The organism is Paenibacillus sp. FSL L8-0494, assembly GCF_038003695.1.
GTDB lineage: Bacteria > Bacillota > Bacilli > Paenibacillales > Paenibacillaceae > Paenibacillus_AQ > Paenibacillus_AQ odorifer.
The window spans coordinates 3284451-3515136 of the sequence record NZ_JBBOPQ010000001.1 but is presented as its reverse complement, the minus strand read 5'-3'; the positions used below and the strand labels follow the sequence as shown (position 1 = coordinate 3515136).

200 protein-coding genes, 3 pseudogenes, 1 riboswitch and 1 other annotated feature (2 of these 205 only partly in view) are annotated in these 230686 nt (G+C 41.3%); of the genes and pseudogenes, 40 read left to right on the top strand and 163 right to left on the bottom strand.

Annotated elements, in window-relative coordinates; genetic code table 11:
* From dagF to NYE35_RS16060, 6 genes are all read right to left on the bottom strand, one after another.
* A protein-coding gene (dagF, locus tag NYE35_RS16085; protein ID WP_094900827.1) for a 2-dehydro-3-deoxy-phosphogluconate aldolase crosses the window boundary here: on the bottom strand, window positions 1–259 show its start. The gene continues 497 nt to the left of window position 1, outside the view; only the first 259 of its 756 coding nucleotides appear in the window; its start codon is at window positions 257–259; its stop codon lies off the left edge, out of view.
* Window positions 252–1304 carry a DgaE family pyridoxal phosphate-dependent ammonia lyase gene (locus NYE35_RS16080; protein WP_438269106.1) on the bottom strand — a complete coding sequence of 351 codons (1053 nt, stop codon included), beginning with the start codon at window positions 1302–1304 and terminating at the stop codon, window positions 252–254. The genes dagF and NYE35_RS16080 overlap by 8 nt, the downstream gene beginning before the upstream one ends.
* A gap of 13 nt (window positions 1305–1317) precedes the next feature.
* Entirely contained in the window at window positions 1318–2451 is a 1134-nt protein-coding gene (locus NYE35_RS16075) for an amidohydrolase/deacetylase family metallohydrolase (RefSeq protein WP_076272567.1), read from the bottom strand.
* 144 nt (window positions 2452–2595) lie between these two features.
* Complete coding sequence (locus NYE35_RS16070; RefSeq protein WP_036677301.1) at window positions 2596–3489, bottom strand: sugar phosphate isomerase/epimerase family protein; 894 nt, start codon at window positions 3487–3489, stop codon at window positions 2596–2598.
* 25 nt (window positions 3490–3514) lie between these two features.
* Window positions 3515–4372 carry a sugar phosphate isomerase/epimerase family protein gene (locus tag NYE35_RS16065; RefSeq protein WP_094900831.1) on the bottom strand — a complete coding sequence of 286 codons (858 nt, stop codon included), beginning with the start codon at window positions 4370–4372 and terminating at the stop codon, window positions 3515–3517.
* Window positions 4369–5427 carry a Gfo/Idh/MocA family protein gene (locus tag NYE35_RS16060; RefSeq protein ID WP_076125574.1) on the bottom strand — a complete coding sequence of 353 codons (1059 nt, stop codon included), beginning with the start codon at window positions 5425–5427 and terminating at the stop codon, window positions 4369–4371. Before NYE35_RS16060 ends, NYE35_RS16065 begins: the two co-directional genes overlap by 4 nt.
* 123 nt (window positions 5428–5550) lie before the next feature.
* Here NYE35_RS16060 and NYE35_RS16055 point away from each other — a divergent pair, with 123 nt between their 5' ends.
* Window positions 5551–6420, top strand: coding sequence for a helix-turn-helix domain-containing protein (locus NYE35_RS16055; RefSeq protein WP_036677307.1), 870 nt, complete (start codon window positions 5551–5553; stop codon window positions 6418–6420).
* A gap of 70 nt (window positions 6421–6490) precedes the next feature.
* On the opposite strand, the gene NYE35_RS16050 is transcribed toward NYE35_RS16055, so the two are convergent.
* On the bottom strand, window positions 6491–6994 hold the full coding sequence (locus tag NYE35_RS16050) for a DUF1572 family protein (protein ID WP_036677310.1): 504 nt from the start codon (window positions 6992–6994) through the stop codon (window positions 6491–6493).
* Between the two features lie 276 nt (window positions 6995–7270).
* Between NYE35_RS16050 and NYE35_RS16045 the strand changes: the two genes are divergently transcribed.
* A complete protein-coding gene (locus NYE35_RS16045; protein WP_076099221.1) occupies window positions 7271–7840 on the top strand; it encodes a hypothetical protein in 570 nt (189 codons plus the stop codon).
* 23 nt (window positions 7841–7863) lie between these two features.
* Here the strand turns inward: NYE35_RS16045 and NYE35_RS16040 are convergent, their stop codons facing one another.
* Window positions 7864–8853 carry a zinc-binding dehydrogenase gene (locus NYE35_RS16040; protein WP_076144218.1) on the bottom strand — a complete coding sequence of 330 codons (990 nt, stop codon included), beginning with the start codon at window positions 8851–8853 and terminating at the stop codon, window positions 7864–7866.
* Window positions 8854–8984: 131 nt separating this feature from the next.
* Between NYE35_RS16040 and NYE35_RS16035 the strand changes: the two genes are divergently transcribed.
* A complete protein-coding gene (locus tag NYE35_RS16035; protein ID WP_038574483.1) occupies window positions 8985–9839 on the top strand; it encodes a LysR family transcriptional regulator in 855 nt (284 codons plus the stop codon).
* Window positions 9840–9942: 103 nt separating this feature from the next.
* On the opposite strand, the gene NYE35_RS16030 is transcribed toward NYE35_RS16035, so the two are convergent.
* The 3 genes and pseudogenes from NYE35_RS16030 to NYE35_RS16020 all read right to left on the bottom strand — a co-directional run bounded on the left by NYE35_RS16030 (window position 9943) and on the right by NYE35_RS16020 (window position 12672).
* Window positions 9943–10770 carry a formylglycine-generating enzyme family protein gene (locus NYE35_RS16030; protein ID WP_076099222.1) on the bottom strand — a complete coding sequence of 276 codons (828 nt, stop codon included), beginning with the start codon at window positions 10768–10770 and terminating at the stop codon, window positions 9943–9945.
* A gap of 132 nt (window positions 10771–10902) precedes the next feature.
* Window positions 10903–11538, bottom strand: coding sequence for a glycoside hydrolase family 11 protein (locus NYE35_RS16025; RefSeq protein WP_341121628.1), 636 nt, complete (start codon window positions 11536–11538; stop codon window positions 10903–10905).
* Window positions 11539–11790: 252 nt separating this feature from the next.
* Window positions 11791–12672: pseudogene (locus tag NYE35_RS16020) on the bottom strand (alpha/beta fold hydrolase).
* Between the two features lie 157 nt (window positions 12673–12829).
* Between NYE35_RS16020 and NYE35_RS16015 the strand changes: the two are divergent.
* Window positions 12830–13543 (top strand): MerR family DNA-binding transcriptional regulator, encoded by a 714-nt coding sequence (locus NYE35_RS16015; RefSeq protein ID WP_076099224.1) that lies wholly within the window; start codon window positions 12830–12832, stop codon window positions 13541–13543.
* Window positions 13544–13590: 47 nt separating this feature from the next.
* Here the strand turns inward: NYE35_RS16015 and NYE35_RS16010 are convergent, their stop codons facing one another.
* The 5 genes from NYE35_RS16010 to NYE35_RS15990 all read right to left on the bottom strand — a co-directional run bounded on the left by NYE35_RS16010 (window position 13591) and on the right by NYE35_RS15990 (window position 18191).
* Window positions 13591–14400: a GNAT family N-acetyltransferase gene (locus tag NYE35_RS16010; protein WP_036677321.1), complete on the bottom strand. Its 810-nt coding sequence runs from the start codon at window positions 14398–14400 to the stop codon at window positions 13591–13593.
* 47 nt (window positions 14401–14447) lie between these two features.
* Window positions 14448–14685: a binding site (T-box leader), on the bottom strand.
* A gap of 78 nt (window positions 14686–14763) precedes the next feature.
* Complete coding sequence (locus tag NYE35_RS16005) at window positions 14764–15213, bottom strand: DUF1569 domain-containing protein (RefSeq protein WP_036677324.1); 450 nt, start codon at window positions 15211–15213, stop codon at window positions 14764–14766.
* Window positions 15214–15948: 735 nt separating this feature from the next.
* Window positions 15949–16830 carry a phosphotransferase gene (locus NYE35_RS16000; RefSeq protein ID WP_038571089.1) on the bottom strand — a complete coding sequence of 294 codons (882 nt, stop codon included), beginning with the start codon at window positions 16828–16830 and terminating at the stop codon, window positions 15949–15951.
* Window positions 16831–16930: 100 nt separating this feature from the next.
* Window positions 16931–17494, bottom strand: a complete 564-nt coding sequence (locus NYE35_RS15995) for a hypothetical protein (RefSeq protein ID WP_038571086.1) — start codon at window positions 17492–17494, stop codon at window positions 16931–16933.
* Window positions 17495–17843: 349 nt separating this feature from the next.
* A complete protein-coding gene (locus NYE35_RS15990; protein ID WP_036677331.1) occupies window positions 17844–18191 on the bottom strand; it encodes a VOC family protein in 348 nt (115 codons plus the stop codon).
* 781 nt (window positions 18192–18972) lie between these two features.
* On the opposite strand from NYE35_RS15990, the gene NYE35_RS15985 reads away from it, so the two are divergent.
* Window positions 18973–22035 (top strand): ATP-binding response regulator, encoded by a 3063-nt coding sequence (locus tag NYE35_RS15985; protein WP_341121625.1) that lies wholly within the window; start codon window positions 18973–18975, stop codon window positions 22033–22035.
* A 45-nt stretch (window positions 22036–22080) separates the two neighbouring features.
* On the opposite strand, the gene NYE35_RS15980 is transcribed toward NYE35_RS15985, so the two are convergent.
* From NYE35_RS15980 to NYE35_RS15960, 5 genes are all read right to left on the bottom strand, one after another.
* Entirely contained in the window at window positions 22081–22875 is a 795-nt protein-coding gene (locus NYE35_RS15980; RefSeq protein WP_076105710.1) for an SDR family NAD(P)-dependent oxidoreductase, read from the bottom strand.
* A 166-nt stretch (window positions 22876–23041) separates the two neighbouring features.
* On the bottom strand, window positions 23042–24067 hold the full coding sequence (locus NYE35_RS15975; RefSeq protein WP_341121623.1) for an AraC family transcriptional regulator: 1026 nt from the start codon (window positions 24065–24067) through the stop codon (window positions 23042–23044).
* A gap of 18 nt (window positions 24068–24085) precedes the next feature.
* The gene (locus tag NYE35_RS15970) at window positions 24086–25033 is read right to left on the bottom strand and encodes an LLM class flavin-dependent oxidoreductase (protein WP_339810342.1); all 948 of its coding nucleotides are present in this window, start codon (window positions 25031–25033) and stop codon (window positions 24086–24088) included.
* Window positions 25014–25376, bottom strand: coding sequence for a hypothetical protein (locus NYE35_RS15965; protein ID WP_076099232.1), 363 nt, complete (start codon window positions 25374–25376; stop codon window positions 25014–25016). The genes NYE35_RS15970 and NYE35_RS15965 overlap by 20 nt, the downstream gene beginning before the upstream one ends.
* 37 nt (window positions 25377–25413) lie before the next feature.
* On the bottom strand, window positions 25414–25863 hold the full coding sequence (locus NYE35_RS15960; protein WP_038571065.1) for an OsmC family protein: 450 nt from the start codon (window positions 25861–25863) through the stop codon (window positions 25414–25416).
* 151 nt (window positions 25864–26014) lie between these two features.
* Between NYE35_RS15960 and NYE35_RS15955 the strand changes: the two genes are divergently transcribed.
* Window positions 26015–26503, top strand: coding sequence for a nucleoside deaminase (locus tag NYE35_RS15955; RefSeq protein WP_076105706.1), 489 nt, complete (start codon window positions 26015–26017; stop codon window positions 26501–26503).
* A 123-nt stretch (window positions 26504–26626) separates the two neighbouring features.
* Here NYE35_RS15955 and NYE35_RS15950 read toward each other — a convergent pair whose 3' ends face one another.
* On the bottom strand, window positions 26627–27526 hold the full coding sequence (locus tag NYE35_RS15950; protein WP_341121621.1) for a glycerophosphodiester phosphodiesterase: 900 nt from the start codon (window positions 27524–27526) through the stop codon (window positions 26627–26629).
* A gap of 326 nt (window positions 27527–27852) precedes the next feature.
* Between NYE35_RS15950 and NYE35_RS15945 the strand changes: the two genes are divergently transcribed.
* Both NYE35_RS15945 and NYE35_RS15940 read left to right on the top strand, forming a co-directional pair.
* Entirely contained in the window at window positions 27853–28827 is a 975-nt protein-coding gene (locus NYE35_RS15945) for a glycoside hydrolase family 43 protein (RefSeq protein ID WP_341121619.1), read from the top strand.
* A gap of 49 nt (window positions 28828–28876) precedes the next feature.
* Window positions 28877–30019 (top strand): glycosyl hydrolase family 8, encoded by a 1143-nt coding sequence (locus tag NYE35_RS15940; protein ID WP_038571057.1) that lies wholly within the window; start codon window positions 28877–28879, stop codon window positions 30017–30019.
* Between the two features lie 83 nt (window positions 30020–30102).
* On the opposite strand, the gene araA is transcribed toward NYE35_RS15940, so the two are convergent.
* Genes araA through NYE35_RS15925 form a run of 3 tightly spaced genes read right to left on the bottom strand, consistent with a single transcriptional unit; the run spans window position 30103 to window position 33966 of the window.
* On the bottom strand, window positions 30103–31527 hold the full coding sequence (gene araA / locus NYE35_RS15935; protein ID WP_341121617.1) for an L-arabinose isomerase: 1425 nt from the start codon (window positions 31525–31527) through the stop codon (window positions 30103–30105).
* A gap of 32 nt (window positions 31528–31559) precedes the next feature.
* Window positions 31560–32255 carry an L-ribulose-5-phosphate 4-epimerase gene (locus tag NYE35_RS15930; RefSeq protein ID WP_036677359.1) on the bottom strand — a complete coding sequence of 232 codons (696 nt, stop codon included), beginning with the start codon at window positions 32253–32255 and terminating at the stop codon, window positions 31560–31562.
* A gap of 16 nt (window positions 32256–32271) precedes the next feature.
* Window positions 32272–33966, bottom strand: coding sequence for a xylulokinase (locus tag NYE35_RS15925; RefSeq protein ID WP_445321956.1), 1695 nt, complete (start codon window positions 33964–33966; stop codon window positions 32272–32274).
* A 220-nt stretch (window positions 33967–34186) separates the two neighbouring features.
* Here NYE35_RS15925 and NYE35_RS15920 point away from each other — a divergent pair, with 220 nt between their 5' ends.
* Entirely contained in the window at window positions 34187–35269 is a 1083-nt protein-coding gene (locus NYE35_RS15920; protein ID WP_076144120.1) for a GntR family transcriptional regulator, read from the top strand.
* A gap of 254 nt (window positions 35270–35523) precedes the next feature.
* Here NYE35_RS15920 and NYE35_RS15915 read toward each other — a convergent pair whose 3' ends face one another.
* The 6 genes from NYE35_RS15915 to NYE35_RS15890 form a co-directional block, all read right to left on the bottom strand.
* Window positions 35524–36117, bottom strand: coding sequence for a chloramphenicol phosphotransferase CPT family protein (locus NYE35_RS15915; RefSeq protein WP_076105700.1), 594 nt, complete (start codon window positions 36115–36117; stop codon window positions 35524–35526).
* Between the two features lie 68 nt (window positions 36118–36185).
* On the bottom strand, window positions 36186–37094 hold the full coding sequence (locus NYE35_RS15910) for an ABC transporter substrate-binding protein (protein ID WP_341121613.1): 909 nt from the start codon (window positions 37092–37094) through the stop codon (window positions 36186–36188).
* 130 nt (window positions 37095–37224) lie between these two features.
* Window positions 37225–38199 (bottom strand): helix-turn-helix transcriptional regulator, encoded by a 975-nt coding sequence (locus NYE35_RS15905; protein ID WP_341121611.1) that lies wholly within the window; start codon window positions 38197–38199, stop codon window positions 37225–37227.
* Between the two features lie 176 nt (window positions 38200–38375).
* On the bottom strand, window positions 38376–39281 hold the full coding sequence (locus NYE35_RS15900; protein ID WP_339825713.1) for a hypothetical protein: 906 nt from the start codon (window positions 39279–39281) through the stop codon (window positions 38376–38378).
* The gene (locus tag NYE35_RS15895) at window positions 39278–39835 is read right to left on the bottom strand and encodes an RNA polymerase sigma factor (protein WP_036677465.1); all 558 of its coding nucleotides are present in this window, start codon (window positions 39833–39835) and stop codon (window positions 39278–39280) included. The genes NYE35_RS15900 and NYE35_RS15895 overlap by 4 nt, the downstream gene beginning before the upstream one ends.
* A 173-nt stretch (window positions 39836–40008) precedes the next feature.
* The gene (locus tag NYE35_RS15890) at window positions 40009–40683 is read right to left on the bottom strand and encodes a hypothetical protein (RefSeq protein ID WP_244886487.1); all 675 of its coding nucleotides are present in this window, start codon (window positions 40681–40683) and stop codon (window positions 40009–40011) included.
* A gap of 176 nt (window positions 40684–40859) precedes the next feature.
* Between NYE35_RS15890 and NYE35_RS15885 the strand changes: the two genes are divergently transcribed.
* Complete coding sequence (locus NYE35_RS15885; protein WP_036677469.1) at window positions 40860–41639, top strand: GNAT family N-acetyltransferase; 780 nt, start codon at window positions 40860–40862, stop codon at window positions 41637–41639.
* A gap of 97 nt (window positions 41640–41736) precedes the next feature.
* Here NYE35_RS15885 and NYE35_RS15880 read toward each other — a convergent pair whose 3' ends face one another.
* The 3 genes from NYE35_RS15880 to NYE35_RS15870 form a co-directional block, all read right to left on the bottom strand.
* Complete coding sequence (locus NYE35_RS15880; RefSeq protein ID WP_076105697.1) at window positions 41737–43647, bottom strand: alpha/beta hydrolase; 1911 nt, start codon at window positions 43645–43647, stop codon at window positions 41737–41739.
* 135 nt (window positions 43648–43782) lie between these two features.
* A complete protein-coding gene (gene dhaK, locus NYE35_RS15875; RefSeq protein WP_341121606.1) occupies window positions 43783–45543 on the bottom strand; it encodes a dihydroxyacetone kinase subunit DhaK in 1761 nt (586 codons plus the stop codon).
* Window position 45544: 1 nt separating this feature from the next.
* Window positions 45545–46681: a glycerol dehydrogenase gene (locus NYE35_RS15870; RefSeq protein WP_076099237.1), complete on the bottom strand. Its 1137-nt coding sequence runs from the start codon at window positions 46679–46681 to the stop codon at window positions 45545–45547.
* Between the two features lie 203 nt (window positions 46682–46884).
* Here NYE35_RS15870 and NYE35_RS15865 point away from each other — a divergent pair, with 203 nt between their 5' ends.
* Window positions 46885–47943, top strand: coding sequence for a PocR ligand-binding domain-containing protein (locus NYE35_RS15865; RefSeq protein ID WP_036677374.1), 1059 nt, complete (start codon window positions 46885–46887; stop codon window positions 47941–47943).
* Window positions 47944–47967: 24 nt separating this feature from the next.
* Here the strand turns inward: NYE35_RS15865 and NYE35_RS15860 are convergent, their stop codons facing one another.
* The 3 genes from NYE35_RS15860 to NYE35_RS15850 all read right to left on the bottom strand — a co-directional run bounded on the left by NYE35_RS15860 (window position 47968) and on the right by NYE35_RS15850 (window position 52096).
* Entirely contained in the window at window positions 47968–48894 is a 927-nt protein-coding gene (locus NYE35_RS15860) for a VanZ family protein (RefSeq protein ID WP_341121604.1), read from the bottom strand.
* Between the two features lie 162 nt (window positions 48895–49056).
* On the bottom strand, window positions 49057–51015 hold the full coding sequence (locus NYE35_RS15855) for an RICIN domain-containing protein (protein ID WP_341121602.1): 1959 nt from the start codon (window positions 51013–51015) through the stop codon (window positions 49057–49059).
* 229 nt (window positions 51016–51244) lie between these two features.
* Complete coding sequence (locus NYE35_RS15850; protein ID WP_038571026.1) at window positions 51245–52096, bottom strand: aldo/keto reductase; 852 nt, start codon at window positions 52094–52096, stop codon at window positions 51245–51247.
* A gap of 123 nt (window positions 52097–52219) precedes the next feature.
* On the opposite strand from NYE35_RS15850, the gene NYE35_RS15845 reads away from it, so the two are divergent.
* On the top strand, window positions 52220–52621 hold the full coding sequence (locus tag NYE35_RS15845) for a MerR family transcriptional regulator (protein WP_036677847.1): 402 nt from the start codon (window positions 52220–52222) through the stop codon (window positions 52619–52621).
* A 91-nt stretch (window positions 52622–52712) separates the two neighbouring features.
* Here NYE35_RS15845 and NYE35_RS15840 read toward each other — a convergent pair whose 3' ends face one another.
* Complete coding sequence (locus tag NYE35_RS15840) at window positions 52713–53105, bottom strand: MerR family transcriptional regulator (protein WP_036677848.1); 393 nt, start codon at window positions 53103–53105, stop codon at window positions 52713–52715.
* A gap of 234 nt (window positions 53106–53339) precedes the next feature.
* Here NYE35_RS15840 and NYE35_RS15835 point away from each other — a divergent pair, with 234 nt between their 5' ends.
* Window positions 53340–53735 (top strand): cupin domain-containing protein, encoded by a 396-nt coding sequence (locus tag NYE35_RS15835; protein ID WP_036677849.1) that lies wholly within the window; start codon window positions 53340–53342, stop codon window positions 53733–53735.
* 68 nt (window positions 53736–53803) lie between these two features.
* Here the strand turns inward: NYE35_RS15835 and NYE35_RS15830 are convergent, their stop codons facing one another.
* The 26 genes from NYE35_RS15830 to NYE35_RS15705 form a co-directional block, all read right to left on the bottom strand.
* Window positions 53804–56968 carry an ATP-binding cassette domain-containing protein gene (locus NYE35_RS15830; RefSeq protein ID WP_341121599.1) on the bottom strand — a complete coding sequence of 1055 codons (3165 nt, stop codon included), beginning with the start codon at window positions 56966–56968 and terminating at the stop codon, window positions 53804–53806.
* Window positions 56969–57070: 102 nt separating this feature from the next.
* The gene (locus NYE35_RS15825) at window positions 57071–57487 is read right to left on the bottom strand and encodes an SRPBCC family protein (RefSeq protein WP_036677852.1); all 417 of its coding nucleotides are present in this window, start codon (window positions 57485–57487) and stop codon (window positions 57071–57073) included.
* 2 nt (window positions 57488–57489) lie between these two features.
* Window positions 57490–57810 (bottom strand): ArsR/SmtB family transcription factor, encoded by a 321-nt coding sequence (locus NYE35_RS15820; protein WP_038571021.1) that lies wholly within the window; start codon window positions 57808–57810, stop codon window positions 57490–57492.
* Window positions 57811–58026: 216 nt separating this feature from the next.
* Window positions 58027–59499 carry a glycoside hydrolase family 1 protein gene (locus tag NYE35_RS15815; RefSeq protein ID WP_038571018.1) on the bottom strand — a complete coding sequence of 491 codons (1473 nt, stop codon included), beginning with the start codon at window positions 59497–59499 and terminating at the stop codon, window positions 58027–58029.
* A 42-nt stretch (window positions 59500–59541) separates the two neighbouring features.
* Entirely contained in the window at window positions 59542–60840 is a 1299-nt protein-coding gene (celB, locus tag NYE35_RS15810) for a PTS cellobiose transporter subunit IIC (RefSeq protein WP_038571015.1), read from the bottom strand.
* A gap of 59 nt (window positions 60841–60899) precedes the next feature.
* On the bottom strand, window positions 60900–61223 hold the full coding sequence (locus NYE35_RS15805) for a PTS lactose/cellobiose transporter subunit IIA (RefSeq protein WP_052097037.1): 324 nt from the start codon (window positions 61221–61223) through the stop codon (window positions 60900–60902).
* A 23-nt stretch (window positions 61224–61246) separates the two neighbouring features.
* The gene (locus tag NYE35_RS15800) at window positions 61247–61564 is read right to left on the bottom strand and encodes a PTS sugar transporter subunit IIB (protein ID WP_036677859.1); all 318 of its coding nucleotides are present in this window, start codon (window positions 61562–61564) and stop codon (window positions 61247–61249) included.
* 143 nt (window positions 61565–61707) lie between these two features.
* Complete coding sequence (locus NYE35_RS15795) at window positions 61708–63630, bottom strand: BglG family transcription antiterminator (protein WP_038571012.1); 1923 nt, start codon at window positions 63628–63630, stop codon at window positions 61708–61710.
* Between the two features lie 221 nt (window positions 63631–63851).
* Window positions 63852–64742, bottom strand: coding sequence for a hypothetical protein (locus NYE35_RS15790; protein ID WP_339825737.1), 891 nt, complete (start codon window positions 64740–64742; stop codon window positions 63852–63854).
* 213 nt (window positions 64743–64955) lie between these two features.
* Window positions 64956–65876: a metal ABC transporter substrate-binding protein gene (locus tag NYE35_RS15785; RefSeq protein WP_076099247.1), complete on the bottom strand. Its 921-nt coding sequence runs from the start codon at window positions 65874–65876 to the stop codon at window positions 64956–64958.
* Window positions 65873–66715: a metal ABC transporter permease gene (locus NYE35_RS15780; RefSeq protein WP_339810389.1), complete on the bottom strand. Its 843-nt coding sequence runs from the start codon at window positions 66713–66715 to the stop codon at window positions 65873–65875. The genes NYE35_RS15785 and NYE35_RS15780 overlap by 4 nt, the downstream gene beginning before the upstream one ends.
* Window positions 66708–67451, bottom strand: coding sequence for a metal ABC transporter ATP-binding protein (locus NYE35_RS15775; protein ID WP_283160366.1), 744 nt, complete (start codon window positions 67449–67451; stop codon window positions 66708–66710). The genes NYE35_RS15780 and NYE35_RS15775 overlap by 8 nt, the downstream gene beginning before the upstream one ends.
* Before the next feature lie 239 nt (window positions 67452–67690).
* A complete protein-coding gene (locus NYE35_RS15770) occupies window positions 67691–69493 on the bottom strand; it encodes an alpha-L-fucosidase (RefSeq protein WP_339825740.1) in 1803 nt (600 codons plus the stop codon).
* Window positions 69487–70653, bottom strand: coding sequence for a glycoside hydrolase family 88 protein (locus tag NYE35_RS15765; RefSeq protein ID WP_341121594.1), 1167 nt, complete (start codon window positions 70651–70653; stop codon window positions 69487–69489). Before NYE35_RS15765 ends, NYE35_RS15770 begins: the two co-directional genes overlap by 7 nt.
* Before the next feature lie 47 nt (window positions 70654–70700).
* The gene (locus NYE35_RS15760; RefSeq protein WP_341121593.1) at window positions 70701–71732 is read right to left on the bottom strand and encodes a glycoside hydrolase family protein; all 1032 of its coding nucleotides are present in this window, start codon (window positions 71730–71732) and stop codon (window positions 70701–70703) included.
* A 16-nt stretch (window positions 71733–71748) separates the two neighbouring features.
* Window positions 71749–72948 carry a glucuronate isomerase gene (locus NYE35_RS15755; RefSeq protein ID WP_076099251.1) on the bottom strand — a complete coding sequence of 400 codons (1200 nt, stop codon included), beginning with the start codon at window positions 72946–72948 and terminating at the stop codon, window positions 71749–71751.
* Between the two features lie 59 nt (window positions 72949–73007).
* Window positions 73008–74570: an extracellular solute-binding protein gene (locus NYE35_RS15750; RefSeq protein ID WP_036677873.1), complete on the bottom strand. Its 1563-nt coding sequence runs from the start codon at window positions 74568–74570 to the stop codon at window positions 73008–73010.
* Between the two features lie 209 nt (window positions 74571–74779).
* Window positions 74780–76606, bottom strand: a complete 1827-nt coding sequence (locus NYE35_RS15745) for a cache domain-containing sensor histidine kinase (protein ID WP_341121591.1) — start codon at window positions 76604–76606, stop codon at window positions 74780–74782.
* Window positions 76606–77631 (bottom strand): response regulator transcription factor, encoded by a 1026-nt coding sequence (locus tag NYE35_RS15740; protein ID WP_341121589.1) that lies wholly within the window; start codon window positions 77629–77631, stop codon window positions 76606–76608. The genes NYE35_RS15745 and NYE35_RS15740 overlap by 1 nt, the downstream gene beginning before the upstream one ends.
* A gap of 171 nt (window positions 77632–77802) precedes the next feature.
* A complete protein-coding gene (locus NYE35_RS15735) occupies window positions 77803–78666 on the bottom strand; it encodes a carbohydrate ABC transporter permease (RefSeq protein ID WP_036677879.1) in 864 nt (287 codons plus the stop codon).
* 18 nt (window positions 78667–78684) lie between these two features.
* Window positions 78685–79578, bottom strand: coding sequence for an ABC transporter permease (locus tag NYE35_RS15730; protein ID WP_051491014.1), 894 nt, complete (start codon window positions 79576–79578; stop codon window positions 78685–78687).
* Window positions 79579–79757: 179 nt separating this feature from the next.
* On the bottom strand, window positions 79758–82118 hold the full coding sequence (locus NYE35_RS15725) for a glycoside hydrolase family 95 protein (protein WP_341121587.1): 2361 nt from the start codon (window positions 82116–82118) through the stop codon (window positions 79758–79760).
* A 170-nt stretch (window positions 82119–82288) separates the two neighbouring features.
* Window positions 82289–83248, bottom strand: a complete 960-nt coding sequence (locus NYE35_RS15720; RefSeq protein ID WP_341121585.1) for a hypothetical protein — start codon at window positions 83246–83248, stop codon at window positions 82289–82291.
* Window positions 83249–83296: 48 nt separating this feature from the next.
* A complete protein-coding gene (locus NYE35_RS15715; RefSeq protein WP_341121583.1) occupies window positions 83297–84103 on the bottom strand; it encodes a hypothetical protein in 807 nt (268 codons plus the stop codon).
* A gap of 288 nt (window positions 84104–84391) precedes the next feature.
* Window positions 84392–85375: an aldo/keto reductase gene (locus tag NYE35_RS15710; RefSeq protein WP_326047108.1), complete on the bottom strand. Its 984-nt coding sequence runs from the start codon at window positions 85373–85375 to the stop codon at window positions 84392–84394.
* Between the two features lie 15 nt (window positions 85376–85390).
* A complete protein-coding gene (locus NYE35_RS15705; protein ID WP_076274473.1) occupies window positions 85391–85981 on the bottom strand; it encodes an NAD(P)H-binding protein in 591 nt (196 codons plus the stop codon).
* A 156-nt stretch (window positions 85982–86137) separates the two neighbouring features.
* On the opposite strand from NYE35_RS15705, the gene NYE35_RS15700 reads away from it, so the two are divergent.
* Window positions 86138–87043, top strand: coding sequence for an AraC family transcriptional regulator (locus tag NYE35_RS15700; RefSeq protein WP_341121580.1), 906 nt, complete (start codon window positions 86138–86140; stop codon window positions 87041–87043).
* Window positions 87044–87506: 463 nt separating this feature from the next.
* Here NYE35_RS15700 and NYE35_RS15695 read toward each other — a convergent pair whose 3' ends face one another.
* Window positions 87507–89003, bottom strand: a complete 1497-nt coding sequence (locus tag NYE35_RS15695) for a glycoside hydrolase family 43 protein (RefSeq protein ID WP_341121577.1) — start codon at window positions 89001–89003, stop codon at window positions 87507–87509.
* Between the two features lie 143 nt (window positions 89004–89146).
* Here NYE35_RS15695 and NYE35_RS15690 point away from each other — a divergent pair.
* Both NYE35_RS15690 and NYE35_RS15685 read left to right on the top strand, forming a co-directional pair.
* A pseudogene (locus NYE35_RS15690) lies at window positions 89147–89990 on the top strand (helix-turn-helix domain-containing protein).
* Between the two features lie 713 nt (window positions 89991–90703).
* Window positions 90704–91834 (top strand): glycosyltransferase family 61 protein, encoded by a 1131-nt coding sequence (locus NYE35_RS15685; RefSeq protein ID WP_341121576.1) that lies wholly within the window; start codon window positions 90704–90706, stop codon window positions 91832–91834.
* A gap of 76 nt (window positions 91835–91910) precedes the next feature.
* On the opposite strand, the gene NYE35_RS15680 is transcribed toward NYE35_RS15685, so the two are convergent.
* Window positions 91911–92636, bottom strand: coding sequence for a RibD family protein (locus tag NYE35_RS15680; RefSeq protein ID WP_341121574.1), 726 nt, complete (start codon window positions 92634–92636; stop codon window positions 91911–91913).
* Between the two features lie 12 nt (window positions 92637–92648).
* Window positions 92649–93395 carry an SDR family oxidoreductase gene (locus tag NYE35_RS15675; protein WP_094900885.1) on the bottom strand — a complete coding sequence of 249 codons (747 nt, stop codon included), beginning with the start codon at window positions 93393–93395 and terminating at the stop codon, window positions 92649–92651.
* Between the two features lie 168 nt (window positions 93396–93563).
* On the opposite strand from NYE35_RS15675, the gene NYE35_RS15670 reads away from it, so the two are divergent.
* Complete coding sequence (locus tag NYE35_RS15670; RefSeq protein WP_076105670.1) at window positions 93564–94109, top strand: TetR/AcrR family transcriptional regulator; 546 nt, start codon at window positions 93564–93566, stop codon at window positions 94107–94109.
* A 238-nt stretch (window positions 94110–94347) separates the two neighbouring features.
* Here the strand turns inward: NYE35_RS15670 and NYE35_RS15665 are convergent, their stop codons facing one another.
* From NYE35_RS15665 to NYE35_RS15615, 11 genes are all read right to left on the bottom strand, one after another.
* Entirely contained in the window at window positions 94348–96213 is a 1866-nt protein-coding gene (locus tag NYE35_RS15665) for an ABC transporter ATP-binding protein (protein ID WP_339212008.1), read from the bottom strand.
* Entirely contained in the window at window positions 96200–97939 is a 1740-nt protein-coding gene (locus tag NYE35_RS15660; RefSeq protein WP_339825783.1) for an ABC transporter ATP-binding protein, read from the bottom strand. Before NYE35_RS15660 ends, NYE35_RS15665 begins: the two co-directional genes overlap by 14 nt.
* 18 nt (window positions 97940–97957) lie before the next feature.
* Window positions 97958–98443, bottom strand: coding sequence for a nitroreductase family protein (locus tag NYE35_RS15655; protein ID WP_036677894.1), 486 nt, complete (start codon window positions 98441–98443; stop codon window positions 97958–97960).
* The gene (locus NYE35_RS15650) at window positions 98430–98795 is read right to left on the bottom strand and encodes a hypothetical protein (RefSeq protein WP_052097030.1); all 366 of its coding nucleotides are present in this window, start codon (window positions 98793–98795) and stop codon (window positions 98430–98432) included. The genes NYE35_RS15655 and NYE35_RS15650 overlap by 14 nt, the downstream gene beginning before the upstream one ends.
* A gap of 204 nt (window positions 98796–98999) precedes the next feature.
* Window positions 99000–100604: a response regulator gene (locus NYE35_RS15645; protein WP_341121570.1), complete on the bottom strand. Its 1605-nt coding sequence runs from the start codon at window positions 100602–100604 to the stop codon at window positions 99000–99002.
* A complete protein-coding gene (locus NYE35_RS15640; RefSeq protein WP_076222532.1) occupies window positions 100594–102360 on the bottom strand; it encodes a cache domain-containing sensor histidine kinase in 1767 nt (588 codons plus the stop codon). The genes NYE35_RS15645 and NYE35_RS15640 overlap by 11 nt, the downstream gene beginning before the upstream one ends.
* A 104-nt stretch (window positions 102361–102464) precedes the next feature.
* Window positions 102465–103304 carry a carbohydrate ABC transporter permease gene (locus NYE35_RS15635; RefSeq protein ID WP_076105666.1) on the bottom strand — a complete coding sequence of 280 codons (840 nt, stop codon included), beginning with the start codon at window positions 103302–103304 and terminating at the stop codon, window positions 102465–102467.
* Entirely contained in the window at window positions 103304–104203 is a 900-nt protein-coding gene (locus NYE35_RS15630; protein WP_076099267.1) for a carbohydrate ABC transporter permease, read from the bottom strand. The genes NYE35_RS15635 and NYE35_RS15630 overlap by 1 nt, the downstream gene beginning before the upstream one ends.
* 58 nt (window positions 104204–104261) lie before the next feature.
* Window positions 104262–105617, bottom strand: coding sequence for an ABC transporter substrate-binding protein (locus NYE35_RS15625; RefSeq protein ID WP_038570948.1), 1356 nt, complete (start codon window positions 105615–105617; stop codon window positions 104262–104264).
* 220 nt (window positions 105618–105837) lie between these two features.
* A complete protein-coding gene (locus NYE35_RS15620; RefSeq protein WP_256715514.1) occupies window positions 105838–106167 on the bottom strand; it encodes a hypothetical protein in 330 nt (109 codons plus the stop codon).
* Between the two features lie 41 nt (window positions 106168–106208).
* Window positions 106209–106844, bottom strand: a complete 636-nt coding sequence (locus NYE35_RS15615) for a formylglycine-generating enzyme family protein (RefSeq protein ID WP_176462527.1) — start codon at window positions 106842–106844, stop codon at window positions 106209–106211.
* 190 nt (window positions 106845–107034) lie between these two features.
* On the opposite strand from NYE35_RS15615, the gene NYE35_RS15610 reads away from it, so the two are divergent.
* Window positions 107035–107481: an OsmC family protein gene (locus NYE35_RS15610; protein WP_036677906.1), complete on the top strand. Its 447-nt coding sequence runs from the start codon at window positions 107035–107037 to the stop codon at window positions 107479–107481.
* Between the two features lie 121 nt (window positions 107482–107602).
* On the top strand, window positions 107603–109495 hold the full coding sequence (shc, locus tag NYE35_RS15605; protein ID WP_341121567.1) for a squalene--hopene cyclase: 1893 nt from the start codon (window positions 107603–107605) through the stop codon (window positions 109493–109495).
* Between the two features lie 950 nt (window positions 109496–110445).
* Here shc and spoVB read toward each other — a convergent pair.
* Window positions 110446–112002 carry a stage V sporulation protein B gene (spoVB, locus tag NYE35_RS15600; protein WP_341121565.1) on the bottom strand — a complete coding sequence of 519 codons (1557 nt, stop codon included), beginning with the start codon at window positions 112000–112002 and terminating at the stop codon, window positions 110446–110448.
* 470 nt (window positions 112003–112472) lie between these two features.
* Here spoVB and NYE35_RS15595 point away from each other — a divergent pair, with 470 nt between their 5' ends.
* Window positions 112473–115952: a sugar-binding domain-containing protein gene (locus NYE35_RS15595; protein WP_341121563.1), complete on the top strand. Its 3480-nt coding sequence runs from the start codon at window positions 112473–112475 to the stop codon at window positions 115950–115952.
* Window positions 115953–116041: 89 nt separating this feature from the next.
* On the opposite strand, the gene NYE35_RS15590 is transcribed toward NYE35_RS15595, so the two are convergent.
* From NYE35_RS15590 to NYE35_RS15555, 8 genes are all read right to left on the bottom strand, one after another.
* Window positions 116042–118831, bottom strand: coding sequence for a glycoside hydrolase family 3 C-terminal domain-containing protein (locus tag NYE35_RS15590; RefSeq protein WP_341121561.1), 2790 nt, complete (start codon window positions 118829–118831; stop codon window positions 116042–116044).
* 180 nt (window positions 118832–119011) lie between these two features.
* A complete protein-coding gene (locus tag NYE35_RS15585) occupies window positions 119012–120493 on the bottom strand; it encodes an Lsa family ABC-F type ribosomal protection protein (protein WP_036677916.1) in 1482 nt (493 codons plus the stop codon).
* A gap of 300 nt (window positions 120494–120793) precedes the next feature.
* Window positions 120794–121702, bottom strand: coding sequence for an NAD(P)/FAD-dependent oxidoreductase (locus tag NYE35_RS15580; RefSeq protein WP_036677918.1), 909 nt, complete (start codon window positions 121700–121702; stop codon window positions 120794–120796).
* Between the two features lie 279 nt (window positions 121703–121981).
* Window positions 121982–122494 (bottom strand): DinB family protein, encoded by a 513-nt coding sequence (locus NYE35_RS15575; RefSeq protein WP_076105661.1) that lies wholly within the window; start codon window positions 122492–122494, stop codon window positions 121982–121984.
* Between the two features lie 412 nt (window positions 122495–122906).
* Window positions 122907–123452 carry a CueP family metal-binding protein gene (locus NYE35_RS15570; protein ID WP_339212003.1) on the bottom strand — a complete coding sequence of 182 codons (546 nt, stop codon included), beginning with the start codon at window positions 123450–123452 and terminating at the stop codon, window positions 122907–122909.
* 213 nt (window positions 123453–123665) lie between these two features.
* Entirely contained in the window at window positions 123666–124532 is an 867-nt protein-coding gene (locus NYE35_RS15565) for an SDR family oxidoreductase (protein WP_076133397.1), read from the bottom strand.
* 196 nt (window positions 124533–124728) lie between these two features.
* Window positions 124729–126480, bottom strand: coding sequence for a sensor histidine kinase (locus tag NYE35_RS15560; RefSeq protein WP_341121556.1), 1752 nt, complete (start codon window positions 126478–126480; stop codon window positions 124729–124731).
* Window positions 126477–127232, bottom strand: coding sequence for a response regulator transcription factor (locus NYE35_RS15555; protein WP_076144179.1), 756 nt, complete (start codon window positions 127230–127232; stop codon window positions 126477–126479). The genes NYE35_RS15560 and NYE35_RS15555 overlap by 4 nt, the downstream gene beginning before the upstream one ends.
* A 191-nt stretch (window positions 127233–127423) precedes the next feature.
* On the opposite strand from NYE35_RS15555, the gene NYE35_RS15550 reads away from it, so the two are divergent.
* On the top strand, window positions 127424–128455 hold the full coding sequence (locus NYE35_RS15550; RefSeq protein WP_339212000.1) for a M23 family metallopeptidase: 1032 nt from the start codon (window positions 127424–127426) through the stop codon (window positions 128453–128455).
* 113 nt (window positions 128456–128568) lie between these two features.
* Window positions 128569–129030: pseudogene (locus NYE35_RS15545) on the top strand (TIM barrel protein); the annotation flags it as partial.
* A 170-nt stretch (window positions 129031–129200) separates the two neighbouring features.
* Here the strand turns inward: NYE35_RS15545 and NYE35_RS15540 are convergent.
* From NYE35_RS15540 to NYE35_RS15495, 10 genes are all read right to left on the bottom strand, one after another.
* The gene (locus NYE35_RS15540; RefSeq protein ID WP_036677934.1) at window positions 129201–129524 is read right to left on the bottom strand and encodes a hypothetical protein; all 324 of its coding nucleotides are present in this window, start codon (window positions 129522–129524) and stop codon (window positions 129201–129203) included.
* Between the two features lie 84 nt (window positions 129525–129608).
* The gene (locus NYE35_RS15535; RefSeq protein ID WP_036677937.1) at window positions 129609–130829 is read right to left on the bottom strand and encodes a GNAT family N-acetyltransferase; all 1221 of its coding nucleotides are present in this window, start codon (window positions 130827–130829) and stop codon (window positions 129609–129611) included.
* A 94-nt stretch (window positions 130830–130923) separates the two neighbouring features.
* Window positions 130924–132291: a Na+/H+ antiporter NhaC gene (gene nhaC / locus NYE35_RS15530; protein WP_341121554.1), complete on the bottom strand. Its 1368-nt coding sequence runs from the start codon at window positions 132289–132291 to the stop codon at window positions 130924–130926.
* A gap of 222 nt (window positions 132292–132513) precedes the next feature.
* Window positions 132514–133140: an HAD family hydrolase gene (locus NYE35_RS15525; RefSeq protein ID WP_038570921.1), complete on the bottom strand. Its 627-nt coding sequence runs from the start codon at window positions 133138–133140 to the stop codon at window positions 132514–132516.
* A 58-nt stretch (window positions 133141–133198) separates the two neighbouring features.
* The gene (locus NYE35_RS15520; RefSeq protein WP_036677943.1) at window positions 133199–134680 is read right to left on the bottom strand and encodes a DUF4179 domain-containing protein; all 1482 of its coding nucleotides are present in this window, start codon (window positions 134678–134680) and stop codon (window positions 133199–133201) included.
* Between the two features lie 17 nt (window positions 134681–134697).
* Window positions 134698–135195, bottom strand: coding sequence for an RNA polymerase sigma factor (locus tag NYE35_RS15515; protein WP_341122470.1), 498 nt, complete (start codon window positions 135193–135195; stop codon window positions 134698–134700).
* Window positions 135196–135361: 166 nt separating this feature from the next.
* Window positions 135362–137746, bottom strand: coding sequence for a polyprenyl synthetase family protein (locus NYE35_RS15510; RefSeq protein WP_341121550.1), 2385 nt, complete (start codon window positions 137744–137746; stop codon window positions 135362–135364).
* A 76-nt stretch (window positions 137747–137822) separates the two neighbouring features.
* Entirely contained in the window at window positions 137823–138593 is a 771-nt protein-coding gene (locus tag NYE35_RS15505) for a flavodoxin family protein (RefSeq protein ID WP_038570912.1), read from the bottom strand.
* Between the two features lie 166 nt (window positions 138594–138759).
* Window positions 138760–139326 (bottom strand): adenylyl-sulfate kinase, encoded by a 567-nt coding sequence (gene cysC / locus NYE35_RS15500; RefSeq protein ID WP_038570909.1) that lies wholly within the window; start codon window positions 139324–139326, stop codon window positions 138760–138762.
* A 35-nt stretch (window positions 139327–139361) separates the two neighbouring features.
* Window positions 139362–140441, bottom strand: coding sequence for a saccharopine dehydrogenase family protein (locus NYE35_RS15495; protein ID WP_341121548.1), 1080 nt, complete (start codon window positions 140439–140441; stop codon window positions 139362–139364).
* A 128-nt stretch (window positions 140442–140569) separates the two neighbouring features.
* Between NYE35_RS15495 and NYE35_RS15490 the strand changes: the two genes are divergently transcribed.
* On the top strand, window positions 140570–141655 hold the full coding sequence (locus tag NYE35_RS15490) for a helix-turn-helix transcriptional regulator (RefSeq protein ID WP_076099281.1): 1086 nt from the start codon (window positions 140570–140572) through the stop codon (window positions 141653–141655).
* A gap of 78 nt (window positions 141656–141733) precedes the next feature.
* On the opposite strand, the gene NYE35_RS15485 is transcribed toward NYE35_RS15490, so the two are convergent.
* Entirely contained in the window at window positions 141734–143257 is a 1524-nt protein-coding gene (locus NYE35_RS15485) for an MDR family MFS transporter (protein ID WP_076144188.1), read from the bottom strand.
* A 276-nt stretch (window positions 143258–143533) separates the two neighbouring features.
* Here NYE35_RS15485 and NYE35_RS15480 point away from each other — a divergent pair, with 276 nt between their 5' ends.
* On the top strand, window positions 143534–143956 hold the full coding sequence (locus NYE35_RS15480) for a MarR family winged helix-turn-helix transcriptional regulator (RefSeq protein WP_169744822.1): 423 nt from the start codon (window positions 143534–143536) through the stop codon (window positions 143954–143956).
* An 81-nt stretch (window positions 143957–144037) separates the two neighbouring features.
* Here NYE35_RS15480 and NYE35_RS15475 read toward each other — a convergent pair whose 3' ends face one another.
* The 6 genes from NYE35_RS15475 to NYE35_RS15450 form a co-directional block, all read right to left on the bottom strand.
* On the bottom strand, window positions 144038–144379 hold the full coding sequence (locus NYE35_RS15475; protein WP_036677965.1) for a DUF1801 domain-containing protein: 342 nt from the start codon (window positions 144377–144379) through the stop codon (window positions 144038–144040).
* A 292-nt stretch (window positions 144380–144671) separates the two neighbouring features.
* Complete coding sequence (locus tag NYE35_RS15470) at window positions 144672–148130, bottom strand: discoidin domain-containing protein (RefSeq protein WP_341121546.1); 3459 nt, start codon at window positions 148128–148130, stop codon at window positions 144672–144674.
* Between the two features lie 290 nt (window positions 148131–148420).
* Complete coding sequence (locus tag NYE35_RS15465; RefSeq protein WP_341121544.1) at window positions 148421–148780, bottom strand: DMT family transporter; 360 nt, start codon at window positions 148778–148780, stop codon at window positions 148421–148423.
* A 17-nt stretch (window positions 148781–148797) separates the two neighbouring features.
* Window positions 148798–149124: a DMT family transporter gene (locus NYE35_RS15460; RefSeq protein ID WP_076125773.1), complete on the bottom strand. Its 327-nt coding sequence runs from the start codon at window positions 149122–149124 to the stop codon at window positions 148798–148800.
* A gap of 13 nt (window positions 149125–149137) precedes the next feature.
* Window positions 149138–149671: a TetR/AcrR family transcriptional regulator gene (locus tag NYE35_RS15455; RefSeq protein ID WP_036677976.1), complete on the bottom strand. Its 534-nt coding sequence runs from the start codon at window positions 149669–149671 to the stop codon at window positions 149138–149140.
* A gap of 116 nt (window positions 149672–149787) precedes the next feature.
* A complete protein-coding gene (locus tag NYE35_RS15450; RefSeq protein WP_341121542.1) occupies window positions 149788–150264 on the bottom strand; it encodes a GNAT family N-acetyltransferase in 477 nt (158 codons plus the stop codon).
* 123 nt (window positions 150265–150387) lie between these two features.
* Here NYE35_RS15450 and NYE35_RS15445 point away from each other — a divergent pair, with 123 nt between their 5' ends.
* The 3 genes from NYE35_RS15445 (at window position 150388) to NYE35_RS15435 (ending at window position 153529) form a co-directional block, all read left to right on the top strand.
* Window positions 150388–152055 (top strand): ribonuclease J, encoded by a 1668-nt coding sequence (locus NYE35_RS15445; RefSeq protein WP_235219401.1) that lies wholly within the window; start codon window positions 150388–150390, stop codon window positions 152053–152055.
* Window positions 152056–152291: 236 nt separating this feature from the next.
* The gene (locus tag NYE35_RS15440) at window positions 152292–153161 is read left to right on the top strand and encodes a helix-turn-helix transcriptional regulator (protein ID WP_076099285.1); all 870 of its coding nucleotides are present in this window, start codon (window positions 152292–152294) and stop codon (window positions 153159–153161) included.
* A 44-nt stretch (window positions 153162–153205) separates the two neighbouring features.
* The gene (locus NYE35_RS15435) at window positions 153206–153529 is read left to right on the top strand and encodes a DUF5823 family protein (protein ID WP_256721521.1); all 324 of its coding nucleotides are present in this window, start codon (window positions 153206–153208) and stop codon (window positions 153527–153529) included.
* Between the two features lie 107 nt (window positions 153530–153636).
* Here the strand turns inward: NYE35_RS15435 and NYE35_RS15430 are convergent, their stop codons facing one another.
* Window positions 153637–155193, bottom strand: coding sequence for an ABC-F family ATP-binding cassette domain-containing protein (locus tag NYE35_RS15430; RefSeq protein WP_036677991.1), 1557 nt, complete (start codon window positions 155191–155193; stop codon window positions 153637–153639).
* A 232-nt stretch (window positions 155194–155425) separates the two neighbouring features.
* Here NYE35_RS15430 and NYE35_RS15425 point away from each other — a divergent pair, with 232 nt between their 5' ends.
* A complete protein-coding gene (locus NYE35_RS15425; protein ID WP_038570886.1) occupies window positions 155426–156010 on the top strand; it encodes an AAA family ATPase in 585 nt (194 codons plus the stop codon).
* A 342-nt stretch (window positions 156011–156352) separates the two neighbouring features.
* On the opposite strand, the gene NYE35_RS15420 is transcribed toward NYE35_RS15425, so the two are convergent.
* From NYE35_RS15420 to NYE35_RS15390, 7 genes are all read right to left on the bottom strand, one after another.
* Window positions 156353–157240, bottom strand: a complete 888-nt coding sequence (locus tag NYE35_RS15420; protein WP_036677997.1) for an RsiV family protein — start codon at window positions 157238–157240, stop codon at window positions 156353–156355.
* A gap of 1 nt (window position 157241) precedes the next feature.
* On the bottom strand, window positions 157242–157748 hold the full coding sequence (locus NYE35_RS15415; RefSeq protein ID WP_038570883.1) for an RNA polymerase sigma factor: 507 nt from the start codon (window positions 157746–157748) through the stop codon (window positions 157242–157244).
* A gap of 90 nt (window positions 157749–157838) precedes the next feature.
* Window positions 157839–159704 carry an acyltransferase family protein gene (locus NYE35_RS15410; protein WP_341121539.1) on the bottom strand — a complete coding sequence of 622 codons (1866 nt, stop codon included), beginning with the start codon at window positions 159702–159704 and terminating at the stop codon, window positions 157839–157841.
* A 171-nt stretch (window positions 159705–159875) separates the two neighbouring features.
* Window positions 159876–160946, bottom strand: a complete 1071-nt coding sequence (locus NYE35_RS15405) for a stalk domain-containing protein (RefSeq protein ID WP_341121536.1) — start codon at window positions 160944–160946, stop codon at window positions 159876–159878.
* Between the two features lie 72 nt (window positions 160947–161018).
* Window positions 161019–161480 (bottom strand): NUDIX hydrolase, encoded by a 462-nt coding sequence (locus NYE35_RS15400; protein ID WP_076125878.1) that lies wholly within the window; start codon window positions 161478–161480, stop codon window positions 161019–161021.
* Window positions 161481–161516: 36 nt separating this feature from the next.
* A complete protein-coding gene (locus tag NYE35_RS15395; RefSeq protein ID WP_094901310.1) occupies window positions 161517–163316 on the bottom strand; it encodes a vWA domain-containing protein in 1800 nt (599 codons plus the stop codon).
* Between the two features lie 2 nt (window positions 163317–163318).
* Complete coding sequence (locus tag NYE35_RS15390) at window positions 163319–164380, bottom strand: AAA family ATPase (protein ID WP_076105644.1); 1062 nt, start codon at window positions 164378–164380, stop codon at window positions 163319–163321.
* 258 nt (window positions 164381–164638) lie between these two features.
* On the opposite strand from NYE35_RS15390, the gene NYE35_RS15385 reads away from it, so the two are divergent.
* Together NYE35_RS15385 and NYE35_RS15380 are read left to right on the top strand one after the other, a co-directional pair.
* On the top strand, window positions 164639–165067 hold the full coding sequence (locus NYE35_RS15385) for a MarR family winged helix-turn-helix transcriptional regulator (RefSeq protein ID WP_036678010.1): 429 nt from the start codon (window positions 164639–164641) through the stop codon (window positions 165065–165067).
* 29 nt (window positions 165068–165096) lie between these two features.
* On the top strand, window positions 165097–166731 hold the full coding sequence (locus NYE35_RS15380; protein WP_076144203.1) for an MDR family MFS transporter: 1635 nt from the start codon (window positions 165097–165099) through the stop codon (window positions 166729–166731).
* 91 nt (window positions 166732–166822) lie between these two features.
* On the opposite strand, the gene NYE35_RS15375 is transcribed toward NYE35_RS15380, so the two are convergent.
* Window positions 166823–167374 (bottom strand): YdhK family protein, encoded by a 552-nt coding sequence (locus NYE35_RS15375; protein ID WP_076105643.1) that lies wholly within the window; start codon window positions 167372–167374, stop codon window positions 166823–166825.
* Window positions 167375–167549: 175 nt separating this feature from the next.
* On the opposite strand from NYE35_RS15375, the gene sleB reads away from it, so the two are divergent.
* Window positions 167550–168191 (top strand): spore cortex-lytic enzyme, encoded by a 642-nt coding sequence (sleB, locus tag NYE35_RS15370; protein ID WP_445321955.1) that lies wholly within the window; start codon window positions 167550–167552, stop codon window positions 168189–168191.
* Window positions 168192–168238: 47 nt separating this feature from the next.
* Here sleB and NYE35_RS15365 read toward each other — a convergent pair whose 3' ends face one another.
* Window positions 168239–169078 carry a GNAT family N-acetyltransferase gene (locus NYE35_RS15365; protein WP_341121534.1) on the bottom strand — a complete coding sequence of 280 codons (840 nt, stop codon included), beginning with the start codon at window positions 169076–169078 and terminating at the stop codon, window positions 168239–168241.
* Window positions 169079–169098: 20 nt separating this feature from the next.
* A complete protein-coding gene (locus tag NYE35_RS15360) occupies window positions 169099–169650 on the bottom strand; it encodes a GNAT family N-acetyltransferase (RefSeq protein WP_341121531.1) in 552 nt (183 codons plus the stop codon).
* Window positions 169651–170054: 404 nt separating this feature from the next.
* Here NYE35_RS15360 and NYE35_RS15355 point away from each other — a divergent pair, with 404 nt between their 5' ends.
* Both NYE35_RS15355 and NYE35_RS15350 read left to right on the top strand, forming a co-directional pair.
* The gene (locus NYE35_RS15355) at window positions 170055–170858 is read left to right on the top strand and encodes a DUF2935 domain-containing protein (RefSeq protein WP_036678028.1); all 804 of its coding nucleotides are present in this window, start codon (window positions 170055–170057) and stop codon (window positions 170856–170858) included.
* A 250-nt stretch (window positions 170859–171108) separates the two neighbouring features.
* Window positions 171109–171900 carry a hypothetical protein gene (locus tag NYE35_RS15350; RefSeq protein ID WP_076105639.1) on the top strand — a complete coding sequence of 264 codons (792 nt, stop codon included), beginning with the start codon at window positions 171109–171111 and terminating at the stop codon, window positions 171898–171900.
* 70 nt (window positions 171901–171970) lie between these two features.
* Here NYE35_RS15350 and NYE35_RS15345 read toward each other — a convergent pair whose 3' ends face one another.
* The 8 genes from NYE35_RS15345 to NYE35_RS15310 all read right to left on the bottom strand — a co-directional run bounded on the left by NYE35_RS15345 (window position 171971) and on the right by NYE35_RS15310 (window position 180844).
* The gene (locus tag NYE35_RS15345) at window positions 171971–172237 is read right to left on the bottom strand and encodes a CD3324 family protein (protein ID WP_038570858.1); all 267 of its coding nucleotides are present in this window, start codon (window positions 172235–172237) and stop codon (window positions 171971–171973) included.
* A 188-nt stretch (window positions 172238–172425) separates the two neighbouring features.
* Complete coding sequence (locus NYE35_RS15340) at window positions 172426–173820, bottom strand: protoporphyrinogen oxidase (RefSeq protein ID WP_341121529.1); 1395 nt, start codon at window positions 173818–173820, stop codon at window positions 172426–172428.
* Between the two features lie 144 nt (window positions 173821–173964).
* Window positions 173965–176568, bottom strand: a complete 2604-nt coding sequence (locus NYE35_RS15335) for an ABC transporter permease (protein WP_339825849.1) — start codon at window positions 176566–176568, stop codon at window positions 173965–173967.
* Window positions 176565–177248, bottom strand: a complete 684-nt coding sequence (locus NYE35_RS15330; RefSeq protein ID WP_036678042.1) for an ABC transporter ATP-binding protein — start codon at window positions 177246–177248, stop codon at window positions 176565–176567. The genes NYE35_RS15335 and NYE35_RS15330 overlap by 4 nt, the downstream gene beginning before the upstream one ends.
* A gap of 95 nt (window positions 177249–177343) precedes the next feature.
* On the bottom strand, window positions 177344–178345 hold the full coding sequence (locus NYE35_RS15325; protein ID WP_076179845.1) for a sensor histidine kinase: 1002 nt from the start codon (window positions 178343–178345) through the stop codon (window positions 177344–177346).
* Between the two features lies 1 nt (window position 178346).
* Window positions 178347–179030 (bottom strand): response regulator transcription factor, encoded by a 684-nt coding sequence (locus tag NYE35_RS15320; protein WP_036678046.1) that lies wholly within the window; start codon window positions 179028–179030, stop codon window positions 178347–178349.
* A gap of 35 nt (window positions 179031–179065) precedes the next feature.
* On the bottom strand, window positions 179066–179866 hold the full coding sequence (locus NYE35_RS15315; RefSeq protein ID WP_341121527.1) for a GNAT family N-acetyltransferase: 801 nt from the start codon (window positions 179864–179866) through the stop codon (window positions 179066–179068).
* A gap of 210 nt (window positions 179867–180076) precedes the next feature.
* Window positions 180077–180844 (bottom strand): SDR family NAD(P)-dependent oxidoreductase, encoded by a 768-nt coding sequence (locus tag NYE35_RS15310; RefSeq protein WP_036678050.1) that lies wholly within the window; start codon window positions 180842–180844, stop codon window positions 180077–180079.
* A gap of 257 nt (window positions 180845–181101) precedes the next feature.
* On the opposite strand from NYE35_RS15310, the gene NYE35_RS15305 reads away from it, so the two are divergent.
* Entirely contained in the window at window positions 181102–181710 is a 609-nt protein-coding gene (locus tag NYE35_RS15305) for a TetR/AcrR family transcriptional regulator (protein WP_038570842.1), read from the top strand.
* 103 nt (window positions 181711–181813) lie between these two features.
* Here the strand turns inward: NYE35_RS15305 and NYE35_RS15300 are convergent, their stop codons facing one another.
* From NYE35_RS15300 to NYE35_RS15275, 6 genes are all read right to left on the bottom strand, one after another.
* Complete coding sequence (locus NYE35_RS15300; RefSeq protein ID WP_038570840.1) at window positions 181814–182131, bottom strand: iron-sulfur cluster biosynthesis family protein; 318 nt, start codon at window positions 182129–182131, stop codon at window positions 181814–181816.
* A 32-nt stretch (window positions 182132–182163) separates the two neighbouring features.
* Window positions 182164–183843: a biosynthetic-type acetolactate synthase large subunit gene (gene ilvB, locus NYE35_RS15295; RefSeq protein WP_094901326.1), complete on the bottom strand. Its 1680-nt coding sequence runs from the start codon at window positions 183841–183843 to the stop codon at window positions 182164–182166.
* 201 nt (window positions 183844–184044) lie between these two features.
* Window positions 184045–184503: a DMT family transporter gene (locus NYE35_RS15290; RefSeq protein WP_094901328.1), complete on the bottom strand. Its 459-nt coding sequence runs from the start codon at window positions 184501–184503 to the stop codon at window positions 184045–184047.
* Between the two features lie 40 nt (window positions 184504–184543).
* Window positions 184544–184969 (bottom strand): DMT family transporter, encoded by a 426-nt coding sequence (locus NYE35_RS15285; protein WP_036678064.1) that lies wholly within the window; start codon window positions 184967–184969, stop codon window positions 184544–184546.
* 190 nt (window positions 184970–185159) lie between these two features.
* Complete coding sequence (locus NYE35_RS15280; protein WP_036678067.1) at window positions 185160–185561, bottom strand: NUDIX hydrolase; 402 nt, start codon at window positions 185559–185561, stop codon at window positions 185160–185162.
* A gap of 55 nt (window positions 185562–185616) precedes the next feature.
* A complete protein-coding gene (locus NYE35_RS15275; RefSeq protein WP_339211983.1) occupies window positions 185617–186846 on the bottom strand; it encodes an MFS transporter in 1230 nt (409 codons plus the stop codon).
* 133 nt (window positions 186847–186979) lie between these two features.
* Between NYE35_RS15275 and NYE35_RS15270 the strand changes: the two genes are divergently transcribed.
* Window positions 186980–187876: a LysR family transcriptional regulator gene (locus NYE35_RS15270; protein ID WP_076141662.1), complete on the top strand. Its 897-nt coding sequence runs from the start codon at window positions 186980–186982 to the stop codon at window positions 187874–187876.
* Window positions 187877–187902: 26 nt separating this feature from the next.
* Here the strand turns inward: NYE35_RS15270 and NYE35_RS15265 are convergent, their stop codons facing one another.
* Entirely contained in the window at window positions 187903–189666 is a 1764-nt protein-coding gene (locus NYE35_RS15265; protein WP_341121523.1) for an ABC transporter ATP-binding protein, read from the bottom strand.
* A complete protein-coding gene (locus NYE35_RS15260) occupies window positions 189659–191200 on the bottom strand; it encodes an ABC transporter ATP-binding protein (protein ID WP_076105628.1) in 1542 nt (513 codons plus the stop codon). The genes NYE35_RS15265 and NYE35_RS15260 overlap by 8 nt, the downstream gene beginning before the upstream one ends.
* A gap of 330 nt (window positions 191201–191530) precedes the next feature.
* Between NYE35_RS15260 and NYE35_RS15255 the strand changes: the two genes are divergently transcribed.
* Window positions 191531–192331 carry a polysaccharide deacetylase family protein gene (locus NYE35_RS15255; protein ID WP_076105627.1) on the top strand — a complete coding sequence of 267 codons (801 nt, stop codon included), beginning with the start codon at window positions 191531–191533 and terminating at the stop codon, window positions 192329–192331.
* A gap of 74 nt (window positions 192332–192405) precedes the next feature.
* On the opposite strand, the gene NYE35_RS15250 is transcribed toward NYE35_RS15255, so the two are convergent.
* The 17 genes from NYE35_RS15250 to NYE35_RS15170 form a co-directional block, all read right to left on the bottom strand.
* Window positions 192406–193548: a copper amine oxidase N-terminal domain-containing protein gene (locus NYE35_RS15250; protein WP_038570823.1), complete on the bottom strand. Its 1143-nt coding sequence runs from the start codon at window positions 193546–193548 to the stop codon at window positions 192406–192408.
* 68 nt (window positions 193549–193616) lie between these two features.
* Window positions 193617–194777, bottom strand: coding sequence for an alanyl-tRNA editing protein (locus NYE35_RS15245; RefSeq protein WP_038570821.1), 1161 nt, complete (start codon window positions 194775–194777; stop codon window positions 193617–193619).
* Between the two features lie 129 nt (window positions 194778–194906).
* Window positions 194907–195134: a hypothetical protein gene (locus tag NYE35_RS15240; RefSeq protein WP_036678084.1), complete on the bottom strand. Its 228-nt coding sequence runs from the start codon at window positions 195132–195134 to the stop codon at window positions 194907–194909.
* An 89-nt stretch (window positions 195135–195223) separates the two neighbouring features.
* Window positions 195224–196849, bottom strand: a complete 1626-nt coding sequence (locus NYE35_RS15235; RefSeq protein WP_341121522.1) for a DUF4179 domain-containing protein — start codon at window positions 196847–196849, stop codon at window positions 195224–195226.
* Entirely contained in the window at window positions 196827–197417 is a 591-nt protein-coding gene (locus NYE35_RS15230) for an RNA polymerase sigma factor (RefSeq protein ID WP_076105626.1), read from the bottom strand. The genes NYE35_RS15235 and NYE35_RS15230 overlap by 23 nt, the downstream gene beginning before the upstream one ends.
* Window positions 197418–197528: 111 nt before the next feature.
* Entirely contained in the window at window positions 197529–198044 is a 516-nt protein-coding gene (locus NYE35_RS15225) for a GNAT family N-acetyltransferase (protein WP_341121519.1), read from the bottom strand.
* Window positions 198045–198075: 31 nt separating this feature from the next.
* Window positions 198076–199365 (bottom strand): amidase, encoded by a 1290-nt coding sequence (locus NYE35_RS15220; protein ID WP_341121517.1) that lies wholly within the window; start codon window positions 199363–199365, stop codon window positions 198076–198078.
* A gap of 104 nt (window positions 199366–199469) precedes the next feature.
* Window positions 199470–201035, bottom strand: a complete 1566-nt coding sequence (locus tag NYE35_RS15215; protein WP_341121515.1) for an ABC-F family ATP-binding cassette domain-containing protein — start codon at window positions 201033–201035, stop codon at window positions 199470–199472.
* 445 nt (window positions 201036–201480) lie between these two features.
* Window positions 201481–202791, bottom strand: coding sequence for a voltage-gated chloride channel family protein (locus NYE35_RS15210; protein WP_038570813.1), 1311 nt, complete (start codon window positions 202789–202791; stop codon window positions 201481–201483).
* 67 nt (window positions 202792–202858) lie between these two features.
* Window positions 202859–202921, bottom strand: a riboswitch (Fluoride riboswitch).
* 7 nt (window positions 202922–202928) lie between these two features.
* Window positions 202929–203651, bottom strand: coding sequence for a YebC/PmpR family DNA-binding transcriptional regulator (locus NYE35_RS15205; RefSeq protein WP_036678376.1), 723 nt, complete (start codon window positions 203649–203651; stop codon window positions 202929–202931).
* 165 nt (window positions 203652–203816) lie between these two features.
* Window positions 203817–204944 (bottom strand): 5-methyltetrahydropteroyltriglutamate--homocysteine S-methyltransferase, encoded by a 1128-nt coding sequence (locus NYE35_RS15200; protein WP_076105623.1) that lies wholly within the window; start codon window positions 204942–204944, stop codon window positions 203817–203819.
* 139 nt (window positions 204945–205083) lie between these two features.
* On the bottom strand, window positions 205084–206199 hold the full coding sequence (locus NYE35_RS15195; RefSeq protein WP_036678098.1) for a 5-methyltetrahydropteroyltriglutamate--homocysteine S-methyltransferase: 1116 nt from the start codon (window positions 206197–206199) through the stop codon (window positions 205084–205086).
* A 16-nt stretch (window positions 206200–206215) separates the two neighbouring features.
* Window positions 206216–207148 carry a LysR family transcriptional regulator gene (locus tag NYE35_RS15190; RefSeq protein WP_076105621.1) on the bottom strand — a complete coding sequence of 311 codons (933 nt, stop codon included), beginning with the start codon at window positions 207146–207148 and terminating at the stop codon, window positions 206216–206218.
* Between the two features lie 120 nt (window positions 207149–207268).
* Window positions 207269–208396 carry a phosphodiester glycosidase family protein gene (locus NYE35_RS15185; protein WP_036678103.1) on the bottom strand — a complete coding sequence of 376 codons (1128 nt, stop codon included), beginning with the start codon at window positions 208394–208396 and terminating at the stop codon, window positions 207269–207271.
* Window positions 208397–208570: 174 nt separating this feature from the next.
* The gene (locus tag NYE35_RS15180; RefSeq protein ID WP_341121513.1) at window positions 208571–210112 is read right to left on the bottom strand and encodes a TPM domain-containing protein; all 1542 of its coding nucleotides are present in this window, start codon (window positions 210110–210112) and stop codon (window positions 208571–208573) included.
* Window positions 210113–210722: 610 nt separating this feature from the next.
* Window positions 210723–211655, bottom strand: a complete 933-nt coding sequence (gene cysK, locus NYE35_RS15175) for a cysteine synthase A (protein WP_038570807.1) — start codon at window positions 211653–211655, stop codon at window positions 210723–210725.
* A 111-nt stretch (window positions 211656–211766) separates the two neighbouring features.
* On the bottom strand, window positions 211767–212789 hold the full coding sequence (locus NYE35_RS15170; protein WP_036678110.1) for a LacI family DNA-binding transcriptional regulator: 1023 nt from the start codon (window positions 212787–212789) through the stop codon (window positions 211767–211769).
* Window positions 212790–213104: 315 nt separating this feature from the next.
* Between NYE35_RS15170 and NYE35_RS15165 the strand changes: the two genes are divergently transcribed.
* On the top strand, window positions 213105–214157 hold the full coding sequence (locus NYE35_RS15165) for a 2,3-butanediol dehydrogenase (RefSeq protein WP_038570804.1): 1053 nt from the start codon (window positions 213105–213107) through the stop codon (window positions 214155–214157).
* A gap of 687 nt (window positions 214158–214844) precedes the next feature.
* Here NYE35_RS15165 and NYE35_RS15160 read toward each other — a convergent pair.
* Together NYE35_RS15160 and NYE35_RS15155 are read right to left on the bottom strand one after the other, a co-directional pair.
* A complete protein-coding gene (locus NYE35_RS15160) occupies window positions 214845–215441 on the bottom strand; it encodes a GNAT family N-acetyltransferase (protein ID WP_036678116.1) in 597 nt (198 codons plus the stop codon).
* Entirely contained in the window at window positions 215438–216118 is a 681-nt protein-coding gene (locus tag NYE35_RS15155) for an HAD family hydrolase (protein WP_036678119.1), read from the bottom strand. The genes NYE35_RS15160 and NYE35_RS15155 overlap by 4 nt, the downstream gene beginning before the upstream one ends.
* A gap of 129 nt (window positions 216119–216247) precedes the next feature.
* On the opposite strand from NYE35_RS15155, the gene NYE35_RS15150 reads away from it, so the two are divergent.
* Complete coding sequence (locus NYE35_RS15150) at window positions 216248–216742, top strand: DUF6803 family protein (RefSeq protein WP_076296735.1); 495 nt, start codon at window positions 216248–216250, stop codon at window positions 216740–216742.
* Window positions 216743–216820: 78 nt separating this feature from the next.
* Here NYE35_RS15150 and NYE35_RS15145 read toward each other — a convergent pair whose 3' ends face one another.
* Window positions 216821–218269 (bottom strand): MDR family MFS transporter, encoded by a 1449-nt coding sequence (locus tag NYE35_RS15145; protein WP_038570799.1) that lies wholly within the window; start codon window positions 218267–218269, stop codon window positions 216821–216823.
* Window positions 218270–218422: 153 nt separating this feature from the next.
* Here NYE35_RS15145 and NYE35_RS15140 point away from each other — a divergent pair, with 153 nt between their 5' ends.
* Complete coding sequence (locus tag NYE35_RS15140; protein ID WP_036678125.1) at window positions 218423–218971, top strand: PadR family transcriptional regulator; 549 nt, start codon at window positions 218423–218425, stop codon at window positions 218969–218971.
* A gap of 60 nt (window positions 218972–219031) precedes the next feature.
* Here the strand turns inward: NYE35_RS15140 and NYE35_RS15135 are convergent, their stop codons facing one another.
* From NYE35_RS15135 to msrA, 4 genes are all read right to left on the bottom strand, one after another.
* A complete protein-coding gene (locus NYE35_RS15135) occupies window positions 219032–220429 on the bottom strand; it encodes a sensor histidine kinase (protein ID WP_341121509.1) in 1398 nt (465 codons plus the stop codon).
* The gene (locus NYE35_RS15130; RefSeq protein WP_176462543.1) at window positions 220426–221133 is read right to left on the bottom strand and encodes a response regulator transcription factor; all 708 of its coding nucleotides are present in this window, start codon (window positions 221131–221133) and stop codon (window positions 220426–220428) included. The genes NYE35_RS15135 and NYE35_RS15130 overlap by 4 nt, the downstream gene beginning before the upstream one ends.
* Before the next feature lie 97 nt (window positions 221134–221230).
* On the bottom strand, window positions 221231–222421 hold the full coding sequence (locus NYE35_RS15125; protein WP_076222602.1) for an ArsR family transcriptional regulator: 1191 nt from the start codon (window positions 222419–222421) through the stop codon (window positions 221231–221233).
* A gap of 170 nt (window positions 222422–222591) precedes the next feature.
* A complete protein-coding gene (gene msrA / locus NYE35_RS15120) occupies window positions 222592–223104 on the bottom strand; it encodes a peptide-methionine (S)-S-oxide reductase MsrA (protein WP_036678131.1) in 513 nt (170 codons plus the stop codon).
* Between the two features lie 161 nt (window positions 223105–223265).
* Here msrA and NYE35_RS15115 point away from each other — a divergent pair, with 161 nt between their 5' ends.
* Window positions 223266–224174, top strand: coding sequence for an aldo/keto reductase (locus tag NYE35_RS15115; RefSeq protein ID WP_076105614.1), 909 nt, complete (start codon window positions 223266–223268; stop codon window positions 224172–224174).
* A gap of 334 nt (window positions 224175–224508) precedes the next feature.
* On the opposite strand, the gene NYE35_RS15110 is transcribed toward NYE35_RS15115, so the two are convergent.
* The 8 genes from NYE35_RS15110 to NYE35_RS15075 all read right to left on the bottom strand — a co-directional run.
* The gene (locus tag NYE35_RS15110; protein WP_076105613.1) at window positions 224509–225201 is read right to left on the bottom strand and encodes a class I SAM-dependent methyltransferase; all 693 of its coding nucleotides are present in this window, start codon (window positions 225199–225201) and stop codon (window positions 224509–224511) included.
* A gap of 108 nt (window positions 225202–225309) precedes the next feature.
* The gene (locus tag NYE35_RS15105) at window positions 225310–225708 is read right to left on the bottom strand and encodes an RrF2 family transcriptional regulator (RefSeq protein WP_036678138.1); all 399 of its coding nucleotides are present in this window, start codon (window positions 225706–225708) and stop codon (window positions 225310–225312) included.
* A gap of 104 nt (window positions 225709–225812) precedes the next feature.
* Window positions 225813–226898 carry a CHAP domain-containing protein gene (locus tag NYE35_RS15100; RefSeq protein WP_256715512.1) on the bottom strand — a complete coding sequence of 362 codons (1086 nt, stop codon included), beginning with the start codon at window positions 226896–226898 and terminating at the stop codon, window positions 225813–225815.
* A gap of 75 nt (window positions 226899–226973) precedes the next feature.
* Complete coding sequence (locus NYE35_RS15095; protein ID WP_036678141.1) at window positions 226974–227663, bottom strand: hypothetical protein; 690 nt, start codon at window positions 227661–227663, stop codon at window positions 226974–226976.
* 1 nt (window position 227664) lies between these two features.
* Window positions 227665–229053, bottom strand: a complete 1389-nt coding sequence (locus NYE35_RS15090) for a serine hydrolase domain-containing protein (RefSeq protein ID WP_341121507.1) — start codon at window positions 229051–229053, stop codon at window positions 227665–227667.
* Window positions 229054–229087: 34 nt separating this feature from the next.
* Window positions 229088–229972, bottom strand: a complete 885-nt coding sequence (locus NYE35_RS15085; RefSeq protein ID WP_076099315.1) for a GNAT family N-acetyltransferase — start codon at window positions 229970–229972, stop codon at window positions 229088–229090.
* A 48-nt stretch (window positions 229973–230020) separates the two neighbouring features.
* Window positions 230021–230257, bottom strand: a complete 237-nt coding sequence (locus NYE35_RS15080) for a DUF3977 family protein (RefSeq protein WP_076141673.1) — start codon at window positions 230255–230257, stop codon at window positions 230021–230023.
* 29 nt (window positions 230258–230286) lie between these two features.
* Window positions 230287–230686: the 3' portion of a GNAT family N-acetyltransferase gene (locus tag NYE35_RS15075; RefSeq protein ID WP_076099317.1), read on the bottom strand. 116 nt of this gene lie beyond the right edge of the window; the window shows 400 of its 516 coding nt (coding positions 117–516); its start codon lies off the right edge, out of view; the stop codon is at window positions 230287–230289.

Genomic DNA, 230686 nt, shown 5'->3' with positions numbered 1-230686 from the left:
ATTTGACAATCTCTGCAACAACAGCAGCTTGCCGATTATCACCTGCACCTAGTCCTATCGATACCGCACCGTCAATTTCCCGCCCATATGCCTCCATCGCCTGTACGGCTTCCTCTACCGTTGCATAATCTTTGGACAATACACCGACCAGTACATAACCTTCGGCGGCAGCAAACACCTCTTTGGCATTTTCTATATCCTTAGCCAATACGTTTAAGGCCACCCGACCTTTATAGAACCGCTTGTTAATTTCAGACATTGCTTGCCCCTCCTGTCAATTCCCTTATCCTCGCAGTAATCATTTCTATGTCATCACCCATTAGCGGACGCGGATCAATATCAAAATAACCTTGCCTTACCCCATAGTCTCTAGTGTATATAGCCACTTCACCTTGTTGAAGCTGCTGGGATAGCTCAAGTGCTGTTATTCCGCACTGATTCGGGTCCACATGGATGCGTCCACGATAAATTGCCCGGCCTGCTTCATCCTGCACGATAGCTACCCGAATTCCGGGAAGCCCGTCGAGCGGCATCAGCAATTGGAGCGTAGCTTTTTCCTTTTCGCTTGTATCCTGCTTGTGAGCATATTCATCCAACGCCTGCATCAGGCCGAAGGATGTTTCCTTACCAACCTTCATGCTGCGGCCAATGCCGTGAAGCTGCACTTTCAGCCATTCAATATAAAGACGTTTTCCCGCCACAAGTCCGGATGTTGGACCTTCTATAGCTTTGGAGCCACTATAAATAACCAGATCGGATATTTGCACGTATTTCTGCAGATCCTCTTCCGCTGCAGCATCTACAATAAGCGGTACGTTATGAGTTTGGGCCACAGCCCAAGCTTCCTCTACAGAGATCATATTCTTCTGAACGGCATGATGAGATTTGACGTACAAAATAGCTGCAGTCTGATCCGAGATCGCAGCGGCCAAATGCTCCGCCCATCCTTCATTGGCATAACCTGCTTCCACCACTTTACCGCCACCGAGATAAACCATGGTTTCCACTGGTGCACCGTATTGTACGTTATGACCTTTTAGCATTACAATTTCATTTCTAAAAATGCTATCCTGATGGAGCCGCAGACTTGTACGAATATTACCGCGGGTTACCAGCGCCGCCACGGATAAAGCAATTCCACTGGAAGCCGAGTTCACGATCACCGCTGCTTCAGAACCTGTATGACGTGCAACATAATCTCCCGCTTTATCCACCAAATCGGCGATTTCCACATAACTCTGTCCGCCTTGACGCATAGCTTCCATCACCGTATCGGTCGGTGCCGATACCCCGAGGATGCTCATCCGGCCGCTTGCATTAATAACTCTTTTCAGGCCGTATTTCGCATTCCATGTATTTGTCACCTATGATCACCCCTATTGCTTGAATGGTTTGCTGCGCTACCCGGCGTTCCCCCTCAGAATCTACCAGCTCAATCTTCTCATCCGTCACACGAAAAAGGGTCAGATTCGCCTTGTTATTGATCCGAATCTCCCCAAGTTCCGGGCGTCCCAGCCACTGGGCTGCTCTGCTCGTCACCCGCGCAATTGTTTCTTCAAGGGAATATCCCAGTGCAAGGAATTTGTTCAACAGATTCGCCATGGAGTAGACGGGACCATTCATACGGTTGCCTCTGTATATGTCCGTGCTGATCGTATCCGGATCAATACCGTTTTGTTTGGCCGCCTCGGCCACAGCGAACGAGAAGCTAGCCGTACCATGTCCCACATCCAAGTGAACTCCACGCTCAATAGCATCTTTTAGCACCTGGAGCGGTCGATTCTCCTTATCGAATAAATTGTTGCTTTTACCATTTAGATAATGGGTTATCACGTCGTTGCGTTGAAGTAGCGGTAGAACCTCACGGATATCCGGCGGTGCGGAGCCTATATGTACCATCAGCGGCAGCCCGGTCTTCTCCGAGAGCTCCAGCGCATGATGAAGCGGTTGAATGCCATTGTCACCCACTACGCTTTTGCTGATTCTGGCCTTCAAGCCTACGATAAATTCTGGATAAGCAACTACCGCCTGAAGCACCTTTTCATGATCAATCCACTCTAGTTGGGACAACTCGTCAATTCGCATTAGGCCAATCTTTGAAATGTTAAGAAAAGCTAGCAGTTGCGTTGCTGACTTTTTCCCCGCCTCCGCCAGCTCACCCATCCGCTCCGCTCCGCAGCTACCTGCGTCCACGAGCGTAGTCACGCCGCATCTGATTCCAATCTCATCGATCTCGTCACCATACGGATTCAGTTCTGCAAACGCATGTACATGTAAGTCGATCCAGCCGCTAGAAACATACGCCCCATTGGCTTCCACGACCTTGAACCCATGCTCTTCGGCGGTGCCACCGGGAACTATCTGGACTATGTTGCCATCAGCTATGACAATGTCCATTTCCGTTCCATTCAGGACTTTCGCCCGGCGGAGGAGTAAACGTTCTGCTGTCATCGTCACACCTTCTTTCCAAATTCAGAACATTACCGTCCTAGGTCTTTCCCGCACACTCTATAACACAAACAGTCCCAATGGATGTAAGATCTTTTTTCACAGGGACTGTTTGGATGAACTATTTAATCTTTATTACTACCGTGTTCAGACCCGAAAACCCTTCAAAAAATTCACAGCCTGGCGGATATCTTCCTCCGGATTAGTGCCAACCTCCCGTTCTATGGTCAGGAATCCTGTATAACCGATGTCGTTCAGCGCTTGCAGATAGTTGTTCCAATCAACAGAACCTGCTCCGAGCGGAACTTCACGGAATGCCGAGCCGGTCTCGGCCATTTCAGCGATCTTCTCATGGTCTAATGCTGGTGCTTCATAACCATATTGACCGTAAACATCGCGCGGATCGATATCGGCAAGCTTGAGACCATCTTTAGCATGGGTGTGTACAATGTAATCTTTTAGAGTATGAACACCTTGCACCGGATCATCACCAGTCACCATGACCATATTGGCCGGATCAAAATTAACGGAAACCCCTCTGGAACCCAGACCGTCGAGGAAAGTCTTCAGACGTGCAGCGGGTTCTGGCCCAGTCTCAATCGCAAAATAAGAATTCATCTCATGTGCATATCTGCTAAGTTCCTCACAGGCAATGTGCATGGTTTCATAAATTTTACTGGCTGGGTTAGAGGGAACAATACCGATATGTGTAGTTACGATATCTGTACCTAGCTCCTTGGCCAGCTCCATAATGCGCTTGGACTTTTCAATTTTGGCACGGTTCTGGGCAGGATCCTGAAAGCCATGTCCGCCTAAATCTCCAACGAGGGCAGAGATTTCTAAACCCAGCGAAGCAATGTAATCCTTCCATTCACGGCGTGCTGACTGAGAGAGAGTAGCGGGATCAAATTCGCCTTGCACCGCATAAATCTGAACTCCATCTGCCCCAGCTTCTTTTGCCTTACGCAATCCCTCTTTCACTCCAACCTGAAAGCTGTCTACGATAACACCGATTTTATTAGTGATAATTGGTTTAACCATGGCAATAATCCTCCAGTATAATGAATTAGATTTGGTTCCAAACCCGCTTGATGTATTCCAGCCCCAGTCTTGTTCCCTTACGGCACTCTTCCATTCCCTCAAATTCTACAGAGATATATCCGTCGTAACCGCTTTCTTTAACGATTCGAATTACACTCGGCATGTCGATGTCTCCTTGACCAACGATGGCACCTCTCAACCAGTTCCCACCGGAGGATTGGAACCAACCTTCGCCAGGCTGGCGGTCTTGCGGACGAATATAGAAATCTTTGAAATGCACCATCGAAGCAAGCTTGATGTTGTTAGGTACAGCTATTAGCGGGTTCTCATCTGCGCACAGGAAATTCCCAATGTCGAGTGTTGTACGGAAGTTGTCTCTACCTACCGCATGAACCAGCGCCTGTACACGATCGCTGTGCTGAATAAAGTATCCATGATTCTCCACACTGGTCGTAATGCCCAAACCTGCGGCATAATCGGCAACTTCTCGGCAGGCTTCAGCCAAACGTGGAAGCTCTTCCAAAAAATGCGTGATGGATAGATCGTTTGACGAGGCTACATCATGCCGCATCCGCTGAATGCCTAATGCCGCGCACACGTCTACTTCCCGCTTTACCCGCTCGACTTCCCGCTGCATTTCCGCTGTCTCCAGCCCGGCAAAGTTCGCCCCGATAGCATAATTGGATAACTCTAGTCCACGTCCCGCTGCTGTTCGTACAATCTGATCTATTAGCTCAGGATTTTCAACCAGATTGATACCCAAGGGTACAATCTCCGCATGTTCTGCGCCCAAATCGGCGATCGTCTCAATGACACCTTCAAGCGTGAGCTCACCCGTCGAAAAAGCTGAATGCAGACTGTATGTGCTGATTCCTAACTTCATAGTTTCACCTCTTCACCTTTGGCTGCGGATTCATAGATCGCTCCGAGTATCTTCATGATTGTAACGCCGTCTTGCACAGGACTAATCGGTGTAGAGCCGGTGCTGATGTTGCTCGCAAAATGATTAATTTCATTCTGGAATGCACTGTTGAACTCAAACCCCTTATTATCGGTCTGCGGATAGGTATTGACGATCGTATCCGCCTGTTCTTTAACAATGACTATCTCAGGATCAATTTCAAAACCACCCTTGTCACCGTACAGGCGTACCGAACGCTCGTCTTCTTTGGCATGCAGTGTAAAGCTGACATCGACCATCAGCGAAGCTCCATTCTCAAAGCGTATCAGTGCATTCGCTAAATCTTCCACCGTATTGTTCGCTGCGTCGTAATCCGCGGCTTTATAGAAAGAGAGATTCTTAATATTAGAACGATTGCCGAGCTTCCGGTAGGTATTGGCACTTACCGATACTGGATTCGGACGGCCCATCAAATACCAGCAAAGATCGATCACATGGACGCCAATATCGATCAGCGGTCCGCCGCCGGAGCGTTCAATATCACTGAACCAGCCGCCGGGATTGCCTAGTCTACGGAACGTCGTTGCCTTTGCATAGTAGATTTCGCCGAATTCTCCTTGTTCCACCAATGTCTGAAGGAGCTGGGCATTGGAGTCATAACGTCGTACAAAGCCTACTTGCAAAATCTTGCCGCTCTTTTCCACTGCTTGCTGTACCTGAAGCGCTTCTTCAACCGTACGGCAAAGCGGCTTTTCCACAAGCACATGCTTGCCTGCCTCAAGCGCCGCGATGCTGATCTCGGCATGGGAGTTGTTCCATGTGCAGATGCTGACTGCATCTATTTCGGAATTGGCCAGTAATTCACGGTAATCCGTGTATACCTTCTCCACGTTATATTCTGTAGCTACTTCGCGTGCACGTTCTTCATTCAGATCACATACCGCATATATGGTTGTCTGCGGATTATTCCGATAAGCACTTAAGTGCATGCCGGAGATAGAGCCCGTACCTATTACGCCAATTTTGATCTTATCCATTAACACTCGCTCCTTTATTTTGCATAGGTTATGATTCGTATTATAATGATTTCAACCCTAAATACCATGCAGAGCCTTGCGGTTTCATTTGTACAATTGTGCTATAGGAGGTGCAGTCTATAAATGTTGGACTATGATAAACATCTACAGGAACCCATGGACATGCCGGATCCCGAGTTCCCGATTAAAGTACATACCCAGCGCTTCAACCAAGAAGGAGTTATGTTGTTCCCACATCATTGGCATGAGCATCTTGAGTTTATATTTATTGAAAGTGGTGAGGCTGTTTTTGAGTGCGGACGAACACCAATTAACGTCCGGGCTGGCGATTTAGTTGCTGTGAACAGCAACGAGCTGCATTATGGGGTAAGCGCTTCTTCTGATTTATTGTATTATGCGATTATTGCAGATACTTCCTTGCTGCATAGTGCGGTAAGCGACGCTGCCGAAACCAAGTTCATCGCCCCGATTCAGCGGAACCAGCTGCTGTTACGTAACCATATCCGAGGGGATCAGCACATTACAGACTGTGCGTTGGCGATTATCCGGGAACTGGAACGTCGCGAATTTGGTTACGAGCTGGCTGTCAAATCCGAGCTGTACCGCCTGCTAACACTGTTGTTGCGCAGACATATCGTCACCGTACTCTCACAAGCGGAGCAAGAAAGACGTATTCAGACCGTTGAACGCTTCGCACCTGTTTTGCGTTATATCGATACCCATTACCAGGAGCCGATTCAAGTTGACGAACTTGCGGCGCTAACGGGGTTAAGCCGCTTCCATTTCAGCCGTCTCTTTAAGGAACTCACTGGGCATACGATATCGGAATATGTAAATGCTGTCCGTTTAGACCGTGCAGATTATTTGCTCCGCCATACCCAGCTAACGATTTCTGAAATCGCTACCACTACTGGCTTCAGCGATATCTACTACTTCAGCCGCACCTTTAAAAAACATAAAAAGGTAACCCCTAGCAGTGTGAGAGGATTCTAGTTAGAGTGAACAAAGGACTGCCTCTTGGCAGTCCTTTGTTAGTGTATGTATCGTTCCTCTAGTTAAACTGTCATTGCCATACAAGCTGACCCTTTCTTATTTTTGCTGCATAAATGATTTGGCCTGTATGATAATGGACTTCTCTCACCATCGCTATCATGAGATTAAGAGCAGTAGTCTCGTTATTTACTTGGCTATATGTAAGTGGTGGTAAATTAAGAAAGGGTTGTGACATCAATAACTCCGGGTTAGATTGGAGCCGTTCAAGATATTGGATGATAATATCAAAAGCATCCCTGGTCATGGTTATGGCTTGTTCTTTTGTCATTTCTAGGCCTCTTTCAAACTCCCTCTCCCTATCTCTAGTATCCGGAATATCTAAAAGGATAGTTTCAATTCGTGAATGTACTGCCCCGCTAATATGAGCAACCAAATTTGCAATACTGTTACTTTCCACGGTTGGGGACCATGTAATATCCTCTTGGGTACATTGCTCGATTGCTTGGAGCGTCCATTTCTTTTCCGATCTAAATTTGACTAACATACTTTCAATTAACTCAATGGCGATATCCATTGCTAACCTCCTATTAATAAAACCTATGTATAATTTTACCAAACACATCTCCTCTGTCAAATGAAATCTAGTCCCAATGCTATTTTTATGCCACAATGTTTTGTTACATTCTTATCCTGGCTCCTGAGAAAAAATAACTCTTTCATTTAACACCAAGAAGGTCAGGTAAGGGTAGTTCCCTCTACTGACCTTCTTTTATTTTATTAATTGTGTAAAAGAAACTATCTTCCATCTTATGGGTATAATTAACATAAAGCTCTATAGGAGGGAAAATCATTGAGAAAATTAAGGAAGCTGATTCTTTTAGGATTTTGCATCATGATTTTACCTGGAACCGTGATTTATGCTGCAGCTGGCTCATCTGAAGTATCATTATATTTGAATAATGTGCTTCAAAAACAGCCCGCAATATTGTCCGAAGGTTCGATTTCCTTGACGACTGAACAGTTGTCTAAAGATTTATTTGCACTATTCGCCTTGGATGAATCAGGTAAAACGGTTCGAATCTACAAGCCTAATATAAACATGGTTATGCTCGATAATAATGGAGAGATTTTTGGTAAAGTAAAAAGCCCGTCACGTTTTGCATTTTCTACTCTATTACAGGTGGATCATTTAAAAGCAGAAATTTCAGATATTAAGGTTGTGATCACCGATCCTGCGGACAAAACAGAAACCATTGATGCTCAACAAATTAAGAACAGCGAAGAAAACTTTTGGTTCAAAACCAACGAGTATACATATTCCTTTAATACAAAGGGCACCTACACTATTCAAGTGTTTTTTAAAGATGTGGCTTCGAAGAAGTGGTTTCCTGTCTCCGAAATCGATATATTTGGCATTTGAATTCCAGTTATAAGGGACTCAGCTCATTCTATTCTTATCGCAATATTACCAAATTGTTCTCCCTGCTGCATTCGGTGAAATGCCTGAACTGTGTCTTGTAAAGGATACACTCGATCAATGATAGGTCGAATCGAATGATGTTCCATAAACTGAAGCATATCCGCAAACTCTTCACTACTTCCCATTGAGGTACCTATGATACTAATTTGCGGGAAAAATATGGCTCGCGTCGGGATTTCCATTCGATCTCCTGAGCTTGCACCTAACGTGACAATACGTCCATTGGGTTTAATAATATCAAAGTAATGCGGGAACGTCGCAGGCCCAATGCTGTCGAGGATGAGATGAACGGTGTCTCCATTCATGCTTTCCTTCCAATTGCTATGACTGTCAAAAGCATGGTCAGCTCCATGAGCGAGTGCAGCTAGTCTTTTCGATTCACTGCGTGAAGTGACACTGATACGTGCACCCACCGCTGAAGCCATCATCATGGCATAAGTCGCAACCCCACCACCAATGCCAGGTATAAGAACGCGTTCACCTTTCTTTAAGCAGCCTCTAGTAAACAGCGCCCGATAGGCTGTTAAGGCTGATAAGGGCAGCACGCCGGCTTCTTCCCATGACAGGTAAGCTGGCTTGCTGATGGCATTTTGCGCTGGAATGATGATTGACTCAGCGAATGTACCCTCTGAAGGTCCCCCTACAATGGCTGGAACGTTAGGAACATTGTCGGCATATTCCCATCCGATGCACGGATTAATGATGACATCTTCACCAACATTATGATCAAGTACACCTTCACCTATTGCTTCAATTCTCCCCGCGCCATCAGAGCCGATAATCAAAGGAGCATCCTGTTTTGTTCTGTCATCCATGATAAACAAGTCCCTGTGGTTCAGCCCTGCAGCCTTTAACCTAACCTTCACTTCTCCAATCCCCGGTCTTTTATCCATAATCTCTTTATAGTTCAAGCCCTTCAGGCCACCTTCTCCAGCATGTACAATGGCTTTCATCATCCAAGCCCCTTCCTCAAGTTGTTATTAATGAATCTATAATAAATTTTACATAGTGGGTGTAATCCAGTAAAATGATCAAAACTGAAGGTGACTATCATAAATCATCATACCAAGAAGGTGCAAAAGAAATGGAAAGTGGAGATTTGAGAATATTTCAAGCGGTTGCTCGCGAGGGTAGCATAACGAAGGCTGCTCAAGTCTTAAATTATGTCCAGTCAAATGTGACAAACCGGATTCAGTATCTAGAAGCTCAGCTGAAAATCCCCCTATTTCGCCGATCCAATCGAGGGATGACGTTAACGCCGGCAGGTGAGAACTTACTGGCATATACAGACAAAATATTATTACTAATGGACGAGGCTGTAATAACCACACAATACTCTGAGCACCCTACTGGTCCGCTCCGTTTAGGTTCCATCGAAACAACAGCGGCTACTCATCTAACGCCTCTGCTAACCGAATATCACTTACGATATCCCGATGTTAATCTATCGCTTATAACGGGAGAAACGCATAAACTCTTACAAAAAGTGCTTGATTACCAACTAGATGGAGCCTTTGTTTATGGACCCATTGACCAGCCTGATATAGAACATGTAGTTGCTTTCGAAGAGGAGCTGGTGCTTATCTCACAACCAGGTAAGAGCGATATGCGCGAATTGCTTACAAAGCCAATGTTGTTTTTCGACGTCGGATGTACACATCGTGCCAAAGCTGAGAGTTTCCTAAATGAAAGCGGGATGAGCTCTTATAAGATTATGGAATACGGAACGTTAGATGTAATTCTAAGTGGGGTTTCCGCTGGACTCGGCGTGTCTATGCTGCCCCAATCTTCGATCTCTAAGGCCGAAGAGGCGGGAGTAATTACTTCCCACCGTCTGCCTGAAGGATATCGAGATTTGCAGGTATGGTTTGTGTATCGCCGGAACGCGGTTTTTACTAGTGCGTTGTCAAAATTAATCCAAATGATCGAAGAAATATAGCAACATACATATTGGGGTTTGATTATATTCGAGCGCAAAGCTTGTATATTAATCAAACCCTTTTCAGCTTTTTCCGATTATACTTGGTATGTCTTGTTCCCGTCTACTCACCACGAATCACTCGAAAACCTTGATCAGGACCCATACCATTCGCTTCGAACTTTCCCCGAAATGAAATCTCGTTGTTGTTAATGCCGCCGATCCACCCGCCACCCTTTACAACCCGGAAAGAACCGCTCTTACTATCTATATCTCCGTACCAGTTCCAACACCATTCCCTAACATTCCCTGACATATCGTAAAGACCTAGCTCATTAGGTTTTTTGCCACCAATAGATTTTGTTTTGTTATGGTTGTTTTCTATGATCGGCCAGTTCCAATCTCCTGATAAGAATTTCTCTCCAGCGTTTTGCCAATACCATGCTACTTCATCTGCTTTATTGCTTCCACTGTAGGTGTAACTTTTGCTCAACTGTCCTCCACCCGCAGCATATTCCCACTCTGCTTCTGTAGGCAATCGGTAACCATTAGCTCCTGCATTGAGTGTTACTGTCCATTTTAAAGTATCGTTATCACTTTTATTATTCGGATCTTTTTTATTTTTATCTATATTGTAATAGGGTTTGAGCCCCTCTTTTATACTTCTTTTATTACAGTAATCTATTACGTCATACCAGTTAACCATTTCTACCGGCAAGTTGTCGTCTTTGAATGCTGAAGGGTTGCTTCCCATTATTTCAACCCACTCTTTCTGAGTAACTTCATATTGGCCGATATAGAAATTTGATATAGTTGTACTTTTGTAGTTGGAATTTGTGTTAATGAAATTTCCACCTTTGACCAATACATAAGTATCCTTCTGTTCAGGCTTTTCTTGCGAACAAGCGCTGATAGCAACAACTATTAAAAGAGAAATTAATAGTTTTCTCATGGATATATCTCCTTTCCAACCACTGGTATGTAGTTAAGTATCATTTGCTGAATGATCTAGAATGATCTAAGGCTGCCGGTTGTGGACCGACAACCTTAGCAATGATAGTGATTACTTATAGATAACCTGTTATTACCACACTGTTACGTTTGAGCTTCCGCTACTTTGATATCCTTCTGTCGCTAATACCTGGTAAGACCAACTGCTGCCCAGATTCATTCCGTAACTTTTCCAAGCATTAACGTGGTTGGCAAAAGTGATCGCGACATTGCTTCCCGTTGCTCGCTTGGATTGTCTTACACTCCAAAACTGTGTGAAGGTTGCCGTACCATCAATAGAAGGGGCGTTCGTTCTCGTAGTCGTATATATATCATATGTGCCTCCATCACTAGTCACGGTACCTTTATAGGTTCCAGTAGGTCTATAAGTGCCCCAACTATCAACGACGTAATATTCTATGAGGGAGTTTCTCGTCCACCCATAAAGAGTTAAATACCCATTGCCGGATGGTGCCCAGACGCCTGCATTGTAGTTTATTGTTCTAGATGGGGATCCAGTATTCCAACCTTTACCAACAACAAAGTTACCAGTATTTGACCATGTAACACTGTAATTCCCACCAGATCGATTAGTAGCATTTACTGTCCCGCCACCATCGGTCCAATTTTGCCAATAGTCTGTCGCTGCACTTGAGGTTGCTGCAAACAAGCTGAAACTCATTGAAGCGGCCATAATTACAGTCACGATTTTCTTGTTAAATTTAAACATAATCTACCTCCTGAAATTTTTTTGTCACTACATACCTACATACTGCTTGTCTGTATTTCTAGTAGTCGAGCAATTTCTTGTTGGGGCAGATTCGCAACACCACTTCCTTCCATATATATTAATGTAAGCGATTACATATGGAATCTTATCATAGATCGTTTACTATTTAATCTCTTCAAATTAAAGATTTTACCCTAAAAAGTATTGTTCTTTTGGGATACCTAATTCACTGGATTTTTGTATCTGCCACAATTACAATCCAGTATTTTTTAGTAACACGTTCATATACCATGGCTTAATCAGTGGTACAACTACTGCTGGCTGCATAGCTTTTGTATGGTCCATCTGGGCTCCCGAAAGGATTTCAACATCCCAGCCTAAATCCGCCAACTGCTCCTTATTCTTTTTTAACAACCCGACGATGTCAACGGTAACGCTCCCGAAATTTTCACCTTATACGATCGTATCATTTCCACCTGCAAAAGCTAGTTTAGGGAGACTAGGCAAATGTTGAATTCTGCGATCATCAAAGGCTGTGAGGCTCTGGTATAGGGAGACAAATTGTGCTGTAACACGGGTATCTATGGTAACCTTTATATTGTCCCAATCCATTTCGTTTGGATTATCCGGTCCAGCAGGGCTTTCCACAGATTCATTTTGGTTACTCAAAGCTTGTGTATGTGTTTTATGGGTCACAACCCTCATTTCTTGATAGGGGCCATTATAGGGTGGAAAACCTCCCATTACCAAACTCTCCAAGCGATCTGTTCTTATAGCCATTTGCAATCCAATCAACGCAAGCCAGGAATAACCGTAGTAACTAAAGCTTGTAACATTCATTTCATCCGCAATGTGGAGAAGATCCTTCACAATATGATCTGCTGTTAGATTTTCCACTGGATGTTGAAATAGATGACCTTCATAATCGAAATAAAGCACTTGAAAAGTGTCCGCTAATCCTTCAACAAAATGTTTACCTAATTCGGGATCTACTCCCCATAGCTTTAAGTTTTCTGCTTCTTGATTGTACACAGATTTTTTAGCGATGGGTAACATGATGGTTGGACGATCTGGAAGCCCTGCCATACCTACTTCTATTTCTGATTGGTTTGCTAATTGTATTATCTTTTTCAATGAACTCACTCCTTTGTGTTCTATAAAAGTATCATATAACATTCATGCAATCTTTCGGTTTATCCCTTTACCTCCCTTGATATATCTGCCTAAATTCGATTTAATATTGTTGTAGCACTTGAAGGTTCAACTTTAATGTTTCGGGGCGATGATGATTATGGAAGAGATATATACACCTACACTGATAGCTAAGCAATTAAATGTGAGTACCACTACTTTAAGGAGATACGAAGATCAAGACTTAATTCCAGATGTATCAAGGACCGCCAGCAACCGCAGATGTTACACTTCCATCCATGTACAAGCTTTTATTACCATTCGCGCATTATTGCAGGGATATGAAATTCCGGTTGTGTACGATGTGATGAGGAAGATTAAAGGCCAGCAGATGGAGTCTGCTCTTTGGGCAATCAATCAAGAGCAACATAAGACCCAAGTGGAAAAAGAAAGGTTAGAGGAAGTTTTACGCATGTTTCGGGATGTTGATTTATCAAAATACAAAGATTTAACTGTAACAGATTCAATGACGATTGGTGAAGTTGCACAAATGGCAGGAGTTAATCCATCAGCTATTCGGCATTGGGAACAAGAAGGGCTAATCTCTTCGAATAGGAACAAAGATAATAGCTACAGAGTCTTCACTTTAACGGAATTAAGAAAAATTATTCTTATCAGCAGTTTAAGGAAAACCGTTTATTATATCGAGAATATGAAACAGCTTTTGAATGAAATAGAAACACATAACTACAAAAAAGTGGAGGTATCCTTTCAGCTTGCCTTACAAAAATTGAATTCTCAATTAACGAAGCAATTTTTCGCGATAGCTGAACTTACAAACTATGTTAAATTGTATAAAAGTAATGCCAAGTAACATATTGATCATAGAAAAAGGACTACCTTGCGGTAGCCCTTTCGTGCCTATTTGAACTTGATGTCAACAATCTTTCCGCTTTCCACAAAACCAATATTTCGATAAACCTTATTGGAGTCAGGATTCTTTAAATCAGCATAAAGCATGGGCACTAAATCCTCCGATAAAAGAACAGAACATAACTCTGCTACTAGTGCACTTGCATAACCTTTTTTCCTGCAAGACGGAGGTGTGTATACCGCATTTAATCTGGAATATCTTGCCGACCGATGTGCAATGTACGCCATCGATACAGGTTTATCGTCTACAAACCATAAATACAAGTCACCTGTCTCAATCATCCTCTTGGCATCTAGAATTTTAGTTTCTGGGTTCACCGTAATCCCATAAGCCCCCTCTGAGAAACCCGCCAAAAATTCTGCTACAATGGCCACATTTTTTCTCGTTGCTTGTTGCATTATTCCCTTTACGTTCAAAGGTTTCTTTGGATCTGTACAGAAATAAGATTCTATAGTCATCGTGGACTCATATTGAAGATTATTTGCCTGAGAATACAGCTGCGCAAAACGTTCTGTTGTTTTTGGTTCTCCAGATACTCCCGATAATGTTGTCCCTTTAAGGAATTCTATAAGTTCTTCGTAGAGAACGATCTTCTTATCCTCGGCAATCTCCTTAGAACTCCAAAGCCATGCGTTATGTCCCGTTGACTGGGCATAGATCATTGTTTCACCAGAATCTTTTAAGCATCTAGAACTCTTCGACTCGCAAATAAGGTGAATCAGGTTGTATTGAACCTCATCAGCAATAAACATATCCTGGCTTAGTATGCGATCGGAAACATTGATTTTTTGGAACATCGTTACTCCTCCTTATTTATTTATATGAACGCAAAAAACTCCGTCCCATTAGGGACGGAGTAGATTCCGCGTTACCACCCTGATTAGTGTATTCGTGAATACACCCTCTCTGCCATCGTCCAACAACGATACTTCTTTGTAACGGCAGAATCCCGGGCCCGCCTACTATGATTTCGGGAGCCAGCTCTGAGGCGATTGTTCGATTCGGGTGTCCACTGCCTCGCACCAACCGGCAGTTCTCTGATCGACATATCCGGATTTACTTGTCCTCTTCGTCGCATTTGATTGCAATGTAATTAGATACAATATAAAGTAATAGGGATTTTATGTCAATAATATATTATTGTTCATTGCGAAAAAATACTAACCACCAAATTGTCTTAAATGATGGTCTAGATGTTTATAAATCCCTTTACCCCATTGCTCCGGAGTGAATTTTCCGAAAAAAGGATGTGGATGGGATGAACATTTTTCCGGACCGTTACTTTGAAAAATTAAAATCTTTTGTTTCAGTATTTCTTTTTCTTTCCCAAAATCTCTGTCATCTAAAATAAGTATGGTCGGAATTGTTGACATATTGTGTGGTACCGGCTTGTCATTATAAAAAATAGATTTTATAAAACTTCCTATTAGCATTCCTAGCCAATTTCTAGGGGGAAAGGAGTTTCCAATTGCGATGTCTTGAAATGCAGAACAGTGAGCCAACATTTGAGCAACATTCATTTTTCCCCATTGCGGTTTAGAATTTGGACTTAAATTCTCGATACGGCTCAGTATTTCTGCGGTATGTAATTTGTTGTATATATTTTCCATAAACACACTCCCCATTTCGATTTTCTGTTTTTTTCAAAAGTTAGCATGAAATTGTCAATAGAGTTTGCTATCTTATCCCATTGCTCTGGTACAAGTACAAGTTTAGTTATTAGATGCTGGTTCCACTCAGGATATTGTTCGTAGATAGCACCCAATATTTCTGCACCAGCTGGAGTAAGTTCAACCAGCTGGACGAAAATCTTCTTGGGCTATTATATTCATCGTTGCAACATTACAATTCGACAGCTACTACCAATCTAATCTTCGCCCTTCTCTATCATTCTATCCTTTATTCACTATCATGTCCGCTAACGTAACAAAGTTACCCATAATGCAGGTAGCTCGTCGTCTTAACTCGTTATTTAACTATCGTTTCCTGTTATCTTAATATTTTACGGAGAAATTTAATCCACTTCGGCTCGTATGCTTCGCTAATTGGAATCCCTGTATAATAACAATGATAAGGGTCCATTTCCCATATCTTTAAAAGCCCCTCGGAAACTTCATACTTAAATATGGGAGAGCTTTTGTCCGCCCTAATATAATACCTATTGCATGCAACACAGTACAAAATCTGCGATTCATCGGAGAAATATGAATAAATATTAAGCTCAGTGTTACAGGCTTCGCATCGACGTATTCGATTGCGGTTTAGCCAATCAATAAATAGTTTCAGATTATCATCTCCTCCGTAAAACAAGGAATATCCTTCGCAAACTAACGTGTCCCGTAATTTCAACAACCTACGGATTTCTGCAATACAGAAATACTTTCCTTTAGGAACGCCCTGTTCTTTTCAATCCCTCTATTTTTACACCAGACAACAGCACTAAAAGCATCGTAAAAATTATAAAAGGGTAGTATTGTTTCCAAATCCATTAGAGGACGAATTGTTGAATATCCCTTTTTATACGAAATTCTACTTTGAGGATTCACTTCCCAAACATATCGGTTAATTTTTGTGAAATCAATTTCAGAGGATCCACCCCGTGCACTCTCAAAATCAATAATTCCAACAACCATATTATTATTTGTTAGTATATTACCTTGTCGAAAATCCATATGAACAACACACGGGCCATCAGGAGGAGGTAAAACTGAGAAAGAACCCTCAAAGTAATTAATACATTTTTCGAAAAGTCCTCTCTCAAGGACTTCCTTGCAAGGTTCTATAAATTTTTCAAAGCTATTTCTTATATAAAGTCTCCAATTGTTCTGATTAGAAAATTGAAAACCGTCTAATCCTTCCACACCATATCCCGGCATTTTAACTTCATGCAGGTTTGCGTGAAGTAACCCAATTTGAAATGCTAATTCATCGTTAATAGCACCTGTACATGGTATACCTTTAATCTCAGATAAAAGTAATGCACCAGAGATTAAGTCATCCCCACTCCAGAAGTCTAACACTTTTGGAACCGGTAATACCTCTCTCAACATTTCAAGCATACGATATTCGCGATATAGCTTATCCCTGTTATAAGGGATCTTCGCATACACCGTTTCTCCATTAGTAAGATTCAGCTTGTATACTTGTGAACTAAAGGACTCAGGAACATTATCTATACTTAATACATTAAGGTTAAATCTTTTTATGATCGTTTCTACTAAGTTCAACTCGCACCTCACATGTTATGAATGAAATAGTAATTAGTTCAGCTATCTTTTTCTTAATTTTATTTGAACTATCCTAACCGTTAGTGCAATAAGATTACACTTAGCTCTTTTTCTTTCTTGCTCTCAGGTAAATGACTGAAATCACTACTAGTACTATTGCAATTACGATATACAAATCAGTATCCTGCTCAAACATTAACCACATCTTGTATTCTATGTGTACTTGCTGTTTGGGTCGAAGTCCTTCACCGAATAGTTCTGTTGCTTGGTTAAGGTTATTCATTTCAATGGTTGAACTGCATGGACTACTGCTTGTTACGCCATCCACTTCGCTTATGTATATTAAGTATTTATTACCTTTCTTAAAATCAAAACCCCAAGTGTAGTCTGTTCCCACAATAATTTGAGAGTCAACTTCAGTATTCCAACTTCGTTCAACATCCACTAATATATATCTGATTTTCTCTTTTGGCCCCGCAAATCCTTCTTGTTTCAAATCAACCTTTATTTGTTTTACTTCACCATAAATAGCTCCACCGTAGACCTCTAGGGCTTCTTGGGGACTTCCTATCTCGACACAGGATAAAGCTTTAGCATCTTGTCCATTTGCAATAAAGAACGCGAATGTGAATAAACATATTAACGTGATTAAACGAAGATTCAATTTACCACCTGCTCTTATGATTTTATTTCATAACATCTTTATTGACTTTATTAATAGGTGAAATGTTGCACTAATTTTCCAGTTCCTTCAATGCAATAGGGAGTACACCTAGATGGTATGCTCCCTATTTGGGTGAGAATAGTATTCTGTTAGCCATGCATGCAACGCAAGCGCCGCACCTCAGGTGATAGAAGCTAATGAATTCTTCCAAGGAGCTGAAAGCTTTGAAGAAGTATTACCCAAGGAGTTAATTCAACTTTAATCCCTAATTCATTTACAGTTAGATGTTGAACTGAGTTTTTATTAAACTAACGCACCTGTTAGCTCAATAGCAAAGATGTGCAACTCCTTATTTCTCCCAAAGCTCGATCAGTCGACCTTCTGGGTCTTCAATCCAAATAAACTTTCCAAATTCACTAATCTCTATTTTCTTTGCAAGAGGTACACCAATCTGTTCAAAATGCTTAATCGTCTCGTTTAGATCATGCACTTGGAAATTTAACATCACTTGTTGTTCTGTTGGAAAATAACTATCATCCTCGGTAAAGAAAGAAAAGATAGTCTCATTTCCCACTTGAGGTTTTATCACAGTCCCATTCCAATTCTCTATGTCAAGCTTCAACACCTCACTGTACCACTTTTTTGTAGCTTCAAGATTCTTAGTTCTCCAGAATATTCCTCCGAAACCTTTAATCATCGTATCTACACTCCTGTCTGCATTAAATTATCTAATAATATACCCTTTAGGATTAAGGAGAATCCACCGTTAACCTCCAGTCATTACATCGAATGGTAGTGCCAACGGGGTATTCAACATCATATTCACCAATAAACGAGAAGCCAAGCTTAAGACAAATGACAATAGAAGCATGAGTGAAGTCTATCGGACTCCAGAGTCGCTATTAGCCATAATTCGGCTCATTTGAGAACCTATCGGACTCTATAGTCGCTATTGGCTCGAAAATCCCTCATATCGCGCATATTTGGAACGAATAACGCCTCTGGGGTCCGAAACACTTCTTAAAAGACAAAATTCAGCCAAATAGCTGCAACTGAGTCCGATCGCTCATGGTGAAGAGAGAGCGTGGGAGTGTGGGAATACAAAACGCATAACAAGCAGCATAGTCGCACATCCGGTATCACAGACGTCAAACAAACAGCATAGTCGCACATCAAGTAATACAAACGCCCAACAGCAAAGCACCAATCAAGTATTGAAGTATCTGTGTGTTCGAGGATTCGAGTACTCAAGTGTTCAAGGAGTTACATCATGCTTCTTCCATTTGGGGATCATTCCTCCTAACCCCACGCAGTGTCCGTTGCTCATTACTTCTCCTTCTTATGTAAATAATCTTCATTTTAGATTCTAGATTAGAATTATTTGCTATAATGTTCTCATGAAAAATAAAACTATTCTAAACAAATTAGCTATCATTCTACTTTTTATAAGCATTCTCTTTGGCCTACGCTGCATTTGGTTGAGTATATTTAAGGTTTCCAACACTGTACCTGTGATTAACAATGGTGTACTGGATTTACGCGGCCAGGATCTGGAGCAGTCTAACTTATTCAGGCTGGATGGTGAATGGAGCTTCTATCCTTCGCAATTCGTAACGTCCAAGGATATTTCAACTTTACCAGAACCTTCCCTCCCGCTTCAAGTTCCCGGAGACTGGAGCCGCGCGATAGGAACGGATGACCCTTCTTCGTACGGTTTTGGTACGTATCGTCTGCGAATTTTGGTAGAACCCCTTCAGCAGCCTGTAGCATTGTGGATCAAACAAATCTATACTGCATCCAGCGTAGAAATTAACGGTAGCCTATTGCTCAATAATGGGACAATATCTCTTGATGCCGATACTTATGTGCCCAAAACCACCTCATATAAAGTATCCTATTTCACAAAAAACACAACAGTAATTGATGTGTTTATTAGTGTAGCAAACTTTGATCTACCCTATAAGGGGGGGATTGGAGGGCCTGTTTATTTTGGTTCTCAGGAAAAAGTTGACCGTACATACTTTTATACCGTAGGTTTTCAAATGTTAACAGCAATCATCCTGTTATTGCATGGGCTCTATGCCTGCATTCTTTATTTATTTAATCCTAAAGAACGTGCTTTGTTTCTTGTAGGGTTAATGACATTATCCGTAGCTGTTATCATTTTAGCCCGTAATGACAACTTACTTCTTGCAATAGTGCCGATTAATTATACCTGGTCATTAAAGATCCGTTTGCTTGCTTTTTTGTGGCAAAATCTTTTTATTCTGCTTGTTTTTAGAAAATTCACCTCAGTTGCCAAAATCAATAAGGGGTTACGTGCATACGTAGTGAGTCTTGGTCTTTATTCTGTTTTTATACTTACCGTCCCAGCTTATTGGGTCAGCACATCCATTCATTTGGGAATCATTCAAGTATTCCAGTATATTCCCTTCATTTGGTTGCTCTATAGCTTAGGGCGCTTATTGTTCAAAAAGCAAGATGATAAAGATGTTGTTTTTCTGCTGTTATCAGGTGCGGCGATCGTTTCTAATTTGTTATGGAATTTGTGGGATAGTAACGGACACTATTCAATTGTCTATTATCCTTTAGATATTATCGCAGCCATCGTGGGCTTCTCAGCTTATTGGTTTAAAAAGTATTTTCAAAATGCTAAAGAGAACATGGAACTGAATGAGCAGCTGAAAAAAGCAGACAAACTTAAGGACCAGTTTCTGGCTAATACCTCACATGAGCTGCGCACACCGCTTCACGGAATCATGAATATCGCGCAAAATATTGTCACAAAGGAAAAGGACAGACTTTACGAAAGTAGCCGTCAAGATATGGAGCTGCTGATTACAATCAGCCGCCGTATGTCTCATATGCTTGGTGATCTACTGGATGTGGTCCGTCTTCAGGAGCATCGTGTTATTTTACAACAGGAACCTATTTCGGTTCAATCGGTAGTTCCCGGTGTGATTAGTATGCTTCAATATATGATTGAAGGTAAGCCAGTACAGCTATCTATGGATATCCCGGAAGCTATGCCGCCAGTTCTTGCGGACGAGAAAAGACTGGTGCAGGTTTTATTAAATCTGGTGCACAACGCGCTCAAATACACCGAAGCAGGACTTGTAGCTGTTAAGGCTGAGGAACAGGACGGACAGGTTCTTATCTATGTGACAGATACCGGAGTGGGCATGACTGAAGAGACTATGGCAAGGATATTTCTACCCTATGAGCAAGGCCCTCACGGAATAAATGACGGGCGTGGAATTGGGCTGGGATTAAGCATATGCCGGCAGCTGGTAGAACTGCATGGAAGCAGCCTACGCATTCAATCAGAGCTTGGTAAAGGTTCAACTTTTAGTTTCACACTCTCTCTTGCCGATTCTTACAGCGAACAGATAATAAGACAGACGGAACCTACAGTTTCGTATATGGCAGATGAGATTCATAGACAGATGACTGAGTGGGGAATTTCCGAACATCAGCCAAGTAATCACTCTGAAAAAATTCCACCGCTTTTTACAGAGATTAAGGTAAATATTCTGGTGGTAGATGATGATCCTGTCAATCTGAATGTACTAAAGGGTATTCTTGAAACCGAACCTTATATCATAACTACCGTGAACTCAGCCCATGAAGCATTGGAATTGTTGGATAAAAGGAACTGGGACTTACTTATTGGCGATGTTATGATGCCACAGATGTCGGGATACGAATTAACACAGAAGGTTCGTACTCGCTACTCCTTATATGAGCTTCCAATTCTATTGCTTACTGCCCGTAGTCAGCCTGAGGATATTTATACTGGATTTTTGTCCGGTGCCAATGATTATGTCACAAAACCTGTGGACGCAGTGGAGCTTAAATATCGTATTCGGGCTTTAACTGCAATGAAGCTATCCTTCAATGAACGGGTGCGGATAGAAGCAGCATATCTACAAGCACAGATACAACCACATTTTTTATTCAATACGTTAAACTCTATTGCCGCACTCAGTGATTTGGATACTAAAAAAATGCAGGAGCTCATTGGTGCGTTTACTTCTTTCTTAAGAATCAGTTTTGACTTTTTAAATGTCGGAGAGCTCGTGAACCTCTCCCATGAACTGGAATTGGTAGAATCTTATCTGTATATTGAACAGACTCGATTTGCAGAAAGGATATCTGTTGTCTGGAAGATAGATCCGAATATTGATATCCTAATCCCTCCTCTATCCATCCAACCGTTGGTAGAAAATGCTGTTAAGCACGGTATACTTAAGCGCCAACAGGGTGGAACTGTTCAAATACGTATTATCCGTCTGCACAAGGCTGTAAAGATTGAAGTGGAGGATGATGGGCAAGGCATGGATTCCGGAACACTCTCTTTACTGCTGAAGCCATTGATGGAAGGCAAAGGTGGCATCGGGCTGGCCAACACCCATCGGAGGTTAAGTCAATTATATGGTCAAGGTCTCTCGATCCAGAGTAAGCCTGGAGAAGGCACCTTGGTATCCTTTGTTGTACCAGAGGACAGTGATAACTTTTCAAGCAAAAAAGCCGCTCCATAAGGAGTGGCTTTTTTGTATCGTTATCTATTTCCTTTTAGAGTACGCTTAAAAAATAGTCGGCACCATTCCCCCATCCATGCGAATTGGAGAACCTTTAAATGCAGAGGCATAAGGACTGCATACAAATGCTGCTAGTCTGCCTATTTCAAAAGGTTTAATAAATCGTTGTATTTCAGATTGAGGAAGATTTGTAGTCATGAATTTTCTTTCTTTTTCTGAAAAAGTCATATCCTCATTGGAGTATATCCCATCAATAATTTGATGCACATTTTCAGATAGTGTTGGTCCTGGCATGATCGTATTGACTGTAACTTCAGTTCCTATCGTTAACTTAGATAAGCTTTTTGACAATGATAATAACATTGATTTGGTCATTGCATATTGAGGCATTTGGCCTGAAGGCATAATGGCTTCTTCACTAGCAATAAAGAGAATTCGGCCATAATCTTTTTGTAACATTTTAGGTAAATAGAATTTTGTTAATCCATTCGCAGCAAGGACATTAGTACGGATGTATTTTTCAAATATTTCGTCGTCAACGTCCTCATATTTCATAATTTCATAGATACCCATATTATTAACTAAAACATCTATATTAGGGTATTTTTCGAATAAGGCTTCTCTTTGCGCAATATCCACAATATCCGCTGTAGCATTTTGTGGAGAGGTAGCCGGGAAATTCGACTTTATTTCATTTACAGTCTGTTCTACCTGATCATAATTCCGTCCATTAATTAGTACATTAACTCCTTCTTTAGCGAGTTCAATGGCGATTGCTTTACCAATACCTTTTGTTGATCCTGTAATTAAAGCTGTTTTATTATTTAATCCCATATCCATATTACATTTCTCCTTTTATCCCGGCGTGCTGAGTAGTTGTCATTTTAAGAACAGTCCTGTGTGCCGGCTAGGATTATATTATCGTACCGGGGTTGTTCAGTAACTAGCGGATTGTGCCAAAGTTCTTGTTTAACACGCCAATGATAAAACTCTGAAAATACTGTCTTTATGAAGAGGGTATCGTGTTTAAACCTAAATGTTCATTACGCCAATTTGAAGGAGTATCACCTTCCCAAAGACGAAAGGCACGGTAGAACGAGTTCTGGTCTTCATATCCAATCAAGAAAGCCACTTCTTTAATATCAAGCGAAGAATCTGCCAGATACTCTCGTGCTTGCTCATGTCTAGCTTGTGTAAGCAATTGCTTAAAGCTTGTGTTTTCTTCAGTAAGCCTGCGTTGCAAGGTACGGTCACTCATACTTAATACCTTCGCAACAGCTTGAATGTCAGGGCGTCCTCCGCTGAAGCTGCGTTTCATGATCCATTTGACCCTCTCGGTTATAGAGCGTGTGCCCTTCTGTTCAGCAAGCGTCCGGTCCAAAACGGGAGTCAGAATCTCCAGTAACTCTTCGTTGTACGAGATAAAAGGATGATTCAAATCATTTCGACGCAACGTCAAACGATTATATTGAGCATCTATCTGAATTCGGCAGCCGAAATAAGCTTCAAGAATCTTTACATTTCCTATAGGCTGTGAAAACTCGACAAGCTGTGCTGTCAAAGGTAGGCCTGTGCCTCGCCGTCCGAGTTCTAGAAGAAATGCCAAAGTGAGGCCGAGCAGCAGCGGTGGACCAGAATGCCCGGGATGCTGCCATTCCAATTCGATTGTACATAACTCGCCTTCCTCGGTAATACGCAAGCTTTCAGGAGGGCACATTTGTTTGTATCGTACCATTCGGTTAAGAGCATCGCGATAGTCCTTAGCATGGTATGTTGCTAAAACCGTCGGCGGATATTGTGTGGTTTCAAAGACGGTTGCAAGCTTAATGATTCCTTCGGCAGTATCTCCAATGAGATCGGAATATGCCTGCCAGACTGCGAAATATTGGGCGGTGGTGACTTCTGACTCTGTGATCTGGCTAAGTGGAAGATTTGCTTTGCTGGCTACATCTTGTGCAGTTATCCCTAATTGACTTAATCCAGCCCAAAATCCTGGTGGGATTTTAATTTGATCAGAGGTATGAGACTTCATACATATGGACCTCCTTTATTAAGAACTCCAGCACGCTTGGGCAAGCAGTTCGAACGAATGCAATCGTTTCTCATAATCTGGAATCATGGTAACGATAATGAATTCATTAACTCCATACAAAAGAGATAACCGTTCCAACTTACCTTTAACACTTTCCGGAGTACCTACCAGCAGCTTACGTTCCAAGGGCTCAGACTTCGCTTCGGCAGAACCTTCTTGTTGGAATAATGTCGTACCAGATGAGGCCAATCGCTCTGCCTCTTCCTCTGTCTCGGCGCAAATGACGCCAACAGCAACCATGGCCTGCGGTTCAGGAGAAAGTGAAGAAGGAGTAAATGTTTCACGGTAAGCTTGCAAAACCTCCTCCCCTGCTACATCGCTCATGAACTGGCCGAACACATAACCTGCTCCAAACTCGGCAGCATATGCCGCGCTTTTCTTGTTTGTACCCAGCAGCCATAGCTCTGGAGATACGGGTGGGACCGGACGGGCGGTTATTGAACGTCCTTCATAGGAATAGTTACCCTGCAATAATTCAGTGACTCCTTTAAGCAGTTCTGGCATTTTCCAAACATTTTCGAGAAAATTGCCACTCAGTGCTAAACTTACTTCAGCAGTACCGCCGGGAGCTCTGCCTAATCCAAGGTCGATACGTCCCGGGTACAAACTGGCCAGCAAATGAAATGCTTCCACCACCTTTAGCGGCTTATAATGTGGCAGCAATAAAGCGCCTGAGCCAAGGCGAATGTGTGTTGTTTTCGCTCCAATATGCGATAAAAGCACCTCCGTAGAGGTACATGCTAATCCCGGCATATCATGATGTTCAGCAACCCAATAACGAGAATATCCCAGTCTTTCTGCTGTCTGAGCCAGCTTCACTGCTTGTCCCAATGCGGTACTAGCATCCACCGTATTAAAAACAGGTACGAGATCTAATACACTAAGCTTAATGGATGTTCTTGTCATGATTAAGTCCTACTCGAGGGTTTCGGTAAAATTCGATCATATCGATAAAAATAAGCTTGTAATCAACTGCAACCGCGGCCAGATCATACATTTGGCCATGGCCGTCTTCTTTGGAGGCAAAAACAACATCGTGCCGCAGCTTATCCATAATCATTTTGCCGATGAACTGATGCTCGTATTCCGCGTACTTCTTTTTGAAAGCTTCATTAAACTCCCACAGCTCTTGGTAAGACCGCTCTAGCATTGCGTTTACCAAAGTCAGCTCATTGCCCTCTTTTTGTACAGCTACGTAATAATTTCCGCGATCATCCTTGATCAAATCCTTATATAACTCAACATTCAAAGTTAACGTCTCCTCTCTGATTACCTAGAACTCAATTTTATAGGCTTGCAGTCAGCACCGTTGGCTCTGTCGTGATTTCTACATTTCCTGCAACAGCTCTGGAGATCATGCAGGAGCCTTCTGCTTTATGGGCAATACGGATGGTTTTATCAATATCGTCCTGTGACGCATCTTTGGTAAGGGTGATTAGGGGTGAATGTTTGATGGCTTCATATGTAAAAATGTTATTCGTTACATCGACCGTCGCCTCTGAGGTTAACGTCAGCTCTGAAGTCGTCAGCCCTGCCCGCTCCAGCATTGCTGCAAGTGTAATGAGATAACAGGTTGCTGCTGCTCCCAAAAGCATCTCATCCGGATTCGTTCCTACTCCGGGTCCTCCCATTTCTTTCGGAATGGAAATTTGAGTCTTAAGCTGTCCAGCTTCAATAGTTCCGTCACTGTTACGGCCACCGTTCCATACGGCGTTCAATATAAATGGGTGTTTCATTTTTATATATCCTCCCTAGCTTGATATTGCATGATATATTTTTCATCGAATACTTTACATGCTAACATAGAAGAATGTGGTGAACAAACAGGCTCAGGCCTACTATTCATGAAACTTATCTATAAATTAAAATCCAGGAGGTTCTACCATCATGATAAACGACACGGATATAAAACATCTCAAGCGTTGTATTGAACTTGCCCGAATTGCACTAGAAGCTGGGGACGAACCCTTTGGTTCAGTCCTTGTATCAGCAAGTGGAGAAGTGCTGGCGGAAGACCGCAACCATGTAGGTAGCGGTGACCATACTCAGCATCCCGAATTCGCTTTAGCCCGCTGGGCAGCTCAGAATATGACACTGGAAGAACGTAAGCAGGCAACAGTGTATACCTCCGGAGAACATTGCCCTATGTGTGCAGCGGCACACGGTTGGGTTCGTTTAGGACGAATTGTATATGCCAGTTCCTCGAAGCAATTATCGGCGTGGTTAAATGATATGGGAATTGCAGCATCACCCGTCCGTAATTTAAGGATTCAAGAGGTTATTCACGATGCGTTCGTAGATGGCCCTGTACCGGATCTTGCAGAACAAGTACGGGAGCTTCATCTACAATTTCACGAGAAAAGACTTCTTCAGTAATACGAAGAATCAAAAATATTTTATTTTTCCGTAAAAAAAGAACCTTCGGATAAAGGTTCTTCGGCTGTCGAGAAAGTCTCGACAGCTTTATTTATGTCCAGAAAAGGGTGATTTCACATCCCTTTACCTTTTATTATTCTTAATTACTTCGCTAAAGCGGTCAGGGAAATTTGTATGTACACCATCTACACCCCAAATTACGGCTTTATCCATATTCACTTGATAATTCACAGTATATGGAAACACCTTTAGCCCTGAATTTTTTGCCTGCGCGACATATGCCGCATTTATTTTTTGAAAGTTAGGACTTATGCCTACCGCATAAGTTTTTAATCTATTCACATAGGATTCTGATATTTCATAAACAGGAAAATCATACCATACAATTTGATAAAGAGGGACTGCTGGATTTATGGAATGGAATCTACGTAAACTCGCTTCACTAAATGAATGTATAGCAACATGAGCCGACAGATCATAATTTAAGATTTCTTCATTTAACAATGCCTCGATGTTCGAATTCGACGTGGGATCTTTAATCTCAATCATATAGTCCACTTCTTTTCCGAACCTTTCAAATACCTCTTTTAGTGTCGGAATACGTAAATCTACATATTTATCTCTAGCGAACATGGGATATTGTTCATTAAACCATGATCCCGCGTCTAATTTTGAGATCTGCTCTAAAGTAAAATCCTTTACATACCCTTTAGCATTCGTGGTGCGATTTACGGTCCCATCATGAATAACAACAGGAACATGATCTTTTGTTAACTGAATGTCTAACTCGATATAATCGGTCTTCATATCAATAGCTAGTTCGAATGCAGGTATTGTATTCTCAGGAGCATATCCTGAAGCACCACGGTGAGCGATTGTATATACTTTATCCGCAGGCATGATAATTTCCTTTACTTTAATGCGAATCCAGGGGGAATAAGCATACAAAGAGGTGAACAATAAGATTAACAAAAGCACATGTATACCTATAAAGTAGATTCTAGAATTTTGAATTTTTTGCATTAAGCTGACCTCATCTTTTAAAAAATATAATGTGGAATACTTGGTGACTTTCGCTCTAACATTCATTCTTGTGTAAAATTATGATTTATATTCCCTTATGTTAATCCCACCTCAATGTATTTGTAAGGTCAAAGTTTGGAGATTTCTATTGTACCAGATTATCTAGAGAAAATATTGCGAGGCAGCATAAATGAGAAAGGGTCTGCAAGGTCAAGAAGCAACATCTAAACTTTGTGGGGTATAAACTATAGTTGCTATATATACAGAGTCCTAAAGTTCTTATACCATTAACTTTGTAAGCGATTAACTTTATAGGAGGAAATGACTTGACAAAGCCAGTGCAACCCAATGAACCTCTCGTAACTCATATTTATACTGCGGATCCTTCTGCTCATGTATTTGAAGGCAAGATTTATATTTATCCCTCTCATGACCTGGATCACGATATGATCTCTAATGACAACGGTGACCAATATAATATGGAGGATTACCATGTTCTGTCTATTGATGGAGATGGCTCCCCTTGTATCGACCACGGTGAAGTACTTCATGTGAAGGATGTTCCATGGGCTAAAAAGCAAATGTGGGCTCCGGATGCAGCATACAAAAACAATACCTACTATTTGTTTTTCCCAGCCCGAGACCATGACGATATTTTCCGAATCGGGGTTGCCACCTCAGCTTCACCTTCCGGACCCTTTACACCTGAACCAAGCTACATTCCTGGCAGTTATAGCATTGATCCCGCTGTTTTCGTTGATAATGATAGCAAATCATATATATACTTTGGGGGTCTTTGGGGCGGTCAACTTGAAAAATGGCAAACCGGCTCATTTGTTGCGAATGCCGAGGGACCGGCTGAAACGGCACCAGCTCTTGGACCTATCGTAGCGGAGCTGAGCGAGGACATGCTGAGCTTTGAAGGTGAGCCTAGAGAAATATCCATCATCGATACGAACGGAAATCCGATTCTTGCTGGAGATGAAGAGAGAAGATATTTTGAAGGTCCATGGGTTCATAAATATAACGGTTATTATTATCTTTCTTATTCCACGGGTACTACCCATAATATTGTATACGCTATCAGTAAAGATCCGCTTGGGCCTTTTGTATATCAAGGAAAAATACTTACACCCGTCCTGGGCTGGACAACACACCATTCTATTGTTCAGTTTAAAGAGAAGTGGTATTTATTTTATCATGATAGTTCTTTATCTGGTGGTGCTGACAACAAGCGATCTGTAAAATATACGGAGCTGAAATACAACGATGATGGCACCATTCAAACCATCCATCCTTAGTTTTTATTGAAATGGAGTGCATGCTGGAGTGCACAGGAGGGGAAATATCATGCCAATGACACAACAAGGTGCTTTTTATACGGGGAAATATCGCAATTTATTTAAGGAGTTTGGCTTTTCTGAAGATGAAATCAACGCTAAACTCGAAGAAACTTGGAGTGATTTGTTTTACGGAGATCCGAACGTACGAATCTACTATCCGCTGGACGAGGATAAAAGCTATATTCTGGATACAGGTAATCTGGATGTTAGGTCTGAAGGAATGTCCTACGGGATGATGATGGCTGTTCAAATGAATAAAAAAGATGAGTTTGATCGTTTATGGAACTTCTCTAAGACGTTTATGCAGCACAAAGAAGGCCGTTATGCCGATTACTTTGCTTGGCACTGCAAGCCTGACGGTACAAGAATTTCACCAGGACCCGCACCGGACGGGGAAGAGTTTTTCGCCATGGCTTTGTTTTTTGCCTCAAAACGTTGGGGGAACGGTCCGGCACCTTATAATTATTCCGAGCAGGCTCGAATAATATTGCGTGCTTGTGTACATAAAACTGAAACAGGCGCTGGTGACTCAATGTGGGACGCGGAAACGAAACTGATTAAATTCGTACCGGAATCCACCTTCAGTGATCCATCTTACCATCTCCCCCATTTCTATGATTTGTTCGCTTTGTGGGCTGATGAAGGTGACCATATATTTTGGCGAGAAGCGGCGGAAGCCAGCCGCACATATCTACACACTACATGCCATCCTATAACTGGTCTCGCTCCCGAATATGCCAATTTTAACGGCACCCCGGCAGAACCCCAGCCTCATGGTGATTTCAGCCATTTTTTCAGTGATGCTTACCGGGTTGCGGCTAATATCGGTCTGGACTGGGTATGGTTCCAAAAGGACAGCTGGCAGGTCAATCAATGTAACCGAATTCAAGCTTTTTTTAGGAATATCGAAGTTTCCAATTACCGGCGGTACACCATTGAGGGACAGGCATTCGACGAACCGGCGCTGCATCCAGTAGGCCTTTTGGCGACCAATGCCATGGCTTCGCTTGCTTCGGATGGCCCGGAGGCAGAGCATTTTGTCCGTTTGTTTTGGGATACACCTTTGCGAACTGGACAACGTCGTTATTATGATAACTGTCTGTACTTCTTTAGTTTACTAGCCCTAAGTGGAAACTATCGCATTTATTGAAGTATATCGAACAAAACAATAGGACTCCATTCCTCGAAAAGGTCGAGGAATGGAGTCCTATTAATCGTAATAAAGCTTTGCTATTATTTAATTACTACATATTCCAAGTTAACAAGTTTTGCGTAAGCAATAATTTGGTCTGATGTAAGAGTTAAAGAAACAACGGTGTGGTGACCGCCACCATTTTCGATCCAAGCTTTTACCCCGTCTTGGAAGTTTGGTTTAACATTCCAAAGCACACGAGCTACTGGTAGGTTTGGAGCTGGAACAGTTGGTTCAAAAGCAGTCACTTCGTTGATCAAAAGTTTGTAATGCGTACCGAAGTCAGCCATGGAAACCACTACACCGTCTCCTGCTTTACCGTCAAATACTAAACGGGCTGGATCGTCTTTACCACCAATACCTAGTGGAGACACGATGATTTTTGGTTTGTTGCTTGCCAAAGTAGGATCTACTTCAAGCATATGGGATTGAAGAATAGATTCTTGTCCAACCGTCAATTCATAAGTGTAGTCTTCCATAAAGCCCGTGGATTGGTTATGGCTCATCACTTTAAGCAAGCGGTCGAGAGCTGCAGTCTTCCAGTCTCCCTCTCCAGCAAAACCATATCCTTGTGCCATCAAACGTTGAACAGCAAGTCCTGGAAGTTGTTTCATTCCATGTAAATCTTCGAAGTTTGAGGTGAAGGCATTGTAGCCACCTTGATCAAGGAAACGTTTGATAGCAATTTCATAGCTTGCTTGAACTCTTACGCTAGCTTCCCATGCTTCTTTGCTGTTAGTGCCATAGTCGAATTCATACAGCTCTGCATATTCAGCAAACAAACCATCGATTTCTTCTTCTTTAACTTCATTAATGACTTGAACCAGGTCACCAATACCAAAGTAGTCAACCGTCCAGCCAAATTGAATTTGGGCTTCAACTTTATCTCCTTCAGTTACACCAACGTTACGCATGTTGTCACCAAAACGAGCAACTTTGATATTGAAGCTTTCGTTATAAGCAACAGCTACGTCCATCCATTCTGCAATTTGCTTTTGAACTTCAGGGCGTTCCCAATAGCCTACAACCACTTTGTTTTGTTTGTTCAAACGGGCGTTAATAAAACCATATTCACGGTCACCATGAGCTGCTTGGTTTAGATTCATGAAGTCCATATCAATTGTTGCCCATGGAATACTTTCATTATATTGCGTAGCTAGATGAAGCAAAGGTTTTTGCAGCATTTTTGTTCCGCGGATCCACATTTTTGCAGGTGAGAAAGTATGCATCCAAGTGATGACACCGGCAACTTCGTCACGATAGTTAACTTCTTTCATAATGTTGGTGATTTTATCTGCGCTGACAGCTAAATCCTGCAATACTAGTGGGTAAGGCAAAACTCCGCTTTTATTCAAAGCATCTGTCATCGTTTGTGCGTGCGCTTTAACTTCAGCCAATGCTTCTTCCCCATAAAGATGTTGCGAACCTACGACAAACCAAAATTCTTTTGCTACTGCTGTTGACATATTCATCCTCTTTTCATCATTTTGTAGTTTGATTATTTTTGACCGTAATAAGCGTCTTTCCCATGTTTGCGCAAGTAATGTTTATCTAGAATACGTTGTGGCAATTCTTCCGCAAAATGGTTCAACTCTCTAGCAAATAAATTCATTTTTGATACTTCATCCAACACTACGCTGTTCATTACAGCGGATTTTGCATTTTTCCCCCAAGTAAAGGGTCCGTGGCCTTTAAGCAAAACACCGGGAACCGCCATAATATCTATCCCGCGTTGTTCAAAGGTTTCGATGATTACATTACCTGTTTCCGCTTCGTAACCCCGATCGATTTCCTCTTGCGTCAAGAAACGCGCACAAGGAATGGAGCCATAGAATGTATCAGCGTGCGTAGTTCCCATTACAGGAACGTCAAGTCCTGCTTGTGCCCAAATAGTTGCCCAAGTGGAATGTGTATGCACGATTCCGCCAATTTCGGAGTAATGTTTATAAAGTACTGCGTGAGTAGGTGTATCGGAGGAAGGTCTCATCTCCCCTTCAACCACATTGCCATCCAGATCAACAACTACCATATCGCTGGCTTTCATTGTTTCATAATCTACACCACTAGGTTTGATTACGAATAATCCACTTTCGCGATCAATTGCACTCACATTTCCCCATGTATACTTGATAAGTCCATGTTTCGGCAATTCCAGATTGGCTTGAAAAACCTCTTCTTTAAGTTGTTCTAACATCTTAGTCCCTCCATTTTCAGACTAAATTATCAACAGCGGATTGCTCAATCGCCAAACCTTTTTTATAACGTTCGATAAAGGTTTCAAAGCCTTTAATGTCGGTTGCATCGGGATGAATTTCTTCTCCCTTTACATCTTTGAACACTTTTTGATCGAGGAAGTCCTCCAAGCTTTCTTCCTGATTTTTGTTCATCATGTATGAGGCAAGAATAGCCATTCCCCATGCGCCGCCTTCTCCAGCAGTCGACATTACGGAAACAGGAACATTCAGTGAAGCTGCCATCATTTTTTGGCCAACAACCGGAGTCTTAAATATACCGCCGTGTCCTAAAATACTATCTATGGCTACATTCTCTTCTTTCGTTAAAATGTCCATTCCAATTTTCAAAGCACCAAAGGCGCTGAACAAATGTGCACGCATAAAGTTAGCCAGATTAAATTTGCTCTCAGGCGAACGTACAAATAGCGGACGGCCTTCTTCTAACCCCGTAATGTTCTCACCCGAGAAATAACCGTAACTGAGCAATCCACCCGCATCTGCGTCTGCTTCCAAAGCCTTATTCAGCAGTACGCTGTACAATTTATCAGCTTCTACCTTTTGCCCCATCGCTTCATAGAACTCACGGAATAATCCGAGCCAGGCGTTAAGGTCACTTGAACAGTTATTAGCATGAACCATACCTACCGGACTTCCGTCTGGCGTAGTCACCATATCAATTTCCGGATAAACCTTGGAAAGCTCTTTTTCCAATACGATCATGGCAAAAACAGAGGTTCCTACGGAGACATTCCCGGTACGTTTTCTTACACTATTGGTAGCAACCATACCGGTTCCCGCATCCCCTTCTGGAGGGCTAAGCGGAATCCCAGCTTGTAATTGCAATGATGGATCCAGAATTTTGGCTCCTGCTTCGGTTAATAGACCCGCTTGCTCACCGGCAACATACACCTTAGGAAGAAGATCGCTGGTCTTCAGCGAATAACCTTTGCCAGCAATAAGCTCATCAAACTGTTGTATCATGGATTCATTATAATTCCCTATGGATTCATCAATTGGGAACATACCTGAAGCATCCCCAACACCAAGTGCTTTGTTGCCGGTCAATAACCAATGAATGTATCCTGCTAACGTCGTAACAAAACGAATCTCCGGCACATGTTCTTCTTTGTTTAAGATCGCCTGATAAAGATGAGCAATACTCCAACGTTCCGGGATATTGAATTTAAATACATCCGTCAATTCTTTGGCTGCCTTACCAGTTGTTGCATTACGCCAAGTCCGGAACGGAACGAGCAATTGATCCTGTTCGTCAAAAGTCATATATCCATGCATCATTGCAGAAAACCCGATTGAACCAACGGTTTGGAGGGTGATTCCGTAATTTTGTTGAACTTCTTGCTTCATCTCACGATAAGCATCTTGTAGACCTTTGATAATATCTTCTAGGCTGTACGTCCAAAAGCCGTCTTTCAATTGATTTTCCCATTCATAACTTCCAGAAGCGATCGTTTGAAAACTATGATCAATAAGTACTGCTTTAATACGCGTGGATCCAAATTCAATCCCTAGCGAAGTTTCTCCCTTATTGATTGCTTCTTCGATGCTTAATCGATTCGATATCACGTTGGTCACCTCTCTGACAGCGCTTTTTAATATAAAAGAATTCGCTTTCTTAATTAACAGCTTTAGTATAAATTTTTGTACGTACATTTGTCAATAAAATAGTTATATATACATACAAATATGGAGATGATAATAATTTAACTCCGTACTTAGTATGTTTATGATGATCTAAAGGTACGAAATATTTACATTTTTTCATAAAAAAAGAGCCCCTTTATATTTAATTCGTAGTCATGCTATAATTTGTACATACAACTTAACGAAATGAACGAATCAAAAAGCGAACAAGTATGGAAAGAGGAATTACATGAAACCAAAGTATCAAGTGATTATAGAGGATATAAAAAGCAAGATCCTTTCAGGAGATTACAATGTAGGCGAACAAATTCCTACGGAGTCTGCCTTGCAGTCCTTGTACGAGGTTAGCAGACAGACTGTTAGAAAAGCCATTTTAGAGCTATCCAACGAAGGATTCCTCCGCAGCGAAAAAGGTTCTGGCACGTATGTCAGCAACCAATATCGCACAAAGACCGGCGGGAGTTCACATAAGAAGACGATCGGTGTAATTACGACGTATATCTCTGACTACATCTTCCCTTCTATTATCCGGGGGATTGAAAGCCGAATGAATGAGGATAACTATTCACTATTATTGGCTAGTACCAATAACGATGTTGCGCAAGAAAAAAAAGCTCTCGAAATGATGTTGTCCTACGGCGTAGATGGTTTAATTATTGAACCTACAAAAAGTAATCTGTATAATCCCAATATTGCTTATTATCTGTCATTTAAGGAGCAGGATATTCCACTCATTATGATCAATGCTTTTTATGAGGAAATAGAGCTACCCTTCCTTTGTCTTGACGATGTGCAGTCCAGTTATCTGGCAACAAAAGAATTGATCTCCAAAGGTCACTCTCAAATTGGACTTATCGCAAAAATGGATGATTTACAAGGCAAATATCGAATGAAGGGTTATATCAAAGCCCTCGAAGAAGCTAAATTGCGGTTTTATCCAGAGCAAATATTTTCGTTCAATACCGAGACCAAACAAACCTTAGCTACAAACCTGAAGGATTTCCTAAATAAAAATAGAGATACCCTCTCTGCGATTGTCTGCTACAACGACGAGGTTGGTTTGGAAGTAGTCAATGCTTGCAGACAGCTGGAAATTTCTATACCAGAGGATTTATCAATTATTGGCCAGGACAACTCCTATATTGCCCAAAATGCGAACATCAAACTGACCACTTTGACGCATCCCCAAGAAACTATGGGCCGTGATGCAGCGGATTGGGTCATTAAAAAATTACAAGGAAAAAAGGATCTTCCCAACAACACTTATTATCAACCTGTGTTAATTGAAGGAGAAACAGTAGTCGAGAGATAGAATAAATTCTGAGGGATTTGTGTTTATCTTCATATGTAAATGTAATAACCCACCAGTTGTGACTGGTGGGTTATTTGCAACTGTTATCTTAGTATTCTTTAAAGGTTCGATTCTTGTTTTGAAGTCAACAGTACAGAAGAAGCAAACTGTTTCACAAGATTGCCGGGATTTATCCCGTATTTATCCGAAATCCCTCGGCAGCCCGAGGGGTGATAGCCCCAAGGCTTGAATATGGTGTTATCTGGATACACCATCTAGGAAACACTAACATTTCTTTTACTTAATTTCTTAAATACCGAGTATTCCTTATTGGACTTAATAAAACTTAATATCTTTTCAGCACATTCTAATGAATTCATCTCTTCCGTATTTACTTCGAGGTCATATTCATCAAAGCAATATACTTTGCTAAACTGTGAAGCTGCTAGTCCAATCTTTCTATCTCCTCTTGTTTGCTCTCTTCTTATGAGTTCTTCTTTCGAGCATATTACACCTATAAATAACGTAGGGTGATCGAAAAATTGCTCAAGAAACACATTAAACCTCTTATCGTTGTCGATTACGGTATCTACTATTACATTAAAACCAAATTCTGATAACAATTTAATTGTCGAATGGTACACTGAGAATATGGAATCATCCAATATTTGGGAAACGACTTGATGATCTATTTCTCTTGTAGGTTCATCTGGAAATTTATTATTAATAAAATCATTGTAATTATTAAAAAAATCATCAATTGATAAATGATAAAAAGGAATCTCTTTCTGTTTTATCAGTTCAGTCGATATGGAGGTCTTTCCGGAACTTGAAGTTCCATTTAGAAAAACTAATATCCCTTGCTTCAATTTAATCATCCCTTCAAATAATAATCATTGCAACTCAGAGATTATTCGAGAAAAGATTAAATTATCCTTTACTGTTTGATATGTTCCTTGATTTGTTCGGCTATTTGCTCCAACAATGCTTCTTTTCCTAAAGCAAAGAAAGCCTCATTATAATTTTGTCTGCTTGTCATACGATATATATTATTCGATTTTACAGCTTTCAGATTGCTCCAGACCTTGCTTTGGTCAAGAACATTCTGGTCATTATCGGATAATAAAATGATATGGTCTGGATTAAAGGTGGACAGTGCTTCTAGACTTGTCACTTTCCCTCCCCATGGATCTGGCTCCGGTGTACCTGGCGCGATGGGTAATCCTAGATCATTAAAAATCATATCCGCAATACCTGTGCGGGAATAGATGCGTATTTCTTTCTCTGTAGCTTCGATTACCGCAAACGTCTCTTCCTTGGTTATCTCAGTGATTTGATCATGTAGTATTAGAGCACGTTGATCATAGACCTTCAACCACGCTTCCATTTCCGCTTTCTTATCAAGCACCTCCGCAACAAATGCAAATCGCTCTCTAAAAGCGTTAAAGCCATAAGGCACCCTCACTGTTGGAGCAATCATATTTAGTTGATCATAGATTTTTTCTTGGGTAGGTCCTGCCAGTATCAAATCAGGGCTTGCTGCAATGATCGCTTCTAAGTTGACTTCCGTCTGAAACCATCCAGCGGGAGTTACATCAGGCAGTTCTTTTTTGAGAATAGGAGTGATTTCTAATGAATTAGCCATATCTGTATTCCCAGTAATAACAGGTTTATATCCAAGCACCAGAAGTTCTTCCGTTGAGCCGGATACATCGGCAATTCTAACCGGATTCACCGGTAATTCAACATCTACTTTAGCCTCCTGACCTGAATTCCCACACCCGTACAGCATCACCATCATGATTAAGGCGATTCCGGCAAAAGAGATCCGTTTTAAACTGAACATTTTTTCCAACCCTCTCCAATCTATTGATAATCATTCTCACTTCCAGTAAGTCCGATCATACACTCTGCTGATAGGACAGAACTACCGGCAGAAGGATTGAATAACGGTTTGGCGGATATTTATTTAATTTTTATCGTTTTTTAATTACTTCTGAAGGATTAATTCCATATTGCTTCCGAAAAGCTTCTGCAAAATGACTAAAGTTGTTGTAACCTACCATCGTCGCTGTTTGGCTGACACTAATATCCCCGGTTCTTATGATTTCCCATGCTTTTTCTAAACGTTTGTTCCGTAAATATGCAAATACAGTTGTTCCGTACTCTTCCTTAAATCCAACTTTTAATTTGTATTCGTTAATGCCTGCCAGCTTGGACAATTCGATTAGCGATGGTGGGTTTGCCATGTGGTCAAGGATGATATCCCTGGCTTTCCGAATGTTTTCTCGGTCACTACGTGATAAATGCAAACTGCGTTTAGTATGTTTCTGTTCAAAAAGAAAAGCGTCAAAATATACAGATAGGAGTTCTAATGCCTTCCCCTCTACGTACAACCGGCGCATGGAGGTATGATATGGACAGTCTCTCAATTGCACCAATAATCGGGTGGTTTCTGGAAGAATAGGCATACGGAACATTCGAAAAGCACATGAATCTAACAGTCCGGATAAGCTGCGAGCATGTGAAGAGCCTTGATCCTCCATCCATGAATCAAATAGTGTAACTGGTACACCTATGGACAATAAACGGATAGGTTCAGCACTGCGATAGTGAAATTCCGCCTGGAAATCCTGCATGAACTGCAATGAACAACTATCGGGCATTAACTCATGGCTAGTATCTGTAACATGAACTTCCCCGCTCCCCTGCAGACAAAAGCTTAACTCAATCATTGCTGCTTCGGATTGAACCTGAACTAGGCGATCATCAGCAAAACGGTAATCACTATCAACAATTTCGATCCCGGAGGGTGTGATCACTCTATCGACGTATCCTTGGGTACTGGATTGTGCAAAATGTTTCCTCTCTGTAGTGTCCCTCATAGACGGAGCCTCAAACAAAGCATCGAAATACCCGTTATAGATGTTATGAATAGATGAACTTGTCATTCTGTTATACACTCAGCAGGTAAGCTGCACTCCGTAATCCCAATATTATGTTTTATCATGAGCAGATCACCTTTTCTCTTCTATTAAATGATAACGATTATCATTCAGATCATTATATGCGAGATATTGGATAACCTGCAATGTACAGTTTGTAAGGATCACTTATCTCCGCCTCCTCAGTAAAGCGGTAGCACCTCTTGGGTCAGCCCTGAAAAGAGGTCGCTGGTTTGAACAAAAAAGGCATCAGGCAAATAATAATAAGCATCACCCATAGACACCACCTTTAATTCGGGAATGATATACATGGCGATATAAGTCCCGTCTTTTAGGTTGAACTGTAATTGATATGATTTCCCTTGGGATTGCGCCGCTGCAAGAGCTTCATATTCCTTATTGCTTAGCTCTGTTTTTTTTGCGCTGTACAAACCTTCGATAATGGACACAACAATAGGATGATCAGTGATAGTCTTTTGCACGTCATTCCCCACATGATTCAGAATATTGATATCTTTTGCATGCTCCTTCAGATTAGCCAGATCTAAATACTCCTTCGCGCTCATTGCAGAATCGTCTACCTTCGCCACAATTTCAGCTAGATAAAAATATTGCTCATCCTTAACTGCAATACGAAAATGGGATGGGTATGTTGGGATTTCATACAGCTTTCCACCAATTGCGAACGTAGCGGCATAATCCTTTTCCGCATTCTTATCCCCGTCTTTCTTTCCGGGCTCTTGGTTGAGATCAAACTCTAATGCACCAAGCGATTTGTCAGGCTCCATACCTGTGAACTTAAACTGAGCGCCATCTGCTACGAATGCATAACGGTATCCATTGTAATTCAGAATTTTGCGAACCCCTGTGGGAGACGAGACTGCTGTCTGCTGCGATATTTGTGGTGAATTAGGCAACGGCGTCTGTGGAAATTTATAAACGGCCACACCTAACACCAATGCAGCACAAGCTGCGAATGAGCCCCACTTTACATAAGCTTTTTTATTAGTGCGTCTCGCGGAGTTGGCTTTTTCTATCAAATTTTCGTCTATGTAACCGATTGTTTTGAAGAGCTCTTTATTATTCAAAGGAAATAACCCTCTTTCTGAAGATATATTTGGAGTTTTTTGCGTGTTCTGAAAAGAATTGATTTGGTTTTGCTTTCACTGATTGAGAAGCGTGCGGCAATATCGGCCAAAGAATCAGAATACCAGTAACGCCTCAAAAAAATATCCCGCTGATCTTCCTTAATGTTGTGTAGAAATTTGCTTATAGATTCGGCTATTTGTGCTTCCTCGTATTGGGTTTCAACGTTGTCTGAAGAGGATAAACAATCGTTTAATTCATCAAGAATCGTATCGAATTTTTTATTCCGTTTTTTAGCCATGTAATAATCATATTTGTTCAAAGCAATATTTCGTGTGATTCTCCCCAGAAAAGAGGACAGCTTTGCAGGAGACTTTGGCGGTATTGCTTCCCATGCACCAAGAAAGGTATCGTTAACACATTCTTCCGAATCTTCAGCATTAGACAAAATGTTATGAGCGATCCGAGTACAATAATTTCTATATTTTTTCGATGTTTCTTCTACTGCCCTTTCATTACGTGCAAAATACAATTGTATGATTTCACTATCTTCCACTCCATCACTTCCGTTCGATTTGATTAAGCATTCACTTATAAAGTAGGAAAAGAAGTGTTTAGGTTGCATAAAAATATAATTTTCTATAAGCTTCGGCATTCAACGCTGATAATATGACATAAAAATACAAATAACCCCTCATCCTATGGGATAAGGGGAAGTTATAATGTCTTCTAATTTTTAATTAATTCTACTTCCTTCATTGGAACCTTTGTCTTACGGAGCATCATCCAGATCCCCCCCAGACAAAATAAAACACTGCATCCCATGCCAAACAACGCGCTGGCGTTTAATGCCTGAGGTGAGCCTTTCATCGTAAGCACAGCCATTTGAGTGACAACAATGGAGACTACGGCATCAGTAAAGCTAATCATTTTTAATGTTGATATAATGGGATTGTTGAGATGACGGTTAACAATGTTTCCATGAATGGCAAAACCAAGTTTTGTAAAAGCGATCAGTGCTACCAGATATACAATGTAACCTTCATAAACCAAAGCGTCCCCGACTAGATAAATCCGCAGGCAGACCAACAGATATGAAACACCTAGAAGACAAAGAAAAACACCGCCACGCTTATAAACGTAAAGCTCCATGGAATACCTTTGCTGTGGTGAACTGACTTTTTTAGCTAATGTATATTTATGAAGCACCTGTCCTTTGGCTATACAAAGAATCAGATAATAAAGTGCATTTGTGATGAACCATCCGGACAATAGATATAACCCAAGAATTAATTTGCCTATACCAATAAAAGCATTGATGACTAGGGAAGCGGCGTTGAACATGGCGGTTCGATCTTGCGGATTTCCGAAGTACCGAACTAAGATTGCCTTAATATATATCATCCTCTCAAGAAAACCTTCATATCTCATTTTATGTTTCTAAGGGGACAATAGTATCATACTTGGCTCAACCCAGCAATAAAGCAATTAAAGTTCTGATTTATGATATATTAGAAAAGGTTGTGCTAATTCGGCAAGAGGAAATAGCAACAGCAATTGTTAATGGAGGCAGGTCGTATATGTATAGAAAATTAACAGCAGCAGAGTTGGATGTTATTTTAAGCTCGATTAATAAGGAACAGCATTTTTTATATTATTCATACCTTACTTTTCGCAGACAAAACACAGTGCATTACGGTCAGTATTCTGACCAGGGCGAGTTGCTTGGAGTATTAGCCTTTTTAAGTGGCCTTCCGTTTAATGCTTTTTCTGTATATCCAGTTCAGCAATCCTTTTGTCTCAGCTCAATGTTGGCGTTCATGAAAGATGAATTACATCTACATAACCATGCGGTGGGTAGCTTTATTATTAACGAACAAGAGCTGCAGGTCTTTGCTTCTCAGCTTGAGTTCTACAGCCCTCCCCAAAAATTGCTTCTAATGAAACATATTCATGAAGATGTTCTACCAACAGCGGACAAGCATGTTATGCACTTAGGACCTGCTCATTTCCAGCGAATTGAAGCAAAGATGAACGAGCTGCAAACCATGGCTTTTTCAAAAGAAGAATTACAGAATCCGTTCTATGGTGTGATGGCACAAGACGAGCTGATTGCTGTAGGAGGATACCACATATATAGTGAGGATTACGTTGAACTAGGAAATATCGGAACAGATGTGGCCTGGAGAAGAAATGGTTATGGAAAAAAAGTCTGTGCAGAGCTAACACGCCAAGGACATGCCATTTCAGCTAACGTATATTTGAATGTTTTTGAGGAGAATGTAGGAGCCATTTCTCTATATCAATCGCTGGGATATGAACTCATTTGCCAACAATACATCGTTGAATTTATTATTTAATCTAAAAACGTACTGCATTAGCTGCAGTACGTTTTTTCTATCTAAACCTCTTACGCCGTAGGCATATTCTTCGTAGAAGAATATATTAAAGCATCTCTCAAAATGTAAATGTATTGGCTGCGCCCATCATCACTATAATCATACAATTCACCATGGCTCCCAGCCATATTTTTCCTGTGCACTTAAAGAGGTAACGCGAAATATAAGCTGCAATAAAAAGCTGGAAAACGAGAGGGAAAAGGACTAGTATTCTGAGCCAATCTTGATTTTGCCAAAAAGTTACGCCTGTTGAAAATAACGTTCCGTATTGTACCCCAATGAGCACTAGAATTCCGAGTACACCGCCTGTCCCGCTAATGAGCAGATCCTTCCATTCTTTCTGCCCTTCAACTGGGGTGGTAGAGTTCACGGCAATTGACTGTGCAACATAAAATATAAAGAAGAAAAGCATATAACGTAAGCCAATTAATAATTGATTCGGAGTGAATACTTTAATTGCCAGTACCCATAAGCGGAAGTCTGTCTGAAAGAAATAATCTGCAAATGCAACCAAAGCATAGAATCCAGTGAATATACATACAGCAAGTGCAAAAGTCTTCAGCAGTTCTTTCAAATTTGTTTTTATTCCCCAGCTTTCAGAGTGCTCATTATAATTTTTTCCTGATAAACGAGTGGTTAACCAAAATAACAATAGACCCACAAGGCCGTTAAAGATCGCCCAGATTAAAATAAAGTTCATGGCGGTTTGTGGAAATAAACTACGAGGCTGAAGGATATTCTGTCCAGCTATAATACTCCAGCGACTGATCGGAAGGTATGATATTGCGGAAATTACCCAACTCATTATCCAAGAGCTCCAAAAAAGAATTTTGCTTTTTCTGGTCTTAGGTTCCGGTAACTTGGCAGGAGTAGGTTGAATTAGACTATTGAAACAAGGAAGCTTGAGGAGCAATACCGCAAAGGGGACAATAAATAAAAAGGATCCTAACAAGCCGATAAAGTTAAAGATCTCTTTCCATAACCATAATTGGTTGCCGGCAGATAACGGATTATTGATTTGAAACGCTTTCGTAAAAAAGTCTGCTAAATAACCAGTGCTCGCCACCGAAAAGTGTTGCCAAGGGTGGATCTCCGCTGGATTGTACACGACGCGCAAGGTTTGATCAGCTGCATTACCGTAATATTTGCCGATTTCCACAGCGTTTATTTTTTGATTCTCCGGCATTACTGAATTTATAGCAGCTAGTGATTCTGGGGCATCGCCCGAAAGATCGGCATTCCCCTTCGCAAATCCGGAGCCGCCCTCATCATATTTGCCTACATTGATGCCTACATTGGCATGGATGTTTTGAAAAGTCTCATCGGTAGACTGTTCGACCTGAGAAACAATGAAAGCGGATGCAACTTTATTCGAAGCATCAGCCTTGGCTTGTTCACTTACCGTAATAACTGCGCCGTCTTCCGAAGAGGGATCTTTCGCCGCTTCGAGCTCCGCCAAATAAAGTTGGCCATAATACTGGAGTGTACTCCAGGTAATCATTCCACCCATAGAATGACCACTAATGCCGATTTTTGTAGAGTCTACATAATCAAGACTGGATGATGCATATTCCACCAGAGGAATCATCCCATTATTCTCTGACATTATCGTTGGGAAAAATGGCATATCAGGAGAGCTCGAGCCTCCATGCCATAAGAAATCCATTGCAATCACAGCAATTCCCCGACGGGAAAGTTCGATTGCGGTACTATCCTGCATCTCTTTATTATTTAAAAAACCGTGACTAGTAATGACGAGTGGAACTTTATGCTCTGCATTTGCTGAGACAGGCCTGAACAGGTTTCCCTCAATCCAAGTACCATTATCGGACGGAATCTTAAACTTACTAATCTGGACCTTGCCGAAATCTGTTTGCAAGAAAGAAGCTCCCACACAACTGATCAAAACCATGGATAAAGCGACACATAAAAATTTCAATGCTAATCTCGTAGACAGAAACTTTTTCATCTGGTCTCCCCCCCAAAAAAAGTATCAAATCAAAATGTGTAACACAAAATGGGCAAAAAAAATAACCTGAATCCGAAAAATTCATTAGTAGACCCCATGAGTAGATATCCCTCGGATTCAGGTTATGTGTGATTCTTATTTCATTGCTTTTGCAAGCTCTGTGAAAATAACCCCAAGTGCATGAGCACCCGCATCCGGATAACCTATGCTACGTTCCCCCACTGTGCCGGCTCTTCCCATACGGGCAACGATTTCTATAGTATTTTTAGAACCTTGGACAGCTGCTTCCGCTGCTTTACTTGCCGCCACTTTGATATCGTCGCCTTGTTCTGCACTTTGGGTCCAGGCATCTGCAAACGGTACAAGCGCATCAATCAATGTCTTGTCTCCGACAACAGCCCCTCTGCCAAAAGATCTTTCACCCGTATCTTGAATCCCTTTGACAACAGCTTGCATCATATCAGCAAACTCCTGAATGGTCAGCTCTTCCTTCTGCTGAACATTTTTGCTCGCTGCGCGGAAGCCTGATCCCCAGATCGGTCCGGATGCTCCGCCGCAATATTCCATAATGACCATGGAGCAGGCGTCAAGAAACTCACCGATATTAGTGAGATGATGAGCTAAAATATCTTCCCACTCGACTTTCAGCTGTTTAAAGCCCTTAGCTACACTCATCCCGAAATCTCCGTCTCCAGCGTGGGAGTCAAGCTCACAGAACGGAACTTCATTCTCGATAATAACCTGGCTCATTTGATCGAGCAGATAGACGATATTTTGCAAAGTAAACCGATTGTTCTTAATCACCGCTGCAGCAGCATCCGTATTATTCTTAAAGGATACATTGCTGTCTGCTTTCTCTTCCTGGATTACTTCAGTATAGTTCACAGGCTCAAAGAGGCCTTTAATCGACAAGGCTGGTGTATCACAAGGCGCAGTTAACCATTTCTTCAGCGTCTCATCCAGCTTCATTATCGTCACCGATGCACCTGCCATGTCAATGCTGGTCATGTAGTTACCAACAAACACTTTAAACACTTGTTTATTCTTAGCAGTTAATTCGCGGATGACAGAATTGTTCAGCAAATATAACTCTTGCAGCGGGGTGCCGCCAAATCCATTAATTAATACGGCTACTTCCTCCTGCTTCTGATCATTCATTTGGAAGTTGTCTAGCAAAGAGGTAACCATTCGCTGTGCTAATTCATCTGCGGGTACAATTTTCTCCCTGCGTATTCCAGGTTCTCCATGGATGCCAACCCCGTATTCCATCTCGTTCTCTTCAATATGAAATGTCGGAGTACCTTTGGCAGGCACGGTACAAGAGGTATAGGCGAAGCCTATGCTGCGCACATGATCAATTGCATGTTGGGCCGCTTCTTTCACTTCCGCTAAGGACAATCCAGCTTCTGCTGCTGCTCCGGCTACCTTATGAACAAGCACTGTTCCGGCTACGCCTCTTCTCCCTACTGTGTAAAGGCTGTCTTCAACGGCAATGTCGTCGTCTACTTTGACATAATCCACTTCGATGCCGTCTTCAGTTGCTAGATGGGCCGCATTTTTAAAGTTCATGATGTCACCGCTATAATTCTTGATAATAAGCAGCGAACCTTTTGTGCTTGCTGTGCGGCGAATCGCTTGATAAACCTGGATTTGGGATGGTGAAGCAAACACATCACCGCATACAGCTGCATCCAGCATCCCGGTTCCTACGAACCCGGCATGAGCCGGTTCATGCCCGCTTCCGCCACCACTGATCAGGGTAACTTTATCTTGATTAATCTCTTTCTTAGAAATCACTTTAAATTTCGGATCGAAATCCAGCTCGGGATGCGCCAAGACAAGCCCGTTACACATTTCCCTAACCAGAGTCTCCGGCTTGTTTATGATTTTTTTCATCTTAAAGCTCCTTACTTGATTTATATTGACGGCCTAATTGATCGGCTGCCATAATTGCTGATGCAACCGCATCCTCCGTAATTGGGAACGGCATCGAATGGATAGATTCCTCAGCAATGCAAGCTTTTTTAGCAACCTCAAGCAGTTCCTCATAGGTTACATGCTCAACACCAATATCCGCTAAGCAAACTGGGAGACCAATCGAAAGACAGAAGTCCAACACTTCTTTTAACTCAGTCCGGTCTGCGTTTTCAAGAACCAGTTGAGCAATCGTGCTGAAGGCTACCTTTTCACCATGATAATAATGATGAGTTCCTTCCAAAGCAGTTAACCCATTATGAATCGCATGAATCGCTGCCAAACCACCGCTTTCAAACCCAAGACCCGATAAAAGAATATTCGTCTCGATTATATTCTCCAAAGCTGGGGTTACGATATTCAGATCGCAAGCCTGCTTCGCCTTGAATCCATTCTCAAGCAATGTCTCATAACAGAGCTTTGCAAGTCCCAGCGCTGTTACCGTCCCTTTAGCTTCACCGCAAACCCCTTCACGAACTCCGCAAGGTAAACCTGCATTCACGTTGGAATACGAATTTGCAGTAGCTCTTGCTTCGAAATAGGTTGAAAGTGCATCTCCCATGCCTGCCACAAGAAATCTTGTAGGTGCATTGGCAATAACTGTTGTATCAATCATGACTACACTCGGGCTTTGCTTGAAATAAGCATAATCATCAAATTCACCTTCCGGAGTATAGAGCACCGCTGAGTGGCTTGTCGGAGCATCAGTTGCTGCTATCGTTGGAACGATAATCAGTGCTTCTCCTTCAGCTACACATTTTGCCGTATCAATCGCCTTACCTCCACCCAAGCCAATCGTACATGCACATTGATGCTCCTTGGCTAGCGCTTGTAATCTGGCGACTTCTTGTCTTGAGCATTCCCCGTGGAAGCCGCTTTCAACAAGAGTTATATTAAATTTCTGTTTAGTTGACTCCAGTTTGTCTTTCACACGTGTTACATCATCTGGATGGGCAATTAACAAAGCAGAATCACCAAAGGTTTTTACGAAGTAACCTAAGTTCAATAATTCATTCTCACCTTGTACATATTTCGTCGGACTGATAAATGCTCTTCTCATTTTTCGTTCCTCCTCAGTTGTTTATAGTTATCATTATAGATTGCTCTAATTTAAGAAACATGAAACAATAAAAGCTTATTAAAGCGTTTTCTTATCGTATTTTTTTGTCATAATCGTGAAAAATCGAACTTTCATGTCATTGTGTTGAATTATTCTGTATAATGTTCATTAAGATTCTATAACTTACATAGGAGAATTTTGTGATGTCAAAATCCCGGTTCAATCTAGAAGAAATTATTGATTTGAAGAAATGGGAAAAGCTCCAGGATTCCTTATCTCTTGTAACCAAAATGGCTATTCTTACTGTTGATTACAAGGGTGTTCCCGTGACCAAGCACAGCTATTGTCAGCCTTTCTGTCAAGGTGTGCGCCAGGACTCCCATCTCTCTCAATATTGTCAAAAATGTGATGCCCGCGCTGGAATTGAAGCGGTTCGCCAGAACAAACCGTTTATTTATTTATGTCATTTCAATATTATAGATATCGCGATTCCAATCATTATAGATAATCAATACCTAGGTGCAATTATGGCCGGACAGCTCAAGCTTCGTGAACCTGACGCGCCACAACTGGAGCAGATTGTCTCTCGGCCACCGAATGTGGAGACGAACATGAAGTTTCAAACACTCAAAGAGGATTACCTGGCACTGCCTGTTTTATCCTACGATGAAGTAACAAAGTGTGTTGAGCTGCTGCTGCAGTTAAGTACCTATATCGTGGAGGAAGCCATTCAAAAGCATACTACCGTGGATTTGTACAAAAAGGTTCTGACCACCAATATAGAAGAACCCGCTTCTGCCGAAGCTATGGACGAATCAGACCGTACGTACCGAAAAATCCAATCCATACAGCAGGAGTTATCCGGGGCGTTGATCGAGACCAAATTAAAAAATGGTGTTCAAAAGTTCGTCTCAGCGAATTCTGTGCTTCAGCCTGCTTTTAATTACATTTATACACATAAAAATGAGAATTTCAGCCTCAAAGAAATGGCTAAGCTTTGTCATATCAGCCCCAGTTATTTCAGCCGTATTTTCACAAAAGAAACTGGAGAGAATTTCTCCGTCTTCATTGCCAGACTCAAGATTGAATGGGCTAAGCAACTTCTGGAATCCACGGATTCCCCGATCAATCAAGTCAGTGATGATTTGGGCTTTTGCGACACGGGCTATTTCATTAAAACCTTCAAAAAATACGAGAACCTCACCCCGGCTGTATATCGGAATATGTATATGAGGCGATCAGCAAAAGAAACCCTCCGTTAATAAAATTAGCGAAGGGTTAGTTCCTCATTCCCACCAATGCTTCATTTCACTAAATCCTACATCCCATAACTTCACATTCCCTTTAAGGATAAAGGTTATTTCTTTTACGGTAACTAATGCCGTATTGTTGAGTTCAGCTTGGGAACTATATTGTTCACTGGATTGAAGGATCACGTTGCCATCAGCTATAATCATTAGTTCACTGCTAGAATTTTCATTTTCCGGGAATCCAAAGCTGAAATATAACGATACCTCTTTTTTATCACCCAAAGTATAGGTGTATTTTTTAATTTCTTCACCTTCACTGCTGTATAAATTCATTTTTGGTATTATATTTTCACCAGCGATAGTGAAACTGGGAAGATTATGCGTGATAGGCATGCTTCCCGTAAGCTTTTCCAACGTTTGTAATCCCTGCACAGGTCTTTCACTTTTCTTCAGAGTTAAATCAATGATCTCAGAGATTCCCATGATTCCAACCAATAGCACAACAACAGATAATGTCGAAGTAAAAAGCGATCTCCTGGTGATTTCCGGGGAAAATCCAATCTTATATGCACAAAATCCGATCATTGCCCCTAACGTATTGGAGATGACATCGGCTACATCAAAGGAACCTAAAAAAGTTAAAGCTTGAAGAGTTTCCAGCCCAAAAATTGTTAAGATAAACAAACAAATAAACTTCTTAAAATGTGTACGATACAGCAAAGGGAATAATACGCCAAAAGGAATAAAAGCAGCGATGTTCCCAAAGTCATAAACCCAAGAAAAGGATAGGTCAAAGAGATCAGGAAAAAGAAGCGGAACACTTTCAGGAATCAACATAAACGTGTATTCATACTGGCTTGTTGCATGCTCAACTCTATTGAAAGCAAAAAACAAAAAATATAAGATCAACAGTGTATACAAAATAGTTCCTATAATAAGGATCTTCCGTAATTTCACTCCCATAATAACTTCACAATTCCCTCCATATGTCGATGGAAATAGTATATCTCTCCAAGGTGACATTCCCGTGACACTGAAGGTGACGATTTAGTCATTCAAGGCTTATTTCGATAAAAAAGCCATCACCCTTAGTTTAAGGCCGATGACTTTTTGATACATGATATTTTATCTATTCGTGACTAGTTTCCAGTACTGGCTAGCAGAACCTGTATTATTTGCTTGAATAATATTTGCACCCTCTGTCGTTGAACCCTGATCTACTGCCAGAACTTTTCCACTGTTACGATTAATAATATTGTAAAACTCACCTGAGGGTTCCAAAGTCCACTGCTGGTCATTCGATCCGTTATCATTCCATTGAACACTTTGAGCACCGTTAGCTAATGAACCTCCTAAAATGCCCAGGTTTTTACGACTATTAGTATTGACCAGTTTCGTATAACCATCAGCTGTGCTGACTACAAACCAATTTTGGTCATATGATGAAATTCCGCTGGTCCACTGAACCGCCTTCCCTCCATCTGCCATCGAACCTTGATAGATTCCCAACACTTTACCACTGTTCTCATTAACCAATCGATAACTGTCCACCATAATATGTCCTTCATCTGGAACCAACTCCCACAGCTGATCAGTGCTGCCTGCATCAGCCTGCTGCATAACTTGGGCACCCTCTTCAGTAGAACCCTGCGCTATACCTAACGTCTGACCACTGTTACGATTAACAATCTTGTAGTAGTTACCAGAGGCTTGTAAAGTCCACTGCTGGTCATTGGAATTGTTTTCAGTCCATAATACGGCTTTAGCTCCATCAGTTGTTGATCCTTCTAATATTCCGGCGACCTTACCACTCTTTGCATTCACAATGGATTTGTAACCGTTAGGAGCATAACCACTTTCCGCAGTGGAAATGAGCCAATATTGATCCAAGGAATTAGTCCCACTGCTCCATTGCACGAGCGGATTGCCATTCGCAGTTCCGCCTTCCAATACACCTAAAGCCTTCCCACTCTTCACATTAATTAATTTGTAGTAACCTACGGACATATCACCGTATTTCACCGTGTTTTTCCCACTAAAAAATCCGGCTTGTGGGATAAATAAGCGGCCATTGCTAAGCGGCAGTAGTTGGCGGTTATACCCTGCGTCTACGGGTGGATTATATGGAACCCAGCTGCCGGATGCATCCACTCTAGAAGAGTTGATCAGCACTTCTTTTTTTCCTGCAACGTTTAATACGAGTCTCCCATCTCCCAAAGCAGAAATATAGGGACTTCCTCCGTACCCTACAAGAGTTCCTACTTCAGTTGGATTCCAGCTCTCAGGATCTGCTGAAATTTTCAAATAATTGGGCACGCCCGGGTATCCGACCATCTCATAGGTCATTGCGTAATTACCATTGCCCAGCTTAGCGATTGTAGGCATTCCTGGACGTAATTTACTGTCTGCAAATGCCACATCAGCTACCACAGGTCCCCAGTTCGTGCCCTCCAACGTAGTCTGATGAACTAACTTCTGGGCATGAGCAGGATCACGTTCATCTGAATAATAAACAATGAGTTTGTTGTTGTGAACCAAAAAGAAAGGCTCCCAAATGGGATCGTAACCAATATCGTTTCGTCCACCTTCAGCAATGGTGCTTACATATGTCCATGTTCTACCTAAATCATTGCTTTTATATAATTCCAACTTGGTAGCTGCTTTGTTGCTTGGCACAGAATTTCCTGCAAGAAGCATAGTACCCGCAGGCATGTTACCTATAGATTGGGGGAGTTCAAACAATTCAGGGCAATTTAACATTCCCCAACCGTTTTGATTATCCTCCACTTCTCCAACCTGATTCCAAGTGACACCATTGTCAACGCTTTCATAAATAGGGAAAACAGGTGTGGTATTAGAGGTTTGTTCAAATGTAGCATACATTTTATTATTGTTGATGCCACTATATTTAAGCTGGATTGCCCTAGGTGATAAAGCCCCATAGGATGGTGAATCTGCTGGTGGTACATATAAGACATTAGGTCCGAAAGCGTTTACAATATTACCATCAAACCTAATCCCTGTGCCAACCACTGTCACTAAAACCAACAAAAAAGTCAAAACCTTTCTCAGTTCTCTTCTCAAAAGTAATTTCTCCTTTACTCTGGGATTTTTTAAACGAATACAGCTTCAATATAATTAATAAACGGATAAATGAGAATGTAATATCTCGACCGGATCATGCAATATGATTACTCAAGTAGATTATCATCCCCTCAATAAAGTTTTGGAGTTAGATCTGGTTTATAAAATAAGGGTGCCCCTTAGCCTTTTCATGGCTTTTAGGGCACCCCTTGGATGTGCTATACAAATGTTAAATGTCAAATTTATGTTTGGCGAGTCCTTCTACGATTTGGGGATCATTATGCGAGAAGAAAACACTCTGTTTCGTATCTAATTTAGCTATTGTCTCTAAATCTTCTTGGTTTAATTCGAAGTCAAAAATATTAAAATTTTCGATGATCCGTTCTTTATGCGTAGACTTTGGAATAGCAATCACGCCTCTTTGAGTTAACCAACGTAAAACTACCTGAGCAACGGATTTCTGATATTTTTCAGCGATAGAAACTAATACTTCATTATTGAAAAGGTTGTTTCGTCCTTCCGCAAAAGGTCCCCATGACTCGATCTGCACATTCTTCTCTTTCATATAATTCGCACTTTCGATTTGCTGCTGAAAAGGATGTGTTTCAATCTGGTTGATTGCAGGTGTAATTTCATTGTGGCTAATCAAATCAATTAGACGATCCATTTGAAAATTGCTGACTCCAATCGCCTTGATCTTACCCTCACGGTACAATTCCTCCATAGCACGCCAGGAACCATATACATCACCAAATGGCTGATGAATTAAATATAAATCTAAATAATCCACTTGTAATCGATCGAGCGATTTGGCAAAGGCTTTCTTAGTACGCTCATAACCGGCATCCTGAATCCAAAGCTTAGTAGTAATAAATATTTCTTCTCTTGGTACACCACTGCGTTTGATGGCTCTACCGACGGCTTCTTCATTTTGGTAAGCTGCTGCAGTATCAATCAGGCGATAGCCTGCCATAATAGCTTCATAAACGCTCTGCTCGCATTCGCTAGCATCATTCATTTGATAGACACCAAAACCAAGGATAGGCATCACTACACCATTGTTCAGAGTTACTGTTTGCATATGAAATCCTCCTATTTACATGTTCTGTGATTAAGATTACAATAATTAGCCTAACAGGTTCGAGTAACACGAAGTCAAGCGATGCTGAGTTCTTTTCGCATCCATTTTCAAGGAGGAATTACAATGTATACAGTTAAGGAAGTTGCCAAACTACTGGGTTTGACTGAACATACCATCCGTTATTATACGGATAAGGGTTTAGTTCCAACGATACAACGGGACAAAAATAACATTCGTCTTTTTGATGATGACTCCATTAATTGGCTAACAGGTGTAAAATATCTCAAACAATGTGGGATGTCAGTAGAAGACATTAAAAGCTATGTAGACTTGTGTTTACTAGGCGATTCTACCATCCACGATCGTTATCAAATCATAATGGAGTATAAAGCCGCTGCTGCAGCTCAGTTGGAAGAGGCCAAACTTAAAGTCAAATATATGGAAGACAAAGCCAATCATTATCTAGATATTATCAATCAGGTAATCCCGGATGACACGAATCCAGCTAAATGGACAAAATCATGAACAAGAGGCAGATGAACAACTTTTGATTATCAAAGGTTGTTCATCTGCCTCTTAACTTGTTAGGAATCTACTTTTCTTCTTGATGTGATATCTATTCATTGTGATAAAGGACGAATTCGTATTTATTCCCCGTTAGTTGATCATTATAAAATACAATTTTACGGTTCAGTATATCTAAGTTTTGTTGCAATGCCTTAATTTCTTGTTCCACTTGTTGCTTACGCTGTTCAAGTAAATTTTTCCGTTCAGGAATTGTCTCGTCCCCCATAGCCCGCCACTCGGTATATTGCTTCAATTCTGCCATCGTCATTCCTGAATCTTTTAAATGAAGTAAAAATTGAACCCAACCTATATCCTGATCTGTATATTCGCGTAAATTATTGTCACTTCGATGTGGAGTAAGTAATCCTTCCATTTCGTAATATCTGAGCGTGCTCTTGTTAACACCGACGATTTCTGCAAATTCTCCAATGGAATAAGGCATGATCCCCACCTCCATTTCTAATTTTGTTTCTATCCAAAGGATATACTTAAACTAATAAAAAACCAAATGTCGGAGTATGAATCCATTTTTATGGCTTGCCTTAAAGTGTACTTTAAGGTCTATACTTCATTTTGAAGCAGTTAATTTCGTTTTATGTAGGGTGGCCTAAAGCTTGGTCGGCATTTAATATTGCCAAAGAAATTTATAAAAATTAAACGAAAGAGGTTTTTTATTATGGCTAATGAGCAACTAAGCAACAGTACTATCTTTCCACTCGGACAAAAGGTTGAAGCTAATTTTATAGGTGATGCATACTTGCAGATGATTTATACTGACGCGACACCTTTGAATGCGCCTATTGGGAACGTAACCTTTGCCCCGGGAGCTCGCAATAACTGGCACTCCCATAAAATCGGACAAGTATTATTAGTTACCGGTGGTGAGGGTTGGTATCAAGAAGAAGGCAAACCAGCTCAATTCCTCCAAACCGGGGATGTTGTGAATATTCCAGCGAACGTAAAACATTGGCATGGTGCTACAAAAGACAGCTGGTTTGTTCACTTAGCCATTTCACCCGGAGAAACAGAATGGTTAGAACCTGTTGATGGTAAGCTTTATAATCAATTGTAAAAAAACGCATCGGGTCTATGGACTCGATGCGTTACTTTTCTATATCGTCTTTTTGAGAAAACTAAACTCTATTGCTCAAGAAATTGGTAAACAGCCATCATCTCTTGTTTATTCAACTCACGAATACGATTGAAAATTGGAATATCAGCTACAGCCTCAATGTTTAAGCTTTTAGAAACAACGTCACTTACTTTACCCGTTAGCCAAGTTTGCACATCTATACCTTCAACGACTTCCTTACGCCCTTCATCATTGATGCCACTCGCATAACAACTAACACAAGGAATCGTTAATTTATATACGCCATCATGAAGTCCATCTTCCGAAATTACTTTTTTTCCTTTACAGAATGGACATGGATGGCTTGCTTTAATCTTATTAATTAAGGTGACGATTTTTTTGTAACCAAACGCTTCATAGACATAAGTCAGCTTTTTATATTTTCCATTAGTGAAATACTTATCTATGATATTTTCTCTTGTTTCGTGGATATTGGCAAAATCACAGATGGTAATCCGGTTTTTCCTGCTGATGGATTCGATACTGCTGCTAATGCTGTTCCAGAATGGCAAGGCATTTTGTAACACCATTTCATATTGCGCAAAACTTCCTAACTCTAGTTCAAGCATTTTTAGAGCGACTTGTGTTTCCCTGGGTAATAGAGAGACCTCTTCTGTCAAAACCATATCTCCGCCCACGATGGCTTTCATTTTTTCTAGTACCTGTAATTCACCAACGGTGCTAATGACTTGATCAAGGGGCATCCCAATAAGCTCGCGAATATCAGTGTCGCCGAATTTAAGCTTTTTATGATGATTTAACACCGTTCCTTGACAGATTGGACAAGTAATCATTTTTTTGGACGCTTTAATATGCTCTTTAATAATTGATTTCGAAATGACCATATAGTTCCCGATAATGGTATTAAAGCCTTCCCAAGTTCTCGAGGCTTTAGCTGCTTTATCATAGAAAGACTTTTCCCAATACCCGTATAAAAAGGTGTGTTTTTCAGCTTCTGTCATCTCATTATAACTTTTGCTAATATCTTGTCCGAGCTCATTCTTTAACTCATCAAAGATGAATTTTATTTTTGGTAATTGATAGAATTTCAGAATCTCCATCGCATCTGGATGTAATGAGCCGTCCCAAAAGGGGACGTTCTTGTCCTGAAGTACAATATCAAAATCAAATTCTTCAATCACACGGCGGCCCTTACAGCTTGGACAATGATTGTCTGATTGATAGAAATCAAAGCTTTTTGTATCCTTATTAGTGGGATGCGCTGCCACAATATGGTTGATCAAGCCACCCATTTCATAAAGGAAAGTAAACTGACTATACAAGTGTCGTTCCAGATCAATGGCGATGACAGGTGCAATCGTATCCGATTCATATTCACCATAAATCAGGCGGGCCATGGAGGATAAGCTTTTTAATATGCCACCTTTATAGATGTTCTCTGCATTTTTAAAATAGGCGATCTGATCTTCTTTTAAATAGGCAATTCCATTTTGTTGCTGGAGTGTTGAAGAAATGTGCGCAGGCGCCACGCTATCTGCACTGTTTTGTTGACGATAATAATCATCATGACTGAGAACATCAAGATGCTCCACAGGTGCAAGCTGTCTTTTGCCAAAATCAACGATAAAATCAGAGTTATCTAACATATAAGAATTATGTTCAATCATGATTATGGAGACAGATTCATCCTGCAAAATGTCCCTAATGCTGTCAATGAATTGATTTAAAATATTTTGTGATAAACCTTTGGAAGGCTCGTCAAAAATAAAAAGTGTATGTGGATTTCTTGAGCCCGCAAACAGCTCAGAAACTAAATGGACACATTGAAATTCACCCGTGGATAAGGACTGTGTTTTTCGCTCCAACGTCAAATAACCAAGTCCAAGCTTGATCAATAAGCTTAGTCTTTTATGAGCAATGTCCTCATTTGGCAGTTCAACAATAATATCTTCAATCGAGCGCTCAAAAATATCATCAATATCCTCACTGTACTTTGTGAGTTTCCTTTTAATATCAAGAAAAGTGGCAACGGTCGAGCGACTGGTAATCGACTGATTTCGATCTTGCCCTACGATCACCAGCTTATCTTTGGAATAACGCTTTAGAAAATCTTTGACCATACATTCATTAACCAGCGTAGATTTACCACATCCGGACTCACCAGTAAAAGTTACCAGTCTATTTTGGGGAATCTGAATCTCGGCCATTTGAATATTACGGCAATAAAGATCATGAAATTGATAATATTCTGCAGGTGCTGCCTGATTTAGTTCTTTATTGATGGGCTCAGGACGTGGTGATTCCTCAACTATTTTCCCGCCGTATTTGCCACTACCAGGTCCAAAGAACAAGTGTTTATCCGCTGTATCCAGCACCGTGTCAGAGTGGTCAATGAGCCAAATTTGATTTTTATATCCCAATTGTTTAATCTCCGCTAAAATCTTCAATAGCGTTTGGTGATCGAGACCCACGGAGATTTCATCAATGATAATCACGGTGTTTTCACTTGTTGCCATAAATTCTGCCAAGTAAAGTCGTGTTAATTCTCCGCCTGACAATGTACCCATAATACGATTTAATGTTAAATAACCAATATTCATATTGATTATATTTTTCAGGATTTGTTGTTTACCCTCACTTATCTTAAGCTTTTCTGCTAGTTTAAAAATGGTTTCGATGCTAAAGTCGTTTAGATCGGAAATACTCTGTGATTGATCCAATAATTCAATTTTATATTGTTCAGCTGCTTGATTGTAGCGTTTTCCTTGACACTTTTTACACTCGATATTTTTTGTAGTTCCACGCCCCTTACAATCAGGACACCAACCTAATTCATTATTAAATGAAAAAACCTCTGGAGAGAGATTATATTGTTCAGCAAGAGTGACACGAATTTCAGTAAACACACCTGTATGTGTGCCAATGGTTGACCGAGGATTTGAAGATATGGATGACCTACCAAGAAAAAGAACAAGGGGCATTGCTTCCATTTTGATCGCACTGAAATTAGTCTCCATAATATTGGGGAATAAATACTGGTATTCAGCTTTTGGCAATAAGGAAACGAGACGTTTTTTTGATTCTTCCCCAATCGTTTGACAAAAAGTTGTTTTACCAGATCCAGACAAACCAGCAATTCCTAACGACTCATCCACTGGCAGTACCGTTTCTAATCTGTTAATATTGTTCGCAATTAATTGATTTATTTTCATAGTAAGCTCATCTCATCTCCATTCTCTTCATCTAGTATTGCCATGATTTATTCCATTAAAAAGGGCACTTTCCCTGTTCCAGAAAAGCGCCCTATTCTTGAATTACAATTCTGCTAATACCTTTTCGAGCTGACCACCCATATTTGTCCAAGCATATTTAGCACCTTCGATGGCTCCTTGGCGGGCTTTCGTCTCTTCACTAAATCCTGATTGATCTAGATGGAGATTAACCTTCCCCTCTGAATCTTGACTCACAGTCCAAGTAACAGTAGTACTTTCTCCCGCACTATTCCAAGTATAAGATAACGTATGAGGCTCATCCACGACGAGTACTTCGCTATCTACAATTCCATCCCACCATTCATTTGGCTCAGCACGGAATTGAAATTTATGACCAACGACGGGTTTAAAATCATTGCTCCAGATCCATTTCGCAAGCGTATCCGAATCCGTTAAAGCATTCCATACCTTCTCGATCGAACTTGTAAATTGAAAATCTAATGATACATCTGGTTTCATAGTTATTCCTCCAATATAAGTTTTAATTTATCAATTCTTTGCTTCCAGAATCCTTCATAAAAAGATACCCAATCTTGAATTTCTTTCAAAGGATTGGCATTCAACCGATACCTCGTCTCTCTGCCAACCTTTCGAGCAATTACGAGACCAGCATCTTTAAGTATATTTAAATGCTTCGAAACGGCTGTACGACCCATTTCAAAATGAATCGTTATCTCATACAGAGGTAATTCATCAACATCAGCCAGAATTTGAAGAAGTTTTCGTCTTGTTGGATCCGCAACAGCGTCATAAACATCCCTCACTTGACTATTGTCGCTCACAACCACCCCCACCTTTTCCGTAATATTTCCTGTAATGTCACCTAGTATCCATCATTATTACCTAATAGGACACCATTTGGTGTCTGATTGATTATAAGACACCAAATGGTCACATGTCAACAATCCAATAAAAAAAGCATTACCAAAAGCAAGTCCCGCTTAGGACTGCTCCTGATAATGCCTCCAGATGAATCATTTCGTTTTACGATTTAATAATTAATCTAATTGTTCTCCATTAGTAGCGATAACATTTTTGTACCAATAAAATGATTTTTTCTTTATACGACGTTTTGTACCTCTGCCCATATCATCTTGGTCCACATAAATGTAGCCATAACGCTTGGACATTTGATTTGTTCCTGCACTCACCATATCTATGCAACCCCAGCTTGTGTAGCCCATTACATCTACACCATCTGCAATGGCTTCTTTTATTTGCTTAATATGTTCTTTTAAATAATCAATTCGATAATCATCCTCTATAACATCGCCTTCTTGTAATACGTCTAAAGCACCTAGGCCATTCTCTGCAACAAGTACCGGCTTTTGATAAAGGTCATACAATTGGTTTATTGCAGTTCGTAAACCCTTAGGATCAATCTGCCAACCCCAATCACTGGATGGTAAATAAGGATTTTTCACTCCGCCTGTAAGCAAATTCCCTTCTGCGCCTTCTATCTTTTCTGGATGTGCACTGACTGCACCAGACATATAGTAGCTAAAGGATACATAATCCACTGGATAGTCTTTCATGATTTGTTCATCCTCAGGCTCTGTTTTCAGAACTATATTTTTTTCTGCAAACATTCGAGCGGTATAAGCCGGATAGTAACCTCTCGCTTGTACATCAGTAAAGAATAAAGAGGTACGTTGTTTATCAACTGTGGCTTGAACGTCATCAGGATCGCAGCTATAAGGAACAAGAAGTTGATAACTAACCATACATCCAACCATTGCTTGAGGATTACTTTCTTTACACGCTTTGGTTGCAAGTGCACTTGCTACAAATTGATGATGTGCTCCTTGAAACATTGCTTGTTCAATATTCGGGTGATTTTCTTCGATAACTCCTAGACTTACATATTGGTGGTGTACTACACAGTTAATTTCATTAAAAGTCATCCAATATTTCACTTTATGTTTGTATCTTTCAGCTACAGTGGTTGCATAGCGAACAAAAAAATCTATAACTTTCCGGTTCACCCAACCTCCATACTTAGTTGTTAGATGAAGTGGCATTTCATAATGGGATAAAGTAACAATAGGCTCAATTCCATATTTATTCAATTCATCAAACACACGATCATAAAATGCAAGACCTTCTTCATTAGGGATTAATTCATCCCCATTTGGAAAAATACGAGTCCAAGCAATGGACATGCGGAAGGCTTTAAAACCCATTTCGGCTAATAAAGCAATATCTTCTTTATAGTGGTGATAAAAATCCACCCCATGTCTTTTGGGATAATACTTTTCACTTGCGGGATCTTGTGCTTCTTCTATTTGCTTATGAGTCATGAGGTGCCACTGGTCAGACCAGTTTTTTTTAGGGGTGTTTTCGTCAAAAATATATACATCTGCTAGAGAAAGCCCTTTACCGCCAACATCACTTGCTCCTTCTAGTTGATTAGCAGCTGCTGCTCCCCCCCATAAAAAGTTTTCTGGAAATGTCGTTTTCAATTCAAACATGTGTAAACCCTCCTTGTTGTTAAATAAAACATATACTACGGATTAAACCTGTTGGATAAGGGCATCTTGTTCTTCTTTATATTTTTGATTATCCATTATTCTAAAGAACGGATAGTAAATAATAAACGCTACTGCAAACAGTACAATTTGTAAGATCATTCCCGAGATACTACCTGTCATCAAATATCCGCCGATAATTAATGGCATTGTTCCCGGAGGCAGTACACCTATTGGCAACGCTACTAATCCAAAATCCATGGAGAGATAGGTTATCAAAACAGTAACAATCGGTGTTATAAGAAATGGGATTAACATCATTGGGTTTAATACGATGGGCATCCCGAAAATTAACGGTTCATTGATATTAAATAGTCCTGGTCCAATCGTCAGTCGACCCATTTGTTTCAGCTGTTTGCTCTTCGCAAAGAATAACATTGCAATCGTTAGTCCTAGAGTTGCACCAGATCCCCCGATAAAGATAAGATATCTGAATTCTGCTGTAACAATATTATGGACGGGTGAACCCGCTGCGTAAGCTGCAGCATTTTCTGAGGTCAATTGCAACCAGATAGGCAACATGACAGAACCTACAATGGTGGAACCATGTAATCCTATTGCCCATAATAAGTTGATTAACAAAAACACAACAATTGTTCCCGCTAAGCTTGTACCAACAGTAGTTAATGGTTGTTGAAGAAGTTTGGCAACAATGGTATGCACGTTATCAAAACCAGTGAAGTTCTCAACGAGTAGGCGAACTCCCCAGACACTCACGATAACAAAGAAACCAGGAATAATCGCTGTAAAGGATTTAGCAACTGTTGGCGGCACACCATCCGGCATTTTAATAACTATATTTTTTTGTACGATTCTGCGATATATTTCTGTTGCGAAGATTGCGGTTAACAATCCTACAAATAATCCTTGACTCGAAAAATAGTTCACGTTCATTGCTTTTGTGACAACATCATCTACTGTGAAAGATGTTGATGGAGTGACTACAAAATATGAACATAATGCCACAGCCCCTGAGGAAAGCGGATCCACTTTATAGCTCTCTGCTAGTCTATAACCAACGGCAAATGTTGCAACTAATGCGACAAGGTTAAATGTACCATTGTACGGATATAGTAAGGCTGTTTTGATATTTGGATGGGCGACCAAGAAATCTAAATAGGCTGGAATTGGCAGGTTTGCTAAGATTAAAAAAATGGAACCGATAATAATAAACGGGATAGTTAAAACCATTGCATCGCGAAGCGCTTGTAAATGCCGCTGACCAGAGATTTTACCTGCAACTGGCATTACCTTATCTTCTAAAAATTTCGTTATTTTATCCATAGTTTCTTGCACGCTCCCGAAGAAGTATTTTCTTATTGCGATGCCACTTCTTTTTGATCCTATTTTGAAAGCTTATAAAGTTCAATTATTTCCGTAACAAGTAAAGAAATGGTCTCAACACTCATTAGTTGGTCTTCAGCATGCATAAGGATCAGTGAGAATTGAAGCTGTTCGCCATTTGCTTCTCTTTTGATTAATGATTTATGCATTTTATGACCTTCTCTAAAAAATTGCTTTGATTCTTCTAATTTTTCTTGTGCCTCTTTAAATTCTCCCTCTTTGGCTGCGAAAAGCGCCTCCATTACTAAGCTTTTAGCTGCGCCTACATTACTGATAATGTTAAAAGCCACAGTATAGTATTCCTCTTTCACTTCATCTACCATTACTCTCTGCTCCTCTCTTATCTCTATTTACTTTCAATTAATTGCAATGCTTGTTCAAGTACTTTTTCACCGTTCATCATTCCGTAATTCAACATATCAATAGCTTCTATAGGAATGTTTTTATCTGCTAATCTTGTTTCTAATTGCTTTTTCATATATTTCACCTGAGGTCCTAACAATAAGACATCAACCTTTTTCTCTTGCAAAGTAATATCAATTTCAGATGCTGATTTAGCAAAAACATCGACATCCAACCCTTTTTCTTCAACAACCTTCTGCATTTTTGTTACTAAAAGGCTTGTACTCATTCCTGCTGAACACACCAACATAATTGTATTCATATTGACTTCCCCCTAAAATTATCATTTATTGAACACCTTTAGTGTAAACTTAAATCGCTTTCTTTTTAAGCTAACCTTTTTCCAAATCAACAGGAAACGGTTACATTGCAAACAGTAAGGCCATACCTAATTTCTCACTCACTCTAGTTTAGTAATTGTATAATTTCTTCCACAGAGTCCTTGGCAAGGATCTGCACAACAATCTCTTTATCCTCTATCAATGATCCTAGCTTTTTATACATTTTATCTAGGTCGACATTGTTTCCTTCTTTAATGTTTAATAAACAAATTAATTGCACCATTTGCTTATCATTCCAACGAATAGGACGTTTTAACGTACAGATTGTCCAAAAGGTTTCCGAGGTAACTGGAAGTGAAGGATGTGGAACAGCGACAAGATTTCCAAAACTAGTGGGTGCATAGGACTCCCTTTCAACTACTAAGGATTCATAATGCTCTGGTACAAGCCCTTGTTTTGTTAGCTCATTGCTTAAAAAATGAATCACACTTTCCTTTGTGGTAAATTCTTTTTTCACGAATACTCTAGATGCGTCAAGGTAAGAATGAGTTTCTGCCACCTGTTCTGAAGACAATAAGACGTCCTTGATTCTTTTGAGGTCTTTAGCTTCTAAAAAGGTATTTACAACATAGACGGGAATACATATATCTTCATTGATCGGAACTGTACTGATAATAAAATCAATCGAGGATAGGTCCGTTTCTGCTAATTTGTAAAAACTAATTGTGTCTACAATCTGCAATAGATTCTCAAATGAATTGATCAATCGGTAATAAAGTAATTTGGCACTTCCAACACCGGACGCACATACAAGAATAACTCGTTTTATTTTTTTGTTTTTATTTTTCATTCTTTCTAAAGCAACCCCAATGTGCAAAGCAATGTAAGCAACTTCATGTTCTCCAACTTCTAAATCCAAATAGTAGTTAATACATTTACTCGCAATAAGTGCTCCTTCGAATGCGGCTGGAAAACTCGTCTTAATATCATTCAACAGAGGATTTCTAAAATTCATGTTGTATCTTAACCTATTCATCGCAGGCCTAATGTGAAGGGTCAGGGCTTGAATAAATTCATGGTCATGGCCAAAATCCCAATTCAACTCAGTTTGTAAACTTTTCAAAATACAGCTGACAATGGAGTCCACTTCATCGAACTTACTGTATTCCGTTAAATTTTCTTTCGGCAGCAACTTTGTTCCAACTAAATGGATGATAATATAATTAATCTCTGAATCAGAAAAGAGCAAATCTGTGAACTCTTCTATGTCTTTAACAATTTCATGGGCAACAATTTTTTCAAACGGGTACTCTTCCATAAGATTTACCGACGGTTCTTCGATTAAAAATCCCTCTTCGATACGTTTACAAGCTATTATTAAGTGAATAGCGAGGTTTTCCAAGGAAATATCTGAAATCTCAATTTTGTATTTATTTACTTTGCCAATGATAATTTCTTTAATTTTCGTGTATACCTCTTTGTCAAACAAAGTAAAGTTATCGAGGGTCGGATCGGAGTTTTCTTCTCTTTTGTATAAAAAATTGGACAAACATATTCGTTTCTTAAATTCATCGCCCTCTATAAACAGGCCATAATGAGGCCGATTAACTAAATTCAGGTTGTATTTTTCCAGTATCTTACGCACTTCTTTTAGATCGTTTTGGATTGTTGATTTAGATACAAACATCTCATCTTCAATAGTGACCAACTTGATATAGTTATTTTCTAATAAAAAACGGCTCAACAAATAAAAAACCCTATTATCTTGTTCTGAAAAATCAAATGTAGAATGACTGATTTTATCATTAGTTAACTCATGTAATTTTTGAGAGAATGTATCTTTATCGATGATTCTTATAACGAAGCCTTTCCCACGAATCAATTCTATTTTCAGGCCTAATACGGAAGATATATTTTGTAGTTCCTTTAAATCATTACGGATCGTTCGATCGCTAACATTCAGTTCCTTAGAAATCCATGCAGCTGTGACAGGTTGATTAGAATTAATTAAATATAAAAGTATTTCTTTTTGCCGTTTTGAAAACAATTCTATCCCTCTTTCTTATCCAGAGTATGAATATGAGCTAATATTAACTGAAGCATACATTTACATACATTTGCTCATTTTTTTATATCGGTTACAATATCACTTCCTAAGAAAATTTGATAGTGTTCTTACAGTACCAAACGAAACAGGCGTCCTCATTTAAGAAGACACCTGTTTGAATTTCAGCCAGGTTATCGAGTCATAGGCAATGATTTTGCGGGTTAACTCAACTTCTGCTGTAGTATAATTGCTAGTTCTTCTGCTGAATCCCACACAATAGGACGAATATCCTTAAGCTGTACAAAAAGTTTATCCGCCTCAATACTGTTTACGGTCCATAATACGGGTATGTTTAAACCAAGTGCATATCCCGCCGAAAAATACACCTCTGGGGATTGTCCCGTTAAATCTGCGATAATCAGTTTGCTATCTGCGATTTGTTCCAACTCGTATTTTTCACCGTTCTGAGTTTTCGTATGTGTTAATAAGCGCGGAAGAAAACCACACTGCTCTATTTTGGGCAATAACTTCTCCAGCCATGTTGTAGACAAATTCTCTTCATCCGACACGAGCACGAGACAAGGTTTTAGTTTCTTACCTCCAGCGCTTTCCGCAGCTTCATTCCAGCCGGTTTCAGTAAGCTTAAAGGTCATGCCTTCCCTGATCAGAAGCTGATCACTTATCAACTTGTCTATGATATATACCAGCTCTTGCAGATTGGGAGAATACGTCAAGTTATAGCTGCTAGAGAGGGGTTGAATGACAACCGCTTCCCCCGGGCCTTCAGAATGTCTATATAAATATTGCAGTAGACGGTTTCCTTTATCTTCAATGCTCACAGGTATTTTGGGTGAATTTACAATGGACTCTAAATCATCAGCAGATATAGTGATCTTCTCATCACAATCAGTCAGCTCACGTATGTAAGCCGATACTACATGCAGCATATCGCGTTTCTTTTGATGCGGGAGTGAATTAATGGGTTCGTAGCTGTCTCTACGTAGACTATAAAACCCGCCTGGTGAACAAGAACAGCCTATATATCTATCGTTATCGCCTTCTGGTTCAATGGAAACAATCTCATCACAGAACAAACAGTGTTTCTTAATCATGACAACTTTTCACCTCTTATTAAGTGTTAGCCTCTACCTTACCAAGATTTTTTTGAAAAGTAGACAAGAAGATATTTCCTGTAGCAGGTTATCCTAAGGCGTAAACGTAATATTTTGAGGCTCCATAGAAGCATTTATACAATAAAAAACCGACATAGGAATCAGCTGTAAACTGAACCTTCTGTCGGTTGATATAAGCTTGGAGCCAGGCATTTAGGATTGAGATAAACCTTCTATAACTTTATCAATATTCCATTTGATCATCTTAATGTATGTGTCGCCCTCTTCGCCTTTCTTAGCTAAAGAATCGGTGAAAATCTTAGAATGTATCGGTACTCCCGTTTCATTTGCGATAGTTTCCATTGTTTTTGGATTTACGCTAGTTTCCAGAAATAATGCAGGCACTTGATTTTCATCAATGATCTTAATTATGTTTTTCATTTGTTCTGGCGTTCCTTGACTATCCGTATTGATCTCCCAGATAAAAGCCGATTCAAATCCGTAAGCTTTAGAAAAATATTTGAATGCTCCTTCACTGGTAACAAGGATACGTTTCTCTTGTGGAATTTTTTCGACTGCTTCTTTTGCATATTGATCCAATTCATTCAGTTTCTTAACATATTCTGATTGATTATTAAGATAAAATTCTTTGTTGTCGGGATCTTTTTCGATTACACGTTTAGTGATAATATCTACATATTTTATTGAATTCTGAATATCCAGCCAGGCATGAGGGTCAACCTGAGTTTCTTTTCCTTTTTCTGTTAGGTACATTGGAGATACTTCATCTGAGACTGCAAAAGCAACATCCTTTTTATTAGTCACATCTAGAAGATCTTGAAACCACCCCTTACCTGTTTCTAGGTTCAAACCGTTATAAAACACTAAATCTGCGCTAGAAACCTTACTTGTATCCTTGGGTAATGGATCGTACATATGCGGATCTGTTCCGATGGGTACCATACTGTAAACTTCAGCCTTCTCCCCTACAATGTTTTCGGTCATATCAGCGATAATGGAGTATGTTGCAACAATCTGCAGCTTATCATGGTCTGCATCTCCTTCACTAACCTTTGAGCATGCGGTAAGAAGTACGATAAACATTGTCAAAGAGAGTATTTTTATGGTCTTCATCTTTGTTTCAACCCTTTCCTGAAAAAATTATTTTTTGGTGAGATTATAAATGAAATTCCGAACATACTTACGCCGACCAGAACAATCGTCGCACTTGTAGGTAAATTGAATTTAAAGCTTACAATTACACCTATAATCCCGGATACAGCGCCGATTGTAGAAGCTAGGATAATCATGTGGAACAGCTTATTCGTCCAGAGATAGGATGTAGCAGCCGGAATAACCAGCATTGCAATCACAAGCACAATTCCTACTTGAGATAACGAAGATACGGTAACTACAGATAGGAGCATCATCAATAAATAATGATAGAACCCTGTTTTTAACCCATAGGCTTTGGAAACAACCGGATCAAATGAACTCATTAAAAGCTCTTTATACAGCAATGAAATGATGGCAATAACAACAAGCATAATAATAAAGGATTGCATTAACTCCGACTGTGGGACGGCCAGAATATTACCAAATAGAATGTGAGTTAGATCAAGCCCGCTTTTGGCGAAAGTAATTAGGACAATGCCTAGCGCAAAAAATGAGCTAAGAATAATGCCAATAGAAGTGTCACTTTTAATATTGCTGCGACTTGTTATAAATTGAATGAGAACTGCTGCTAATAGTCCAAACAGTGAAGCTCCAAGAAGGATGTTGATTCCTAAGATATAAGATAACGCCACCCCGGGTAACACCGCATGTGATAACGCATCTCCCATTAATGACATCTTTCTGAGCACAATAAAGCTTCCTAAAACCCCTGATACAATTCCAAGAATGATAGCAGATAATCCCGCGTTAAGTGCATATATTGGAATGTTTAATACCCCTGAGAAATAATCAATCATGATCTGTCGCCCCCATCCCTTTGATCACCAGATTACCTAAGGAGGCACCATAGGCGCTGAGGATATTCTCTGGCGTAAAGGTGTCTTTAACGTCACCAAAAGCAATTAATTTCTTATTGAGAATGATGACTTTGTCAAAATATTCTTCGACCTCATGCAAATCATGATGAACGATGAGTATGGTTTTCCCTTCTTCGCGAAGTTGTTTTAGCAGCTTTACAATGATTTTCTCACTGACTAAATCTATGCCTACAAAAGGTTCATCTAAAAAAAATACATTTGCTTGTTGTGCAAGTGCCCTGGCGATAAAAACTCTTTGGAGTTGTCCCCCGGACAGATTGCTGATTTGTTTATTTGCAAGATCACTTATATCCACCATCGCCATACATTCCTCGACTCTTTGCCGCTCTGTTTTTCCGGGACGCTGGAAGATTCGCAAATTAGGGTAAGTTCCAGTCAGCACTGTATCCCTTACCGTGATTGGAAAAGAAAGATCAATGTCATTCTTTTGCGGCACATATGCGATCTTCCGTTTGTACTCAGAAATATCTTTTCCCTCCACCATAACTGATCCTGTTCTCTTCTTTATCACCTCTAACAAAGACTTGATAAATGTAGATTTCCCGGCACCATTTGGTCCGATAATTCCGATTGCATACCCAAAGGGAATATCAATATTTACATTTTCTAGTGCAGAATTACCGAAATAATCTACGTTTAGGTTTCTGATTTCAATCATAAAAAAAACTCCTTATCTCTGTTAAGTTCATATGTAGCACTGTTCTGTTCACCCGGTTAATTTATTTCCTAATAGAAACAATGATTCCTTTGGTTCAATTTGTTTCCCTCGGTAAACATTTATTCTTATATACAATATATTTACCCAAGGGCAATATGTCAACAACAATCCTTAAATCAACAAAAAAAAGAACCCAAGTGATTTGAGTTCTTTTTCATTATTACAATATAAAAATATCATAGTTGCAGTAGTTTTAAACATCTAGGCTGCATCAAATAACCCCCTGTAATAAGCTCTGCCTGCAATTGAATCGTATATTCTCCTGCCGTGGGGAGATACAGTTCACCTACTTGAAAGCTTTGAAAATTATTAACCTCATCGGTAGAAATAACTTTAGCTTGCAAAATTTGATCCGCAGCCTTGATGAGGTAGACTCCGCCACCGCCATTCTCTCCTTCTTCGCTGCGATATGCGATACTAACTTGAAATCTTACCGGACCTAATGTCCGGACATGCCAAACTGTGGTATCCTCTCTATCCTTCCAGTCCAACAAATTATCATGGTCTTTTTTTCCTGTATCGTAACGGAGGGTTGGACCAAAGATCTCGCTTTCAAATACCCCCAATTCTAGTAAGGTATCTTCTCCAAAGTCCAATAATCGGACTGGATTACCTTCTACAGGTTCTGCACAGACAATTGCGATGACCAGCGGCATGTTGTTAGAATTTTCGGCAAAGTTCGGTAAGCTGGGGAGTTCGACTTCCAGATCCTGCTCAGATAGCTTTGTGAAAAACAGCTCCTCCCCTCCATCTAAAGCAAATACCTTTTGAACAGCGGTCTTCAGACCGGGAACGATTAGCTTATTTCTCTTCTTAAGATTGAAAACATGCAGATATAATGTGTTTCCTTTCAAAGTGCATCTACCCCAAGACGGTTTGGCTGTGGGCGATTCTCCAGCACCGTAAATGCTATCCCCATTGGTATTTAACCAATCTCCTACTTCAAGCAAAATGGATTCGGATACTGGATCCCATTCCCCTGTCGCTGTTGGGCCGATATTGATAACCAGATTCCCATTTTTGCTTACAACATCGATGATCTGGCGGATGATAGTTACAGGAGATTTCCAATGGTGATCGGATCTCTTATACCCCCATGAGTCATTTAACGTAATAATATTCTCCCAGTACTTACCAAGGTTACGAGTCGTAAGTTGATTATCAGATGTATTTGAATAATCTCCAAGTGGTGCTTTCCATACTCTGCTATTGACCAAACAATCTGGCTGAATTGCATGAACCGCCGCCAAAAACGCTTCTCCTTGCTCACGGGTCAGTTTGCCCCCGCAATCAAACCACATTAAACCAACTTTTCCGTAGTCCGTCAGCAGCTCACGGACTTGAGGGATTGATTTGCTGTGCAAATATCGTTCAAAGCGGGTGTGTTTATCGATATCATTTAACCAAGTTTGAACGTCATCATAAGCGCCGATATTCAGTGGATAATCCCAGGTATTCCCTTGAGAGTCTGGATCATGCCAATCCATCGCATGGGAGTAGTAAATTCCGAGTACCATTTCTTCCGCACTACATGCCTCCATTAGTTCCCGAAGGGGGTCACGGCCTAATGAGGTGTGCTTGACGATCGAATATTCGGATACATTCGAGTCATACATCGCGAAGCCGTCGTGATGTTTAGCTGTAAAGATGATATATTTTAGGCCAGCACGCTTGGCAGTCCGCACCCACTTCATTGCATCAAAAGCTGATGGACTGAACGCTGCGGCCATTTCCTCATATTCAGCAACTGGGATCTTCGCGCGTAGCATAATATGCTCACTGTAAGAAGCTTGTATTTCTTTTCCCTTCCATTCACCCGCAGGCAGGGCATAAGGTCCCCAGTGAATAAACAAGCCGAGCCTTGCTTCCTGCCACCATTCCATACGCCGAGCCTGCTCGTTATCTATCGGAGTGTCGACCGACTGTATACTATACGGATCATCGAGAAGGTTTTCTGTTGTTTTTCCGTTCCTTACCATAACTGAAGAACGGCTCCGCGGAGTTTAGAAACAGCCTCGACGAAGAAATAATCGCCATAGATCAGTGGCGTATCAATATGCACACCCCCTGGAAGATTGGATGTTCCAGAAAGAATCAATCCCTCCTCTTCCGGAATGTCCCAAGCCCCATAATTCTCATAAAGTGAGCGAACGATTTGTTCTGCTGCTCGGAGGTAAAAAGAGGCTTCTGCCTGTGGTACGATCTTTGCCAGCTCGATCAAGCCACATGCCGCACATGCACCAGCAGAGGTATCACGCGGCTTTTCGCCTGCATCAGGTGCCCTGAAATCCCAGTGAGGTACATGATCCTCCGGAAGATTAGCCAAGAAGAAGTGCGCAGCTCTTTTAGCTCCCGATAGAAACTTGTTCTCTCCGGTATAGTGATAAGACAAAGTAAGACCGTAAATCATCCATGCGCTGCCCCGTGCCCAAGCGGATTCTTCCGCATAACCTTGGCCGGCCATAGCGCCGATTTTTTCTCCTGATTCCGGGTTGAACTGCAGAATATGATAACTTGATCCATCTGGACGTAAAAAATGCTCCACTACCGTTTCCGCATGCGCAGCGGCGATATGCCGGAAACGCGGATCCTCTGTAACTTCCGATGCCCAGTATAATAAGGGCAGATTCATTACAGTATCAATGATGGACCATCCCGCCCGGTTTATCTTCTCCGTGTCATGCCAGGCTCTGATAAATGACCCTTTCAGGTTAAAGCGGCTGGCCAGTTGAGCGGCAGCCATCAACCCGCGCTGCTTGGAGCGTTCATTACCAGTCACGCGGTAATTGGCCAAAGCTGAGAGTGTCCATATAAAACCGGCATCATGATGTACGGAAAGAGCATAAAGAGGTTCATCCAGTTTCTCTTCAATTTGCTCGGCGATTTCTTGCAGCGCCGGATAATTCCCCTCTGCGGCAATCTGCCACAAAATACCCGGCCAGAACCCTGCTGTCCACCACGATGGACGCATGTTATCGTATACTCCGCTCACGGAAGCATGCGGAAAACTAACGCCAATTCGCTTACTAGTCTTTTCCACTTTATTTACAATTTGTTGCCATGCGCTATCCCCCCATTCCAGAGTTGACTCCGAAATTACCAGTTCGCGAGTTTGTTGAGTTGGTATTACATCTCCCATTTTAGTACCTCCTGTTAACATTGATGATATTTATGAAATTCAACCTCTTAAAGCGTTGTCCTTAGTGGAATGACCATATTCCAAGTGTGCTTCGCATTTCGGAACCCTCCCGGTCCATCTGCTACTGCAGCGAATAAATGGGTAGGAACCCCTTCCTGAAATAATAGGAACGGACGTTCAAAGCTGCCCATCCACTGCACAGTGCCGTCCTCCCAGAGAACCCGCCGGGAATACGATTGCGTTGAATCAGCCAGCTGCCAGTCGGTTCCATCCGTAGATGATGCAAATATCCCACCGTGCTTTTCTCCACATATCCGGCCATCCATATCCTTGGCGATCATTTGGTACCCGTCCGCGGACCGCCAGATAAATGGATCTTCAATATGGGACCGCTCTGGTGGAAACAGAGGTGCGTTGTTAATTACTCTATATGGCCCTTCGTCCTTAGATGAACCGGCAATGCCAAGCGTCATCTGTCCATAGGAATTGCCTTCGTATTTGCGGGCTTTATATACCAATAGCAAGGAGCCATCTTCGCGGATACAAGGAGCCGGATTGGATGTGAGGAAGCTGTCGAACCTGCCCGGACGTGTAGGCAGAATAGGTGCATCCATCCTTGTCCATGGTCCGAATACACTGTCGGCTACAGCTAGGCCAACACGTTTGTTGGCACGAGCGGCAATCACCCGATAGTCGTCAAGTTCCACTGTTTCATTAGGTTGCGGCTCAGCGAATGGATGAGTTGAGCCCATATAATACAACAGAAACTTATCGCCATACCGAAGGATATGCGGATTATGGGTGCTTCGTCCGTCCCAGTATTCCGCTCCCCTTGCGGGTAGTACGGTTTCTTCGTACGTATAGGGTCCTTCCGCGTTATCGGCAGATGCGCGGACAATTTCTGAGCGAAGTAACCATCCCGGATGCATCGGCAGCCATTTCGGCCAACGGGATGCGAATAAATGAAAACGCCCATCCTCGCCACGCACAGCTGATCCGCACCACACCCACCAATCCTCCATACGGAATCCTCCGTTCAAAGGAGCAGGCAACATTCGGTCCATTAATGAAAAAGTCATTTTCTCCCTCCATGGCTTATTGCTTAACATCCGTTAGTCTATAACGTTTAGCAGCACTGCCATGCAGCCATTCCGCAGCAATATCCAGCGCCTCATCCCGGCTGATCCAGCCTTCCGCTATTTGACTTTCCAAAAAGCGCGCAAGTATTTTTTTAACGATCAGCAGCTTGCCATATGTCCATTCGATACAGCGCGCATCCGAGACAATGAGCGAACACTTGAGCGGGGCGAGTGCCTCCAACCGATACTGCATGCTCTGCAAATAGGTACTGGGTCTGAAGTTATACCACCACATCCCGCCTACATGAACGTTAGGGAAATTCCATGCAGCCTGCACAACATCCAGGTTATTTAATTCCGAAGCCACCACCAGCTCAAACGGAATGGAATACCGTTCGAATAAACCGTACAGTTTAACAATCCGTAGCGAATCGTTAACTGGCGCAGCTGATGTATTACACCATCTGCGTTCGACGCCGAGAAACAACTGCAAGAACATTCCTCTTGCTTGCAGTTCCGAACAAATATGATGAAAGAGCAGCATCATGATTTCATCCGGTCCAGTTACGTTGCTAAGATTGTAAACATCATGAGCTTTGGCTTCAAAAGCTGGCAACGTAGTCATGATTCCTGGACAGCCCATAGTCTGATAAGACTGCAGCTGCTCGCTAATAAATTTTTTCGCTTGAGCATAAGCAGCCTCCCGGCTGGGATCATAGGAATCTGCAATATTCTTTGCCAGCTCAGGCAGCCAAGAGTCAATTCGAGGAATCAGTAGAGCATTTTCCCTCATGTGTGCAAAGTTGGCATGTTCCGGACGGTTTACAATAAACCGCTGCACATGCAGACGGTCAGCTACGTTCTGCGCCCAGCCGGGATCGTGACTTTGCTGTTTAATCGTTATATCCGCTTTGAACACCGACTCTGAATCTGTGATGGAGATACCGTACAGATCTTTCATGATTGCTGTAAAAGCACGATTCATCATCGTATTACGGGAAGCGTGGTAGGCGCTAACAAAAGAGTCAGCCCGTTTCTCTTTCGAAAGTTGGTCCGCATTCGCCGGATATCCTGCTGACTGAAGCTCTTGGTTCAACCAGAAATAATCGGCTATTTCCCAGAAGTCAGCCGCGTTTAGCTTATCGCCGACGAGATGGGTATGTGTATCGATTACAGGCAGACGCATGATTTCATCACACAATGAAGTTTGACTCATCGTTCTCCCTCCTAACTGGCAGGAAGCCCTTCGAATGAAGAGGCTTCCTAAGAATCTATCTATTTCCGGCTTTGCTGATTAAGGATTCCCTCATTATTTTTGTAGCGTTCTGTTGCTTCTTTTAAGATTTCTACGCCGCCTTTTTGCTTATATTCCTCGATGACTTTTGGGAAATCGCTAATCGGTTCTTTGCCATAAATCATTTTGACCATATGGTCTATGATCAATTTTGGTGCCTGATCGGGACGTTTGGAGGCAAGATCAGGGAACTTGCTAAAAGACTCCAGATCAGGTACAAATCCAATGCCCCCTAAACCTTCTTTGCTCAGCGTTTCATCCAATGCTTTCAAGACATCTTTACCACCCGAAAGCAGCTCAGTTCGTTCGCGGTTGATCGTTCCGTCCCCTACCCAGCGCAGCTGTGTGCGGAATTTCTCTTCATCTTGGGCAGCCTTGTTCTCTGGCAGCTTATAATCAACTTTTCCGTCTTTTACCGTGTAATTCTCGCCTTCAATCCCAAAGCTATAGAAATTACTTGCTTCCGGGGTCTGCATCCATTCAAACATTTGAATAATCCGGGCAGCCTTTTCTTTACTGACCTTATTGTTGATATACAGTGAGGTATTGACCGAACTATACAAGCCATATCCTTTTTGTCCATTGTCACCGGTTGGCGACGAGATAATATCCACTTTCGCTTCCGGATTGGATGCGGCGATTTGGGTCCGGAAATCCAGTAGATTCTGCGCGTTAGCTGTCCAGATTCCTGCATTGCCTGCAGCAATATTTTCGCCATACTGCGCCGTCTGAATTGTTGCAAAATCCTTTTGAATGAGGCCTTCGTCATACATCGTTTTGTATACGTTCAGTGCTTTTTCCATATTCTCGGAATTATAAAATTTGGGTACGATCTCTCCATTATCCTCTGTAAACTGATAGCCAAGCGCGTCATATGCACCGAATGCGATATCTGCATATTTGAAGTTCTCACGCATCTGATAAGGCGCGCTCACACCGAGTTTCTTAAAAGCGCGTAGCACATTCAAGAAATCTTCAATCGTTACAGGTACCGGGAGACCGGTTTTCTCCAATAAATCTGTTCGGATAAAGGTGGCACGTCGAGACGGATTGCTGAGCCAAGTCGGGATGCCATATATTTTTCCGTCGTAGCTGACTTCATCCCATGCTTCCTGCGGGACAACCTTCATCAAGTTAGGCGCATTCTCCTTCAGCAGATCATCTAGCGGCATAAAAACACCAGCCTGAACCGATCCAGCCATCGATTTATCTGTAGCCCCTCCGACATTTTGAACCACATCCGGAATATCACCGCCTGCGAACATAACAGCCATTTTGGAATCAAAGTCCTTCAAAGGAATTAACTTAATGTCTAAATCGACATTCGCCCGTTTTTCCAACTCCTTGACCCACTTATCGGTGTTAATGTCTTTAGAACTTTCCGTGTAAGCGTTTCCGCTTGTGTTTAACGAAATACTAAATTTAAGCGGTTTTGATTCGCCTGCTGCATCGGCGTTACCGTCCGATGTTTCATTGCTTCCGCATCCTGCGACGAGACTTGATACAAGCGCCGTGGATAGGATCAGACTAACCCATTTTTTCATCTGGATAATCCCCCTTATTAGTATAAAAAGGTATTTGGTTTACCTGTACCCATCATAAAGCTGTATCATCAGCACTCCCATGGGGTGGATTATTATGGGATGTGTTTTTTTGTGATCGGTTGCCGTTATAAAAAAAGGCCATCCCAAAAAGTCCGCGGCTCGGACCTCAGGACAGCCTTTTGATCCTCGTTCTCTTCGGCGAGTAGCGCCTATGCGTTAAGCACTTGATGTTCCTTCCTTCCGGAAATCGGCATTCTCATGATCATGCGTGTTCCCCATTCTGGACTGCTTTCTACGTCAACACCGCATTCTTCCCCGAAGACAAGTTGTATCCGGCGGTGAACATTTTGCACACCGATGCCACCTGGGCTTCCTTTACCTTCATCCACATCGGCGAGTCGATTTTCGCTCAGTTTGAGGCGAAGTTCTTCAAGCCGCTCCGGGGTCATCCCGCTGCCATTATCCGTAATGCTGACCCAGAAGATATCGCCATCCTCTCCAGCATCAATCGTAATCGTGTGATGATCTTCAACACCATAACGAAAAGCGTGCTGGAACACATTTTCCACAAGTGGCTGTAAGGTCAGGCGGACCATTTTGCGCAGAAGCATTTCAGGCTTTATCCGCACATCGATTTCAAACGGCCTTCCGATCCGGTGATTGATAATGACCATATAATGGATGACATGCTTCAGCTCATTGGCCACGGTTATCTCTTCAAGATTGGTGCGCACCGAATAATGCAGCATGTAGGACAGGGCTCCGACAATTTCTGATATTTCATCTGAATCCTGAATTACTGCATAGCAGACCACCGTTTCGAGCGTATTATATAAAAAATGGGGGTTGATCTGTAACTGTAAGGATTGGAATTCGGCCTTCTGCCGCTCGGCTTCCACTTCCTTGTTCTTCAGTTCTGATTGATACACGGTGTCCACAAGCTCTGACAGGCGCGTTACCATCAGATTGTAACGAACGATAAGCCCAGTGACCTCATCCTGGCTTTTCGGAAGGGAGATTAATTCCCAATTTCCTTTTTCGGTCTGGCTCATTCCTTTCATCAGTATACGGATTGGTGTAGTAACAGACTTACCAAATCGGCTTGCCAGAAACAGCGCTATCATAAATGTCAAAATCGCGACAACAATAATATAATTCCGGATGGTAATTAGCGGCTTTTGCAGCTGAGTGTCTGGGATGGATACAACCAGATGCCAACCGGAATATTCCGCATTACGGCTGATATAAGATTTTTCCACTCCCTCTGCCGAACTGCGGAACATCGCCTCTCCTGCCTGCTCAATTTGCTTGCCAAGACTATCAGGAATCAACGTCCCTACTTTGTTTTGATCGTTATGATATTGAATCCTGCCTTCGCCATCTACAATAAAAAAATAGCTTTCGGGACCAAGATCGATTCCTTTCCATAACGTAGAGAGCTCCTCCGCTTTGACTTCGATGCCTACAAATCCTTTCATCTCTGGTGACTGAAGACCGCGAATGCTGCGGATTAAGGTCAACATCGGCGTTTGATCCCCACGGATACTGTAATTGATTACATTCAACTGTCCACTGACATCTGTATGTTCTTTGAAATACCTGATCTGTCTAGCGGTGTCTTCCTGTGTAAAAGATGGCGCTGAACCGCCATTATAATAATAAAGCGCATTCCCGGAATACCCGATAATATATAAGGCTTCAATCTCAGGATTGCGAATCCATACTGGTTCGACAATTGCATCGCGAATATCGGTCGTGTAGCGGTAATTTTCATATTCCTCACGGTCTGATGATAGGTCAATATATCTTTTAACTCTCAAATCCGTTAGTAGCGCCACGGTCGACCGTTGATAGGATGAAATATAGAGATTGGTATGATGAACTGCATTATTTACGATTTGAATCATCTGGTTTTCAGTACTTGCCTGCAATTGCTTGGCAGAAATGCTGTAGAAGGAAATCCCCAGCGCTGACAGGGAAAGTAAGATGACAATGGTAAAATAAAATAGCAGCTTCCGGCTGAGGGTTGCTCTCATTATTCAATGCCAAACGAAGCACGGTATTCCGAAGGTGACACACCCACGAGATTTTTAAACGTCTTCGTAAAATGGGGATAATCCTCGTAACCTACATGAATCGAGATATCACTGATTGTCATGGTAGGTACGGCAAGAAGTCTGCGCGCTTCCTCCATTCTTCTTCGGATCCGGTAGTGTACGAAGGTTTCCCCCGTCATTTTTTTGAATAATGCGCTGAAGTACGTGCGGGCAAGTCCCACCCGTTTGGCTACTTCTTCTAACGACACATCCTCAGCCAAATGTTTATCAATGAAAGCTTTTGCTTCTTCAACCGGGTCCTTATAGTTGCCTTTGCGAGTAAGTTGCAGCTCCGCAAGTATACCGTTTATTATCGCGACAAATGCTAACATCGTTTCTTTTTTCGTATTGGCGGCTTTCACATCTCCACAGCACCGGGACTGAGGCTTCCAGCCTCGGCGTTCCAAGCGATCTACGATCATTTGTAGACAATCATTCAGGACTGCATCCATGCTAAAGACGTTCAACCCTTCAAATAAACCGGATGTTTCTCTGTCATCAAGCAGACGGTTTGTCTCATCACGTTGCAGCAGCCAGATATGTTGTTCCAGCTGTTCGGCCCAATCCACGTATTTATGAACAGGAATAATGCTGCCTGTCATGCCTGATATCAGTTCTCTCAGCATATCATGCACATCCTGCTGGAGAACCGGCTTCAGTAAATACCGCTTAACGCCATAGGCCATTGCTCGTTGTGCATATTGAAAGTCATTGTACCCGGAAATGACTGCCACCTGGACATGACTGTAATCACGGTGAATTCGTTCACATAAATCAAGGCCATCCATCCGCTTCATGCGCAAATCTGTCAGCACTAAATGCGGTTCTAGCTTTTGGATAGTTTCTAAGGCTGCTTCACCGTCGTCGGCTGTATAAATCGCGGTGAATGAGACCGGATAACGCTGGACCATCTTCACCAATCCTTTTTGAATGACAGGCTCATCTTCTACAATCAATACTCGCACTTGTATCAAATCCCTTCCGGAATGGAATCAGAATCAGTTGTCTTGTGGTATGAAATTGATTTGAAGTTGCGATCATTGGCAACGCTTCCATTTTTGAGTTTGGATTATATCTTACCATATTTTGATAAGCAGATGGCTGTTTCTTTTAAAGGATGATGCAAGCTGGTTGATTTAAGACTTAATAGATCCGATTAACATCCCTTTGATAAAATACTTTTGCAGAAACGGATACACGATAATAATCGGTATGACGGAGACGACAATAACTGCCATTTGCACACCTGCCGGAGATACTTCATTTACGTTTTCTAATAAGCTGCCCGCTTGCCCAAGGTCGTTACTCAGTACGATTTCCCGAAGCCGCAGCTGAAGTGGATAAAGCGCTCGTGTATTGATAAAATACAACGCCGATGAATAAGAATTCCAATGGGATACCGCGTAGAACAAGCCCATAGTTGCCATAACAGGTTTGGACAAAGGAAGGATGACGCTCCACATCGTGCGCAGCTCTCCCGCTCCATCCATTCGCGCGCTGTCTATCAGCTCAGTAGGCAGGGCTGAGAAAAAAGAACGCATGATGAACAGGTTATATGCACTGATGGCCGATGGGATGATTAATACCCATAAAGAGTCGATCAAGTGCAAGTTTTTGATGACCATATAGTTCGGTATGAGCGGAGCGTGAAATATCATCGTAATTAGGATTAAAATCAGAACTCCTTTGCGCATCGAATATTCGGATCTGGATAAAGGATAGGCCAGTGATGCAGTTAAAATCAGATTAATAACTGTTCCGACAACTGTAATAAATATACTTACCATGAAAGCTCTCCAGATGGAGGTATCCCCAAGAATAACTTGATAATTCATAAGCGTCCAATCTACAGGGAATAGCTTAACCTCGCCTGCATTAATGGCATGAGTGCTGCTAAATGATTTGGCGAGCACATGCAGCAGAGGGAAGACCATCAAGCACCCGACCAGCATCAGAAATATATAGTTAAAAACGTCAAACAGGCGACCTTTATTTTTCATTTACTCTTCGACTCCTTTCTAGTAAAGTCCATCCCCTGATGCTTTTTTGCTAAGCGTATTCCCGATCATGACTAGCAACAGTCCGACGACCGATTTAAAGAGGCCTATAGCTGTTGTATAGCTGTATTGCTGATCAATAAGACCCACTCGGTATATATACGTATCGAGAATATCTCCATTGGTCTCATTAAGCGAATTGATAAATACAAACACTCGCTCGAAGCCAAAATCAAGGAAGTTACCGATATGAAGCAGGAACATAATCATGATGGTGGGCAAGATCGTCGGGATCGTTATAGATAAGGTTTGTTTCCACCGATTTGCTCCGTCAATCCGGGCCGCCTCGTACAGCTCAGGATTCACAGCAGCGAGTGCGGCTAAATAAACAATAGTTCCCCATCCACTGTCTTTCCATATGCCTGTTCCAACCAGGATGGTACGAATATACGAGTCCTCGCCCAGAAAATAAACGGAGTCGAGCCCAAAAGCATTTAAGATCTGGTTCACGATACCTGTCGTTGGGGACAAAATGCCGATCATAATCCCCCCAATAATGACCCATGAGAGAAAATGGGGCAAATAAACGACGGTCTGCAAAATCCGTTTATAGAAAGCTTTTCTCACTTCATTAAGAAGGAGGGCGAATATTATGGGAACCGGAAACGCAAAGACCATATCATATAGGCCGATCAGGATAGTATTTTCAAGAATTCTCAAAAACTCTGGATAGGTGAACATCCGCCGGAACTGATCAAGGCCAACCCAAGGACTGCCTGTAAAACCTTTGAATATGTTGTAGTTTTGAAAGGCCATGATGGAACCCGCCAAGGGTAAGTATTTAAATACGATAAAAAAAATAATGCCCGGCAATGAAATGAGATATAGCGCCTTATATTTGCGCAAATTGGTCATTCTTCTTTGGAATGGGGAAAGATCTGGCCTGCTCGCTGGCAATGCGGCTGGCACTTGTTGTGGCATAAATATCGCTCCTTTGGTTGCAGTTTGGATTTTGTTGTATGGCTAATGTTAATCCAATATCCAGGTCTTCAAAATGGAGATTTTTCGGCTTGCCTGTGTTTTATTACGATTGACTATTGTGCACAAATCTTGCGGGACTTCCCTGCAACTGAAGAAAAAGTATATTCAAATCCCTGACCATCGCTAATAAGAGATTGTTCTGGCAGATCAAGCGGAACAGCAGACCAAATTCGATATTCAGCGGTTAACGTAGAGTGAATCGTCGCTTCATCAAGCTTTCCTTGGCTCCAAGAAAGATCAACGGTAAAACCACCTCTTGCTCTCATTCCCCTTATGCTGCCTGAAGCCCACTCCTTAGGAAGGGCAGGTAATAGTCGAAGTTCTCCTCGGTGGGATTGCAGCAGCATTTCTGCTACGCCTGCTGCTCCACCAAAGTTTCCGTCTATTTGAAAGGGTGGATGGCAGTCTAAAAGATTCGAATACGTGGAGGAGGCTAAGAGATTAAGTAAATGCTCGTAGGCTTCCGCACCCATACCGAGACGGGCATAAAAGTTGACGATCCATGCCCTGCTCCAGCCGGTATGGCCTCCACCTCCGTCAAGACGGCGTTCAAGCGTTCGTCGGGCTGCTGCGGCAAGCTCAGGGGTGTGCCTCATGTCAATCTGTTCACCCGGATGTAATGCGAACAACTGAGAAATATGCCGGTGACCTGCGTCTTGCTCTTCGTAGTCAAACAGCCATTCCTTAATCTGTCCATGACTGCCCACACTCGGCTGTGGAATGTGTTCAAGCGTCTCATGTAGTTCAGAGAGAAACATTGTATCTTCTTCTCCGAGAATTAATGCCGCTTCCGAACAGGCGGATAGCAATGTATATGCGATTTGCAAATCCATAGATGGTCCCATACAGAGGCTGCCGTTGCTTCCGTCCGAAAGAAGGAAGCGGTTTTCAGGGGAGACCGAAGGCCCAGTAATCCGTACACCACCCTCCTCTACCATGTAATCAAGCAGAAAAATCGCTGCTTCCTTCATCACTGGATAGGCCCTTTCCTTGAGAAAAGACAGGTTCAGTCCAAACCGGTAGTGTTCCCACAAATGAAGGCATAACCAAGCAGCACCCATTGGCCAGACCGTACAGGTAATTAGGATGCCTTCAGGTCGGGTTTCCGCCCATAAGTTAGTGTTATGATGAGCAACAAAACCGCGACAGCCATACATTTCTTTTGCCGTTTCTTGACCGTTCAACTGCATCCGTTCGATCAGATCAAACAGCGGTTCATGGCATTCAGCCATATTTAGGACTTCGGCAGGCCAGTAATTCATCTGGAGGTTAATATTAATTGTATATTTTGATTCCCATGGCGGGGTAAAGCTATCATTCCATATGCCTTGCAGATTAGCAGGCAACGTACCTGGTCGAGAACTGGAAAGCAATAGGTAGCGCCCATACTGCACATATAGTGCAACTAGTCCTGGATCACCAAACTCATTGGAATTGCTTCTTTCATCTTTTGCTTGCTGTAACCGCAATAATCGTTTATCGGTAGGAAGCTCGGCGTACGGGTCGCCATCCCTTGTTAAATCGATTGAAAATCGAGCAAACCGGGACTTGTATTCCTCCTTATGCCGCTTTATTAGAGTTGCAAAAGACTGAGCCGTGGCTTGATCCAATTGCTCCAGACAGGCTTTTTCAGGTTGATCCACACGAAAGGTACTCTGCGCTGCCAGCATAAGGGTGACGGAGTCTGCTCCCTCAATAGAGATGAAATCCCCTATGAGCCTCTGGCGGCCTCCTTGTTGAACTGCCCTTAGTGCTGTGCAAAAGCGAACACCATCCGCTCCGCATTCCCCATTCATTAGAACTGTGTTTGCAGGACCAGTACTACAGCCGGTATCGAACGGACGACGCATAAGATTCGCAGCCAACGTGATCTTGCCAAGTCTGTCAGCTGTCAATCGGACTACTAATACACCGTCCGGTTCACTTACAAAATATTGCCTGTAATAGCGAACCCCGCCACAACGGTACGACACCGTAACAACCGCTTGCTCCAAATCGAGCTCCCGCTCGTATTCTTCAATAACCTCACTAGAATCCAGAAACTTCAAAATCAAATCGCCAAGTGGCTGGTACGGCTGTTCATATTTTGGTGAAGCAGTCATAGCCATTCGAGCCAAATGTTCTGCCTCCGCCTGCCTGCCGTCTTTCAGCATTTGCCGAATCTCCGTCAAATACGGCTGAGCTGCAGGATTAGCTGCGCGTCCAGGGCCGCCGTACCAGATTGAATCTTCGTTAAGCTGGATTTTATCTTGGCCGATCATACCGGACACCATCGCCCCAAGGCGCCCGTTTCCTATGGGAAGAGCCTCATTCCAATTTGACGCCGGGCTTGTATACCATAATCGAAGACGTTCTGATTCCCGCATGGTTGCCGATAATGCCACCTCTTGTTTCGCTCGTCTTCTTTCACTCAACTCTTGTTCACCTGGCCTTTCCTATTTTCAGGTCATATCATTCGTCAGTAACTCCACTTCTTATGCTACTCTTGATTCTGATGTCTCTCCATGGCATAGATTGTTAGGGGTTGTGTTTTTTTATGATCCAAACTAAAAAGGATGCGGAAGATTCCGCACCCTACTGTAAATTATTTTTTTATATTACTGAGCGCATTTCGACCTAAGCGTTCCATCAGCTGCTGCTTGTAGAGACTATTAATGACGACATGTTGACCGCAACTGCACCAATATCCATCTTCACGGGGCCGGGGATCATAATCGTTAGGAACCAGTCCGGGTACCTTGCTACCAACATGGCCAATGGCGTAGTTTTGAGCGGTTGGTGGCCGCTGTAAAGTGAGTTCTCCTTGCGTATTCCAGGTTACATAATTCGCGCCTGCCCAGCCATGTCCGCTGCCTAACCACGCCCTATCCCGAATAGAGATGGGAGCTTTGATATTATCGAACAGGCCTCCGACTGACCAGCGATGATGAGGCTCACTGGTGTTATAATTGTTAACAGCTTCCCCATCCAGAAATACATTTGGCCCCGGTACCCAGCTATCGACGGTGAACGCATGCCGCGCCGTTTCTGTATAAATACGTTGAGCGAGATTTAGCTGGCCCATCTGATGTATGACATAACGGCGACCCCCAGTAACCATACTGATCATATCGTACATTTGACAATCCTGAACCGTAATCCATTTGGAATAACGCTTCATTTGAACGAGAGAATAGGACAGATGGTAACCCGTCACATCTCGAACCCAGCCATTCTTCATACTGTTGAATACGACAAAACGCTCAGCATGCTTTTCGTCCGCATAATAAGGATCCGTTGTATCGTTATCCATCTTAATATCTATAATGCTCGGGTCAAAATCGGACTCTACCCTCATATTCTCTACCCCCACCTGCTGAATGCGGGCATGGTCTGTATATTTATAGATCTCTCCGCCGCCCCACTGAAGTTCGATAGCATTCGCTAGTGGGGCATCGACCGTAATCGCATTACCTACAATAGCAGTGATGACTCGGTCAAAATCCAGATTGAACGGTGACCATTGGGTTACGGTTCCACCCGGGCGCTTATATATGTTATCCATGCCAATTTCGTGAATCCAGTTTTTATCACCTATTCTGAGGACTATGATCTAATCGCCTACACGATAAGCATTCCCGTCTTCTACATGGAAAGTGCGCGAGCCTGAGGGTACATACAAATCTGAAATCATCCGTTTCGAGTTGCTGTCCAGCATAAGATCTGCATTTTCACCAATTTCAACTAGATTTCGTTGTTTCGCTCCGGTACCATAGAGAATGGTGCCCTCTTTGTCCTGACCTTCGCCGCGAAGGACGATCCCGCTTGCTTTAATGAATAACGTGCCTCCGATTTCATATCTGCCTTTTTTCAACAGGATCGCTCCGCGGAATCCGTTCTTATCGAGCGGGCGCTTGGCCAACTGGTCAATCGCAACCTGAATACGTTCCGTCGCGTCTCCGTCTAAGGGTAGAACGGTCGACTTAACGGGGATATTCGGGATTTCAACACCGCCACCCCTATAACCCGCATTGGAAAAATCTAAGATCCGATTACCTCGATAATCACCGATATACATCATCATTCCATCGTTACCAAGGAAAGCAATGGGGCTCTGTCCCGCGGGGATGCTCTTTGGATCCAGCACGGTAAAATAATATGAGTCATACTGAGGAGATTTTCCGTCCTGTTTGAGGGTCATTCGCAGTTCATAAGTACCCAGTTGTTCTGCCGTGCCTAACGGTGTCCATTCCATTAACGAGTCTTTGACCATAGGAGTCTCAGGCAAACTATCAACCAGCTTCGTTCTATCAAAAATCAATTCACCGGCAACCCTTCCGTCAACACACGATGTGAAGGATACCGTCGGATAAACCTCCCTAGGCTTGAGGATAGCTGGTTGACCAATTTCAGTAGTCATGTGCGTATGCTTTAACGTGGAATTAATAATAAAGAGTTCACCTCCTTTTCTATATTCACTCTCACATGTCGGATACATATTACCTTGGCTAAAGAAGAATTAACATGTCATTTTTATTGATTGGAATGTGTTTTCTTATTCACCTATTTAAGCAAACCCTTGCACCCGCATGGTGCTGAGCAACGATTAAGCCAAACTAAAGATAAGATTCTAAAGGCACTAAATAAGGGATGAAAGTTAACTTAGATAAAAAAAGGCGCGATCCCAAAGGGCATCACGCTTTTTTATCTAGCTTAGATTTCCTATAACTGGGTGTGGCACATAAGGCTCTTCTAGTCTCGCTATTTCACTTGACTCCAGCTTCACTGATAATGCTGCAACGGCGTCCTCCAGATGATTAGGTTTGGTAGCACCAATAATAGGCGATGTTACTGACTCTTTTTGCAGAACCCAAGCAAGCGCTACTTGTGCACGTGGAATCCCGCGTTTAGCCGCAATTTCGGTAACTACCTCAACAACCTTGCGGTCAGCTTCAGCCATTTTTGCATAAAATGCCTTTCCGACTTCGTCTATCTCTGAACGAGCTGTTTGTTCATTCCAATCACGGGTTAGTCGGCCTTTAGCAAGCGGACTCCATGGGATCACACCGATTCCTTCTTCCCGGCAAAGAGGCAACATTTCCCGTTCTTCTTCCCTGTAGAGCAGATTCAAGTAATTTTGCATAGAGACAAATTTAGTCCAACCATTTCGCTCAGCAACATGCTGCGCCTGCAAGAACTGCCATGCATACATAGAGGACGCTCCTATATATCTAACTTTCCCTGCCTTTACTACGCCATGAAGTGCCTCCATGGTCTCTTCGATGGGAGTGTCATTATCCCAACGATGAATCTGGTATAGGTCCACATAATCCGTGCCCAGCCGTCTTAGACTGTTGTCTATTTCGGTCATAATCGCTTTGCGTGAAAGTCCTGCCCCATTTGGTCCCTGATGCATCCGGAAAAACACCTTTGTCGCAATGACTACCTCATCCCGGCGAGAGAATTCTTTTAAGGCACGTCCGACAATTTCTTCGCTAGTTCCGTCAGAGTATACATTAGCCGTATCAAAGAAGTTGATCCCAAGCTCCAGTGCTCTTTTAATAAAAGGTCTGCACTGCTCCTCATTCAGCGACCACGGAGCCATTCCACGTTCAGGTACTCCGTAACTCATACAGCCAAGACAAATTCTAGATACGTCCAAACCAGTACGTCCAAGTTTTATATATTCCATTCGCTTGTGCCTCCTTTAGATTTTGGGTTTGTTTACTCCTAAACTGCGGCGAATTTCCATATCTGGTGACTCGGCCAATTTAACAACTAACGCAGCCACACTTTTTCGCGACACTTCTCTCCCTTTAAAAGGTTCACCTTTCTGAGTCGTCTCGTAGTCAATCTCGTCTTTATAGGTAAACCATCCAGGTCTCAAAATCGTATAGTTAAGATTTGAAGCTTCAATGATTTCTACTGATTTTCGATATGGATCCAATATACTGCTGTACTTCTCTCCGGGAACTTCATCGTAAATGCCCATTGAGCTTATAAAAATCAAACGTTTAAGACCAGTTGTATTCATTGCCTCTACGATAGATCTAGACATTCCTTCCAAATTACCAGCCAGATTGGCATAAACAACATCTTGCCCGATCATCGCTTCTTTTAATTGATCACTATCCATAACGTCCCCTTCAACTACTCGAGCACGGCTGGATGTTATATAGCTTAATCTGTCCGAGTTGCGAAGATATAGAGTTAACTGAGCATCGGTTTCGTTCAAGAATAAATCAATCGCATGACGAGCAATTCCACCGTTAGCGCCTAAGATCAAAACATTGCTCAATTTCAAAACCCCTTTCTTAGTTCTAATTATGCGATGTATGAAGTTGACACCGTTATCTCAATTATCTTAAATGATTGCCTATTCCTCTCACTAGCACTAACACAAAAGATGCTTTTACTTTATAATTGAGTAAGAATAAAACATTAGGAGGAGCACATGTCTGAAGAATTACTAGAGCGGAAAGAAGAACTCGCCAGATTGATTGAACATCATTCGTGCCAGGATGGAGTATATGAGACCGCTATCCCCTCATTGTTTGTGATTCGTAACTCCAACGTGACTGAGCCAGTATACAGAGTATACAAACCTTCTTTATGTTTCATTGCGCAAGGAACAAAGGAGATCATACTGGCCAAGGACCGTTTTGAGTATGGTCCCGCAAATTATCTAATATCATCAATGAATTTACCGGTTATCGGTCAGATTATAAAAGCTTCTCCCAATGCACCCTATTTAAGCTTTAAGCTAGAATTTACGCAGAGTCAGATATTGAAGGTACTAAATGATTCCGAATTTAAACTCGCTCCGAAAGAAAATGCTAAGCGAGCTATGTATGTCGGGCAGATAGAGTTATCACTATTGGATGCGATCCTACGATTGGTACGTTTGCTGGATGATCGCAAGGACATTCCGTTTTTGGCTCCGATTTATACTGATGAAATTCTATACCGGCTTCTGCAGGGACCATATGGAGTTACACTCGCACAGATTGCGATGGAAGGAAGCAGCACCTACCGCATTCGGGAGGCCATCGAACAGATTATCGAGAACTGTGATAAACCTTTGCGCATTGAAGAGCTTGCTGAAACAGCCAGTATGAGCATTTCTTCGTTCCATAGACACTTCAAAGAGGTAACTGCCATGAGTCCTATACAGTTTCAAAAGCATCTGCGCTTACAGGAAGCTCGCCGCCTTTTATTATCTGAATCAGCGGATGCAGCGGATGTCGCGTTTCGCGTTGGCTATGAAAGTGCATCACAATTCAGCCGCGAATATTCACGGATGTTCGGTTCACCACCTAGAGCAGACATCAAGCGTTTGAAGGAAGATATGCTCATTTGATAAAAGCGTGCTTCATTCACAATATGGAACTATCCGCTAAACACCAACATGTATAGGTAACCTTTGCGCACACGCTGATTCTATCGGGTTTATCGCTAATGAGCTTATTACTATCGGACCCAGAGGACCTTAAACGCAGTATTATCTCACATTTGGGATGCTAAAGGACCGCATAGCTGCTATTGGCTCAAAAAACGCTCAATCTGAATCGCTTTCGAAGTAATAGCTGCATTGGGGTCCGAAACTATGCTTAAAAAGGGATTAATATGCAAATAACATCCTCTGAGTCCTTAAGCCCAAGAGGTTTATAAATACAAGCTGAGGCAAACAACCAACGACGACAAAAAAACAACGACAACCAAAAAACACAAAGCAGCGATTCATCCATACTTGGAGAATCACTGCTTTGTGTTTTCCACAAGCTAACACTGCTTTTTCTGACGAACACGTAGCCGACCGCTTTTTATTTCTTTTGATAGCTAAACCAATCATAATAAGCAGTTGTTTGATTAGGAGAGTAGTTATACATACCGAAAAATACTCCAGTAAATCCTCCTGCGACTTCAGTAGAAATCAAGTGTGTCTCGGCTTCGCCAAGCTGATGCCATATTTGATCCACACCTCGATAGTAAAACATATATTTTTCAGGTGATGCCTGGATTCTAAATTCTACCGCCGTGCCTTCGAAAGGCGAAGAGTATGCCACATCGCTTATGCTCCCTACCTGTCTGCGCAGTGTAATAACATTTTCACCTTCCATTTGCGTTAGTCCAATTGCGTAGTGATACTGCTGATCCATAAAAACTACAAGACCAGCTTCGTCACCATCAAGAGGGCTAAATTCCATTTTGGTGGTAATTTCACAATTCAAATGCCGCTGTCTACAACCAATAAAAGCAGGCGTTCCCTTCTCATTTAATCTCACATCTGATCCACGTAAAGCTAGCCACCCTCCCCGTTCCTGCAATGACCAATCTACCTTATTAGCATTACGAATGAAATTCCAGCTCATTCTTAGGTCAGATTGATTAAAATCGTCGGTTTCAGGCTCTTCTTCCCACGGCATTGGTGAAGGCAGGTCAGCTTCCATTTCTAATCCAACCACTCCGTTATCCCCAATCATTGGCCAACCCTCCTCCGTCCACTGAACCGGAGCCAAATATGTCTCTCTGCCAAGATGATGACGGTAAGGATAACCTACTGGTCGAATCCCCAGAAATACCGCCCACCAGCTACCATCCTGTGCTTCAACTAAATCGGCATGTCCTGTAGCTTGAATGGGGTAATCTGAACTTCGATGAGTCAAAATCGGATTGTGAGGAGACGATTCATAAGGCCCATATGGCGATTTACTTCTTGCAATAGTCTCCATATGTCCATATTCTGTCCCACCTTCTGCACACATCAAATAATAGTAATCGTTTATTTTGTAAAGATGTGGACCCTCCGGGAATTTCCCTCCGCTACCAGTCCAGATCAAGCGTGTATCGCTAAGCTTTTGACCCGTTTCAATATCAATCTCACATTGGTAGATCCCCATTCCTTGCTCGGAGCCTGTGCTTGTGAAATAAACCTTTCCATCATCAAAAAACAAGGAGGGATCAATACCTTCCTGCTCCACATAAAGTGGATCCGACCATTCGCCTGCAGGGTCATCCGCCCAAACGTAGAAATGACCTCCGCTATCCTGATTTGTCGTAACCATATAAAAACGACCGTTATAATAACGAAGAGTCGGCGCCCACACACCTCCGGAAACCACTGATTCATCAAATTGAAGCTGATTCTCACGAGTCAAACAATACCCAAGCTGCTTCCAATGCACCAAATCCTTGCTGTGCCAAATAGGTATTCCCGGAGAATAGGCAAATGAACTGTTTACCAGATAATAATCCTCGTCTACTCTGCAAATGCTTGGATCTGGATAAAACCCCGGGATAATCGGATTGTTATATTTCATGTAGTATTCTCCTTCTCTATCTTAATCACTGAAACCTATGTCAAGGATTATACTGCTTCAGCTGGATAGAAAGCCTTGATTATTCGGTCCTAAAATAGCATGATATAGACATTCATCTAGACAAGCTTTTGGAGGGTAACGAGTTGAGTGAATTTTATTTAAAATGGTTTACATCTGATCTTCAACGGCTATCACGACAAAGACACCGATTTACATAGACATGCGGACTTTTCAGAGCTCGTAATTGTATTGAGTGGCACAGCTACACATATTGTTAATACTGAGGAGTCTTTTATCAAAAAGGGAAATGTGTTTGTAATTAATGGTTCGACCCCGCATGCTTTTAAAGATCCTCAGGATTTCAAGATCTGCAATATTATGTTTCAGCCTGAAATGCTATCGACAGCTGGGCCAGATTTGCGGACATCCAACGGCTTTCAAGCATTATTTGTGTTGGAACCCCTGTATCGTCATAAACATTCCTACACAAGCAAACTCAGCTTGCCGATTCCTAACCTGGAGTATGTCTCTTTTCTCATAGCGGGCATGATTGAAGAATATCACAACAAGCTACAGGGTTATCAGACCATGCTGGGCTCCAAGTTTATGGAACTGGTTGTCTATTTGTCCAGACATTATGACCAACAGGAAAAAGGGATTCAAGGGAACCATCTGATGCATTTGGCGAATGCACTCTCATATATGGAAGATCGTTATCTTGAGCCCTTAACACTGGATCAGATCGCCAAACATTCGGACATTTCAGTCAGACACTTAAACAGGATCTTTCGCTCCTACTATCAGACAACCCCGATCGCTTATCTTCATCGTTTACGTCTGGAACGGGCTTGCGGACTATTAAAGCATTCTAACCTCAGTATCACCCAAATCTCACATGAATGCGGGTTTAGTGATAGCAATTATTTTACCCGCCAATTCACCAAAATCTATGGGATGTCACCTAAGGTCTATAGGAACAAGCTTTGAGGGTAAAAAAAGAACACCAGGCAGCGATTCTCCTATTGTTGGAAAATTACTATCTGGTGTTTTTGGATTAACCAGCTTACCTGATCAGATTATGGGCAAGTGAATATAAACAAACTAATGGTCCGCATATCGCTTATAGCAAACCTTGGAATGTAACCGATCGGAATGCCCTCTCCGTATTCTCTTAGTTCTGTGTCTTAATCGAATCTGGGAGATAACTGCATTCTATACACTTATTCCGTACGCAAAAAGAACCTTCATACTTTAACTGCATTCTATACAACTAAAAACGATCAAATCCACCTATTGGGTAGAAAATCAAGTAAATAGATGTACGAAGTACACTTATATCCCCGAGCTGAGTGATTTGAAGGAATATAGTTGTACGAAATGCAGTTAAACGTTGGTACACATCGAATCCATCGGCTATCTATTCAGCGTTAGCGTGCTCGTCGCTTATTAGTTAATAAGTTAATTCATACCAACAATGGAACATATGTCTTTTCCAGAAACGCAATTTCTTCATAGGTTAACGCACATATTTAGATTTTTGGATCTGATCTGTTTCTGTGCGATGAGTTATTTCTGCTCAGTCTCACGTAAGTCTTCTTGTTCATCCGCCTCTTTCCGAGTAAGCCTGTGTCCAAAGAATCTTCATTTCATAAAATAGCTTAGTAAGGTTTCTGCGCTTCTACTTGGGAATATGAGGTGACATGATGTTATTTTCTGCACAAGGGGTACCACCCCAAGGATATTACCAAAGCATCTGGGACTTTACTTCCCACAACGAAAACAGTAAAAAGGAAGCTGGGAATGTCGATCCTTTTGACTTCGGACGGGCGGCTGAGTTCAGAGCGCCCAAAAGCATTGAAACGAGTATTGCTCCAGCACTAACACCTTATTGTTTAGAGCCCTTTGGCGGATACGTAGCCACCATTTCCAGAGGGAAGGTATGGGGAGAATCTGGTGCCCTTCTAACACCAGAAGGGAAATTGATCTTTGATCTTTCCCAAGAATATGATGCCGAACAATACAGGATGCTTGAAGCAGATGAGCACCCAGTGTTTCACCGGTGGAACGATCCGCAGCTTCAACATTTTGCCGGGACCGCAGCGGTGTTAACATTTTGCGGAGCCCATAACTATTTTCATTGGATGTATGATGTGCTTCCTAGATTAGCGATGCTTCAATCGAGCGGAATCACTTACTCCACTATTATCATGAATCCAAATCCGTATGGACCCTTTGTGGAACAAACGTGGGCCATGCTTGGGATATCCGAGTCATTGGTGATCCGGACGAATTCAGAAGCATATGTTCAGGCTGACCAGCTACTTGTCCCTTCCTTAATGATGAATTCACATTATCCTCCTTGGACCACGGATACACTGCGGAGATTTTTGTTACCGCATAGAGAAACAACACTAGTCACTCCAGAACGAATTTATATCTCACGAAAAAAAGCAAGCTCAAGAAGGTTGGTTAATGAAGATGATGTCATCCGCTGCCTAGAGAAATTTAATATCGTACCGATTTGTCTAGAGGACTGGACGGTTGCCCAGCAAATCCAATTATTCGCCTCAGCAAAAGTAATTGTAGGTCCACATGGTGCTGGACTCGCTAATTTGGCTTTTTGCCAGCCTGGAACACAGGTCATTGAAATTTTCCATGCCCAGCATGTTGTTCCAACCTATTGGATGATCAGCAACCATAATAATCTCGAATATTATATGGTGTACGGGCAAGGTGTAGCAGATCCTGCGATTCGTTTTCCAGGACTGGAGGACATCTATGTGAACGTAGATCGTCTGAAACAAACGATGCATCTGGCAGGCTTCGAATGAGAAGCTTGCTTACTACTTTCTCGAATTCAAAAAGCGCAAAGCATATTTTGCTTTGCGCTTTTTAAGAAACATAGATTTAATCACGCCGTGTTACATACTTCAACCATAGCCCATCATCCGCAAGTTTTTCTACACTTTTTAAGCTGAAATTTGCTGGGGTCTGTTGTTTCATAGATGCATCCATTTCAAATATGGTCACAGAATTAGAGGCACCATCTACGATGGGAACAATAACCAAGCTTAACTCATCAATTAAGTTTTCGTTCAGGAAAGAGCCGTTTAAAACGCCCCCACCCTCCAGCATCAATTCATCGATTGAGAATAATTGTTTCAGCTTTCTCACGACTACAGAAAAATTCAATCGTTCTTTTCCACCGAATATATATGAGATTTCTAGATTTTTCAGATAAGCTAGATAAGCATCAGATACCTGTTCTGTAAGCACTTCAATGATATGATGCTCTGTTCTATTGTGACTTCCTTCTGAAATGTAGTTTTTGGTCCAGCCCAGTTTTCCCGAGGGATCTACAGCTACTGCATATGTTGAGGCATCATTTTGAGCGATAAAGTCTGTTCTAGGAATGCTTGAAGTGTTACTCTGCTCTAATTCTAATTTATTGCCTAACGTAAAATTTTCCTCCATGGTAATCCTGCCACATATCCAAGCTTTACATCCATACCGATCATGAATGTTTTCGTACTCATCAATAAAATAGGCAGTCCGTTCTTCATCCAAGTAATCTCCGATGGTTTTACCATCCAATGAGGTAAGCATATGGCAAATAATATAGGGCCTGTCCATAACGATCCCCTTTTAACCTACTTGAACTGTTGGGCGAATAATCATTTCATTGATAGCTACATCTGACGGTTGCTCAATGGCAAATGTGATGGCACGAGCGATGCTGTCTGCATCAATGGCTATTTTGTAAAATTCATTCAAGCCAGCTTTTGACTCTGCATCTGAGGTAGTATCTAACAATTCGCTGCTGACGGCTCCTGGAGAAACATTGGTAACACGAATATTGGTTCCACTCATCGCTTCTTCTTGACGAAGCCCTTCAGAAATTGCTCTAACCGCATGCTTGGTGCCACAATATACTGTACCCCCTGGGTAAATGTTATGGCCAGCAACCGATGATAAGTTAATAATATGACCAGATTTTTGCTCTCTCATTGATGGGAGAACAGCTGCAATCGCATATAAAACCCCTTTGATATTTACGTCAATCATTTGATCCCATTCATCCACCATTTTCTTAAAAAGAAAAGCTTGTGGCATGATTCCCGCATTATTAACTAATACATCAATTTTGCCAAACTCTTTAAGTGCATAAGCTGCCAGTTCTTCCATTTGTGCTTGGGAAGTCACATCTGTCACTTTGTAGATGGCTGTTCCACCACTTTGTTCAATTTCTCCTTGAAGCTTTTGAAGACGTTCCTCACGACGAGCGGCTAGAACAAGCTTAGCACCTTTAGAGGCTAGTTCTTTCGCGGCGGCTTCCCCAATCCCACTAGAAGCACCTGTAATAATTACGACTTTATCTTTGATATTTGACATGTAAAAAAACACCCTTTCGATATTGTATATTGATTTATTAATAGACTATAATCTATTATTATAAACAGTTACAGAATACATTCAATTGTACGATGAGTCTGTTTTGTTCAATACTAAACAGATCCTATAAATGTGTTTATTATTTTTAGAAAGTAAGGTGAACCCCGAATGTCTAAAGTGGATAGAAGAATACTCAAATCTCAAGATGCGCTTAAAAAGGCCGTCATTGAACTGATGACTAAGAAAAATTTTGACGACATTACCATACAGGATCTCTCCGACACAGCAAATGTAAGCCGGGGAACGATCTACCTTCATTATCTGGATAAATATGATTTGTTAGATAAACTTATCGAAGAACATATAGAGGTCCTAAGAGCACTTTGTGAATCGGCGTCTGAATTGGATTTTATCGAGGCAACGTTGATCTGGACGGAATACTTCGATAAAAATTATTCTTTCTTCTCTATGATGTTAGCGAGTAAAGGTGCTCCTTATTTTCGAAATCGTTTCTTAAGCTTTCTTCTCGATGAGTTTCGGCATGAAGTAAATGTCACCGCAGGAATAAACCAAGGGTTAAATGAAGAGGTTATTATTAGTTTTGTTGCATCGGCTTATGCAGGGGTAGTGGAATGGTGGTTCAAGAATGAAAGACCTGTAGCACATCAAGTCTTGGCTGAACAACTCGGAACGTTATTAGAGAGGAATTTATAAAAAGAGCGGCGATTCTCCTATAATAGGTGAATCGTCGCTCTTTTTTATCGGGCATTAATTACGCAATAGATTACACATCTTTTTAAGGACTTCGGACCCTGGGATGCTATTCCTTCACCCCAATAGCTGCAGTGGGGTCCTTTAACATTCTGAAAATCAGAAAATCTCGCCTTTAAGGTCAGATGAGTCCGATAAAAGCATCTACTTACAAATGTTATCGGTTCAAGTAAAGATTCTTTTAAATCGCTCGTTTGAACTGGGTATTGTACAGCTCGTAATAAACACCTTGCAGCGCAAGAAGCTCTTTATGACTGCCTTGCTCAGCAATTCCGCCACCCTGAATAACGAGTATACGATCAGCATCCTGGATGGTACTAAGCCTATGGGCGATCACAAAGCTTGTTCGTCCCTTCATTAGCTTTTCCATCGCCTGTTGAATATGCATTTCCGTACGCGTATCCACACTGCTGGTTGCCTCATCTAGGATCAAAATAGCTGGATCAGCTAGAATGGCGCGGGCAATCGTTAAAAGCTGGCGCTGGCCGTGGCTCAAATTACTGCCTTCCGCATGGAGAATAGTCTCATATCCATGCGGCAGTCTATTGATAAAGGCATCTGCATTGGCCAATCTTGCCGCTTCCTCTACCTCTTGGTCTGTCGCATCAAGACGGCCAAAACGAATATTTTCCCGAATCGTTCCCGAGAATACATGCGCGTCTTGCAATACCATTCCCAATTGACTACGAAGTGCGTTTTTATCCAGCTCTCCAATCTCGCGTCCATCAATGAATATGGAGCCGCCGCTCAAATCGTAGAATCTGATCAGCAAGTTGACAATGGTCGTTTTTCCAGCACCCGTTGGGCCAACAAGCGCAATTTTCTCTCCGGGTTTTGCTTCAAACGTAACCTCACTCAGAATTGGTGAATCCGGCTTGTAAGCAAATGAAACGTCTTTGAAAACAACATTCCCTTTTAACCTCGGCAGATCGTCACTTTGTTCATCACCGTCACCGTATTCGGAGGGCATATCCATGACTTCAAACACACGCTCCGCACCAGCAATTGCCGACTGAATTAGATTGTACTGGTTAGCAAGATCGGAGATCGGTCGTCCGAACTGTTTGGAATACGTAAGGAAGCTAACGATTACGCCAACCGTAGCCATGTTATGAAAAGCCATCCAGCCACCCACCCCGGCAATGATTGCAAATCCAAGGTTATTAATCATGTTCATAACCGGTCCCACTAATCCGGAAACAATTTGTGCCTTAACGCCGACTTTATTCAACTCTCCGCTGATTTTGCGGAACCGTTTCACTTCTGTCTCTTCCCTGCTGTATTGTTTGACCACTTTTTGTCCGCTGATGGTTTCTTCGATAAATCCACCCAATTCACCTAAATGGCGTTGCTGATTTTTAAAATAAGTTCGACTTAAACCTATGATTTTACGGCTGGACAATAACACAAGAGGGATCGTTATCAGTGAAACTACGGTCAACGGAACGTTCATCATTAACATGATCACTAGTGAACCGCTTAATGTGATCAAACTGTTTAATAACTGGGTCACACTCTGATTAAGTGTACTGGATACGCTCTCTATATCGTTGGTTGCCCGGCTCATTAGTTCTCCGTTAGCTTGCGTGTCAAAAAACTTGATCGGTAGCTGTTGATATTTGCTGAACAAATCACGACGCAGCTCGAATACGGTATTTTGTGAAACGGATGTCATAACATAGGCTTGCACCCAAGCAACCACACTGCTTAGCCCATAAATACCAATTAGGAGTAGACAAAAGCGAATTAGACCCTGATAATCGTGGGGAATTACGGCAGTATCAATCGCTTTACCGATTAGATAAGGCCCAATCAACGAAAGGATTGCATTCAACACAGTAAATACATATACAATGATTAACCCGAACCGCTGGCGGTTCAAATAAGTCCAGATGCGTTTGAGTGTGCCCGCTTGATTCTTAGCGCGTACGATTGGCACAGCTCCGCCCCGTCCAGGGCCAGATCCAGGCCCAGATCCAGGTCCAGGTCCGAATCCGCCTGATCGATTAAAAGGAGTGGTGTTCATGCCGTTATTAAGCTTTGACATAAGGCACCTCCTCTCCCTTCATCTGTGATCTCCAAATATCTCTGTATATTTCACTGCTGTTCATAAGCCCATCATGTGTACCTTGTACAGCAATTCGGCCGTTTTCTAATACCAGAATACGATCAGCATCAATTACAGAGGTGACACGCTGAGCTATCAAAATATTCGTGCTGCTGCGCAGCCGTGTTTTTAACATCTGCCGGATTCGTGACTCTGTCGCTGCATCGAGCGCACTAGTGCTGTCATCCATAATGAGGATTGTTGGCTGAATTAAAAGTGCCCGTGCAATCGAAAGCCGCTGCTTTTGCCCACCGGACAGGTTAATGCCACGCTGGCCGAGCTCTGTATCGTAACCCTGTGGAAGTTCTAAAATGAAATTGTGAGCTTCAGCGGCTATTGCTGCTTCTTCCACATCCTCATCTGTGGCATCCGGTCTGCCATATCGGATATTATCGCGGATAGTACCGCTGAACAGAATAGCCTGCTGCATAACATATCCGATTCTGCTGCGCAAATCTTCCAGAGCAATCATACGAGTGTCGGAGCCGTCAATTGTGATTGCGCCAGAGGACACTTCGTAAAACCGGGGAATAAGGCTGACCAATGATGATTTACCAGTACCGGTGGCACCAAGAATGGCGACTGTTTCTCCTGGCTCCGCAGTGAAATTAATACCGTCTAACACTAGATTTTCATCCGTAGGATCATAAGCAAAGGATACATTGTCAAATACGATCCGACCGTTGTGTATGGCATCTTTTTTAGCGTTGGCAACTTCTGTAATCTCACTAATGGTGGAAAATACTTCATTCTCCCGATCGGCAGAAACCTTGGCTCGTGAGAAGAAGGTCAACATATTGCTTAACATCAGCATTGACATCAACAATTGGGTTATATAGTTAATAAAAGCGATCAGCTGACCAACTGGCAGCCCACCGTTCCAGCTTTGCACTCCCCCAAACCATAGTACAGCAACAATACTGGCATTTAGTACAAGCATCATTAGCGGCATATTTAATGACATTAACCGTACCGCTTTTATCGCAATTTCTGTATAATCCTTGTTAGCTGTATTAAAGCGTTTCTGTTCATGATTAGCGCGGACGAATGCTTTGACTACACGGATGCCGGATAAATTTTCCTGCAACACTGTGTTCACACCGTCTAATTTGACCTGCATTTTTTGAAACAAAGGAAAAGAAAGTCGGATTAACCCATACAATATTAAACTCAAGAGTGGCACGGCAACGGCTAGGATGAGGGTCAGCATAGGACTAATCCGGATGGCCATCACCAAGCTTCCGACTAATAGCAATGGAGATCGAATACTCCGCAAAATCATTTGCACAAAGGTTTGCAGCTGCACCACATCATTTGTTAATCGCGTAATCAGTGAGCCCGTCTTCAATTGATCCAGGTTCTTGTTAGAAAATTTCTGAATATGTTCAAACAAGCTAATCCGCAAATCATTACCGAAGTTTTGAGAAGCAATACTCGAAAAAATAGTGCAGCCAACCCCACCAATTAGACCGATAAACGCTACACCAAGCATAATCAGTCCGGTCGAGAAAATATGAGACAAATCTTTTGTCATAACACCCTTATCCACAATGCTCGCCATGAGCGTGGGCTGCAGTAAATCCATAGTCACTTCGACCAGCATCAGCAATGGTGCCAACACACACCACACCCAATATGGCCTCAAATAATGCTTAAGCTTCCACATTCCGCCACCTTCAATTGTTTAAGATAAATACGTGATTTTAGAACTAATCGGTGTTCTGGGTTTCGCATTCGGCATTTCCTCCGGATAACCCATTCCAAATATCCCAATAACATCGTAATTTTCTTGAACATTAAGAATCTCACGATTATGAGGCAAAGCCCCCAGCGAAGCCCAATACGTACCTACACCTGCTTCATGTGCAGCTAATAGGAAATTTTGTACGAAACAAGCAGCAGCCATAACATTCTCATCGCGTTCAAACGCAGTTGCGGCAGGCTTAGACAGAACTGCAAAAACAACAGGTGCGTTGCCAAAATCCGTCTTATGTTTTAATTTCGCTCTAGTATTGGGTCCGATGAAAAGAAGCTCCCAAGGTTCGGTCATACGATGATTAGGAGCGTAACTTGCAGCCTCCAGCCATGAATGTAACTCCTCTTCACCTATTGGAGTCTGTTTGAATTGTTTTATACTTCTACGGGTTTTAATGAGCTCAGTTATTTTCATCTTTTTCTTTACTCTCCTCTTTTTTAACATTTGATGTTGTATCTTCTGGAGCGATCTCATGAATCTGAAAGATTTGTTTAAACTCTTCAATAATCGCTTCCGTTGCTTTTAATTCACCGCTAACCACTTGTTTAATCGATTCAAGCTCAGGCTGATTTAACTGCCGCTGTAATGTAGCCCGGTTAACCATAAGCTTATCTAAAAAAGCGATGGCTCTGCCACGGCGAAAAGTTTGAGCACTTTTAGGATGTTGATCCATCGGTTCTGTCATCCCATGTTTCATAAAGCCTCGATCTCTGTGCTCTCCATGCTCCCTATGACCGCCACGTTTGCCGATATGTCCTTCACGCATTTTATTTCCTCCTTTTGCAGTAGTGTATACATTTGTATACGCGTTCTTCATGTATACAAATGTATACGATAGAATCCATTTCTGTCAAGATCATTTTTCCATTTTGTAACATCATAATTGCTCATTTTATATCTTAAAAAACAATAAAAAACCCGCATAAAGTGCGGGTTTAAAGAGAAAAATCATCAAATTTAACGGAGTGATTTATAAGGAATAGCTATTTTTCTTATATTCCTGAACGGATACTCCCATTACTTTTTTAAAACAGTTACTGAAGTAGAATGGATCTTTAATGCCGACCTTTTCAGCAATTTGATAAGCTTTCCAATCCGTTTCATTCAGAAGCTTCACCGCTTTTTCCATTCTGCACTTGAGAAGATAATCCGTAAAGCTAATCCCTATGTCCTGCTTAAAGATCCGGCTAAAGTAACTGGAATTCATGTGGAATTTATTCGATACATAGGATAAAGACATCTCCGGAATGTGCATCTCCTGTTGAATAAAATCTTTAACTTCATGGATAATATTATTGGTTTTTTTACTTCGTGCCCGGGTTACTTGAGAGGTTACCTTCTCTGTGAGTTCTAGCAATGTCTGTTGCATGTCTGGCAGGCTATCGAGCTCAAAAATCCTTTTATATGGCGAAATATCGAAAGAAAGATTATTATCTATTATAACTCCCATTTCAGCGAGTGAATTGATTAATGTGGAGACAAATTGGGCGGAAACCAACCTAGCTCGTTCCACAGAAAAAGCCTTGGACTTCTCCAAATCCTGAAACATTTTCTCGATGGATTGCATAGCCTTGTCTAAGACACCAGCTTTTACAAAAAACAAAATTTCCTCAATTTCATTCGTCTTAACTTCCCAGGATCGGCCCCCGAAATGAATTTCATCATTAAAAAAATAGATGGCGTTACTGCCCTTTAACTTACCATATCTAACTGCCTCCAGCGCCTCTTTATAGGATTCTTTGATCCTATTGAAATCCGTACAGGTACTACCTACGCCAATGCAAGCTTTGCATTCAAGCTTTTCATGGAGCGATTGGGCCAGCCACTCTCCAATCTTCGTAAGATTCTGATTATCTTTTCTATTAAGAAGGACAATGCGTTGACTGTTATCAAAAAAAACTTCGATTCCCTCATACTCTTCAAGCGCGTAATCAATAAACCTCTTACAACGCAAAGACTGCAGGATTCGTTGTTCCTCCCCTTCTTCTAAGGAGATTTGAAGTTCAATGAGCATGATTGAAAACAGGCTGTTCGCTGAGTCAGGAAAAAAGTAATGGAACCGGCTGTCCAGCTGATCGGGGTCCCAGAGGCCTGATAGCAAATCATTTAGAAATTTTTCTTTTAGTTGAACGGCGTTTTCTTTTAACTGTCGATTCAGTTCCTGATATTCGTTCCACCGCTCTGTCTCTTCCCGGATTTTCCCATGAAGATCTACCGCAACTCTTCGTACTTCCTCGGATTGAAGCGGCTTCAAGATAAAATTTTGTACTCCAATGTCCAGGCTTCTCTTTGCATATTCGAATTCGGGATGTGCAGTGATGATCACAATTTTGACTAGCGGATACCTTTCTTTTATCAACCGGCTTAATTCCAGTCCATCCATAAAAGGCATACTGATATCTGTAAATACTACATCCGGTTTCATCGTTTCGATCAGATCTAACGCTTCGCTTCCATTCGAGGCCTCACCTACGAATCTGTAACCAACCGCTTGCCAATCTATAATGATGGGAACAATTTTTCTCGCATTAATTTCATCATCCACAATAATGGCTCTGAGCAGTTCAAGCTCCATGACTATTCCCCTCCTCAAGCGGTAGTTCCAATTCAATCCGAGTTCCTTCTCCCGGTGCACTGACCAAACTACAATTCATATCCGCCCCATAGTACAGCTTCAGACGCATCAAAGTACCGCGCAACCCAAAACTGGACTCATTTTGCCCATAGGGCTCAGCTTGCATTTCCCGGCGTTTGTCTTCATTCATGCCCACACCATCGTCTTCCACGATTAACTTCAGTCGATTCCCCTGAATTCGGGCAAGGATGCGAATCTTACCACACTCCCCTAAAGGGCGAATACCATGATAAAGCGCATTTTCTACAAGCGGCTGAAGCGTCAATTTGGGTATCCGAACATACTCAGCTTCTTCCGGCACCTCAATTTCACTGGTGAAAATTTCTGGATAGCGAATATTTTGTATACTCAAATAACTTTTAGTGATCTCTACTTCTTCTCTTAACGTTACTACATCACTGCCCTTACTAAGACTCTGACGATAGAAGGCTGCAAGCTCAGAAATAATCTGGTACGCCTCATTATTATTTCCTGACAAAGTTAAATAGCCAGCTGATTCTAACGTGTTATATAAAAAATGTGGTTTAATTTGCTGCTGCAAAATATCCAATTCGAGTTTCCGAATCAATTTCTGTTCTTCTTTCTCCCGCTTCAGCGCTTGCTCAATGGTCACAATCATATTGTTATACCTATCTTTCAACTGGTTCAGCTCATCAGTTCTCGCCTCGTACCGAACCAAACTAAACTCTCCAATCTCCACTTTTTTCATGGATCGCAGCATATGTAAAATAGGTGTTGTAATGAATCTAGAAATCCAGACGGAACCTAAAAATATAGAAATGAAATTAAACAGCATAATCATTAACAGCATTAGATTAAATTGACGATAGGGGCTTTCCCATTCCCCCAGAGGCTGAGCGCTAGTAAACTTCCAACCACGATCCATTGAAACCAGAGAAGAGATCAGATAATTATGATCTTTGATCTTTACGATTTTGCTACTGCCGAGCGGCACATCAAGCATAGAAGAGTTTGTATAAGTCGATAATTCAGGTTTTGTAAAATCAAGGAGTGTCTCATATCCAGTTTCGATCATTAAATCAGGTTTATTATCGTTGATCGAACGTTCATAGCTTTTTTTCAGCTCCTGAACCGTAATGTTCACGACTAATACTCCTATTTTCTTGGAAGTGTTCATGTCGTTTACGATACGAATCAGAGAAATATATTGTGGATCCTGCTGGGGTTCCTTCGTCTCAAAATTGAAGATACCTCCGGCATTTTTCCTCCAAATTGCTTTTCCGTCCAAGGCGACCGCCTCGGAATACCATTCCGCTGACTCGATCCCATCCGTTCTGATCGGTTTTGCAGACTGCAAATCAATCGCAAACTTACGTCCTGCATTATCGAATAGATAGACAGAAGAGATAGAGGGCTCTGCGAGCATAAAATCTGACAGAGCCACCTCTAGCTTGTAAGTTAAAATTCCGATGTCGTTACCCGCCAGATCACTGCCCAGAACTTCCTGAACTGTATTGTTCGACACGATCATCTTGGAATAATTATTCGTGCTGTCAAGAAGTGATTCGATTCCGGAATTCATGGCGTTTAAGGTTTGAAGCGATACCTCACCTACCTTTTCCTCGGTGAATTTCTCATTGATTCGTTGGTACATAATACCGCTTGCAATCATGGAAACCACTAATAAGGCCAAGTAGTAAAAAACGATTTGTGATCGGATACGTGCAAACCTCATCGGTAACCTCCTGGCCGACAATTAAGCGAATACGGACCTTTATTTATAGCTACTTCAATACGATACTAGTATAGCATTTTTCGAAGGATTCCTATCCCATTGCTTTAGCCCTTAACTGCCCCGGCAATAATGCTTTTTTGGACTTGGTTACTTAGGAACAAGTAGATAATGATCATGGGTAGTGTAGCCACAACCATTCCAGCGAACATAGGTCCGAATTCTGTGGCATAGGCACTTTTAAACGAATTGATGGCGACGGTAATTGTTGCTAAGTCAGGATCATTAATGAACGTATTAGCAAACATCAGTTCGTTCCAAGCGGATAAAAAAGTAAAGATGGAAGTGGTTACGATAGCCGGCTTTACAAGCGGAAGCATAATACGGAAAAAAACCTGATAAATATTGCAGCCGTCTACAACGCTGGCTTCTTCCAACTCCCCTGGCAGCGCTCTAAAAAAACCAATCATGATAAAGATTGTAGTAGGAAGTGCACTAACGGTATAAGGAATGATTAAAGCCCACGGTGTATTCAGCAAACTTGTCATTTTTAACATCTGAAAGACAGGTAGCAGCGTAGCATGTACGGGGATCATCAATCCCAGCATAAAGAAAGTAAGCACCACATTATTAAGCTTCCACTTCATTCTTGCGACAGCAAAAGAAACCATTGCCGATAACAGAGCAGAAATAATGACAGTTACCGTTGTATACATAAGGCTGTTCAAAAAGTTACGTGCGATATTCGCCTTAAAAAGTGCGTAGTCGTAATTCGCCCACCGCCACTCATTAGGCAAGCCCATCACATTTGAGCCTGTAATTTCTATGTTTGTTTTAAAGGATGAAAATACAAGCCACACGAGCGGATACAATTGAATAACGGCGAAGATTAGAAACGCAAGCTGCAAAACAACCTTTGGCCAGCGGCGGTTATGTGTTGTTGTCATTAGCTCTCCTCCTTATCATCGTAGGTTCTGATCAGTTTTTGTAGAACTAAGTAGAAAAAGAGACATTCCACAACCATAAACACGGCCATCGCACTGCCGTACCCATACATATTGCGATTAAAAATCGATGAATACATCAACGTACTTGGAACATTAGTTTCCGGTGTTGGGTAGCCATTGCTCATAATGAAGACTAAATCGAAAAACTTCAATGATCCCAATACAGCAAATATGACGCATACCTTCAGGATTGGTGAAATAAGTGGAATGGTGATAGAGAAGGCGGTTCTTATACTTGATGCTCCGTCAATTTTTGCAGCCTCGTACAAATCTTCAGGAATCCCTTTGATGGCAGCGTACATTAGAAGCATATGGTAGCCGATATATTGCCAAACGATTGGAATCATAACACTAATTAGTGCTGTTCCGCTTTCCGTTAACCAATCATGTGTCCAGGAGGACAAGCCTAGTTGATTGAGTATCGTATTCAGCAAGCCATATTCAGGCTGATAGATTTTCAGAAACATAACCCCGATGACAGAGGAGGATACCAAGACTGGAATGAAATACAAAGTACGATACAGCTTTTCACCCCACACCCCTCTGGCAAGAACCAGAGCGAGCACCAGAGCTATCGGAAGTTGCATGAAAACAGAAAGAACTGCCAGATACAATGTATTAAGTATCGAATGATTAAAATCCATGCCGTACGTATCTGTAAAAAATAAATCCTTATAAGAAGCTAAACCGATAAATTTAGCCGGTTGAATCCCATCCCAGTCCAGCAGACTGTAATACATGGACTGAAGGATCGGGAAAAAACCAACAAGAATGTATAAAATCAAAGCAGGAACAACAAATACGGCGATAGCCTTTTTGTTTCCGAATACTTGATGCATGCTTCACTCCACCTTTAAATCGATCAGGCGGCGAACAATTCTCGCCGCCTGACGCAGATTATTGTCCTTGATTGACCTTGCTCTGTAATTCTTTCGTGTAGTCTTCAGGTGTTGTTTTTCCGGCAACGAATTTCATCAGCGAGCCGAACATAGATTCAGTGTCATTACCATTCAGCATTTGATCCCACCAGTAGGAGAAACCTGTTGCTGAAGAAGACAACTCACCAATTTGCAGAGCCAGTGGATTCATTTGAGAAGTGTCACCTACATCAACTTTCCATGCTGAGGAGCCTGAACCAGCCAGAAATACTTCTTTAGACATGGTCTCAATAAAGAACTTGTATACTTCCCATATTCTTTCCTTGTTTTTCAGATCGGCATTGAGCACGAATGTTTCACCCGAACCTCCGAACCACTCGTCAGCATTTCCTTTCCCCCCTGGAATGGTTGGAAATTTAATCGGTACCACTTTACCTTTGACCAGAGAGTTATCATCTTCAATCTGTCCGTTGACCCAAGCACCCATGAACATCATAGCTGCTTTGCCTGATAGGAACATATTTGTCGCGTCATCATAAGAAGTTCCAACAAAATGTTTGCCGAAGGAGTCCGCATCAATCAATTGTTTGTATTTCGCGGCAGCTTCTGTGAATTCAGGTGTGTCGAATGATCCTGTTTTCGTTAAAGCGGCATTTACAGCATCCACGCCTGCCATCCGGATGGCTAGAATCGCGTTCCATTGCATGGCTGGCCATCTGTCTTTAGCCCCAAGTGCAATCGGCTGAATACCTTTTGCTTTTAGTGCTTCAATCGCAGCAACAAGCTCATCCCATGTTTCCGGAATTTTTGCTCCTGCTTGCTCAAATAGTTCTTTATTAACGTACATTTGAGCAGTAGCTATATTGATCGGCAGACCGTAAAGCTTGCTATCGAAGACGAAATTGTCTGTCGTACCTGGTACGATTTGGTCCAGCGTTCCATCTTTTGCGAGATCATCAATGGACAGAATCCGGTTCCCCGCTATAAATGGCTCAGAGAATCCGCCACCCCAGGTGTAAAAAATGTCGGGCAGTTCATTGGCTGCTGAAGCCGCTTTCACTTTTGTTTTATAAGATTCGCCCCCAACACCTACATGCTCGATTTCTACATTAGGGAATTTAGCCTTGGTTGCCTCAAGTGCTTTATAAAAACCAACAAACCCACCATCTTTAGAATTTGGATCCGCGAATTGAGACCACATGGTAATCTTGAGCTTCTCTTCCGCCGCAGTTGTTTTTCCCGTATTGCCTGCGTTTGCATTAGCCTCGGAATTCACGTTATTCCCGTTGTTCCCACCACAAGCAGTGATAAGCATGGACATAGCCATCAACACTGTTAGAGTTAGGTTCATCCTTTTTTTGTTGACTTTTTTCATTCTTTTTCGCCCCCCATTTTTATATTGCTTACAGGACTAATTATATAAATCAATTTATCAAGTGAACATGAAAGCGTTTTACTTTATGATGTATTCTCTTTACATTAGACATTTTTCTTTATTAACTACACATAAAGAAGACCTCTGATTTCTTCAGAAGTCTTCTTTTTTCATTCATATCAAAACCTAGGGCATGAACACCTCTATATAGCTGAGTGGCTTAGGTTCTATCTTCTCTATTATCAGAAGTTATCTCATGAATCTGAAACATATGAATGAACTCATCGATGATCGCTTCCGTAGCTTTTAATTCACCACTAATGAGCTGTTTTGCAGATTCAAACTCTGACTCTTTTAGCTGCTGCTGCAACGCCGAACGATTAATCATTAGCTTGTCCAAAAATGCGATAGCCCTAGCTCGACGAAAGGTCTGAGCACTTTTGTGAGGATGCTCCGAACCCTCCTTGACTCCATTTATATTCATTTCTCCATGCTCTCCGTGTTCTCGATACTCGTTATAACCGTGCATTTCTATGTGTCCTTCGCGCATGTTATTTCCTCCTCTAACTCCGATTACAAATGTATGGCCCATTAATAAGACCGGGCAAGACGGAAGCCAAGATCATCTACGCTAAATGTTGGATGACTACGACGGCGGCATGTGGCTCCACATCCTCTGTCCTCTTCTGCCCAGCTGCCTCCCCGAAAAATTCGATAGGAGCCATACACTTGTTCATCATATAAATCCCAGCACCATTCCCATACATTTCCTAACATATCATAAAGTCCCCAAGCATTGGGTTCCTTTTGTCCTATTTCGTGGAGTTCGCCACCTGAATTTTCATTATACCAAGCAATTTTATCCAGTTCTCCATATTGATAACCGGAAGTTCCTGCTTTACATGCATATTGCCACTCTGCTTCTGTTGAAAGTCGATATCCGTTTGATTCCTTATCCCAAGTAATGAGTTTACCATCTTCACCTATAGTATAAGCTTCTATAAATCCAGCTTTCTGGGAAAGCAGATTGCAAAAAGAGATGGCTTCAAACCATGAAATATTCACAACCGGTTTTAGATCTCCGTGAGATGAGTTGTTAATTATAGCATTGTATAGATCCACAGTTACAGGATAAGGTGCAAGAAGAAACGGTTTGATTTCTGCTTTCCATCTACGCTTTATCCGATCGTCTCTTAATTCTATTTCTCCCCCTGGAATTGCAACCATAGGATAGTCCAAATAGCTCTCAATTTCGATCGACACTCTAGCTGCCTCCTAACTATTATTTTAATCATGTATTGACGGGTATACAGAATAGAACTATAATCTATACAATTCCTAGAAACATACTATGAATTATAAAAAATAAGAAACATTAAATCATCCTTAGTTTGTCCACAAGAAGGAGTGTAAACACATGCCAAATGTTCAAACTTTCAAAGCAACTGCTCATTTGCAAGACGGCGTTAGGGTCGTTACTAATGTAAGACAATTCGAGCTGGTCATCGACGAACCGACAAGTCTAGGGGGTACGGATACAGGAATGAATCCTGTTGAAGCTTTGCTCGCTTCTTTGGGTGCCTGCCAATCCATTGTAGCTCGGGTCTACGCCTCTAAATTTGAGGTGGAGCTTGAAGATTTCAGAGTAGATGTGGAAGGTGACTTGGATCTCGACGGATTCTTCAACCGCTCTGAAGTACGTCCTGGCTATTCCGATATTCGGTATACATTCTACATAAAGACTCCATCCCCTGCTGAGAAGGTCGAACAGTTCGTACAATTTCTGGAGAGCAAATGCCCTGTAGGTGACACCATTGCTGCTCCGGTTAATCTCAAGCTACATCGTATTGTGATTGAAAATTAACCGTTTTATAATGCTGAGAGAGCTGCAAAGTTGCGTAAAAGCGACTAAGCAGCTCTTTTTCATGACCTGTTCTCCGACTTCATATAATGTTAAAAATGATGCCTTCGGAGGAACCCAAAAAATGACGGATATACTAAGAAAAGTAGATAAAGAAATCGAACGTTTGACAACGTTCTTGCAACAACAGCAGAAGGATGACGGCTCATGGCATTTTTGTTTTGAGAACGGGATTGTGATCGATGCTTATATGATCATTCTCTATAGGGTGTTGAACCGACAGAATGAAACCCTCATTCGGCAGCTACATGAACGCATTCTTGACGCACAACAGCGAGAGGGTTTCTGGCAGTTATATAAGGACGAAGAAGCTGGGAACTTATCCACATCGGTCGAAGCTTATTATGCCCTGCTCTACTCTGGGTACAGTAAGATAACAGACGAGCCAATACAGCGTGCTAAGCGTTATATACTGTCTAAAGGTGGATTAGGCAAAGTCACAAGTATCTTAACTAGAGTCATTCTCGCCGCAACGGGTCAAAGCAAGTGGCCTTTAGCAATTTCTTCGATTCCACTGGAGGTGCTTTTGTTTCCGTCTTACTTCCCTATTAACTATTTCGAATTCTCTGGCTACTCTAGGGTACACCTCACTCCTATGCTCATTATGGCCGATCGGCGATTTTCGATCACTACAGCCCATGCTCCTGATCTGTCAGATCTTATGGAGACACGGTTGGATGCAAATGAATCGCCTACCCGTGGATATCAGGAGCTGCAGGATGTTATTCAAATGGGTTTGAGCAGATTACTCGGGAGTCCACACTACATACATGAAGCTGCCAAAAACAAAGCAGAGCAATATATGCTCCAGCGAATCGAATCCGACGGTACCTTTTACAGCTATGCCAGCAGTACAATTCTTATGGTTTTTGCCCTGCTTGCTCTCGATTATGATCGGCAGCATCCAATAATTACACAGGCCATTCAAGGTCTCACCGCGCTGCAATGCCAATCAAATCATAAAACTACAATTCAAAACTCTCCATCTACAATATGGGATACAGCGTTAATCTCCTATGCTTTACAAGAGGCTCAAATTCCGGTTGATCACAAAGGAATAAAACACGCTGCATCTTATCTTCTGGATAAACAGCATCATCAAACTGCTGATTGGAGCATCCATAATCCGGATACAGTTCCCGGTGGGTGGGGATTCTCTGAGTCCAATACAATCAATCCGGACGTAGATGATACAACGGCAGCCTTGCGAGCCATCCGAAGCTTATCAACAATTCACCCTTCATATCTGGAATCATGGAATCGCGGTCTGAATTGGGTCCTATCGATGCAAAATAACGACGGCGGCTGGCCGGCATTCGAAAAAAACACCAATAAAGAAATGCTCACATGGCTCGCTATCGATGGTGCTAAATCTGCAGCCATTGATCCTTCGGAAGCAGATCTTACCGGACGAACTTTGGAGTTTCTCGGAAACTTCGCTGGTTTAAATACACAACACGAGTTCATTAAACGGGGTACGAAATGGCTGATTCAACATCAGGAGAAGGATGGTTCGTGGTATGGAAGATGGGGTGTTTGTTATATTTATGGCACTTGGGCATCATTAACAGGCCTGCAGGCTGTTGGGCTCCCTATAAATCATGATACGTTGCAAAAAGGAGTGAAGTGGCTCCTAAGCATTCAGAACTCGGACGGCGGCTGGGGGGAGTCTTGTCACAGTGATCGGCTTCTACAATATGTTCCTTTAGGAGAAAGCACACCTTCTCAAACCGCCTGGGCACTTGATGCACTCATCGCGGTTCAGCCGGAGCCAACAGCAGCGGTGGAAAAAGGGATTCAAAGACTAATCACGTCTATTCATGAAGAAGATTGGAAAACTTCTTATCCAACTGGCGGTGGACTCCCCGGTAATTTCTATTCCAATTATCATAGTTACCGCTATATCTGGCCACTACTCACATTGAGTCATTACAGAAAAAAATACGGTCAAGGATAATACTCGGTAATATCTTGCGTTGTCCTGCTCCACTTCTTAACTGTCTCGAAAAAGTTTGGATCGCCAGAGCAGCAATCGTCCGTTACTGGAGAATCTCGTTGCTCTGATGTTATGAATCGAGAGTTGAATGCTTTTGTCCGTTGCACCTACCTAAATCACCCAGTCTTGATCAAGCATAGAGCTTTTCGGACTCAGAAGACGCTATTTGCGTAGGCTTTTGAGTTAGATTAAGGACTCCAGTGCAACTATTCCTTAAAAAGAGAGTCATTTCGGGTGTTTTTCATAGTAATAACTGCGATAGTGTCCGTTAAAATTCCAATTGTAAGCTAAATCTGCTCTTAAGGTCAGCTGAGTCCGATAGCAAATACGTGTGCGCAAAATGTTACCTATCAAGCCAACTTGCCATTTGGATCAGCCCTATAGGAATTACTTAAATTACTTAAATTACTTATGAGCCAGCTCCATTTTTGCATTTGAGTCAATCGAGCATAGTTAGCATAAAGCTAATTAGAATCAGGCAGCGATCTCCGATAATCAAGGATCGCTGCCTGATATTTTGGATCACTGGCGTTTTGCCTGAGCAATTATGACTGTAACGTCTGATATCCCCACTCCGTATATTTGTAGCGCAAGATTTTAACGGAAGCTATTAAGTAACTGCATTTTATACACTTAATCCGTATTGCTAGGGAAAAACTCCGACTTTAACTGCATTCTATACAATTAAAATCAAGAGAAATCACCTAATAGGCTTAAATTCATGAGAATAGATGTAAGAAATACAGCTATTTTCAATGCGCAACTGTTTTGAACGATTATAGCTGCACAAAATACAGTTAAACACCTCGCTGCTCCCCATCCATTACCTTCATCCGCCTCCATACTGGCACACAGAGGTATGCATCATTGCTCGATTTACTTTTTGGAGCACGGTACCGAAAGATCACCATTCAAGAAACAGGCGTAATCGTTGGTGGTTTCGGTGCTCTATCCCAAGCACGGGTTACCTGCAATGTTGCTGCATAGGTGATTAACGAAACGAGCAACGCTCCGAACAGTTCAATGATCTGCCCCAGGTCCAATCGTTCCAGAATTCCGTGAGCCGCCAGTCCGCTAAGCGCCATGACAATTCCTCCTGCTCCCACCTTAAATACAATACGAAAGTCAAAATAAAATCCGATCGTTCCTGCCACAGATAAGAAATTCAACAGTGTCAGCAGCAAGAGTCCCAGTCCGAATCCCATGGCCACCCCTTCGATTCCAATATTAGAACCAAGAACAAAGATCGCAATCACTTCGAAAATATTCGTAAGAATATGGTTCCACATAACGGTTGATGCTTTCCCCAAACCAAGCAAAATTGCTTGCAGTGGCGCTCCAAAATAATAAAGAAAAAATAAGGGTGCAATTAACCTTAGCAGCTCGCCCGCTTCTGGCGAATGGTAGATCATAGTCGTTAAGGGTACAGCCCATAAGTACAGGATGATTGTACATGGAAAACCTACTATAAGCGCGGATCGCATAGCCATATCCATCCGACTATGCATAAGCTTGCTATTGTTGCTCACACTTGCTTCGCTGATCGCCGGAATTAATGCAGTCGACAACGATTGTGTGAAGAAGCTGGGGAGAAACAACATGGGAAGAGCATAACCCGCCAGAAGTCCGAATTGCTTGGTTGCCATCTCAACACCTACACCAAACAGTACTAGACTTTTCGTAATCAGCAGTGGTAAAAAGGCATGATAGAGAGAATGAATAAAACCGCTGCCTGTCATCGGTAAGCCGATGCGCAGCAAATCTCTTAACGTACTGTCTCCTTTAAGTGAAATTCTTGACGTATGTGGTGGAGAGGTTTTGATCTTACCTCGATTTGCCCATTTGAAGACAGCGAACAAATAGAGCAAACCAAAACCTTCTCCAACAACGGAGGCAGCCATCGCGCCAGCAGCCGCATAGGCAATACCGTAGGGCAGCAAAACGTTGACAACACCGATAATGACAATGATTTGCGCCAGATTCTCAATAATATCGGAAAAGGCAAGTGGATTCATGTTCTGTTTTCCACGAAAATAACCTTTCAGTACAGCAGACATCGCAATAATTGGAATGATCGGCGTAATAGCAACCATAGCATAATACGCCCGCTGATCGGCCAAAAAAATCGATGCGATCCATTTGGAGCCAAATAGAGCCACTAAAGTTAATATAATACTCAACGTACCCGTAATGCTTAAGGATACAGTGAGAATACGCTTTACTCGCGCTTCATCCTGCTTAACCTCAGCTTCCGATACAAGCTTTGAAATCGCAACAGGAAGCCCCAGCTCTGTCAGCGTAATAAATAAAGGAAGCAGTGGATGAGCAATCATAAGCAGCCCTACTCCCTCTGCTCCCAAAAAACGTGCCAGCAAGACTCCGTTCAAAAAACCAAGCCCTTTTGTGAAAAATGACGACACGGTTAATATGAACGTGCCACGAATAAAACTTTGTTTACGCATCCCCATTTATACGCATCTCCACCTATGGTTTGTCCTGTCCTTCTTTCTAACTTATTCGAACAAACACAAGTACATGCAGACAAGTATTTGTAAAGTATTTAATCAGCAATAAGCCGCCACATCTTGATTGGTATACCAGGCAATTTCCCTCACTTTCATTATCTTCTGTAGCAAAAACATTTTTCATAGACCAGAGATACTTCTCTGTATCGCTCATTAGTACTGTTTTTGTATAAATTTCATCCTCCGCAATAAAAGATATATTAAGAAATAAATAGATAATTTACCAATGACATGTTATCATTTTGAATGCGATTTCAATAGCTTTGTTATAACGGTTTTTTTACTCTTCTTCGTGAATGTCTTTTTGCAAAATCTTTGATATGATAAAAAAGAATACAAAAGGCTTTACGGAAATCATTCACATCGTTAATAACCACTTCTAAATTTTCCAAAGATAAAGGAGAACTTCATTCATGAGTCAGAAAACAAGATTAAATAATGACTGGTTATTCAGCAAACAGCCGCTTAAGTCTACTTTAGAATCGGTGATAGCAGCTGATTCGGAGTGGATCGACGTAACCTTACCCCATGACTGGCTAATTTTTGATACACATAATCTATATGAAAGCGGAGAAGGCTGGTACCGTAAAAGCATAGTTATAGATGAGCACGTGCCAAATAGCCGTGTGTCGCTTCGTTTTGAAGGCGTATACATGGACTCCACTCTCTATGTGAACGGCCATATCGCAGGCGTCTGGAAAAATGGATACTCCACTTTTGAATTAGATATCACGCCATACATTATTGAAGGTATCAACGAAATCTATGTTCAAGTGGTTCATGAGTCTCCTAACTCACGCTGGTATTCCGGTGCGGGCATCTATCGGAGTGTATGGCTGAAGACGTATCCAGGGACACATATTGTGCCTGATGGTATTTATATCTCTACTCGCAAAAAAGAGGATGCCTGGAATGTTGAGGTAGATACCGAAGTATTGTGCAATGATCTATTGCAAAGCGCAAAGCACTACATAATTCGTCACAGTATACTAGATGCTTCAGGAACTTGTATCTCTCATGTAGAAAATGAAATTCCAGTACAAGTCGGGTCTGCTGTATCCAGCTCTGCCCTCTTATCCATCAATAATCCAATGCTCTGGGATATTAACCAGCCTTACTGTTATAACCTAAAAACGGAGCTGTTAGAGAACGAACAAGTGATCGAGGAAGAAGTCCAAACCTTCGGATTCCGTACGATGGAGTTTGACAGCCAACAAGGTTTCTTTTTGAATGGCCGAAAGGTGAAGATTCATGGCGTATGCCAACATCATGATTTGGGATGTTTGGGGGCTGCGGTGAATAAAACAGCTCTAAAAAGACAGATTATCCTCCTGCAGGAGATGGGCGTAAACGCTATTCGTACGGCCCACAATATGCCAGCCGTTGAATTGATGGAACTAGCCGATGAGATGGGCGTGCTCATAGTTTCCGAAGCATTCGATATGTGGGAACGCAGTAAAACTCCTTTTGACTACGCCAGATTTTATCCGGATTGGTGGAAACAAGATATTGCCAGCTGGGTACGCCGGGATAGAAATCGCCCCTCCATGCTCATGTGGAGTATCGGAAATGAAATATACGACACCCATGCCGATGAACGCGGCCAAGAGTTAACCATAGAATTACGTGATCTGGTGCAGGTTCATGACCCTAAAGGAAATGCAGTGGTTACTATCGGTTCCAACTATATGCCTTGGGAGAATGCACAGAAATGCGCAGATCTAGTGAAGTTCGCAGGGTATAACTATGCCGAAAAATACTATGATCAGCATCATGAGGAACATCCAGACTGGATTATTTATGGCAGTGAAACATCGTCTACTGTACAGAGCAGAGGCATCTATCACTTCCCTTTTGCTCAGTCTGTATTGTCTGACGATGATGAACAATGCTCAGCTTTAGGAAATAGCTCCACTAGCTGGGGTGCCAAGAACACAGAAGCTTGCATCATTGCAGATCGTGATGCGACCTACTCACCGGGACAATTTATTTGGACTGGATTTGACTATATCGGGGAGCCGACCCCGTACTTCACTAAAAACTCGTATTTCGGTCAACTGGATACCGCGGGATTCAAAAAGGATTCCTATTATATTTATCAAGCAGAATGGACGGATTACAAGGTCGCCCCGATGATTCATATTTTTCCATACTGGGATTTCTCTGAAGGGCAGCTTATTGATGTGCGAGTATGCTCCAACGCACCACAAATCGAATTGTTCTTTAATGATCAATCCATGGGCACTTTTAACATTGACCATAAACATGGTAAAAAGCTGCTTGGGGAATGGCAGCTCCCATTTAGCGAAGGTACTCTACGAGCAGTCGCTTATGATGAACACGGAGTACAGATCGCTGAAGATACGGTAACTTCTTTCGGAGATTCAACTACTGTGGTCATGAAGCCTGATAAAACTCAGATCACTGCTGACGGATCGGACTTGGTATTTGTTGAGATCTCGACCCTCGATCAAGAAGGACGTCCCGTGGAGAACGCCAATAATCGTATCCAAATCTCTGTAGAAGGACCGGGGCGTCTTGTTGGTTTGGATAATGGTGACAGCACTGACTACGATTCATATAAAGGAACAAGTCGCCGGATGTTCAGTGGAAAATTGCTTGCAGTCATTGCCTCTTCATTGGAGCCAGGTAAAATCGTTGTACGTGCATCTTCCCAAGGCTTACAGTCCGCTGAGCTTACACTGACTGCCGAAGCACGAGAGCTAGATCATTCTAAGGACGAAGAGCTTGTACTTTATCAGCATTCGTCACAATCACTATCGGATGTGAGCGAGTTATCCCAAGACTATTTATCAGATGAAATTCCCGTTCGCAAGCTGGAAATCATATGCCCACAAGGAAATCAACTAACGAAGGACACCCGAGCACTTCCGGTTCGTGTGCAAATTCATCCAGAGAACGCAACCTATCAGGAAATTGAATGGCGAGTTACGAATGCTGCCGGCATTGACGCCAATATAGCCGTTCTTGAGGCAAATGGGCATGAAGCAGTAATATCGGCTTTGGGAGACGGAGACGTCTATGTACGGTGTGCAACGAAAAACGGTGCAGATCAAGTGCGCCTGTACTCGCTTATGGAATTCCATATTCGAGATATGGGAGCGGCCTTTTTGAATCCTTATGAGTTTGTTTCCGCTGGTTATCATAGCAATACGAGCCGGAACTTAACAAATGGGAATGAACGCGGAGTGGCTACTGCAAGAGAAGGTGAAAGCTGGATCTGTTTCGACAACATCGATTTCGGTGATTATGGAGCTACTGAACTTACCCTTCCTATCTTCGCGCTAGATAACGATAAATATACGATTGATATATGGAAAGGTACTCCGGATGCTCCAAACGCAGCTCTGCTGACACAGGTAACCTATCAAAAACCTTCTATATGGAATGTATATCAAGAGGAAACCTACTCATTACCTGAGCGAATAAAAGGTGTCACCACCCTTTGTTTTGTTCTTCATAAAAAGATTCATCTCAAGGGCTTTCAGTTTAACAAACCTTTAAAAGCGTACGAACAACTTAACGTTCTGGAATACAATCAGATTTATGGGGATTCCTTTACACTGGCAGATGGACAAATCAAAAATATTGGTAACAACGTCTCTCTCATCTTTAAAGATATGGACTTCGGTGATACTGGAAGCACTAAACTAACCTTATGCGGGCATTCGCCTATCGATAAAAATACTCTGCATATTCTATTTAGCGGACCAGAGGGTGAAAAGAGACAGCTTGTGGAGTTTACACAGTCAAGTGATTATTGCGAAAGAGAATTTGTGTTGGAGCGCGTAACCGGTCCACAAACCGTCACCTTTATATTTCTACCGGGGAGCCAGTTTGACTTTAAGTGGTTCCAGTTCCAAGTAGAATAAGGTAGTTTCAACTTTAAACTAATCGCTTACCAAAAGAAAACCCTGCGCATTAGCACAGGGTTTTTCCTTTAACTTATATTTAGAGCTACTTAGTCAACTTTATTAAATTCGATCCAGTCGATCTGTAAACCTGGTTTAATGAATTCCAGTTTCATTTCATAAAGACCTGCTTCGAGTTCTACTTTCACAAGCTTTTGTCTAATCCATTGACCTTCTGTCCCGTTGGTTTGAATGGTTGTCATCAATTGATCATTCAAATTAACATTGCATGCACTTTGAGCCAGCTCAGGCTCTGTTGACATGATATGCACGAGGATCCGATATTGTCCAGCTTGGCTAACTTCAAAGAAAGTCGATCCTTCAACGACTGGCTTAACCTGTGGATTTTGAGATAAGGATTGTACTTGTTCTGCAGTAAGTGAAGGATTAGCCTTAAAGGACTCAACTGTTTCAACAATTTGCTGTTTTCTCGAGAATACTGGAGCATGTATGATGAACTCACAAATATTCATTGCAGAACGTTGCAGCTCTCCTCTAGTCAAAGATCCATTTTCCAAGGATTCAATGGTGTTGTCATTCCATCCATTAATTTCGGCGCCATAGTTAGCTACAACCATGTACAGGTCATTTTGTGCACGGACCATCCAATTTGTAAATTTCCGGTCTGCAGCTCCACCATTAACGACATCATTCATGATGGCCCACCAGTCTGTCATGACAATACCTTTGAAGCCCCATTCTCCGCGGAGAATTGTAGTGTTCAAATCGAAATTTGAAGCGGCCCAATGTCCATTAACAGGGTTATAAGAGGTCATAATTGAATTTGCCCCACCCTGCTTCACAGCAATTTCGAAACCTTTCAAATAAATCTCGCGAAGCGCACGTTCCGACACAACAGCGTCAACCTTACTGCGATGTTTCTCCTGATTATTGCAGGCAAAATGCTTCAGTGTGGCATTAGAGCCACCTTTCATAATCCCACGTGTACATGCAGCGGCAAACACCCCAGAGATCAAAGGATCTTCAGAAAAATATTCAAAGTTGCGGCCATTAAGCGGGCTGCGACGAATATTCAGACCTGGTCCAAGCAAGGTGTCTATGTTGTTTCTTACCAACTCTTGTCCTTCTAACACATACAGCTCTTCGACTAATTCGGCATTCCAAGTAGCTGCAAGAAGCGTTCCGATCGCAACCTGAGTCGCTTTTGCTCCACTATCCATACGAATTCCTGAAGGACCATCTGCCGTACATGCAACAGGGATTCCTAAGTTATATAGACTATCACTTACTCCTCCAAATGCAGAAGCTGTACCCGGTGTAACTAAAGGACTGCTCATGCCTTCACCCCGGACAATGGCAGCCAAGTCATCGTCACTAAGCTGGGCAATAAAAGCTTCCATACTAACTTTTTGTTCAAATACATCTCTTAATTTATGCCCTTGATTGCCTGTCTGGGAGATCGTTGTTGGTAGATTGCTCTCGATCCGTTCTGCTAACGAAATCTTGCGTGTTGGAACCTCTACATACAGAAGTTCATACGAACCGTCTGCATTTTGAACGCCAGGTTGCATTCTTGTAAAGCTTTGCGTTGGTGCAAGAGCTTCTTGTAACTGTTCCACAACTTGAAGAGTTTCCACGACATAGCCGCTATTCCCTTCAACCTTGACTTCCTCCACTTTTTTAACACTCGTTCCCGCAAACACGCGGTACGTGCCTTCTTCTAGCACATAAGCAGAAGCATGCCCTGTCACACCAGCGTCATCATAGGAAGCCATAGAATGAACAGGAAAACTCACAGTAAGACGTTGAGCTTCGCCTGGCTGAAGGACTTTTGTTTTTGCGAATGCTGCCAAAGCTTTAGCAGGCTGTCCCAATTTTCCTTGTGGAGCTTCATAATAGACCTGAACGACCTCTTTTCCAGCAAAGGTAGTTCCTATATTGGTTACGGTTACGCCGACTTCAACATTTAGTTCGCCAGCTTTGTTAATAAGTTTTGCTTCTTCTGGCTCGAGCTTAAACTTGGTATACGATATTCCATAACCAAACTCATATTGAACCTTTTCTGGGCAAAATGTCTCGAAATAGCGATAACCAACATAGATATCTTCCTGATAAAGGTTTGTAAATTCATTGCCGTAGTTATGTGTTGACGGGTAATCGTTGATGGAATATGCGATCGTGTCTGTTAATTTACCGCTTGGAGTCACTTCTCCGGCCAGCACGTCCGCAATTGCATTACCACCTTCCATTCCCCCCTGCCAAGAGTAGATGACAGACGAAATCGGATTTTTATAACTTTCATCGTTCAGCCAGCTCATATCAATAATATTAGAGACGTTCAGTACAACAATCGTTTGCTCAAAATATGTAGTTACCTGCTTCAGCATCGCCTTTTCATCAGCTGTTAGTTGGTAGCTCCCTGAACCATCGACATTATCCTGATCTTCTCCTGCTGTACGTCCGATTACAATGATTGCTTTGTTCGATTTTCTTCTAGCCTCTGCTACCAATTCGTCGGATAAAAGCATTTCCTTCTGGTTCCATGGCTCTGCAGCCCAAACGCCGCCACCATTATCAAATGGATTTTGCGCAATCCACTTCTCATATACTGCTGCCAAATCTTCGTTGACCGTAAGGTTCTTTTTACTGCGAAGACCGCCTAGCAGGTTGGTCGTATAAGTAACATGAACACTACCGCCCGAACCAGTACCACTGCGATAATAATTCACTTGAGTTCTGCCAAATACAGCAACATTATCATTTTCACCAAGCGGAAGCACCTGATGATCATTCTTCAACAGTACCGCACCTTCAGCGGCTACCGTTCGGCTAAATTCTGCAAAACCTTCTAATGGAATTCCCACACTCTGTGTACTCAACTTGTTTCCTCCTGTTGTTCAATTCTATAGGTTGTTTCTTTAGGCATCAATTACATATCATAAAGTTTAACTATACCATTATAGTACATTGGATAACTGTAATATATATAATAATTATCTTTATTAATATAATAATATTGGTCTGTTAGAGTTGGAAATTTTCAATCGATGTTAAAAATATCAGCTAAGTTCAATGATCTTCGTGGCAACATTATGGCAAAATTCGCGATCATGCTCCACAAAAACGAGTGTTGGGGTATATTCAAGCAATAGCTCTTCAATTTGCATACGTGAAATAACATCAATAAAATTAAGCGGTTCATCCCAAATATACAAATGAGCTTTTTCACTAAGACTTTTGGCGATCAGGACTTTTTTCTTTTGGCCGCCACTGTATGTGGAAATATCCTTATCAAATTGAATTCTGGAGAAATCAAGCTTTCGCAGAATAGATTTAAAAAGACTTTCATCTATCCCATTCTCTCTAGCATAATCTGTTAAATCGCCCCGTAGATCTGAAGTGTCTTGTGATACGTAGGAAATGATAAGCTGGCTATCCTTAGTGAAGGAGCCGGTATAATCTATCTCCTCACCGCAGATCAATTTGATGATACTTGATTTCCCGGAACCATTTTTACCCGAGAGTGCTATTCTCTCCCCCTGCTCAATGGTAAAGCTTACTTCTGAACATACCCTTTTCTCTCCGTAAAAAACCGAAACATTGTCCAGCTCCGCAAGATGACGTTTATGATAAGCAAGCTGCGTAATCTCTAAGTTCTCAGAATTTTCAATATTTTTAAGAAGCTTAGACTTTTCGTTGATGGCAGATTGCTGTCTTTGCTCGATGGCTTTAGAGCGTTTCATCATTTTAGCGGCCTTGTGCCCAACATAACCTTTATCTAACTTAGATCCAGAATTTCTAGTTCCGTTTTTAGTTTTTTCCACCTCATGTGACCAGTTACCTGTCCGTTTAGATGATGCTGACAAGCGTTTGATATCTCTTCTAAGTTTTTCGTCCTCTGCTAACTCAAAGTTATCTTGTCTGACTTTATTCTCCCACCAGCTAGAAAAATTGCCCTTTTGAATCTCTATATTAGTTTTATTAATCGATAAGATGTGATCCACACAATTATCTAGAAAGGATCTGTCGTGAGAGACCAGAATATATCCACTTTTTGAATTGAGGTAATCACTGACAAGCTTTCTTGCCGTCATATCCAAATGATTTGTAGGTTCATCAATCAACAGGAAGCTATTTTCCTTTATGAATAATGTGGCTAACAGCACTTTCGTCTGCTCTCCGTTAGACAATGAATCAAAGGGACGATATAACACATCCTCAGAAACCTTTAGCAAAGAAAGCTCACGCATTAACTTCCAATGAATATAATCCGGAAAAATCTCGCTGATCACATCTATGGTGTTAAGCTCCTTGTTATTCACCTGAAAAGGGAAATATTCAAAGCTGACATGAGCAGAAATATTACCGCTGTATTCATGCTTTCCAAGCAATAAGCTAAGAAATGTAGTCTTTCCTCGACCATTTCTCCCTGTGAAACCTAATTTCCAATCGGTATCGATTTGAAAGTTTACGTTCTCAAATATGTTATCGTAGCTGCCTTCATAGGCAAAGGTTAGATTTGTGACATTTATTAATGACATAAAATAATCCTCCTGTATTTTAAAAAATAAAAGCCACAAGAAAGTTACTTTCTTGTGACTCAAATAAATACAGCAAATCCAGCCCCAAATGGAGTTAGATATGGATATATTTTCGAGTGAAAAGAAGTAGTAACTTTCTTGCATACAAAGAATAAAACAAACGAAATAAACCATTGTTGTTGTTTTATTCATCATAGGACGCAAGAATAATTACTACACTATACTTTTCAACTCCGATCATTAATTTGTAATTATGTTATCATGCATACTTATTATTTTCAACTTCCTACCCATAATTCGTTAAAAAAGTTCAAATTCTTCTTCTGTAAGATCCATATTTACACTCATAGCTGTCCGACTCCCGTCAGCCGCGGCAAACACTAACTGAGAAGGCATAAAATAAGAAACATCTCCAGCCGAATATAATCCTGGAATCGAGGTTCTCCCCGCACCATCTGTGCTAAACCCACCAGAATCATTCCGCTCTACAGCCAAATGATCTACGATCGATGCCGTTTGGATCAAATTCGGAGCAATAAACCCTCCCGTTCTTATGATCTCAGTACCATCCGCAAAACGAACCGCCTGAAGTTGCCCGTCATGACCCATAAAAGAGGAAACTAATGATTCTTTGACTACAACCCCCTTGGCCTCAAGACTTTTTTTCTGTTCATCTGAAAGGAATGTCTTGCCGTTCGTGCAGATAACCAAATCTTTACTCCAATTGAGCAGCATCTTTGCCATATGAAAAATATGTGGATTTTCGCAAACAACGACAAGGGGTTGATCTCGTAATTCCCAGCCGTCACAATACGGGCAATTAAACAGACTTTTTCCGTATAATGGACGTAGGCCCTCTATCTCAGGAAGGACCTCCTTTAACCCAGTCGCCAAAATCAATCTGCGAGCTTCAATGTGACGACCAAACGAATCAAGTACTGCAAATCCAGAATCATTTTTGTTAATCGAAATAATCTCAGTCTGGATATGCTCAACTGACGGATAACGTAGTACCTCCTCATACGCAATACGACGAAACTCGGCTGGTGTAACCCCGTCTCTTGTAATAAAACCATGTGACGCATGGGTAACAGCATTTCTTGGCTGATTATTATCAATTAAAGCTACTTTTCGTCTTGCCCTACCAAGAACAAGGGCTGCGTTCAAGCCTGCGGGTCCACCACCAACAATAATGCAATCGTAAATCATATGAATCATCTCCTATATGCAGATATTAAAGACTCTTTTTATCTATTATTAAATCAAAAAAATATCTGTTACATCATAGATTTAATGAATCTATAATATCTCCAAATTAACTAAAGTGTCAACCCAAACCTCCCGATCCTCCATGAGTTTTATTTAGTGTAGTGCTAGAAAAAAGCAAATAAGCCCATTACCGTATGTTTGGAAGTAACTTAATACTCCAATATATAAGGTAAGAGCTATATCTTGAACTTACTTGGCAGTGTAGGGCTTCCTCACTAATCAAACTTCCCCGTTTGCTAATTCTAATTCATCAGCCGAGGGTCCATAAAGACCAGGTACCGGCACGTCAAGCAGCCGCAAATATACTCCAAGCTGTGCCCGGTGGTGAACCATGTGATTCAATCCGATGGTACGAAGCGCAGCAGCCCGGGTCTGACGACGGATGATCTGCTCCCCGTTCCGCAAGGTCCACTCGGCGCCGAGCATCTCCACATTGCTTGCAGTAATTAATTCCTCAATCTCACGAGCTTTCAGGTCGAACTCTTGTAGAACCGCATCGGGACTCTCCAGTGCTTCTCGTCGGTATGCCACGGATGCCAAATCAAACTCCGAGTAAAGAAGAATTGCGGATTGCCAGCTCAGAAGGGTAACAAGATGTGTGGCCAGCCCACCCAGGCTCATTGACTTAGAGTGTGGTTTCCATGTCATATGCTCCTGAGGCAGCTTCTCCAGTATCCGACGCGTACCAGCCAACTCCTGCAAAACATCCCCAATGATCAGCTCTTTAACCATTCATCCCTCTCCTCTCTTCTGTAAAGCAATTTCTTTTGATCATTCGTGTGATACTTTTGTTCCTTTTCCCAAACAGTTTCTAACTCTCCGCTGGATCGGACCGTGGGGCTCTTATTTCGAAGATTTATGGCATTTCACCAGGTTATCGGACCCAGATGCAGCTATTTCCCTAAAAACACTCCGATTCTGTGCCATTACAACCCAATAAGAGCTATGCAGTCCGATAAGCTTGAAAAATGCTGCGAAAATCTAAAATAGCTGCAATGGAGTCCGATACGATGGACATTTGGCGAAAGTCCGACACAGAATACATCAGAAGGAAGATCAAATCGGATTATGAATAACGAATTCGACATCGCTTAAGAAACATCCTCCTGAGCATTCGCTTTCCAAGTCTTCTCTCTACAACTTTTTAGATACTTTCTGCCAATTGCATAGTGGTAACACATGTATTATCACTCTTAAAAGTGGAAAGCTCAGATTTTGCTGCTTTTCCATCCTGCTCAATGGTTACGTTATATTGTTTGTCCCGGGGTAACCAAAGATCAATAAATCCGTTAGATAGCGATTTCATTTCTTGATCCACAATCACATTGCCTTCGCTGTCTTCGATATATACTTTAAACTCATCATCCGTTAATTCCCCTTGGCAGCCAGTCAAGCTATGTGTTGCGCAAGGATGCGTATTCTCCACATATGGAGCTATAGAAACAAAAAACTCATCTTTAGGCAAGTCGTAAGTTTTCTCTTTATTGTTACTATCGGTTACAATAAGTTGCTCAGAAGTGATAGAAGCGGACAGGTTTTCCATACTGCTTGAACTATATTCTTGCACTAATTGCTTAATGTCGGTTGTATCTTGTGCTGAAGGCGTATCCTTATCGATACCTCCCAATAACAAATACGCACCTAATGCAACAACCGCCGCTCCCGATACCACCAAGATATTTCTTTTCATTTGTAATCATCTCCTTCGCTTATTCGCCAGATTATGTACTCCCTCAAAGTATCTTCCATTTCTTTTAGTATAACTAGTTAAACTAAACTAACACAATTATGAACAAGGCAAAATAGTGAAAAGTTATGTATTTGATTCATCCTCTATCAACACAAAAAAAAGGCCTCCTCACTGGTTTTTCAACCTCGAGGAAGCCTTTTATCTTTTATATTATTATGCTTGTAAATTACCGACCATAACACGAATGACATCCGCAAGAGGAGTAGCTGAACGTTTCAGCAGTTTCTCTAAATCGCTACTTTCAATATTAAGCCAACCTTCACGAATCCCACGTTGTATAGCTACAACTATTGGAAGCGCAGCTTCTGGGACACCCACCTCCGACATGGTCTTGGCATAAGCCTCGTCGTCAACCTGGATTACTTTGATTTCTTTACCGATTACACTGCCTATGATCTCAGTCAATTCCTCTTGTGTTAAAGGGTTGCCAGACAATTCATACACTGTGTTCTCATGTCCGTCACCTGTCAGAACATTTGCTGCAGCTTCTGCATAATCTCCGCGTGTAGCCCAGCCAACTTTACCATTCCCTGCTGAAGTCACCCATGGGGCACCCGCTAGAGCGCCTTGAATGGAGCCGATCTCATTCTCCAAATACCAGTTATTACGGAGGAAGCTGTAAGGAATGCCTGTTGTGCGAATAGCTTCTTCGGTGATGCGGTGAACTTCAGCAAGAAATAGTTCACTCTTGTCTGCTTGTCCTACACTTGTGTAGGCAATGAAGCCAACGCCTGCTTTTTCCGCAGCAGCAACAGCTGCTTTATGTTGACGAATCCGGGTTTCATTATCACCATCTGCAGATACAATTAATAGTCGATCCACACCGGCAAATGCTGATTCCAGCGTCTCAGGTTGATCAAAATCACCATGACGGACTTCCACTCCACGCGCCTGAAGATCACTTGCTTTTTCTGGGTTCCGCACACTAACTACAAGATCACCTGCGGGTACAGTTTTAAGTAAAGCTTCTATCACCAATGATCCGAATTGACCTGTTGCTCCTGTTATTGCTATTTTCATTTTTACTTCCTCCTCAAATTAGGATGATAAATTTATTTTTAATCACTACCTGTAACTATTGTAGTTACAATCAGTTTAGATGTCAACTTATTTATGATCCCAACTCTGGCTGGATAATAAACAGAAGAATTAAAAAACTATATTCACAACAAAAAAACCACCGTCATTTCCGTTAGGAAAAACGCTGGTTCTATGATCAGCTCCAACTCAACTTAATAATGGTCCCTTGTCCAGGGCTACTCTCAACAGCAATCCTGCCCTCCATACATTCGATTAATCCCTTGGAGATCGCCATGCCAAGGCCGGATCCGTTGGAGCTAGATACGGTGTCCGTTCCTCGATAATAACGTTCAAATAGACGGTTAAGTGTGACTTCATCCATTCCATCGCCATCATCGGAAAATTGAATAGTAAATCCACTGTCCTCATCATTCATAGTAAGCGAAACCGTTAAAATCGTATCTGAGGGGTTATGAAGTAAAGCATTCGCAGTCAAATTGTTGACCACCCGCTCTAGCCATGGAGTATACAATCGAGCTCTCACTTCGTTTGGTGCCGGCACAAATATAATTCGTTGCTTCCCGTATTCGGGATTTGCAGCAGCTTGATCAAGGGCTTGATGTAGCCAAAAGTTCAATTCCACCTCCATCAGCTCTGGTGGCTTGATCCCTGTTTTTAGCCGATAGGTCATGGCAAGATCACTAATAAGCATGTCCATATGGGCTGATTTATCCAGCATAGTCCTTGTAAACTTGCGAACTTCCTCTTTCGACCAATCATACGAAGGCTCCGCCAGTAAATGGGCATAACCAGTTATAGAAGATAAAGGAGTTTTTAAATCATGAGTAACACCTGCGATCCATTCTTCCCTCAAATTCTCTGTTTGTTGCCGCAACGCTTGATCTCTCTGCAAATTAGCAGATAATTTCTCTATGGATACCATAACATCAGAAAAAACCCGGTATCTCCGTCTCCATTTACCTACGTGTGTTCGACTACGACGATTTCCTTTACGGTCCATAGGCTCTGTATATATGGCATTTCCAATGGAATCGAGCCATACAAGCATATGCAGCATTGGCGCTCCAAACCTATGAGCTTGCCATAAAGAAAGCAATATAAATGCAAGCAATAAAGCCGCGAGCATTGCTAATGAGCCTTTAATAACAATTTTAACCTCTTCAGGTACCCATACCTTTTGGCCTGTATCTGCTCCCTTTACGTTTGGTTGTCCAACGATCCATGTTTGGCCGGTTTGTTTATCAAAAGAAGATTGGACATGATAGCCGTAACGTTCACTGTAGAGAGTGCGTAGTGCTAGCTCTGGCACTGAGTACTTGGTGGGAATCATCTTTGGCCTATTATAGGAGAGCAGCTCCGTACCCGATGAATCAATGAGTTGAACAAAAGCCTGTGATGATTTAATTTCTCTTTCAATCGAATCAGGCAGAACCAGATCTCCATCTACTGCATCAAATGTACCTTCGCTCATTTTTTTTAACAGAGGATCTAGTATATTTGGCGCGCCATAAAGAAGCGTGAATTGTCTCCCATTTTTCTCTTGAATCCATACAGCCAGAGTATACGGAAAAGGCTGAGTCCCTGTCCAATAGGCGACTACTTCACCCGGTCCATATTGAATTGGGACATCTTTTGGAGTGTTGTAGGCACTTTCAACTTTTCCATTTTCATCGATGTTTTGCAGCCAGCCCTTATTCTTCTTCACTTGCTCCAGCAAGCTCGGGGAAAATTGAATGCCCTTCTCATCAATCTTGGAGGATTCAACCAGTTGCTCTAAGCCAACATTAGCAAAATCACGCGTAATACTGATATCGAGAAAACGCAACAGCATCCAAGTAAACGTTACTGCTGCAATAGCGAGAACAACCATTCCCGTAATTGCTAGCTGTAGAACGAACCTTAACGTTAACCGGCGTTTGATATTCATGGCATGGACAACTCCTGGTGGTCTACCTTCACCAGCTTATAACCAAGGCCCCTAACGTTAACAATAAATTTTGGATCGGACGGGTCTGCTTCGATGCGTTCTCTAATTCGATGAATATGAACCATGACCGTATTATCATCACTCAGTGCTTCATCGCCCCATACTTTCTCATATAACTCACTTTTGCTGAAAATCTGATTGGGATGTTTGCATAGGAAGACCAGCAGTTGAAATACAAGTGCCGGACAAGCAACAGACTGACCCTCTACCAGGAGTTCTCCCGCTGTCTCATCTAGCTTAAACCTTCCGTAATCATATACATTTGCAGATTTATGGGGGACTATTTCTACACTCTTGCCAGTAGCCTGTTGGTTAGCAGAAGCAAAATATCTCCGCAGCTGTGCTCTTATACGAGCCACCACTTCAAGCGGGTTAAAGGGCTTGGTGATATAATCATCTCCACCTATAGCAAAGCCCGTTAATTTATCGAAATCAGACGTCCGAGCAGTCAGAAAAAGAATAGGAGCATCCGTCGTCTGCCGGATAAAAGGGCAGATTTCGATGCCACTTCGTCCGGGCAGCATTACATCCAGCACAATTAAATCATATTTTTTGGATTCACAGGCACTTACTGCTTCTTCACCTGTTTGCACTGTATCTATATTGACGTAGCCTTCCTTACGCAGCACTGTCTCCATAATGTCTAAAAGCGATACCTCATCATCAACCAATAAAATTGAAGCCTCATTCATATAAATTTTCCCTTTCACAATAGACGTTTTTATCATCATAGCATGATTTTTTTGGCTAGCAATCTTACTAATCTTAACGGAAGCTTAATTCGTATTCATTAAATAGCTAGTAAATTATGTAAGTGTTAATATAGAATTTCAGAAGAGCTAAGGATAGACTGCTACAATCGTAATACTGGGAGGCGATATATATGAACAAAAAACCTAAAAAAATCATTCATAAAGTTATTTTGAATACAAGAACTGTCTTGGCTGTAGGGTCATTGTCTTTATTAATGGCTGCCTGTGGAGGAGAGAATGCTGATGTGCCGACTACTGAAAAGGCGGAGCAGACAACAAACCCGGCCACAGCTGCCATTCTGAGCGGATTTGCTCCAGATGAACTATCAAAGATTCTACTGGACGGGAAGTATAAGGAGTTGTATGCCCGCTTTAACCAGCCTTTAAAAGATGAAATAAGTGAAGCAGAATTAGCAGAGACAGGAAAAGAATTCACTAAGGGTATCCATACATTGGAAAAGGCATCGACCATGCAGCTTAATGGATTTGATCGACGCACATGGGTTAGTGATGCTGGCAATAAGGGGCTTGTCGGGATGTTTGATCCGGATGGGATGATTACATTAATTCAAGTTCAAGAGCTTATCCCTTCTCCTGAAACCGACAATGTACTAAGTAAACATGAATACGCACTGCCGTTTGAGGGAGATTGGTATGTGTTTTGGGGTGGTGAGAATGTGCTTGTGAATTATCATTATGAGTTAGAAATCCAGCGTTACGCTTACGATTTTATCCAAACCAAAGATAACTATTCCTATAAAGGAGACCCACTAAGAAATGAAAGCTATTATGCCTTTGGCAAAAACATTCTCGCTCCAGCGGACGGCACCGTTGTATCGGTTGTGAATGACATTAAAGACAATGAGCCAGTTGGGGTCATGAATCCGAATCAAGCTACCGGAAATATCGTTGTCATTGATCATGGCGGGGAATATAGTCATTTGGCGCATCTCAAACAAGGGTCAGTTACTGTAAAACCGGGGGATAAAGTCGAAAAAGGGGAGGTTATTGGCTTAACAGGTAATTCTGGTAATACGAGCGAGGCCCATCTACACTTCCAAATCTCAGATGGAGCTGATCTATTCACTTCCCGGGCAATCAGAGTTAAATGGGAGCAAGATTTAAAACCAATTCAAGGCGAGACTATTTTCGCCGCTAATTAGCGCTAAATTCCGGGTCGCTAAGGTTGTCTCTCATAAATAATAGATCAGATAAGACAACCTTGATCTTCCCTAAAAAACTTCCTGTATTCTGAGGAAAGGAAGTGTCAACCCCGATGTCTTTACTCCTAGGCTCTCATGTGTCTATGACCGGAACAAAAATGCTCCTTCGAGCTAGTGAAGAGGCAGCTTCTTATGGAGCGACCACCTTCCTTTTTTATACCGGAGCCCCACAAAATACACGCCGCAAACCCATTGAAGCTTTGAATATTGAAGCAGGACATGCTCATATGAGAGATAACGGTATTTCTAATATTATTGTACACGCTCCATTTATTGTTAACTTAGGAAATACACTTTCGGCACAGGTCTTTGAGCATAGTATAGAGTTTCTTCAATCAGAAATCATAAGAACAGAAGCTTTGGGTTCAACCCAAATCGTCCTACATCCTGGCTCTCAAGCCGGCATCTCTCGGATCGTGGAAGGCTTAAACGAAGTGCTAACAGATAAACGAAATGTTCAGGTTTCATTAGAAACTATGGCTGGAAAAGGTAGTGAATGTGGAGTCTCTTTTGAATAACTTCCAGCTATTCCCAAACTCTTAGAGACTCCCTCCATCGGTGAAAAGAAATATGTAAACGCACCCTATAAGCATGAGATTTCCTTGTTAAGGGGAGATACAGATGAGCTGGTAAAAAAATAAAAACCGCCAGTTACGCGGTTTTTTATCTGTGCAACCATCATCGATTATCCTTTTGTGGAATCAATTGTAGTAGGCGCGGTTCCATTTACCTGGAGTTTTTTTAACGAGTTTTTCTTTGCTGTTAATTCTTTGGAAAGATCAGCTTGCAGGCGATTCATGTTTTTAATTTCATCGTTAAGCTTTTTGATTCGCGTCATTTTACTGCTCAAATCTGTGTGAGACTTGCTAAATTTCATATCCTGTTCTAATTGATTAATTTTGAATTTGGATTTTTCCTTTTTGTTCTTCACGTTTTTGAGCTTGCTCTCTACCTCTATGATTTCTTGTTCTAACCTTTGGATCATTGGTTTGGTGAAATTAATCGCCATTCTTACACCCCATATCATTTAGTGTTGCCGAGAATCAATTCTACTATAAAAGAACAAAAAAGCACACTCATTAGAGTATGCTTTTTAAAAATAATCAGAGAAATAAGGATGTTCTGGCCTGATTAACCCTTCCAAGAACTGAACTGTTGCTTCATCTGCCTGGATCCGACCGATCCTAGCCAAATAGGTAGGTCGCTTATAGCCCATTAACATCGTGGTTAAAGTAGGAATGTCAATCAACAAGGAAGGGTTAGTCCCTCCTGCGTGCAAAACACCTGTTCCATCTTTATCCACATTAAGTGTAAATGTACCCCGGTTCCATTCCAGCATCGGATCACTCAAGGTGAAGATAAGGCAACCCTCTTTATCCTGTTTTTTAAACGGATACTGTTCGATAAATAATTGCACATCCACTATCCGGGCCATAAAATAAGGAGCAATGGTTTCCTTGATGTCACCATCATCTAAAACGAAGGAAAGCGGCTCCCCTTTATAAATATCCCCTTTGACAAGAGTAATCATCGAAAAATGTGCACTTATAAAGTTCCATAATCCCACCCGAGCTTCTTCGTTGATATAAACCATTTCTTTGATATAAAAGATCTCCTCAGCAACCCAATACAACAGATACCCTGTGGGCAAATCATCATTGTTATAATAGATGCCTACCGTCATTTCATCCAGATCCCAGCGTAAATATTCTTCCCAAGCCAACTTATTTCGAAGCATAGCTCCATGATGCTGCATGGAGAACTGATCATATATCTCCTTGATATCCGGATGTTCAATAGTTACCCGCTCCACGTTCCCAGGAACTTTTTTAGTTTTCGGCAGCTGGGTATCCGGAACTTCAAATGAGATTTTATCGGTAATGATCTCCCAGCCTTTCCGCCTATAATATGGAATGGAATACGGAAATAGATAAGAAATTGATTGCTTGCGGCCCCGCATTTTAGTTAATGCATGCAGCATCAGCTTATTCATTAAACCTAAATTAGCATATTCGGGATAGGTTCCAACACCCGTCAGGCCACCCATCTCATAAATTCGCCCAAAAATATTTACTTGAAATGGGTATACTGCTAACTGTGAAATCAATTTATCACCATCAAACCAACCGACTACATCAGCATACTTTAGAACTGGCAGCTTCGCTTGGGTGATTTCACGATTTTCCCAACCAAAGATTTGTAAATCACGATTCGTCACTTGAAATACATAACGTAATAAATTATTAAATTGCTCTGCATGTTTAGTCTCGACATTTGCTAACCTGATTCTATCCTGCAACTTATTGCGACTCACTATCAATACCCCCGCTGAATTACCCAGATATAAATCATAAATCACTCTTATTATTCTTTATATCCGTTCAATAAATACATTCTTTCAGAGAAGGTTAGCCTAACGAGTTCTTTTGCAGCTTCGGGATCAAAGCATACGCAAACGTGATGAATGGGCTTAACCACAGAAGGGTGGCATAAGGTATATATTCAATTACCGGTACACCTAGTGTAGCAGCGAAAAAAGCACCGCTAACTCCCCAAGGAATTAAAGGATTAACAAGGGTTCCACAATCCTCTAACGTACGGGATAGTGTCTTTGCTGGAATGCCTCGGCGATTATATTCATCTTTGAACATTTGACCGGGCAACAAAATAGAAAGATACTGTTCACCAGTCATCCCATTAACCGCAATGGATGATGCGCCGCTCATAAGCACGATACTGCTTTTACGTTTGAGGGGTTGAATGATTTTGCGAAAAAAAGCCTCTATGACACCACAATGTTGTATTAGTCCGCCTAATGATAAAGCAATCAAGATAAGTGAAACGGAACTCATCATTGATTGCATTCCACCTCGGTTAACGATAGAAGCAACGGTTTCATTGGCAATAGTACTTTCGTATCCATTCTGCATCACACTGAACCAGACACCGATTTCTGCCTGCTGCTGGATAATAGCGGTCACCAGAAGACCAGTGACAATGCCAACCATCAGTGTAGGAAGGATTGGGATTCGTTTGATTGAGCAAATAATAACGGCAAGTGGTGAGATCAACGTTAACCAGTGAATACTAAATCCATCCTGTAGAGCAAACTTAATCCCCTGAATCGACGATAAATCAATCGCATCGGCTTTTGGTGCGAACAAGAAAAAGACAGTAGTTATAATAAGCGCTGGAATCGTTGTGTACATCATATTACGAATATGTGTGAACAAGGATATACCTACCACTGCAGGTGCGAAATTTGTAGTATCAGATAAAGGAGACATTTTATCACCAAAACAAGCTCCACAAATAATCGCTCCAGCAGCAAGTGTTGGAGAAATCCCTGTCGTCAAAGCAATACCCATCAAAGCTACACCAATCGTGCTAACGGTGGTGAATGAGCTTCCAGTAAACATAGAGACGACAATTGTGACATATAACGCGCTTACTGCAAAGTAGTTCGGATTAATATAATCCATACCATAAAATAAAAGTGTAGGCACCGTACCACTCATCATCCATACAGCGATCAATATTCCGATTAGCATGAGAATAAGAATGGGCATTATAGCTGTTTGTATGCCTTTGATGATAGCTGCCTCAATATCTTTCCATGACACACCAAATAAACCCAATAAGACTGCTGTGCCAACTGTGGTTGCGAGAAGCGGGATATGAGGTTCTGCTTTTAATAGGAAAATAGATACAAAAAGAAATGCAAGAATAAAGGCGATGATAATCACACTTTTTGAAAAACTAAGCTGACGGTCCATAACGATAGTGCTCCTTAACATTGTGATTGGGATAAAATCCGAAGATTGCGGTGCTTACTTACTTTTAAGCTTTTAAGCTTTTAGGCTTTTGGGCAATGAAGCACAGAGGTAATATTAACGATAAGATAGAGAAGAGTCAATGTTAAGAACATACAATGAAGGTTTTTCCATTAAAAAACAGAGGGCAAAATGCCGCTCTGCTTTATATTCATCCTATTCACTTTACAATTGCAGCTTTAAAATATCCTGCGGAGTTTCAAATTTATATTTCGCGGGAATATGCTCATGCTGCTTGCATCCCCATAAAGCTAATCCAAAATCGACACCAGCATCTCGTGCACATTCATAATCATAAATCGTGTCCCCTATGTAAATAGATGATTCAGGGTTTGCTTTTGATACTCTAATAAATTCTAGCAAGGGGTCTGGATGTGGCTTATGCTTTGCTGTATCTTCTGCGATAACGGTATATGATAAATATTTAGTTAAGCCAAATGGAGCGAAATCGTCATTTAGCTCATCTCTTGTCTTGGAAGTCACAATTCCTTGAACGATCTCTTTTGACTGTAATGAACTCATTACATCTACAATTCCGTCAAAGATGTTAATAGTATCATAGAAATCTTTCATGAAAACATTCCATCTCTCATTGCCCTCATGAATATCTTCGATCCCAAGTTGCGGTAATGAAGCTGAACCTGGAATACCTAACACAAAATTAAGCTCTGACAATTCATACTCTTTGTTGTGATCCACCTTTAACATCTTTTGCAGAGAACTCAAAACAGCAATTTCTGTATCAATTAAGGTTCCATCCACATCAAAGATTACAGTGTTATATTTACGCATAACTACCTCCTATAGGATTACAACAAATACAAGATTATTAATCGTTAAGCTTAATCTATTACTTAGAAAATAACTCTACGGCTTGCGTATCCATAATCGGATTGATATATTTCTCTAGCGTAATCGTTAGTGGTTGAGGATAATCTTTCGCTCCCTTTCCAAAAGTATAACGCATTTCATCCACGGCTGTACCATCCTTTGAAGTCATGTAGCCACCGAAGTTTCCTGCCGAAGTTGTTTTGATTGCTCTTTTATGCACATTTCCTTCCGCATCAGTAAAAGTCTCAGCAAGTCTAGTGTAGTATTTTAAATATTCGGCATCAGTAATTGTATGCCGCAACAAGATCTCTCCTTCATCTGCATAATTCTCTTGCGTTGGAGCAACAAGCTCAAGACCGCTTCCCGGTGCTTCAATGATTTGCTGCTTATTGAGATCGACAACAATTTTCATTTTATTTTTTTCGACTGCCGAGATACCAAAGGTTTTTAATGAAACGGTGTCTGGCTGATGCTTTAGGCCGCTCTGGCTGTTCCTGAACACCAACGTAAACTTGGTGTTGTCCGAATAGACTTCAGAATTGTCAGAGTTGACGATGTCGGGGTAAAATAATTTTTCGGTAGCACCCCCATTTGTACTAATCAGAACTGGATTAATCAATTGGAAAATTTGTTTATCATTGTTCAGATCATACTCCAAATCTGCATAGGTACTAAGCGGTGTATATTGCACTAGATTCACTTTAATCTTTTGCCCGTCAACTGTCAGCGTTTTATCCGTTTTTAGAATTCTTTCCTGTGCTTTGAGCATATCAGGATTAAGTTCGAAAGCAACATCCAGATTAGTCCGGTATTTATTACTACTGGATTGTAGCGCCTTATCTGAAGTTTCAGTGAGAATGACATTATAGTTTACTTCCTTTGGATATTTAATCGTTGGTGAAAGACTAGTGGTGTATATAAAATCCTTAGACTGGCCTGGTTGAATTCGGTTATCGCTGGCAAGCATACTTAGTGCAGCACCTTTATGTAGATTCGACTCCTGTATGCCTTCATATTGAAGCGCAAAATCCGCATGTATAACTTCTTTGTCTGTATTGTTCTGAACACTGTATAGAATATACACCTTCCTTCCATCTGTTACTGCACCAGTTACATCCACTCGGTACCCCTTGTTTTCCGCGCTCTGACCCACCGGCATCACGAGATTCTGTTCCAGAGCACTTGCAAGTGCTGGTTCTAACCTTGAAAATGAGCGATAAGCTGCAAAATCATCTGTATTTTTAGGGCTGGCGGTTTGAACTGAAGGTTGGGCCACTTCCTTGGCCGGTAATCCGATTGAAGAGTATGTAAATAATAGGGCTACGGCTGCAGCTGCAATCACACCCAAACCTGCGGTATAAACACGGCGTTTCTCACGTTTTTTTCCTTCCATAATTCCCTTTCGCATCGCGTTATATATTTTCATTTCCTGTAAAGTTTCAGTATTCTGATTCATTTCATCAACATTTTTCTGCAAAATACGATCTTCTTTATCTGTCACTCTGTTCACCTCCCATATCACTTCAGCACATTACGAAGCTGTTTAAGTCCCTCACGTAACCAGGTTTTGATTGTACCTTCAGGTTTTTTAAGCACTTTTGCGATTTCGATTGTAGTCATGTCATTGTAATATTTAAGAAGTACCACATGCCGATATTTGGGCTTTAACCTGTTCATAGCGCGTTCCAGATCAATCCGGTCGTTGCTTTTCATTTCCTGAGTGGCAACCTCTGCTAGCTTCTCCGTAGGAATCAATCGTTTTTTTCGTCGTAGTTCATCCATACAGCAATTGATCGTAATTCGAATCAACCAAGGTGTAAATGACTGTTCATCTTTAAGCTTCTTACGTTTCATCCAGGCCCGACATGAAGCCTCTTGTACAACTTCTAACGCGTCCGCTTCTGTTCGTAGATAACTATAAGCGACGGTGTACATTTTCCGATGCTCCACATACAGGCGTTTAAAGAAAACTTCCTCATCCATACGGGCAAAATCAACCATTCTGACCTCGTCCATCGTCCTATCCACCACTCACTACACCCCCTCTTTTTTTGTCAGTGTCGGTATTAGGATAAAGTCATCGTTCTGATGTTCTTATAAGTAAGACGGAGCTGAACGTAAAAACGATTGATTTTTTTCATAAAAAAGTGCTGGCAAAGATGCCAACACTCCATTTTCATATTTATCGATCACGATTAACCATATAATTCAATAGATGTTTTAAAAAATTGATATTGCGGGGGATCTCTTTTAACGCCTCCATGGCAAGACAATAGTGCTCCCACATCTCTTTTCTAGCACCTTCTGAACCCAGAATGGATACAAACGTTGCATTGTTATTCTCAACATCCTGCCCTGTCGGCTTACCTAGTAATTGTAAATCCCCTTCCAAGTCGAGTAAATCATCTTTAATCTGAAAAGCAATCCCCGCATGATAAGCGAATTTCTTCAAAGCTTCTATTTCTGTCTCCTTAACCTGTGCAAGAATCGCTGGCATAACTAGTGAAGCTTCGAACGCAATGCCCGTCTTATAGAAACAAATCATATTTAATTGCTCTAGCGTCAATGCTTTTCCTTTAGAATTCAAATCCATCGCTTGCCCCATGCAGGTATCTTCCGCCTTTTGAGCTGAATATTGCATTAAAGCAATTACGGATTTAGCATCGAATGTATGAAGGGATGCCTGTTCCTCAATCGACTTCTGAATTAGAAAGAGTCCTGTCAATTCCGCCGTAGCGCTATTATACACCTCATGTAGAGTTGAACGGCCTCTTCGAGTGGGGGCATTATCCTGAGAGGGCAGATCATCGAAAATTAAGGATGCAGTATGCATATATTCCAAAGACCTCAAAAGCGGCACAATTGCTGCGCTGTCTAATCCGTATTCGTTCACACCCATAACCCAAGTCAGGATAGGTCGTATTCGCTTGCCATCACCCTCTAAACTATAATTGGCTGCATCAATTAACATTTCTTTCATAGCTGGTGTCCCAACAGGTTTATTAATCGGCAATTGATTGTTGATTTCACCACGAACCTTTTGAATCGTATTGTGAAAATCCACCTTTTCCTGCTTGTTGTTTTTTAAATTCGTAAGCAGTTGATCTCTTAGTAGTTTGTCAAAAAAATCCACATCATCAGCTTTTAACACCATTTGCTGCACGAGACGATTAAATTCGGGTTGACCCCAAGCAAAGATCTCCATAATCTCTTTATACTTTTCAGTACCCACACGTTCTTTACAACGCTTCAAACCGTTAATTGCTCGATCTAGAATCACTTCACGGGTTTTGGCATCGGAGTGATATACGGAATGGATTAGATGAGAGATGACGGTCCAGTATAATTCAAAAGGGTTTATCAAATCTGAACGTTGATCACGGTATTTCAGAAAATAGGTATACGGCGTTACCGCTCCCTCTTTCATATCGTCAAACATATCCGCAAAATCATCAGCCAGTTGATTGTAAAGACCATAATAAAAAGTACGTTGATCAAATCCATCATCTGTAGGAGCACTAATAACGGATCGGACAATTAAACGGGAAGAAGAGGATTTTAAGATAATGGGGATATAAAGCTCTTCATTGGTGTATTTAGCGTTGGAAAGTTCCTTAACACGGTCCAGCTCCTGAGATTGAAAAAACACAAAGGATTGCTCGAAAAATATGTTCTGCATTTCTGGACGTTGATAGCTTTTAATATATTGGAAAGCTTCACTAAGCTCCGAATGTACGTATCGAATGAATTCCATGTTCTCTCCGGTCCATTCTCCAAGCTCAGGCACAGATCTAGTAAGGATAGCGTCGCGTATCATGAGGGAATATTGCTCTTTTTCTTGAAGCGTTAAGACACTGGAATCGAGAAGATCATCAATAAAAGGGTAAGTCAGCCCATAAGAATAACCAAGTCTAATGGCTTCACTAAGCTTCTTAGAACGTTCCAAAGGTGGGGTACTCTCCCCCATTTCCTCCATTACATGCAGAATGACCCCGATAATGATCTTAATTAACTTACGCTGCGCTTGTTCGGCATTCATTTCCTGCGGAATATGGGTTGATACGTTCTTTAGCTTGTCGATCACCCAGATGGTGGCGGTCTCGACGCCTTCTTTTTGCGCCCAGCGATATACTCCTGCCAAGCTCATAAATTCCGATTGTTCTCTTATCATTGTTGAACCGTCTGGGATCAATTGAGATCTAATGTCAGCAACCATTCGCTTAATCCTGTTTTGTGTGTCAGGAGAATCCAAGGCTTTGCCCAGATCTCTCATATATAAATAGGAAACGCTGCGATCTAAATAATCATCCAATTTACCGGAAAGATTCAGCCACCCTATATACTTATGATAATCCTGAGAATCAGGTTTCCTCTTCCCTCTAGAGAAAAAGGACAACCATGAGCGGCGATGAATATGATGTTTTTTCCATAATTGAATATCTTCAGTCAGAGTAGATACATACGTTTTTTCTTTGAACTGCATATGCAGTGAAACAAAATACTGAGCCGCCCTCTGCTCGGCTAGCGAATAGGCTGAATCGGCATGATCGGTTAAATTTACATTCATAGGTGGATTACCTCAACTTCTCTTTTGGTTAATTGTCGGTCATGTTCATATCTTATACGGGGAAGTGTCTTTATGGTTACGAATTCTTCGCCATACGTTTCCCAATAAAGTCAAAGATCAGACCCGCTGTCCTTTTTATAAGACCCAATGAAACAGGATAATAATAACCAGACTCAAACCAGCCTTGTTCTTTGTAATACCGGTAATCCCTGGAATGATCATCAAGCATTGTTTTTATACTTGTACGTGACATTCGAAACAGCATTAACCTGAAAAATGAAGGAACCGGAGTCTTAGGTGACATGAGGTCCTTATAGAATCTTTCGGAGGCTTTCTTAATTTCTCTCGTCATTTTTTTCTGCGCAACTTCTGTTCTTGGTTCCAAAGTAGTCAAGACACAGCCTTTTGTGACTTGAAATCCGAAATTCTCGCCCATATTACTAAGATATTTTTCAATTTTGTTGCCTCCAAAGATCCCCTGATTGACAATAGCCGTGAAGGTTTTTCCGAAGAAACGAGGTCTATGAAATACAAAGGCAAGCCGATCCAAGAGGTTCTTCATCGGTGCCGATACATGAAATGCATAATTAGGGGTAGCGAAAATAACCCCGTCAGAATGAATCATTTTCTCCATCAATACATCACGATCATCCTTTAGTGGACAATACTCCTCACCTTTATTGAAACATATCTTACAGCCCCGGCAATATTCAAGCCGATAATCTTTTAAAAAGACATACTCAAATTCAATATCACCATATGCTTTTAAATTATTGCCAAATTCACAAACCGCTTCAAAGGTCGCATGCTTTTGCTGATTCCCAATAAATGCAGTAACTTTTTTCATTTGGACTCCTCCATATATCGCATATTTTGAATAATCCCGATAAATATGAATGAATTTATTTTTGTTCATTCATATTGTAGCACCTTGATTCCCTTTATGCGATAAAATTCCATTTGAGAATGCAAAAAAAGAAGCCCTACTTAATTAGGCTTCTGTTAACTTCCCACTATATCTTTTTAGCGTAATTATGTGTAACAAAATCAACTAGTAGATTCACACTGCTCTCCATATTGTAAATCTCTGTGTCAACTGTCAATTCGGCATGTTTAGGGGGTTCATAAATAGCATCAATACCTGTAAACTCACGAATTTCACCTTTTCTAGCTTTCTTATACAACCCTTTAGGATCACGTTGTTCGCAGGTTTCTAATGAACATTGCACATAAATCTCTGCAAACTCGCCAGACTGAAAACGATATCTAATCGCTTCTCTAGCAGCTGAAGAAGGTGAAATCATCGGGACAAGCACTATAAAGCCAAGGTCCAAAAACATAGACGCTACTTCGGCCGCGCGCCGCATATTTTCTTTACGATCCTCTTCTGAAAAACCTAAATCGATATTTAAACCTTTTCTTAGCTGGTCGCCGTCGATCACAGCACATCTTATGCCTTGCTTAAACAATTCTTTTTCAGCTTGTTGTGCTAGTGTACTTTTTCCTGAACCTGATAATCCTGTGAACCAAAACACGCCCGCTTTATGACCGTTCAACAGCTCCCAATCTTTTCTATTCATTCTATGACGCCCCTTTCTATATGATTAATATTATACTAGTTTACCGCAGTCTTGAGAGAAATTGCTGATCCTAATTCCTTCTGTATATACGCTATATCAGTCAGCTGCTCAATATGGTAAACTCCACCTGGGGGTGGTGAATCATATAGATGTTTTGCTACTGCCGCTGTTACTTTTGCCGTAATGATAGATTGATTCTTTCCTTGTAATAAAAAATCCGCATGAAGTAATTTACCTTCTAAATTTCTTCCACTTGCCTCAACCTTAATAGCGAACCCATCATCCCCCAAATGCAGCCGCCCCATAGCACGAACAATTAAATTCTTCAGCCAGCCTATTTGCAGTAAGCGAACGGCTCCTGTTTTTTTCGTTATTGCCAGTATTTTAGTAACCATAGCTGAATCAAGACAAAATCGTGTGGAGATAGACGATGCTTTCAGTGTTCTGCTAAGTGTCTGTTGATCTGAGAATGGAAAACGGTAAGCATATCGATTACCCATCTTATCACCAAAATGATATAACCTTCTGTCTGTAAAGCTCTCCACCTCAACCTGGCGATTACCCTGCTTCACTTCGAACTTAGCTGCTAAACTGTCGACTGTCCATTCTAGCGCCGCTTTGCCATGAGAATCACCTAGTCCGAGCATAATTGCAATTTCTATCTCCTCGATCTGATCCATCTGCCGCTCTGCTTCAAGGGCCAGGAGATTAGTGATGCCGGGAGCAAGTCCTACACTTAAGACAGCACTTGACCCATTATCTTCAGCCTCTCTCTTGTATTTCTCAATTTCATTCAAAAACAAACCGTTCGCAGATACATCCACATAATCAATACCGCTTCGAAACACAGCTCTTACAAAATCTGCATCCGTTTGATCTAAGCACATAATGATTAATTTCACTCGTTCTAACTTATCAGTAGGTAAAGGTTTATTAATATCCACCTGCATCGGCTTAATTTTCCCATCAGTTGCTTGACTGAATTGCTTTGCTTTTACAAGGCTTCGCCCTGCAGCATATACCTTTCCAGGATATTTTTTCTCTAAGATTTCACAAATGGTACGCCCTACATGGCCATATCCACCGACGACTACAATATCTTCTTTTCTCTGCATTTTATCACCGCATCCTATATAATAGAAATAATTAAGAACCATTCTCAATTATACGGATATGGTTTACATTCACTATCCCATAAATGTGGGATACCTGTTTTTATACTCCATGACTAGAGGGCTGACCTATGAAAACCATAAGACAACTTAATCATATTAAACAACAAATCATAAGGTTAGGTGCTGTTTCTGATTCTTCACATAGCTACCGTACTTCATTACTGTCGATTTTGCGCGATGCTGTACCCTTTGATGCTGCCTGCTGTACCCATGTTGATCCACGTACACTACTCTCGACAGGTGCAGTTACAGAAGATAACGTGGAATCCATTCACCATCACTTGTTCCAGATCGAATACGGTGAAGACGATATTAATCCCTATGAGCAAATGGTTCATAGTAAAATGCACGTAGCTACTTTATATGAAGCAACCGAAGGGCAGCCAGATTTGAGTGCTCGCTATCAAAAGGTACTGTCTCCGGCAGGATTTGAGGATGAATTACGCGCTGTACTTGTTCATGGAGATGCGTGTTGGGGGTATCTGACACTTTACAGAAAGTCGGGTCAGCCTGTATTTTCGCGGGAGGATTGTGAGTGGATAGCCTTAATGCTTCCTGAGATTGCCGCAAGAATGCGGGCTTTCAGTCTTGAGTTGCCTGAGAGAAATCAGACTTGGCTGGAAGAAGATTACGGTTCCGGAATTGCTGTCCTTTCTGATCAACTAGTGCTCCTCTCCTCCAATCCTACAGCAGACCGCTGGTTAGAGAAACTTCGTTCATTAGAAAAAATTGATCACCATATCCTGCCACGTCCAATTCGGGCGGTGAGCACACAAGCAATCAATAGTCCCTCTGAATCTTCGGGGATGGCTAAGTCCTGTATCCGGATGTCAGAAGGACCTTATCTAGTGATCCGGGCTAGCCGGCTTCATGCATACGACGGTCAGACGCAAATCGCTATTTCATTCGAGCCTGCACGTCCAGCAGATATGCTTCCTATCATTGCAGAAGCGTATGATCTGACGAAACGGGAACAGCATTTACTTGAAGGAGTAATTCGTGGATTATCTACTAAAGAATTGGCTGCTGAGTTACATATTTCTGCTTACACGGTTCAGGATCATTTAAAATCCATTTTCGCTAAAGCAGGTGTCAGCAGCCGTAGAGAGCTTATCTGGCATTTACATTCTCGATATAGCATTTCAGAGAAATAGGATCGCCGAGCTTCTTATCAAAAAAGCCCAAGCCTTTATTAACAAAGGACTTAGGCTTTTATTTTATCTTTTATTTCCTTAATGCGATGCCGTAAATTCTTCCAGCTCAGAAGCAGGATCAAACTTCTCCCTGCTCATCACAAATGCTGCCATTAGAGCTATAACTGATGGAATAATCGCCCAAGCAAAGGTATGAACAAGAGAAGAAGATAATCCTTCGGTGATTTTATCAAGAACCTCAGAGGGAATTTTGGCCCGTGTGTCGGGAGTCAAAATTGTACTTGGATCACTTAGATTAACACCTTCTGGTGCCGCGCCTCCTTTACTGAACATGGAAGTTAATTTATTCGAAAAAATGTGACTTTGAATAATACCAAATACCGTAATACCAAGTGTCATTCCCAGCTCCCGTGTGAAGCTAAGTGTCGAACTTGCAGAACCCCGTTGTCTTGCTGTAAATCCATGAATCGCTGCATTGCTTAGAACAGAAAATGATGAACCTATGCCAAGACCCACCAGAAACATAAAAATAGTGACCATAAACCGGGAGGAGTCTGGTGTTAGTGTGGTAAGCAGAGCAATACCTGCAACAAGGAGTACTAACGTAGAAATCATGATCGTGCGATAATTAAATTTAGAGAGCATGAATCCTCCGCCAGCAGCAGTAATAACAGAACCAATCATCATCGGAAGTAGAACAAGCCCCGAATTTGTGGCAGACCCGCCAAGAACCCCTTGAATATAAATTGGAATGTACACCGAGGCTGTAATAAATGCCGCTCCGCTAAATATCGCCATAACATTACTCGTAGAATAGAGACGATTCTTGAACATGCCAAAGGTAATGATTGGCTCTTCTGCACGACGTTCAATAAAAATAAAACCAATTAAAAACACAACAAAAGCCATAAATAATCCCAGAATCATTGTCGAGTCCCAAGCATATTTCTTACCCCCGAGCTCAATCGCAAACATGAGACAAAGGATTGAAGCTACAAGTGTAAAAGCCCCAAGATAATCAATTTTCTCTTTGGAATGCTCAACAGATTCTTTGTAGAAGAAAGCGATCATAAAGAATGCAATAACACCAATGGGTAAATTGATATAAAAGACCCAAGACCAATGAATATAATCCGCTATATAAGCGCCAATAAGAGGACCAAAAATACTGGAAATACCATAGGCAGCACCGAATAACCCCCCGATTTTCCCCCGTTTTTCTGGGGCCACTACATCGAACATAATCGTGAATGCAATAGGAACGAGTGCCCCTCCACCAATACCCTGAATTGCCCGATAAATACTAAGCTGGACAATAGAATTTGCCGTACCACATAAAGCTGAACCAATCATAAAGACAATAATACCGAAAATAAAAAATCGCTTACGTCCATACATATCCGATAATTTACCGAAAATCGGCATACCCGCCATCTCAGCTATCATATAAGCGGACGTAACCCACATCAATTTGTCAAAACCGCCAAGGTCACCTACAATGGTTCCCATTGCGGTTGCAAGTATAGTATTATCCATTGATGCCATAAGGGTGGCCAACAATAGAGCTACTATAATAACCCCAACTTTATTTTTCTTTTCCATGCTCCTTTTTCTCCTCCACTTTTCCCAAATGTTTAGTTCTACTCTAATTGTTAAAGGATTGTGCACAGGCTTCATTCCAAACCACGTGATGTTATATCCTTTGCAAATTAGTGAATAATTCGATAAAATCAAGACAATTAATTAGATGTTCATCAAGCATCTTGTTTATTAATTATCTTGACTATCAAGATATAAACATTTTAAAAGGAGGGTCCTCTTTTGTCAAGAGATCGACACAATCAAGTTACAATTCAGCAGGAAGACTTAACTTTACGCATGCGGGGCCTAGGCAGCCGAACGGTTTTGTATCAGCAAAAAGTAGCAACTTCTTTGGGGTTATACAATAACGATTTTCTATCTATAGATATCCTTCAGGAAAAAGGTCCTATCACCGCCGGCGAGCTATCCAAATTAACTGGACTTACTACAGGCAGCATTACCACATTAGTTGATCGACTTGAAAAAAACGGCTTTGTTCGCAGAGAACATGACCCAAATGACCGTCGTAAGGTGATCATTGTCCCTTTATATGAGAATAACGAGGTTGGAAATGCCTACCTTCCTTTGCACACTAAGATGGTTAAACTGGCGTCTTCCTTTACTGAGCAGGAGCTTGAGTTGATAACAACATTTTTAGGCAAAGCAAGTACCATCCTGGAAGAGCAGATTCATTATCTCAGCACTACAACTAGTAACTAAAACTGTATAATCATCAAAAAAGGACGATATCCCATGAAGTCAAATGACTTTGAGATATCGTCCTTTTAATATAAGTATGGATCAAAGAGAAGCTGAAGCTTGAGCAACTAAAGAGACCAACTGTGCAGAATCAAATGTGTCTCCTTTTCGAAGCTTTAAGGTTTTCCTTTCAGGTGGTCCCTCAAATGCTCCCTCTGGAAGCGTTAGCTCGGTTGTATTAAAGATTACAAAGCTGACTGCGTCTTTTGATGTCGAGATGGCCGCAGCGTATTTTCCATTTTTCAAAAAATGAGGTTTCTTATACTGAATACGTTCCTGCACATCCGGTATAGCCTGATGAACAACCTCACGTAGTGAGGTGGACAACTCCACCTGCCATGATTCTTTTAGCGCTTCAATAAAATCGATTACTTCCTGATTCATTTTTCATCTCTCCCTTTAAGTAATTAAATGGTTTGCCTGAATAAGCGCAGTAAGTTGTTTAACAAAATCAGGAGGTCCTTTGAGATCCGACGCATCTGCTATGACGAACATAAGATGATGAAATCAACACATCTGCAAAAGAATTTCAAAAATTTAATAGTTTAAATTCCCCATATATTAATTTCTTGTTCATGTAGTCATTATCCTTCTGGCAAATTAGAGATATCCAGCTCGTTACAAGCTAAAAAGGGAAAAGCTCCTAAGAGCTTCTCCCTTAACCTCGTACATAAAATTAATGAATCGTTAGATTAAAACCGCTCTGAATATAATTCAGATTCGGATAAGCAATGTTGGAAGTTGTCAGGTTATTAAAGGTTGCCGCACCATTGCCTGTATAGGTGTAAATAGCTGCACCTTTATGTGGACCTGAGAACCGTGAAGTTGTTATTCCATCAAGTCCTGTACCGTTAATATTGATGTTGTTGAACACGATGTTCTCGAATCCACCACCATATCCAAATTGAATCGCATCACGCTGGGTATTAATGATGTCTATGTTGTTAAATGTAACGTTCTTGATAGCATCATTTGATGCTTCAAGATCAATTGCGCCACGTTCACCCCCATAAAGATCTTTACTCGTGCCACTGTTAATAATGGTTGTATCTGAGAAAACTACACCCGTATTATTCTGGAAATGATAACCTGGAAAAACGGTATTCATACGTATGCCGGAACCGCCAACTGTATCAATGATATAGTTATGATCAGCCTTATGACCACTTCCTCCAAAGAAAGCAATCGCTGCCGCACGCCAGTTATTCTCAATGGTGTTATACGAGAAGGTATTATTCACACCAGCAGGTGCACCATTTGTGTTACTGGTCCATACTGCAAGACCATCGTCACCATTATTTCGCACACTGCTATTGCGTACAATTGAATTGCTAGTACCTTGCGAGAAGTTGATGCCGTCTGCAAGATTGTTCCGAATCCGACTGTTTTCAACTACCAGCCCGTTAGCATAAATCGCAGGTGTATGAGCGTAGTCGCCTACCCACATTCCGCATTCAAAATGCTCTACCCAGACATCATGGATAATAGAGTTGGTTCCAAAGTTATCCATAAAACCTTTGTAAATTGCATTTTGCCCATAACGTGAGCGCAAATTAGAATTCATATATACATTACTGAAATCTAGCTTACCTGTAATACGGAGTGAAATACCACCGCCCGCAGCATTAGGATTGGTAAACTGAATATTGGTGTGCCAGAGACCAGCACCAGTAATAGTGAGGTTATTGATCATATTACTAGCAGAACCAATCTCCCACATACTGCTAAGATTAAAGGTTCCTGCTGGAATATAAATAGACTTCCCGCTTGCCACGGCTGCATTTACAGTAGCTTTAAAAGCTGCCAGATCATCTTGTCCGTCGTTTGCCACAGCACCGTAATCTGTTACAGATACGGAGTTAGCTGGGCGGGCAATTGCTGTTGGAACAGATTCAATTTCAATGAAATCCACACCATATTCCAAGCTATCTCCATTGTTCTTCTGGATTCGAATCTTGTCCCCAGGTTGGAGGGGTGTATCCATCTTCCAGTGAACTTCATCAAAACGGAATAGTGGACGTCCTGCACTAGGTGTATCGCCAGGCATATCACCTGAGAAATACTGCCAGCTGTAGTATGAGGTTAAGGAAACTGTTTTTACTTTCGCTCCATTCACATACACATCCAGTGAACCATTCAATCCCATCCCATCTGCAGAGTCAGGCATTGTAAATCTCATCGTTACACCTGCGCCGCCTTGACCCTGTCTGACCGTCCACTCTAAGTTCGAACCATTCGAAGGAAGAGCTATATAACGCTGGCCAGAAGCTTCAGAAGCGATTAATGCTTGATCAAAGGTTGGCGCCGATTTCAATGTCGCGCCACCCCCGAGAGTAGCGTCCTCGGTATCATATCGACTATACGGCATGCTTGCACCACGCGCAGCATAGACAACGAGATTAGAAACACTTACATTATTCGCTTGCTTGGCAGCTATCTCATTAGCATCCACTTCAACAGTAGTGGTGACTGTGTAGTTACCATTAATCGCTGTCCAAGTCCCTGGAATCGCAACATTAACTGATGCCCCCCCTGCTAAGGCACCGTTATAAGATCCATTATAGGTTTGAATAGTGGAACCCGCAGAGTTTTTAAGAACAACGCTTATACCATGTGAACCACTTGCAGTGGTGATGGTTCCTTGATTCTTAAGATTTACATTGAACGTTACATTGTTATTAGCAACAGGATTACTTGGCGTCCATGTAACAGTTCCCACTAAGTCAGAGCTGGACACTGGAGCGATAATAAGTGAGGCTGGGTTCGTGTAGCTGTTATTCGCTTCATTTTGTTCGATAACTAGGTTGTCTTCATCAACTTTGGCACTAACTGAATACGTTGCGGCAGGCTTAACTCCTGCGGTAAGTGTCATCGATGCTGTTGTCGATGCTCCAGTTGCTAGTACACCTACCGGAGCTGAGCCTACAAGCTCATTATTCAAATAGAAATTAACAGTAGTAGCTGATGAGTTGGCATTGCCGATATTCTTTACGATTGCATTCAGCGTAATCGCATTAGACTCAACCGGATTCGTTGGTGACCAGGACATGCCAGCAATCACCAAATCCGGATTCGGAGCTGGAGTACCGTACACTTCAAATTCGGCGATCTGTCCAGCTGGAGCACCCGAGTTGGCAGTAATATTAAGCTGTAGACGTTTGACAGTTGCGGTAACAGGAATGGTTACTGTATTTCCTGAAGCTGGATTAAACGAATACGATTGTGCTGACACCAGATTCCCAAATGTCGTTGTGTTTTGATTGTGACCGAGCACTTGAATCGTTTGGGTACGTGCTCCCCATGCAGCGGTTGGATTTAACTTTAGAACGATTGAGGAAACATTGTAGTTTGACCCCAGGTCAAGTATCAATGAACTAGGATTACTGCCACCTTCCCAGTATGTGTTGGTGTTGTTGTCATTAGCATTTGCTGCCACAAATGATTGCGTATTAGAGGATGCGGTAATCGATTTGCCAACCGCGATATTACTGCCCGCAACAGGCGTAGCCGTTGGCGTTGCTGTCGGTATGGCTGTTGGCGTTGGTGTGACAGTTGGCGTTGGTGTGGCTGTTGGACTTGGTGTGGCTGTCGGTGTGGCTGTTGGCGTCGGTGTTGGTGTGCTAGCTCCATAAATTTCGAATTCAGATACTTGCGCTGCCGGCCAACCCGTATTGCCTGTTACATTCAGGCGTACATAACGAGTGCTGGTTGCTGAAAAATCAATCTTAACGGTGTTCCCTCCTGCTGAAGGATTGAACACATAATCAGCTGAACCAACAATGTCAGTGAATGTAGATCCATTTGTGCTGCCTTGAACGGCGAGTGTTTGCGTACGCGTCTCCCAGCCCGTTGGCAGCTTCAATACGATTTGGTCAATACTTGTCTCTGTACCGAGATCAACTTGGATCCATTGCGGAAATGCATTATTGCTGCTTTCCCAATACGTCTCTTGATTGCTGTCTTTCACATTGTTTGGACTGTACGTTTGTGATTGACCGCTAGCCGTTACAGTTTTGCCCAGCGTCAAATTCGCGCCACCAGAGGCACTAACAAATGTGAACGGACCCGCTGCCAGGTATAAACTTGAAATCAACAGGGTTACTACAAGCGACCATACGACATACTTGTTGCGCATTATAATCCTCCTCTTAATGTAGATTATCACTAACGTGTCACCCTATCTGAGTGCTCAAATGATAGCGTTTACATTCAAATTCATCTCAGAGCACATTAAATAACAACCGATCCTCCTTTCAATGTGAGACACTTTCATTATAGAGAAAGAACAGTTCAAGCTATAAGATGTAATTCTACGGAAAAGATATGTGATACCAATATCGCCAAACTACCCTAAATATGGAATCTATCAACATCACGCCAATCAAATATAGGCCTGATTTCTCAGGCCCTTGTTTTTTATAAAGATTAGCTTGTGGTTTTAAGTTCTTTTTCATCAGCTGAATCTGGAGAGTTTAATAAAACTACACCTCCAACTATTAATACTATGCCTGCAAGTGTAAGCACACTAAATGGATCCCCCCATATTACTATGCCAACGATAGCGGTTAGAACTGTACCTACACCTGCCCAAATCGCATAAGCTAAGCTTAAAGGTAAAACTCTGAGACTTATAGACAAACTATAAAATGCGATTATAAAACCAATAATAACACCTATAGTAGGCAATATTTGTGTGAACCCTTCTGACATTTTCAGCATAGTTGTACCTATTACTTCGCTTATAATAGCTACCCCTAGTACCCAAAAACCCTTATTCTTGTTCATAATATTTCCTCCAAGCTCTAATGAGATCCACCAGAAAGTTTCATAATGACTACTCCACCAATGATAAGAATCAGGCCGAGTAATTTCTTCAGATTGAAGTTTTCTTTATAAATGATTACTCCAATTAACGCAGTTAAAGCCGTACCTACCCCTGACCAAATAGCATAAGCCGTCCCTAGAGGAATCGTTGAAAGCGCTAAAGAAAGACAATAAAAGGCTGAACCCATGCCGAGTACGACTCCTATTGAAGGTAAAATCTTTTTAAACCCGTTAGAAACCTTAAGCATGGAGCTACCAAATACCTCGCAGATAATCGCTGTTGCCAGTAACAGATATGAATTCAACAATAGCCCCTCCTTACTCCGTCATGTTTATTAATTCTTGAATCACTTTACTGCGTAACTCCTTATCTAAAACTCCTAATCCGAACATTTCTGAATACCATAAACCGTCCGCTGCCAGCCTGACAATCGTTGAACGTACAGGATCTATTCCATCGTTCTCTATATTGTTTTGCCATACTGAGTATTGATCTTGAAATTTCTTAAGGATATCCGGATTCGTAAAAAGAGCAGCCGAAAGCGCTGTGCTAATCTCCTGCTCTTCCTTAAGATCGTCGTCAATCGCCTGAACAAACGCTCGTCCCCACTTCCCCGTTTCTCTAGATGCATTCGCTACTCTTTCTTGAACATTACTGAAAAAATCGCTTGTTAACTCTTCCACCATACTTTTTATTAAAGCTTCCTTATTCGGAAAATGGTGCAGCAGTCCACCTTTACTGACCCCGGCTTCTTTGGCAACGGCTTCAAGCGTAAGCTTCTCCACCCCATTATTTTTAACAACAATAGAAGCTGCTAATAAAATACTACTTCGTTTTGAATTACTGTTCACGATAATCACCTCTGTTATTTACTATACCGTCCGGACGGTTTTATTGTCAAATAAAAAATCATTATCTTAGAGCAAAAAAAGCCTGGTAATCCAGGCCTCCAACATTTTTAAATCAATTACATTAAATTTTTAATATACCAAGCATCACAAGCAAAATGCTCCGACCCAGCAAGTGGTTTTTCTAATAGCTCAAATCCATTTTTTGTGTAGAAACGGTTGGCTGCGTGCATGTTTTGCAGTGTCTCCAAATAACATTGGTTGTAATGAAGCTTGGAAAAGTCCAGCGCTGTATTTAAAAGTTCGTTGGCTATCCCGTTACCTCTAATCGACTGAGATAAATACATTTTTTGCAACTCACATATCTTGTCATCATTCCCGAAAGGAGCAATTCCACAACCTCCCAATACTTCCCCTCCCTCTTCAACAACCCAATAAGCCCGATTCTCACTATGATTATAATAATCTGATAAATGATGCAGGCTGTCATCCTCCCAGGCGAGACCCGCGCGATTCCCGCCAAACTCAATTAGGCAGTCCCTGATGACCTTTTCAATGGAGCTATTATCTTTCATTTGTAATAGTCGGATATTCATGAGTAACGTTCTCCTATCTTTCGATTAGCTTTCTTCAGTTATTATATTGTATCAGCCTTCAGAATGGATAATTATAATGGGAATCAAACATAATATAGAGAAATTTATTTAGGAGGGGCTTCAATGAAAATGGCAGCTAAGCAGCTCTCGATTGCAGCATTAGGCGGGGTTCATGAAATCGGTAAAAATATGTATATCCTGCAATACGCAGATGACATTGTCGTTATTGATTGCGGCTCTAAATTTCCAGATGAAAGTCTTTTAGGAATTGACCTAATTATTCCTGATGTTTCGTATTTATTAAATAATATTGATAAGGTACAAGCATTGGTGGTTACTCATGGACATGAGGATCATATCGGTGGGATTCCTTACCTGCTTAAACAGTTGAATATCCCGATATATGCTTCCCGTTTAACCCTAGGATTAATCGAAAATAAACTTAGGGAACATGGGATTTTACGACAAACGAAACTCCATTGTATTGATTCAGAATCTACTTTAACCCTGGGTGCCATTACTACAACATTTTTTAATACAAATCATAGCATTCCAGATTGCCTTGGCGTAGTATTCGATACACCTGAAGGTACCGTAGTTCATACGGGAGACTTCAAATTTGACATGACGCCCGTCAACAAGCAGTATCCAGATATACATAAAATGGCCGATATCGGTAAAAAGGGTGTAAAGATCCTGCTGTCAGAAAGCACCAATGCTGAGCGCCCTGGCTTCACCCCTTCTGAGAAGCTTGTTGGCGCTCACATAGAAGAAGCCTTTTTAAAAGCAGAACGTAGAATTTTTATTTCTACCTTCGCCTCAAATGTACATCGTCTACAGCAGATCATTGATGCTTCTCATTTAACTGAACGTAAATTGACCTTACTCGGCAGAAGTATGGTTAATGTAGTCGGAGTAGCCCAAGAGCTCGGTTACTTAAACATTCCGGACAATATGCTGATCGAACCTGCAGAAGCTGCTAAGCTTCCTCCGGCTCAGGTAACTGTTTTATGTACAGGCAGTCAAGGAGAGCCCATGGCCGCCCTCTCCCGCTTAGCGAACTCAAGCCATCGATTGATGGAGATCCAGGCTGGGGACACGGTTCTGCTCGCAGCCAATCCCATCCCAGGAAATGAAAGAAATGTTTCAAGGATTGTCGATAATTTATATATGCTGGGTGCTAAAGTCATCTATGGTTCACGCAGTGAGCTTCACGTCTCAGGGCATGGTAGCCAAGAGGAACTTAAGCTAATGCTGACTCTAATGAAACCTGAATACTTTATTCCGATCCATGGTGAATACCGCATGCTGCATCATCACAGCTTGTTAGCGGAGGCGGTAGGCGTCAAACCAGAAAATATCTTTATTCTAAAAAATGGGGACATCGTCGAGTCATCGTCTGGTGTTGTCCGCCAATCCGGTCGAGTGACTGCTGGGCAAATTCTAGTGGATGGCCTTGGGATCGGTGATATTGGAAATGTTGTGCTTCGCGATCGTCGCCAGCTGTCAGCAGACGGCATACTGATTACGGTGATTACACTGAGCCAAACCGATGGACGTCTATTAAATGAGCCGGACACCATTTCCAGGGGATTCGTTTATGTCCGTAACTCCGATAATTTAATGGACGAGATCAACCAGCATGTAACATCGACCCTTAAAAAGATGAACGAAACTGATCTCGGCCAATGGAATATCATCAAGCAGACCATCAAAGAATCATTAAGTAAGTTCCTATACGAGAAAACGAAACGGCGTCCAATGATCCTTCCAATCATCATTGAGGTTTAATGTAGGAATGCATCCAAATAGATATTGGCGGATTCTCACTCCATTATGAGTAAGAATTCGCCTTTTTGTGTTTTATAGTTTTAATACTCTTCTTTTATATATTCTGCTGATAGTATTAGATTCAGGTGCAAATTTCTACATACTGAAGTACAACTAAGCAAGAATTATCAAAATCCCTTTAAATAGATGAGGTATATTAAGACCAGAACAAGGAGGTGATCAGGCTGTATTACAAGATGATTCACAATAGTATTGAATTTATTGAGAACCATTTGGAAGAAGAAGAATTGAATCTGGACAGAATTGCGAAAGAGGCTGGATTCTCCAAATATCATTTCCATCGGCTCTTTCAGAAATATGTCGGCAAAAGTGTAGCTGAATACATTCGTTCCCGTAGGTTGAGTTCTGCTGCCCAACTGCTGCTCTATTCCGAAGAACGCATTCTAGATATTGCACTTCTTTATGGTTTTGATAGTCAAGAGGCTTTTACAAGAGCTTTTAAAGGACTTTATGCTCTCCCCCCAGCCCAATACAGGTCACAGATAAAACTATTGATTCAGGAAAGAGAGGAATTTACCATGTCCGAAATTAAAGGTTGGTTCATCACCGGAACATCCCCCAGCAAATATAAGGCATCATTAGATATGCAGATTTACCATAAGGGAAGGAACTCTGTATCACTGGAATGCGCAGAAACTGAACCACTCGAAGGGAACGAATTCGGTACTCTAATGCAGCAGTTTGACGCAAAAAATTATCTTGGGAAACGGATGCGGTTTGCCGGCTTTATCCGGACCGAAGAAGTAAGCGACTGGTGCGGCTTATGGATGCGTATTGATGACAAGCTCCAGAATATGCTGGGTTTTGACAACATGCAGTACAGAAGTATTAAAGGAACTGCTTCCTGGAATTTTTACGCTTGTGTGCTGGATATCCCGGCAGAGGCGGATTGTATCAACATAGGTATTCTCCTATCCGGATCCGGAAAGATTTGGCTGGATGACTGCACCTTTGAAGAAGTAGGCCTGGACGTTCCCGTCACTGATTCCCGTGCAAGGACAGAAGAATTTCCGACGGAACCGCAGAATCTGAAGTTTGAAGCCTAAAGTTTGCTTACCGGCGGAAAGTTTTGAGGAGTGATCTATTGTTTGTGTTAATTATGGAAATCATGAAGACGGCCATTCAATTTTTGACGGATTTGTTATCTGGGAATCTGCCAAAATACTTTTACCTCTGGTGTGGTCTATTTATGCTATTTGTAATCATCTACGCCTATCTTGAGGTACGGATGAAATATAAATCAGTCGATTTTATAAAAGGCATCTGCATTGAAAGTGTCTCCCATCTTGCAGGCTGGATCATCGGTATCCTAGTAACCTTGTGTAGTTACATTATCCATCCTCAGTGGTGTTTTTGCGTTACTGTTCATGATTTCTCAGAGAGATGGAATCATTGCCTCAGACGCCAATTTTAATCGTCACAGTTAATGCAGATGGTGCCTCGGGATAAAAAAAACAGGATACCCTTCGGAGAATCGAAGTAAGGTATCCTGTTTAAGATTCGTTAATTGAACTCGTATACTTAGAATACTTTCGTCGTCCAATCTTCGCAATTCCAGATATCTGTTACGATGTCCTGATAAAAATCGGGTTCGTGAGAAATCATAAGAATGCTTCCTTTGTATGCTTTTAGAGCGCGTTTCAGTTCATCTTTGGCATCGATATCCAAGTGGTTTGTCGGCTCATCTAATACGAGAATATTGGTTTCGCTATTAATGAGCTTACATAGACGCACTTTGGCTTTTTCCCCACCACTTAGAACAGCAATCTTACTCTCAATATGCTTCGTAGTTAATCCGCATTTAGCAAGGGCAGCACGTACTTCGAATTGTGACAGAGATGGGAACGTGTCCCAGATTTCCTCAATACAAGTCTTGTAATTGCCTTCCTTCATCTCTTGCTCAAAATAGCCAATCTCCTGATGGTATCCACGTTCTACCGAACCGGACAATGCAGAGATTTCACCTAAAATGCTGCGCAGCAAAGTTGTTTTACCAATTCCGTTTGCCCCAACCAACGCGATCTTCTGTCCACGCTCCATCAGCAAATTAAGCGGTCTGGACAATGGAGAATCGTAGCCGATAACCAATTCTTTTGCTTCGAAAATCATCTTGCCCGCAGTTTTACCTTCTTTAAAGTTAAACTGTGGTTTCGGTTTCTCCTTGGCAATCTCGATGATCTCCATCTTGTCGAGCTTCTTCTGTCTGGACATTGCCATATTACGGGTTGCCACGCTGGCTTTATTACGAGCTACGAAATCCTTCAGCTCTGCTATTTCTTGCTTTTGACGATTATAAGCAGATTCAAGCTGTTGTTTTCTCATTTCGTAGACTTGTTGGAATTGCTCATAATCACCCACATAGCGGGTCAGCTTTTGATTTTCCATATGGTAGATCAGGTTAATAACGCTGTTCAAGAATGGCATATCGTGAGAGATCAGAATAAAGGCATTATCATACTCTTGAAGATAACGTCTCAGCCACTCAATATGCTGCTCATCCAGATAGTTCGTAGGCTCATCGAGGAGCAAAATATCTGGTTTTTCAAGCAATAGCTTCGCAAGCAAGATTTTGGTACGTTGACCACCACTAAGATCGGCTACATCACGGTCCAATCCAATGTCAGTGATCCCTAGTCCACGCGCAGTTTCTTGTACTTTCGCATCAATCATGTAAAAATCTTGATTTGTAAGTGTATCTTGGATGGTACCTACTTCTTCAAGCAGCTTTTCCAGCTCTTCAGGTGAAACGTCACCCATTCTGCCGTACATATCATTCATCTCTTGCTCAAGATCAAACAGGTATTGAAAGGCACTTCTCAGTACGTCTTGAATCGTCATTCCTTTGGTTAACACAGCATGCTGATCGAGGTAGCCAACACGCACCCGCTTGGACCATTCGACTTTACCCTCATCAGGTTGCAGTTTGCCTGTAACAATATTCATAAAAGTGGATTTTCCTTCGCCGTTAGCGCCGAATAATCCGATATGCTCGCCTTTTAGGAGACGGAATGAAACATCCTTAAAAATCGCACGATCCCCAAAGCCATGACTTAATCCTTCAACATTTAATATGCTCATTTATGGACACCTTTTTCTTATTTTTCTCGCTATATTATAAGCAGGATTAACTAAAAACTCAATGGAGAAGCAAAAAATTATCATTTTTCAGGCTAATTTGCGAACAATTTTAGTTTTTGTGGACCGTCACTTGCCGAGATTAGGTTTGCGCTGGCGATCGCTCGTCATCTTTTATATGATAGTATGCATAGATACACTTTGGAGTTGACTTGAGAACTAAGGAGAATTAGAAATGAATAAACTTGTATTTTTTCTTGGTCCAGCTGGAGCAGGCAAAACAACGTTAGCTAAAGCGATTGCTTCGCGGCGCAAAATACCATTTTTCGATATGGATATTCTGCTACGGCCTGCTGCCGACGCCATAATGACTTTACACGGACTGGATCCGGCAGATAGAGACTCAGCAGAGTACAAAAGGTTATGCCGCGATTTAGGTTATCGAATCACTATGGATGCTGCGCTGGATAATATAGGCTTGTACGTCGATGCTTTTGTGGTTGGTCCCTTCACCAAAGAGGCGGCCAATCCTGACTGGATCAGCAATGAGTTAGTTCGGATCGGACGTTCCCTCCTTGATGTTGAAGTCAAGGTTGTCTTGGTAGGTTTAGCCAACGAGGAATTGTACCGGGAACGAATTCAAGACAGACAATCACCACTAGATGAATGGAAGTTCCAGCATTGGAATGAATTCCGCACTTCTCTTGGCAACCGTACGGTAGCATGGCCGCTCCCGGCTGAAAATATTGCGTTGATCGATAATTCTAACCCGGATATTAATGCTACCGTTGCGGCAGTAGAGCGATTTATTTACGTCTAAACTTTCGGACCCAGATGACGTTATTTCCGCTTTTATCAGCTTTTGCGCAGAGTTTCGGACCCCAGTGCAGCTATTCGTTAGAAAAGAGTGCTTGGGGAGTGTTTTTCGTGTCAATAGCGACGATGCGGTCCGTTCGGATTGCAAAAGTGCGATAATGCTGCGTTTAGGGTCAGCTGAGTCCGATAGCTGCTGCGTCCCCCGTAAAATAATGACATCAAACGATGTTTAAGGCTTTGACAAAGAGTTTTGGCTAAACTTTTGGACTCAGATGACGCTAGTTCCACATTTATCAACTTTTGCGCAGAGTTTCGGAACGCAGATGACGTTATTCCCAGAATTCTTTTATTGAATATACTTCTGACTGACCAAATCATCAGCAAGCACCGCGGTTGGTATCACAAATTCAACGGAGCCCATATAACCCGGTGCGACATCGTATTTATTAAACACAATCACAAGCTTACCTTCGGTATTGATATAAAAGCTTTGATCCTTCGTAATGGATGTAAACTGATCCGTTGGCACATCATCGCCATACTCAGGGATCCAGTAAACTTTCTCAGAGTCTGCTTTCATTTGAGCAATCATCTGTTCTTTAATATTTTCGCTGATGCGCTCAATGTATTGATCATCTTTAAATAACATTGGTAATGTAATAAGGATCTGATTTTCTTTGTCTATCGTATCAAAAGTAACTTCCATTGAAGATGAACCAGCGGTTTCCTCAACATATCTGCCAATGGAGAAAATATGCTCATTATCCGTTTTCACTTCATAACCAACATCCAGCCCCAAATGGCCCCCACCTTGTTCCTTCAACGCTTCGATCTCCGCTTGGAACTTTTCGTATAGTGCTTTGTTCTCACTTAAATATTTGCTGTTCAATCCAAGCTCCAGTTCTTTGTTCTCCATATCCGTAACGGCTGGAACTTTGATATTAGCATCGTAATTCTCTTCTTCTACAACATATTCTTTAATAGTTAGCACTTTTATTATCCGATCAACGCCTGGGATGGAAGATAATGCACTAGCTACGGTTGTACTGGTGTTTATGGCTACTAGAAAAATAACTGCGGCCGCGCCAACACTAGCCACCCACTTAGTTGTTGTGTGTTTCTTTCTATTGGCTTTAAGTGACTGCTTTATAGAGCGGTTTACAATCAAATCAAGTTCATCCGGAATGGGAATATCGGTATACTCTTTATGTAATTCTTGTATTCTTTCGTCCATCTTACTTTATCTCCTTTAAGGCTTCATCATTCAGCTTCACCCGCAATAACTGAAGGGCCTGATACAGCCTTGTCTTTATTGTATTGGTGTTCTCGTTAAGAACTTCAGCCACTTCATTAATCTTCATATCCTCAAAATATCTAAGCACGATCACACTTCGGTATTTCGCCGGCAGCTCTTCCAGTGTTCTTTTCAAATCCATATCTGTATAGTTATCCTCAACAGCCGGACTATAGGTTTCTATTATCTCTGGCTCCATCGTCTGAACCTTCTTGTTTCTGCGCAAAAAGTCTAAAGAGGTATTCACGACAATCCTGTAAAACCAGCTTTTCACGGCATCGTGATCCTTTAGCAAATCCATCCGTGTCATCGCTTTATAAATAGAATCCTGCACAATGTCGAGGGCATCCTCTTTGTTTTTCACATAACTGTAAGCAAGCCGGTATACATTTTCTTTGTTTTCTTTGATACATCGCGTCAATATTTTCTCGGTTTTCCTATTCAACATGGTCGATTATCCTTCTCTGTTTGTGATCTGGTGTTGTAACAGGAGTAAGACGTTTGGTGAGTATAAAAAAGTTTGGAGATTCCAAATAAATTATTTATTTTCTTTTTCCAAAGCTTTAATTAGAATTGATGCATAATACTTGGCACCCTCACGTTTCAGATGAACACCATCTTTGTAGAAGTAGTCGTCTTTTCCTTCACTAGCTGAGTACCAGTCTACTATGGTCGTATTCCTGAATTCACTGGAAACTTTTGAAAGGGTGGAATTCACAGTCTGCTCCCACTTTCTCGGCACACGTGTATTGACCAAAATAATCTGCTCCGCATCGCTTAACGAGTTTAATAGTTTACGTAATTGCTTGGAGTTAAAAGCTCCATTCGTCCCCAGCTCTATGATCATCCGCTTCCCTAACCGTCCTTGTGCTCTAAGCTGATCAACCACCTCCTGTGCCTGCATCATCTGTCTGCCGACCTTTCCATCGATAACAATACCAGGGAGACTTTCTACCAAAAATGGTGCCGCATCCAAAATGACAGAATCGCCAATGGCCGTAATATTCTTTCTGGTTTGATTTTTTTCGGTTACCGCTATGTTTCTTTCTGGTTCAGCTTGTTTCTCTTCAGTGTCAGGTTTTTGCTTCTCAACAACCGTCGTATCTTTTTCTACGGGTGGTGCCAATGAGTTGTGATCTATTGGATCTTGCGCTGTTCCCTCTTGCTGTACATTCTGCTTATCTGCAACTTCGATTGTAGGCGTGTCAGATTCAGCATTGGATAAATATCCATTGCAGGCAATCGGAATAAGAATCAAAAAGATCATGGTCATAAGAAAGACTGGGCGGTAGCTGCGGCCTTGTTTCGCACTCCAATGGTTCCAAATGTTTCTTAATGATTTCCGCCGGAGCGGCTCCTCCACATATTTGTATGATAAGGCTGCCAGTAGAAAACTTCCTGCTAACTGAAGGATCATACGAAGCACGCCGCTCTCATCTGGATTCCCATTAGGGCTGGTAAGAATAATTACGGGATAATGCCAAAGGTATAAGCTATATGAACGTACACCTATCCATCGCAAAGGTTTGCAGCCTATTTTCCGGCCAAGAGAACTGGCAGGATGAGCAAGCACGGCAATCACTACTGCAGTAATGATAGAGATGATCAAAAATCCACCACGATATAGTGATTCATCAAATTCGTTAATCCGGTAAACTAGCACCATTAATACCAGCAGTCCCAGAGCACCAATGATATCAAACATATAACGAGATCTTTCTGTGACTGTATTTTTAAGTTTCTGACTAGGCCATGCAACGGCAAGCGCCGCTCCAACTAGAAGTGCAAATATGCGAGTATCTGTTCCATAATAGACCCTGCTTGGATCTGTGCCCGGTACATAGAACATAGCCATGGCTAAAGCTGAGACAGCAGCACAAGCCAGAATCCAGGCAGTAAGTTTACCTCGACGAGGTATGATCTTTAGTCCTAATACGAGCAGCAGCGGCCATAGAATATAAAACTGTTCTTCAATAGAAAGTGACCATAAATGTCCGATCGGTGAAGGAGGTCCAAAGCTTTCGAAGTACGAAACATCATGAAATATTAACCACCAGTTATTAACGTAAAATAGTGATGACATGAAATCTCCTGTCAGCCCATTTAATCTCGTGGGATCTATGATTAAGAGCCATAAGGTGACAACGATCAGCATGACTATCGTCGCCGGCAGCAACCTCCGTGCTCTACGTATCCAAAAGTCCAGAAGGTCCAATCTTCGATGACGCTCCCATTGGTTAATGATTTGGTCTGTGATGAGATAACCCGAGATCACAAAAAAGATTCCCACTCCCAGCAGTCCACCCCCAGCCCATTTCAAATTCAAATGATAGGCTATGACAGCGAGTACAGAAAAAGCTCTTAGTCCATCAATTCCAGGCATATAACGCTTGTTGTCATTCATTCTGTTTCAGTCCTTACCCTTAATTTGTTGTTCATAGGCAGGACGCAGGAGTAGCACAAAAAGTTCTTTTAACTGGTTATTCTGTTATCAAAAGTAAAAAAACACCCGCGCAAGAATTACCCTGCGGGATGTTTTTAAAAAATCTAACTACTTTCACAAACTTCTAAAAGGTTATTTCTGAACTTCAACCTGTAGAATTTCTGATACGAATTGAACAGGTACATAGGTTTTGTTATCTTGCAGAACAGGGGCAGCACCTAAAGCTTTAGGAGTCGTTTTTGCGAAGAAGTATGAATCTTTGTTAAGCGTAACACTTGTCCACTGTGCACCTTTCATCAATTCAGCGGTTTTGGTAGACTGATTCCATTTCAATTCATAGTTTAGTTGACTGGCCACATCACGAAGCGATACCATGCGCACGCCTTTCTTATTCGTGAAAGTAGCTACTTTTTTCAAATCTAGCTTGGTTGTATCCGTTGAACTATGATTTAAGCTGAACCGAAACTCTGGTGAACCTACATAACCTGGTGCAATGCTGTATTTAGGGAATACGATTACTAAGTTACCTTTATCGATATAGAACGACTGCTCAGTTGAAGTTCCTGTGTACTCTTCTAAGAAATACTTATCTGAATCCTTTTTAATTTCTGCCAGAATGTCTGCATCGAGCTTCTCTTTGTAGTTAGCGCCCAGTAGATCCGTTAGTGTAACAGGTTCTGCCTCAGCTATATTTTTCACATTATAAGTATCGATCCGCGGCATGCTTGTTCCACCTTCAGAACCTTCAGTAGTAACAGTCAAGGAGATAACGCCTGCTGGAGAACCTGTTCCATCTGATTTCAGATCATAAGTAATGTAAAGAGTATAAGGATGAAATTCCATTTGATCAGCCTGTGCTTTTTTGCCCATTTCTGCGGCGTCTTTCTCCCACTGTGCCAGATCCTTTTCAGCATGAGAGAGGATAATATCGTTCAGTTCATCTTGATAATGAGTATCCAGCATTCCTGTTAGCTGTGGTACTTTTAAATCTGCAATCAGGTATTTACTTGTTGTGTTAAGTACTTTTTCTTGCACTTTAATGCCAGCAAGAGCTGGTGCCTTGGACGGTAAAGCCGCAGAAACATTAGCTGTTACTTGTGTGGAAACCATAGCATGAACCGGTAAAGAAGCTACACTCACTCCCATAATGGCTACACATCCAACTGCACTCATTTTAAATAGATTTTTTGTTCTTTTGTTCATATCTCGTCATCCTCCATCTCTATTTATAAGTGCCTTCCGATGACACTCATTAGCTAGGACGCAGGAGGACCTCTAAAAAGTTTGCTGGTTTTCTAATTTAAATATAATTTCTTCAACTTCTGTACCCCGTAACTCTACGTAAAAAGGCTGCACCTCATCATTTAGACAATACTCCAGCCGCAGTCTGAGGTTTTTCCATGTGACCATTTCTAATGCTTGTTCTATCGAGAAAAACCCAACTTCTAAGCTCTCGGAACTAGTAGCAGGTTCGCCGCCGATGGCTTTCCCTAGAAATAGGTTAGTACAAATAGATCGATCAACATTTTGAAAAACTCCGCAGAACTTATTAATCTCTATATCAATGCCCGATTCTTCTTTGGCTTCCCTGATTGCTGCTTCTATAAGGGACTCCTCCTCTTCAACCTGTCCGCCTGGCATCTCCCAGCCTCTACGTGGACCTTTTATTAATAAGATTTCTTCTTGATCATTGAATACAACTGTAGCTGCTGAAAGAATATGTTTGGGGGGATTCATATCCATTGTTACCTCGCTCTAAATTTATTCTAAGCCCTAATTAATTCTGAATACAGGTCCTTTGGGTGAGAAAGGCAAGTCATTACCCTTGGGCAAAATATAAGCATGGTCTCTTTTAAGGATCAGCTTGTCACAATAACCATCTGTAATAATTAGAAGCGGTCCTTTTTTCGGGAAATCCTCAGCTTGTTGAATCAAATCAATAGCTGGTTGTAAGATCGTTCCCCCTCTTCCCTTCACTTGTACCCGATCCGCGATAGCCTCGGGGGGCATGTAACCTGCATCATAAGGACAAGCATCACAAAAGATAATCCGTGCAAAAGGAACATCACGAGCCTGCGCATAACTTGAAATAGCCCCTAATGCTTTGGCCAGAAGTTTTTTATCCATTGAGCCTGAGGTATCTAAAATAACTCCAAAAGTACGGCCATCATCTGCAGCACCGCTATGAACCCACTGTGGTCGAGGGATATCAGGCGTAGAAGATTGACGTCTGCTAATTCGTGAATAAGATCTGGTCTTCTCAAGCGGTGAAAAATAATGATCAAACCACCGTGCAAGCTCTACATCCCATTTAATAGGTGGCTGGCCCAGCGCTCTAATCTCTTCAACTAGGCCTGATGGCAAAAGACCGCGACTTTGCTCTTCATGATACATAAGTCCCTGTTGCATAGCATTTTTACAGAAATCATCTAACGTTTGTCCTTCTCTCGCATCCCAAAAACTTGATGAACCGTTATCTAAAATGTCACCGAGTCCATTCCCTCTCAAGGTTGCCAGTTTCTTATAAGTGCGGATATCTCCGACCATACGATCATAAATCGTTTCAGCAGATAAACCTTTAAGCTCAGGATCTAATAAGAGTCCAATTCGCGGATACTCCCCTACACTCATTTCCACTAGCCATAAATTTATAACGTAGTCACAAGCCACATTCCAAAGATAATGATCCCGGCCAAGACATCGCTCGTGATGCTGAAGCCCCGCATGCAGAAGCTCATGCGCCATCACGAAAATACACTCCTCATCGTTTAGTCCAGCTGCAGGGTTCATGAATATTTTGCGATCAATAACGTCAATGGCAGCTATGGAAATATCTAATCGCCGACATATCGCTGGATCTTCTATAATCTCAAAGCCGGCGGCAAGCGCTCCTAATAAAGGATATCTGTCCATAAACCATCGTTTTGCCCGTTGTGGAGCTGTTAAAGAAAGTGCAGGGTCACTAATAGTATTAGCATGTCCTCCAGCAACACTTACTGCATTCGTCACAGCATTAGATAACCCATAAGCAAAATAGGCTTCCCAATCCGGTGCTTTTCCCCAGTATCTTTTGGTGGCATCTCTAACATTCATATCCAGTTTTGAAACACCCGCAGTCCCAAAATATCTGGAGTTGTCCGGAATTCCTTTTATCATAAACTGCTCGTAAAGCTGTTGTTCATCTTTAATTGTAAGATCAATTCGCGACTCCATATCTGCGGGTATTTTCCCAAACTTCAAGTCATTTAAAAACTTTGCTATGTACACATCACATGCAACGTTCCACGCCACTTGATTCTCTTTAATCTTTAAATGTCCAAGACCTAAATGAAGAAAACAATGTGCCAAAACGTACATCCATTCAGCAACCTCGCCACGCCGTTTAGGATGAGTGTAAATATAACCGTTATTAGTGACAATTGCCCAGCCGTCTTCAGGATAGGGACTATTTTCATTATGAATAATCGAAGCTCGAACAGATAACGGCGCAAAAATAGGATGCTCCGCGATTAACGAACATGCTTCGTTAAAATTTTTCAAAGCGGGATTATCTGGAGTTGTTTTTTTAGCCATATTTACCCCCGCTCTTTTATTGCAAGACGTGGTAAATCACGTACAATTTCAACCATTAACCAATCTGGAATATTATCACTTTGCTCCTGCTTAGCAACTACTAGCTGTGCAATTTCGAAGCTAATGACGGACAAGTCTTTAATCAGCTTTTTAACCGTATGTGCAAATTGGCGATGTCCATCTCGTACGTTATCTTTAATCGGAGGGAGTTCTTTGATAATCTGGGCACGCAAGGATTGCGCCAGAAAATACAGGAGATCCCGATCTTCTGGAGCCGTTGGAAATGAGGATTTACCATCTATAATTTGATTAAGTTCATATTTTCCAGTTAGATTTTTATAAAAAGCCCTGAATTGTGTGGCGTGAGAAGGTGTCAGTGAGCCATTCGCTAAAATCCCCACGGTATCCACATTTACATCATCGCCAAACTCATGTAGTGCATCACTAAGCATATGCCAAGAGCGTGGCGTGGAGAAAGGCTCTTCAGTCTTTGGAGGTGCACTCCACAAATGATCGGGACGCAATTCCAGATATTCAATAACCATAGGATGAATGCTATGCTCATATGCCCAAGAGATCCAATTCTGAAACGATACATTTAACTGTATATGGAACATCCGATTGATAAGCGCGGAGGACATAGGTTTAACAATTGCACTATCTTGTGCACGGTTACCAGCTCCTATTACTATAGAGCCCTCAGGTAGGTGATAATCGCCGATGCGGCGTTCGTGGATGAGACTATAAAAAGCTTTTTGCACCTCTTGAGAACAGGCATTAAGCTCGTCTAGGAACAAACAATATGGTTCATCCCGAGCAATCATTTTTGGAGGACAGAATTGGCTCTTACCGTTAACGATTTGCGGGACTCCAATGATGTCTTCAGGTGCTAATTGAGAACCTAATAGTGACACACAAGGAAGACCCACCTGATCAGCAAAAGCTTCTACTAGCGAAGATTTCCCAATACCAGGCGCCCCCCAGATAAAAACAGGGCGAATCACAGAAACGTTTAGAAGTACTTGCATAAGTTGAATAGGTGTTACAGGAGTTGCTAGATTCAAATAAATGCTCCTTTTTTAATGAAATAATAATAACGATAACTATACACAGTATAACAAATAATTCATTAGCTCAGGAACGAACTTCAACAACAACACTCTATTTCATTCGAAAAAAACAAACCTTTTCTTGACGAGATATAAAAAAGGATGATATATTGTTTCACGCTTTAATAATTAAGTAGTTAATCATTTAGTTGTTATCTAAAATTTAATGGAATTACTTATTCCGCCCTATTTCATAACTTTAGGAGGCGTGATTTGGCTAATAATGAAGATTTTCTTCAGATTTCTACTATGTTCAAATCCTTTTTAAAAGGAATCTCCCAAGATTGGAACAAACAAGACTACCCCTTAAATATTACACAGTTCAAAACCCTCAGGACTTTATCTAAGAACGGTCCACAAAACGTATCACAGATTGCTGCAGCTCTGGGTATTACCTCAGCAGCAATTACAGGCGTAACAGACCAATTAATCGCTGAAGATTACGTAAATAAGGAACGCGCCAAAGATGATCGAAGGGTTGTACACATCACCATTACGCAGAAAGGAGAAGCAACGATTAAAGAGGTGCAGGAACGCCATCAAGAACTTATGGAATCTTACTTTAAGATACTGCCCGATGAAGATATTGAGCATTTAAGAAGAATTTTCGCAGTAATAATTTCTGATTTAGACAAGAGATAAAATTTAAAAAGTGGCGGGGAAACAATCAAATGGAACATTTATCCAGCAAACGAAAACTTAGTATTATGATAGCAATAATGGCTGCAATGCTGTTCGCAGCGATTAATCAGACAATTACAAGTACTGCTATGCCGCGTATAATCGCAATTCTTGATGGCATGGATTACTATACTTGGACTATTAACATTTATTTATTAACATCAACAATAGCAACCGTTCTTGTCGGTAAGTTATCTGATATGTTCGGACGTAAACCCTTTCTATTAGCAGGTATTCTCTTATTTATGGTTGGGGCTTTTCTGACAGGTACATCTTCCGATGTTTATCAATTTATCATTTACCGTGGGATTCAAGGGGTAGGTGCAGGTATTATTCAATCCACCGCATTTACTGCCGTAGGTGACTTATTCCCTCCGCGTGAACGTGGTAAATGGATGGGGTTGATGATGGCAGTATTCGGCTTCTCCAGTGTGCTTGGACCAACGCTTGGTGGCTTTTTGATTGACAATATGGATTGGCATTGGCTGTTCTGGATCTTCCTACCGCTTGGTGTAGTAGCCTTCGTGATGATTCTTACCTTATTTCCTAAAGGCAAACGTGGGGAGTCAACAAGCATCGACTATTTAGGTTCCTTGCTAATGACAACTACCATCGTGCCTCTACTGCTTGCCTTCACCTGGGCAGGTACAGAATATGATTGGGGTTCTTCGCAAATTCTCGGCCTGTTGGCGGGAACGGTCGTTTCGGCACTTCTCTTTATTTTGGTCGAATCCAAAGCTAAAAATCCAATTCTTCCGCTTCATCTATTTAAGAATAGCGTAGTTACCATATCTAATATTATTGGTTTTATTATGAACTTCGGTATGATGGGAGCTATGATCTATCTTTCCTTCTTCGTACAAGGTGTTCTGGGGATCTCCGCGACATATGCAGGGTATGTTACTATGCCAATGTCGATCGTTATGGTTGTAGCCAGTGCCCTTACCGGACAAAAGATGGCGAAAAAAGGGAAGTATAAACGTTACGCATTAATTGGAATACCCATTATGATTGCTGGTATGACAATTATGGTATTTATGAATAATGTACCGATGGCTGTCCTAAGTATGATTGTGTTTGGTCTTGGGTTAGGATTGGGAATGCCAGTATTCTCACTAGCTACTCAAAATGCGGTTTCACACACAGAACTGGGTGTAGTAACGGCCTCCTCACAATTATTCCGTAATTTAGGCGGTACGATCGGTATCGCAGTCATGGGTACCGTTATGTCAAATAGTCTTACCAAAAACTTGAAGGAAGCTCTGCAATCGTCATCAGCACCGGATTTCACACAGATAGATCCAAAACTTGCTGAGCAAATGCTCTCCTTCGCTAATCCACAGGCATTAATGAACAAACCATTGCTTGAACAGACTCAAGCTAGTCTGCCAACCGATGTACAGCCTATCTTCTTACAAATGATTGAGGGTATCCGTGACGCTTTAGGACAGACATTGTCATCCGTGTTCTTAACCGGGACCATTGTGCTTGTTGTAGCTTTCGTGCTTGTCTTCTTCCTGAAGGAGCTTCCACTTCGTACTTCTAACCAAATGCCAGTTCCTGAAGAAGCTGAACAGGACCCGTCAAACATAAAATCTTCAAAACTTGCAGTGGATAAAGCCTAACCGCAAATTACTTTGAAGCTGACTATAAAACAACAAAAACTGCAACGTACTCATGCGTAACTGAGTAAGTTGCAGTTTTTGTGTTGATCTATTATTTTACAGGTGAAAGCTCATCTTCTGTTACCCACTTATGATTTTTCACTTCATCTCCACCCGTAGTAGGTTTGTAATTAATCATATAGACAGTGGTTTTTTCTGCTGAGTTAATCTGAGCCGTTGCACCCTTCATATCCTTCATATGATCAGATTCCATAATAACCTCTGAGCCTGGTTGATAGGATATATCATCTGCTTCTTTTATTTCTTCATGAATAATCCACTTATGATTTGTGACCGGCTGACCTCCTGTAGTAGGTCTATAGGAAACATTATATGCTGTCGTCTCATAAGCTCCCACAATTGTCGCAATGGCTCCCTTCATCCCTTCCATATGGTCAGTTTGGATCACAGCTTCACTTCCTACTTTGTAAGTAGGGTTCTCCGCTACCCGCAGATCTTTTGGAACTTCACCTGAACTTGAATGTGAGTTATGTTCCATTTGTGTATCGTTAGAAGACATTTGATTGCCATAGCTATTGTCATTACTACAAGCACTTAAGCTGAAAGCAGCTGCAACGACTAGTAGAAATAATTGCTTTTTCATATAAAAGACCTCCGAAATTTTATCTGCCTATAAGTATTATTTTACCCATTTCAGAAAATCACAAACGGAACTAAGAGTTCACAGTTTGTAAAACAGTAATTTATTTTCCATTAAATGAGTGTTGTCTCAATGATTAAACTATATTTATAATGTTTTCTGAAAGGAGGCTACTATAATGAAGACTAAAATATTCACTTTGTTGCTTCTTTTGGGTCTGGTGAGCATGGCTACTATGATCGGTTCTGCTAATGCAGCTCCGGTATTAACCATAGGAAGTTCTTCAGGAGATGTATGGGATCTACAATATAGATTAAAAACCCTTGATTTCTACACTGAGCCCTTAGATGGGGTATACGGATCACAAACGAAAGCAGCGGTTGCTAGATTTCAAAAGGCCTATGGAATAAGCGCTGATGGAATTTCGGGGACAAAAACTTGGAATATTTTAAAAAAACACACGCTTAATATTAATGAAATGGATATTTTGGCTAAAGTTATCTACAGTGAGTCTCGCGGTGAGCCTTATGTTGGACAAGTTGCAGTGGGTGCAGTAGTCATGAATCGTATACAATCTAGTCAATTTCCTGACAATATTAAAGAAGTTGTATTCCAAAAAGGAGCTTTCACAGCCGTATCTGACGGCCAGTATTGGCTTACACCAAATCAGACAGCTTATTTAGCTGCTCTTGATGCTGTTCGAGGTTGGGACCCCACAAACCATGCAATCTATTATTTCAATCCGGATACAGCAACAAGTGCATGGATCTGGTCACGTCCGCAAAACTTAAAAATTGGTAAGCATATATTTGCAAGTTAAACGCATCAAATAGCTTAGAGCAACAAAAGCCGATCTAACTATGATAGTTAGATCGGCTCTTCAATTCCAAGCACTAAAGCCATATTAATCTGCCCTACTTCGTCCTTATGGTTATACCCCAATTCATTATAGATTCTGATCGCATTTCGATTTTCTTTATCTGCTGCTAGAAAACTCCGCTTAGCGCCGTTGTTATTCCCCCAGCGTATACCTTCAACAGCTAACTTATGTCCGATACCTTGGTTATGATATTTCGGATCTACAGCTAATTCTCTAAGCCATAACACAGGTCCCTTTTCATTTTCAAATCCGTAGATGTTCAATAAACATACTCCAACAATGCTTTTATTCAATTCTGCTACAAGAATACAAGAATGATCCGATTCATTCCATGTTTGTATGAAATCCAACTCTTCACCATAGAAACCTCTTGAAAGATTTATACATGCTTTGGTGATCATACTAACCTGTAAATAGTCTTTATGCTCAATGTTTCTTATGAATGGTGATTCTGCTTGATCGGTGATCTTCTTTGAGATATCCTCATTCCAGAAATCAATAAATTGACTAACTACCTTGAACCCCAAAGACTCCATAACTGGCATGAGATCTGGATGTATAAATTCGATATACATTCTATGAGTTCCACCCACAGGTAATTGAATAAACTTACTGGTCAGATCTATTAGTGCAGTCCTAAATAATTCTGTAGACTCGGCAGCCCAATGAATATTATGACCCTCATCAACCGATTTACATAATATAAACACACCAGGTTCATCAATAAGAATATCCTCAGGCGCCTGTAGTTCCAGCTCTTCAACATCCAAATATTGCAAAGAACTGTACTTATAAGCTTTCGCTTTTAGGAATGAATTCTTAAACATAACTTCGAAATAATCCCCTTTTATGGATTCGATAATTTTGATTGGTTACTAAATGTAAAAATCATCTTTAATTCATCATCATATGACTTCCCGCATTCCTCTAAATAACTATCACCAGTGTATTCTTTTAAAGTTTTCCTCCAAAAATGCTGTGCTCTCCCATTTGTGCCCGTGGGATTTGTTTGCAACTCCCAGTTACCCAAATGAAGCTTAAAGACTTCCTTAGCTGCATATTCAGCAATTCCCTTACCACGGAAGGGCCGTAGAATAAAAAATTCATTCAAATAGAATTCACAAGCAGACGGTGTGTAAGGCGGTGTAGCAACTAATGCAAATCCTACTGGAATATCATTTTCTTTTATTAAATAAGGATACAAAACGCCAGCTTTCTCCCACCAAATGTCGAAGACTTTATTCTGTTCCTTTTGTGTCTGTGTCTCGTCCTCCTCGAATACCCCGTATTGATTAGGAATCGTCCCCCATATTTCTGATAGATCGTGTAAGTATAGTGGGTAGAGGTTGTTAATAATAAACTTCGAGGCACTATCAGTTAAGGTGATTGTGATATTCATATCGTTACCTTCCTGCCTTCTATCGAATTTTTGAATATATTAATGGAGATCACTCAAATAACATTCTGTATCATTATCTTTTGTATACTCTGTAAGTACTTTCCGTTAAAATATTATGGCAGAATAACTTTTTATCTTCAATGGTTCAGGAACAAACTTAATCTCCAACATCCCCCACAATTTCTTCTCCATAATTACTTCTTTTCTCAGTATAATTACGACCTCGCTCTAGTTATATGCCATATTCGATTAGAATTAATTTTTATATAATGTCACCATTTATATTTGATAATTAAGTTAAGCGTACCTGTACTTCTATATACTCGACTCGCCTTAACTTCTGCGGATATAGTACAAACCTCTAGCATATTATAATTGTATAAAAATGGGAGGTGTGCTCAGATATGCCGGATCCTTTTGTTTCGAGATCTCTAGATGAAATACGATTCTGGTCACGAATCATGAAAGAACACTCTTTTTTTCTTAAATTAGGGTTTCGTTGTGAAGACACGCAACTAATTAATGAAGCAAACCATTTCTATGCCACATTCGAAGCCATAGAGAATAGATCACTCGGATTTACTGTGGATTCTGATCCAGCAGTAATACGGAAGTTTAATGAGGAAGTTCATAGTGCAGCTTCACATATCTGGGCGTTCAAAAGAAAAATACTAGGTCTAATTCTACAATGTAAGCTTCCAGGCGGAACGAACTTCCCCTTATTAGTGGATCATGTCAGTAGGGAAGCCAACTATTTTCGAAATCGACTGGAAGAACTGAATCAGGGTAGGTTAGATCCTTTACCAGACGCAATTATTAATGAAAATGTATTCTTCCTACGTATAATGGCAGACCATGCTAAATTCATTGGTCATTTATTGGACCCCTCTGAACGTCAACTTGTTGAACAAGCAAGAAATTTCAGCCATGACTTTGATGTTTTGCTGTATCAAGCTATTGATCTTAGCTCCATGCGTCCTCAATCCCAAACCAAACCCCTGCTCAGTCAGCAACTTGACGAGAATAAAGTCTCAGTTAAATCTCTCCGTGACTTTAAGAAAACGGCACGAGATCTTATTGAGGAATGTCGAATAAAGAGCATCATCCATCCATTGCTTGCGGATCATGTATTCCGAGAAGCAGAACGATTCCTGTATATAATTGATGCATTTGAAGCCTCTTTGAATATGAATAAACAAATCGTATAGCATTACATATTTAATGGATAGGGCGACAACTTGTATCAAAAAATACAGGTTGTCGCCCTATCTATCTTTATATTTGACTTCATTTAATTCAGTAATCCATTCCCAATCGATGTATAGAGATTTAAGCACAAAAAGTAGTTGGTATTTGAGAAAAAACACTTTATAGTAAAACTCAGGGAGGAATAGTAAGTTTATGGAATACGGGATTGCTACCAGTAAATACAAAATCAATAGATAAGGATGATTGAAAATGAAAAGGTTTGGTCGATATTTGATACTATGCACTATGGTTATTGCTCTATTAATGCCATCCACTGTGTTTGCTGCTGATAAGAAATTGCTCAACGAAGCGAGTATTACTTTGTCTAGTGATGTTATTCCCGTGGGTGGAACCACAAAAATAAAAGTTCGCTTACTAGCTGAAATGACCAGTCTTACATATGCAAAATTGACACCTGAAGTTTCTGATGAATCTATACTTACCATTGAATTGGATGGTTACTCAGATTATATTATTACAGGAGTTCAAGAAGGTTCTGCAGAAGTAGTCTTCAACATTCCTGGTTGGTCTGAAGAAAGATTCCCTATTACCGTTCTATCTGAGGCAGATTATGAAGAAAAGATGAAAACGCCACAAGAAGTAATAGATTTCACAACCTATTCTAATCAAATAGCAGCGATTTTTAAATTTGACGAAATTGCCTCTGAGGCATATGTAAAGAACAGAATAGATACAGGTAACAATCGAAAACAACGCTATACAGCGTTTAATAATGTGATCATTCCCAATTACACTAAGTTGGTAATAGAGGCGAAAAAGATCAAAGCACCCAATACAGAATTGCAGGCGTTACATGAAATCTATTTAAAAGCGATTAAGTTGCAATTAGAAGCAATGACAATGATGAAAGAAGCACTATACAAAACAAAGGTTTCTAGTACAGCTATTAATGCCGCAAATAAAAAGATGGATGAAGGCGTGAAGTATGAAGGACAGTTTGTAGATGGGATCAATAAATATCGGAAAAAATATGGTATTTAAGATTAAATTATAATTAAATTCCAAAAACCACGTCAGAGTTTCCTCTAACGTGGTTTTTTTGGATGATAAGCTATTTTTTTGAATAAACAATTTTCTTGATACTATCTCTAGAAAGGCAATATTCATCTGAAAGCTGGTCAACCGTTGCACCAACAGCAAATCTTAGACAGATTTCGATATTTCTAGATCTTAAGTATTTTCTGCTCCCTGATTTTTCGCCCCATTTTACATGTGATTCTTCTGGCTTAGGGATATAAACCATACCACCGTTGATATATTTCTGAATTTCCTCTAATAATTCTTTTGGGAAAATCGTATCTGCATTTACATATTTCATAATCGCTCTGCTCCTTAAACTTTTTAATGAGTTTGAAGGTAGCAAAGTCTATTCTGTAAACAACCCATGCACACTGCACTAGCGGTAAACTCAATTTTTCGCTCTATACAAACAACCGCCGTTGTTTATAAGTCTAGACTTTGCATAGAGCTGATCGCTAATCTTCTCACGATTGTACACCCTCCTTTTTATTGTATAGTTACTTGTTCCAAAATACGCTCAGCTGTCTTTTCTCCATTCGCAATACAATCCGGAATACCAACTCCATAATAAGAGCATCCGGCAAGGATAACATTAGGATACCTATCTGTCATCTTCTTCTCTAAGGATATTACAATTTGATGATGAAGTTTATGGTAATTTGGCATTACATCATGCCATTTGGTCACATCATAGGTAGCTGGCTGTCCTGTTATCCCGAGACTGGTCTGTATATCTTTCAAAGCCACCTTCAATAGTTCCTCTTCAGATAGCTTGATCAACGAATCATAATGAGGGTTTGAGCTCTTATAAAAGAGTCTGACAAGCAAACGCTGTTGTCCTGACGTATGCTCCCACTTGCGACTTGTCCACGTACACGCATTACATAGAACATCATCGCTGTTGGCAGTGATGAACCCTGTGCCATTCGCAGGCAACTGACTATCAGGGATATTAAATCCTAAATATACACTAATCATTGAACTATTATATAACTGATTGAAATCTTCATTTAGTTCTTCGTCTTGAAGTAGCGCTTGTGCAGTAGAATGCATCGTTCCAAGTACGACAACATCGGAGTCTATGATTCGTCCATCTGCCAAAGTTACCCGGTACTGCTCTCCACGTTTCTCAATTCTCTCGGCACGAATCCCTTTGATGATCTCCGAATTAGAAAGATGTTCTTCCATAGAATCGATCAAGGCAGATACACCTCCCTTGAATGACATGAACTTCTTATCGCCATTTCCTTGAAATTTGGCTTTATTAGCGGATAAACCCTGAATAATACTGCCGTATTCATTCTTATAATCAATCAAATAAGGCAGTGTCGAGGCAATTGTAAGTTCACTCAACTTCCCGGAATATACACCTGAAAGAACAGGTGAAATTTGCTTCTCGACAAGTTCCTTTCCTAAAAAAGCTTCTAGAAAATCACCCACGGAATCGTTTTTCGTAAACTTATTATTGGGTGTGTAGAAATCTTTGAGTGCTTCAACCTTTCCTTCAGCTGAGATCAGTTCTGTTGTAGCAAGCGACTCCATACTGAGTGGAATGCCAAAGACTGCATCTTTAGGAATTTGCTTCAGCTTACCTTCCGTATAAATAAAGGATATTCCTGTCGCGTTATATACGACCTCATGTTGTATACCCAATTCTTCAATCAGAGGTGCAACATTCGTTTTGCGGGTGACCATAGAATCTGCCCCAGACTCCATAATGAAGTCTTCTTGTTTTAGTGTTCTGATTTTGCCGCCCAGTCTATCGCTGGCTTCAACCAAAATAATTTTTACATCTAGCTTGTTATGCTCAATAGATTTCTGTAAATAGTAAGCGGTAGACAATCCAGTAATTCCCCCGCCTATCACGACAACTGTTCTCAATTCGTTGACACCTACCTCGTGGTTATAATCTGTATCAATTCAATTGTGTACATTATATCATAGGAATTTATAAGAATTTACATACCAACGTGTCAGATATGACACAAAAAAGCCGCGTTAAACGCGGCAATGATGGGCTAATAATTATATATTTTCCTGTTTTAATGCATCAATAATGTTCTCTTTTTTCACTTTTGAGCTTGAATATAACATGGCTGCGCTAACGATGATAAATACAGCCGCTATGACACACAAGATACTCATCCACGGAAGTGTGAATCCATAAGAGAAGCTATTCATCATTGATCTATAGATCAAGTACATAATAACTATACTAATCGGAAGCCCATAAAGTAATGACTTTATTCCATAAAAAACACTTTCGTAATTAATCATTTTATTAAAACCATTTGGCGTCATCCCTACAGACTTCAGCATCGCAAACTCTCTTTTTCGAAGGGATATGCTAGTTGATATCGTATTGAAAATGTTCGCAATCGATATTAAAGTAATTAAAGCAATAAAACCATAGGTGAAAATAGACATTAACATGATCATCTGCTCACTATTTTGTCTATTTTGATACACATTTTGAACATAGATATTACGCTCTTTCATTTCCTCTATGGCTTGCTGTGTCGCTAATGGGTCTGTGCTGTTCAAGTTAAGCCGACTTTGAATATCTTTACTCATCGTATCATTTGTTAGTTTATCGAAGACTTGTTCAGAGACGATGATGTTTATTCCACCAACCATTGCTGAATGTACACCCATGGGACGTTTATCAGTTAGAGCGGCAATTTTTACGGGTAATAAATCCGTCTCTTTTTTTGTATCCCAATCCGTATAAAAAAGATCAAGCTTTTGGCCGACTTCAGAGTGAAAAGCTTTGGTCTCGACAATTTTTTTGGCTTTCTCATCCTCAAAAGTAACCGTATCATTCACAATAGCAGTCATCTGATCAAGCTTCGTTAGTTGTTCATAATTTGTGCCGACCGTTTCTGCATAGGTTTTCAAACTCTGTTCATTTAGTGCATAAATCTGAATGTAGTAAGGATATTTCCCGTTCTTTAGAACACTCTTATCCGCCTGCACAATCTCTTGCAATTCTTTCGCCATATTTTTTTCATCAATCCATGAACTCACACTAAGTTCCCTAGTCACATTATATTCCGTTATATTAGGTAATTTGGATATCGATTTCGTCAACCGATCCACTTTTTGAGCGTCCTCAGTCCCCATATATACTTGGATATCATAGTTCAACCCATCCTGTGAGAGTTCTACCGACCTTGTCATATTAGAAGTGAACGCTGATACAGATAAAAACAAAACGATACTAATGACAAGTGAGAACACGGTTGCTTGGTACCTGCGTTTATTTCTCTTTAAATTCTTCAAACCAATTTCTGCTTCAATACCAAACAATCTGCGCACGAACTTGGATGTTTTCACAGCTTTACCAGAGAGCCTAACATCGGTTGTTTGTCTGATCGCATCAATAGCCGAGATCTTTGAAGCCTTTCTGGCTGGAAGATAAGTGGATATAAAAATTGTCAGTATTGAAACTAAACAAGCGGTTAGTAGAGACAGAGGTGTAACAACTAACGTTAATTTTTCTGTTATGCCTAATACATCTTGAATCATTGAATTGATAAACATAAAAGTGATCCCGATGCCTGCTATTCCGCAAATGATCCCAATGGGGATACTAATTAAACCGATAATCATTCCTTCAAAAAACACTGAATTCTGCTTCTGCCACTTTGTAGCCCCTACGCTGGAGAGCATCCCTAAATGACGTGCACGCTCCGAGACAGAGATCGCAAAAGCATTATAGATTAATGAAACGGAACCAATGATAATCACAACCATAATGATCACTGACAATGAAAGAAGTGTGTTACGTAAGCCATCGTTATTCGTCACACCATAGTAGCGGAGCAGACTATTATTATAAGAGATCGACTCGATATTGTTTTCTTTTGCCAATTCCTCTGCATGCTTGTATATGGAGCTATCCACCTTGTTTAATACTACCGTCGCTGTGGTTTTTTCGGCTGCTCCAATCAAGCTTTCATCCACATAACTTAAGGCAGTATAGCCCGGAGACCATGTTGGTTCCCAAGTAGGACGCTTTATCACTCCCACAATCGTATAGTTCATTGTTTTTTTATGAATAATCTTTTCAAGCAGGGTGTCCTCTTCAGTCCGTAATCGTTCATTCTGAGATAGGGGTTGGCCACTATTTTCATCATCGCTAGTGACACGTTCACCAACATCAAGCGTTAAAGTTTCCCCCATCTTGTAAGGGACTTTTGCATTCTTTGCAATCTCCTCAGAAATGACTACTTCGTGGTTTGTCTTCGGGAGTCTACCTTCCAGCAGTTCAATCGGAAATTGTTTAAAACCAGCTGCATTATATTCCTTGATATACCAATAAGGTTTATTCTCATTCTTCCCACCCTCTAAAGGGGCGTAACCACGATCGTTGGAGATCACTAGTGCTTTTGTCGCATCATCTGTTTCTATCGCTTTGAGCTGAGCTTTAGTAACATTTCTATATTGGACATGCCATTCTCCATTTGTCGAGATACTTTGCTTCTTCATTAATTCCATAAAAGAAAAACCTAAGGTCGCGACAGCCGTTACCATAGCTACAGAAATAATGACTCCAATGATAGTAACCAATGTTCTTCGCTTATTCTGTTTCAAATGTCTTATAGTTAATTTGTTTACGATATTCACGGACGAATCACCTCATCTTTAGCGATCCTTCCATCTTCAATAGTAATGACCCGATCTGCTTGCAAGGCAATACGTTCATCGTGAGTAATAACAATAAGTGTTTGATTGTACGTTTTATTAAACATTTTTAATAATTCAATAATTTCACTACTATTCTTGCTATCTAGATTACCAGTTGGCTCATCTGCCAGCATAATTGCAGGATTACTAATTAACGCTCTGCCTATGGATACCCGCTGCTGCTGTCCGCCTGATAGCTGATTCGGCAGATGTTTTAAACGATTGTCCAGATTCAACGCCTTCACGGTATCCGCAAACTGTTTCTTATCCACCTTATGCTGATCGAGCAGTAACGGTAGTGTGATATTCTCTTCGACCGTCAACACCGGTATGAGATTATAGAACTGATAAATCAGACCAATTTGTCTGCGTCTAAAGATCGCCAGCTGTGTTTCATTCAAATCGTAAATATCCGTGTTATCTACAAATACTTTGCCGCTTGTCGGTCTATCCACTCCACCTAATAAATGCAGAATGGTTGATTTTCCTGAGCCAGATGGTCCGATAATCGCTACGAATTCACCTTTTTTAATTGAAAACGATACGTCATCCAGAGCCTTTACTGCAGTCTCGCCTTTACCATATGTTTTAGACAGATGTTCAATCTTTAAAATATCCATTGTTAGACCTCCATTTGTTGATGAGATCAGTATATCTGTCTACAATGACTCTCCAGTGACTCTTAAGTGACATTCTAGTCACTAAGCCATAAGTGTTAAATCACTTGCTTGTAAAATTTGATCTGAAATTGTGTACCCTTTCCTACTTCACTCATCACATCAATCGTTCCGTTTTGTTCAGTGATAATACTTTGCGCCAAGGCAAGTCCAATTCCAACGCTGTCTTCGTTTGCATTTGTCCCCTTGTAGAATCGTTTGAAAATATAGGGGATCTCTGCCTTAGGAATTCCTTTGCCATTATCAGTAATGACAATTTCCGTGAACAGCGTGTTTTCTGCAAAAGAAATCGTGATCACTCCCCCAGCAGGTGTATGCTCTACACAGTTTTTCAGAATGTTAATGATGGCCTCTGTGGTCCAATTGAGATCACCTATGAATGAGCTAGCGTCTTCTCCTTCGATTAAGATCCGTTGCTCCTTAATATCCATAGGAATCAGTATGGGCTCCATAGATTTCTGAACAAGCCTCTTTACTTTTATTGAATCTTTTTTAAATTGAATGGTTCCGGCATCGATCTTTGAGAACTTTAATAATGAAGAAACCAGCCAGCCAATCCGATCGAGCTGAAGGCTGATTTTCCGCGTAAATTCTATTCTTTTCTCAACGTTCAGTTCAGGGTCGCTTAATAAATCTGCCATCACGGTCATGGAGGTAAGTGGTGTTTTGAGCTGATGGGAGATGTCGGAGATCGCATTGGTAAGCTTTATTTTATCCTCTTGCAACAGCAAACGCTGCTCCGATAACATCAACGTCACCTTATAAATATCATTTTTCAGGATACTAAGCTCGCCTTCCTGATTATCACGAACATCGAGCGAATAATTACCGCTGCTAATTTGACGTAGATACCCTGAAAGCTTCTCAATTTCGCGGTATCTCCAGCGGGTAAATAATAAACAACAACCTATAAGCAGAACTGAAGTTAGCGCCGTGATCCCCATCGCCCCTGATGAAATAAATGCCGTTACTATAATCGCCAGAAGGCTGATCGTAGACATCGTTAGTAATAACCATCTAAATTCTTTGTTACGTAACATCCTAATCACCAACCTTATACCCTAAACCTCGTACTGTTTTGATTAAGGTGGGCTCTTGCGGGTTATCCTCTAACTTTTCCCGTAAGCGTTTAATATACACAGACAATGTATTATCATTTACAAATTCTCCGGCGACATCCCAAATCCGCTCTAACAATTGATTTCTGGAAAGGACTTGTCCCACATGATTAGCAAATATCAGAAGCAGACGATATTCTAATGCTGTTAGCAGAACTTCATTGCCGTTCTTATAAACTTTTCCTTCTAGCGTATTAATCCGTACATTCTCTAGTTCAAAATTAGACGGGGTCTGAGCCTGCTTGTTATATCTCCTTAACACCGATTTAATGCGTGATAACAGCTCACGAATCCGAAATGGCTTAGTTATGTAATCGTCTGCTCCCATATCAAGTCCCATCACTACATTGACCTCATCATCAATCGCAGTTAAAAAGATGACCGGAATATCGCTCCGTTCCTTCACGATCTTACACAGATCATATCCGCTGCCATCCGGTAGAGAGAGATCAAAAATGCAAAGTGTTACTTCAGATATCTGCTCCGCCAACACCCTCCTAGCAGAGGTTGCATCATAACATAAAATAGTTTCAAAATGATCCTGCTGCAAGGAATATTCAAGTCCTGACGCAATGGTTCTATCGTCCTCTACGAGCAATATTTTCATATATGTTCATCCTAACCTAATAATTTGCGAAACCGTCATATTGAAAAAGCGCTACACTTATATTGATGAATTTGCTGAAATCCTAAACGAAGAGCTAGCTTTTGGGAAGCTTCATTATCTAATGAACAGTCCCAATAAGGTGTAAAACCATTTGCAAGTATATCTCCCGCTACTAAAGCCGCTAAATGGGTCCCCACTCCTCTATTCTGATACTTGGAGAGGGTTTCAATTCCGATAGCATGAGTATCCACAGTAACGAAACTAGAATAACATACACCAATGATCTCAGCTCCCTCAATAGCAGCACATCCATAGCCTGTTGCCTTAAAGTCTTTTTTCGATGACCAGAATAAATCAATATTCTCATGTACAAATTCCATGTGCTTTAAATCTAAGTTCTCCCAATCCTGTATTTTAAGATTTATAGTTCTAATCCCATTATTAAGGGACTCAGCGGGCTTGTGGAATAACTTGAACACCATTTGTTCAAAAGGATATAGCTTCCTAGAAGGAAACATCAATGCCAGATTCCATTCATCGTGTTGACCTGAGACTTCAAAATACTCCAGCCCAAGCTTTTTCATCCTCGGTGCAATATGACTGGATACATAACTATCTAAGCTTTTGATAAATATCTCATTGGTGTGATCGCCTATAATATAAAATCCTTGCATCCCCTTACTCCATACCAATGCGCTTTTCGGTGTTACAAGTTGATCTACAAAAATCCAGCCCGGATTATTTCCCTCGATGATGGAGAGAATTTCAGGATGAATAAGAGCACCTGTAAGTAACGGTTTCACTTCAATAAAATCCTGTTGAGATAATTCAAGCATATGAACACTCCTCGCCAACAATTTATCTAAATAACTGAGCAATACTTAAAAGAATAATTCCCCTTTGTATATTCTATAAGATAATTCAACAGATTGCTTATTATTAAATCCGATCCGGGTATCCTAAATAAAAAAGAATTGAACCCAATGCTTAACGCACAGGCCCAATCCTTTATTTGGAGTATCCATAATGACCGAAATCAGCTTGCATTATTGACCTATCATACCACCGTCGACTGTATATAGAGAACCCGTTACGAATGAAGCCTCATCCGACAGAAGGAAGTTCATCACAGCGGCAACTTCTTGCGGTTCACCGTAGCGACCCATTGGTGTTGCAGCTTCGTTAGCTGCCTTGTATTCTTCTGCACTTCCGAAATTATTCTCAATTTTACGCATCATTTGTGTATTGATCGTTCCTGGCAGTACCGCATTAACACGAATGCCAAGTGGTGCAAGCTCATTTGCAGCTACGCGAGTCAGACCAATTACAGCATGCTTAGACATAATGTAAGGGGCCATGCCTGGTGCGCCCATGAGTCCTGCCAGAGAAGAAGTGTTCAGAATAGCACCTGAGTTTTGTTTTTTCATCACAGGAATTACATAGTGTAGTCCAAGAAATACACCACGTACATTGACGTTGTATACAAGATCAAGTGCTTTGACGTTAAGCTCTTCGATTTGACCTGCTGGACCTTCAATTCCGGCATTGTTTGCAAAATAATCAATGGCACCAAATTTTTCTACCGCTTTATTAACATAATTCTGAACGTCTTCTTCATTAGAGACATCCGCAGCTACAGCTAAAGAGTTAGATTCATTTAAGCCTAAATCTTGGATAACATTTTTTATCGCTTCTTCATTCAGATCGACAAGTACAAGATTCAGTTTACGATCAGACAATCGACGGGCAAGCTCCTTACCGATTCCTCCTGCAGCTCCAGTAATTACAGCAGTTTTTACATATGATTCACTCATTGTATATTCGCATCCTTTGTTATGAATTGGCTATATATTATAGTCTTAGGAGATGGGATAACCTATCTCTATTACTAGAGTACACCCCATTAGTTAATCTGTTCAATAATCAGAATTTTAATCAATGTCGCCTAACCAACAGAACTGATCTCTGTGTTTACTTATGTCTAAATCTTGAACATTGGCTGATCTTTTGTTACTTTTAAAGTAGGAATTATAAATGAACGATAAAAAGATCATAGCTGGGGGTAGTTTTTTTGATACAGGAAGAGCATGAAGACAGAAGAACCAGAAGAACACGCCAAGCTCTGAAATCTGCATTCGTTGAACTAATATTGGAAAATAGTTATGATTCAGTTACGATATTGGACGTGACTAATCGAGCGGATTACAATCGAGGGACTTTTTATAAGCATTTTGAGAGTAAAGAGGCTTTGCTTAAGGAAATACATGATGAATTTCTACAGGGCATAGGTGAAGCGCTAATAGACCCTTATGAGGGATTGGATCGTATTGAGGCAACAGAGGTTTTCCCTTCCATTTTGCAATTGTTCGAATATATTGAGGGGCATAAAGCTGAGTTTTTGGCCTTATCCGCTGTGGAACGTGGGAAAATGACTGTTGAACTGTTCGACCGTTTACGGGAATCCATGCGTGAGGATATGCGGATTGAGATAGAAGCTGATGCTGCTCCCGTGGATTATGAAATTATGTTGAGTTACCAAATGTCTGCTACAGTAGGTGTCATTATGCACTGGGCTGAAGTCAATTTCAAATATTCGGCGAGCTATATGGCAGAACAGTTAATTACACTGGTTAACAGCAAAATAGACCATATAGCGTTTATGAAAAAATCAAATGGATAAGAAACGAAACGCAAGCAGCTAATACGGAAACAAAAATTCAAGAAACCAGAGCATTGAGAGATGATCTCAAATGCTCTGGTTTTTTAGTGTAGCAGTGCTCTACTCAGCGAATATCTTTTACTCGAATATTATTTCCTAACAGACTGGCATCACTACTTAATTTAAATGTAGGGTAATTTGCATCTGCTTCAAGTCGCATCTGTTCATCAAATAAAGATTCCTGTTGACGATCAACAAAAAATGTAAAAGGCTCTTTCTGAACTTCAATATCTGTAGCATAGGGTTCACTAATGATCTGAATTACGATCACGCCATTACAACCACAACCCTCTGTATCGAAGAACAATTTAAAATCACCTGGCCGTTCCCCAAGGTTCTCTTTTAACTTATCTACTGTTAGTGCGTTTAGTTCTATGTGCATAAGATACTCTACTCCTTATTTTGTAATTTAGACTACCCTTCAATCGATTCATCGTTGCTTGCCCCAGGCGGGACAATTGGATAGACATTTGTTTCTTCGATGACATCAAATTCCATAATAGCAGGACCTTCGGTATTCATAGCATGTTGGATTATGGCTTTAGCCTCTTCTTTAGTGCTGGCTTGATAACCTTGTGCACCAAAGGATTTAGCGAGTGCGGCAAAGTCAGGTGAACTAATCTGTACGGCTGAGTATCTTTTGTTCAAGAATAGTTCCTGCCACTGACGCACCATTCCTAAATAACCATTTTTCAAAATAACTACTTTTACATTGAGCTGCAAATCTACAGCTGTCATGATTTCCTGCATATTCATTTGAAAGCTTCCATCCCCACTTATACATACAACCTGCCGTTCCGGAAAAGCAACTGCTGCTCCAATAGCTGCAGGAAACCCGTAACCCATAGTACCCAATCCTCCAGAGGTTAGAAAGGTACGCGGCTTTTTAAAATTATAGTGATGTGCTGTCCAGATTTGATGTTGTCCTACATCCGTGGAAATAATAGCATCGGAGACAGTTGCATGATCAACGTACCGAATAACGTCTTGAGGTGTCAATCTCGATTCATGATGATCTCTAAATGGTTGAATTGGACATCTGCTCCATTCATTGATCTGGTCATGCCATTCAGGAATCTTTCTATCTGATAAGCGATTAAGCATTTCCTGTAATACGTTTGTTATAGAATCACAAAGAGCTAGATCCATCTCTATATTTTTATCAAATTCAGCTTCATCTATGTCCACTTGGATTTTATACGAATGAGGAGAGAACGCTCTGCGTTTTCCTGTTACACGATCACTAAATCTGACGCCTAGACAAACTAGAACATCAGCTGCTTGTATAGCGCGGTTCGCGGCCACCGTTCCATGCATACCTACCATTCCTAAGTGCAATGGATGATCAGATGGAAACGCCCCTATACCCATCAGAGTAGAAGCAACTGGAAGATCGAGACGTTCTGCCAAATTAAGCAATAAGGAAGGGGTTTCACCTGCTACACATCCCCCGCCGATCAATAGTAAGGGTCTGGCAGCATTCCGAAGTTTCTCCGCCATCGTATCCAAGTCATTCCCATTAGACTGATTAGCAACTGAATATCCACGAATAGAAACAAATGATTGTTGTTCGGAAATTTCGTATATTATTGGAGTTGTGTCCATCATAACATTTTTAGGCAGATCAATAAGAACAGGGCCAGGACGTCCTGTAGTTGCCAAATAAAAAGCTTCATCAATGATGCGTGGGAGATCACTCTTATTCATTACTATGTAATTATGCTTCGTGATGGACATGGTCATGCCATAAATATCAACCTCCTGAAAGCTGTCTAATCCAATCATATCCGTGGGGACCTGACCAGTTAGTACAATCAGTGGAATGGAGTCCATAAAAGCTGTCGCTATTCCAGTTATAGCATTGGTGGCTCCAGGACCACTAGTTACGAGTGTAACGCCTACACTTCCTGTCGCTCTCGCGTAACCATCTGCGGCATGTACTGCAGCCTGTTCATGCCGTACTAAAATATGCTCTAATCCTTCACAATCGAACAATGCATCATATACAGGCAGTACGGCCCCACCGGGGTAACCAAAAATCGTTGAAACACCTTTCCTCAATAACAAGTCTACTAACAATTCCGCTCCCGACATTAGATAATTTCTCCTTTCCTTCTATGCTCCAGATTTACTGCTTTGGCAAAGTATAAATCGATTTTCTTCTCCTCTCGTGTGACTGCCATCACTTCTAATTTGACAGTCATGCGTCCGAGAATAGGTTATTCATAACAAAAAAAAGCATGAACCCTATGGGTCCACGCTTACAAATTTATTAGCTCTATTTAGAGGATTGATTTAAGCCGACTTTTGAGTCTCCCGGGCACCGCCTAGCTTAAACACTAGAATACCGCCAACAATCACAAGTACTCCGACCAACTGCTTCCAAGTGAAAGGAACCTTCTCAAGCCCTAACCAGCCGAGGGAATCCCACAATAAAGCGAATCCAAGCTGAGAGATTAACACGATAGAGATCGCATAGGTTGGTCCAAGCCGCTTGGTCCCTTGCACGAGACAGATTACAACTCCCACTCCGATCAATCCGCTGATCCAATACCAGGGCTCCATGTTTCGCAAAGTAAATATACGGTTGCCTTCAAAGATAAGACTCATGATAAAAGAAGCCAGAAATCCCATGCCTAACACTAATGTCGTTGTAGCCCAAGATCCAACCTTCTCATTAACCTTCGTATTAAATATATTTTGCAGGCTCACTAGTGAGCCCGCCATAAGCGCTAATATCAAACCTATAATCATAACTTCACTCCTCCATTTATCGATTGTCCATCAGGATCATTTAGAATTTCAGGATCACGACGCCAGCAATCATTAACGCGATACCGATAAATTGTGGCAGTCTCATCTTTCGTTTTTCCATCCCGAACCAGCCTTTAATATCGATGATGAAGGTCAAGCATAGCTGAGCAATCAGCAATGTGGATATCGTAAACGTTACACCAATCTGCTGAATAGCTGTTACCTCACTGAAAATAATGACTGCGGCAAAGGCGCCGCCAATCAAATATAAAGGTTTTACCTGTTTAAAGCCCTGTGATTTGCCATCTCGGACGAATAGCAGGATTAATAAGGACATTATAAACCCAGTTAGCTGTGTAATTGTCGCAGCTTGCCAAGTCCCAATATCTTGACTAATTCGAGCATTAGATACTCCTTGCAGAGTGATACAAGCCCCCGCTAAAAACGCAAATATAATTCCTCTCATTTCTCTCTCTCCTCAACTTCGATCTCTTACATATTAAAAAGCAATTCAGGCCTTTAAAAAAGGACATCTGTCCTAAACCAAAATAAACGATGTTGTTGCCCCTATAAGCCTTTCGTATATTTTCAAAAAAAAGACCGCCTCAAGCCATCTCTTAGGCTTAAAACGGGCTTTCAGAACTTTAAATTGTAGATTAGGAAAGTAATTTATGCTCATGCAATTGATCAAAAATGATCTGTGTAACGACTGAAACTCGATTTCGATCCTTATAAGATAACCAGGATAACTCATCAATTTCCGACGCAGGACTAAGTGAACCTTCAAAATCCGCGATATAACATGTCATTTTAACTATTACGCCTTCCTCTTTACCGTGAGCTTCCGCTTCAAAGGTTCCAAAATAGGAGATGGTTTCTGGTTTAATACGAACAGAGATCTCTTCCTCGATTTCGCGCACGAGCGTCTCCTCGTCTGTTTCTCCAGCTTCTCTTTTTCCTCCAGGCAAATAATAGGTATCTTTCCCTGTGGAACGCGCACACAAAACTTGTCCATTCTGAATATGAATCCATGCAATTTTATCAATGATAGTAGTCATACAGTTCTCCCCATATTTTTTCTGATAATTATATCATACAGCCAAGACCATCTATTTATACAACGTCTATATTTGATTTTTGTATGTGCAGCTTAGCTTTGGCCTGAGGTACATGATGGAGCAAATAGTACGCAGCAAGAGAAAGAAGTGTTACTCCCCCTGCAACCTCATACATCATTCGGTAATCCGTATAAGAAGCAATTAAACCCATGAAATAGGAGCCCGCTCCATAACCCAAATCAAATAACAAGAAAAAGGTCCCATTCGCACTACCTCTACGATCTTTAGCCGCTAATTTAAGCGCAAGAGTCTGGAAACATGGCATAAGTGCACCATATCCAATTCCCATAATGACACCAGACATCATTAACATCAAACCAGACCGAGCTTGACTTAAACTAAGCAATCCAACGGCGAAGATAAGAATTCCGGGATAGATGAGAATATGCTCATTATATTTATCGAATACTTTACCTATAACCGGACGAAACAATACAATCATAATTGCAAAAGCCACAAAAAAATAACCAGTAAGCTGTGATTGATGAATTTCTTTCGTAAAAGAAGCTATAAATCCAGACAATGAGCTATAGGAAAAAGCAAGTGTAAATCCGACAAGTGAAATCGGCAAGGCTTTTGGCTCGATTACGTCTCTCCAGCGGAGCCCTTTTCGCGTCTTCGCAGGTTCCTTAATAGCTTCAATAACGTTAGCCTTATCTTCTTTTGGCATCCGAACACCTAACGTGAATAACAGCGAAAGAGCAGCAATCACACATACACCTAACAGTAATACATTAATATTCTCATCTTTCCAGAGAAAAAGCCCCAATGCGGGTCCAATGACCATAGCAATGCTCATAAACATGCTAAAATAACCGATGCCTTCTCCTTGACGTGAATAAGGAATTAGCGTCGAGGCTATTGTACTTGTAGCTGTAGAGGCAACAGCATAACTCATTCCGTGTAGGAAACGAATCACCAGGAATAATACAATTCCATTAGATCCGAAGTAACCAATACAGGCGATTAGAAAAATGGTTAGGCCAATAACCGCCATTTTCTTTTTACCGAATTTATCGACCCATTGTCCCGAAAAAGGACGGATCAATACTCCCCCTATTACATAGATAGTAATCGCTAACCCCATTTGCTGCTGATTCCCGTGCAAACTTTCCTTTACGTATAACGGGAATGCAGTTGCCAGAATGTAAAAGGTCAGGAACATAAAAAAACTACTTAAGCAAACAACAATAAAATTCCGGGTCCATATTTTCTCTCTAATCACAACAGACTCTCTCCATCCTACCTATAACTTTTTATATGTTACAATAGTATAGGACTGAAAATTAATTAAGTAAAATACATATTATATGATCGATAGATCACATTAGAGTTATAAGTAAAGTGAGGTTTTTGTTATGGAATTCCTTCAGCTTCAATATTTTCAGGCAGTTGCACGCCATGAACACATGACTAAGGCCGCAAAAGAATTAAATGTATCTCAGCCCTCCCTTAGTAATTCCATACAGCGTTTAGAGAAAAACTTAGGTGTTCCCTTATTCGAGCGACAAGGCAGAAATATAAAATTGAACGAATTCGGCAAAACCTATCTGCAACGCGTCGAGCAAGCTTTTATGGAACTTGAAGAAGGACAGCGTGAGCTCACAGATATGGCTGGACTTGAACATGGAGTAATTTCCATTGCGGCCACACTCCCGTATGTATTGCCCACTTTACTAAAAGAATTTCTTACCCTTCATCCGCATGTACGGATCATCCAACGCCAGCTTGGCTCTGCGTTAGAAATGAGAAATGATTTAGAGAGTGCAGCGATTGATTTTTGCATATCATCTACACCTGTTACCGGACCAGATATCGAGTGGCTTACCTTAGCAGAAGAAGAATTATGTTTGACTGTGCCCAAGAATCATCGCTTTGCTGATCGAAAGAGTATTTCTTTGATAGAAGCAGCAGGTGAGAATTTCATTTCTTTATCTTCTAGATATAATTTCCGTGAAATTTCAGATGAATTTTGCCGACAAGCTGGATTTGAACCTCAAATTACGTTCGAGCTTGAAGAAGTAAGCGCCATTCAAACCCTAGTAGAAATGGGACTAGGAATCACCTTCACCCTCCCTCTCTCCTTAGGCAGAAGAAGTCAAAATACCGAAATTGTTCAATTAAAAATAACAGATCCGCTATGTCAACGCTCTTTTGGCATCGCATGGAGCAGAAAGCACTTTTTATCGCAAGCAGCTATACATTTCCGGAAATTTGCTGTGGATTTTTTTAGTAAACCTCATGGATATAATTAAGGTAAAAACTACAATGCTAAGCATTTTTAGTTATACCAAGATGATTGTAAAGCGTACATATCTGCATAAATCCCTTTATTATTTATTAAGTCTTGATGCTGCCCCACTTCAGCTATACTTCCATTATCAATAACATAGATCGTATCAACATTTTTCGCCCAGCCCAGTCTATGTGAAATGAAGATCGCAGCTTTATCTTGGCAGATATCTAATAATTGTGTATAGATCTGCATCTCAGCATTCGGATCAATCGCAGAAGTAGGTTCGTCAAACACTATAAGATCCGCATCATTATATAACGCACGCGCTATCGCCAGCTTTTGCCACTGTCCGCCTGATAGCTGCCTGCTTCCTTCAAGCATTTGACCTAACCTTACATCTAGTCCCCCTAATTCGTAAAACAAATCCATCAGCTCACATTTTTCCAGAATACTTAGTATTTTCACATCGTCCGGCGAAGATTTGGCATCCCCCAACAGGATGTTTTCTCTTAGTGTCATTTCGAATTTAATAGAATGCTGGTACACGACGGATACTTTACCTTGAGGTTCTGGACTGTCTTTCCAGTAAATAGATCCAGAACTAGCAGTGTACTGCCCTAATAACAATTTGATCAAGGTAGACTTTCCTGCTCCATTTTCTCCAACGATGGCTATTTTCTCACCGGGCTTTATGACCATATTGATGTTAGATAAAACATACTTACTGGATTTGGCGTATTTAAAATAGACATTTGAAACGGTAATAGGAAGCATAGCTTCAGAGCTGTTATTGATATTATTTTTTCGAAAATCTCTATTTTTATAGGTAAGCACTTCATTTAAGTCATATAATTTACTGCTGCTGATGTAAAGCTTGCTTAGCGGCCAGGTCAAACTCATGATTTTACCACCACAAGTTAACAAAGCCAGAAATAATACTGAGATTGTCCCCACAGTAACTGTATTTGACTCCCCCATTTTACTTAACAGATAGACCAATACGATAAAAATAGCACTCGTCTGAACCATAGCCACAATCATCCCTGTTTTGATTTCGAATTTCCTCGCACTATACCTTTTATCATGCTGCTTCTTCATAAGCTTTGCCCAGAGATCCGTAAAATAGGAGATAGAGTTATAGATTCGCATTTCCCTAATCGCATTAGGATCTTCCAAAGTTACAGCTAGATAATCCCCCATTCTTCCGTCAAAAGTAAGCTCTCGCCCTGTTCTTCTAACTTTAATCTCAGTAAACATTCGAAAAGATAAAGTAGATACGATCATTAAACCCACCACCAGTGTGACTAAAAAATATCCACTTGTAGCCGATAACCAGATGATACTTATAAGTCCTGAGATATTTCCTACACTGGACACCAAAAAACCAGTAATTCCCTCTAAATCTTCTCCAACTATTGTTTTAGCTCTTTGCAGCTTGTTCCCAAACTCTTCATCATCAAAATCCTCAAAGTCAACTTGGTTTGCAATATCTATCAGCTCGGATTGGAAAGCGAGAGTTAGTTCCGCATTCATTCGACTTTTCATTATGTTGGTTATACTCAATGAACAGGCTTGTACTCCATGAATTAAAACAAACCGTAGAATCGGAATAAAGGTTATCGCACCAGCAGCTACTGCATTAATGATATGAACTTGAACAGAATACGAGTAAAAAGTTAATAATCCACTGATTATAGGAACTATGATCGTTATTGTTGAGATTACTGGACTTATTCCAATCATCCGTGCCAGTATCGTTAAAATATTCTTAAGGTCTCTTCTCAGCAGAATCTCTCCTTTCTCAGCCATATAAAGAGGACTGGCGGTTAAACATTCCCCTGTACTTACCATCCAAAATCATTAATTCTTCATGTGTTCCACTTTCAACGATTTGTCCATGCTCAAACAGAAAAATTCTATCAACAAATTTGGACATATATAGCCGATGTGTCACAATAATGGAGGTCTGCTGCTCTCCTAATTTCATAAAGGTTTCAAACGCCTGCTGTTCCGCGTAAGGATCGAGGGCTGCAGTAGGTTCATCAAAAATCGTAAGCGAGCCGTTGTTGAGATAAGCACGTGCAATCGCAAGTCTTTGCCATTGTCCACCAGACAGATCGATCCCCCCAAACTGTGGACCTACTAAAGTGTCCAACGCAACACCATAGGAATCAGCTTCTGCTTTTCTCATCGCAGCTAATAATCTTGAATCGTCATACATGGCAGCAATATTCCCCATGGCTATGTTTTCTCGAATTGGTCTATGTAATTTAGTGAAATCCTGAAATACAACTCTCACACCCTTTGTGACGTTATGAGCCAGAACTTCCTGCTCTCCATTAAACCACTGGATGTTTCCCGCTGTTGGATGATATAACCCTGCTATCAGCTTGATGAGCGTGGATTTTCCTGAACCATTCTCACCTACAAAAGCAACTCGTTCACCAGGTTTGAGGATCATGTTTATATTTTTAAGCGTGTCCTCTGCATTGGTTGCATAACGATAATTCAACTGCTGAATTGTGATCTGCATCGCATCGGTATTCCTTATGGAATCTTCCGGATCTCTTTGAACTTGCTCTTCAAGTTCCAAATACGCACTATACTCATTGAAGCGCAAGCGACTTTTGGTCAGATCAGAATACATCCTTGTTAGTGCAGGAATGACAATAAATAATTGACTAGATATCTGAAGTAATAATACGAAAAGTCCGGCGCTCTGCCCGCTACCTCCAAGCGTAATTGCTAAAATAGCAATCGTAAGCCCGTTTAATAAAGTCATTATTATACTTTGGGAGAAGCTTAAGGTCTCAGATAAAATAACTTTTCGGTGCATTTGTTTGAAATTTCCATTGAAGATTTCTTTCATTGTGGTAACCAAGTAGGAGGACATTCCGTACATTCTTACTTCCGGGAGGGTATTTCTACTAACCAGCAAATCAACGATATAATTAATCATTCGTACAGAGGAGGTTTGATTCGCTGAAATGGCCTCTACTTTCCGAGACATCCATCTCATGAGGTAAAGCTGCAGAATTTGTACAACTAAAATGAACACTGCCAGGATATAAAAGCCATAACAGGATAGAACTACGATTAGTGCGATTAATGTTATAAAGTGGATTGTCACTCCGGTCCATTGATCTAATAAATCGATCAGGGAAAGCCGTTTTGCTTTTTCTCTAATCGTTTTTGTTGCGGGGTCTTCCAATAAAGCCGTCGATAATTTAGAGGTCTTAGCCAAAATACTATGTTCCAGTTCATAAATACTGGTTGCCGTTAAATTGGTTACAGAAATGGCTCGAAGAGAACCATTGATGCCAGCCAGATATAAAATTAACATCAGTGAACTTACCAATAGTAAGATATGTAGGTAGGCGTTAGTCGTGAAGTTCTGAATGAGGTCAACCACATATTTCGTTATGAACAGCTCTGCAAATAGAATTGGTGGGCTCAGCAGGTTAGTGATAAAATATAAAAGTGAGTTTCTTTTGTCTTTTACATAGAGCAGTTTTACAACGTAGAGAAAGTCAGGCAGATAGCATCTCTCCTTAAGTGTATATTTTTCACTGAAAACTCTTTCCTTTTTAAACGTGGAATCTGATTATAACGTTAATTGTTTATAATTGGAAGAAGTAATTTCGAGATTACCAAATTATAGGAGTGTGAATTCATGAAACTTCAATTCAACTTATTCCCAGGCGGATTATCTAAGGCGCTCACTATGAGCTATGATGACGGCCAGAAACACGATATCCGCTTGGCTGGTATTTTTGATCAATATGGAATCAAAGGGACCTTCCATTTAAATAGTGCAATGATCAATGCACCTGGGTTCTTATCGCCCGCTGATGTTAAGCATTCGCTCAGGAATCATGAAGTGTCCGCCCATTCCGTTACTCACCCACATCTAGAGCGTCTTCCTTTACCGATGGTAATTGAAGAGCTGTTCGAAGACCGTAAACGATTGGAAAAGCTGGTGGATTATCCAGTGCGAGGCATGTCCTACCCCTACGGTACATACTCTCAGGAGATAATTGCACCACTTCAGTCCGTAGGAATTGAATACAGCCGCACTGTTCACTCTACTAAACAATTTGATATGCCTCTTAATTTCATGGAATGGCATCCAACCTGCCACCATATTGAAGATCTGCATCAGGTTTGGGAGCGATTCACAATGGAAGGACCCTCCCAGAAACTAAGACTCTGTTATGTTTGGGGCCATAGCTATGAGTTCGCACAGCAGAACAATTGGGAGCTAATCGAAACCTTTTGCCAACAAGCAGGTGGACATACAGATATTTGGTACGCTACTAATATTGAGATTTATGATTATGTCACTGCCCTGTATTCACTGAAATTAAGTGCCGACAAAACGATTATCCGCAACAATTCTGCCATAGATGTTTGGGTATCTATAAATGATCAACCCGTTCAGATTAAGGGTGGAAGTATGATGACGACGAAATAATCATAAATACATAAAAAAGAGCGATGTTCAACATCGCTCTTTTTTTGTACTAATTATATTGATGTGATTCCGAATTATTTCGCTTGAAGTGTATATGTCACTGTTTTTGCTTTTTCCTCAAGGATTGGCGTGTAGGTGAAGGTCAGTACATTCCCCTTACGGCTTTTCATCCCTAACATTCTGCTCAGAATGTATTGATCTCTGCCATCATTTACTTTATCCCATTCTTTACGATCCTCACTAGTAATCAGTTGTTCACTGAGATTGACGATTTCTCCTGTACTGCTGTAGACAATATATAATTGTGTTGTATCTAATAAGCGAACGAGTGCCACATCCTCCGCGGCGTACTCCACTATGAAATCACCGGTTGCCCCGGTTAATTTCTCCATCTCAAACAACTTGCCCAAACCGCCATCCTTAGTAATATACTGAACGTTCTTCCCATCGGTCATATACACCTGAGTGGAGGGCACTTGAGGCGCATGAGGATAAGCAGAGATCATATAATGATAATCCATTTGCTGAATTATTGTACCTGCTTGAACTAGTACCTGATAGCTGTTGCTGAAATCATTAAACATAGCATAGTGATTGTCTGTTAACTGGAGCAAGTACTTGCCATTTCCAAATTTCTTGATCTCAAATCCATGATTGTAAGCGGATCCCTTGAGCGGTAGTTGGCCAATAATTACTGGTTTCCCAGCTGCTGTAGCCCGGTAATATAAATCACCGTTTTTTTGAGATATCCAATAGGATCTTCCTTCTACAGAAGCGGCAACAAATCTAGGTTCATCAACGATGTGGATAATTCCATCCGTTTTATTTAGCCCCGCTTTACCCCCAAGTACACTGACCGCAGAGACCAATGGCACGTACAACGAACCTTTTATGATACGTGGAGATTTTGTTAATCCCATCGCTCCCCCGTTCACTTTTGACGTTGTAGCACCCGCAGTGAAGATGACTTCACGCTCTGGACGTACCAGCTTGGCCGTTTTTAATTTTTGATCCCACGATAACGTATAACCCATAGCATCTGCAAGTGATTTCAAAGGTACAAAAGTTGTATTCTCCGCGATGACTTGTTTACTGCTGATTCCAATTTCTTTATAGTTGAATTGAATTTGCTTGTCTGCTTGCGCAGATGCCGATCCATACCCAGTACTTAAAATCAAAACAGCAAAGATCCCTAGCGTTACTTTCCATTTATTCATTTCTATCCGTCTCCTTCGACATTATAATCATATGTAATTAGACGGAAGATAATGGAAAAAGTTTCATTTCACCCTCTAGCAAACTCATAAAAAGCCAAAGCATCCTCCCGAGTTGGGAATCCTGCTTGCGCCAGTTTATCGCTGCCCCCGCCTTTACCGTTGTAGCTGCCTAGATGAGCTTTGAAAAAAGCTCCACAGGAAATCTCCAGGCTCCCATTCTGCGCAAACACAACCTTATTCTCCGCAGAAGTAGCTAATAATACAGGAAGATCACATTTCGAAGTCAGCTTATTAGCTAAGCTCTGTAGATCTTTTAGCGATTTATCCTCAAATACTTGTGCGATTATCTTTCCCGCTTGCTCATTTAAAAGCTCTTGCACGACATAGTCGTCATTTTTTTCTTTAAGCAGGTTAATTTCAGCTTGCAGAAGCTTTTGTTCATTTTCCCATTTTTCAATTCGATCGATAATTTCATCTTTGCCTGTATTGAATTTGGAAGATAGTGTACCAAGGATTTGCTGACTGGTATTAAATTCCTCTAAAGCCCGGTATCCACATTTAAAATAAATCCGCGTATTCCCTTTTATTTTTTCAGCTTTCAGAAGCTTAATCATTCCAATTTCACCTGTTGAGGACACATGTGTCCCCCCACAAGCGTTGTATTCAACATCTTTGATCTCAACAATCCTGATGTTCTCTGTCACTTTTGGCTGTTTAACCAATTTAAGCTGTGAAGCCTCTTCCCCTGTTACGAAATAGCTGAGAATATTGTGATTTAAGTAAATCTGCCGATTAACTTCTCTCTCTATCGAGGACAGTTGACCAGCATTCAGTTCTGGCACTTCTATATCAATGGTGCAATAATCCTCACCTAAATGAAAGCTTAAGGTCATAAAGTTATGTTTTTCTAGACAAACCGCTGAGAGCAAATGCTGGCCACTATGCTGCTGCATATGGTCAAATCTTCTATTCCAATCGAGCTGGCAAGCTACCGATTCATCATTAGGTAAACGTTCCAGCTTATGTAGTACAAGCTCTTCCTCACTGATTACATCAAGCACAGGAATTCCCTGAATAGATCCTAGATCACAGGGTTGTCCACCACCATGCGGATAAAAAGCCGTCTCCTCCAAAAGAACATAAAGACCATCTTCTCGTTCTATGGTTTCAGTCACACGGGTTTGCCAATCAGTCAGGTATGTTGAATTGTAGTATAATTTGTTGGTCATAAATGGTTTCCTCTCTTTTTTACGTTATCGACATATTAAGTTTATAGTATCATAACGGATAGTGTGAATCTTATTATTTCAAAAAAACCAGCTCCACGCAAAAGCTGCGTAGAACTGGTATTAGGGTAATTAACAAGAACAAGTAGCATCTTTTAAATTTCTAATGGCAATTGCATTTAGTCGAAGCGCTTCTACTATTGAGTCTCTTACTGCTAACAATTCAAATCTTTCACGACTGCCAATAGGCAACCTGCAAAGAATGGCTTCAATTCTTTTAAGACTTTCTTTCAGAATCACTCTTTGCTTACGCAATGCGTTCAAAGCTCTTTGAATTTTTCTCTTCTCTGCAGCAGTCATAAACTACCACCTCTTTTCGATTGTGATAGTATATGAGATGCTTATTCCCCCTTATTTGCTTGTACAATCCGGAAACCAAATAACTATATTTACTCTTTTTTGCTAGCTTCCATGATAGGAACGGACCAGTCTACATTAGTATACATTCGATTGTTTATCGTGCGTATTAATTGAAGCTGCTCGGGAATTTGTGTAAGGCCTTCGGCACGGAATTGGAAATATTTCTTTTGATTATTTGACTGAGATTGAACAATTATAATATAACCATCCTTCCATCCTTCCCCTTTGATAGAATGCGCTCCTTGTTTAGTGAGTTTGTATTCCTTGCCATCCATTGTCTTGAACATCCATTCATCATTCATAAATTCATTTTTCAATCTTCCGCTAAAATGTAATACACCTTCCTTCGCTGATACATTGTTATCGGGAGACGATTCCACTATAAAATCATTTAACATCAGCTCATCCCCGTCAAAAGCAAAGGGAATCGGATGTTCTTTCAACTTGGCTGGCTCAAATTGCACACTAGAACCATCCTTCTCTGGGATAAAATATCCATCCAATACGAAAGTATAAGGCGTATCCTGTGGTAAATATTTAAACGTATAGCTCCAGTGCATAAGTCCCTTTGTTGCCCCGGGAATGTTAGAGTAGGACATAACGCTATTCTTATTAGGAAACTTTCTAGCATTAACACTGTGAATCTCTTCTCCTGCTGTATCCTCAAAATGGAATTTCAAGCCCTGTTGCTTCCATAGTTCGCCTGGAGAACGGGTCAATGCCTCTTCGCTCAGTTGCGTATCAAACTCAAAACGAACACCTTGCACCATATGAGTTAATTTTTTCAAGGTCACAGTTAAACCGTCCGGGGAGGTGTAGCTACCCGTTAGTGGCATGGAGGTCGTTTGTTTATTCGCTTCCGTCATATCCATCGAAAAATTGAAATTCCAATCGCCTTTAAGAGTAGGGATGTTCTTGCGTTCACTTCCCAATTCAGTAATATGACCTTCGACCGTAATTCGATCAGTTTGCAGAGGTTCAGTGAAATTAGCGATCAAATAGTAAAAGTCACTAGTAAATCCTATATCGTATAACTCCCCAACAACCTTCCCTTGATCATCCTTAATCGCGATACTGTTCCCATCATTAAGGGCCAAGCGTTTTTTATCATGCTTTCCATCCGGTCCAAACAACTGTAACGCAACAATTACCCGTGTAGGATCTGCCACCGCTTCATCTATTTTGATAGTGTAGCCCTTATCCTTCACCTTAATATTAGGATGTTCTACTAACCCAAATTCTTGTGCTCGTAGAAGGCCAATGTCCATGTTGTTTTTTACAAAAAGAGAACGTAAAGTCTCTGCCAGTGTAGGAACGGAATATAAGATCACGGCACTTAGCACAACCAGTAACAACGCCGCACCCATAAATAATCTCAGCAACTTATTGCGCTTCGGATGCTTGCGATTCCTTTGTGTTGGAGTAAATTCCTCTAGCTCTACTTGTTCCAAAGAAGCCATTACTTGAGCAGTAAATGAATCTGGTAAGCGCTCTTCATACATAGCCTGCGACCATTCTGCTTGTTCTTCAAGGTCTGCTTCGTAGATCATATTACAATGCGTACAAGTTGCCATATGTTCAGCTACGGCTTGATCTCGTAAGATAGATTTGCTTAAAATATATTCTTCGATCTCATAGGAATTTAAGCACCTCATCGGTCTTCACCTCCTGGAGTGTAATTAGCTGCTTCAAACGCTGTTTAGCCCGGTATAAATCATTTTGAATCTTGCTTAATGGAACATCTAGAACCATACACATTTCTTCGTAGCTTAAATCATTGGTATAACGAAGCAGTAAAGCCGTACGATAATTAGACGGGAGCTTCTGCATCAGGTGAAGCAGCTCTGTGCGATGCTCCGATCGCATTAATTCTTCTTCTGGATTATCTGAAAGAGAATGTTCGGCATTGTTGTCCGGCAAGCTCGCCGTTGGTCGGTCTTTTTTCCACAAATCCTTCAGTAAATTAGTAGCGATAGCATATAGCCACGCCGCAAAATTCTTATCCAAATCATGTGAGGCCAGCTTGCGGTAAGCTTTAATAAAAGTCTCCTGCGTTATGTCTTGTGCATCTTGATGATTGGCTCCCATTCCTCGCATAAGCCCATAAATTTTATTCTTATATCGATTTACAAGATACGAATAGTCTTCTTTATGTCCATCGAGAATATTTTGGATCCATAGCCTCTCATCCTCTTTTTCAACTTTCGGTACATGTCCCTTCACCCTGAAGCCTCCTTGAAGCACGATACTGTATAGACGATCCCTATTTAAAAAACTCTCACTTTATACAAAAAAAAGTAGATCTTCAAATAAAACGAAGACCTACTGTGTAATCTACCGATTACGTTTTAGAACAAAATACAACAATTGATCACGAAGTTCAGCGTCCTGCTCAAACCCTAATCGCTCTAGCAGCATTAAGGATCTAACATTCTCTGGCTCAACTGTAGCGTCAATACTAGTAAACCCCAATTTCAAGAATCCCAAATCAATAATCTCTTTCATCACTTCGTACATGTAGCCTTTGCCCCAGAACGCTCTGGATAAATCATAGCCTACCTCTGCTGTAAATTCATTGCCTACTCTTCTTAAATAATGATATCCGCAGGTGCCGATAAACTCATTATTCGCTTTTTCGAACATTCCCCATCTACAACCCGAATCGTCCAAATGATACTGAATGATCTCTTCAGCTTCTTTTAGATCTTTGCAGGGCTCAATGTCCATATATCTAGTTACTTCTTCATCAGAAAAATGTCTAAAGACTACATTTGCATCCTCTAGATTTAAAATCCGCAATTCAATTCTTTCTGTATGCAACGCAGGAAACACAATACTTTGATCGTTCAACTTAACACCTTCCATTTCTAAAGCCATAGAATCACTGAAGCGCTAAAGAAACCACTTTACTCCAATAAATTAACTCTTCATCCCTACCATATGCCCCGATACATTGAAACCCTAATGGCATGTTATTTATAGTGGCAGCTGGAATACTCACCGCAGGCGCTCCAGCATATGACCAAATGGCTGTCATTCCGGTCCATCCGGTTCGTGTTCCCCACAGCGGAGCTGTTCCTGCCTGAGCCGGCGAAACCCACAGATCAATCCCCTGTGAATTCTGCACATCTAATAGATCATTTCTGAGCTTGAGTTGTCCGCTACGATATCCTTCCAGTTCTTCCTCAGTAATGGTTCGTCCAGATAAAATAGCCTGCCGTACGGTATCATCATAAAGCTCTTTATAAACATCAAATAGTGGATCATGGACTTGCGCCATTTCTCCATGTACAAACCGCACCATGGCATCTCCGTAGATAAAGCTATCTTCCCACGGCATCGCAACTGTTTTTATGCTGAACCCTGCTTCCTCAAGCTTCTTAAGCTGCTTCTGAAAGGTTATCTTGGTGTCATCCTCCAATAATGTCATGTATACACCTTCGGGTATCCCCAGTACAGGTTTACGAGCTTCTTTAAAAGGTCTCCATTCCGTTACAAGCTCAGCGGCGAGAAAGTCCATACCCTCCATATCCTGAGTGAAAAATCCAAACGTATCAAAAGATGGCGACATCAATTGGACACCATCTATAGGGATACGCGCATAACTAGGTTTAAAGCCGACCACTCCGCAAAATGAAGCAGGTGCCATAACAGAACGCAAGGTTTGTGTACCTATCGCAAATGGACAGATGCCCGCGGCAACCGCAGCAGCAGAGCCTGCACTAGAACCGCCAGGCGTATGTTCCAGCTGATGAGGATTGCGGGTTGTGATAGGTCCGGCATAAGCAAATTCCTCCGTCACTGTTTTGCCGGTAAACCAAACCCCTTTTTGCCGAAGCTTTTGAATAAAACTACCTTCAGACTTCGTCAAAGCTTGTGGGGGGAGGTTCGACCCTGCACGGGTAGGCAACCCATCTAAGTGAATTAAATCTTTGATTCCAGCAGGTATTCCATATAGCGATGGTTTAGGAATTTCTGAATACTTCTCTCTTACCCTAGCCACTTCATTTTTTATTCTATCTGCTCGGTTCTCCTCTGGCACAAAAGCACGCACGTGTGGTTCTACCTTATCGTAAAGATCTAAATATTGTGTAAGATATCTATCCATGGTTACATCTGAGGTCTTATTGCCCTGAGCAAACTGAGCTAACGAAGATTTATTAATGTACATGTCTGATTGGAACCCTCCTTAATATTCACTTAAACCACTTAAACCAGGAAGCCATTTGAAGACGATTGTATTAATTTGGAACAGCTTCATGTTACTAGTTAACCTTATCTATGGCTATACTTTAGTTCTCTATTTCTATTTTCATCCACAATATTGATTACACGATCCACCCACCCTTGATAAAATTGCTCCTCATGAGAAACCAGAATCACTGTACCTTTAAATTGGATTAAAGCTTTCTGTAAAGCATCTTTTGTTTCGGCATCTAAGTGATTGGTGGGCTCATCTAAGATTAAGAAATTACATGCTGTAAGCAATAAAAGACACAGCTTAACTTTAGATTGTTCGCCACCGCTGAGTGTACGGATAGGCTGTGTAACGTGACTATCTTTTACAACACATAATGCTAGATGACGACGTATTTCCTTAATAGTCAATTTTGGATAAAACGATGAGACGATTTCAATAGGTGTCATGTTATCGTTTTCCCAAATTAAATCTTGCTCGTAGTAACCAATAGAGACTTGTTCGGCAAAGCGGAAAGCCCCGGCAACACAGGAGATTTGACCAACTAATGTTTTCAGCAATGTTGATTTTCCGATGCCGTTAAAGCCTGTAATGACTATCTTTTGTCCTCCTCGAATCGAAAATGTTAATTTGGGCAGCAGCGGTTTGACGTAACCAACCACCAGATGGTCTACTCTAAGCGCAACTTGTGCATTAACAGGAAGCTCTTGAAAACGGATAGATGCTTTAGTGACAAACGTCGGTGCAGCGACTCTCTCCATACGATCCAGCTGCTTCTGACGGCCACGGGCAATTCTAGAATTAACACCAGCACCATTTTTCCGGATATATTGCTCAGTGGCTTCAATTTTTTTCTGCTGTGCATGGTACTGCCGGATATGGCTCTCGCGAAAATGCTCCTTCTGTCTCAAAAAATCAGCATATTTGCCATGATATTTCTTAATCGTTTCCCCTTCAATATCGCAAATGCTTGTTGATATTTTATCGAGAAAAGCATAGTTATGAGAGACCACAATGAAGGCTTGATCGAACGCTATCAGATATTCAGCAAGCCAGTTAATATGCGTGGTGTCGAGATAATTGGTGGGCTCGTCGAGCAATAACACATCAGGTTGTTCAAGCAACAGCTTTGCCAATATAACTTTGGTTCGCTGCCCCCCACTAAGCTGATCAATAGGACGGTCCATCCCCATTGCGTTTAATCCTAGCCCCGTAACCACTTTACTGATATTGCTCTCGATAGAATAATAGTTGAGCGCCACGAGTCGTTCCTGAAGGTCTGCTGCCTTCTGCAAAAGCACTTCATTGCCAGTAACTGCACATTCCGCATAAAGTGCATTCATCTTTTCTTCCATTTTGTATAATTCAGTGAACGCTAGCCTTAAATAACTTTGAACTGTACTTGACCCATCAATAACCGCGTATTGATCAAGATGGCCTATTTTGATATTGGGCTGCCATTTAATCGTTCCACCATCAGGGATCACCTCGCCCGTCAGAATACCAATTAATGTGCTTTTCCCTGTTCCATTCTGACCCACCACACCTACATGCTCCCCTTTGTAGACTTCCAAAGAAACCTGTTTATACAGCACTTTATCTCCAAAAGCATGTGATAAATTAGAAACCTCAAGTAAACTCATTTACTTTCCTCTTTTCTATAATTGTTTTTAAGCACAAAAAAAGCAGAAGACACCGCGCCCTTGGGCGCAAGCCTTCTGCTTATCCGTGCACGAATAGACGGCACAAATAGATAATTGTCAGTTTGGAAACTGAACATTATAAACACAAAAGGCTGTAGACGAAAATTGTCTACAGCCTCTTAATCATTAACATCGGAAGATGGCGTAATCAAATAAGCATGAATAATCACACTAAAATGACCTAGCTATCTTTCGATGATATAAAAAGCGATTCGCTTTTTGATTAAGCTCCGGACAACGTTTCATCGTTTGTATCCGATTGTTCGGAGCAGCTTCTGGTATATAATTTTTCAGTTTCCACATGAATCATGTTGAACCATCCCTTCGTTTGGCTACATTTTAAATCGTGTACCCGCACTTGTCAACCACCATCCGAGAGGTGCTGTTATTTTTTGCGGGCGCGTTTGACCGTACCGATCCTAGTCCCTTGAGGAATTGTAATGAACTGGCTCTTCGATACACCGATAAGCTGTGAAGTATAAATACTACTATGTCCGGAGAATAAATAACTCACCACACAAGCGATAAACATGTATATGGCTCCTTCCGAACCAAACAGCTCGATCCCCATTAAAAAGCAAGCGATAGGCGTGCTAGTAGCTCCACAGAAGACAGCAATAAAACCGAGGGCAGCTAAAAAGGGTCCATACACATGTAATATTTCAGCCAAAGCATTGCCTAGTGTGGCACCAATCACAAATAACGGAGTAACCTCACCACCCTGAAATCCTGTTCCTAAGGTAAAGGCAGTAAAGATCAGCTTCCATAAAAAAGCGAACGGTGAGATATCTCCCTCAAAAGAATCCTTGATTAATGGAATTCCGAGGCCTAAGTAATCACGAGACCCTACAAGGAATACTAAGGCAATGATAATTAATCCACCTACTGCACCTTTTATCATTGGATTGCTTATCATGGCGGTGAAGATTCTTTTTAGAAAATGAGTCAGTTCACTGAAAAGCATACTCACGAGACCAAAAATTACAGAGGCCAATACCACTTTTAGAATAATCATTAAACTTAAGGCTGGAAATTCATTCACTACATAGTGTGTATGATGAACGCCCCACAATCGAGTGGTGACCAGATCACCAACAAAGCTAGCCACAAAACATGGAAGTAATGCCTGTTGACTAATAAGTCCAATGGTTACTACCTCTAGACCAAACAAAGTTCCTGCTAGTGGAGTGCCGAATATAGATCCAAAACCACCGCTAATTCCGCACATTAACAATATTTTGCGATCCATAGGACTGATTTTAATCAGCTTTCCGAACCATTCCGCAAGGCTTCCGCCCATTTGAACAGCTGTCCCTTCACGCCCAGCGGATCCACCAAATAAGTGGGTTACTAATGTTCCGAACAACACCAATGGAGCCATTCGCAAAGGTATGGTTTCTTGTCCGTCCTGAATTTGTTCTAGAATGAGGTTATTGCCTTTAGAACTGTTCTTGCCATATCGCATATATAAGAAACTAACAAGTACTCCCCCAAGAGGTAACAAATAAAGTAGCCACGGATGCTCTAAACGTACATCTGTAACGTAATCCAAGCTTTTCAGAAAAAAAGCAGAGGCGGTGCCGGATAAAATGCCAACCACACTACCAAGCACAATCCATTTGATAAAAGTACTCCAAAGTGCAAAATAACTTCGCTTCTTAGTGATTTCAAACCATCGGGTAGACCATGGATTCATCTCGACAGCTCCTAAGGACAAAATAAATTAGTCTCAACAATAAAACAGACCCCTACCAGGGAAGCTCACACTGGTAGGAGTCATTAGTCTCAGAGAGACAGTTATGGCGAACTCCATCGCCCTTTATAAAACTTAAATTATTCTTCTTCTGAATCTACGTTATGATACACTTGTTGAACATCTTCCAGGTCTTCCAAAGCATCAATCAATTTCTCGAATTGAGCTTGAGCATCTTCTGGGAGTGCCACATAGTTTTGTGGAAGCATGTTTAACTCAGCAACAGTAAATTCAGTGATGCCTGCATTTTTGAATACTTCTTGCACTGCATTGAACTGATCAGGCTCTGCATAAACAATAACTGCATCATCCTCTTCCAGCACATCGCGTACATCAAGTTCTGCATCAAACATCATTTCAATTACTTCATCAGCAGTTTTACCTTCCACACCTATAACGGCCGTAGAGTCAAACATGTAAGCTACTGATCCGCTGACACCCATATTTCCGCCATTCTTACTGAAGGTTGAACGGATCAATGGAGCTGTCCGGTTAACGTTATTTGTGAGCGCATCAACGATGATCATTGAACCGCTAGGTCCAAATCCTTCATAACGAAGCTCTTCATAATTTTCTTCAGCGCTGCCTTTAGCTTTATCAAGCGCACGGTCAATGATCGCTTTTGGTACATTGTAAGTTTTTGCACGTTCTAATACAACTTTCAGAGCCCGGTTCGCTTCTGGATCGGGTTCACCCTTCTTTGCTGCTACATAAATCTCAACACCAAACTTTGCATAAACACGACTTGTGTTTGCGTCTTTGGAAGCTTTCTTTTCTTTAATATTATTCCACTTACGACCCATATTGTTCCCGCTCTCTTTCAACATGAATTAAAAACAATTGTTACTTATTATACCCTTCTTCGATAGCTCTAGTAAAGTGCAGTAGTAGGTTAATCCTCTAAGCTGTCACAATACGCATAGAAAAAGGCTTCTGATTCAATCAGGAGCCTGCTAATTTTTTATAGATTACTGCCATATTTCATCTGCAATCTCTTTAATAAACTGCAGTTTGTCCCATTGTTGTTGATCTGTCAGATGGTTTCCTTCTTCCGTAGAGGCAAAACCACATTGTGGGCTCAGGCACAACTGATTGATATCCACATATTGCGAAGCTTCTTTAATCCGTCCTATGATTTCTTCTTTATTCTCAAGCTCACCTGACTTCGAACTGAACAAACCTAAAACCACTTGTTGATCTTTAATAAATCTAAGGGGTGCAAAATCTCCGGCCCGATCCGTATCGAACTCCAGATAGAAACCATCTACATCCACCGTTCCGAATAACACTTCTGCGATAGGCTCGTATCCGCCGGATGCTGCCCAAGTGGACGCATAGTTCCCACGGCATACATGCATCGTAATTACCATATCTGCTGGATGATCTTTTATCGCTTCGTTATTTACAAATGCGTATAGCTTAGCGATTTCGTTAACATCTACACCCTCTTTTTGACGAGCTTCCCAATATCCTTTATCACAGAGCATCCCCCATGTGCAGTCGTCCAATTGCAGATTACGGCAACCTGCCTCATAGAAGTCGCGAATAACTTCACGATAAGCTGCAGCAATATCAGCCACTAGTTCATCCTGGTTGTTGTAAACCGCTACAGTAGTCTTTTGATTGCGCTGAAGTTCAGCAAGGAACTGCGCTGGCGAAGGAATCGTTTGGCGAGCTACTACATCATTTCCCGCTATGCTAACCAATTGTCTGTAGTCAGCGATCATCGGATGGTTAGTCCCACGGATTTTTCCGGATAATTCTGCAGTTTCCGCTCTAGTCTCTACACCATTAAACAGGTAGCCCACTGGGCTGACTTTCTTTGTTACCCCTTCAAGGCCCCACATAAAATCTAAATGCCACCAAGAGCGGCGGAACTCTCCATCCGTTACACCTTTTAATCCGACCGCTTTTTGTCTTTTCACGACTCTGGTAATCTCTGTATCTTCAACCTTGCGCAATTCATCAGCGGAGATTTCATTATTTTGATATTGGACACGAGCTCTCTTAATCGTTTCCGGACGTAAGAAGCTGCCCACGATATCTACTCTGAATGGCACTTCAGTTCTTTGATTTCCTTTTTGGATGGTACTCATAGGGGTTCGTCCTCCTTCATTGTCTGTGCCTTTCTGTTGAATTCACTATAGCACTGTACAATCAGGACAGGGTAACTCCTAAAAACTATGGCCTACCATAAGCTTACGCTATAGCAGGCCACCAAATTAGCTTATTTAATTATAACCAGACCTCTCGGGCGGTTTCGATCACAAGGCGTACTTTATCCCACTGCTCTTCTTCGGTTAGAATATTTCCTTCCTCCGTAGAAGCAAATCCACACTGGGGACTTAGGCACAGCTTCTCAATATCTACATATTGCGCGGCTTCTTCGATCCTTGCCTTAAGCTGCTCTTTACTCTCCAGACCCCCATGTTTGGTTGTCACTAATCCCAACACTACAAATTGGTCTTTAATAAATCGTAAAGGCTCGAAATCACCAGCTCGTTCATTATCATATTCCAAGAAAAAGGCATCAACTTTTGTATTGGAAAAAAGCACCTCGGCAACAGGCTCATAACCACCAGCAGCGAACCAAGTGGAGCGAAAATTACCTCGGCATACGTGCAGAGCGATGGTCATATCATGCGGACGCTTCGCAATACTCTCATTAATCAGCCTAACATAATCCTTTGCTAACTGATCTGGATCTGTACCTCTACTGCGTAAATGTGCGCGATGTCTACCACTGCTCAGCGTTCCCCAAGTTGTATCGTCTAACTGGAGGTAACGGCAGCCTGCATCGTAAAATGCTTGAATCGCAGTTTGGTAAACCGCTATGATATCTTGAAATAAAGTTTCCTTATCAGGGTAAACTTCATTTCCATTAAACTCCTCCACAAAGTGAAATAATGCAGGTGAAGGAATCGTCATTTTGGGTATTCGGTCTCCCGCCATTTGCTTGAGCTTGATAAATTGCTGGAGCATCGGATGATCTTCAAAGGAAATTCGGTCAACAATTCGGAATGATTCCGCGCGCTGAACCGTTTCCGCTCTTCCACTCCCTTGGTTTAAGTTAATTTTTTCAGTTCCTTTAATTCCAACAAAGAAATCAAGATGCCACCAGGAACGGCGAAATTCACCATCTGTAACTGCTAATAATCCTACTTCCTTTTCTAGTTCCAGTAGTTTAGCAATCTCAATATTCTCTATTTCATAAAGCTCACTTCCTGTGATTTCACCATTCTCATATTGGAGGCGGGCTGCTTTAATTTCTTCCGTACGCAAGAAGCTGCCGACGATATCATAGCGAAAGGGTGGAGCATTTCTCTGGGTGCCAGTTACGGGTCTAATCATACCGATCCTCCTACAGCTATAGTAAAAAATGATTTAGATCAAAATAACTTCCGGAAACCAAGTCATTTAAGATTTCTATATACTTGGATGCCATCACACTAGGTCTGCGATCTTTATGTGCAATCCAACCAACCGTGAATACTTCATTACTCTCAAATGGAATCGTCTTCAGTCCATTACCGTTCAGATCGGATGCCATGATTCCTGTACCCACCGTATAACCGTCCGTGCCCATTAATAAATTGGTCAAGGTTGCCCGGTCATTCACTTTAATATTCTTCTCAATCTGAGAAAAACTTAACATTTCCTCCGAGAAGTGAAGTGAATTGTTCTCACCTTGTTCAAAAGTAATATACGGAAAAGGTAAAATATCGTCCTGCGAAATCCTTTCCTTCTGGGCAAGCGGATGTCCAGTTCTGACATAAAGATGTGGGTCGGTATTAAAGAGTGGTGTGAATTTCAGATTACCATCACTGAACAGCTTATTCATATGCTTATAGTTGCTCTCGTTAATATAAAGAATCCCTAAATCGCTACGGAGGGTACGCACATCTTCGATGATGTCGTAGGTTTGCGTCTCTCTCAAGCTGAAGTTGTACTCTGAGACATCACTTTGCTTCATGAGACTCACAAAAGCATCTACCACAAAAGCATAATGCTGAGTCGAAATGGAAAAATAGATTGGGCTACGCTTTTTCCCAGTATAACGATTCTCCATAAGCTCTGTTTGTTCAATGATTTGACGGGCATATCCGAGAAATTCCATTCCTTCTACAGAAATGCTTATTCCACGGTTCGTCCGTTCAAAGATGGTAATCCCAAGTTCATTTTCAAGCTCTTTAATAGCGTTGGACAGGCTCGGTTGAGAAACAAAGAGCTTCTTTGCCGCCTCATTCATGGAGCCACTATTTGCAATTTCGATAGCGTAGCGGAGCTGCTGCAACGTCACTCCTATTCCCCCTGTTCCAGACCTATTCGTACTGCATTCTGTTTCATACTAGCTGATATCGTAGCATAAATACATCTCTCATTCCAAGATAATCCTTTTCAGGTGCCCAATAACGCGTACTTATTGTGTTCTCTTTTTCCCAGCATCAATCTTGGCAGGATCTAGTCCTTTCCAAATATTTGGCATATCAACCTGTTCTGGATGCTCAAAAACTAAAAAGGCTGTAGGCAAATACCGCTCACCATATTGGGATGAAGGTTTATTCATAATCTCATTGTCTTTTACAAGTACCGTAGAAGATCCACCATCAAGATTAGCCGCTATCACGGCTCCATGCTTAAGCAAAATTTGCTGCACATCATAGAGATTTGCTCCAATACTATAAGTAGGCTGTCGACCGTCAATTACCACAAAAATAATAGCGCCATCTGCCCGCTGACCCATTGCTGTTCTAGGTGCAATCCCCCAACCTTCCGCTGCATTCTTAATCAATCCTTTGCCATTGACGATTAGCCGCGGGCTAAAAGTAACTGCCTCCTGAACCCCCATTTTACTAATCTCATCTAGTGTATAATTCCCGGCAACCATTTTTCCTTGTTTATCAAGACCAACAATCTGTGTAGATTTTTTACCGCCTAGACCGTTGTAATATAATTTACCTTGAGAGACTACAATTCCTATAGGTTTAAAACCGTTACCTTTCCAGTTCGGATCAGCGAACCCACCACCGTTAACTCCGGCGACAGCGCCTGTACGCTTCACCATACTGGTTACTTTTTCACCTGAACCAATCTTATTAGGTATTCCTAGCCGGACTTTGGTTGGATCATTAACAATCATTACATATCCGGTATAACCACTGCCTGAGACATTCTCAATCTCGACAAGTGGCTTCTCTACCACCTCAGGTTCGGGAGCGATCGTATGTGTATCTATTTCGTCCCCCATCTCTTCAAAACGGGCGGTATACTCGGTTACCCGGTCCTTCAGTTGATCTTCACCTATAATATATTTAGCCATATAGCGATGTTGTGTTGTAATTAGCGTATCTGCGATCGTATAACGTAAGTTCTGAGCCGAGGGTGCAAAATAAAGCCATCCACCAGCAGCGATCATTAAGAATAAGCAGAATAAAAAAACTTTGGATAAGGTGCGAAAAAAACTCCGTTTCTTACGCTTTTTTATTGGTTTCTTAACAGGTTTCTTATTGCGTGCATTGGAACGTTGAGGTAATGATGAAGTGCTCACTTCTAAGTATTCCTCCCTAAATATTACTAATTTGATAATATGTACAACTCGTCCTTATCATAGACGATGATTTTCGTTAAAAGTTTCTATTTGAGTAATAGTCATCATTTCAAAAACAAAAAAGAGCAGGTTTCCAAAGTTTTGGCTACCTGCTCACATATAGCTAATCAAATTCTAATGTCTTCCTACTCCACCTCCGCCGCTAGCGCTACCGCCGCCACCTGATGAGCCACCACCGCCGGAATAACCTCCTCCACCGGAAGAGCCACTATCATTGTTAGATCTGCTGCTGCTTGAAGAGCTGGAAGAATGTCTTCCTGCTCCTCCACCACTGCTGGAACCTCCACCACCATGGTTCTCGTTGCTTGAGGAATACCTTCCTGCACCGCCACCGTTAGTAGAGCCTCCGCCACCACTGTTTCCCCAGAAGCTTGACTGTGAGTTATTGGATGGTGTATTTCTATGATGATTATGATGGTGATGATAATAACGTCTGTGCCATCGTCTGCCATAACCGTAATCCGCTTGACCATGCCAAGGACCATAACGGCGTATATTCCTTTGACTATATGGATTAAATGGCAAACCATACATTTCTATATATCTATTGCGTCGTAAAGCAGTAAATCCAAATAAGATGAGCGAACCAAAAATCGCTGAGAAAATTAGAAAAGCCTTGCTTTTACTAACCGCCTCACCTCCACTTGTAGCTGTAGTAGAGGAAGTACCAGAATTCGTTGTAGTTCCAGGATTAACATTGTTTCCGTTGTTTCCAGTGACTCCTTGCGGATGATCCGCTCTCGCTAACAAGAAACTGTAGAACGAATTAACTGTCGTTGTTGATCCCGTTCCGTAATCTTTTTTCACAAATTGGGGTTCAAGCACGGTATTTAAAATATTACTAATAGCCTCATTGGTTAAAATCTTGTCGATATCCTTGCCTTGTAGAACATGATAGTTGTCTCCGCCTATGTCCAATACAAGCATAACATCCTTAGGACCAGCACCTACCGAAGCAAACTTCATATAGGTATAGTCCTGCAATGTTTTATCTCCAGCATTTTTTACGGTAACCACATAAATTCCACTTCCGGTTGTTGTTTTATATCTGTTGCTGGAATCGTTCAGATAGTCTTTAGTTACTTTTTTGAGCACACCCGCATTATCGGATACGTAATTTTTGGTGCCAACATTTTCTGCCCAAGTACCGCCCATAGCTTGAATAAAAGCTCCATACGTCTTCCTAGCACCATTACTGTATGTTTTAGCTGCGAAATCCGGCTCAAGATATTGTGAAAGAATCTCTTTAATCTTACTGTTAGGCAATGATTCCTCTATACCTTTACCTTGTACCGCCCAATAATCATCATCTTTTATAGAAAGGAGCAGCAGCAGACCGTTATTTTTATCCGCAGCCCCCACACCCCAGCTATTGAAAAGCGATTTTGCATACTCTTCCATCGAAACCCCTTCAGTAGAGTCGACAGTTACAAGCACAACTTGAGCTCCAGTAGCCTGATGTAATCGAATACCGTAGTTCACCATGTAATTCTCTGCTTTCTCGTCAATCACATTCGCAAAATCATTCACATAAAATGAACCCGTATGCTTAGGTACAGCAGTTTTGGCTAAACTTACAGCCGGCAAAAGCAATACACTTAACAATAAGGCAGCAAGTGTGGTACGTAGCAGTATTTTTAGAGTTCTCGTGTTCATATGTACCTCCTGATCTATCATTATCTCTCTTATTTATCGGTTACGCGCGGTTAGCGGAATAGTTCCATTTTATTCTAAACTGGAAATTACACAACAGGAAAAAACGATTAGAATTTGTGAGGCAGGTGATTTAAGGCGTGCGAGTCGCTTTAGGGGCAATCATCGTGTTGTGTTGATGGATCAAACTCAAGAACATTGGAGTTTTGGAATCCTCCTACTGGATAACATACTTTTCGCCGATGCATCGGACGCAGGAGACGTTATTTAGTTCATTTGCGGGTTTACTGTAAGCTATCGGACTCAGTTGCAGCTATTTACTCAAAACCACACCACTTATCCGCAAATGTTGGCCAATAAGTGCTATACAGTCCGATACCTCGGCAAAATGAGCTTAAAAGGCGAAATAGATGCTATACGGTCCGTAACACACTAAACTCTCTTAGCTACTTGTAATAATGGGAGTTTTGGAATCCCTCTTAAACTTCTTAGTTACTTGAGATACCCGGAATCTTGAGATACCCAGCCAATACTCCAACAACAAAAAGACTCAGCATATTGCTGAGCCTCATGAATTTAAAGCCAATTAGTTGGATCTCGAGCTCATGTTCCGTTAAAAATCAAACAGAGTAGTTGTTAAGTAACGCTCACCGGTATCCGGCAGAATTACCACGATGGTCTTGTCTTTATTCTCAGGACGCTTAGCGATTTGTGTAGCTGCGTAAACAGCTGCTCCGGAGGAGATACCCACCAGCAAACCCTCTGTTCTCGCAAGTGCACGTGATACGCTATAGGCATCATCATTTTTCACCTGAAAAATCTCATCCACTACCTCATTATCGTAATTCTCCGGAATAAAGTTAGCTCCAATGCCCTGAATCCCATGTCCCTTAGGACGGCCTCCTGATAAAACAGGGGAGTCAAACGGCTCGATGGCAACGATTTGGACTGCGGGGTTCTTTTCTTTCAACGCTTTTCCAACACCCGAGATAGTACCTCCAGAACCAACACCCGCTATAAAAATATCTACATCTCCATCGGTATCCCGCCAAATTTCCTCAGCTGTAGTCGTTCTGTGTATTTCCGGGTTCGCAGGATTGCTGAATTGTTGGGGAATAAATGAATTTGGAATTTCCGCAGCTAATTGTTCTGCCTTTCTTACAGCTCCGCTCATCCCTTCAGTTCCCGGTGTTAACACAAGCTCAGCACCTAGTGCCAGCATTAATTTACGGCGTTCAATACTAAATGTATCTGGTAGGACGATGATCAGTGAATACCCCAAGCTAGCAGCTGCAAAAGCAAGTCCAATCCCAGTGTTTCCACTGGTAGGCTCAATAATGACAGAATCTTTATTGATGAGACCTCTCTCTTCCGCATCTTTGATCAATGCATACCCAATACGATCCTTAACACTACCTGCAGGATTAAAGGATTCCAGCTTGGCAAGAACCCTTGCTTCTACGTTTTGGGTTTTACTATACTTTGAAATCTCTAATAACGGTGTATTTCCGATCAGATCGGTTAAGCTCTTGTAAATATTAGCCATTATGATCCGCACCTCATTTCTTAATTTCCAATCAAATTACTCTGTATTAAGTCTAGCAGGATTTAAAGGATTTACAACCTATTGATTCTTATTAGTCGCAAATTGAGGCCGTTAATTCGTACTACGTCTAACCGAAACACTCGACTCTCGCACGATTAATCGTGGATCAAGCTGCACCCTTTGATACTCCCCGGTAATATTATCCTGAATACGTTGTAAAAGAAGCTGTGTGGCTAAACGCGCCACTTCATTCCCCATGATGGAAACCGAACTAATCTGAGGCGTTGTAATAGTTGTCCATGAGTTATTATCCACCCCAACCACCGCCACATCTTCCGGAACACGAACGCCTAATTCTTTAAAACGATTTACAATACCTATCGCCACCATGTCATTCACTGCATAAATAGCGTCTGGCATATGTGTCAGGCTGTAGAAATAATCAGCGGCTTGTAGCCCCGTTTGCAAGGAAAAGTCTTCGCCAAAATAAACAAGCGAAATATCCACTTGTTTTAAAGCTTGCTGATAGGCAAGATAACGATCTTCAATAAGATCTTTTTGAGCTCCTGCATATGCAATTCTAGTTCGACCGATATTGATTAAATGCTCCATCACTAATTGACCTTCAAAACGTGACAAGCTGACGATGTCTGCTTTCACATTTTCTGTGATTCTTTTCCCGTAGTTAATGATGGAGACCGGAACACTCGATTTATTAATTAACTCTACCATGGTCTTTGGATAAGCAAGAGGCATGATAATGAGTCCATCTACATGTAATTTTTTGACCTCACGAATCGTTTCGAGCTCAGTGCGCGGGTTGCCAGAAGTATTAATTTGAATTACCCGATAGCTATGTTGTTTAGCGGCTTGCTCTACGGACCAGGCGATATCCGGAATAATTGCGTTGCGGATGTCAGGAACGGCCAGAGCAATTTGCTTCGTTTGGCGGATTTTAAGGCTTTGCGCAGAGGTGTTCGGAGTGAAACCCATCTCCTCAATCACTTGAAGTACCAGCGCCTTGGTCTTGGAACTAATTCCCTCTGAATTATTAATGGCTCTTGAGACAGTAGCAATACCTACCCCCGCCCGTTTCGCTACATCCTCTATGGTTACTTTGTTTTTATTAGCCACTCTGATAGTCCCCTTATTTCCGGAATCGTTTTCGTATTTATCTTTATTCCGCTCATCTAAAGTCAAAATTTCAATGTATAGATTATAACATAATAGTACATAGAAGAATACTTATCTCAGCTGCTAATGCGAACCTAAAGTCTTGATATACCTCTGTTTTAGTGAAATATTTCACTAATTTTCGATATTAATATTTTCATTATTTAAATTTGACAATATGAAAATTATGTGACATATTTGTTCTCGGAAACGTTTCCTCTTTTCCAAAAATAAAACACTATTTATTATCAATTATTAATCTAGGAGATGAATGATATGCAGGCATTAAGATGGCATAACGTCAAAGATCTACGGTTAGAAACGATTGAAGAACCAGCAGCCCTTGAAGGAAAAGTGAAAATCAAAATCGAATGGTGCGGAATTTGTGGCAGCGATCTTCATGAATATGTAGCCGGCCCTATTTTCATCCCCCAAGGTACTGTTCATCCCCTTACTGGTGAAAAAGCTCCAGTCGTAATGGGACATGAATTTTCTGGACAAATCGTAGAAGTAGGTAAAGGCGTTAGCAAGTTTAATGTTGGTGATCGCGTCGTCGTCGAGCCTGTTTTTGCATGTGGTGAATGTGTGGCTTGTCGACAAGGTAAATATAATCTTTGTGAAAAAATGGGCTTCCTAGGTTTGGCTGGTGGTGGCGGTGGATTCTCAGAATACGTCGCAGCAGACCAACATATGGTGCACAAAATTCCAGACAGCTTATCCTATGAACAAGGTGCTCTCGTGGAACCTTCTGCCGTTGCTCTACACGCTGTTCGTTCCAGTCAACTAAAGGTTGGAGATAAAGCTGTAGTATTCGGTGCTGGCCCAATCGGTTTGCTGGTCATTGAAGCTTTGAAAGCATCCGGTGCAGCGGAAATCTATGTTGTAGAACTTTCTGAAGAACGTAAGAGTAAAGCTGAAGAACTCGGTGGTATTGTAATCGATCCTAAACAATATGATGTGGTCGAAGAAATTCAAAAACGTACCGATGGTGGCGTAGATGTTGCTTTTGAAGTCACTGGCGTCCCTCCCGTTCTAACCCAAGCCATTAATTCCACTAAATTGAGTGGACAAATCATGATCGTTAGTATTTTCGAAAAAGATGCTACGATTACTCCAAACAATATCGTACTTAAAGAACGCAACTTAACTGGTATCATCGGATACCGTGATGTTTTCCCAGCTGTAATTAGCTTGATGGAACAAGGGTACTTCCCTGCTGAGAAGCTTGTTACTAAGAGAATTAAACTGAATGAAGTGATTGATCACGGGTTTGAGGCACTTTTGAAAGAAAAAAATCAAGTGAAAATCCTTGTAAGTCCTAAACAATAACCATAAGCAGCCTATTGGCTGAATCATAAAAGAAGGCGCTGCCCCAAGCAGCTCTTTCTAGAATTTGTAGCGGTCTCTGTTATTAAAAAACAACCAGGCAGCGATACTCCGGGAATTGGAGTATCGCTGCCTGGTGTTTTTGATCTGTAGCGGGGCTTAAGCAAATTTATGGGCAAATCCTTATACACTCTGATTTAACCCGCTTAAACATCCGCTGATCCACCAAAGTATAATTGTCCACACACTATGCTGGAGCTGCCAAGTCTGATGCTCTTGAGGGATCCTTTCGAACCGTCCGTAGCTTCCGTTGTATCCCCTCTTAGTATACTTCTAGCACCTAATTTAAAGGATTTGAATGAATAATGGAGAGTGATATAGGGTAAATGTGAAATAACTGCATTCTGTGCACTTATTCCGGATGAAAAAGCAACTATACTTGTTTTAATTGTATTCTGTACAATTAAAAACCTAAAAATCTACCTATACGGAAGTAAATGAGGAAAATAGATGTACTAAATACAGTTATATCTATGACCCAACCAATTAAGGAATTATAGTTGTACAAAATACAATTAAACGCTCTGCTTCAACTAATTGCTTCCATCGCCACTCTGATTCATCTATTCTAGATGAAGTGTAGCTCCCTATGGAACAGCCCCTAGCCCGTTTGTTTGCTACTATCTATACTTATGCGTATTTATCATTTATCAAATAATGCAGATTCTCTTTTACAGCAGGCCATTCGGTATCCAATATGCTAAAGACCACATTATCATGAATCGATCCGTCAGACTTGATTCTATGTTTGCGCAGAACTCCTTCTTTAACCGCCCCAATTCGTTCTACTGCTCTTTGTGACCTCAAGTTGTTCGCGACCACTGTAAATTCTACACGGATCAGCTTAAGTTCTTCAAAACAATAGTGTAGCAGCAGCGACTTGCCCTCTGTGTTCACACTAGTCCTCCAATAATCAGGCGAGATCCAGGTACATCCGATTTCCGCATTGCGATGAACCAAATCCGGATGCATAATCCTTGTGGTTCCGATAATTCGCTCCGTTGCTTTATCAATGATAGTAAAGGTAATTTGTGAACCGTTTTTTTGATTTGCTAAAGCTGTTGAGATTAATCCTTGCACCTGCTCGTCCGACGTTATTTTTCGCCAGGTAAATTCCCAGATGTCTGGATTTCTTAACACTCTCGCCAATCCTTCTGCATGACTTTCATCTATTGGAACCAGCTTAATTGTTTTCCCGTCAAGTAGTTCAGTATTCATAACACTCATTTGGTGCACCGTTCTCTCAATGAAATATGCTGAATGATATCTGCAATTTCTTCCACACGAAAGGCGATATGGTCTGCTCCGGCTTGTTCAAGCTCTTCCTTGGGACCATAACCAAAAGTCACTCCAATAGATTCGACACCACAGCCAATAGCACCGATCATATCATGCTTACGATCTCCTATCATTACCGCTTCCTCTGGATGTATGTCATTCTCATCAAGCACGTACTGAATAACCTCTTGCTTCTTAGAACGGGTACCGTCCAGATTACTTCCTCCGATATGTTTGAAATAATGATCGAGCTTATAATGCTCAAGAATCTGTGCTGCAAAAACAGTCGGTTTGGAGGTTGCTACATACAATGAGTATCCATTCGTCTTAAGTCCCTCCAGCAATTGGGGTATACCTTCAATCACCATATTCTCAAATAATCCCGTGGCACTGTAACGCTCCCGGTAAAAAGCAACCGCTTGAAGCGCTTGTTCCTCAGTGAAATGGTGCAGCTCGATAAATGAATCATATAACGGAGGACCTATGTAAGGAAGAAGCTCATCCAAATGTTCGATCTGTATATCAAATTTGTTCAAAGCGTATTCTACGCTTTTGGTGATGCCTTCTTTGGGGTCTGTTAAAGTACCATCTAAATCAAATAAAATGTTTTGTAATCCTCTTCCCACGGTTGTCTTGCTCCCCTCGACTGTTATTATTGCATATATTTATCATACCTTCGTTTCCACATACTTTCCACATACTTCTCGAATACGATAAGTAACCGAAGCTATTACATATTATCGGAGGAATATCTTATGAACATGACGCATTACATGTCTTTGCTAGCGGACAACCAGCCTTGGAACTTGATTATATTCATGGCAATCCCCGTGATTTTCGCTGAGACGATTACCATTACAGAGTTTATTATTTTGTTCACCAAGAATCTAACAGCCCCGCTACGATCCTTCAACAAAGTCTGCAGCATACTCGCAGGGTTATATTTCACAGGGGTATTCCTTTACTTGTTCCCAACTGCGTTTATTCCTTTGTCTGTGAATGGGGAATGGCACACATGGGTTGATATTGTAGCCGTGGGCTTCTATTTAAGCGGAGTACTCTTCTTATTGCCACTGGCTTTGTTAGATCTTGGTCTAATTGCTCGTAAACGATCGGAAGAGCACAAGATGAAGCTGCATTTTCTGCTTATTAGTGGATTCTTGGTCGTAGCGCATATCGCGATGATATTTGGGATGATTAATCCGGAAATTGTGGGCAGTATGGGTGGAATGGGCGATATGATGCATTAAAGTTTATTAACATAACGTAATCTAAGACAAAAAGCAGATCAAGGATCAAACCTTGATCTGCTTTTTGTCTCGTACCGGTTATCCCGCGCTTTGTACAGTTACCACAGTACGCTTCTTGCGTAATAAAAACATCAGCGGAAATCCAAACAACACGATAATGGAACCTACCACAAAAACATCATTCACACCCATCGTGAACGATAGTAAACGTATCGAATCTGTATTACTTGCACCGGAGCTGATCAACTCTTTAGAGTGGAGTAAAGATCTACTCGACAACAGGGAAGTGAATACTGCAATCCCAAGTGAGCTTAACACATTGCGGACCCAGTTGTTGATCGACGTAGCATGCCCAGACCATTCGACGGGAATTTCCTCCATTGAGGCTGTACTGCTTGGAACATTGGCTAGTCCAATGCCGAGATTACGAACGACCATCGCCCACATAATAAAGCTATAAGATATGTTCGTTTGCAGCCGACTAAGCATGAATAAACCGATGAATATAAATAAAATACCCGCAGAAATCAACTTCACAGGTCCGAACTTTGGATACAGCTTACCTACGATTGGACTCAGCAAGGCAAGGAGGATCGAGGACGGCAATAAAATCAGCCCTGTTTTAAGCGTTGTAGCCCCTTCTACCGTTTGTAAGAACAAAGGGGTTAAATAGGTTCCGGCATACATCGCAATCGTAACCAAACTATAGATACTAAGCATGGCGGTAAAACGGCGATTACGGAATACACGCAAATTCAGCAGAGGCACCTCCGCCTTCAGCTCGCGCAAAACAAACAAAATTAACAACACAACCCCCAAAAGGATTAACGATAAAGTTTTCCATGAAGTCCATCCCCAGCTGTTGCCTTGGCTAAATGCGGTTAATAACGATAAACTACCGAGGACAACGGTGAGGAAACCAGGAATATCAAATGACTTCGGAATATTCATTCGATAATATGGGATTAACGTTAGGGTTAGAATAACAGCTATAATTCCAATAGGAATGTTAATTAAGAATAACCAATGCCAGCTGGCATATTGGAGCAGCCAACCGCTAAACGTCGGACCTATGGCTGGCGCGACCATCGCGGATAGCGACCAGAGGCTTACAGCAAACGGTCTGCGTTCTCCCGGTATTACTTGAAATATGATGGTCATCGTACAAGCCATAATGAGACCGCTACACGAACCCTGAAGCATCCGAAATACAATTAATGATGTTGGATCCCATGCCAAAGCACAAAGCAAAGAGAACATGGTGAATCCCATCAAGGCGAAAAGATAAAGCCTTTTGTAGCTGAATCTTCCTCCGAGATATCCGGCGAGTGGTGCGGTTACTCCTGTCGCCAGCATAAAACCGGTGACCATCCATTGCATGGTGTTCAGACTCGTATTGAAATGATCCATTAAAAGAGGAACAGCAATGTTGATCGTCGTTGTACTTAAGACAGAGACGAAATTTCCGAAGAATATGGCAATCATGATCGGCCAAAAATGTATTTTGCTTGCTTGATTTTCTTCCATGCTTCCCCTCCTCATTATTTTTTATATGTCTACTTTTACATATATAAGGTGACTTGAATAATGTTATAATCGTATGATCAATATGTCAATGATGACATATCCCCGAAAAATTCAATGAAAACGGATTTATAATAACTGGAGGGCTTTATAGTAATGAATACACTGTCTTATGGACTTCTAGCTTTACTTAGCGCTAACTCATTGTCTGGATATGAATTAACTCAGAATATCAAGCCGCTCTGGCGTGCTGGACATAGTCAAATCTACCCTCTATTAATGAGCATGGAGCAACAAGGTTATATCACCTTTAAGCTCATTGAACAGACCGACAAACCGGATAAAAAAGAATACTCCATTACGGAAGCAGGACTGAAGCAATTGCGGCAATGGGTGGAAACTCCTGCTGAGCCTCCGGTGCTGCGGGATGAACTGCATTTTAAGCTGTATAGCTTATGGCTATCCAACCCGGCAGAAGCCAAGGACCTATTACTAAAACGTGCAGAGTTTTGTAAGAGTGAGTTGGAGCGATACAAGGTTTTGCTCAAAGCAAACGAAGTCTTGCGTGATGAACGCGGTGAGACTCGTGAGTTAAAAGCCACAACTTTTGGACGTTATTTACTGATCCGCAAACGTGTGCTTGATATGGAGAGCTCTATACAATTTTGCGAATGGGCACTTGAAGAGCTTGAGTCGAATCAATAACATTATAAACAAGCAAAAAAGAGACCTCATTTTGTATCTGAAGTCTCTTTTTACTTACATTTATTCGGATTTAGATAGATTCAATAGTTGCACCTCGCAACGAGTACCCGCTCCAGGCTGACTTATCATTCGAATCTTGCCTCCATGCAATTCCACCAGCTTTTTAACAATGGAAAGTCCCAGACCTGAACCGCCGTATTGTCTTGAACGTGATTTCTCTACCCGGTAGAAACGCTCGAAGATATAGGGAAGCTCTTCCTCAGGAATACCTATTCCTGTATCTTCAACAATTAGAGTTGCAGCATCCGCTGCAAATTCCATATGAACAATAATCTCACCTTCATCCGTATAACGAATTGCATTTTCCAGAAGGTTCATAATAATCTGTTCCATACGTTTTTGATCTCCACGGATCATATACGCATCTCCGCTAAGCTGAAGCTTCAGCAGTAACCCCTTCTCCTTTGCTTTCAGTTCAACTCTGCGCACGGCTTGTTCCGCTAGCTGACTGAGATCGATCCACTCTTGGGTAAGAGTAACCTTTCCTTCCTCCATCTTTGCCAGTTCAAATAAATCATCCACAAGATGCTGGAGCCGATGTGCTTCCTGATGAATGATATCCAAGTATAGATCTCTTTCCCCTTCGGTCTCGTAAAGTCCATCTTTTATTACCTTGGTATACCCCTCCAAATATGTAATGGGCGTTCTCAGCTCATGTGAGATATTTACCAGAAATTCCTGACGTGTATCCCTGTATCGTTGCAGATCGACAGCCAGATCATTTATAGCCTCTGCCAAAAAACCAATCTCATCGTTGCTACGTATAGAAAGTCTCGTTTCCAGCTCGCCAGCCGCGATTTTCCGGGTTGCCTTTTGCATCTTGATCAGAGGTTTGGACAAAATCATGGCGATCACACCAGTGATCCCTATAGCCAATATAAAAGCCCCTATTCCTGCAATCAGCAGCAGGTTCCGGATGGAAGCCAAAGATTGCTTCATACTCTCTGTAGAGGACATTACATAAAGTGCAGACTGAGTTGTATCCCCCTCCATTATTGGTTTTCCAATGATAAAATAGGAATGTCCAGCAGGATCTTTATACTCAAAATCAACACTTTTCCCAGCGAAAATCCGGCTAACATCCGAAGCTTGGATGAATGAACGATCCGAACGATCATGTACACCCGAGTGGAGTATCACATTGCCATCCTTCGAGATATTAAAGATACTGACATCCGAAAATTCTGCAAAGGTACTCATCATCTGCTCATTTGAACTATCCTGCGATTCCGCCATTCCGATAAAATGTGAGGTGAGTTCCTCCGTCTCTTTTTGCATCTCGTTGTAATAGAAGCTTGTAAACATCCGGTCTATAGTAATTCCAAGAACAAGCAAAACTACTAAAAAAACAGACATTATAATATAACCAAGCTTAAGTCCGATGATGTTATTTTTCATACCAGATTACCTGGAGCGTGAAATTTATAACCTAACCCCCACACTGTTTGAACCGGATTATAGGAGAGGCCTGCCTTATGCAATTTCTCACGGATATTCTTAATATGGGTGTCGATAACACGATTCTCCCCCTCATAATTATTCCCCCATAATCGTTCCACCAGTTCTTCTCTCGTAAAAACCCGGGTAGTGTTTTGCGCCAAAGTAGCCAGTAAATCAAACTCCTTGAGAGTGAATTCAATGGATGTATCCTGAATATGTACCTCCCTAGCTTCTGGGTATATTTTAAAATCAGGGTATGTGAGCACCTTATCCTGAGGTTGGTGGGCAAATGTAAGTGTTGAACGCCGCAGCAGAGAATAAATCCTAGCCACTAATTCTTCCGGCTCAAACGGTTTAGTAAGATAATCATCTGCTCCTATACCGAGACCACGTACCTTATCCTTGGTTTCAGAACGTGCGGTTAGCATTAGAATTGGGATAGAGCTTGTCTCCCTCACCAGCTTGCAGACCTGCCAGCCATCCATATCCGGCATCATCACATCCAGCAAGATTAGGTCAAAGCTGTGTTGTTTCAACAGTTGGAGTGCCTCATGACCCGTTGACGCCTCTTTTGTAGACATCCCTTCTTTACTTAAATAAATCCGCAATAAATTCCGCATGTTCCATTCATCATCTACGATCAGTATCTGTAGCTTATTCAAGCCGTTCACCCTCTTTATGACCTAGTTCTTCTCATTATACAAAAAAATACAGAACAAGCCGACATCATCCCTAAATGATGCCAGCCTGTGATTATGGTTAGTGGCCGGAATGCGGATTGCCTCCTGCAGCAGGTGAGATTTCTAGCATATCATCAATTTCACTTTGTGCTCGCTCATTTATTGCAAGGTTATCTCCAGTTATCCAAGCATGATTGTAAGGACCTTCCGCTGGTGAATCTTGAAATTTAGGTTGAAGCTCCATCATATACTCCATTACTGAATCTGGCAGCCCGTCTTTTTCTGTAAAAATAAGCGGCGCATGTTTCCCCAAATGGGAAAACGGCGCAGCGGCGATAGCGAGCATCGTTGAATCCGTGGTTAACAAAGACAGGTTATGACCGGGTGTAGTGATTCCCCAGCCGAATCCGTTATTGGCATCCTTAAAACTTGCAAAAGCTATAGCGTTCTTAAAAACATCTTGTCCAGCTATACGGGTAACTGTTCCGTATTCTTTTAATTGCTTTTCTACATCTGCTGAGACAATGTCTTCTGGTCCTAGGATATAAATAGTTGCACTACCTCCACGTTCTTTTAAAGCCTCGACCGTTGAGTTAGGAATTTCGTCTTTGGTTACATAGAGTAGAGGTTCCGGCATATGTGCGATCCAATTCACTGCTGGCAGCGTGTACTCAGGGCTATCCATAGAACCAATTATGACCGACTTTGGAAGTTCGCCGGCTGCTTTAGCGTAATAAGTATCTATAGCCTGAGCTACAGCCGCTGGCTCATCCCCTTCTATCCGGTCTACTTTTAAATCAATGGCCTTTAATTGTTGTTCTACATTAGATGCCATAGGCCCAACAAGCACTACCTGAACCCCATTATTGCCATCAGCACCTATTGGATTCAGTCGCTTAAGTTCTGCGAGGGTAACCTCAGGAACCCCATCTTTTGTGGTATACAGGACGGGGCCGTTACTGGGATGATGAATCAAATCTGCACTAACTGCGGCAATCTGCCAATTACTCACATCCGTCAAAACTACACTTGAGGGTCTATTATTCTTTGTTTGCGCAGTCCATAAAGTCTGAGAAACTAACACTGCGGCTTGAATCGGATCTGAAGTGTTAATGCGAGTAGTATTCTTCGTAGCTATCCAAGGTGGCTCCACCGTTGCAGAACTAGCATGCGAATTAACCTTAGATGGAACATTATTGCCTGATTGGCAGCTTGTTATCACTGTACTCAAAAGCAAACTAACGGCAACAAATGGTATGATTTTTTTCATCCTAAACCCTCCTGTGTGATGTTCTCGCTTGATTTAGAGTAGTTTAGTCTACAAATGTGTGGAAAGTATGTAGAATTTAAAATAAATAAAATTTGTATATAATGCAAAAAGAGCATCCCGTAAGCCATGTATGACTCAGGATGCTCTTGGTTTAAAGTTTTTTTCAACACTTACCAGTGTTTAGCGATAAAAGTATCCCGACCGGATTGCTCCCGATCTTCTTTGTAGTGCTTAGGATTCTTATGATGATAATCCTGATGATACTCTTCTGCACGATAAAAAGTTGGCGCCGGAAGAATTTCCGTAACGACTGGACCGGAGAATCTGCCGCTGCCCGCAACCTGTTCTTTCGAGGCAAGAGCCGCTAACCGCTGTTCTTCATTATAATAGAAGATAGCTGTCCGGTACTGAGTCCCTCGATCCTGGAATTGTCCACCATCATCGGTAGGGTCAATCTGAGGCCAATATAATTCAAGCAGCTTCTCGTATGAAAAAAGCGCTGGATCAAACGTAATCTGCACAACCTCGTAATGCCCCGTTGTTCCGGTTTTGACTTCTTCGTAGGTTGGATTCTCAGTTAACCCTCCCGCATATCCCGATACAATTCCATGAATGCCTGGTAATTCCTCAAACGGTGTCACCATGCACCAAAAACATCCGCCTGCAAACATCGCTTGTTCCATATGATCAAATCTCTCCCTATCTATCTTCATCTAATAAATAATATATGCTATGACGATAAAGCCAAAAGATCATAAAGTCAATGGAAGTCAGCAGCACCATTAGAATTCAAATCTCCAAAACGTTATAATATAACAACAACAGAAGTAGAAAGGAATGCGCTATGAGAAAAAATCGTTTAGGACAATCCGATTTGCATGTAAGTGAAATAGGACTTGGCTGTATGTCTTTGGGTACGGATGAGGCGAAAGCCATTTCCATTGTTCATGAAGCACTCGATCAAGGAATCAATTTTGTTGATACAGCAGATCTTTATGATGAGGGCCGTAATGAAGAGATTATTGGCAAAGCCATTCGTCAACGTCGACAGGATGTAATCCTGACCACAAAAGTTGGCAACCGCAGAATTCCCGGTCAAGAAGGCTGGAGCTGGGACCCTTCAAAAGCCTATATTAAAAATGCAGTCAAAGATAGTCTCAAACGGCTGCAAACGGATTACATCGATCTATACCAGCTGCATGGCGGCACTATTGAAGATCGAATTGACGAAACGATTGAAGCTTTTGAAGAACTTAAGCAAGAGGGTCTTATCCGCTATTATGGGATCTCTTCTATTCGTCCTAATGTAATTAGAGAATATGTGAAAAAATCAAATATTGTAAGTGTTATGAGCCAATATAGCATTTTAGATCGACGTCCTGAAGAAGAAATCCTCCCTCTGCTAGCCAAGCATGGAATTAGCATGATCGCACGCGGGCCTTTAGCGGGGGGCATTCTATCAGAGCGTGGCCGCAGCAAGGCGGAAAAGAATTACTTAGATTACAGTAGTGAGGAACTTCTGAATTTGCATGATCGGCTTTCACAGGAAACTAGCGACTCTCGCAATCTTGCACAAACAGCGCTGCATTATCCACTAGCTAATCCATCTGTAGCCGTTATTATTCCTGGGGCAAGCAGTCTGGAGCAATTAAAAAGCAATGTAATGGCTGCTGATGTAGCTCCACTCACTTCGGAGGAACTTGCAGACATTCAGCAGATGAGCAAAGCAAATCGTTACAAGCTTCATGTATAGATTAGTCACTTTCGTTAAAAACAATGGGGTGTCCATAGCCATACAATGGCTGTTGGGCACCCTTACTTTTTGAATCTAACTGATCGCTGATCTAATCCTTAAACTTGGTTTGATTAGATATTATTCACACGAACGAAGCCGCTATAGGACACAGTTGACCTTATGCGCTACTTTTTCCTATATTAAGGGTGCTCGCGGACTCCATAGCCGCTATGAGCTTGATAATCACCATATATCATCCTCTATTTAAGGAATAGCAGCACTGGAGTCCGAAATCATGCTCCAAAGGCTAAATATATGCAAATAACGTCATCTGAGTCCGAAAGTATTCAAGTCACTCCGCGTGACACATCCAGCCTGCCATAATTCCAGTAGAATAAAATCGAGTGATTCTCGTGAAGCCTGATTCTTTCAATAACTCTTCAATTTGTTTTTCAGGAAGGAAAGAAATTTTCGTAATATTGCTACTTACATTATCAAACGCTTCGGGAGATTCATACCCTGCAACCCAAAAGCTTTTCCATACATTTATTCTGTCGTGGAGTTCAGGATCATCCAAATCTCCATATGCACTTACGAGAACAAACGGAGCACCCGGTTTCAGATTATCCTTTATGGAGCGAAGCAATTTCAATTTTTCTTGAACATCATGGATGAAATGAACGACCAAAATACAACTTGCCACATCGAACTTTGAGTCCTGCTGAGGAAGATCATCGATTGTCCCAGGAATCAGACTGACACGGCTCTCTAAGCCCAGTTCATCTATCTTTAACTTCGCGATCTTAAGCATATCTTCCGAAGGATCCACTCCAGTAAATGTCCAGTTTGGGTTAGATGGACCCCATGCCGAAAATTCATTTCCTCCCCCCGCACCGACCACGAGCAAAGATACAGGGATGTCACCTAATTCGAAGCGAAAATAAGATTGGATCATCGAAAATAATGAATCATAAGAGGGAATCGAAATACGAGTTGTTTTTTCATAGGTCGCCCTCTTGGCATTTAATTTTTGCTCTTCAGTCATTGTAATCATCCTCCATTGTTTTAAACTTCACATTTTAGTATCAAAACCCACATTAAAGTTATTACGGATTTATATTATCTCTAATAAGCCCGAAAAAAGAACGGATCTTTACTCCGTCTTCATCGTTTTTGCCAAATCTGCAATTTTCGTGTTCTCTAAGTACTGCTCCATCTGTCGCTCAGCGTCAATCACAACCTGTTGAATCAGACATTCACTTCCGTGATCTAGACTGCATTCAAAAAAGGAAGCAGTTCCTTCAATCGCATGAATAATATCCAGAAAAGAAATTTCCTCCGACTTGCGTCTGAGACGATACCCACCATTAGCGCCAGGCGCAGATTGAATTAATCCAGCCTTCACTAGCTTAGTCATCATTTTGGACAGATAGGTTTGGGAAACACCCAGCTTCTCAGCAAGCAATTGAACACCCACCGGCTTATCAGACGCCACCGTCACCATATAGAGCATTGCATGAAGTGCATAATCTGTCGCTTGGGAATATTTCATTCAGCACCTCCATTAACGACTTTAGAAATCTATGATAACTCTAACATTTTTAAAAGGCAAGTATATAATTCCTACACTCGCCCATTAAGCAATCTTCTTCATCCTCAACTAATTGGAGTATACTCTCCATTAAACTCAAATTCATAGTCATTAGCGATACGGATATAGCCATATACGCAATGCCAGCGATCTCTGTAGAAAACACTGGAATAATTCTGATTATCCCTATTTCCTTCAGCAACTAAGATCTCTTTGTCATCGCATGCTAAAACAATACCTGTATGATCGTGAGGGTCATTAGTTAGCAATTTTTCATAAATCACAATATCACCACGTTGAGGAGTAAACCCCTCTTGCCCGTCAAAATAAAAAAATGCGGTCTCAGGTAGTTGCGCCCACTCTAACCATGCCCCTACGCCAGCTAATCGAAAATCAGCATTCGGATATCGAATCGGCAGCAGAAAGCCAGCTTGCATACAGCAGTAATATACAAATGCTGCGCACCAATTGTTTTGTAATACTTTATAAATCCCTTGGTCAGGCCAATATTTACAGATTTCTCGATATCGTTCGTTTCCTGGTATTCCAACAATGTTTTCTTTTCCAAATGCTTCAGCAATATTAGCCAACTTGCCTCGTTTATCCGTAGGCTGATGAACTTCAGCCCCGCTACTGTAATCTATCTCTTCCAAAAAATCCTCTGGAATCGTCATTTCACGAAGTACATTCCGAAGCCTATTCGTGTCCTGTTGTGTTACATTACAGTCCCTATTCTGCAAGTGTAATTGTAGAACTTGAGCATCCTTTAGAATCTCTTCATAGGGACCCTTAACTTTATTCCTATCCCCTTGATGGAAGATCGCCTTTAGAATTTGAGTCAGCTCTTCATTGGTGAACATATTCAAGTCTCTTAATAAAGGCCTTACGGTATCTGCACTGTTGGGACCTGGAAAATCCTTGACTCCGGTTTTGAAGAAATAATAATTATGAAGCAGTCCTATAATGGCTGCCAATTCCTGATTTTGTTCTCTTTTCATGGCAAGCAATGAAGCGAAGCTAGACACTCCGTACAGGTGAACATACGCTTCCTGTTTCCGTTGTTCGTTACCTATAGACAAGATCATTTCTTGAACAAGCACACGCACACTTTCGAGGCGCTGGTTTACTTTTGTTATCAGTCGTTCAGTCACTGCAAACCTTCCCCTCCGTTACTGCTCAGCTGTAATAATACCAAAGCTAAAACTGACATAAATCTTTTTATCAATTCAGTCCCTAAAGACTACCTTTTTCTGTCCATCCTTGACGAATTCCACACCAAAATAATCGGTATTACCGTTCGCCCCGAATTCAGCGATCCGAGCATCAGGCTTACTCTCAAAGTGAATGTTATGTTTAATATTAGATCTTGGTAACAATGTAATCTCTTGCGGCTGAACCTCTGCGAATGACCAAATCCCTTGAGAATTACCATACTCTCGAAAGATTGGACGAATCATAACGGTTTCATTTTGCCCGCCATAGTTGATTAGCCTGATTGTACATTGAACCTTCACTATATCCTCTTGAGTACCGTACATACAGTGCGAATCTTTTTCCAGAAAATCCACAACTTCAATTCCTTCATTGTTCATATTCACAAGATAATACAATCGTTCTGTTAGAAATGGATATAACGTAATGAAAATGATGATAGCAAGCAAAACGGTTCTGCCTACATATTTTTTATAACGCTGTCTAAAGTGCTTTATAGTTAAACTCCCACTGACGATTAACATAATGATCCCGAATATCGCTGAGTAATGTAAACCATGGTTTGTCGCAGGCTCGCTCCAAGGCGGAATTCCAATGGTTCTGAAGAGGTAATCCCCAAACATAGTCCCCTGATGTGTGATTCCCACAAAAACTAAAGAAAACAGCAAAAATAAAACAGCCATCCATCCTTTACCCTTGATCATTTCATCCCTCCCAACCAATAACAGTTATGTCTTCTCTATCCTCCAAGGAAAGATTCCTATGCATATGCAATTCAATTTTTTTACCGCTAAAACTCAAGGTGTAATCAACTACGTAAGGGGTTTCAATGTAATATACCGTGAGGATTAATTTAGAATCAGCATATTGCCAGCTTGCAGATGTACAAACTTCCTGCTCACTAAGGGATAAGTCTTTAATAAATAAACATTTTGCATAGGCAGGCTTTAAAAAATTGAAGTTAAATTCATCTAAATGATCGTCGTAAAGTAAAGAAAAACTAAGGTGATCTTCTTCAAACTTCAGTATTAATTCTTTAATTTTATGCTTATTATCTTCAAAGATATAAATTCCACTGTACGATCTATAATCTACTCTAACTATCCTGTCTACTAAGGAGATAAATGTAGGAGATTTAATAATGTTAGAAACATCCGTTGACCAATCATGGTTCAGTAAATTTGCATATATGATATCTAAAAAATCCTGTAACTTCTTCATCTCGGTAAAACTTGAAGTTGCAGCAATCACAATCTCTCGACTCGGATCAATGAAACACAATTGACCAAAAGCTCCATTCCCCATCTTACATCCATTCCTGCACATAAAGAACTGATAACCATATCCGTTTGACCAATCAGCCTTATTTTGTCCCCAACGATTATCACTTTGTTCATTTAGCGCCAGCTTTAAATAATCTTCAGAAACAATTCTACAGCTATTGTAAACTCCTTGATTGAGGAGCATCTGGCCAAATTTCGCAATTCCATCTGTTGGTATGCTTAGTCCCATTCCACCAGCAACAATTCCTAACGGGCAAGTCTCCCAATCCGGTCTTTCTATGTCCAATGGAGTAAATAATCTTGGCATTAGAAAATCAACAAGATTCTCTCCAGTCGTCTTTTCGATAATAGCCGAAACCATATAAGTGGCGTGTGTATTGTAATTGTAATAACTTCCCGGTTCATCTTCTACGTCCAAAGCTAAAAAGGCACGAACCCAATCATTTTGCTTGGCTATCGCACCATATATATTATTGTTATGCCCCGTATTCATGGAAAGAAGATGATGTATCGTCATCTTAGCTAAATTAGGTGAAATTGAGCTAGGAAGCTGATCTGGGAAAAAAGAAACCACTTTATCCGTTAATTCAAAATAACCGTTATCCCATGCTATGCCTGCTGCAATAGATGTAAAGCTCTTACTCAGAGAAAATAAAATTTGGGGAACGTTTTTGCGGTACGGTTGACGATAAAACTCGGTAATAACTTCTCCCTTTCGCAATAGCATAAAAGTATTAACCGGTAAATTAGATCGTTCAAGTTCTTCATAAAACTTAGACAGCGCTTGAGTCAAAATCTCTGGCTGATCCATATAAACCTCGCTTGTCATTATATTTTTGAGTTTTTTAATAATTCTCAGGTGGAGCGCTAAGTCTCGTGTCAGGTCTAAAATACTTGATATAGTTGTGGTATATTTCCGTTTCTTTAAACCCAAGGCTCTCATATAAGGCTTTCGCAAAATTCCCCTTCACTACTTCAAGTATGACCTTATCTTCACCTCTACTAATGATTTCATTAATAAGAAATTTCACAAAAGATCTTCCATAACCTCGTGATTGATGTTCTATCGAAATAGCAACCATACTTATTTTATTTCCTGCTATCTTGCCTACTGCTACTATCGTTTCATCAACTATCATTACAAACATATTATCTTTATTCTCCGCATACTGTTCCCGTTCCCATTCCACAGGTTTATAAAAAAACGAGGGATACATTCCTACACGTTGACGCATATGATAAAAAGCTAATTCGCAAACTCTGTCCCATTCAAAGTAATCCTTTTCCTCATAATTTCTAACCAGGATATTCTCTGAAGGAAAGGGAGCGCCTGTTCGTTCCATATTATAGATGGCAAAGTATACGCGATAATTATTTTTTTCCAAAACGCTGATTAATTGAGCATTGCTAGAAAGAACATTGAATACTGTATGCTCTACTGTTTCATTATGTATAAGCATGTTTTCATATTCTTCTATAAGCTTGGAGCCGACTTCCATTGTGTCATACTCATTATTAACAAACAGGATTGCTTGTGGTTTTCTTCCAAACCCGTTAAATGAAAGAAAGCCTATGGATGTATCATTCATAATGGCAACCACAATGTTCTCTCTGTTGCTTTCTTCATTTTGATAAAAACTCTTTAATAAATCCTTATTGTGAAGTAACATATGTTCAATTTGCGCCTTATCTCTTTGCGGACTATATTTTTGTATTAAAAATGAGTTCATCTTGCTCCTCCATTTGTTCATTTAGACGGCAACCTTGTCATACTTAACCTAAAGACTTGTTATACCAAAAATAATCTTCAACGTTTTACGACTCTTCTTACTTATTTTCAAGCCTTGTCTTAAGTCTAGAATGATTACGGTTTTGCCAATCCAAACTCTAAAATATAACGAGCGGAACTTTACCGGTTTCACTATGCCTTTTTCTTCATATTCCGTTCCATCCTCTAACTCCGTTTCAGTTCTAATAAGCCATGTATTGCCAAGACCAAATTCGATATACTTCAGAATCTATCTCCCCCGTACAAGAGCTGCTTTTATTGCTCAATAGTTTTTATTAGATAAAGGCAGAGATCATCGTCCACACAAACATGTGCCCCAGGCTCAACAGGCTTATTATCGTACATGATTCCCCGCCCATCAGGGATAAAACCACGCTTTATATACATCCGTTGTGCGGTTCCATAGTCAGCGTATAATCCAAATCCAATACCAATAGTATTAGATATAGTAAAAGCATCTTTTTCAAGAGCTTCAATTAATACACTTCCTACCCCACGTTTCCTAAATGGCGGGATGACGTCAAAGTTTTGAATTTCAGGTATATTATTCTCTGCAAAATAAGGATATTCCGACCTGTATACCACATGTCCCCATCCAACAAACTCATTTTCACAAAAAGCTAAAAGTGTAACTCGCTTTTCATTTTGATTTTCT

Excerpts from the sequence above, each read along its gene's own strand:
- NYE35_RS15205 (WP_036678376.1), bottom strand. The coding sequence starts at position 203,651 with ATGGGTCGTAAGTGGAATAATATTAAAGAAAAGAAAGCTTCCAAAGAC.
- NYE35_RS15960 (WP_038571065.1), bottom strand. The coding sequence starts at position 25,863 with ATGAAACACCCATTTATATTGAACGCCGTATGGAACGGTGGCCGTAAC.
- NYE35_RS16065 (WP_094900831.1), bottom strand. The coding sequence starts at position 4,372 with ATGAAGTTAGGAATCAGCACATACAGTCTGCATTCAGCTTTTTCGACG.
- NYE35_RS15445 (WP_235219401.1), top strand. The coding sequence starts at position 150,388 with ATGAAAATGGCAGCTAAGCAGCTCTCGATTGCAGCATTAGGCGGGGTT.
- NYE35_RS15270 (WP_076141662.1), top strand. The coding sequence starts at position 186,980 with ATGGAATTCCTTCAGCTTCAATATTTTCAGGCAGTTGCACGCCATGAA.
- NYE35_RS15970 (WP_339810342.1), bottom strand. The coding sequence starts at position 25,033 with ATGACAAGAACATCCATTAAGCTTAGTGTATTAGATCTCGTACCTGTT.
- NYE35_RS15240 (WP_036678084.1), bottom strand. The coding sequence starts at position 195,134 with ATGACTGCTGCAGAGAAGAGAAAAATTCAAAGAGCTTTGAACGCATTG.
- NYE35_RS15845 (WP_036677847.1), top strand. The coding sequence starts at position 52,220 with ATGTATACAGTTAAGGAAGTTGCCAAACTACTGGGTTTGACTGAACAT.
- spoVB (WP_341121565.1), bottom strand. The coding sequence starts at position 112,002 with ATGGGGATGCGTAAACAAAGTTTTATTCGTGGCACGTTCATATTAACC.
- NYE35_RS16075 (WP_076272567.1), bottom strand. The coding sequence starts at position 2,451 with ATGACAGCAGAACGTTTACTCCTCCGCCGGGCGAAAGTCCTGAATGGA.
- NYE35_RS16025 (WP_341121628.1), bottom strand. The coding sequence starts at position 11,538 with ATGTTTAAATTTAACAAGAAAATCGTGACTGTAATTATGGCCGCTTCA.
- NYE35_RS15610 (WP_036677906.1), top strand. The coding sequence starts at position 107,035 with ATGCCAAATGTTCAAACTTTCAAAGCAACTGCTCATTTGCAAGACGGC.
- NYE35_RS16035 (WP_038574483.1), top strand. The coding sequence starts at position 8,985 with ATGGAAAGTGGAGATTTGAGAATATTTCAAGCGGTTGCTCGCGAGGGT.
- NYE35_RS15255 (WP_076105627.1), top strand. The coding sequence starts at position 191,531 with ATGAAACTTCAATTCAACTTATTCCCAGGCGGATTATCTAAGGCGCTC.
- NYE35_RS15150 (WP_076296735.1), top strand. The coding sequence starts at position 216,248 with ATGAACATGACGCATTACATGTCTTTGCTAGCGGACAACCAGCCTTGG.
- NYE35_RS15760 (WP_341121593.1), bottom strand. The coding sequence starts at position 71,732 with ATGACTTTTTCATTAATGGACCGAATGTTGCCTGCTCCTTTGAACGGA.
- NYE35_RS15345 (WP_038570858.1), bottom strand. The coding sequence starts at position 172,237 with ATGAAATATGTAAATGCAGATACGATTTTCCCAAAAGAATTATTAGAG.
- NYE35_RS15180 (WP_341121513.1), bottom strand. The coding sequence starts at position 210,112 with ATGAACACGAGAACTCTAAAAATACTGCTACGTACCACACTTGCTGCC.
- NYE35_RS15710 (WP_326047108.1), bottom strand. The coding sequence starts at position 85,375 with ATGGAATATATAAAACTTGGACGTACTGGTTTGGACGTATCTAGAATT.
- cysK (WP_038570807.1), bottom strand. The coding sequence starts at position 211,655 with ATGGCTAATATTTACAAGAGCTTAACCGATCTGATCGGAAATACACCG.
- NYE35_RS15860 (WP_341121604.1), bottom strand. The coding sequence starts at position 48,894 with ATGGGAGTGAAATTACGGAAGATCCTTATTATAGGAACTATTTTGTAT.
- NYE35_RS15200 (WP_076105623.1), bottom strand. The coding sequence starts at position 204,944 with ATGAGTACCATCCAAAAAGGAAATCAAAGAACTGAAGTGCCATTCAGA.
- NYE35_RS15720 (WP_341121585.1), bottom strand. The coding sequence starts at position 83,248 with ATGGATAACATATATAAGCGCCCGGGTGGAACCGTAACCCAATGGTCA.
- NYE35_RS15975 (WP_341121623.1), bottom strand. The coding sequence starts at position 24,067 with ATGAAGTCTCATACCTCTGATCAAATTAAAATCCCACCAGGATTTTGG.
- NYE35_RS15715 (WP_341121583.1), bottom strand. The coding sequence starts at position 84,103 with ATGACTACTGAAATTGGTCAACCAGCTATCCTCAAGCCTAGGGAGGTT.
- NYE35_RS15315 (WP_341121527.1), bottom strand. The coding sequence starts at position 179,866 with ATGCTTGAATTATCTCAACAGGATTTTATTGAAGTGAAACCGTTACTT.
- NYE35_RS15485 (WP_076144188.1), bottom strand. The coding sequence starts at position 143,257 with ATGGAAAAGAAAAATAAAGTTGGGGTTATTATAGTAGCTCTATTGTTG.
- NYE35_RS15930 (WP_036677359.1), bottom strand. The coding sequence starts at position 32,255 with ATGTTAGAACAACTTAAAGAAGAGGTTTTTCAAGCCAATCTGGAATTG.
- NYE35_RS16080 (WP_438269106.1), bottom strand. The coding sequence starts at position 1,304 with ATGAGCATCCTCGGGGTATCGGCACCGACCGATACGGTGATGGAAGCT.
- NYE35_RS15940 (WP_038571057.1), top strand. The coding sequence starts at position 28,877 with ATGCCAATGACACAACAAGGTGCTTTTTATACGGGGAAATATCGCAAT.
- NYE35_RS15745 (WP_341121591.1), bottom strand. The coding sequence starts at position 76,606 with ATGAGAGCAACCCTCAGCCGGAAGCTGCTATTTTATTTTACCATTGTC.
- NYE35_RS15425 (WP_038570886.1), top strand. The coding sequence starts at position 155,426 with ATGAATAAACTTGTATTTTTTCTTGGTCCAGCTGGAGCAGGCAAAACA.
- NYE35_RS15220 (WP_341121517.1), bottom strand. The coding sequence starts at position 199,365 with ATGTACATTAATAAATCTTCGTTAGCTCAGTTTGCTCAGGGCAATAAG.
- NYE35_RS15415 (WP_038570883.1), bottom strand. The coding sequence starts at position 157,748 with ATGTTGAATAGGAAAACCGAGAAAATATTGACGCGATGTATCAAAGAA.
- NYE35_RS16030 (WP_076099222.1), bottom strand. The coding sequence starts at position 10,770 with ATGAGAAAACTATTAATTTCTCTTTTAATAGTTGTTGCTATCAGCGCT.
- NYE35_RS15495 (WP_341121548.1), bottom strand. The coding sequence starts at position 140,441 with ATGCAGAGAAAAGAAGATATTGTAGTCGTCGGTGGATATGGCCATGTA.
- NYE35_RS15685 (WP_341121576.1), top strand. The coding sequence starts at position 90,704 with ATGATGTTATTTTCTGCACAAGGGGTACCACCCCAAGGATATTACCAA.
- NYE35_RS16060 (WP_076125574.1), bottom strand. The coding sequence starts at position 5,427 with ATGGATAAGATCAAAATTGGCGTAATAGGTACGGGCTCTATCTCCGGC.
- NYE35_RS15135 (WP_341121509.1), bottom strand. The coding sequence starts at position 220,429 with ATGAAAAATAACATCATCGGACTTAAGCTTGGTTATATTATAATGTCT.
- NYE35_RS15235 (WP_341121522.1), bottom strand. The coding sequence starts at position 196,849 with ATGAGGTGCTTAAATTCCTATGAGATCGAAGAATATATTTTAAGCAAA.
- NYE35_RS15405 (WP_341121536.1), bottom strand. The coding sequence starts at position 160,946 with ATGAACAAAAGAACAAAAAATCTATTTAAAATGAGTGCAGTTGGATGT.
- NYE35_RS15125 (WP_076222602.1), bottom strand. The coding sequence starts at position 222,421 with ATGAAAAAAATCATACCATTTGTTGCCGTTAGTTTGCTTTTGAGTACA.
- NYE35_RS16005 (WP_036677324.1), bottom strand. The coding sequence starts at position 15,213 with ATGGAAAATATATACAACAAATTACATACCGCAGAAATACTGAGCCGT.
- NYE35_RS16010 (WP_036677321.1), bottom strand. The coding sequence starts at position 14,400 with ATGTTCCAAAAAATCAATGTTTCCGATCGCATACTAAGCCAGGATATG.
- NYE35_RS15660 (WP_339825783.1), bottom strand. The coding sequence starts at position 97,939 with ATGTGGAAGCTTAAGCATTATTTGAGGCCATATTGGGTGTGGTGTGTG.
- NYE35_RS15955 (WP_076105706.1), top strand. The coding sequence starts at position 26,015 with ATGATAAACGACACGGATATAAAACATCTCAAGCGTTGTATTGAACTT.
- ilvB (WP_094901326.1), bottom strand. The coding sequence starts at position 183,843 with ATGTCGGGAGCGGAATTGTTAGTAGACTTGTTATTGAGGAAAGGTGTT.
- NYE35_RS15675 (WP_094900885.1), bottom strand. The coding sequence starts at position 93,395 with ATGTCAAATATCAAAGATAAAGTCGTAATTATTACAGGTGCTTCTAGT.
- NYE35_RS15640 (WP_076222532.1), bottom strand. The coding sequence starts at position 102,360 with ATGAGGTTTGCACGTATCCGATCACAAATCGTTTTTTACTACTTGGCC.
- NYE35_RS15320 (WP_036678046.1), bottom strand. The coding sequence starts at position 179,030 with ATGAAAATATTGCTCGTAGAGGACGATAGAACCATTGCGTCAGGACTT.
- NYE35_RS15765 (WP_341121594.1), bottom strand. The coding sequence starts at position 70,653 with ATGGGAGATGTAATACCAACTCAACAAACTCGCGAACTGGTAATTTCG.
- NYE35_RS15555 (WP_076144179.1), bottom strand. The coding sequence starts at position 127,232 with ATGAATGAGGCTTCAATTTTATTGGTTGATGATGAGGTATCGCTTTTA.
- NYE35_RS15565 (WP_076133397.1), bottom strand. The coding sequence starts at position 124,532 with ATGAAAATAGCAATAACAGGAGCAACAGGTCAATTCGGATCATTGGTG.
- NYE35_RS15250 (WP_038570823.1), bottom strand. The coding sequence starts at position 193,548 with ATGAATAAATGGAAAGTAACGCTAGGGATCTTTGCTGTTTTGATTTTA.
- NYE35_RS15375 (WP_076105643.1), bottom strand. The coding sequence starts at position 167,374 with ATGAAAAAGCAATTATTTCTACTAGTCGTTGCAGCTGCTTTCAGCTTA.
- NYE35_RS15475 (WP_036677965.1), bottom strand. The coding sequence starts at position 144,379 with ATGAATCAGGAAGTAATCGATTTTATTGAAGCGCTAAAAGAATCATGG.
- NYE35_RS15665 (WP_339212008.1), bottom strand. The coding sequence starts at position 96,213 with ATGTCAAAGCTTAATAACGGCATGAACACCACTCCTTTTAATCGATCA.
- NYE35_RS15865 (WP_036677374.1), top strand. The coding sequence starts at position 46,885 with ATGTCAAAATCCCGGTTCAATCTAGAAGAAATTATTGATTTGAAGAAA.
- NYE35_RS15825 (WP_036677852.1), bottom strand. The coding sequence starts at position 57,487 with ATGAAACCAGATGTATCATTAGATTTTCAATTTACAAGTTCGATCGAG.
- NYE35_RS15245 (WP_038570821.1), bottom strand. The coding sequence starts at position 194,777 with ATGACCAACAAATTATACTACAATTCAACATACCTGACTGATTGGCAA.
- NYE35_RS15580 (WP_036677918.1), bottom strand. The coding sequence starts at position 121,702 with ATGATTTACGATTGCATTATTGTTGGTGGTGGACCCGCAGGCTTGAAC.
- NYE35_RS15450 (WP_341121542.1), bottom strand. The coding sequence starts at position 150,264 with ATGAATATCCGACTATTACAAATGAAAGATAATAGCTCCATTGAAAAG.
- celB (WP_038571015.1), bottom strand. The coding sequence starts at position 60,840 with ATGGATAAAATAACGAAATTTTTAGAAGATAAGGTAATGCCAGTTGCA.
- NYE35_RS15285 (WP_036678064.1), bottom strand. The coding sequence starts at position 184,969 with ATGAGAGGAATTATATTTGCGTTTTTAGCGGGGGCTTGTATCACTCTG.
- shc (WP_341121567.1), top strand. The coding sequence starts at position 107,603 with ATGACGGATATACTAAGAAAAGTAGATAAAGAAATCGAACGTTTGACA.
- NYE35_RS15360 (WP_341121531.1), bottom strand. The coding sequence starts at position 169,650 with ATGAATATCACAATCACCTTAACTGATAGTGCCTCGAAGTTTATTATT.
- NYE35_RS15750 (WP_036677873.1), bottom strand. The coding sequence starts at position 74,570 with ATGAAAAAATGGGTTAGTCTGATCCTATCCACGGCGCTTGTATCAAGT.
- NYE35_RS15645 (WP_341121570.1), bottom strand. The coding sequence starts at position 100,604 with ATGGAGCTTGAACTGCTCAGAGCCATTATTGTGGATGATGAAATTAAT.
- NYE35_RS15695 (WP_341121577.1), bottom strand. The coding sequence starts at position 89,003 with ATGAAATATAACAATCCGATTATCCCGGGGTTTTATCCAGATCCAAGC.
- NYE35_RS15625 (WP_038570948.1), bottom strand. The coding sequence starts at position 105,617 with ATGAAAAAAGTCAACAAAAAAAGGATGAACCTAACTCTAACAGTGTTG.
- NYE35_RS15090 (WP_341121507.1), bottom strand. The coding sequence starts at position 229,053 with ATGGATCAGCCAGAGATTTTGACTCAAGCGCTGTCTAAGTTTTATGAA.
- NYE35_RS15140 (WP_036678125.1), top strand. The coding sequence starts at position 218,423 with ATGAATACACTGTCTTATGGACTTCTAGCTTTACTTAGCGCTAACTCA.
- NYE35_RS15540 (WP_036677934.1), bottom strand. The coding sequence starts at position 129,524 with ATGGCGATTAATTTCACCAAACCAATGATCCAAAGGTTAGAACAAGAA.
- NYE35_RS15505 (WP_038570912.1), bottom strand. The coding sequence starts at position 138,593 with ATGAAAAAAGTTACTGCATTTATTGGGAATCAGCAAAAGCATGCGACC.
- araA (WP_341121617.1), bottom strand. The coding sequence starts at position 31,527 with ATGTCAACAGCAGTAGCAAAAGAATTTTGGTTTGTCGTAGGTTCGCAA.
- NYE35_RS15265 (WP_341121523.1), bottom strand. The coding sequence starts at position 189,666 with ATGGCTGAGAAAGGAGAGATTCTGCTGAGAAGAGACCTTAAGAATATT.
- NYE35_RS15670 (WP_076105670.1), top strand. The coding sequence starts at position 93,564 with ATGTCTAAAGTGGATAGAAGAATACTCAAATCTCAAGATGCGCTTAAA.
- NYE35_RS15280 (WP_036678067.1), bottom strand. The coding sequence starts at position 185,561 with ATGACTACTATCATTGATAAAATTGCATGGATTCATATTCAGAATGGA.
- NYE35_RS15980 (WP_076105710.1), bottom strand. The coding sequence starts at position 22,875 with ATGGATATGGGATTAAATAATAAAACAGCTTTAATTACAGGATCAACA.
- NYE35_RS15490 (WP_076099281.1), top strand. The coding sequence starts at position 140,570 with ATGAAAACCATAAGACAACTTAATCATATTAAACAACAAATCATAAGG.
- dhaK (WP_341121606.1), bottom strand. The coding sequence starts at position 45,543 with ATGAAAAAAATCATAAACAAGCCGGAGACTCTGGTTAGGGAAATGTGT.
- NYE35_RS15410 (WP_341121539.1), bottom strand. The coding sequence starts at position 159,704 with ATGAATGACAACAAGCGTTATATGCCTGGAATTGATGGACTAAGAGCT.
- NYE35_RS15920 (WP_076144120.1), top strand. The coding sequence starts at position 34,187 with ATGAAACCAAAGTATCAAGTGATTATAGAGGATATAAAAAGCAAGATC.
- NYE35_RS15850 (WP_038571026.1), bottom strand. The coding sequence starts at position 52,096 with ATGCAAACAGTAACTCTGAACAATGGTGTAGTGATGCCTATCCTTGGT.
- NYE35_RS15630 (WP_076099267.1), bottom strand. The coding sequence starts at position 104,203 with ATGCATCAAGTATTCGGAAACAAAAAGGCTATCGCCGTATTTGTTGTT.
- NYE35_RS15105 (WP_036678138.1), bottom strand. The coding sequence starts at position 225,708 with ATGAAATATTCCCAAGCGACAGATTATGCACTTCATGCAATGCTCTAT.
- NYE35_RS15560 (WP_341121556.1), bottom strand. The coding sequence starts at position 126,480 with ATGAATATCAAACGCCGGTTAACGTTAAGGTTCGTTCTACAGCTAGCA.
- NYE35_RS15110 (WP_076105613.1), bottom strand. The coding sequence starts at position 225,201 with ATGACTGAAGAGCAAAAATTAAATGCCAAGAGGGCGACCTATGAAAAA.
- NYE35_RS15160 (WP_036678116.1), bottom strand. The coding sequence starts at position 215,441 with ATGAGTGTTATGAATACTGAACTACTTGACGGGAAAACAATTAAGCTG.
- nhaC (WP_341121554.1), bottom strand. The coding sequence starts at position 132,291 with ATGGACCGTCAGCTTAGTTTTTCAAAAAGTGTGATTATCATCGCCTTT.
- NYE35_RS15350 (WP_076105639.1), top strand. The coding sequence starts at position 171,109 with ATGAAAAGGTTTGGTCGATATTTGATACTATGCACTATGGTTATTGCT.
- NYE35_RS15395 (WP_094901310.1), bottom strand. The coding sequence starts at position 163,316 with ATGGCTAAAAAAACAACTCCAGATAATCCCGCTTTGAAAAATTTTAAC.
- NYE35_RS15990 (WP_036677331.1), bottom strand. The coding sequence starts at position 18,191 with ATGATTAAAGGTTTCGGAGGAATATTCTGGAGAACTAAGAATCTTGAA.
- NYE35_RS15885 (WP_036677469.1), top strand. The coding sequence starts at position 40,860 with ATGTATAGAAAATTAACAGCAGCAGAGTTGGATGTTATTTTAAGCTCG.
- NYE35_RS15300 (WP_038570840.1), bottom strand. The coding sequence starts at position 182,131 with ATGCACATAGAACTAAACGCACTAACAGTAGATAAGTTAAAAGAGAAC.
- NYE35_RS15830 (WP_341121599.1), bottom strand. The coding sequence starts at position 56,968 with ATGAAAATAAATCAATTAATTGCGAACAATATTAACAGATTAGAAACG.
- NYE35_RS15910 (WP_341121613.1), bottom strand. The coding sequence starts at position 37,094 with ATGTTCAGTTTAAAACGGATCTCTTTTGCCGGAATCGCCTTAATCATG.
- NYE35_RS15615 (WP_176462527.1), bottom strand. The coding sequence starts at position 106,844 with ATGGTTGCAATTCCAGGGGGAGAAATAGAATTAAGAGACGATCGGATA.
- NYE35_RS15260 (WP_076105628.1), bottom strand. The coding sequence starts at position 191,200 with ATGTTAATTTTATATCTGGCTGGCATCAATGGTTCTCTTCGAGCCATT.
- NYE35_RS16055 (WP_036677307.1), top strand. The coding sequence starts at position 5,551 with ATGTTGGACTATGATAAACATCTACAGGAACCCATGGACATGCCGGAT.
- NYE35_RS15575 (WP_076105661.1), bottom strand. The coding sequence starts at position 122,494 with ATGGTTAAAGAGCTGATCATTGGGGATGTTTTGCAGGAGTTGGCTGGT.
- NYE35_RS15440 (WP_076099285.1), top strand. The coding sequence starts at position 152,292 with ATGATTCACAATAGTATTGAATTTATTGAGAACCATTTGGAAGAAGAA.
- NYE35_RS15115 (WP_076105614.1), top strand. The coding sequence starts at position 223,266 with ATGAGAAAAAATCGTTTAGGACAATCCGATTTGCATGTAAGTGAAATA.
- NYE35_RS15330 (WP_036678042.1), bottom strand. The coding sequence starts at position 177,248 with ATGGATATTTTAAAGATTGAACATCTGTCTAAAACATATGGTAAAGGC.
- NYE35_RS15595 (WP_341121563.1), top strand. The coding sequence starts at position 112,473 with ATGAGTCAGAAAACAAGATTAAATAATGACTGGTTATTCAGCAAACAG.
- NYE35_RS15635 (WP_076105666.1), bottom strand. The coding sequence starts at position 103,304 with ATGACAACAACACATAACCGCCGCTGGCCAAAGGTTGTTTTGCAGCTT.
- NYE35_RS16040 (WP_076144218.1), bottom strand. The coding sequence starts at position 8,853 with ATGAAAGCCATTGTACATGCTGGAGAAGGTGGCCTGAAGGGCTTGAAC.
- NYE35_RS15420 (WP_036677997.1), bottom strand. The coding sequence starts at position 157,240 with ATGGACGAAAGAATACAAGAATTACATAAAGAGTATACCGATATTCCC.
- NYE35_RS15840 (WP_036677848.1), bottom strand. The coding sequence starts at position 53,105 with ATGCCTTATTCCATTGGAGAATTTGCAGAAATCGTCGGTGTTAACAAG.
- NYE35_RS15525 (WP_038570921.1), bottom strand. The coding sequence starts at position 133,140 with ATGCGTAAATATAACACTGTAATCTTTGATGTGGATGGAACCTTAATT.
- NYE35_RS15650 (WP_052097030.1), bottom strand. The coding sequence starts at position 98,795 with ATGCGTGAAGGACATATCGGCAAACGTGGCGGTCATAGGGAGCATGGA.
- NYE35_RS15510 (WP_341121550.1), bottom strand. The coding sequence starts at position 137,746 with ATGAATGTAAATTTAACCGATCATGCCGATTCAGCCTATTCGCTAGCC.
- NYE35_RS15195 (WP_036678098.1), bottom strand. The coding sequence starts at position 206,199 with ATGATTAGACCCGTAACTGGCACCCAGAGAAATGCTCCACCCTTTCGC.
- NYE35_RS15380 (WP_076144203.1), top strand. The coding sequence starts at position 165,097 with ATGGAACATTTATCCAGCAAACGAAAACTTAGTATTATGATAGCAATA.
- NYE35_RS16050 (WP_036677310.1), bottom strand. The coding sequence starts at position 6,994 with ATGGATATCGCCATTGAGTTAATTGAAAGTATGTTAGTCAAATTTAGA.
- NYE35_RS16015 (WP_076099224.1), top strand. The coding sequence starts at position 12,830 with ATGGAAGAGATATATACACCTACACTGATAGCTAAGCAATTAAATGTG.
- NYE35_RS16070 (WP_036677301.1), bottom strand. The coding sequence starts at position 3,489 with ATGGTTAAACCAATTATCACTAATAAAATCGGTGTTATCGTAGACAGC.
- NYE35_RS15465 (WP_341121544.1), bottom strand. The coding sequence starts at position 148,780 with ATGAACAAGAATAAGGGTTTTTGGGTACTAGGGGTAGCTATTATAAGC.
- NYE35_RS15880 (WP_076105697.1), bottom strand. The coding sequence starts at position 43,647 with ATGAAAAAGTTTCTGTCTACGAGATTAGCATTGAAATTTTTATGTGTC.
- NYE35_RS15890 (WP_244886487.1), bottom strand. The coding sequence starts at position 40,683 with ATGATATATATTAAGGCAATCTTAGTTCGGTACTTCGGAAATCCGCAA.
- NYE35_RS15290 (WP_094901328.1), bottom strand. The coding sequence starts at position 184,503 with ATGATTATAGGTTTGATATTAGCGCTTATGGCGGGCTCACTAGTGAGC.
- NYE35_RS15950 (WP_341121621.1), bottom strand. The coding sequence starts at position 27,526 with ATGCAAAAAATTCAAAATTCTAGAATCTACTTTATAGGTATACATGTG.
- NYE35_RS15680 (WP_341121574.1), bottom strand. The coding sequence starts at position 92,636 with ATGGACAGGCCCTATATTATTTGCCATATGCTTACCTCATTGGATGGT.
- msrA (WP_036678131.1), bottom strand. The coding sequence starts at position 223,104 with ATGGAACAAGCGATGTTTGCAGGCGGATGTTTTTGGTGCATGGTGACA.
- NYE35_RS15790 (WP_339825737.1), bottom strand. The coding sequence starts at position 64,742 with ATGATTAAGAAACACTGTTTGTTCTGTGATGAGATTGTTTCCATTGAA.
- NYE35_RS15800 (WP_036677859.1), bottom strand. The coding sequence starts at position 61,564 with ATGAATACAATTATGTTGGTGTGTTCAGCAGGAATGAGTACAAGCCTT.
- NYE35_RS15480 (WP_169744822.1), top strand. The coding sequence starts at position 143,534 with ATGCGGGGCCTAGGCAGCCGAACGGTTTTGTATCAGCAAAAAGTAGCA.
- NYE35_RS15430 (WP_036677991.1), bottom strand. The coding sequence starts at position 155,193 with ATGAGCATATTAAATGTTGAAGGATTAAGTCATGGCTTTGGGGATCGT.
- NYE35_RS15755 (WP_076099251.1), bottom strand. The coding sequence starts at position 72,948 with ATGAGTCAAACTTCATTGTGTGATGAAATCATGCGTCTGCCTGTAATC.
- NYE35_RS15905 (WP_341121611.1), bottom strand. The coding sequence starts at position 38,199 with ATGACAAGTTCATCTATTCATAACATCTATAACGGGTATTTCGATGCT.
- NYE35_RS15620 (WP_256715514.1), bottom strand. The coding sequence starts at position 106,167 with ATGCGCGAAGGACACATAGAAATGCACGGTTATAACGAGTATCGAGAA.
- NYE35_RS15215 (WP_341121515.1), bottom strand. The coding sequence starts at position 201,035 with ATGAGTTTACTTGAGGTTTCTAATTTATCACATGCTTTTGGAGATAAA.
- NYE35_RS15145 (WP_038570799.1), bottom strand. The coding sequence starts at position 218,269 with ATGGAAGAAAATCAAGCAAGCAAAATACATTTTTGGCCGATCATGATT.
- NYE35_RS15780 (WP_339810389.1), bottom strand. The coding sequence starts at position 66,715 with ATGATTGATTATTTCTCAGGGGTATTAAACATTCCAATATATGCACTT.
- NYE35_RS15325 (WP_076179845.1), bottom strand. The coding sequence starts at position 178,345 with ATGTTACGTAACAAAGAATTTAGATGGTTATTACTAACGATGTCTACG.
- NYE35_RS15770 (WP_339825740.1), bottom strand. The coding sequence starts at position 69,493 with ATGGTAAGGAACGGAAAAACAACAGAAAACCTTCTCGATGATCCGTAT.
- NYE35_RS15515 (WP_341122470.1), bottom strand. The coding sequence starts at position 135,195 with ATGGACGAGGTCAGAATGGTTGATTTTGCCCGTATGGATGAGGAAGTT.
- NYE35_RS15735 (WP_036677879.1), bottom strand. The coding sequence starts at position 78,666 with ATGAAAAATAAAGGTCGCCTGTTTGACGTTTTTAACTATATATTTCTG.
- NYE35_RS15785 (WP_076099247.1), bottom strand. The coding sequence starts at position 65,876 with ATGAAGACCATAAAAATACTCTCTTTGACAATGTTTATCGTACTTCTT.
- NYE35_RS15870 (WP_076099237.1), bottom strand. The coding sequence starts at position 46,681 with ATGAGAAGAGCATTTATCAGTCCGACGAAATATGTACAAGGTGAGAAT.
- NYE35_RS15835 (WP_036677849.1), top strand. The coding sequence starts at position 53,340 with ATGGCTAATGAGCAACTAAGCAACAGTACTATCTTTCCACTCGGACAA.
- NYE35_RS15310 (WP_036678050.1), bottom strand. The coding sequence starts at position 180,844 with ATGAGTGAATCATATGTAAAAACTGCTGTAATTACTGGAGCTGCAGGA.
- NYE35_RS15095 (WP_036678141.1), bottom strand. The coding sequence starts at position 227,663 with ATGATCAAGGGTAAAGGATGGATGGCTGTTTTATTTTTGCTGTTTTCT.
- sleB (WP_445321955.1), top strand. The coding sequence starts at position 167,550 with ATGAAGACTAAAATATTCACTTTGTTGCTTCTTTTGGGTCTGGTGAGC.
- NYE35_RS15165 (WP_038570804.1), top strand. The coding sequence starts at position 213,105 with ATGCAGGCATTAAGATGGCATAACGTCAAAGATCTACGGTTAGAAACG.
- NYE35_RS15400 (WP_076125878.1), bottom strand. The coding sequence starts at position 161,480 with ATGAATCCCCCCAAACATATTCTTTCAGCAGCTACAGTTGTATTCAAT.
- NYE35_RS15085 (WP_076099315.1), bottom strand. The coding sequence starts at position 229,972 with ATGAACTCATTTTTAATACAAAAATATAGTCCGCAAAGAGATAAGGCG.
- NYE35_RS15925 (WP_445321956.1), bottom strand. The coding sequence starts at position 33,966 with ATGTACGTACAAAAATTTATACTAAAGCTGTTAATTAAGAAAGCGAAT.
- NYE35_RS15365 (WP_341121534.1), bottom strand. The coding sequence starts at position 169,078 with ATGTTTAAGAATTCATTCCTAAAAGCGAAAGCTTATAAGTACAGTTCT.
- NYE35_RS15815 (WP_038571018.1), bottom strand. The coding sequence starts at position 59,499 with ATGTTTGAATTGAAAACGACATTTCCAGAAAACTTTTTATGGGGGGGA.
- NYE35_RS15585 (WP_036677916.1), bottom strand. The coding sequence starts at position 120,493 with ATGTCATTAATAAATGTCACAAATCTAACCTTTGCCTATGAAGGCAGC.
- NYE35_RS15210 (WP_038570813.1), bottom strand. The coding sequence starts at position 202,791 with ATGAATCCATGGTCTACCCGATGGTTTGAAATCACTAAGAAGCGAAGT.
- NYE35_RS15730 (WP_051491014.1), bottom strand. The coding sequence starts at position 79,578 with ATGACCAATTTGCGCAAATATAAGGCGCTATATCTCATTTCATTGCCG.
- NYE35_RS15550 (WP_339212000.1), top strand. The coding sequence starts at position 127,424 with ATGAACAAAAAACCTAAAAAAATCATTCATAAAGTTATTTTGAATACA.
- NYE35_RS15655 (WP_036677894.1), bottom strand. The coding sequence starts at position 98,443 with ATGAAAATAACTGAGCTCATTAAAACCCGTAGAAGTATAAAACAATTC.
- NYE35_RS15700 (WP_341121580.1), top strand. The coding sequence starts at position 86,138 with ATGTCTGAAGAATTACTAGAGCGGAAAGAAGAACTCGCCAGATTGATT.
- NYE35_RS15470 (WP_341121546.1), bottom strand. The coding sequence starts at position 148,130 with ATGCGCAACAAGTATGTCGTATGGTCGCTTGTAGTAACCCTGTTGATT.
- cysC (WP_038570909.1), bottom strand. The coding sequence starts at position 139,326 with ATGAATAGAAAAGATTGGGAGCTGTTGAACGGTCATAAAGCGGGCGTG.
- NYE35_RS15355 (WP_036678028.1), top strand. The coding sequence starts at position 170,055 with ATGCCGGATCCTTTTGTTTCGAGATCTCTAGATGAAATACGATTCTGG.
- NYE35_RS15570 (WP_339212003.1), bottom strand. The coding sequence starts at position 123,452 with ATGAAAAGAAATATCTTGGTGGTATCGGGAGCGGCGGTTGTTGCATTA.
- NYE35_RS15805 (WP_052097037.1), bottom strand. The coding sequence starts at position 61,223 with ATGGTAGATGAAGTGAAAGAGGAATACTATACTGTGGCTTTTAACATT.